This window comes from Kribbella sp. VKM Ac-2569 (genome assembly GCF_004216905.1).
Classification (GTDB): domain Bacteria; phylum Actinomycetota; class Actinomycetes; order Propionibacteriales; family Kribbellaceae; genus Kribbella.
In genome coordinates, this window is the sequence record NZ_SGXJ01000001.1 from 1,486,203 (window position 1) to 1,711,076 (window position 224,874).

Below are 224,874 nucleotides of genomic sequence, written 5' to 3' on the forward strand. Positions count from 1 at the left end.
GCTCGGTGAAGCCTTCGTTGCCAGCCGCAAACAACACCTCGGCGAACAGCCCGGCGACATGACCCGTGACCAACTCGCCCAGCAAGCCGGAAACGCCGGCATCTCCGGCACCTCAGGCCTCAGCAAGGACCAACTCCAGAAAAAGGTCCAAAAAGAAGCCGAAAGCTGACCGTCGGCGCTGCGGGGGCAATGAGCTCTAGCTGAGTTCTGAGCGGGCCAGGCGGAGGAAAGCTTTGAGGCCGGCTATTACCTCCTGGTTGTCGGTGAGGCGGGTCAGGGAGTGTTCGAACTGGCGGGCGTGAGCGTCCACCTTGGCGTGCAAGGCTCTGTCTCGGGCGGCGGCGTTGGCGTCGGCGGTGGCTAGCCCTTGCTCCAGGTGAGTGAGGCGGCGGCCTTGATCGTGTGATTCGTCATGCAGGGTCTCGAGGTCGGCCTTCATGGTGTCCAGGCGGCGGAGCGTTTCGATCAGGTCGTCGCGGGGGTGCTTGATGTCCTGCAGCATGGTGGTCATCCGGTCGCGCAGGTAGCTGAAGTAGGCGCCTGCCGGCCGGAAGAACGTGCTGATCAAATAGAGGCCGGCCAGGTAGTAGCCGATCGCGCCGTCGGACAGATAGGTGATCAAGGCAACGAGTGCCGCGGACACCAGATGGGACCCGACCGCGAACCAGCGCATGCGAGAGGCGATGCGTCGTGCCTCTGGTTCCCGCTCAGCCGGTACGTCGATGCCGCGGTCACGGCTCGTCCGGATCTCATGAATCAGTGCGTGCGCCTGAAAGTAGAGGTTCCACGGCACAGTCAGCAGCAGAATCAACCAGAGCAGACACAGCACACCAAGGAACAACGACAGGATCTCCTGGAGCGGCACATCGGCGATCGCAACCAGCACGATGGCGACAATCGTGACGACCACAGCCCCGCAGAACACCCAGATCTTCGACATACCCAGCAGACTGCCCGACCCCACCACCCCCGAAATCGGTACAACTACTCAGCCAGGCCGGACGCAACTGGACCGAGACAGCTACCGACGGACCGCCTTGTACTCCACAGCCGGCTCACCCGTCCGGGGATTGCGCTTGTCGGCGCTCGGACGGGTTTCGTACCACCCTCGTTCGAGTCCCTCCACAAGACAGGCGCGCACCAGGTTCCCCGACAAGCCGACCAGGCGGCATGCGGCCCCGACGTTGGCGTAGTCGCCGTACCCCAGGAGTCTGCTGTGCACTTCCTCGATCCGCGCTTCCGAAGGTTGATACATCTCGCGCACCTCCACCTTCCGCCTGTCACCCCAGACGACGACGTCCAGCCTCGGTCCAGCCTATCCGCAACGTCGCTGGTCGAACTGGGCATGCCGGAAGAAAGCCGTGGGCTGCGGGGTTGGGGCTCGTATGAGCACACTTGTCGACCGCGTTGTCGCGGCGTTGCGGGCCAACCATGACGACCTTGCTGCACTGGTGCCGACCTTGTCCGATCAACAGCTGAGGGGCCGCAGTGGGGCGGCGGAGTGGACCGTCGCTCAGGCGCTCTCGCACCTCGGAAGCGGTGCTGAGATCTCCCGCAAGCCGATCGCGATCGCGGCAGGCGAGCACGTCGAGGCTGAGGACAACCAGTCGATCTGGGCCCGCTGGAACGCCGCGTCCCCGGCCGACCAGGCGGCCGGGTTCATCAAACACAACGCCGCGTACCTCGACACGGTCGACGGGCTCAGCGCCGAGCAGCGCGATCTCCAGATCGACATGGGCATCCTGCCCCAGCCGGTGCCGCTGGTGGTGGCGCTCGGCCTGCGGCTCAACGAGGTCGCCAGCCATTCCTGGGACGTACGCGTCGGAGTCGACCCGTCGGCAACCTTGGATCCGGACTCGGCCGAGCTGCTGATCGATCTCTTCGCCGGGCCGCTAGGTTTCCTTCTGGGTTTCTCGAGCAAGGCCGACCAGCTCGAGCAGGAAGTCCGCCTGGCGATCCCAGGCGGCAGCATCGAGATCACCGACGCGGTCACCGTGGCCGACGCGGTCGACGACCCGACAGCCACCTTCGAGGGTCCGGCAGAGGCCGTAGTGCGGCTACTGACCGGACGGCTCGGCGCCGAGCACGCCGCGGGTGTGACCGTGACCGGCAACGTCACGCTGGACGAGCTCCGGCAGGTCTTCCCCGGCTACTAGCCACCAGCCGGTGACGGCACCTGCCGGCGGGATCGTCAGACGGCGGGTGGGACGGCCACGATCTTGCCGTGGATCTGTCCCGTCTCGGCCTGCTGGTGGATCGTGGGCAGCTCGCTCAGCGGCACGCGCCGGGCGATCTCGACGTGGAGGTCGCCGCTGTCGATGAGGGCGACGAGGTTCGAGAGCACGTCCGCGTCGGGGTGGACGAAGATCGTGGCCGCGCGCACGTTTCGCTCCTCGTCGCCGGGCGTCGTCACGGTCGGGGTCGTGGAGACGACAACACCGCCGTCACGAACCCGTGTTACCAGGGCGGTGAACCCGTCCGGGGTGATCGGGGCCAGGTTGAGCAGTACGTCGACAGGCTCGGTGACCGCATCGAGCACAGAGGTGGCCGTGTGGTCGATGATCTCGTCCGCACCGGCCGCCTTGACGATCTCGCTGCTGCGCGGGCTCGCCGTGGCGATGACGTGCGCACCGGCGCGCTTCGCCAGCTGTACGGCGTACCCGCCCACCGGGCCGCCGGCACCGTTGATCAGCACCCGCTGACCTGCCTTGAGTTCGCCGGCCTCGAAGAGTGCTTGTGAGGCGGTGAGTCCGACCGACGGCAACCCGGCAGCATCGGCAAGCGGGATGCGCACCGGAGCCTTCACCAGTGCGTCCGCCGGAGCGACGACGTACTGCGCTGCCGAACCGTCAGCGTTCATGGGGATGAACCCGACGACGTTCTCGCCCACGGTGAGGCCATCCACCCCGTCGCCGAGCGCGTCGATCGTGCCGGAGACGTCGTAGCCCGGAACGTGCGGCAGCGTCACCGGGATCGGCAGAAAACCGCCGCGGATGCCGCCGTCGGCCGGGTTGTACGCCGACCCCGCGACCAGGATGCGCACCTCACCCGCGCCGGGGACCGGCTGGTCGGCGTCCTCGTAGCGCAGAACCTCGGGGCCGCCCGTTGCGTGGAACCGTACTGCCTTCATGATCTGTTTCCCTTCGGTGATGTGCTTCGGATTCGAAGCAACTGAGAACCACCGTAGCGCTGCTTCGAAGTCGAAGCAAGTGCTTCGAGTTAGAAGCACTGATAAACTCGGCCCATGACCTCACCGCGGCCTTCTCTGGACGCCACGCAGCTGGGCGCGTACTTCGCCCTCATCGAGGCGAGCAGCCTGCTGAAGCACGCCGTCGAGCAGCAACTGCGAGAGGCCGGGGACCTCAGCTACGTGCAGTTCCAGCTCCTGGCCACCCTCGGCGACTCCCCGACGGGCAGTCAGCGGATGACCGATCTGGCCGACGGTGTCGTCTACAGCCGCAGCGGACTGACCTACCAGGCCCAGACGCTGGAGAAGCGGGACCTCGTGACCCGGACGCAGTCCTCCGATGACGAGCGCAGCACCACCGTCACCATCACCGACGAGGGACGTGCCGTGCTCGCGACGGTCTTCCCTGGTCACATCGCGGTCCTCGACGACCTGCTGTTCGCCCCGCTGTCCCGCTCCGACATCGAGACACTCGCCGACATCCTCGCCCGCGCACGAGACCATATGCGTCGGACGCCGCCGCGGTCGGCGGCACCACGGCGACGCAGGAAAACAACCCAAGCTCCCTAGGTCGTTCCTGTGCGGTGTCCTAGATTGCGAAGAGACGGCGGGCGAGGGTGGCGAGGGCTGGGGATTCGTAGTCACGGTGGTTGTGCAACGCGGCGCCGGTGTCTGTGCCGGGGCCTTTGAGGGCGTTCGTCAGCTCGGCTCGGAGGAGGTGAGCTTCCGGCGACGGGTCGGACTCGAGTGCGGCCAACGCGCGTCGGGCGGCGGGGCGGTAGTTGGGGATGAAGAAGATTCCGGGGTCGCCGGGGAGTACGACGTTGTCGGGATGGGCGTCCCAGAACTCGACGTGAGTGAAGGCTGCCGCACCGAAATCCAGGTTGCGCAGTGGCGCCGGGGCCGGGCGGTCGGGTCGGGGGCGGCAGTCGAAGACGACGTCGCGGAGCGCGCCGGCGAAGGTGCAGTCGCGGAGATCGCACTGCTCGAACTGGACACCGTCAAGACGCGCCTTCGAGAAGTCGCAGCCGTCGAAGAGCGCGCCGATCATCACTGCGCCGCGAAGGTCGGCGCCGGCGAACGAGACCCGCTGCCACTCGTTCCGGCGCTTCCGGTGCCAGCTTCCCAGTACGGCGTCCCGCAGGTCGGCCCCGGCGAACGAGGAGTCCACCACCTTCGTGTCCCAGATCCGCAGATCCCGCAGCGACGCGTCCCCGAAATCGCAGCCCTCGATCCGGCTGCCCGTCCAGCGCAGCCCAACGGCCTGGGACCCGCGATGGCCCTCGCCGCGCAACCTTGCCTTCTTGAGATGGTCCACGGACCGAAAATAGTCGCTGTGGTGGGTCTCAGGTGAGCAGCAGGGTCTTGCCGCCGGTTGTGCGGGATTCGATCGCGGCGTGGGCGGCGGCAGCTTCGGTCAGCGGGAAGGTCTGACCGATGGTGGGTTGGATTCTGCCGGCCGCAAGGTCCCTGAGTGCCCGGCGCGGCAGTTCACGCCAAGCCACCGGATCGGGCTGGAAGATTCCGACCACGGCGACGTCACGGTTCCCCGACGTACCGGCGAACTCCCCGCTTGCCGCACCGTAGGCAAGGAAGCGGCCGCCGGAGCGGGTGATCGCGTACGCCGCCCTGCCGATGTCCCCACCGGCGCCGTCGAAAACCACGTCCACCGCGTCCAGCCCGTCGGTCCAGCCGGGAGCCGAGTAGTCCACGACTTGGTCCGCGCCCAGGCCGCGGGCGTACTGAAGCTTGGCGTCACCGCGCGCGGCCGCGACCACTGTCGCGCCTGTTGCCGAAAGCAACGGAATCAACCAGCTGCCGAGGCTGCCCGCGGCGGCCGTGACCAGGACTCGCTCCCCGGCCGCGACCTTGCCCAGGTCGAGTTGCGCCAACGCCGTGGCCCCGTCGTGCAAGGCGGCCAGCGCGACCGTCATCTCCAGTTCGTCCGGTACGGCGAACACCTCGGCCATCGGTACGGCGACCTGCTCGGCGTACCCACCGCCGTTGTAGGTTCCAACTCCCCCGGTACCCGCGATCACCCGCCGCCCGACGAGCCCCGCATCCGCGCCGTCTCCGACCGCCCGAACCACCCCGGCAACGCCCGCTCCCGGGATGAACGGCGGTCGCACCGAGAAATACTCCTGCCCCCATCCGGCCCGGAGCTGAGTGTCCAAGAACAACACCTCGGCCGCCACCACGTCGACCACAGCCTCTCCCGCCGCAGCCTCCACCTGCGGAACCTCAACTGCCTCCAGCACCTCTGGTCCCCCGAACCGCACCACCTGCACCGCGCGCACTTCGCACCACCTCAACTCGACAACGTCCTCCGACGCTAAAACCTGAACATTGGTCTAGGTCAAACGCGGCGTGCCGGGCGGGGGGTGCGGAGGCCGAGGGTGCGCCGGCAGCCTGGTTATGAAGGGCGGCCCGTGCGCGGGTCGACCAGGCCGCGCTGTACGGCGGCTACCAGGCGGCGCGGGACGAGGTGACGATCGCCGTCGACGATCACCGGCACCAAGGGTTGGGGCGCCGCCTTCCAGTTCGAGCGGCGGTGGCGGGTGTTGCTGCGGGACATGCGGCGTTTCGGGACGGCCATGAGTTCCTCCAGGTCAGGTGGCGTGAGCCGGCTCGGTCGAGCGATGAGAGGTACGGCGTACGGACAGGAGTCGGCAGGTCAGGTAGATGGCGAAGGAGATGCTTGTGATGTAAGGGCTGATCGGGACCGAACTGCCGGCGGCGAGCAGGATTCCTCCGACCGACGCGACCACGGCGAAGGCGGTGCTGAGCAGTGGAACCCAGACCGGTGACGAGGAGACTCGTAGCGCCGCGGCCGCGGGTGTGACCAGGAGCGAGAGCACGAGTAGCGCGCCGACGATCTGCACCGAGACCGCGACCGCGAGGCCGAGCAGGATCATGAAGGCGATCGACATGAGGCCGACCGGGACACCGCGGGCAGCGGCGACGTCCGCGTCCGTACTCGCGAACAGCAACGGTCGCCAGATCACGACCAGCCCGACGGCCACGACGGCGGAGATGACGATCAGCGACTTGATCTGCGGATCGTCGATCGCCACGATCTGCCCGGTGAGCAGGCCGAACTTGTTCGCCGCCCGCCCGTGGTAGAGGCCGAGACACAAGATCCCGAGTCCGAGGCCGAACGGCATCAGGACGGCGGTCACCGAGTTGCGGTCCCGGGCGCGAGCACCGAGTATGCCGATCAGCAGCGCTGCTGTCAGCGATCCGAGCAGGGCTCCGGTGACGACACTGGCTCCGAAGAGCAGGCTGGCCGCCGCACCGGCGAAGGACAGTTCGCTGACGCCGTGCACGGCGAACGCCATGTCGCGCATCATCACGAACACGCCGATCAGGCCGCCGACGATGCCGAGCACGACGCAGGCGATGATCGAGTTCTTCAACAGGGGCAGGAGTTGTCCGTAATCGGAGAAGTTGAAGATCTCCGACCAGACCGTGCCGAGACTGTCCAGGCCGATCACCGGAGCACCGCCGCTTCCGGGTGGTGGTACGGGTCGTGGTCCGGCACACCCGCGACCAGGATCCGTCCGTTGTGCCGGATGACTTCGACCGGGGCGTCGAACAGTTCACTCAGTACGTCGGTGGTCATCACCTCGTCCGGCGTACCGATCCGGAACCGGTGGTTCGCGATGTAGAGCACCCGATCGACCTTGTCGAGGATCGGGTTGATGTCGTGGGTGACGAACAGGACGCCGAGGTCGAGCCGGCGGCGGGCGTTGTCGACCAGATCACTGACCAGCCGTTGGTGCGGCAGGTCGAGCGACAGCAGCGGTTCGTCGCACAACAGCAGCCGCGGATCGGCCGCGAGCGCCTGCGCGATCCGCAACCGTTGTTGCTCGCCGCCCGACAGGGACGACAACGGAGTGGACGCGTAGGCCTCAGCTCCGACCGACGAGAGCAACTGGTTGACCCGCTGACGCCGTGCCCGGGACGGAATCGGAACACCCCACCGGTGCCCGTCCACCCCGAGCGCCACGAGGTCCCGGCCGCGGAGCGGTACGCCGTCCTCGGCCAGCCGCTGTTGTGGCACGTATCCGATCCGCCGATCGCCCCGACGTACCGGCGAACCAAGGAACGTCGCGGACCCGGACCACAACCGGACCTGGCCGAGAACGACCTTCAGCAGGCTCGACTTGCCCGATCCGTTGGCGCCCAGTACGGCGATCAGCTCGCCGCTGCTGACCTCGAGATCGAGACCTTCCCAGAGCGCGCGACCCCCGAAGCCGAGCGCGGCCCGCTCCAGGCGCAGTACGACGCTCACTGCCCGAGCGCGGCGCCGACCGCCGTGAGGTTTGCCGACATCCAGCCGACGTAATCCTTGCCGCTCGGGAGGGTCTCGGTGACCGGTACCACCGGGATGTTGTTCTGCTTGGCGGCGTTCAGCACCTTCTCGGTCTCCGGACCGGTCGTCTGCGCGTTGTACGCGAGCAGCTTGACCTCGTGCTTGCTGTACAGCTGCAAGGTCTCGTCCAGCACCTTCGCCGGTACGTCGCTGTCCTCCTCGATGGCCTCGCTGAACTCGTCAGGAGTCTTGTTCTGCAGGCCGATCGCGTCGAGCAGGTAGACCGGCACCGGCTCGGTGATGGCGACCGGCTGACCGTCGTACTTCGCCTTGAGCGTCGCCTCCTGCTGCGTCAGCGCCTCGATCTTCTGTTTGAGAGCGTCGGCGTTCTGCTGGAACGTCGACGCGTCGCCGGGCGCGGCCTTGGCGTAGGCCTGCTGGATCTGGTCGATGACCTTTGCGACCGTCGGGAAGTCGTACCAAACGTGCTCGTTGAGCTCCTCGCCGCCGGCCGCCTTCTTGCCGGAGATGGTCACCGCATTCAGCACGGTCGCCGAGGTGTTCTTCGCACTCTTCAGCATCCGGTCCATGAAGTCGTCGTAGCCGCCGCCGTTCTCGAGCACCACCGCGGCATCGGCCAGCGCCAACTGGTTGCGGGTGTTCGCTTCGTACTCGTGCGGATCGGCATCCGGACTGGTGATGATCGACGTGACCTCGACCTTGTCGCCACCGATGGTGCCGGCCAGATTGCCCCAGACATCGGTCGACGCGACCACCTTGATCTTCGCGCCACCGGACGCACCGGGCGACGACGTGGACCCGGCGGCAGCGTCACCACCCGACGAGCAGCCGCTCAGCCCCAGAGCGACGACGGTGACGACAGCGGGCACAGCGAACAGTCTGCGACTCATGGCAGAACCAACCTTTGAGCGGAGTGAAATGACAACCGTTATCATTATCGCATCCGCCCCGGATCCGCCAGCCGCGGCCCCCTAGGAACCCGGGACCGGCCGGCGGCATGGCGGCTCGCCGTTGGAGGCCGCGGGCAGGCAGTCCGCGCAGATGCCGGACAGCTCCAAGGTGTGTTCGACGTCCGTGAATCCGGAGTCCGTGGCGATCCGCTCGGCCCAACGCTCGACCACCTCGGCGTCGACCGGCCGGCTCAGACCGCAACAGCGACAGATCAGGTAGTGCCGATGCCCGGCGGCTGGGCGCTGCCGGTAGTACCGCCCACCCGGATCGTCCCGTACGACGTCCACCAGCTCGGCACACTCGAGATCGTGCAGCGCTCGATACACCGTGGTCAGGCCGATCGTCGCGCCCGACGACGTCAGCAACGCATGCAACTCCCGCGCCGACACGAAGTCCACGCAGCCCCCGAGCGCACCGAGGATCGCAGCCCGCTGACGCGTCCGCCGTACCCCGACATCGTCGGCACTCAACCGCCGCAGACCCTTCGACCCCACCTCGCGCAGCGCTCCTCCTCGAACGGACGGTTTGCGCTCAACACTAAATGAACATGGTTTCCATGTCCATCATGCCCACGGAATCGCGCCGAGCCGTTCGAAGGTCGCCATGGCGCTGCTCAGGTGGATACGCGCCTGCGTACGTTGCCTCGACCGTCGCAGAGTTTCTCCGAGTAGAAGCTGGATCGAAGTAACCCTCGGCGCAGTCTGGGTGGTGGCCGCCATTGGTGTGGCGGTCTACTCGGGCCGCAACACGTCGCGGATCATCTCGAGGTAGCCGTAGCCGTTGTGGGTGTCGGGGAGCAGGGCCGAGCCCTCGGTCCATTCGTTCCATGCGTTGACGGTGATGATGGGATGCGGTTGGCCGTGGCGTTCGAGGAACGACTTGGCCATCGACAGCCCGTCCCTGAACTCCTCAGGAGTCGGATCGAACGTCGTCGTCCACGGATAGCGGCCGCGCTCGAACGGCCGGCTCTGGTCGGTGCGCGGGGATGCATCCCACCCGACGGTCACATTCGGGTAGAACGGTACGTCGAGCTCCGCGACGTACCGCTCGTATTCGGCGAAGGCGGCATCGCGCAACTGTCCGATCTCGGCGCGCGGGAAGTCGAACCCGCCGAGGTCGGCGTGATGCACCCAGACGTACGACGTCGCGGACCGGAAGCCGAGTCTCCGCACCAGGTCGGACGGCGAGTCGAGCGTGATCGCCGCGGGCAGTACGCCGACGCCCCAGATCACCGCGTCCAGATGGAGCCCCACGAAGCCCGCCTGCCTGGTCTGCTCGTCGAACCACTGCAACGCGTCGGCGGTCTCCTCGACACCGCCGAGGCCGGCGATGAGACTGCCGAGCTCGTAGATCGACAGCCACGGCCGCCCGTCGACAGTGAGATAGTTCGGGCGCGCGAAGTACTTGTCGATGACGTGCCTGACCAGCTTCTCGAACGCGGCGCGATCGATCGCACCGTTCTTGAGCCGTTGGGGTGAGTCGTTCAACGGGTCGTCGTGCGGGAAGATGTCGACGAGTTCGTGGTTCGCCCACATCAACGCGAACTTGACGTCGCTGCTGTTCCGCGCGGCGAGCAGGCCGTCGTCGAGGGCGGCCTCGAGATACGGGCCGTCGTCGTACCAGTAGTAGTCGACCAGGAAGCCGTCGACGCCGTACTGCTTGGCGAGACGGATCTGCTGTTCCGCTGCGGCCGGAGTGGCCTCGTCGAAGCGGCCGTCGATCGGAATGCGCGGTTGCCGGTGTCCGTCGAATCGTGGCCGCGCCGCTTCGAGAAGCTTCCACTCGTCCCAGTCCGCGCCGAACCACTGGGCGTTCCGCGGATCGCGGTGCCAATCAGGGAAGTAGTACGCGAGTACCTGCGGTCGATCCATGAATCAATCATTTCATTCGCCGGCGGGTACGGGTTGGCGGGTGCCCGGCGCAACTTTCCGGTCCTGCGAGGTATCGAGTAAGTAGAAGCGTTACTGCGTAGTGTGACCCGAGGGGCTGGCAATGTCCGGTCGACTGAGCAAAGCGGCGGTTGCCGCGTTTGTCGCAATAGGAATCACCCCTGGGGCCGCGCAAGCGGTGGGTGCGGAAAGGTCTGCGACAGTGCAGGCGTCAGCGGGCTGTCGCGTCCATGTCGAATCCGTGACCGCCGGGGGTGATCACGCCGGCAAGACGGTCACCGTCGGCGCAGCGCAGTCCGAGCAGGTGTACACCGACATCTATCCGGACGGTGCGGTCCGCGTCAGCGGGTCGACGGAATCCAATCCGGACGTCACCGGATACGGCGGGTGGATCGGTGGGTACGCCGTGCTGGGCTCGACCATGTACGCCACCTCCTACTACCTCACCCTGGACGGAGACGTCGACCGGACCAGGCCGACCACCTACCGGGTCGGGGGCGGCTGGGGTGACACGACCTACTTCGAGACCACCCGATTCTGGGACTACCCCAAACCGCCGAACCTGATCACGCAGTACCAACTGCGTGCCGACGGGACCCTGAGCCGTTGGGAGATGCAGTACAACAACGGCAACAGCCCGGTGCAGTGGGCGAACAAGCAATCCGCGACCGGGTTCGCCGCGGTGAAGACGATGGCCATGATCAGCCAGACGCTGACCTACGACACCTTCCTGGCCAACACTCGCGGCGGCGCGCTCTACACGATCCGGGTTCCCCGCACCTCACCGATGAAGCCGATCGTGAAGAAGGTCCGGACCTCGACCTGGCAGGCGTTCGACGCGCTGGTGGCCGAGAAGTGCGGTCGGTACGGAACGATGCTGGTCGGCATCGACGAGGACTCCCAGTCCGCCTACGCGTATGCCGTCGGCCACGCGAACGGCACGACCACCGTGATCCAGGGGCTCGGCAAGGTGCCGGCCACGTTCGCCGATCCGGTGTACTTCCGAGGCCAAGCCCGTCAGGGCGACGCCCAGATGCTGTTCGGAGAATGAGGATCATCATGTCCGTTCGACTGAGTACTGCTTTCACTGCCGCCGCCACCGCGATCCTCCTGACGGGGACCGGTACTGGCGTCGCAACCGCGAAATCGATGGCCGGTACGGCCGGTACGGCCGCGTCCGCAGCCTGCCGCTCTGCCCCGGGATCCGTGACGGCCGGCGGTGACCACACGCGCACGATCGTGACGGCCACGTCGCCGCCGACGGTGCAGCAGACCCCCGTTTACACCGACATCTACCCTGACGGCCAGGTCCGCTTGAGCGGGTCCGTCGAGAACGATCCGGACATCACCGGGACCGGCGGGCGGTTCTCCAGTTACGTGGTGATGGGCTCGACGCTGTACGGCAGCGGCTATCTGCTCAAGGTGGACGGCTCGGTCGACCGGCCGACGGTCGGCCTCAGCCGGGTGGGCGGCGGCTGGGGTGACGCGACCTTCTTCGACTCGACCACGTACTGGAAGTATCCGGATCCCCCGATGTTCACGACGCAGTACTCGCTCCGGAGCAACGGCACCATCACTCGATGGGGCGGCCCCTCCGCGTCGGTCTGGGGGAACAAGCAGACCGCGACCGGGTTCTCCGCGGTCAAGACGATGGCGCTGATCAGCCAGACGCTGACCTACGACACCTTCCTCGCCAACACTCGCGGCGGCGCGCTCTACACGATCCGGATCCCCCGCACCTCACCGATGAAGCCGATCGTGAAGAAGGTCCGTGCCTCGACCTGGCAGGGCTTCGAGGCCCTGGTGATCGAGAAGTGCGGCATCTACGGAACGCTGCTGCTCGGCATCGACAAGGACACCGGGTCCGGCTACCTGTACGCCGTTGGCCACGCCAACGGAACTGCTACCGTCATCAAGGGACTCGGTAAGGTCCCGGCGAACTTCGCCGACCCCGTCTACTTCCGCCACGTCCTCCGCCCGGGCGACAATCAGATGCTGTTCGGGGAGTGATGGTCAGCATGTCGAGACGACTCGGTACTGCGGGGCGTGTGGCTGCTGCTGCCGCGCTGGTGACGGGGGTGCTGGCCGTGGCCCCGGGCGAGGCACTGGCTGCTGACACCACAGCCACCGCGGCGTGCAAGATGGAGATCGGGTCGCTGACGGCCGGTGGCGATCACACGGACAGGGTGATCACTGCCGGCTCGCCGGCAACGGTGCAGGAGAAGACGAGCTATCCCGACCTCTATCCTGAGGGCCTCCCCAGGTTGAGCACTCTGTTCTTCAACGACCCTGTCGTCCAGGGTTTCGGCGGCGCGTACGCCGGCCACGTGGTGATCGGCTCGGGCCTGTACAGCAGCACCTACTTCCTCACGGAAGCCGGCGAGGTCGACCGATCGCAGTCGCACAACTTCCGGATCGGTGGCGGCTGGGGTGACGCCACCTTCCTCGAGACGAGCTACCCGAACGATCCGGATCCCTGGGCCTTGGTCAACCACTACTCGCTGCGCAGCAACGGCACGCTCACCCGGTGGGACGACAAGGGCGGGTTCGGCTGGGTCAACGCACAGTCCGCTGGTGGGTTCTCGGCGGTCAAGACGATGACGCTGATCAGCCAGACCGCGACGTACGACACCTTCCTGGCCACGACCCGGGGCGGCGCCCTCTACACGATCCGGCTCCCCCTGACGTCACCGATGAAGCCGGTCGTGAAGAGGGTCCGCAGCTCGACCTGGCAGGGTTTCGAGACGCTGATCGCCGAGAAGTGCGGCCAGTACGGCACTCTGCTGCTCGGCATCGACAAGGACACCGGGTCCGGCTACCTGTACGCCGTTGGTCACGCCAACGGAACCGCCACCGTCATCAAGGGACTCGGCAAGGTCCCGGCGACCTTCACCGACCCGATCTACTTCCGCCGCGTCCTGCAGCCCGGCGACCAGCCGCTGCTGTTCGGGGAGTAGGGCTGGACTCGCCGGCTGCCCTCGGCACGCATGATGTCGCGTGCTGAGGGCACTGACGGAGAGGTAGGCAATCCGATCGGCTGAGGTGGCGACATGGGACCCGACGCGGCACTGGACAGATGAGTGGGCGCCGGTCCGTCAGTGATCGTCACGCGCAGCTGACCCTCGCGGTCGGCGCGCTGCTGGTGTCCGTGTCCTCGGTCCTCATCGACCTGGCCGGAGCAACGCCGGGCACCGCCAGTGTCTATCGATGCCTGCTGGCGCTGCCGCCGCTCATCGTCCTCGCCTGGTACGAGAGACGTCGCTGGGGATCGCTCCGCGGCCGTGACGTCTCCCTCGCCGCGCTGGCCGGCGCCTTCTTCGCGGGTGACATGCTCCTGTGGACGCAAGCGATCTTCGAGGTCGGCGCAGGCCTGTCGACGGTCCTGGTGAACGTACAAGTCATCCTGGTCCCCCTGCTGGCCTGGGTCGCGGATCGCGAGGGCGTTACCGCTCGCTATCTGAGCTGGGTACCCGTCCTGCTGGCCGGAGTCGTTCTCACCTCAGGTGTCGCGGGAGGCGGTGCGTCCGGGACCAGACCGCTCGCAGGCACAGTTCATGCCACGTTGGCGGCCGTTTGCTACTCGGTCTTCCTGTTCCTCCTTCGGCGAGGCGGTCGACAAGGCTCGCCGATACAGAACTACTGCGTTGTGATCGCCGCGGCGTGTGTGGTCTCCCTGGCCGCCGGATCGCTGTGGCACGGCGTCGACCTCGCCCCGGGGTGGAGGGTCATCGGCTGGCTCACCGGTGTCGCGCTCGCCGGCACCGTCCTCGGCTGGCTCCTCGTCGCCACAGCATCACCACATCTGCCCAGCCACGTCGGCGCCGTACTCCTGATGCTCACTCCGGTCGGCGCCCTCGCTCTTGGTGCGCTGATCCTCGGCGAGCGGCCGACTCCGCTCCAGTTGCTCGGCTGCATCCTGATCCTCGCCGGCTCCTACTTCGCGACCCAGCGCGTCCGGCTCAGATCGTGAGTTACGGCTCCTTGTCGGCGTGGTAGCGGACGAGGTCGGGGAGGAAGTTCTCCAGGTTGCCGATCTCCTCGATGTGGTGGCGGATCCACGGGCCGAGTTTGCTCTCCGGGAAGGCCTTCGTCCGGGCGACCTTGTTGAACCAGAGCCGGCCGGGGACGGTGCCGTCGCCGAGGACCAGGCGGGTCACGTAGCGGGTGTCGCCGCCGATCGCGTCGTACTCGTTCTCGAGGCGGACGAGGCTCGATCCGAGCACGCGTTTGGCGATCGTGGCCGAGCGGTCGTCGATCTCCTCGACACCGACGTGGATGTCGATGAGCGTGTCGAGATTCCGCCCGAGAGCCTCGGTGATGTGCAGCCGGGCTCCCGCGCTGACGCCGCCGTCGACACCTGGCGACTCGATCTCGTAGGAGATGTGATCGAGTGGATGCCAGACGAGGTAGCGCGGCTGCCGGGTGCCGGCGTACATCATGGTGCCGGGCACGTGCCGGTACCACCAGGCCAGCATCTCCGGCGTGACGCCGGCGAGCGGGGCGTGCTCGATGGTCACCCGCACCTGGCCGTCTGCGGTCGTCTTCGAGACGCGGGCCGACTCCTGCGGCCGGAGTGGCCACAGGACAGGGCGCGGCGCGGGAAGCTCAGGCATACCGGACCTTGTGCCCGATGCGCCCCACTTCATTCAGGTGCGGGGCAGCTTCCGGGTGTCGATGAGTTGCTGGGCGACGTCGCGCAGTTTGGTGTTGGTGTCCTGGGAGTAGCGCTTGAGGATCGCGAACGCGCGGTCGTCGTCGAGGCCGTAACGCTCCATCAGGATCCCCATCGCCTGGCCGACCAGCTTCCGCGCGTCGACCGCCCGGGCCATCGTCTGCTCGTGCCGGGCAGTGGCGACCGCGACCGATGCGTGCCGCGCGAGGATGTGGGCGATCGCCTCGTCGTCCGGACCGAAAGCGTCCGGATCCGGGGAGTACAACCCGAGCACGCCGAACGACCGCGAACTGGCGGCGCCGACGGCCAAGGGCACGTCCAGCACACTGCGGACGCCGAGACGAGCCACCGCCGCAGCCCACGTCGGCCACCGGGCATCCACCGTGGTGTCGCGGACCAGCACCACCGACTGATGCTGCAACGACTCGATCAGCGGGCCGGCCCCGTTGTCGATCTGCAGGTTGTAGATCTCGGCGACGACCGGGTCCGTCACGGCCGGGATCTCCGGCCGCCGGCCTCGGGTGTAGAGCGCCACTCCGGAATAGCTGCAGCTCAAAGCCTGCAGAGCAAACTGGACGACCGCATCAATGGTTTCCTCGACGCCGCCGGCGCTGTGCAACTCGACTGCCAGTCGCGCGAAGACGTCGGCCGTCTCGTCAACCGTCTCGGCCAATCGCAGCCGGGGCTCGGGCACCAGCTCGTGAGCGCCATATTGGAGGGCGTCGTCCTCGATCTCGCTCATGCTGCGTCAACGCCGCTGACGGCCATGGGTCCTCCTGGTCAGCCCGAACTAGCGCATCCGGCTGCTGACTGCCCAACAGTCGCCAAGACAGAGCTTGCCATCATCCCGAACTCCGCACCAGTCCCGATTTTTCCCGTGACTACAACGAGACGAGTACGACGGTGGCTGTCGCGCAGGCCAGGCCCAGGATCTGGGTCCGCGTCAGACGTTCGCGAAGGATCGTGATTCCCAGGAGCACGGGTACGGCCGGGTAGAGCGAGGTCAGCACGACAGCCACGGACAGAGCCTGCTCCCGGCTCGCAAGGAAGAACGCTGCGATTGCCGACGTGCCCAGAAGGCCTGACACGACAGTGAGTGTGGCGGTACGCCTGTTCATCCGGAGGTGCATCGGCCGGGCCGCCAGCGGCGCAACCATGAGCATGGCAACGAGCCGATTCAGCGCCAGTGGCCACAGGCCGGCGCCGACATCGGCGCGCGCGAGAGCGACGTACTGCAACGCGAAACCTGCCCCGGACAGAAGTGCCCATCCGGCACCGGCGGAGTGCTCGCCGCGGGTTCGGTGGCTGCCGGCCATCAGCCAGATCGCGGGTGCGGCGATCGCGAACCCGCACCACGCGCGCCACCCGATGTGATCGTGCAGCAAGAACACGCCGATGAGCACCGGAACGGCGACGCCGGCGACGTCGCTCAGCGGTACGACGAGGCTCAGCCGGCCGAGCCTCATCGCCTGGAAGAGACACACGGCACCCAGCCCGGTACCGATCCCTGACAGCGCTCCCCACCCGAGATCCACACCGGTGACGTGGGGATGGGAGACGACCAGAGCGAGGGTCGTGACCAGCACACATCCGACGAGCTGACCCACGAACACCACGACCGCACTGCGCACTCGGCGGGCAGCCAGGCCGGCCGCGAAGTCCGACAATCCGAAGCACAGTGCCGACACCAGCGCCAGCGCGATACCCACCGGTTCGATCCTCCACTTCGGCTTGCGGCCTCGAATGGTGATCGGGTGCCCTGCGGGGCGGTTTCCTACTCACCAGAAACCGCGATTGCGAAAGGCGGTCAGGGGGCACTGGTTGCGTATGGCTCGTACAACAGAAGCGCGAGCGACGCGCACCGATCGGGCGCCGCAGTTGAGGTATGTACGGACGTTCGTTTGTGATGCGGACCGCTTGTGGAAACTCATTACCAGGGCGGAGCACCTCAGTAGCTGGCTCGGGCCGACCGTACTGAGCGACACGCAGTACGGCGGGTTCATGGTCGTGACACGGGCGCGGGCCGAACAGACCGGGATCGTCACGGTCTGCGAACCCCCGCACTACTTCCGGGCAGCTTTCGACGATCCGCCGCATCCCGCCAGCACGGTCTTGGTGGACGTGGTCCCAGGGCAGGACGAAACGCACCTGATCCTGACCCACGGCGGCATCCGCCACAGCCTGCTGGCCCAGTTCGACAAGCTGTGGACGGGCGCCCTCGACCGCCTGCGGCAGGTCGTGGAGGGAGAGACCCCCGCCACCGCTCCCCGCTACCTCCCGAAGTCAGCAGGCGGAGCAGGTTAGCTCGTCCCGTCCGGCCGCGGAAGCTGCTCGTCGGGGTCCTCGTTCGGCGTCGGCTCGGGGTCCGGGTACGGCGTGGTGTCCGGATCGTCGTCCGGGTCAGTCCGGCCCGGGAAGGACCGGTCCGGATCCGTCGGATCGGGCAGCGGCGGCACAGGCGGTACAGGCGTCGTACTCATGATGACCTCCGAACAGAGGAACGTGAATCCACCTCCAGGTTCCCGTCCCCCGCCCCATCCATTCCCAGGTGTAGCGGTTGGCTACCTGGGTGAAGATGGTGCGAGGATCGCGCTACGACCTCGAGGAGTTGTCTGAATGACTGGCTTGCGTGTGCTCTTTCTCGGCGGGACGGGAACCATCAGTTCGGCTTGCTCGTGGCGAGCAGTCGAGGCGGGGCTCGACCTCACGGTCGTCAACCGAGGCAAGACCTCGACCCGCCCGCTGCCTCCGGAGACGCGAGTGCTCACCGCCGACGTCGACGACGCATCGGCGTTCGCCGCAGTTGCCGGCGAGGACTTCGATGTCGTGGTCGACTGGTTGGCGTTCACACCTGATCAGGTGCGCGCTCGCACCGACGCGCTGCGAGGACGAGTCGGCCAGTACGTCTTCATCAGCTCCGCATCGGCGTACCAGACACCACCGGCCCGACTGCCGATCACCGAGTCGACGCCCTTGCGCAACCCGTTCTGGCAGTATTCACGCAACAAGATCGCCTGCGAAGACCTCCTCACCGGGCTGTACCGCGACGAGGGTTATCCGGTCACGATCGTGCGGCCCTCGCACACCTACGACCGCACCCTGGTCCCGTTCGACGGCGGCTGGACGATCGTCGAACGCATGCGCCGCGGTCAGCCCGTCGTGGTCCACGGCGACGGCACCTCCCTGTGGACCCTGACACACCACCGCGACTTCGCTCGCGGCCTGGTTCCCTTGCTTGGCCACCCCCGCACCCTCGGCGAGGCCTTCCAGATCACTTCCGACGACGTCCTCACCTGGGACCAGATCGCGAACACACTCGCCGCTGCGGCCGGCACCTCCGCCCAGATCGTGCACGTCCCGTCGGACGCCATCGCCGCGCTACATCCGGCGTGGGGTGCTGGTCTCCTCGGCGACAAGACCCACTCAGCCGTCTTCGACAACACCAAACTCCGTCGCGTCGTCCCGGACTATGTCGCCACCATCCCGTTCGAATCCGGCGCCCGCGAAATCATCAGCTGGTACGACGAAGACCCGGCCCGCCGTCGCATCGACCCCAGCATCGACGAAGCCATGACCACCCTGACAGCCCGCTACACAATCTGAGCGCGGGCCGCGACAGCCGTGGCCGAGGTTTAAGCATTTGAATACGTATCACGGTCGACACGCTCCGCATCCGTACTGGTGAACGCGCATCGCGCGGAGGGGGAACGTCACCATGTACTTGCCGCCGGTCCTGCGCCCCCTGGCCGCCCAGGGCGTCATCAGCCCGGCGGTCCAACGCATCGCAGAGGCACCGTTTTCCGTGGTGCGTGGGGTGCCGGGGTCGTACGCCGCCGAGCGATTGGCCGGCGTGATCGACAGCTGGCAGCGATGGAACGACTGCGTGTGGCTGCGCGCCCAGGACATCCGCCCGACAGAACTGGCACAGTCGCTCGCAGCGGCTTGCGGGCATCGCTGGTTGCCCACCGAGCCGCAACCCGGGACCAGGCCGCTGCCTGCACTACGACTGGGCGAGATGATCTACGGCGCACCAGAAGGCGCGGTCATCGTGCTCGAGCTCGGACGCCGGGTGACCCCTGGTCTCACGAGGCTGGTGAAGGCGATTCGGCTGGCCATCACCGAACGTGGGGTCCGGATGGTGGTGGTTTCCGAGAGCCGGTTGCATCCGCCGGTCGCCCGCGGCCCGGACTGCGTCGTATCTGCGTCCGACCTCGCCGACAACACTGCTCTGGACGGTTATTCGTCAGCCCCCGACCGGGCGCGGTTGCTGAGATTCACCGGTCGGCACGCCGCCGTACTCGATGACGTTCTGGCCGCCGCGCGTCTGTGGTCGCCGGACGCCGTGGACGAGGCCCTCAACTCGTCGTACGGCGTACCGTCCCTGCTCGGCTGTCTCACCACCGCGCTGCTCGACCGTCTGACGCCCGAGCAGCGCAGCGCACTGCAAGTTGCGGTGGCGGTCGGCTATTGGCATCCGCAGATGGGGACGGGACCGGTCACCTCCGAGCAGCTTCGGCCGTGGTTGGTGCCGATGGAGCAGCAATGGGGATGGCTGCGGCCGATCTGGGCATCGTCCCTGCGCAGGGAGCTGACCCGACCGAGACCTACCAGGCAACACTGGTTCGGCGGTGGCCGGGCGGCGCTACGCGAGGTCCCTCGCCTGCCCACCGTGCAGGCGGCGCCGCGGCAAGGCAGATTGCAAGCGCAACTGCTCGGCTCCCTCGAGGTACAGGTCAATGGCGCGCCGGTCGCGTCGTGGAACGGGCAGCGGGGTACGAGCGTGCTCCGGTACCTGCTCTACCGAAAGCAGCACGCCTGCGCACGGGACGAGTTACTCGAAGAGTTCTGGCACGACGCCCCAGCCGCGGCCGCGCGGAACCGGCTGCAGGTCGCGGTCAGCGGCCTGCGCCGAGCGTTCCTCGGCGTCACCGCGCTGAACGTCGTGGAGTACGCCGACGGCGGTTATCGGATCAACCCGAAGCTTCTCGTCGAGGTCGACGTGGAAACCTTCGAGCGAGGTCTGTCGGCGGCCGCGGCGTCCGAGCGGGCTGACATTCAGGAGGACGCCAGAACGGCGTACCGGCACGCGATCGCCATCTACCGCGGTGACTTCGCCGCCGATGCGCCGTTCGAGCAATGGACCCTGCTGCCGCGCGAGAGCCTGCGCATCAAGCTCGTGGACGCCCTCGACCGACTCAGCCGCATCGAGCTCACCGACCACCGGACCGACGACTGCATCGCGACCGCGCACCGCATGCTCGACATCGATCCGTGCCGTGAGGACGCCCATCGCCTCCTGATGCGCTGCTACGCCGAACAGGGACGCACCTATCAGGCGCTGCGGCAGTACGAGTTCTGTGCCCGGATCCTGCAGGCAAGGATCGACGCCAGCCCCGCACCCGACACCATCAGGCTGTACGACGCGATCCGGAACAGCTCGGCCTGACGACAGGGCGCCGCAAGCAGTTGATGCTTGCGGCGCCTCGTCGTACTAGGCGAGCACCAGCGCCGGAGGTCGACTGGCCGGCGCAGCCAGGTTCACCCTGAGGAGCAACTGCAGGCTGTGGATCCCCGTGGCCAGGTCGACCGCCGGGAACTTCAGCGCGACCTCGTGCGCCGCGGAGCCGATCCCGTCCCCGTGCCCCACCTCGGTCCAGCCCTCCCCGTTCCCGTACCGGCGAGCGGACAGCGTGGCCTGGTACCTGAAGTCACCACCGGCAGCGCCGGTGTTGGTGACTACCAGGTCGATGTCGCGGCTCGATCCGCCGAGTACCTTGCCGGCGTCGAGCACTACATCGTGATCCAGCGACAGCGGCTCCCCGAGCGCCGCCTCCCGTCGGCGGCGCGACGTCGGGACACGCCGCGGCACCTCCTTGTTCGCCTCACTGTTCGCCTCATTGTTCGGCTCTTTGTGGGCCTGAACGCTGCCCTTCTCCTCGATGAATCCGACCAGTTGAGCCGGGGTCCAGCCGGCCCAGGTCTGTTCGGCCATCGTGCGGACATGAGTCACCTCGCAGCGCTGCGGATCGCCCTCACCCGTCAGCGCCATCCGTACGACGAACGCTTCGACTCGCTCGCCGCCCGGCAGGCCGGGGCCATCGGCATGGTCGTCCTCCTCGGCCCCCCGTGCTGCCACTACATGCGCCACGTCCCGTAGCGTCTCGCCTTCGCCGTGGACCGACGCGAGCGCTGCGGCCGCCGCGGCCAGTGTCTCCCAGGTGTAGATACCCGACTCGTGCAGGCGGGCCTCGGTAGCCGGGCCGATGCCCTTCAGTTCACGGAAACTCGCGAGCGGGACACTCATCTGTCTTCGCCTCCCGAAGGGACCGGTCCGCCGGTCACTTCGGGTCTTCGACCTGAATGATCGGTCCCTCGGCGAACCCGATCATGTCGTAGCCGTGGCCCAGGTAGGTCAGGTCGCTGTTGAGGAAAACCGAGGCCACGAGCTTGTAGATCCCGCTGGTCTCGTCGCCCGGGTTGCCCTCGGGCAACTTGAAGGGCGGAACGGTGAGCTCTGCGGCATAGCTGAGGACCGCCCCGCTGGCTGGAACATCGTTCCTCGCGGCCAGAAGGATCTCCGGGCCTCCGCCGATGGACTCGGCGAAGAGCTGGACGTTCCAGTTGCCGCCGAGAGCCTGAAGCCACACAGGCGCGAACCAGCCCTTGAGCGTCCACTCGACCTTGACCTTGAACGGCGCCTTGGTGTCCAGGACGTGGTTGGGGCGCTCGAGCGGCCAGAAGTTGAGGGCGGGGTCCACGATCTCGAGGGTGGTGATGTTGCCCTCGATCACGGAGGGATCGCCAGGGTTCTGGCCTGGAATGTTGGGATCGAACTGCAGCATGACTAACTCCCCCTACTACGGGCGGCCCAGGGTGGGATCCGCCTCGTACCGAGGGTGCGGGGCAGCGCTGAGTGGGCACCCACGGTGCCGCTGAGCGTCGGCACTCAGGCTTCGCTAAGGGGAAACGCGCAGGTCAGCTGGCGATGTCGGCCCAGACCTCCACCCCGCGCCCACCGGAGTGCAAGGCGAAGAAGTCACCTCGATCGAGCACGACCAGTCCGCCCGAACGCTTGAGCACCAAGCGACGGCCACAACCCTCGTGCGGACACACGAACAGGACTTCCGCTCCGTTGTCAGCTTCGATAACCATCCGGTGCTGGGCGTTCATGGCCAGACCTCCTCGGCTCTGAAGTCACCGCGAGCCACTGACTGCTCACAGAACAGTTGTACCCAGTGCCACCCGGGAGCATGCCGAAGCTGCGATGCTGCTCTGGCGGACGGAATGCGAGAACAGGGAGGACCGTCATGGCACGGCAGATCATCACGACCGCGAACGCTCCGGCTTCGCCGCTCTACAGCCAGGGAGTCAAGGCCGGACCCCACGTGCTCGTCTCGGGCACCGCCGGTGTCGACCCGAGCACCGGCAGCCTCGTCGAAAGCACCATCCAAGCGCAGACAAGACAGGCACTGACGAACTGCGAGGCCATCCTCCACGCCGCCGGCGCGACCCTGGACGACGTTATCGAGGTCGGCGTACTCCTCACAAACCCCGCCGACTTCACCGGCCTGAACGAGGAATACGCGCGGTGGTTCCCATCCGAGCCGCCGACGCGCTACGTCGCCAAACTCGGCGCCGACCTCCCCGGGCTACTTGTCTCGATCCGGATGACGGCCTTCATCGGATAGCGCCGTCCCGCGGTGGGGCAGTTGTTCTGTGAAGGTTTGGGTGATGCGGGTGGGGTGGGTGATTGCGGTCCCGACGACGACGGCGTACGCGCCGGCGTCGAGGCAAGCCAGGGCGTCGTCGGGGTTGCGGATGCGTCCTTCGGCGATGACCGGGACGGACAGCTGCGCGACGACTTGGGTGAGCAGGTCGAGGTCGGGGCCGTCGGTAACCGGGCGCTCGCCGGTGTAGCCGGCCAGCGTGGTTCCGACGCAATCGGCACCTGCTGCGACGCTGTAGAGGGCATCGTCAAGGCTGCCGCAGTCGGCCATCACCAGAGCGCCCGCTGCGTGGACGGCGGCGACGGTCGCGGCCAGGGGCTGTCCGTCGGGGCGGTCGCGGCGCGTGCCGTCCACCGCGACGATGTCCGCGCCGGCGGTGACACAGTCCAGGGCATCCGCGACGATAGGCGTGATGAAGACGCCGTCGGCTCCGCGTTTGACCAATCCGATCAGGCAGACGTCGACAAGCGGGCGAATGGCCGCTAGGTCCTCGACACCTTGGGCCCGGACACCTCTCGCACCACCTGCGACGACGGCTTGCGCGACGGCAGCCATGACGCCCGGGGACCGCATCGGCTCACCAGGGTAGGCCTGGCAGGACACCACGAGCCGGCCCTCGATCGCGGCAAGTCGCGAGTCGATCATGCACTCATCCTCCTCACCAATAGTGTGCTGCTGACGCACCATCCCATCGAAAGGACGCCATGAACGCGATGCAGAAGTTCTCCCTCGAGGGCAAGGTTGCTCTGGTCACCGGTGGTAGCCGGGGGCTTGGACGCGCGATGGCCGAAGCGCTCGGCGACGCCGGTGCGGCGGTGGCGGTGACGGCGCGCACCCTCGCATCGGCCGAGGCCGCCGCGAACGAACTGAGCGAGCTCGGCATTCGCGCGTACGGCGTACAGCTCGAGGTGTCCGATGTCGAGGACGTCGAACGTGCGGTCGAGCAGGTCAGTACCGAGTTCGGCGAGATCGACGTGTTGCTCAACAACGCCGGCATCGGCGTCGCCGGCCGGGCCTTCGAGACGCCCGACGAAGCCTGGCACGACGTGTTCTCCGTCAACGTCGACGGCGTCTGGTACTGCAGTCGTGCGGTCGGACGCCGGATGGCGCAGCGGGGCGGAGGCACCATCGTCAACGTCGGTTCGATGTCGGCCGAGATCGTCAACCAGCCCCGCTGGCAGGCGTCGTACCTGTCGTCGAAGGCCGCCGTCCATCAATTGACCAAGGCTCTGGCGGCCGAGTGGGCGCCGCACGGGATCCGCGTGAACGCGATGGCGCCGGGGTACTTCCTGACAGAGATGTCGCCGGTCGACCAGCCGGAGTTCAAGCAGTGGTGTGTCGATCCCGCCGCCATGAAGCGCTACGGTTTGCCGCCGGAGTTGGGGCCGGTGGCAATCTTCCTGGCGAGCGAGGCGTCCAGTTTCATGACCGGCTCTGTCGTCAAGGTCGACGGCGGCTTCACACTGTTCTGATGGTCACCATAGGCATTGTCGGCGCAGGCTTGCGCGGGAGGCTGTTCGCCGAGGCTCTCAAGGAGCAGCCGGATGTCACTGTCGTCGGCTTCGCGGAACCCTCGGCCAAGGTGGCCGAGGACGCCAGGGCCGCCACGGGTCTACCTGTCACCGGGTCGCATCCGGAGTTGCTCGAGGCCTTCGATCCGGACGCCGTGATCGTAGCGACCCCAGACTTCGCCCACCGCCAGATCGCCGTCGACGTGGCCGAATCCGGTAAGCACCTGCTGATCGAGAAGCCGGTCGCCACCACCCTCGACGACGCCCACGCCATCGCTGCGGCGGTTCACCACGCGGGCGTTCGATGCCTCGTCGGCTTCGAGAACCGGTGGAACCCTCACGTCGTACAAGCGAAGACAGCGATGGCGAGCCTTGGCAGGCCGATCACGGCATCGGCCACCCTGAGCAACTCCTTCTTCGTGCCGACCACCATGCTGTCGTGGGCGGCTCAGTCGTCGCCGGCCTGGTTCCTCATGCCGCATACCCTCGACCTTGTCCTCTGGCTCACCGGCCGGAAGCCCGTGTCGGTCAGCGCGGTGGGATCTCGTGGTGTCCTCGCTCGGCGCGGCATCGACACGTGGGACGTGGTGCACGCCCTGGTCGCCTTCGACGACGGATCGACGGCGACGCTCTCATCGGCGTGGACGCTCCCGGACGCCGGTGACGGCATCGTCGACTTCCGGTTCCAGGTGATCGGCACCGAGGGGTCGGTGACCGCGGATCTGTCGCATCAGGGCCTCACTGTGGTGAGCGACAAGTACCGGTCGGCGTGGCCGGTCTCCGGCCGGATCGGGCGATCGCAGGTCGGCCCTGCCGTGTGGATGGTGCAGAACTTCGCGGCGGGACTCGTCGACGGCGGCGACCTCGGACCAGACATCGACCACGGCGTACTCGTCACACAGATCATCTGCGCGATCGAAGACTCCATCAGCACCGGCCAGACCGTCCAGCTGACCACCCCGACCGACTAGGACGCCGTGGATAGACTTGATTTATATGATCTTTTGGGTGGGTGGGCCGGCTGGGGCGGGCAAGACGACGGTGAGTCGGTTGCTGGCGCGGAAGTACGGGTTTGTTTGGTACAGCGTGGATGCTCATGCTCTGGATCATGAGGAGCGCGCGGCCGCGGCGGGGCTTCATGTGTTGGGGAGCGGGCCAGGGGATTTTGATCGGCGGCCGATGATCATCGAGGACATCCGGTCGTTGCCTGTGGCGACATCGGTGGTTGTCGAGGGTGCCTTTGTCACGCCGGCAATGGCTGGGGTTGCCGAGAACGCCGTGTGGCTGATGCCTTCCAAGGACGAACAGCTTGCACGGCTGGAAGGCAGGAATCCAGGCGGCGAGCATGGCGGTCTGGTCTGGGGTTGGGAGCTGGTGCGAAGTCAGCTCGAGGGGACCGACGCACGCGTCATCGTGGTCGATGGCCAGACAGTCGAGCAGTCACTCAAGGCAGTCGAGCAGAGTTTCGGCGCTCTGCTGCACCCCTGACACGCTGTACCGCTGCGGTCAGCGGTGAGACGACTGATGATGGTCTCTGCGTGCCAACTCAACGGGAGGAATGTGCTGCATGGAATCCAGTGGTTGGTCGTTCGACGATGATCGGCAGCAGCGCATAACTCCGGCGCGTCGCCCGGAGCGGGTGCTTGCGTACGCTCAGGCCGCACAGACGTTGAAGCAGCTCGGCGTACCTCGACCACGGGCTTCATCGTCAGCGGGTACGACTTCCGGCCCTTCGACAGGTTGCCATTGGCATCGACCGCGTACGACGCCTTCGCCGACCCCGAACGGCCGCCCCGCCGGTCGGTCGACGGTGTGCAAGCTCGACAGGTAGTGCACCAGCGAGACACCGTACGCACGACCACAATCACGCTCAGGTGCACTACCCAGCCACCCGACACCTCCTGTCCAACGGGAGGAGATACCCCGACTGGCTTAGCTCGGGATGAGGCCGCGGGTGGTGAGGGCTTGCCAGAGTGCCGGTGGGATCGGGGCGTCGAGGTGGGTCAGGTTTTGGCGGAGTTGGTCGGGAGTTGCGGCGCCTGCGACGACTGAGATGACGCGCGGATCGAGCAGCGGGTACTGGAGCGCAGCGGCGGGAAGGTCGACGCCGTGGTCGGCGCAAACCTTGTCGATCTCGAGCGCACGAGCGAAGACGTCGTCGGGAACAGCTTCGTAGTCGTACTTCGCGTCGCGGCTCGGCGTGAAAGCAAGCAGCCCGCTGTTGAACACAGCCGCCGCCACAATCCGTACCCCGTGCACATCACACGCATCCACCAGCTCCGGTACGGCGCTCTGGTCCAGCAACGTGTAGCGATTGGCCACCATCAGTACGTCGGCCAGCCCAGTGCGGACCGTGGTCAGCTGAGCATCAATGCCAAGCGAACCGGTGCCGATCGCCGCAACGATCCCCTCGTCCCGCAACTCGGCGAGTGCCGCCAACGCCGAGTCCGTCGCGCCAGGGATCCCGGACAACTCCGGGTCGTGCACATAGAGGATGTCGACCCGATCCAAGCCCAGCCGGTCCAGTGACTCCTCGACCGACGCCCGTACTCCGGCACCCGAGTAATCGAGCACCCGCTGCAGACGCGCAGGTACGACGAATCCGCCGGCGGCCATCGCCGATCCGTCCCACGACGGATCCTCCCGCAGCAGGCGCCCGACCTTGGTCGACAGAACGTACTCGTCGCGCGGCTTCGTAGCGAGGAAACGGCCCACGCGCTGCTCGGACAACCCCAGCCCGTAGTGCGGTGCGGTGTCGAAGTGCCGGACGCCGGCGTTCCAGGCCGCGTCGAGGATCGCGTCGGCCTCGGCCTCGGAGTACTGCCGGAAAAGGTTGCCGAGCGGTGCGCACCCGAGACCGAACCGCGGTACGTCAATCACGTCTGCTCCCCAGCGTTCTGAACTGTGGACGCACGCTAGACATCATATGTTTCACCTGTCAATGTGAACCGAAGCCGCGAATCAGCCAGTCAAAGCGGCTAAAGATACGATCTGGAGGTAGTGCGATGAAGTTCGCCCGCTTGGGTCCTCTCGGTGCGGAAGCGCCGGTCGTCGTCACCGGGGACGGCGTCCGCAGCCTCGCCGGGCTCACCGCGGACCTCGACGCGCGGTTCTGGGAGTCCGACGGGCCGACCCGGGTCGCGGCCGCACTGGCCGCCGATGAACTGCCGCTGGTCGAGAACGCCGACGACCTGCGGATCGGTCCGCCGATCGCCCGGCCGGGCGCCATTGTCTGCATCGGCATGAACTACGCCGCGCACGCCGCCGAGTCCGGCGCCGAGCCGCCGTCGTCGCCGGTCATCTTCTTCAAGGCACCGAACACGCTGGCCGGCCCGAACGACCCCGTGACGATCCCCAAGGACAGCACGAAAACGGATTGGGAGGTCGAGCTCGGAGTGGTGATCGGCAAGCGTGCGTCGTACCTCGACTCCCCCGCGGACAGCCTGGAGCATGTCGCCGGTTTCGTGGTGGCCAACGATCTGTCCGAGCGCGCCTTCCAGATCGAGCAGTCCGGCGGCCAGTGGAGCAAGGGCAAGATCGCCGCCGGCTTCAGTCCGGTCGGTCCTTGGCTGATCACTCCCGACGAGATCGAGCACCAGAAGCTCAGCCTGCGCAGCTTCGTCAACGGCGAGCCCCGCCAGGATTCCAGCACCGCCGACCAGATCTTCGACGTCGCCACGGTCATCCATCACCTGAGCCAGTACATGGTGCTCGACCCGGGCGACCTGATCATGACGGGAACGCCGGAGGGCGTGGCGCTGTCCGGCCGGTTCTCGTATCTGCGGCCCGGCGACGTTGTCGAGGTGGAGATCGACGGTCTGGGCCGGCAGCGCCAGGAGTACGTCGCGTTCGAGGGCGCCTGATGAGCGCCGGGGAGTTCGACGGCCTGGTCGCGATCGTCACCGGAGGCGGATCGGGCATCGGTGCGGCCGTCGCCCGCGAACTCACCGCGCGGGGTGCGCGCGTCGCGGCGTTCGACCTCGAACCTGCTGGCGTCCCGGAGGGCGTGCTCGGGATCAAGGCCGACGTGACGGATGACGCCAGTGTGCGTACGGCGGTTCAGCAGGTCGTCGAGGCGTTCGGCCGAATTGACGTGGTGGTCAACAACGCGGGCATCGGCGCACAGGGCACGATCGAGGACAACCCGGACGACCAGTGGCACCGGGTCTTCGACGTCAACGTGATGGGCGCGGTCCGGGTCAGCCGGGCCGCACTCGCGTACCTCCGTGAGTCACCGGCTGCCGCGATCGTCAACGTCGCCTCGGTCGCCGCGACCACCGGCATTCCCCAGCGAGCGCTCTACTCCACCACGAAAGGCGCGGTGCAGTCGCTGACGCTGGCGATGGCCGCCGACCATCTCCGCGAAGGTATCCGGGTCAACTGCGTGAACCCCGGTACGGCGGCAACTCCCTGGGTGCAGCGCCTGCTCGACGCGGCGCCCGATCCCGTCGCCGAGCGCGCTGCCCTTGACGCGCGTCAACCGCACGGACGGTTGGTCTCCGCCGAGGAGGTCGCACTCGCAGTCGTCTACCTGGCTGGGCCTTCCTCCGGCTCGACGGCGGGTACGGCGCTCGCGGTCGACGGCGGCATGGCTACGCTGCGCCTACGTCCAAAGGACTGAGAAGGGAGCCGGATGGCGCTGACCGACGTCGCGATCGAGAAGATCAAGACGATGATTCTCGACGGCCGCCTCAAGCCGGGCGACAAGCTGCCTCGCGAGGCAGATCTCGCCGACCAGCTCGGCATCTCGCGGAGCCCGCTGCGCGAGGCGGTCAGCGTGCTGTCGATGCTGCGGATCCTCGACGTACGGCGGGGCGACGGTACCTATGTCACGAGCCTGACGCCCGACCTGCTCCTGGAGACGATGAGCTTCATCATCGACTTCCATCAGGACTCCGGCATCCTCGACCTGTTCGAGGTACGCCGGGCGCTCGAACCGATGGCCGCAGAGAAGGCCGCGCTCCTGATGAGCGCCGACGACGTGGCCGAACTACTCGCGCTGACCGGGGCTGTCGACGTCGACAGCCCGGTCGGCGACGTTGTGGCGAACGACCTGGAGTTCCACCACCGGATCGCGACGGCCGCGGGCAATCCGGTGTTGTGCTCGTTGATCGACAGCGTCGCCGGACGTACCCACCAAGCCCGAACCTGGCGAGCTGTCACTCAGGAAGACGCCTTCGAGCAGACGAAGCGCGAGCACCGCGCGATCGCCCTCGCGATCGGTGACCGGCAGCCCAGCGTCGCCGCCGCGCTGTCGCTGTCACACGTGGCAGGCATCGAGAACTGGATCCGCCGCAACCTGGGGCCGGACGCTACGACCGCGTGAACCGCGGCGCCCGCTTGTGGACCCGGCCTAACGGCCGACGGCCTTGGCGAGCTGGGCCTTGGTCATGGTCGAGCGGCCCTTGATGTTCTTCTGCTTGGCCTCGTTGTAGAGCTGTTCCTTCGTGCGACCCTTCGAACCGCTGTGCGAGCGCAGTCCGCCGCGGCGTCCGGACGAGATGTCGTGGGTGGAGGAACGGCTCGACTCCTTCGCCTCGCCGGCGCGGGCACGCTCCTTGTTCACGGTGCGCGCCGCGATCTCCTCGGCGATGTCCTCGCTCCGGCCCCGGTCCTTCAGGCCTTCCTTGATGTGCTCGTACTGCCGTTCGCGCTTCCGATTCGATCCTGCAGGCATGTCGGTCACTCCTTCCATCGCCCCTCCCGGTACCCCGACCCTCACCCCACAACCAAGCGGTGGACAGTTCGGTGCCAGGGGTTGGCTCGGAGAGTCGGGTTCAGGAGCGCGGCCGCCACGCAGTATTTGCTGACCTGGATCGGGCGGATTCGGAGGTCCCGCAGTACGGCGTCTGCGGCTCCGGTCTGGCCGTTGGTCTTGCTTTCGACGAGGACGGAGTCGGGCAGGACGTCGATCGAGCTGGTCGCGTCGGAGAAGCGCAGGTCGATGTCGCAGGTCAGGCGCTCGTGTGCCGTCGGGTCAGTGAGCGTGCTCCTGCGGTACGTCGTGAGAAGCGCGGGCCGCAGTCCGTCGACGGGCCCCACGCCGTACGCCGTCCTGAGCTGCTCGGCGAGGAAATCGTGAGCGGGACCCGTCAACCGCCCGCGATCCGAGGCGGCGTACGGCAGGCGTGACTTGATCGTCTCGGAGCGATTGCCCTTCAGCTTCACCTCGAAGCTGCACTCGCCGCTGTCCAGATAGGTCCGCGTACGCACCTTGTACCGGTAGCGCCGGCGCTGGAGATGCTGCCGGTACAGTCCGTGCGACGGCGTGTCGAAGTACACGGACTCGTACTGAAAGCTCCGCTGCCCGTCGATCTCCAGTACGGCGAACCGGTCGCGCAACCGGTTCACCAGTTCGACGAACACCCCGACCGGCACCAGGTACTTGCGATCCACCCGAACCTGCAGCGCCGCCTCGGCCAGCACCTCCTCCAGCGAGATCGGCCGCAACTCGGCGAGCGCGCCCGTCAACGCGGCCCGGGTCCTCACGACGCGTACCGCTGGAACGGACGTACGGCGGCCGGCGCGTCCGCCCGCGTGCGATAGCGGACGTCGACGACGGTCGTGTCGGTGACCAGATCCAGATCGAGTACGACGAAGTACCGGACGTCGGCGCGCAGCAACCGCTCGAGCGCCGGACCGACGTCACGGACATCCGGATACGCCTGATCGAGAACGACCTTCTGACGCCGCGACCGCAGCGTGAGTCGCGGGTGGTCGACGACGTACATCAGGGCGACGAGCAGGAAGCTCAACGCGGGCGCGAGCCAGAACGGACCGGGATGCAGGCCGTTGACGAGGCCGAGGGCCAGCGAGATGAAGTAGTACGCGACCTCTTCCTGGGTGATCGAGTCCGAGCGGAGCCGGATGATCGAGAGGATCCCGAACAGGCCGAGCCCGAGCCCCACCCCGGCGCCACTACCGGCCAGCATCGCGGTGACCGCGAGGACGCCGACGTTCAGCGCGACGTACGCGAGCAGCAGGTCGCGCCGGTGGTAGCGGCGAAAGTAGGTGCCGTAGGCAAGCAGAGCGATGGTGAGCAGGTCGGCGGGTATCGCGAGTCCCAGACCGGACATGGTTTCCTCCAGGTGGCTGATGTTGCTTCCATCTTTCCGCCCTGCCGTGAGAACCCGCTGAGGCGATCGTGAGAGACCTCTCACGGAAGCAGGCGGTACCCCATCCCGCGCACGGTCTGGATCCGGTCGGCGCCGAGCTTGCGGCGCAGGTACCGGATGTAGACGTCGACCACGTTCGAGCCCGGGTCGAAGTCGAAGCCCCAGACCTGCGAGAGCAGCTGTTCGCGCGACAGCACCTGGTCGGGATGCCGACAGAACACCTCGGCGAGCAGGAACTCCCTCGCTGTGAGGTCGATCGACGCGCCGTCGACGAACACGCGCCGGGTCCGCAGGTCCAGGCTGAGCTCTCCGACCTGCAGGATGTTCGCGTCCGGCGTGCCTTCGCTGCGCAGCCGGAGCCGGACCCGCGCCAGCAGCTCCTCGAACGCGAACGGCTTGGCGAGGTAGTCGTCCGCACCGCCCTCCAGCCCGGCAACCTTGTCCCGGACGCTGTCGCGCGCCGTCAGGATCACCACCGGCATCGCGACCCTTGCCTCACGCAACCGTCGCAGCACGGTGAACCCGTCCACCCGAGGCAGCCCGATGTCCAGGACCATCAGGTCGTAGTTGCCGGTAGCACCTTCCTGGTACGCCGTCTCGCCGTCGCCGACTACCGTCGTCACGAACCCGTTGCTGCGCAGGCCGCGCTCGACGAACGAGGCGATCCGCTCCTCGTCCTCGGCGATCAGAATCCGGTTCACTCCGCCTCCACTCCGGCCGGCAACGTCAGCTCGAACCGCGCACCCGGCCCGGCGGCCAACCGTACGTCGCCGCCATGCGCCCGGGCGATCGATCGTACGATCGCCAAACCCAACCCGGCTCCTTCCGTACGGCGTTGCGCCGTACCGCGAGCGAACCGCTCGAAGATCCGCTCCCGATCCTCCGGCGGAACCCCCGGCCCGGAGTCGGCCACCCACAGCAGCACGCTGCCGTCGGCGTCGAGGTACGACCCGACCTCGATCCGGTCATCCGTCTTCGTATGCCGGACCGCATTGGACACCAACTGCATCAGGGCCTGTGTGAGCCGCTGCCCGTCGGCGAGGATCGTCGCGTCCGCGGTCGCCGCGACCCGCCAGGCTCGCTCGGCCAGCGGTCGCGCCTTGGCGACCACTTCGACGACGAGTTCGGTCAGATTGACCTCGCCGAGTTCGAGGAACCCGGGCCGGTCGCTCTTCGCGAGGACCAGCAGGTCGTCGACCATCCGGTTCATTCGGGCCAGTTCGTCCAGCACGAGCGCCTTCGTCTCAGCGCGGTCCCGCGGGTCGTCGCCCATCAGTTCCAGATGCCCGCGAATCACCGTGATCGGGGTCCGCAGCTCGTGCCCGGCGTTGTCGACGAACTCGCGCTGCGCGACGAACGCGTCCTCGAGCCGGTCCAGCATCGTGTTGAACGTCCGTGCCAGGTGCGCCACATCGTCGTTGCCCACGACATCGATCCGGCGCCGGAGGTCGGTCTCGCTGATCCGTTCGGCCGTCGTCCGCAGCTGCCGGATCGGAGCGAGCACCCGGCCGGTGACCAGCCAACTGGCGCCGGCGGCCAGCACGAGCGTGATCGCGGCGATGATCACCAGCGCGCGGGCCGCTTCCATCGACGGCTTCGCGATCAGGTCCCGGAACTCGAGTACGACGAGCTGCGCGCGGACCGGCTGCGCCCCGATCCGCACCGGAAGTACGCCGTACCGGACGCGGCCCGCGGTGCTGTCGATCCAGCCGTACGCCGGTTCCGTGGCGCCGGCGAGGCGCCGTACGAAAGCAGCGTCGGTATCGAGGCGTGCGGGCGGGCTGCCCTGGCTGCGGTGGTACGGGTTGCCGTTGACGATGGTGAACAGGGCCTCGGAATCGTCCGGCAGATTGCTCTGCAGCCATCGGTCCAGCAGATCCTCCGGGCGTTGGAAGGACGCGGCGGCGGGCGAGGCAGCGAAGGCGCGGAACTTGTTCGCCTCATGGGTGAGTTCGTCGTCCGCGGAGTCGTCGGCGCGGGCTGCGAGGACCTGCCAGGTGAGGAAGACCAAGGCGCCCAGCGCAAGCGTGAGGACGCCGAACATCCAGCCGATGATCCGCACCCGGGCGCTGACCACCGGGCGGCGATCAGCCATCGTCGTCCGGGTCGTCCACACCGTCATCATCGTCGTCCACCCCGGCCGTCCGGGCCGGCGCGGGCGAAACCGGCGAGGCTCCCGTGGTCGGCGGCGAGATCGAGGGAGCCGGGGTCGGCGTAACGGTAGAGGCCGGTACGACGACTGTGTCGCCGAGTTCCGGCGCGGACCGGCCGGCCAGGTACCGGGGCAGCACGAACCCGGCCACCACCAGCACGCCGGCGACGACCCCGTAGATCACGCGTGGAGATCGCATCCTCAAAGCCTGCGATCCCTCCCGAAGAACCGCATGAGCCGAACATTACAGACTTCTCATGTTCAAAGGCCTCGTGCTGTTCGCGCGGCTGGCAGGTTGTTGCGCAAGTAGCGGGTTGTTGCACGCCAGGCGTGAAACAACCCGCCACCGCGCAGTTCGATGTGGCTAGCTCGTCTTGCCGAAGGCTTCTAGTTCGAAGAGGGAGTAGCCGTACGTCGTGCCGCGTGCGGTCCCGTAGACGCGCAGGTACCGGCCCTGGCCGTTCAGGTTCGACCACTCGTCGGTGCCGCCGTTACCTGCCGACTCGGTGGCGAGGTTCGTCCAGGTGGAGCCGTCGTCGGAGATCTCGACCCGGTAGGCCTTCGCGTACGCCGCCTCCCAGGTCAGCCTGACCTTCGAGACGGTTGCTCCCGCTCCGAGATCGACTCGGATCCACTGCGGATCGGACCCTTCGGCGCTCGCCCAGCGGGTGGACGTGTTGCCGTCGACGGCGCGGTCGGCGGTCAGTGTCGAGTCCTCGGTCGAGGACGAGGTCGTCGGCCGGTGCTGCGAGATCAGCACACCGGCGGGGTCCGGGCCCGGATCGGTGCCGGGGTCGGGATCGGTGTCGATGCGGAACGGCTCGCCGTACACCGCCCAGCTCAGCGGCGTGTTCAGGTCCAGGTTCCCGTTGTCGAGGAAGACCCGTTGCGCGGTGTCGACCCGGCTGGTGTCCTCGTGCGCCGCCTCCTTCTTCATCTCCACAACGCGCGCATCGAGGAACGCGTTCAGGTACTCCGTCTCGTCGCCGCCGTCGGCCGGGGTGTCGGCGTGGCTCTTCGCGTCGGCGCGGATGCTGTCCAGGCCACCCTCGCCGTGCATGACGATGGCGTCGTAGTAGGCGAACTGGCCCAGCGTCCGCAGGCCGTCCTGCTTGGCCAGCGTGACGGCCGGGTTGAAGTAGACACGGTCGCGCTCGTGTTCCTGCGCGGCCTGGAACTCCGTCGTCGCGGCCGCCTGCTTCCAGGCGTCGGTGAAGCCGGGGTCCAGTCCCTCGTGCGAGTCGCTGCCGTCGACCTCCCGGAGCGCCGGAAGGTACTCGGCGAGCGGGTTGTCCGGCACCTGATCGGTGTAGTACTCGACCAGTTCGAGCATGTCGTGCGTCCCCGAGCAGAAACCGATGATGCCGGCCGTGTAGCCGCGGCCGTCGCCGATGTCCTCGATGTAGCCGAACTGGTCCCGCCAGTTCAGCGACGAGTTCTCCGCGGAGGAAACGATCTGCTGGGCGATTTCCTTCTTCACCGGATCGTCCAGGTCCGCCGCCTCGGCCGCGTGACCGACACCGAGGAAAACGGTGGCCGGTACGGCGGCCAGCGCCAGGGCTGTCACGATCCGTCCGGCGATCCGCCAGGGCGGTCCGGACGACATCTTCAGAAAGGGCGTACGCATGCTCTTCTCCTTCTTCCGGGTGGGGCGGTGCCCAGGCAGGGAGGGTGCACTCGACTGTTAGGAAACTTTCCTAATCGTCAAGAGGCATTAATAGCGTGCCTCGCCCCGCCTCCGCAAGAGGAGAGGTCAGATTGCCGGGTAGGCCTCGAGTTCGTAGAGGGAGTAGCCGTACTGCGTGGCGCGGTGCACACCCTGCACGCGGACGTAGCGCCCGGTGGCGTCGACCCAGAGCGTGTCGGTCCCTCCGTCGCCGTCGGTCACCTCGGTCGCGGTCGTCCAGGTGCTCCCGTCATCCGAGACCTGCACCTGGTACGCCGAGCCGTACGCCGCCTCCCAACGCACCACGAGCTTGCCGAGGCGCGTCGACGTACCGAGGTCGACCTGCAGCCACGAAGCGTCGTCGTAGCCGGACGCCCATCGCGTGGCGGTATCTCCGTCGACCGCGAGATCAGCCGTGAACGACGTACCGGGTTCGATGCTTGAGGCAACGGCAGGACGATCGAGCGCCACGTTGGCGGCATCTGTGCGGGGGCGTACGGCGACCTGCAGTACGGCGTCGAAGGTGGTCGCGCCGGAGGTGAAGGTCACCGGAATGTCCACGTCGGCCAGGGCGGCGTCAGCGGGAGGAGTGAGCTTCACGGTGACGGACTGGGTGAATCCACGTTTGACGGTGACCGGCGTACTGGCCGGATCGACGGTCCACCCTGCCGGCGGGGCGACGCTCAAGGTGCCGGTCACGTCGGCGCCGCGTTCGGCGGAGATGTCGACCACGAAGCTCGACGCCGTACCGCGGACCACGTCGGCGCGGTCCGCGTCGACGTGCAGCGCGGCGAGCGGCGTGTCACTCCACAGCGGCACAATCTCGGCGACGGCCGGGGTCCCGCTCTTCCACACCAGCCGCACGGCCTCGGCGCGAAGATCGTTCGCAGGCACCTCGGCGTACGCCGACGAGACGGAGCCGACGCGCTGCCAGGCTCCACCGACCTGGACCTCCACGTCCGCAGAGCCCACGTTCGCCGACTGCTGGAGAATCGTGAGACCCGCCAGTTCCCTCGGCGCCGACAGGCCGACGGTCAACGCATCGCCGGCACCAGGCGCCGCGACCGGCACATAGGCGGTCTCCAGGTTCCCGTCCACCGCACGCTGGTACGACGATCCCGGCGCGGGCGCCGGCGTACCACTGGCCGTCAGCGTCGTCTTCCGGCCGCCGATCGTCTCCACCGAGAACTCTCGTACCACCACCCAGAAATCGGTCGCGGACAACGACCGGTACCGCACATAACGCGCGGTCGTGCCGGCCGGCGCCGTGGTCCGCACTTCGGCCGTGGTGGCGCGGGTCAGCTCGGTCCATCGTGTGCCGTCGAGCGAGTACTCCAACGCGCCGGACTGGATGTAGTCGTTCGGGCTGGAGGCCTTGCCCATCAGCAGTTCGATCGCGCCGATGGTCGCCGGTTCGCCCAGATCGACCCGGATCTCGGAGCCCTGATCGGGAGCGCCGTTGCTCCAGAAGAACGTGTTCGGGTCTCCATCGACCATTCGCGCCGGCACATTGTCCTGATAGGTCCCCAGGTTCGTCGTCGCGGTGCGACCCGGCTGTACGCCGAGCCAGCGGTCGTACACCCGACCGGTCTCGGCGATCAGTTCGTCGACGACCCGTTCACCGATCCGCGGATAGGTACTGCTGTGCGGCAGCCGGCCGTCCCGGATCGCCTTGGCCTCGGTGACGAGACCGCTCATCTGCTGCCGCGCGGTCCAGGCCGCCGCTCCGTCGCCGGCGTCCAGCGCCGCGAGCAGATCGAGGGCGCGCCCCATCGCCTGTCCCCACAACTCTGTTGCCTTGAGCCACGATTCCGCCTCGTCGGCGAACGCGGGATCGACAACGCCCGACCGGATCGTCGCCGGTGCAGCGGTGATGGCGCTCACCCGTGGCCGCAGTACGGCGATCGCCTGGGCGCGCTGCCCGGATCGCCACAGCTGCCAGAACTGCTCGACCGCGGCACCGAACACGGGCGCACTCTCCGGATGCAGCGTGCCGTCGTACGTGTTCAGATCCGCGAACACCTGCAAGGCCGCGGCCGTCGCCGGGTTGCCGCCCGCCCGCTCGGCCAGCGCGCGGCGCCAGGACGCCTGCTCGTCGTACTTCGCCGGGTTCCAGCCGAGCTCGGCGAACGAGTACAGGGCAATCTTGCTGACTGCCGCCTGATTCATCGGATTCGAGATGACGCCGGCGACGTGATCGGCGATGGCGGGCTCCCGGCCGCTGTACGGCGCGAGCAGCAGCCGGCCGGCGGCGTAGTCGTTGACCGGGTAGTTGTCCCAGATCAGGATGTCGTGGCCGAACACAGCCTTCGCCTGGGCCGCCTGCGCCGCCGTGATCGTCCGCGGCACCACTCCGATCCCGGTCCAGTGCACGACCACGTCGGTGTCGAGCTGCTCCCGCAAAGCCTTCTTGTACGGCGTTTCGCTGACGTTGTAGTACTCCGTCGGCACCATCTGCAGCGGCGCGACGTCCGGCTTGGTCTCGACCCATTCGCGTTGCACCCGGTTGAGCAGATCGCTCTGCGCCCGGCCGGCGGCGCCTCCGCCCGTGCCGTACTTCGTCTTGTCCGCGGCGCAGTGCCACGAGTTGTAGTCGATGTCGTCGAGCGGCACGTTGAACGATCGGGCGCCAACGTCGTACAGCGCCTGGAACTTCGCGATCAGGGCCTGGAAGTCGGCGTCCGAGGTGTAGCAGATCGACAGGCCCGGCGAGAGCGCGAAGGTGAAGTCGACCTTGTTCTGGCGCGCGCGGGTGACGAGCTCAGCGAGTTGGGCGAGCTTGTCGGCCGGGTACGGGTCGCGCCACTGCTCCCGGTGGTACGGGTCGTCCTTCGGCGCGTACTCGTACGTGTTCATGCGATGGTCGCCGAGGTAGCTGAGCTCGTCCAGGCGGTCCGCGTGTGACCAGGGCGTGCCGTAGAAGCCCTCGATCGCGCCGCGGTAGCGCATCGTCGGCCAGTCCCGGATCGCGACGCCGGGCACCCAGTCTCGGCCGGGGCGGGCCTGGATGAGCTGCGCGAGGGACTGCGCCGCGTAGTACGTGCCATCGGAGTCGACGCCGTCGAGCACAACGTGGCCGCGATCGTGGCTGTCACGTCCGGCGGCGAGGACGTACCCCTCGACGGGCAAGCCGGTGCTGTCCGGAACGTGCAGGGCCCGGAGCGCCGACGCGTCACGGCCCAGCCAAATGGTCGTCGGCGTACCGGGGTCGCTGCCGTTCGTGGTCCGGATGCTCGTGACGCCGGCGCGGTTCAGTGCCTGGCGTACGACGCGCTCGGCATCCGCATCGGAGCGCGCGGTGCGGACCAGTCCGACAACCGGGGCGAGCGGGAAGCCGTCGGCACGTTGAACGAGTTGCTGCGGCTCGGGCGAGACCGCGGCAACAGCTGGATCGGTCGCACCGGCGTACTGCGGCAGAAGTGCGAGTGGGGCAACCAGGGCGAACACGCAGACAGCAGACCGGAGCAGGCGCATCGAGTCTCCTCGGGCATGGGCGGGTGAAGCCAGTTAGCCAGTGCGCATAACTGCACGTCAAGGGATCAACCAGACAGATTCAGACAACCTATGATGGACAAGGTGGATCTAGGAGTCTCGCCGCCACAGGCCGCCCACCTCCGAGTCCACGACTACAACCTCGCCCCGTGGGCCCTCTACTTCACAACGTGCGCAGCCGCCCTCATCACAACCATCGCCTACCACTGAACTCGGTTTAGGCTGGCCCGATCATGGGGTCCTCGGTGGTGGACGGTAGCGATCATTCGCGGTTGCGGCAGCTCAACGAGCGTGCGGTGCTGGCGTCGGTGCGGGCGGCCGGCGAGTTGCGGGTCGCGCAGATCGTCGAGCAGAGCGGGCTCGGGCGGACGGCCGTCGAAGAGGTGCTGTCGAGCCTCGTGACGCGGCGCTGGCTGATCGAGGAGAGTCCTGCGATCCGCGGGCGCGGTCGGCCGGCGCGCAGCTACCGGTTTCCCGCGGAGGCGGGGTACGTCGCCGGGCTGGACATCGGCGCGTTCTCGGTCCGTGGAGTGCTCACCGATCTCGACGGGCGGATGCTCGCGAACGCGCGGCGCTCCGTGACACCCGAGACACCACGCAAGCAGCGACTGGCGACAGCTGACCGGGTGATTGCCGATTGCGCGCGGGAGGCCGGCGTACCGGTGGCGCGGGTGTGGGCCGTCGGGGCGGGTACGACCGGGCTGGTTGACGCTGCGGGCACCGTCGTACGGGCCAATGCGATCCCGGACTGGGGCGGCACCGATCTGGCCGGATACTTCAAGGCGCAGCTCGTTGTCGTCGACAACGACAGTCAGCTCGCGGCTCTGGCCGAGCAACGTCGCGGGGGCGCGGATCACTCGGCAGACATGGTGTTTCTGCACGCGGGACGGCGTACGGGATTGGCGTTGGTGCTCGACGGGCAGCTGCGGCGGGGAGCGTTCGGTGCGGCGGCCGACATGTCCGCGCTGCGGGGTGTCGCGTGGGAGGCCGCGCTCGAGTACCTGCACGACGTCGTACCGGCGGAGATTCCCACGGTGGACAAGGCCGAACGCGCCTTCGCCGCCGCGCGAGACGGAGACCGCGCGGCGCGGGCCGCCGTACGGAAGTACGCGCGCGCCATGGCAGTGGCCGCCGCGACGGCGATCGCGATCGTCGACCCGCGGCTGCTCGTCCTCGGCGGGGCGTTCTCCCAGGCTGCCGACGTACTGCTCGAACCGCTGGCGGCCGAGCTCGACCGCCTCTGCCCGCGCGTCCCGGAGTTGCACGCATCGTCCCTCGGCGCCCTGTGCGTCGCCCTCGGCGCGGCCAGCCTCGCACAGGACGCGATCGACACCCGCCTGCTGAGCCCCAGCCGCGGTCCGCTCCCTCAGCTGTCGGCCCGGAGTCTCTGACTTCAGGTTGGCCGATTGTTCACTGGGCCGTTGACGCATGTCCTGTCCGGCAGCTAATAATGTCGGAAAGAGGCAATAATGCGCACTAACGCGCACCCCTCCGCCAGGAAGCAGGTTGCCGTGAACAGTCGGATCCGCCGCCGGACGTTCCTCACCACCACCGGCGCGATCGCCACCGCGACCGCGGTCGGCGACGTCGCGTACGCCACATCGCACGCGCTCGACAATGCCGCATATGGGGCCTCGGAGTACGTCGACGTACAGCTGCTGAACATCACCGACTTCCACGGATACCTGCAGCCGACGACACCCAGTCAGGGCAGCGTGATCACCGGCGCGGGCGGCGTCCAGGTGACCGTCGGCGGCGCCGGGTACCTGGCCACGCACCTGAAGCGGCTGCGCGAGGGTCAGCGGAACTCGATCTTCTTCTCGTCCGGCGACAACTTCAACGGCTGGCCGTTCGAGGTCGACGCGCACGCCAACGAGCCGACCATCGAGGCGCTCAACGCGCTGGGCCTGCAGTTCAGCACCGTCGGCAACCACGAGCTCGACCACTCGGTGGACTTCCTTGTCGACCACATGGAGAAGGGCAAGCCCTACCCGGTCAGCGGACGGGACGACAACTTCGTCGACTCGACCGGGCAGCGCTTCCAGGGCGCGAACTTCCGCTTCTACACGGCGAACATCGTGCACGCGGACACCGGCCGGACGATCGTGCCGCCGTACAACATCGAATGGGTCGACGCCGGCGGCGGCCGGAAGCTGCCGATCGCGTTCATCCACCTGACCTTGGTGGGTTCCGAGGTGGGATCCACGTCGTACCAGCCCGGGCTGCGGTCGCTGTCCGACCTGGAGCAGGCGAACAAGCTGGCCGCGCAGCTCAAGAAGCGCGGCGTCAACGCGATCGTCATCAACATCCACGACGGCGGCGTCGCCGGGAACGACTACAACGCGGGGACGAACCCGTCGGGGCCGGTGTTCCAGCTGGCCGCGAACGCCTCGCCGGACATCGCCGCGATCGTGACCGGGCACTGGCACTGCCGGTTCAACATGATGGTTCCGGATCCGAACGGCGTACCGCGGCCGGTTGTCGAGGCCGGTAACCACGGGTCGCTGATCAACGAGATCAACCTCAAGCTGGACCCGCGCACCGGCGAGGTCATCCGTGAGCTCACCCGGTCGACCAACCACGCCAACAGCCGCGACGTGCCGCTCGACGAAGAGCTTCAGTACATCGCCGACTACTGGACCGCGCAGGGCAAGAAGCGTTACGCCACGCCGCTCGCCCGGGTCACCGCCGACTTCACCCGTACGCCGAACGCGTCCGGCGAGAGCACGATGGGCAACCTGGCCGCGGACTTCGCCTACTGGGACGCGAACCAGCACCGCGACGGGCGCGCCGACCTGGCCCTGATCTCGGTCAAGCCGGTCTCCGGGTCGAACGCCGTGACCGGTGATCTGTTGTTTGCCAAGGGCACCAACCCGTCGGACGTGGACGGCACGGTGCTGTTCGGCGAGGCGTGGGGCGCGTTCGGGTACGGCAACCCGATCCTGACGGTCACGCTGCCAGGTACCCAGCTGCACGCCGCCTTCGAGGCGCAGTGGGTGCCGCAGGCAGGAGGGACCGAGAAGTTCGCCCCGTTCGCGGTGTCGCAGAACGTCAGCTACACCTACGACACGACGAAGCCGATCGGTCAGCGCGTCGATCCCGCGACCGTGCAGATCAACGGGAAGCCGCTCGACCTGACCCGGGACTACCGCGTAGCCGCGCTCGCCTACACCTTGATCGGCGGCGACGGTACGACGGTGTTCGCCGGGTTCACCGATCCGGTCCGCAACGACCGCGACCACGAGGGGTTCATCGCGTACCTGCGCGCGCACCCGGTGCTCACGCCCGCACCGCTCGGCCGCGCGCGTCCGGTGAGTTAGGCTGCCGTTCGAGATGATCTGAATCCCGGATGATACGAGAGCGGAAGTATGCCGAAGGCTCCGTCGCGCACTGCCGTGATCAGGACCGCGCTGCGGGACCTGCGGGTCCAGCTCGCCCTGCTGAATCATCAGGTCGGCTCGCAGCTGTCCCTCAAGGACGCCGAGCTGGACTGCCTGGACGTGCTCGCCAGGGACGGGGCGCTCACACCGAGCGCCCTGGCCCGGCGGGCCGGCATCCACCCGGCCACGATGACCGGGATCCTCGATCGGCTCGAGCGCGGCGGCTGGATCGTCCGTGACCGCGACCAGGCCGACCGCCGCCGGGTGACCGTCAGCGTCGTCAAGGAGCGGACGGCGGCGGTCTACCAGGCGTACCGCGGGATGAACGGCGCGGTCGACAAGATCTGCGCCGGCTACACCGAGGACGAGCTCGACCTGATCGCCGGCTTCCTGAACCGCTGCGCCGAGGCCGGCCACACCTCCACCGAAAAGCTCGCCGCGAACTGAGCCCCGTCAGGCGTGGAACGCGGCAGCGTGGTCCGCGACCCAGTCCGCGAGGGTTCGCGCCGGGCGGCCGAGGACGCGTTCCACCTCGTCGGTGACCTCCGCGGGTTGCCCGGCGCCGCGCTCGTACCGGGCCATGAGCGCGGTCACGAACTCCTCGCGCAAACCGTGCGCGACCATGCCCTTGGCAGCCAACTCCGGCGGAACCTCCCGGAACGTCAGCGGCCGGCCAAGCACCTCACCGATCACCGCGACCTGCTGTTCGTGGGTCAGCGACTGCGGGCCGGTCACCCGGAGCCTGCGCCCGTCGAACTCCTCGTTGAGCAGCGCTTCGGCAATCACCGCGGCCAGGTCGGCCTCGTGGATCGGCGCTTCCGCGAAGTCGCCGTACGGCGCCCGCACGACGTCACCGCCGCGGAGCTGCGCGCCGAACATGCCGATCACGTTGGCTGCGAACGAACTCGGGCGTACCGCGACCCACGGCAGTCCACCGGCGACAACCGCCTCCTCGACCTCCTTGTTGCGGTCGCCGTTCAACCGCGACGGCTGGTGCGCCAGGTCGTCGTCGACGTTGATCGCCGACAGCACGACCACCCGCCGTACCCCCAGCTCACTCGCCAGCGCGAGCACCTTGCCTGCACTGTCACCCACTGCGCGCGGATGCACGAACAGCGCGTCCGCGCCCTCCAGCGCAGGCGCGAGCGTCTCCGGCTGAGCAAGGTCCACGGCGACTTCCGACGACCGCGCGACTGCACGAACCTCGACCCCACGGTCCCCCAGCAACTGCACCAGCGGCCGCCCCACCAGACCGGTAGCCCCGGTCACCACGATCCTCATCTTGCGCTCCCTGTCTGGATCATTTGAATCTCATATTATCTGATCCTCAAATTACCAACCACAGGAGGGGTGCCACTGGGAGCGCTCTCGGTTTCAGGAGCTGAGGCGCTGTTCAGTTTCGAACAGCTGGAGCACAGATGGTTGACGACCGGGTGACTGATCCGACACGATCGGTGCGCAGTAACTGGAAGCGCTCCCGGAGTGTCCGCCCCCAACTCGAGACAGGAGCAGCACATGCGATGGATCCTCAGAGGCCTGGTCGCGGCCGGCCTGACGCTCGGCGTCGCCCTCCCCGCACACCAGGGCGCCGGCGCCGCCACCACCGGCAACCCGGTCCAACTGACCAGCGGCTTCTACGTCGACCCGAACTCGAACCCGGCCGTCTGGGTGCAGAACAATCCCAACGACAGCCGCCGGACCGCGATCCAGAACTCGATCGCGACGAAGCCGATGGCGCGCTGGTTCGGCAACTGGAGCAACCCGATCGGCGCCGCGGTCGGCAACTTCGTCGGAGCCGCCGACGCCGCGGACAAGCTGCCCGTGCTGGTCGCGTACAACATCCCCGGCCGCGACGCCTGCGGCGGCCACTCCGGCGGCGGCGCCGGCACCCCCGCCGCGTACCGGGCCTGGATCCACGACTTCGCCGTTGCCATCGGCAACCGCCCGGCGGTGGTCGTGATCGAGCCCGACTCGCTCGGTGACTTCAACTGCATGAACGCGGACCAGATCGCCGAGCGCAACGGGATGCTGACCTACGCCGTACAGCAGTTCAAGGATCTGGCGCCGAACGCGTGGGCGTACCTCGACGGCGGCAACGCCGGCTGGGTCGCCGCCGACGTGATGGCGCAGCGGCTGAACGGCGCCGGTCTGGCGAACGCCCATGGCTTCGCGCTCAACGTCTCGAACTACTACACCACCGCGCAGACCGTGAGCTACGGCAATGCGGTCAACAGCCACTTGTCCGCGCCGAAGCCGTTCGTCGTCGACACCAGCCGGAACGGCAACGGTACGGGTAACGACTGGTGCAACCCGCCCGGCCGCAAGCTCGGCGTCACGGCGCAGACCGGCGGCGGGGCGGAGATGCTGCTGTGGATCAAGGTGCCCGGCGACTCCGACGGCGACTGCGGGATCGGCGCCGGCATCCCGGCCGGCACGTTCAGCCCAGACCTCGCCCTACACCTGATCAACGGCGACTGAGTCTGATTCCAGGGTCAGGCCTCCAGCGCCGGGGGCAGGCGCCTGGCCAGCACGGCGGCGACTTCGTGCCGGTACACCGGCCGAGCCACGTCACAGGTGTGCGTGAGCGCACCGGTGCGAAGCATCCGCTGGACCTCGTCGACGTCCGCTCCGAGCGCGGTCGCGGCGGACGACACGGTCAACCACCCCTCGCGCAGGCGTGCGAGGACGTCCACGTCGTCGCGTCGCAGCGGCAGTTCCTTGCCGTGCGCCGTCAGCAGTCCGGCCGTGATCAGCCGCCGTACGCCGGTCTGACCGAGGCCCAGTACGGCACCGGCTTCCGCGACCGACATCCACTGGTCGAGGCCCGACCGTACGACGTCGGACAGCAGCAGACGGCGGTGCGAACGAGATCGCGCCGGCAGATGCCCCGCCCGGATCAGCCCGGCCACGCGCTGTGGCGGCACTTCCAGCAGGAGCGCGGCCTGCGCGGTGGTGACCAGTGGATCCTCGACCATCAACGGCTCTCCGAGCAGATCGGTCAACCGGCTCCGAAACTCCCTGACCACTTCCCCATCACCCATTGCAGTCCTCCCCAGGTCCGCGCCGTCATGTGCGAGCAAACGACACAGGTCCAGGGCCACAGGCTCTGTTGCATTGTGGCACGCTCTGCGATGAATTGATGCAGTTCGGTACCAGTGAATCCCGGCGCTGCGGACGGAGACTCGAAGGATGACGAAGCCTGTGCAGCGCCCGTGGGCGACGAATCCCGGCGCCGGGTCCTGGATCGCGCCAGGGGTGCGGGAGTCCGCAGTCGAGTTCCATCGGAGCATGCCCGGGTACGCCGCGACGCCGCTGATCGAGGTGCCCGCGCTCGCGGATCTGCTCGGGGCCGGGAGCGTGTGGGTGAAGGACGAGTCGAACCGGTTCGGGCTGCCGGCGTTCAAGGTGCTCGGCGCGTCGTGGGCGGTCAATCGTTCGCTTGGGCCGGCGCGGACGTTCGCCGAACTGGCTTCGCTGGTCGAGGGCCGCCGACTCACGCTGGTGACCGCGACAGACGGTAACCACGGCCGGGCGCTGGCATACCTCGCGCGGGCGCTCGGGCTCCGGTCGCGCGTCTACGTCCCGGCCGGTCTGCCGGAGGACCCGGTGCAGGCGATCCGTGACGAGGGGGCGTCCGTGGTCGACACCGGGCTCCCGTACGACGACGCAGTACAGGCCGCCGCGGCAAGTGTGCGCGATGGTGACGTGCTGATCCAGGACACCGCCTGGCCCGGGTACGAAGAGGTGCCGCGGTGGATCGTCGCCGGGTATTCGACCCTGTTCGCGGAGATCGACGTACAGCATCCCGCCGCGATCGGACTCGTCGTGGTCCCGACCGGTGTGGGGTCGCTACTGCAGTCCGCGATCGAGCACTACAAGGCGCCGGACCGCCGTACGTCGGTCCTCGCCGTCGAACCGGTCACCGCAGCCTGCGTTACGAACTCACTCGCGGCCGGTCGGCCTGTCACGGTCGACACCTCGGCCCCCACGATCATGGCCGGCCTCAACTGCGGCACCGTCTCATCCACCGCCTGGCCCACGATCCACCGCGGCCTGGACGCCGCCATCGCCGTCACGGATGACGAGACCCGCGCCGCCCAGGCCCTGCTCCACACTCACAACATCCCCGCCGGTCCTTGCGGCGCCGCCGCCTTGGCTGCCCTGCAAGTCGACAGCTCCCTCGAACCACCACCTTCCGTCGTACTCATCAACACCGAATCGAACGCAAGCTAGCTCGTCGGCGGTTAGCCGACGGACGGGCCGAGGCCCAGGGATTGTGGTGTGCTGGAGTCCGGGGACGGCTGGTGCAGTCCCTCGTCCAGGGCGCCGTACTCGGTCATCAGGGCCGCGCTGCCGCCCCAGGGGGTTTGTTCCTCGGCGATCAGCGTGTTGGTGGTGAGCAGCAGGCCGGCGACCGAGGCGCCGTTCTGCAGCGCCGACCGGGCGACCCGGAGCGGGTCGATGATGCCCATCTCGAGCATGTTGCCGTAGCGGCCTTCGAGCGCGTCGAACCCGTCGTCGACACCCATCTGACCGGTTCGCTCGAGCACCTCCGCACCGTTGTAGCCGGCGTTCGTCGCGATCAGGTACGCCGGCTCACGCAACGCCCGCCGGACGATCTCGACACCGGTCGCGTAGTCGCCCTTCACCTCCAACGCGTCGAGCGCCGGTGCGGCATGGAGCAGCGCCATCCCACCGCCCGCGACGATGCCCTCGGCCATCGCGGCGCGGGTGGCCGACAACGCGTCCTCGACCCGGTGCTGGAGCTCCTTCAGCTCTGCCGGGGTCGGTGCGCCGACCCTGATCACCGCGACCTTGCCGGACAGCGAACCGATTCGTTCGGTGAGCACGTCCTCGTCGACGCCGAAGGTCGCGCGCTCCAGCTCGGCACGCAACTGCGCGATCCGGAACGCGACCTCCTGCTCGCGCCCGGGAGACGCGACGATCGCCGTACGGTCCGCATTCACCCGGACCTGATCCGCGCGGCCCAGCTGGGCGACGGTCATCGTCTCGAGGCTGAAGCCCGAGTGCCGGCTGTAGACCGCGCCGCCGGTGATCGCCGCGATGTCCTCCAGCTTGTGCAATCGCCGGTCACCGAACCCCGGCGCCTTCACGGCCACGCACTGGAACAGGCCGTTGACGTGGTTGTGCACCAGCATGCTGAGCGCCGTACCTTCGAGGCTCTCGGCGATGATCACCAACGGCCGCGGCTCGCGCATGATCTTGTCCAGCAGCGGCATGATCTCCTGCACCTTGGTGATCTTCTCGCTGCACAACAGGATGTACGGGTCGTCGAGATTGGCCTGCAGGCTGCCCGGGTCCGTCACCATGTACGGCGACAGGTAGCCGTTGTCGAACTCGAATCCCTCGACGAAGTCGACCCCCATGCCGTGGACGGCGGACTCCTCGACCGTGACGATCCCGCCGTCGCCGATCGTGAACAGCGCCTTCGCGATCGCGGCGCCGACCAGGTCGTCGTCATTGGCCGAGATCGCCGCGACCCGGGCGAAGTCCAGCTCGGTGGCGACCGGATGGGCGACCTCACGCAACCGCTCCACCAGCTTGCCGACGGCCAGGTCGATCCCCCGCTTCACCAGAACGGGATTCCCACCGGTGCCGATCGCGGCCATGCCCTCGCGGATGATCGCCTGCGCGATCACGGTCGCGGTGGTGGTGCCGTCGCCGACGATGTCGTTGGTCTTGATCGCGGCTTCCTTCACCAGTTGCGCGCCCATGTTCTCGAACTGGTTCTTGAGGAAGATCTCGCGGGCGATCGTCACGCCGTCGTTGGTGACCACCGGCGACCCGGTGATCTTCTCCAGGATCACGTTGCGGCCCTTCGGCCCGAGCGTCGATTTCACGGCGTCCGCGAGCTGGTCGACGCCCGACAGCAGCAGGTCGCGCGCCTCTTCTCCGAATCTGAGTTCCTTGGACATGAAGACCCCTCCGGTCATGAACTACGCAAATGGAAAGGGAAAGAAAAGAAGGAGTGGGAGTGGCGGAATGGTCGTTACGGAACGAGGATCGCGCGGCCGCGGACGCGGCCGGCATCAAGATCGGCGACCGCATCGGCGGCCGCTTCGAGGGGGTACGTCCGGGTGTGCAGAGTGACCTTTCCGGCCTGGGCGAGCGCCATCAGTTCGGCCAGCTCGTTGAAGGTGCCGACGATATTGCCGACGATGTTGCGTTCGGTGGAGATGATGTCCAGGGTCGGGATCTGCACCTGGCCGCCGTACCCGATCACGAAGTACGATCCGCCGCGGCCGGTCATCGCGAAGCCGTCCTGCTCCGCCCCTTGCTCGGCGACGAAGTCCAGCACGACGTGCGCGCCGGCGCCTTCGGTGAGCTCCAGCACCGTGTCCACCTGTTTGCCGTCAGCAACGACCGTCTGATCGGCGCCGAGCTGCTCGGCCAGCTTCAACGCGTCCGGGTTGCGATCGACGACGATGATCCGGGCCGCCGTCAGCGCCGCGAGGCACTGCACGCCGATATGCCCGAGACCGCCCGCGCCGATCACCACAGCCGTCGTGCCCGGCGGAAGCAGCGGAAGCGCCTTGCGGACCGCGTGGTATGCCGTGATGCCGGCATCCGCCAGCGCCGCGACGTCCTGCGGCCGGGTGCTCGGGTCCAGCTTCACGCAGGCGCGGGCGGACGTCAGCAGGTACTCCGCCATCCCGCCGTCGCTGTCGAGCCCCGGGAATGTGCTGTTCTCGCAGTGCATGTCGTCCCCAGCACGACAGGCGCGACAGAGCCCGCAGGTCGGGGTCGGGTGCAGGATGACGGTGTCGCCGACCTGCACGTTGGTGACAGCCGAGCCGATCTGGTGAACCCAGCCGGCGTTCTCGTGGCCGATCGTGTAGGGCAACGACGGGTGCATCGCCGCGTCCCACTGGCCCTCGATGATGTGCAGGTCGGTACGGCACACTCCGGCGCCGCCGATCTTGACGACGACATCCAGTGGGCCTTCGACGACCGGTTCCGGTACGTCGTCGACCACTGGTTGCTGGTGGTACCCGTGCAGTCGAACGGCCTTCATCCCTGTTCCTCCTCGCCCGCACCGGACTCGGCGTACCGGTGCTTCAGCATTCCCCTGCAGATCCCGGTGTTGGCCTCGATGCCGGTCCGGGTCAACCGGGCCAGCCCGAGGTGCCGTGCCGCCGCGGCACCGGCGATCGCCGCCCCCGTGCCGACGTCGACGAGCAGCGGCGCGTCCGGACCCGCCGGCAGCCCGAGCTCGGTCCGGCGCCGGAGCAGCCGGTCGAGCTCGGGTGACGGCGGTACGTCGGCGATCGTCAGCCGGGCGACGCCGGCCGGATCGATGCCTGACGCAACCAGTGGCCGGCAGACCTGATCGGTCCCGGCCAGCACCGCCTTGGCGACGAAGGTACGGCGCAACTCGTCCAGCTCGGCCGTCGCCTCACCGTCGAACGACGCGACGAACCCGGCCCGCAACGCCACGCCGGCGTTGATCTGCGCGGCCGCGAAATGATCCTCCAGAGCGACGTCGACCGAGCGTACGGCGGGCAGCGCGGCGACTACGTCGTACGCGTCGGCGACCATCAGGAAGGCGAAGTTCGGCGCACAGAAGTAGGTCGGTAGCCGCAGCCGGACGACCACGTCACCGGCGGCCGACACGACGCAGGTGGACACGAAACCCAGCGTCGTGATCGGCTCGTCCAGCTCCGGGTCCCGGACCGCACCCAGTGCGTCCAGAACCCGGTCCCGCTCAGTAGCAACCGCCGTCATTACGACGAAACCAGCTTGGAGTCGTCCTGTGCGGCCGGGGCCTCCTCCTTCAGTTGCAGCTCGTCCGGCACCTTGAGGTCGTACAACGTGGCGGCGTTCAGCCCGAGGATCTTCTTCTTTCCGTCGATCCCGAGCCGCGGGTAGTCCGCGAACTCCGGGTCGTCGGGAAACTCCCAGTCCACGAAGCCCTCGATCTGCCACTTCGGTTCCCAGATGCCGTAGTCGCTGCCGAACGTCATCTTGTCCTCGCCGACCCAGAACAGCAGCTCGCCCATCACCTTCGCGAAGAACCGCGGCCGGGCGTGCATCAGGCCGCCGATGACGACCGACAGACCGGCGTACACGTTGGGCTCCTGGGTCGCCATGAAGCAGAAGTCCTCGATCCGCGGCAGCCCGACGTGCTCGACGATGAAGTTGAGCTCCGGGAAGTCGGTCGCGGCGTGGTCCACGTCGGCGACGTCGAACGCGTCCTTGTCCAGCGGCCAGATCGTGGGGCCCTTGTGGACGTGGATGTTCTTGATCCCGAGCTCCTGCGCCTTCGCCAGGTAGGTGTACGCCGCGGGATCGGTGAGCTTGTAGCCGCGCGAGCCGGCGTTCCACTCCGCGGTGTACAGCTTCACACCCCGGGAGCCGTACCGGTCGACGTTGCGCTTCAGCTCCTCCAGCCCGGCGTCCCCGTCCCGCGGGTCGAACCGGGTGTTGTGGACGAACATGCCCGGGTGCTTCTCACCCAGCGCAGCGTTCTTCTCGGTGGTGTTGAACCCTTCCGTGTACCACTCCTTCAGGTACGTCGGCTGGAAGATCGCCACGTCCACGTAGCCGTCCTCGAAGACGTCCTTCATCAGATCGTCCTCGGTGTAGCTCATGAACTTCTCGATCGGCCAGTGGGTCTCCTTCGGCGCGAGGCTCTGGTAGGCGTGGAAACACTCGATCCAGCCCTTGGCGTACTGCTCCGCGCCCGGCACCCAGTTGTCGGGGCCTGCGTTCCAGAAGTGCATGTGGCTGTCGACCACGAAGTACTTCTCACCGTTCTTCTCGTACACGAAAAGACCCCCTTGTCAGCTGGATGCGGTCAGGTCGAAGCCGATGTACTCGGCGGCGTCCTCGGGGTTGGCGAACATGATGGTGCGGTCGTCCAGGTGCACCATCCGCCCGTAGTGGGTGGACATGTTCTCCTCGAACTCCGCCTGGTCGAAGAACCCCGGCTCCTCGCCGAGCGCCTCGGAGATGTCGTCGTACACGAAGTCCATCCGGCCGATCGCGTCGACCCGGATCATCGACGGCAGGTGCGTCACGGTGACGTTGTCCAGCCCGGTCATCACCTCGGCCACGATCGCGCCGACCTGGTTGTTCATCAGGGTGACACCGCACTTGTTGGACGCGGTGCTGTCCGACTTGAACGGGCTCTCGACGACTGCCCTGAGCGTGGTCACTGTGCCAACTCCTTCGGTGCCTCGAGGCCCAGCGAGCCGAGGATGCCGCTGAACCGGTTCTTGACGCGGTCGAGACCGTCCTCGAACCGTGGTGGTTTGGCGTCCGGCTGCGACCACAGCGGCTGCAGCGTCCGGGCCGCGGACAGGGCCTTCGCCGTCCAGGAGCCCAGCCAGTCCGCCAGGATCGCCTTGTTGTGGTCCGCGAACTCCTTGTCGTTGGTGAGCAGCTCGAACATCGCCGTGGTGTAGCGCAGGTCGCGTTCGGCGAAGTCGTACTCCGCCGCGCCGACCACCGTCGGGGTGACGAAGTCTCCGTTGCGCGGAGACGCCTGCTGGACCAGCTGGCTGCGGAACAGCTCGCCGACGAGCGGTTCGAAGACGACGTTCGCGGCGAAGATCGCCTCGCACCAGTCGTCGATCGCCGTCAATTGCTCGGCGACGTCACGGACGCCTTGCCAGGCCGGGTCGTTGTTCCAGGTCTGCAGGTGCGCACTGCCGTCGAATCCCTCGATCTCCTCGGACAGCGTGAGGTTGTAGAGCGCGAGGTCCTGCGCGGCGCGGATCCGGTGCATGCTGTTCACCGAGATCGCGTTGTTGTGCATGTTCGTCGGCGCCCGCCGGTTCGCGTTCGCGTACAGGTACAGACCGAGACCGTGGTCGACGTGCATCCAGGCGCCGATGTGCTGCTCGACGAAGCGGACCCAGTTCGGGTTCCACTGCTCGAAGGCCTTCGACTGCTTGGCCGCCTCGACGTTCTGGGTGACCTGGCGGACGACGTTCGAGTTGTAGCGGTAGAGGGTGAGCTCCCACTCCTCGTTCGGGTCCCGGAATTCGTGCCAGCCGGTGGCCGGCCAGTCCTTGACGATCATCCCGCCGGTGCCCGGCCCGCGCTGCGGTGACGGTTTGTCGGAGCCCCAGGCCTTCAGCGCGGTCCAGTCCAGCGGATAGCCGCCGCGCCCGTCGGCGAACCCGTACAGCCAGCCCTGGGTGAGGTAGTGCCGTGGATCCGGCTGGACGTCGACCGTGACGTCCTCGTAGTGGCTCTGCTTGCGCTTTTGCGGCTTGTAGTAGTTGTAGTGGCGGAGTGTCGAGTCCGGGAACTCGCGGGCGCCGGCCTCGGCGTCGGTGAAGACCGGCTTGGGAACACTGCGTTCGAACTTAGGTGAGTCCTGTGTGGTGGTCATAGGTTTCCTGCCTCCAGCACCTTCGAGTCACCGGCGTCGCCGGTCGTGGTGAACTTGTCGTAGTAGATGTGCTTCGTCGCGACACCGAGACGTTCGAGCAGCGGGAGGGCCGCCTCGACCATCGGCGGCGGACCGCACACGTAGGCATCTGCGCCGGTGAGATCCGGCTCGAGCCGACGGACCACATCGGTGATCAGTCCGCTCTCGCCGTCCCACTCGTCTTCCGACAGGGCTGGTACGAACCGGAACTGCGGTAACCGTTCCTCCAGCTCATGGAGCTCGTCTTCGAAACACAGGTCGGCCCGGGTACGGGCGCCGTAGTAGAAGACCGCCGGCCGGTCGATGCTGCGGTCGGCCATCGACCGCAGCAACGACAGGATCGGCGCCAGTCCGGCGCCACCACCGACGAAGACCAGCCGGGCGCCCGGGTTGTCCCGGAGGGTGAACACCCCGAAGGGCCCGCTCAGCTCCAGTTGGTGGCCGACCTGCAGTTCGGTGTCGAGAAACTCCGAGAACAGGCCGCCTGGGTAGACCTTGATGACGAACTCCAACTGCCCGCTCTCCCTGCTCGAGGTGTTGGCCATCGAGAACGAGCGGCTGGCATCCCAGCCCGGCACCTGGAGGTCGACGTACTGCCCGGGAAAGAACTTCAGTTCGCCGGGGCCGGAGAGCTTCAGCACCAGGTGCCGCAGGTCGTGGGTCACCGGAGTGATGGCCACGACCTCGGCGGTGCGCTCCTGGATCGGCAGCCCGGAGCGGATCATCTCCTCGTCATAGTTGAGCAGCTCGATCGTGAGGTCCTCGAACGCGTGCGCCCGGCAGAGCAGGGTGTAGCCCTCGTCCAGCTCGTACTCCGGCAGCGCGAAGGTGGAGTAGCGGTCCAGGTCGATGTCCTCACCGTCGAGGACGAACGACTTGCAGGAAGCGCACTGTCCCTCCTTGCAGCCGTGCATGAGCATCACGCCCTGCTCGGCCGCGGCACGCAGGATCGTCTGTTCCTCGTCGACCTCGATCTCGATGCCGACGGGCTCGAACCTCACGACGTGCTTCATTACGCTTCAGCTGGGGCGGGACGGCCGGCGGGACCACCCTTCACATAGCGGGCGGCGAACGCGGTGCGCTCGTCATCGGTCATCTGGTTGAGCAGCACGTTCGGGCTCGCGAGCGGCGGGCACTTGCGCAGGTGGTCGAGCGTCCACATCTTGTCCGGGTTCAGGTCCAGGTGCGGCTGCGCGACCATCGTCTTGCCGTCGTCGCGGACGAAGCCCATGTCCGACACCACGTCGGCCCAGTTCCAGCCGTGGTACAGCGTCTCCCACTCGCGGTGACCGATCAGCTTGCCCATGTTCGGCGTCTGCCGGCCCTGGTACGTCGGCCGGAACGCGGTCTCGTCGGTCCACTTGCACATCTCGTGGCAGTACGTCCGCCACTGACCGTCGACCTTCGCCATCACCATGTCCTCACGGACCAGGCACGGCACCATGCACGTCCAGCAGCGGTGCGGGTACTCGTAGTCGACGTCCTCGAACACGATCGGCTTGTGCCCGTTCGGCCGCGACAGCCGGTTGTAGTTCTCCCACCAGGCGCCGTACTTGTCGTACCAGCCCGGGTACTTGTACTCGAACCACTCGAAGTCCTTGTCCGTCATCGGGTCGATCCGCCAGTAGTTGGCCAGCCAGCCGGTGGCGAAGAACTGCGCGACCTCGTGCACGTAGCCCTTGTTCCAGATCTGGTTCCAGGACTCCTCGATCAGGTCGTGCGGGATCTCGAGGCCGTACTTCTCCAGCGGTACCAGGTAGCTGCGGTAGTAGTCGTCGTAGATCCAGCGACGCCACATCTCGGCGTACGACTCACGGTCCTTACGGCGGTCCTTGGTGCCGTACTCGATGAAGGTGCCGATCGCGGCGTCGACGACGCGGTGGTTGTTCCACCAGGCGTAGCGCAGGTCGCGGGCCAGCAGTTGGTGGTTGTCCTCGTCGGCGAGCGCCATCAGCAAGGTGGCGTAGCCGTTGCTGATGTGCCGGGACTCGTCCGACTGCACGGAGTGGAAGACCGTCGGCAGCAGGTAGTCGCCGTTGGCCGCGGCCTCGGCCGGCATCGCGACGAACAGCGTGTTGGTGAAAGCGGTCTCCGCCACGATGGTCAGGTAGATGCTGGCCGCCGTGATCGCGTCACCGGTGATGAACCCCTCGGCGAACTGCCGGCCGATCGTGCCGCAGTAGTCGCTCTGGAAGTTCCGCAGGCTCGAGTTGAAGCCCGCCGGGTCGATGTAGTTGTTCATGTAGAGGCGTTTGAGGTTCTGCTGGATCGTCGAGTGCCTGACCTCGTCGATCATCTGGATGGCCTGCCCGTTGTGCAGCTCGGGGTTCGGGACGGTCCGGAACAGCAGCGGCATCGCCCGCGCGGCGGAGATCTCCGGCAGCGGGATGATGCTCAGGAACAGCTTCTGCCACTCCAGCCAGCGCTCCTGCACCTGGCGGAACATGTTGCCGCGGATCGCGCCGTCGGAGGCGCCGTACACCCGGTGGTCCTTCTCTTCCTGCATCGGGAAGTACGACCGCAGGACCTGCTTCAGCGGGTCCTTCTTCTGCGCCTTGCGGAACGTGTAGTCGGTGCCGTACTGGGAGACCGGCTCGTGGTACGCCGGTTCCCAGGACAACTCCTGGATCTTCTGGTGGGCCTTCGCCACACTCTGGCGACTCATGGCACTCCTCCCGCTCATGTGACCGGCTGTCCTCTGCAGTACACGCGGGAGGGCGGGTGCTGAAGGTCTCAAATTGAGAAGGGCGTCAGGGCGCTCCGAGCATTCGTTCCCGAAGCTCCGCCAGCGTCTCCTGGGTCTGTTGCGCGATGCGTTGGTCACCCTGCGGATCCGGGCGGATACCGAGGCAGCGCAACAGTTCGGCGGCCGGCTCGCCGGGGTGCCCGGTCGCGCCGAGGACCGGATGCAGGCCGGCGTCCGCGAGGTGCTCGAAGACCAGGTGGACCACGGTCCACGGGTTGTACGACTCCTCGTTCTCCATGGTCTCCAGGTTCTCCACGCAGACCCTGCGCGCAGGGCCGGTTGTCTCAATCTGAGACAGCAGTTGCGGCTGCGTGCATTAGGCTCGAAGAGGACCGGGTGGGGCCGTGGATCTGCGCTGCTTCCACCTGGCGTCAGGAGGCCCCGGTGGACGAGCTCGCACCCTCGATCATGGACAACCGGCGGGCCGCGACGGCCCGGCTGAACTTTCTCACTTTGGATCCGGTCGCGCCGCAGGACGTCCGGCCGCCGATCCTCGCCTCGTGGGTGCGGTCGCGGCACTGGAACCTGCCCGCCGACCGGATCACCTTGCCGTACGTCGCGGACCCGGACCAGGACCTCCCGCTCACCCGCAGCGCGGGGCCGGTACTGCGCAAACTCCACGAGAACCTCGACGGTCAGCCGATCAGCGTCATCCTCACCGACCGCTCCGGCCTGGTGCTGCAACGCCTGACCGCGGACACCGAACTGGCGCGGCACCTCGACAAGGTCTACCTGGCCCCGGGCTTCAGCTATGCCGAGGAGTTCGCCGGTACCAACGGGATCGGGACCGCGCTGGACGTCGGCGGACCGATGCATGTCTTCGGCCACGAGCACTACGCCGAGGATCTGGAGGACCTCGCGTGCGCCGGCGTACCGATCAAGCACCCGTTGAACGGGAAGACGATCGGCGCCATCGACCTCACCTGCTGGCGCAAGGACGCCGGGTCGCTGCTGATGGCGCTCGCCAAGAGCACGGCCGAGAGCATCCGCGCGGCGCTGCTCCGCGACAGCTCGATGCGGGAGCTGTCCTTGCTGGAGGCGTACATGCAGACGTCCCGCCGGCTGGGTGACATGGTCATCGCGATCGACGACGACCTGCTGCTGATGAACGCCAAGGCGCGGCAGTCGCTCGACGCCGGCGACCAGCGTGCGGTCCTCGGGCACGCGACGGAGATCCTCAGTCACGGGGGCACCGAGACGATCCTGGCCGAGTTGCCGACCGGGGCCTGGGTCCGGATCACCGGCCGCCCGATCGGTGGGCGCACCGGGGCCGGAATCCTCCAGATCAGCCCGCATTCCGCCGGTGTGGACCTGCGCTCGCAGGCGTCCGGTCATCGGCCGCCGCCGCGTCCGGTGCTGCCCGGACTGGTCGGCCGGAGCGCGCCATGGCTCGGCAGCAGCCGCGAGGTCGACAACGCCTGCCGGGCAGGCCAGTGGGTCGTGCTCAGCGGCGAACGTGGCGTCGGCAAGGTCGCGCTGGCCCGTGCCGCGCACCATCAGAACAACCCGGCCGGCCCCTTCCACGTCGTCGACGCTGCCCGGGCGGGTGACGGTTTCGCCGCCGAGCTCGACGCGGAACTGGCCGACGACTCTGTGCAGGCCCTGGTGATCCGGCACGCTGAGTGCCTCGACGCGGACGGCCTCGACAGCCTCATCGAGGCGCTGTACGGCGTGCTCGAGCGCCGGCCGTCCGCGCCGCCCTGGATCGCGCTCACACTCACCTGCGAGAACGGCGACACCCCGGACCTCGGCGAGTTACTGACGCTGTTCCCGCTGTCCGTGGAGGTGCCGCCCTTGCGGCACCACATCGAGGACGTGCGCGACTTGGTTCCACACTTCCTCAACCAGCTGAGCCACGGTGACCTCACGTGCGCACCGGACACCATGCAGCAACTGCTGCGCTCGTCGTGGCCCGGCAACACGGCCGAGTTGTGCCAGGTCCTCAAGCAGGTCGTCGTACGGCGTCGCCGGGCCGGTGTCATCACGCCGGCGGACCTGCCCGCCCGTACCCGGGCCGTCAGCCGTCGCAGCCTCAGCCAGCTGGAGGCACTCGAGCGCGACGCCATCGTCCACAGCCTGATCGCCAACGGCGGGCACAAGGGCCGCGCCGCCAAGTCGCTCGGCATGTCTCGCGCGACCATCTACCGGAAGATCCACGACTATGGAATTCAGTCTCCGTAAATGTGATCGGAGTTGCACCTGAAATCGTCACTTCTGGCACAAGTGATCATTTTGCCCTTGCCGTGAGGCCTCTGCTCGCGGTGAGATAGCTGTGTGACGGAAACGCGACCCGCCGACGCGGCGGAGGGCCGGAGCTTCTCGTACCGCCCGTTCATCTGGCTTGCGGTCGCGACGTTCTCGATGGGCATCGACGGCTACGTGCTGGCCGGCCTGCTGCCGCAGATCGCCGGCGACCTGAAGGTCACCCCGGCGGCCGCGGGTCAGCTGATGTCCGTGTTCGCGTTGACCGCCGCGCTGGCCGGTCCCGTGCTCGGCACGCTGACGTCACGGTGGGAACGCCGTACGACGATCGTCCTGTCACTGGGTGTGTTCGTGCTCGGCAACGTGGTTGTCGCGATCGCGACCAACTACCCGGTCGCGATGAGCGGCCGCGTGATCGCGGCGCTCGGCGGCAGTCTGCTGAACGCCGCCGTCACCGGGTATGTCATCGCGCTGACCCCGTCCGAGCACCACGGCAAGGCCTTGTCGTTCGTGCTCGGCGGCTGGATGACCGCGACCGCGCTCGGCGTACCGGTCGGTCTGCTGCTCGGGCAGTCTTCGTGGCGGTTCCCGATGATCCTGGTCGCGGTCGTCGGCACCATCGCACTGATCGGCATCCTGCTCCGGCTTCCGCAGTTGCATCTGCCCGGCGGCACCCTCGTCGAACGCCTCCGCCCACTCGGCCAGCCACGGCTGGTCGCGGGCCTGCTCGTCACCACGGGCATCCTGTGCAGCAGCTACGCCTGCTTCACGTACGCGACGCTGATCCTTGGACCGCACTTCCACGCCCAGTGGGCGATGATCCTGATCATGTTCGGGTACGGCGTCTCGAGCATGGCCGGCAATGCGGTGACGGGACGCCTGGTCGACAAGTTCACCGCGCTCAAGGTGCTGACCGTTGTGCTGGTCGGGCTGCTGCTGAACGCAATCCTCGGCATGATCGCGCTGATGTTCGCCCCGGCCGTGGTGGCGGCCGTCTGGGGGCTGGTCTGGTTCTTCTCGGCCGGCGTCGGCAACGGCGGCGGGGCTGTTCCGCAGCAGGCGCGACTGGCGTCGATGGCGCCGGACTCGGCGGCGATCGTGATGGCGCTGAACGGCAGCTCGATCTCGCTCGGCTCCGCCCTCGGCAGTGGTCTGGGCGGTATCGCACTGACCGCGGGCTCCTCGGCGAACGGGCTGCTCGGCGTTTCGGCCGTCGTCCTCACGATCACTGTCGGACTGCACCTCTTGGTCGCCCGGGCATCTCGCGCTCGATCCGTATAATTCGGTCATGGCCGAAAAGCTGCGGGTGGTGCTGGCGGCGACGCCGGCGTACCGGGAGATGGTGTTCGCGCCGGAGAGTACGGCGCGGCTGAAGGCGCTCGGGGATCTCGTCGTACTGGATGATCCGGGCGATGCTCAGGCGTTGACGGCGGCGTTGCCCGGGACCGACGTACTGATCACGTCGTGGGGTGCGACACCGCTGACCGCGGCGGTGCTGGATCACGCGGACCGGTTGCGGTTGATCGCGCACAGTGCGTCGTCGGTGAAGCATTTCGTCACCGACGAGGTGTTTCGGCGCGGGCTGCGGATCACGCAGGCGGGGCAGGCGATGGCGGAGCCGGTGGCCGAGGTGTCGCTCGCCTTCACGTTGAGCCTGCTGCATCGCATTCAGCGGTTCGATCACGCGATGCGCGGTGGGGCTTGGCGGGACGACGTACCTCCGCAGCACGGGCTGACGGCGTCGCGGATCGGTGTCGTGGGTGCGTCGCGGACCGGCGTCGAATACATCCGGATGCTCGTCGCGCTTCGGGCCGCCGAGGTCGTCGTCTACGACCCGTACCTCACGGACGAGCGCGCGGCGGAGCTCGGCGTACGTCGTACCTCGCTCGACGACCTGCTCCGCACCAGCCGGGTCGTCGCCTTGCATGCGCCGACGCTCCCCGAGACCCACCACCTAATCGGCGCCCGCGAACTCGCACTGATGCCCGACGATGCGTCCCTCGTCAACACGGCCCGCTCATGGCTCGTCGACACCGCCGCGTTGCTCGACGAGCTCCGCAGCGGCCGGATCGACGCCGCCCTGGACGTCTTCGACGAGGAGCCGCTCCCGCCCGACGACCCGTTCCGCGCCCTCCCCAACGTCCTCCTGACACCACACCAGGCCGCCGCCACGGTCGAGTGCTACTTCGGCATGGGCGAGATCACCGTCAGCGAAATCGAACGCCACGCGACGGGCCGCCCCCTTCAACACGAACTGACTGAGGCAGCCTTACGCCAGATGGCCTAGTCCGTCGGTAGCGGTGTGCATAAGGACAGGAGGTACCAGGGCCGCCCCTAGTGCACCTGAGCGTGGCGGGATCCGCGCGTACGGCGTCTCGCCGGTGCACTACCTGTCCTTCTGCACAGTACGCACGTGCACAGATCTCGAACCATCCGGAGCCTTGCCGGCGCCGAACTCCTGGCATGCACAAGACACTCGGGGCATTGGGTGGTGTGGTCGCAGCCGGTACGGCGCTCGCGGCCGGGTATCTCGTCGCGGATCTGACCGGCGGACCGTGGCCGGTCGACGCGGTCGGCGTACAGGTCATCGACTGGTCCCCCGGTCCGGTGAAGGACTGGGCCGTCCGGACCCTCGGTACCGCCGATCGTCCGCTGCTCCGCGTCGGCATCTGCGTGACGTTGGCAATCGTTGCCGCCGTCGCGGGATGGATCGGCGCGCGCGGGCATCGGCGGACGGCGGTCGCGATCGCGGGTGGGCTCGGCCTCGTGGGGTTGGTGTTCGCGATCGTGAGCCGGTCGGCCGCGGGAAGCACGGTCGATCGGTTGCTGCCGGCAACGGTCACCTTGGTGGTCGCCTTACTGGCGATGGCTCTGGTCACGCGGAGTCGGACTCAAGAGCGGGGAGATGCCGAGCAGCCGGAGGGGTTTGATCGGCGGAGGTTCTTGCTCACGGTTTCGGCGGTGGCTGTCGCGGGGGTTGGGGCTGGTGGTGCTGCTCGGTTTGCCGGTGGGTCCGGGCAGGAGTTGCGGGCGCGGGTTGGGGTGCCTCGGCCGACCGATGCCGCGGGGCCGTTGCAGGCGAGTCTCGACGTACCCGGGATCAGCCCGTTCACGACGCCGAACGCCAAGTTCTACCGCGTGGACACGCTGCTTCAGGTACCGCGGATCGACCCGCGGGACTGGGAGTTGCGGATCCACGGACTTGTCGACAAAGAGCTCCGGCTCTCCTTCGATCAGTTACTCGAACGGCGCCTGATCGAGCGCGACATCACCCTGACCTGCGTGTCCAACGAGGTCGGTGGTCCGTACGCCGGCAACGCCCGCTGGATCGGCGTACCGATCGCGGATCTGCTGCGCGAGGTCGGCGTACAGCAAGGGGCCGACGCGGTGAAGTCGACCAGTGTCGACGGGCTCACCATCGGCACCCCGCTCGCCGCGCTCACCGACGGACGGGACGCGATCCTCGCGCTCGCGATGAACGGTGAACCGTTGCCGTTCGAGCACGGCTTCCCGGTGCGGATGGTCGTACCCGGCCTGTACGGGTACGTATCCGCGACCAAGTGGATCGTCGACTTCGAGGTCACCAGGTTCCGGGACTTCAGCGCGTACTGGACCGACCGCGGCTGGTCCGTCGAGGCGCCGATCAAGACGTCCTCGCGGATCGACGTTCCGAAGGGCTTCGCGACCGTCAAGGCCGGACCCGCGGTCGCGGCCGGGGTCGCCTGGGCGCAGCGCCGCGGCATCAGCAAGGTCGAGGTCCAGGTCGACAACGGCCCGTGGCAACCGGCCTGGCTGGCACCCGTCGACGACCCAGACACCTGGCGGCAGTGGACCTTCCGCTGGAACGCCACGCCCGGCACCCACAAACTCACCGTCCGCGCGACCGACGCGACCGGCGAGCTGCAGACCGATCGGCAGGCACCGCCGCGGCCGAACGGTTCGAGCGGCCTGCACAACACGGTCGTGATGGTCGAGTGACCCATCCGGCCCGCGACCCGCTCCGAAGTACTTCCATCAGCAGCCTCCCCCAGGAAAGGGATCACGTCATGTCCAAGCACCTCACCCGCGCCGGAATCGCTCTCAGCGCGCTGGCCCTCGCAATGACCGCATCCGCTTGTGGGGGTGGCGACGACAACGGCAGCGCCTCCAGCGGTACGACGACCAGCACGAGCGCACCGGCCACCAGCACCACGCCGTCGACGAGCGACGCGGCCGGCGGACTGGTCGGACCGGGCTGCGCCGACTACGCGAAGGCCAACCCGTCGGGCGCCGGCTCGATCGACGGTATGGCGGCCGCACCGCTGGCCACCGCCGCGTCGGGCAACCCGCTGCTGAAGACCCTGGTCGCGGCGGTCTCCGGCAAGCTGAACCCGAAGGTCGACCTGGTCTCCACGCTGAACGGCGGCGAGTTCACCGTCTTCGCGCCGGTCGACACCGCGTTCGCGAAGATCCCCGCGGCGACCGTGAACACGCTCAAGACGAACGACGCGCTGCTCACCAAGATCCTCACGTACCACGTCGTACCCGGCCAGCTCGACCCGATGGCGGTCGTCGGCAAGCACCCGACCGTCGAGAAACAGGACGTCACGGTGAGCGGCTCGGCCGACAGCCTGAAGGTCAACGGTGCCAACGTGATCTGCGGCGGCGTGAAGACCGCGAACGCTACGGTGTACCTCATCGACTCCGTTCTGATGCCCCCGGCAAGCTGACCGTGAACGAACCCACCGCGCTGCCTTGGCCCGCCGGATCGCACTCGCGATCCGGTGCGGTCGCGGACGGCGACCTCCTGATGCTGACCGCGACCGGTGACACGGCCGCGTTCAGCGCGCTCTACGACCGGGTCGCGCCGTGGGTGTTCGGTCTGGTACGCCGGATCCTCCGCAACCCCGCCCAGTCCGAAGAGGTGACTCAGGAGGTCATGCTCGACGTCTGGCGCACCGCGACCCGGTACGACGCCGACCGCGGCTCCGCGCACTCCTGGATCCTCACGATCGCGCACCGCCGCGCGGTCGACCGGGTCCGCTCCGAACAGGCCGCCGCCGATCGCACCGAGCAGGTCGGCGCGCGGTCCGCCGACGTCGCATTCGACCAGGTGGCCGACACCGTCACCACCCGGCTCGAAGCAGAGCAGGTACGGCGATGCCTCGGCTCGCTGACCGAGCTGCAACGCGAATCCATCGAGCTCGCGTACTACAACGGCTACACGTACCCCGAGGTCGCCCAGCAACTCGGGGCCAAGCTTCCGACCATCAAAGCGAGAATGCGCGACGGCCTGATCCGCCTCCGCGACTGCCTCGGAACGTCGAAGGGGCAGCGGCCATGACGGAACCCGACGTACACACTCTCACCGGCCCGTACGTGCTGGACGCGCTGCCGGACGACGAACGGGACCGCTTCGAGGCCCACCTCGCCGAATGCACTTTCTGCACCACCGAGGTCGCCGAACTGCGCGCCGCCGCGGTAAAGCTGGCTACTCAGGTCTCCACCCCGCCGCCTCCCGCGCTCAAGGCGAACGTCATGTCCGCGATCGAGAACGTCCGCCAACTCCCCCCGGTCGTCCACGGTCAGCCCCCCGTACGTCGGCGTTTCAACCGTCGATCGGTACTGGCGCTGGCCGCCGCGGCAGCTGTGGTTGCTGTCAGTGGCGGTATCGCGATCGACCAGTACCGGGACCGGACCGCCGCGGAGCAGGCCAACCAGCAGGTCGCCGCCGTTCTCTCACAGCCCGACGCGCGGACCGTTCACGGGGCGGTCCAGGGCGGCGGGCAGGCCACGGTCGTCGTGTCCGCGAAGGCCGACAAGTCGGTCGTCGTACTGCGGGATCTGCCCGAGCTACCCACGAACCGGACCTGGCAGCTGTGGATGATCGACCGCGGACAGACCGCCCACTCGGTCGGCCTCGCCGCCGGCGACCTCACCCGGGTCATCGACGGTTCGACCGCCGGGATGACGACGTTCGGCCTCACCCTCGAGCCCAGCGGTGGATCCCCCAAGCCGACGCTCCCGGCGGCGGCCTTGATTCCGCTGACCTAGTGTGATGTGCAAGTTCGACAGGTAGAGCACCGGCGAGACGCTGTACGCAAACACGCGTTCACGCTCAGGTGCACTACCCGGCCACCCGACACCTCCTGTCGAACTGCAGATCACCAGGTCCGGGCGGAGCGCTGAAACTTGTGCTCATCGGAGCGATGAGTTCGTGGTGTCTCGCTGGTCTGTACAAGTGTGCGGACAACTAGTGAACAACGATGGGTTTTGGGCTTGGCCTCGCTCGGGTCGGTCATGGTGGCGCTGGACACCCTGGTGGTGGCCGCGGCGCTGACGACGATCCGCAGCGACCTCGGCGCAACCGCCGAGCAGCTGGAATGGACGGTCAACGCCTATGGACTGAGTTTTGCGATGCTTCTGATGACGGCCGCCGCGATCGGCGACCGTCTGGGCCGCCGCCGTACCTATGCCGCCGGTTTGGCGCTTTTCACCGCCGCCTCCGTCGCGTGCGCGCTGGCCACGACGCTGCCGTTCCTGATCGCGGCCCGGGCCGTGCAGGGCATCGGTGCGGCGATGGTGATGCCGTTGGCGATGAGCCTGCTCGGGGCGGCGTTCCCGCCGGAGCGGCGCGGCCAGGCGATCGGCGTGTTCAGCGGCGTGACCGGGATCGCCGTACTCGGTGGGCCGCTGATCGGTGGCGCGGTCACCGAGGGATTGTCGTGGCAGTGGATTTTCTGGATCAACGTGCCGATCGGCGCGGTCGCGATCGCGTTGGTGCTGACGAAGATCCCGGAGAGCACCGGCCCGGCGCGACGGCTGGACCTGGTCGGCGCGGTGCTGATCAGCCTCGCCGTACTGGGGCTGGTCTGGGGCACGGTGCGCGGTGAGTCGGCCGGGTGGACGAGTACCGAAGTAGTGGGTGCTTTCGCGATCGGGATCGTGATGCTGGCGGCGTTCGCGTGGTGGGAGCGGCGGACGGACCACGCGATGGTGCCGCTGGAGTTCTTCCGGAACCGGACGTTCACCGCGGCGAACTCGGCCGGGTTCTTCCTCAGCGCGGCGTTGTTCAGCGCGGTCTTCTTCCTGTCGCAGTACATGCAGGCCGTGCTCGGATCGGCGCCGTTCAAGGCCGGTCTGCAACTGCTGCCGTGGACGGCGACGTTGTTCATCGTCGGCCCGATCGCCGGCCGGCTGGTCGACCGCATCGGCGAGCGCCCGCTGGTCGTGATCGGTATGGCGCTGCAGACCGCCGGCATGTTCTGGGTCAGCCGCGGCGCGGACCACTACTGGGAACTGATCGTGCCGCTGGTCGTCACCGGTTGCGGGATCTCGCTCGCGATGCCCGCGGCGCAGAGCGCGGCGATGGCGGCGCTGCCCCGGGACGCCGTCGGGATCGCGTCCGGGATCTACAGCATGAACCGGCAGATCGGCGGCGCGGCCGGGGTCGCGGTCCTCGGCTCGGTCTTCACGGCGGCCGGCGGCTACACCGGCCACGGCTTCGGCCGGGCGCTCGCGGGATGCGGCGTACTGTCGTTGCTCGGGGCCGTCTCGGGCCTGGCGATCGCGGCGCGCCGCCGTAGCGGTGATCGTAGGGGCGATGTCGTGGTGGCGAAGGAGGCGGAACGAGTCCGATGAATCTCGAGGAGGAGTTCGCGCAGCATCGGGGCGAGTTGGTCGCGCACTGCTACCGGATGCTCGGCTCGTTGCACGACGCCGAGGACGCGGTCCAGGAGACGTACCTGCGCGCCTGGCGTGGTCACGCGGACTTCGAGCACCGTTCGTCGGTCCGGACCTGGCTGTACCGGATCGCCACGAACGTGTGCGTGAACCTCCTGCAGCACAGCAGCCGCCGAGTCATCCCGTCGGCGCTGGGTGCCCCGGGCAACGATCCCGACGAACTGCACGCCCAGGCGCTGGAGGTGCCGTGGCTGGAGCCGTTCCCGGATCAGCTGCTCGGGGCCGACCCGGCCACGGTGGTCGGTGATCGCGCGAGCCTGCGACTGGCGATGGTCGCCGCGATGCAGCACCTTCCGCCGCGGCAACGCGCCGTACTGATCCTGCGCGAGGTGCTCACGTGGCCCGCCGCGGACGTCGCCTCGTTGCTCGACACAACAACCGCAGCGGTGAACAGTTCACTGCAGCGCGCACGTGCCGAGCTCGCCCGGTTGCGGCCGCGGGAGGACGAGTTGAGCGAGCCGCACGAACCGTTGCGGCGGGCGTTGCTCGACCAGTTCCAAGCCGCGATGGAGAGCAAGGATCTCGTCGTACTGGAAGGGCTGTTCAGCGCGGATGCGCGGTGGGAGATGCCGCCGATCCCGACGTGGTTCAGCGGGCGTTCCGACGTACTGCGGTTGCTCGACGCGAAGCTGCGCCCGGGTCCGGGACAACGGGTCCTGGTCGAGACGTCGGCGAACGGCCAAGCGGCCTTCGCGCTCTACATCCGCGGCACGGACGACCTGTTCCACGCGCACTCGATCAAGGTGCTGACGTGCACCAAGGACGCGATCTCGGCCGTGCTCGCGTTCCACCAACCTGCTTTGTTCCCAGCCTTCGGGCTGCCCCTGATCCATGGGAGATCTTGATGTCATTGGCAACCACTCTGCGGGGACTGCATGTCCCCGGCACGCCCCTCGTCGTACCGAATGCGTGGGACGCCGCCTCGGCCCGGATGGTCGAGGCGGCCGGCTTCGCAGCGGTCGCGACCAGCAGCAACGCGACGGCCGCGGTTCTCGGGTACGACGACGGCGAGCACGCGCCCGTTGACGACGTACTGGCCGGTGCGGCGCGGATCGCGCAGTCGGTGTCCGTCCCGGTCACGGTCGACTTCGAACGCGGGTACCGGCTGGCTCCGAGTGAACTCGTGGAACGCTTCCTCGCGACCGGGGCCGTGGGACTCAACCTGGAGGACTCCGACCCGGCGACCGGGTCGATGATCGACGTTGGTGAGCAGGCGGACTTCCTGGCCGCGGTCCGTGCCGCGGCCGGTGACGCGCTGGTGATCAACGCGCGGATCGACGCGTTCATCCGCAAGGCCGGTACGGCCGACCAACAACTGGCAACCGCCCTCGACCGCGGGAACCGCTACCTGGCCGCCGGCGCCGACTGCGTGTACCCGATCGGCGTCGGCGACCTGGACCTGATCTGCACGCTCACCACGCAGCTCGACGGCCCGGTGAACGCCGGCTACGGGCAGGGCGCGAACTCGGTCGCGGACTACGCGGCACGCGGCGTGGCTCGGGTCACCTTCGGCCCGATGTTCCAGCGGCACCTGTACGCGAAGTTCGCCGACGCGCTCCTGCCCGCGATCGCCGCGGACCACAATCCGTTCACTGCATGAGATCGGGGACTTCCTCGGCGTGGATTCGGCCGCGGTCCTGCGCTTCGGCAGACCGTAGAGCGGCGGGGGCTGCGGTCGGATCCGCGGGGCGGCGATGGTGCCAGTCGGTGACGGCCTGGTAGGCGGCGGCGACGGAGAGAAGGCGGTCCTCGCCGAACGGCTTGCCGCCCAGGATCGTGCCGATCGGTACGCCGTTCGCGGTGAACCCGATCGGCAGGGCCAACTCGGGAAGTCCGAGCGCGTCGAACGGTGTCGGGGACGTCTGCACCACCATGTCGCACTGCTCAAAGAGGTCCTCGAGGACCCGCTCCAGCAGGACCACCTTGGCGCGCTGGCCGATCAGGAACTCGTTGGCTCCCAGCAATGCGCCCTGCAACCAGCCGGTCACGGACACACCGAAGCCGCGGAGGTTCGACTGCAGCATCGGAAGGAACGGCTCACTCCGCTCGGGGAGCCGGACACTGTTGAAGGCTGCGTTGGTGAGCAAATCCCACTCGTCCGGCATGGTCACGTCGACGACTGACAGTCCCTCGATCCCCGCGAGGACATCGAGTGCCGTCGTACGGGCGGCGGCGGACTCCGACGTACCGCTGGTGAACCCGGGGATCACGCCGATCCGGGTCCGCCAGCGAGCCCGTCCCGGTCGCACCGGTGTCGCGGCCGTCATGAGATCGGGCACCGGCGGAAGCCCTTGTGTTCTTGGGTCTTCCGGGTCCTCGCCCGCCATCGCGGTCAGCATGATCGCGGCGTCCATCGCGTCACGCGCGAGCGGGCCGGGGTGGTCGCGGGTGTAGCTCAGCGGCACGATGCCGTGCAGCGACACTCGACCCATGGTGGGCTTCAGTCCGGTCAGGTTCTGGGCGTTCGACGGTGCGGTGATCGACCCGCCGGTCTGCGTCCCGACCGCCGACGTCGCGAGTCGGGCTGCGACCGCGGTCGCCGATCCGGATGACGAGCCGCCTGGGTCCGTGGTGGGATCGTTCGGCGTCCAGGCGTTCACGGTGGTGATCCGGCCGTCCGGCGTCGTCGCCCGAGTGGTTGCCAGCGGCCCCATCTGGGTCTTGCCGAGGACGATCCCGCCGGCCGCGGTCAGCCGTCGTACGGCGGTCGCGTCGAAGGGCGGCACGAAGTCGGCGAACAGGTACGAGTTCGCGGTCGTGGTCACACCCCGCGTGTAGTAGTTGTCCTTGATCGCCAGCGGGATGCCGTGCAGCGCACCACCGCGGGTCCGGCCGAGCGCACGGGCACGTTTGAGCGCCTCGTCGGCGAGCACCAGGTTGAACGCCTGGTACGCCGAGTCGAACTCGGTGATCCGTGCCAGATGAGCCTCCACCAACTGTTCGGGCTTCAGCTTGCCCTTGCGGATCAGCGTGGCGGCTTCGGCGATGGTGAGCTCGCTGACGTCCACCGATCTCGCCGGTACGTCGACCAAACCCGCCGTACCCGTCGACGCTGTGGACGCGGGGGCTGCGTGCGCGACGGCCGGTAGCGCTACCGAGCCGACCGCGGTGGCGGCGGCCAGTGCGCTTGCGCGGTGGAGGAACGATCGCCGATCGACCTGGCTGTCCTGCGGCTCGCTCATCATGCCTCCCGGGCGACGTCGATGGACGGGTACAGCTTCGGCGGAGCGGCCTGCTGAGCGAGCCGGGCGTCCGCGGCGAACGTGTACGAGCTCAACGGCAACACCGTCGTACGCATGAAGCCGCGCAGGCTGGCGAGCACCGAGTCGCGGCCCGGGCTCCCGGTGTCCGGATCCGGCGCGCTCCCGGCCGGCAACTGTTCGAGATCGATTCCGATGGAAGCCAGACGCGCCCTGATCATCACGTCCAGTTCGGCGTCGGTGGGCTGACTGAGACTCACGAGTCCCCTCCCGGTCGTGGCGGCAACCTGTCAGCCTGTTATGTCATCTTCAACTACTCCGCAGGTTTCGTGGGGATCACCACCAGATTGCGGCGCCCGGTGGTGTGGGATCGGATCGATCGGGTACTGACGGTTCGGTAGTAGAAGGCAACCATCGAGAGAACGGGGAAACCACGATGGGCATGTTCGACAACATGAAGGACAAGGCCGGCGATCTGGTCGACGAGCACGGCGACAAGGTCGACGAGGGCCTGGACAAGGCCGGCGAGTTCGCGGACGAGAAGACCGGCGGCAAGTACGGCGACAAGATCGACCAGGGCACGGACATGGCCAAGGACCAGCTGGACGGTCTCGACGGCCAGAACGACGACATCCCGGACAACCAGTCCTGAGCCAGTCCTGAGTCGAGCCCACCTGAGGCGGCCGCGGACCTCACCGCGGCCGCCCAGGGGTCGGCCTGCTCAGCGCCCGGGAACGCTTTACCAGTTGGTCGATGCTGCGCGCAACAAGTTCCCTGTGGGCCCGCTGAGGGCCGGCTGAGAGTTCAGATGAATGCTGCCGGCGACCACGCGGTCGCTGGTGGTCAGAAACGCTCACAGGGCTACGTCTCACGCGCTGCAGGACGTACTCTCTGGTTCAAGGGGTGGGTTTGGGTCTGCAGGGGGGAACTGCATGATGCTGGATTTTTGCCTGCGCTCGGGGACGGTCAGCCGATGACGCCACTGCGGCGGATTCTGGTCTGGATCTCTGGTGCGTCGGCGGGACTGGGGGCTGCGCTGGCGGCGACGATCCCGTTCGAGAGCGTGGAACTGATCGATATCTCGCGTCGCGGCGGTACGCCGGGCACGCAACACGTCGCGGTGGATCTCGCCGACCCGGAGTCGTGGCCGGTAGTCGAAAAGGACTTCCGGCAACGAATCGAGGCCGGCGATCCGCAACTGGTGGTGTTCATCCACAACGCCGGGACGCTGACACCGCTCGGCTCAGCGGATCACGTCGACACCGAGCAGTACACGCGCAACGTGCTGCTGAACTCGGCGGCCGCACAGGTGCTCGGGCAGTCGTTCCTCAGCGCGGTGTCCGGACGGGACTGCGAGCAGCACCTGATCATGGTGTCGTCCGGCGCAGCGAGCCGACCGCACGAAGGCGAATCCAGCTACTGCGCGGGCAAGGCAGCGATCGACCAGTGGGTGCGCACCGTCGGGCTGGAACAGCAGCGCCGAAGTCCCGGCTGCCGGGTCATCTCCGTGTCACCTGGCTCGGTCGACACCGACATGCAAGCCGAGTTACGAGCGGCCAGCCCCGACGAGGTGCCGGTGTCGGCCCGCTTCCGCGAAATGCAGGCCCTCGGCCACCTCGCGAAGCCCGAGACCGTGGCGCGGACGATCTGGTCACTGCTCGACCGCGATCTCCCCAGCGGAACCGTGCTGCACGTCCGCGACGTGACCTGAAGTGCGGGCACTCATCCGCTGATTGTCCAGGTGCGTGAGACCCCGGCGGCGAGAGACACCTCCTCGCGCTGCTCCCGGTGCCGGAGTACGACGGTGGTGTCCCGGTCGGCCGTGAGTACGGCGTTGGCCGCATCCGGGGACCAGGTGAGGTCAACACGGACACCGCCGCGGGCGCGGAGACCTGTGATCGAGCCCTCCGGCCACGCGTCCGGGAGCGCGGGGAAGATCTCGAGTTCTCCGGTGTGGCTCTGCAGCAGCATCTCGGCGATCCCGGCGGTCGCACCGAAGTTGCCGTCGATCTGGAACGGCGGGTGCGCGCAGAACAGGTTCGGGTACAGACCGGAGCCATCGCCGACGTAATCGGTGCCGGAGTCTGCGGCCGGGGTGAGCAGTTCGCGGACCAGGCGGTGGGCGGCGGCACCGTCGCGGAGCCTTGCCCACAACGAGATTCGCCAGGCCAGTGACCAGCCGGTGCTCTTGTCGCCACGCAACTCCAGGGTGCGGGTGGCGGCCGCTGCGAGTTCCGGCGTACCGTCCGGGGTGATCTGGTCGCCGGGGTGCAGGCCGATCAGGTGGGACGTGTGGCGGTGCTGCGGCTCGGCCTCGGGCAGGTCGGCCAGCCACTCCTGTAGTTGCCCTTGGCTACCGATCTTGGGGTCGGGGATCCGCTTGCGGGCTTCCGTCAGGTCGTCGATCAGCGGGTCCGTGAGGCCGAGCTCGGCGGCGGTCTGCGCGCAGCGGTCGAACAAGTCGGCGATCAGCGACAGGTCCATCGTCGACGAGGTTGTGACCGAGGCCAGCTTGCCGTCTTCGGCGACGTACTCGTTCTCCGGTGAGGTGGAGGGGGCGGTGCCGAGGGTGCCGTCCGGGAGTTCGACCAGCCAGTCCCGTGCGAATTCGGCGGCGCCTCGGAGGGTCGGCCAGACGTCGTTCAGGTACTCGCGGTCGCCGGTGAACGCGTAGTGGTCCCAGAGGTGACGGCACAGCCAGACGCCGGCCATCGGCCAGTTCGACCACTTCGGATTGCCGTCGACAGGCGCGGTCCAGCACCAGGCGTCGGCGTTGTGATGAGCGGTCCAGCCTTTGGCGCCGTACAGGTGTTCGGCGGTACGGCGGCCTGCTACGGCGAGGTGTTCGACGTAGTCGAGGAGGGGTTGGTGGCACTCGGAGAGGGACGTGGTCTCGGCGGGCCAGTAGTTCATCTCGGTGTTGATGTTGACCGTGTAGTTGCTGCTCCACGGCGGCTGCAGGTGCTCGTTCCAGATCCCTTGCAGGTTGGTCGGCAAGCCACCGGGGCGGGAGCTGGAGATCATCAGGTAGCGCCCGAAGTTGTAGATCAGCGCAGCCAGCCCGGGATCATCCCCCGCCTCCACAAGCCGCCGATCGGTCGTCAGCTCCTTTGCCGAAGGAAGCACGAGCACAGAACGACGGAACAGCCCTTGGTAATCGCGGACATGCTCATCCCGCAGCACCGTGGCTGCCTGAGCAAGGGCGGTGCTGACTGCGGTGTCGGCTGTCTGTTGGCACTCGTCTGCGGTGCGCGTGGGGGCGGTGTGTGGGTCTTCGTAGCCGGTGGCTGTGGAGAGGACCACCAGGAGTTCCGTGGTGTTGCTGACGGTCAGTTGGTCGTCCGTGGGCGTGAGCGTGCCGTCGGTGTGCGCACGCAGTACGACGGCTGCGTTCATCCCGCGGTCGTCCCCGTCGGAGTACTGGATCGGCTCGGCGACGTTCCCGTGGAGCGGGGCGACCGACGACGGACAGGTGGCTAGCAGCGCTAGGCCGTTGTCGCCGAGGGTCTGCGTGGTCGCGCGGAGCTTCGAGGTGAGGCTGAGCGTCACCGTCAGCGGCTGCGAGGCGCCCAGACGTAGGACCAATGCCTGCGCCGGCGCACTGACGAAGACCTCCTGCCAGACCTCGACACCGCCCACCTCGTACTCGGCGCGGGCGAGCGCGGTGTCCAGGTCGAGCCGGCGACGGTAGTTCGTGACCGCACCGGCGGACTCGAAGTCCAGCAGCAGGTCGCCGAGCGGGAGATAGGCCTGTGAGTGACCGCTGTGAAACCCGTGGGCAAGCTCCTCGGCCGCGCGCACATCACCCGCCGCCAGCGCCGCCCGCACCTGCTCAACCGCACCCGCCCCAACCTCGCCGGTTGGAGTCTCGAGGCGGCGGGTTGTTGCGGGGCTGCCGGACCAGCAGGTTTCGTCGTTCAGGGCGATCCGGTCCTGCGTGGTGCCGCCGAACCACATCGCGCCGATCCGGCCGTTGCCCAGCGGGAGCGCCGCCAGCCAGTCCGCCGCGGGAGCGTCGTACGTCAACTCGGTGGCGGCCGCAGTCATCCGATCTCTCATGGCGCGATCCTCCCCCGCCCACACACCGTCCCGCGACCGGGGGTCCGACTACTGGTCACCCCAACGGCCTGGCGGTCCGGGTCAGGCGCGGGTCGGGTCAGGCGGCCTCGGCGAACTGGGTTGCGTAGAGGTCGGCGTACAGGCCGCCCTCTGTGAGCAGTTCGTCGTGGGTGCCGCGTTGCTGGATGCGGCCTTCGTCGAGGACAAGGATGACGTCGGCGTTGCGGATCGTGGAGAGGCGGTGCGCGATGACGAGCGACGTACGGCCGACGAGTGCATTCGCGAGCGCGGTCTGGACGGCGGCCTCGGACTCGGAGTCGAGGTGCGCGGTCGCCTCGTCGAGGATCACGATCGACGGGGACTTGAGCAGCAGCCGTGCGATCGCGAGGCGCTGACGTTCACCACCCGACAACCGGTATCCGCGATCCCCGACGACGGTGTCGAGACCGTCCGGCAGGCTGTCGACGAGCGTCGCGATCTGCGCCGCCTCGAGCGCCTGGTGCAGCTCGTCGTCGGTCGCGTCCGGGCGGGCCAACTGCAGGTTGGCGCGGATCGTGTCGTGGTACATGTGCGAGTCCTGCGTGACCACGCCGATCGCCGCACGGAGCGAGGCCTGGGTGACTTCGCGTACGTCGTGACCGCCGACCAGGACCGCGCCGCCAGTGGCGTCGTACATCCGGGAGACGAGCGAGGAGAGCGTGGACTTGCCGGCACCGGACGGGCCGACGACGGCGACCATCTGCCCGGGCTCGACGGTGAAGGTGACGTCCTTGAGGACCTCTTCCCCGGTCTCGGCCGACAACGTCGCGACCGACTCGAGCGAGGCAAGTGACACCTCCTTGGCGGACGGGTAGTGGAATGACACGTGGTCGAACTCGATCGACGGCTCCGCGGCCGGCGGGAGCGTCTTCGCATCCTTGCGGTCGGCAACCATCGGCGGGAGGTCGAGCACCTCGAGCACCCGCTCGAAGCTGACCAGCGTGGTCATGATGTCGACCTGCATGTTCGAGAGCGCGGTCAAGGGACCATACAGACGGTTCAGGTACGCCGTCAGCGCGACGACCGTACCGATCCCGAGCGCCCCTTCGACGGCGAAGACCCCGCCGACGCCGTACACGAGAGCGACCGCAAGCGCGGCTACCAGGGTGAGCGAGACGCGGAAGACACCGGCGTACATCGAGGTGGTGACGCCGATGTCGCGAACCCGGGCGGCCTTGCCGGCGAAGTCCCGCGAGGCGTCCTCGGTGCGGCCGAAGACCTTGGCGAGCACCGCGCCGGCGACGTTGAAGCGCTCGGTCATGGTCTGCGCCATGGTGGCGTTCAGCTTGTACGTCTCCGCTGTTGCCGTGCGCAACTTTCCGGCGAGCAGCCGGGCCGGGATGACGAACAGCGGGAGGACGACGAGCGCGAGCAGCGTGATCTGCCACGACATCACGAACATCGCGGCGAGCACGAGCGTGACGCTGAGCAGGTTGCTGACCACGTTCGAGAGCGTGGAGGTGAATGCCTGCTGGGCGCCGAGCACGTCGCCGTTGAGGCGCTGGATGAGCGCGCCGGTCTGCGTCCGGCTGAAGAACGCGACGGGGAGCTGCTGCACGTGGTCGAACACGGCGGTGCGGAGGTCGTAGACGAGACCTTCGCCGATCCGCGACGAGAACCAGCGTTCGACGAGGGTGATCGCACTGTTCACGATCGCCAGCAGTGCTACGACGAGGGCGAGCCAGACGACCACCTGGGCGTGACCCGGCACGATGCCGCGGTCGATGATCGCCTTGAACAGCAGCGGGGTGACCGCGCCGGTGCCGGCGTCGAGCGCGACGAGGACGAGAAAGGCGGCCAGATAGCCGCGGTACGGACGGGCGAACCCGAGGATCCGGCGGAGCGTGCCCGCCGACAACTTGTGGTGCCGGACGGAGGAGTCCTTCAACAGCGAGCGCATCGCACGGCCGCCGCCCCCTCCCCCACCCGGAAATCCGGAAATCTGCGACATGCAGTTCCTTCCAGTCAGGGATCAAAACATACTGAGGTTACCTCACTATGAGCTAACCTCACAAGATGGTGTTTTGTTCCCCGCGGGCACGAGAGCTCCCATTAGGCTCTGCACATGCATGCCCCTGATGACGCGGCCGAGCAGATCGCGGCGCTGCTGGACGGGATCGTTCGGCGGCAGCGGCGGGCTTCGCGGGAGGGGTTCGGGGAGAGCGTCACGCACGGGCAGTTCCGGGTACTGCGGACGCTCGATCGCGCGGAACATGCGCTGCGGCTGAGCGAACTGGCGGCACAGCTGGGGATCGTGCCGCGGTCGGCGACCTCGGTCGTCGACGACCTGGAGGCGGCCGGCCTGGTGGCACGGCAGCCGGACCCGCACGACCGGCGGGCCACCCTGGTGGATCTCACGCCTGACGGGCGAAAGATCCTGACCACCCTCCGCGAGAAGCGCCGCGACGTGATGGTCAGCCAACTGTCCCGCCTGACCGCAGCCGAACAACAAACCCTCGCCGAACTCCTCGAGCGCCTCGCCGAGGAATAACTCACACGCCGTACCCCGCACTCGGGCCCCCGCCTCTCGTGGGTTGGCGTCCGTGATGCAGGGTTTGCGCACGGGATCTCGGACGCAAACCCTGCATCTGATGGGTCAACCCACCAGCGGTGGGGGAACCGGGTGAGGTGGGTCAGGCCTTCTTCAGGTGGGCGATGATGCCGTCCAGGTCTTCGATCATGCGGTTGGGGCGGACCATGTGGCCGCCTGGGTCTTCGTAGGCGGTGCAGGGAATGTTGGCCTTGTCCAGGGCGGCGCGGAACTCGCGTTGGCCGGCCAGGACCTGGGTCTCGTTGGCGTAGTCGAACGGGTCGGGGCTCGGGCTGGTGCCGGCGACCAGGAAGATGCGCTTGCCGCGGTACCGCTCGAGGTTCTCCATCGGATTGTCGGCCGTGACGCGTGCCTCGTCCCAGGCCGGGGCGCCGTAGATCGTGCCGCCGGCCAGGTCGACGGCCGCGGAGGACACGTTCGCCCAGTGCACGACCAGGCCCGCGTCGCGGCGGACGCTCGCCGGGCCGGAGTGCGAGCTGACGGAGGCGAAGTGGCCGTAGTACTTCGCCGTGTACTTGAGCGCGCCGAACCCGCCCATCGAGAAGCCGGCGACGGCACGGCCGGCGGACTCGGCGTACGTGCGGAAGTTGGCGTCGATCCACGGCACCAGCTGGTTGAGGTGGAAGCTCTCCCAGTTGCGCGGACCGGTGTTGGAGCTGACCGGGTTGGAGTACCAGCCGGCCTTGCCGCCGTCCGGCATCACCACGATCATCGGCTTGCCCGCGGTCCAGTCGCGGATGCCGAGGGGGTCGAACGCTCTGAAGTCCTGGTTGCCGCCGTGGAGCAGGTACAGCACAGGGTAGGTGCGCCCGCTGGTGTGATAGTCACTCGGCAGCAGGACGTTGACGGCCGGGGCCCAGCCGATCGCGTCGGTCTGGAAGCGGTAGTACCACATCCGCGGATCGTCTTCGTTCCGCTCGGTGATGTGCAGGCCGAATCCGTCGTCGGCCGCACTCGCGGCGAGGGAGGTGGCCAGAATGGTGCCGGCGCCGAGGCCGGCGGCGACGGTCAGCCCGCCGGCGGCCTTCAGCATCGTGCGCCGGGTGGGGCGAGGTGCGCTCACCATGATCTCCTGAGGAGTAAGGGACAGAACATTCACCGTCGGTGACGGTGATGATCTAAGTTAGTAGCATAACTTTGGGGTCAGACCCCGCCAGAGGAGAGTTGTGACAGCGAATCCGCCCCGCCGGAAGACCGGCGGTCGCCAGGCACAGATCACCATCGCGGACATCGAGCGGGAGGGCCTGCGACTCGGCCTGACCAACCTGACCGTGAACGGGGTCGCGACCGCGCTCGGCGTCAGCCCGACCGCGCTGTACCGGCACGTCGACGGCAAGCTCGGGCTCGAGGCGCTGGTCGGTGAGGCGGTACTGCGGGAGCTGCACATCGTCGACGACCCGGACGACGACGTCGAGGCGCACCTGTTGTCGTTCGCACGGCAGTTGCACACATTCGTGCTCGAGCGCCCCGGGCTCGCCGCGTACCTGCAGGGGCTGTTCCCGCGCGGCGAGGCCGGCATACGGCTGCAGCGGGAGGCGGTCGAGGCGCTCGGCCGGCGCGGTTACAGCCCGGCCGGCGCGGTGCTGATGTCCGGCACCGTCGCATCGCTGGCGATCAACCTGACCGCGGCCGAGGAACGGCATCGCCCGTACTTCGAAGGGCCGCACCAGCGCGAACTGGAGAAGGTCTACGCGCTCCTCGCCGCGGACGAGGTCTTGAGCGCGGCGCACCAGGAACTTCCGATGATCACGTCCGAGCCGTACTTCCGGATGGTGATGACCGGCTGCATCCGCGGCCTGGTCGCCGCGGCGCCGCCGAACCGCCCGGTGATGGACGTCCTCACCGACCTCGGGTTGGAGTAGACGGGGTCAGTTGCCAGCGGCAAGCGCTCGGGCGCCGGCGAGCTCGAACAGGAACGTGTTGACCGGTGTCGGGACGCCCGATTCGTCGCCGAGCCGTACGACGGCGCCGGTCCAGGCGTCGAGCTCCGACGGGCGGCCGGCGATCAGATCGCGCTGCAGCGACGTGGTCCCGTCGGCCGGGAGCTGATCGACCCAAGCGAGCGTCCGCGGTACGACGTCCTCGGCAAGCCGAATGCCTCGCGCCAACGCGATGTCGCGGATCTCCGTGGTGGCCTCGGTGAGCAGCCGGCGGGTGGCGGGGTGGGTGCGGAGTACGCCGTACCCGGCGCCGGTCGCCGTACCGAGACCGCCGCCCGGGACGACCGAGAGGAACTTCGTCCACAACGCCGCCCAGATGTCCTCCGGAACGGTCGCCTGGAGGCCCGCCGCGACGAACGCGTCGCGCAGCAGGCCGGTTCGCGGCGTGGCCGTGTTGTCCCATTCGCCGAAGTTGAGTTTCCCGTTGCCGAGATGCCGGATGACGCCGGGACTCTCGACGTATGCGATCACCTCGGCGGCGCCGGGGAGTACGGCGTCACGCCCGTAGATCTCGGCGATCTGATCGGGGGCCTCGACTCCGTTCTGCACCGTGACGATCGCGGTGTCCGGTCCCACGAGCGGGCGGATCGTGTCGATCGCCTCGGGTAGCTGCCACGTCTTCACGCAAGTCAGCACGTAGTCCACCGGGCCTACCTCGGCCGGCGCGTTGGTCGCCTGCACCGGCAGTTGCAGGTCACCTGCCGGGCTGCGCACCACGAGCCCGTCGGCCTTCAGCGCCTCCAGGTGCTTGCCTCGCGCCACGAACGCCACGTCCTGTCCAGCGGCGGCCAGCCGCGCGCCGAAGTACCCGCCCACACCGCCCGCGCCGACGATCCCGATCCTCACAAGCCGCTCCTTCGGTTACCGGTTCAACTGGTAACGGCGATGATAGACTATTCGGCATGGACACGCGCTTCACCTGGGTCGGCGGGCGGCCGTCGGTCGACTTCACCGCGACCCTCGGCAAGCGTGAGCAGACGCCGTTCGAGCGGATTCCGGAGCCTGCCGATCTCGGTCGCTGGTTCCGCGAAGCCGGCCTTACGCTGGACGAGCCGGCAGTCCCGGGGCGTGCGTACCGCCAGGCCGTCGAGTTGCGGGAGGCGTTGTACCGGCTGTTCACCGGGACGACGTACGCCGCCGATCTCGAGGTCGTCAATCGGTGGAGCAGCCGTCCGTTGGCCGGTCCTCGACTGACCGCGGAGCTTCGTGCGGAGAGTGCGGCGGTCGATGTGCCCGGTCTGCTCAGTGGTTTGGCTCGGGACGCGGTCGAGTTGCTCAGCGGTCCGCTTGGCGATCGGATCCGGACGTGTGCCTCGGATGAGTGCTCGCTGCTGTTCGTTGACGCGAGTCGTGCGGGGCGGCGGCGGTGGTGCTCGATGAACACGTGCGGGGCGCGCGCGAAGATGGCGACGTACCGAGCGGTGGATTGAGGGTTTCGCGCAATCGAGCGAGGTGGGGGCGGTCGGGCTGGTTGATTGTCGGCATGCGTACACCGACTACAACACCGGCTCAGGCGGCCGGGATGATCCGGCGGGACCAGGACCTGTTGCTGCGCCGGATCGAGGGATTGAGCGAGGACGAACTGCGGGCGCCGTACGACGTGACCGCCGGGCCGCTCGGGGACTTCTGCGACTCGTTGCACGACCTGGTCGCGCACGTGCTGATGTGGGACGAGATCACCCTCGCCGTACTGCGGGACGCCCGGGCGGGACGCCTGCATTGGAGTCTCGATCCGCGCTGGGAGACCGCCGAGATCGGGCGCGCACTCAACCTCGGCGGCGTCGAGGCGGGCCGGCGGATCCCGTCCGAACTCGTGCTGCACCGGTTCCACACCGTCGGCGACGCACTCGTCGACGAGATCTCGCGGTACGACGAGGAGACCTGGACGGACCCGTCGACGGGTGCCGGGTTCGACGGCGGGATCGGGGCGCTGGCGGAGTACGTCTCGACGACGCCCGACGGGATCCTGTTCGCGCATGCGGCGCGGCACCTGCAGCCGGTGAGCGCATGACGCCCGAGCTTGTCGACAGCCCGGAGTACGGACCGGAGACGGACGCGCTGCTGAAGTTGCTCGCCGATCAGCCCGGCTACCCCGAGCTCGATCCGTACCAGGCGCTACTGCTGGATCGGGAGGATCTGCCGGATCCGGCGCTGGCGGGTGAGCGTGACCCGCGGCCGGGGATCGAGGACCTCGTGATCGACCTGCCGGGACGGTCTCTCGACGCACGGATCTACCGCATGTCGCCGGAGCCTCGACCGATTCTGCTCTGGCTGCACGGTGGTTCTTTCATCGGCGGGCATCTGCGGGACATCGAGTATGCGACGTCCGGGATCGCTGCCGGCGGCAACGTTACTGTGGTTTCCCTCAACTATCGGCTCGCACCGGAGAATCCTTATCCTGCAGGGCTTCTCGACGTTCACGACACTCTTCAATGGATTCGCGCGAACCTCGGTGGAGACGGGCGGATCGCGGTAGGCGGGCAGAGTGCGGGCGCGGCATTGGCTGCCGGGGCGTGTCTGCTCGCTCGGGACGAAGGTGGTCCGCTCGCCGATCGTCAGGTCCTGTGTTACCCGACGTTGGACCTACATCCCGACGTCGAGTGGCACGAGTGGTACTTCCCCGCGGACGACGTACCGGCGACCGCCGTGCCGCTGCGGGCCGACTCGCTCGTGGGGCTTCCGCCGACACTGATGCTGGCGGCCGGGCGGGACTCGTTGCGCGACGACGCGCTGGCGTATGCGGGTCGCCTGGAGCAGGACGGCGTACCGACGCGGCTGGTCGAGTACGCGGACACGATGCACCCGTTCCTGAACTTTCCGGGAGCACTGTCCGCCGGCCGCCACGCGGTCGAGCTGATCGCCGCGGACCTTCGTACTGCGTTTTCTTAGTGGTCGGCGCGGTGGGTGAAGAAGCGGGCCGGGTTGCCGGCGGCGCGCGGGTTCGACGCCAGCCAGACGGCGAACGAGTCTGGGTGGCGGCGTTCGAGTTCGTCGAGGTAGGCGCGGCGTACGTCGACCATCGCCTGTCTCCGGTCGGGGCTCATCGCGCGCTGGAGTTGGGTGAAGCTTCGTCTCCAGGCTAGGCACAGCTCCTCGTCGCTCAGCTCGCCGACGCTCCGCACCACGGCGACCAAGTACTTCGGCATCGGCCAGTCCGCGGCCGGGTCACCGTCGGCCTGGACGGCGTTCAGCTGACGATTCGATGCCTTGGGCAACCTGATCGGCCGGCGGGGCAGTGTCCGCCGCGCCGGCCGGTCGGCCCGACCTGAGCGCAACCAGCCGATGACCGGCGGAGACACGCAGACCATCAGCAGGAGCAGTGTCACGGTGCGGGCTCCGATCGCGGCGGCGTACCCACAGACCGCGAGTACGCACAGTCCGCCGAGCACCGCTCCGCGGGGAACCATATTGTGCAGGTCCGAGGTCGGCAGATCGCGGCCGAGCCCGACGCTGAGGCAGATTGCTCCGGCGGTGAAGGCGGCGACCATGAAGACCGCCAGGTTTGTCGCCGGTGACACGAACACCAGCGAAGTGACCACACCGAGAACGGCCAGCAGTCCCACGGCTGCCCGCCAGATCCGCAGATACCGCAGCTCGACGTCCACCATGCTCACCCAGTGCCCATCACCCGGTCCTCCAACCGGAGTCGACAAGCTCCCCCTAGACCAGTGTTACTCGTTTCAGGGCAGTAATGAAGACCGCCGTGGCCGGCGGGTCGGGCGGTTCGCCGTACGTGGCGAGCAAAATGCGGCGAACGACCGGCAATTCGGTCGCTCGCACCCCGTCGGCGAGGTGCGCCCGCAACGCCAGACCGGGCGTGGTGGTGACACCGAGACCGGCGCGGACGAGGGCCTGCTTGACGATCACATCGTCGCTGGTGAACGCGATCCGGGGCGTGAAGCCGGCGCCTGCGCAGTGCTGCAACAGCTCGTGGCGGCAGTTCACGCAGCCTGCGATCCAGTCCGACTCCCGATGGTCGGCAAGGGTTTCTCCGGTCCGGCGGCTGAGCAGATGGATCGGGTCGTCGCGCAGGTACGTGTACCGGATGCCGTCGTCCGGCTGCTCGTCGTCGTACCGGAAGACGATCGCGAGATCGATCTCACCTGCCCGCAGCTGCTGGACGGCGACCCGCGGGTGGACGTCGGTCAGTTCGAACTGGAGGTTCGGGTGCTCGCGGCGGAGCTCGGCCGCCGCGGGTGGGACGAGTTCACTGAGCGCCGAGCTGAAGGCGCCGACCCGGACCAGGCCGGAGCGCAGGCCGACGAGGGCGGCGAGCTCGGCGTCGGCGGCGTCGACGCGGCCGACGATCTCCGCGGCGCGGCGCGCGAGGACCTCGCCCTCCGGGGTGAGGCGGATGCCGCGGCCGGCCTTCTGGACGAGCTTCGCGCCGGTCGCGGCCTCGAGCCGGGCGAGATGGTGGCTGACGGTGGGCTGCGTGTAGTGCAGCGCCGCGGCCGCCGCGGTGACCGAACCGTGCGCGGCGACCGCAGCCAGCACCCGCAGCCGGACGAGATCGAGCATGTATCGATGTTATCTATGCTTCGGTCGCGACGTTGGCATTGGACGCATGGGTCAGGCCGGAGCAGGCTGGATGCCATGAACGGCACAGTGATCTGGCACATGACGATGTCCCTCGACGGCTTCATCGGGGACCGCGACGACAGGGTCGACTGGATGTCCGCTGCCGATGGCGGCCCGTCCGGGCTCGGCGCGGAGGTGATCGCGACGTGCGGCGCGTTCCTGTGCGGCGGCAGACGCGTCGAGTTGGTCGGCGAGAGCCGTCCGTACGGCGGGGCTTGGCAGGGCCCGATCCTCATCTACACCCGCAAGGACCCGGCCACGAACCCGATCCCGGAGTTCACGTACGTCTCCGGCGACATCCGCGACGTCGTGGCCCATGGCCTGGAGGCAGCCGCGGGAAAGAACCTGGTCGTCACGGGCGGCACGGTCCCCCGCCTGGCGGTCGAAGCCGGTCTCGTGGACGAAGTCGTCCTCCACATCATCCCCTCCTTCTCGGCGAGGGTGTCCGCTTCTACGACAGCCCCGGCGTACACCCCACCAAACTGAAACTCCTGACTGCCGAGAACCTGAACTATCGGTTCGAGGTCATGAAGTAGAGGGTGCAACCGGTTGCATGGAGCCTTATGGTGTGGGCATGGCATCACGTGCCGGCCGGGCGCCGGGGGTCACCATCGGGGACGTCGCGGCCGCCGCCCAGGTTTCGCGGTCGACGGTGTCGCGCGCCTTCACCCGGCCGCAACTGCTCAGCCAGGAGACCGTCGAGCACGTCCGCGCGGTCGCAGTCCGGCTCGGGTACGTCGGCAACCAGGCGGCGCGGGCACTCTCGACGGGACGGTTCGGGAACATCGCGGTCGTCGTACCGGATATCGCGAACCCGTTCTTCCCGCCGCTGGTGCGGAGCCTGCAGTTGGCCGCGGAGACCGCCGACCTTGCGGTGTTCCTCGGTGATTCCGACGAGTCCGCGGAGCGGGAGGCCAAGCTGATCGCCCGGCTGGCGCCGCAGGTCGAGGGGTTCGTGCTTGCCTCGCCGAGGCTGTCCGAGGAGTTGATCCGCGAGTTGGCGGCGACGCGTCCCGTCGTACTGGTCAACCGCGATCTGGACGGGATCTCGCGGGTGCTGATCGACTCGTCGGGCGGGATGACCGAGGCCGTGCTGCTGTTGAAGAAGCTCGGCCACAAGCGGCTCGCGTACCTGGCCGGGCCGCGCGACTCATGGTCGGACCAGCAGCGGCGGGAGGTGCTGACGCAGACGTCTGCCAAGGCGGGGCTGACGGTGGAGATCGTCGAGGTCGGGCGGCCGACCTACGCAGCCGGGCGGGACTCGGTGTCGGCGGTTGTGCGATCGGGCGCGACCGCGGCCATCGCTTTCGACGACGTGGTGTCGCAGGGCGTGCTGGCCGGGCTCGAGGTGCGCGGCATTTCGGTGCCGACGGACTTCAGCCTGGTCGGCTGCGACGACACCCTCGCCGCCCTCACTACACCGGCCCTGACCAGCGTTTCCGCGGGTGCCGCAACAGCGGGTACGGCGGCTGCGAAACTGCTCGTCAACCTGCTGGAGGCCACCGAGCCGAGCGCCGAGTGCGTCACGATCGCGACCCACCTGGTGACGCGCGCGACGACCGCGGCGGCACCGAAGTCGACGCCCTGATGCGTTGACGTGCAACCGGTTGCATGCTGGAATCACGATCATGACGCGTATCGCCATCGTCGGCGCCGCCCATCCGCATGTGGCCTATGCGACCGCGGAGGTCGATCAGGTCGCCGAGTACGAGCTGGTCGCGGTGGCGGATCCGTCCCGCGAGACCGCCGAGCGGTGGGCCGCGCCGTACGACGCCAAGGTGTTCACCGATCACCAGCAGATGCTGCGCGAGGTCGAACCGGATGTCGTCATGGTCGCCGGGATCTACGGCGACCGCGGTCAGGTTGTGGTCGACGCTCTGAACGCGGGCTGCCACGTGATCGCTGACAAGCCACTGTGCACGACGCTGGAGGACCTTGACGCGATCGCCGAGGCCGCCGACCGCACTGGCCGCCACGTGACCCTCCTGCTGGAGAAGCGGTACTACCCCGTCACCATCGCCGCGCTGGGCATCGCGGAACAACTCGGCACGATCCACGGCGTGACGTCGTCCGGCCCGCACAAACTGAACCGTCCGACCCGGCCCGCGTGGTTCTTCGAGCGCCAGCGGTACGGCGGACTCCTCAACGACCTCGCCGTCCACGACATCGACGCCGCACTGCTCTTCACCGGCCTGACCGGCGGGACCGTGAGTGGCTCGATCGTGGACAGCTCGTACGGCGTCGCGACGCTGAGCGGACACGGTGCGGTCATCACCGCGGGCGTGGACTGGATGAACCCGGCCGGCTCGCCCGTGCACGGTGACTACCGGATGAAACTCGTCGGCACCGGAGGCACCGCCGAGCTGCTCTGGGCACGCAACCGCCTCGTTCTCACCACAACCGACCTCGCGCCGCACGACGTACCGCTGCCTGCTGGTCATCGGCCGGCCGAGCTCGTCCTGCAGGCGCTTGCTGCAGGCAACGAACCGGACATCACCACCGAGCGCGGCCTGCTCGCGACGCGGCTCGCACTCCTCGCGCAACGGTCCGCCGAGAACGGCGGCGTACCCATCTCCTGGACGACCGACTGAAGAGAGGTCCTATGCGTTTCGCCCTCATCGGTGCCGGCGCGATCGGCGCCGTGCACGCTCGCCTCATCGAAGCCCTCGGCGACGAGGCCGTTCTGGTCGCCGTCGTGGATCAGAACCTCGAACGCGCCGGCAAGCTCGTCTCGGAGTACGGCGGTCATGCTTATGCGACGGCCTCCGAGGCGTACGCCGCCGAGGAGGTGGACGCCGTCGGGATCTGCTTGCCCAGCGCGCTGCACGCCGATGTCGCCGTCGAGGCGCTGCGGGCCGGCAAGCATGTGATCGTCGAGAAGCCGGTCGACATCACGCTCGCCGCCGCCGACCGGCTGATCGAGGCGCAGCGGGAGACCGGGCTGACCGTCTCGGTGATCAGCCAGCGCCGCTTCCAGCCGCCGGTCGCGCAGATCCGGGCCGCGATCGACAGCGGCGCCCTCGGGCGCGTGACGTCCGGGATCGCCGAGTCGGCGTTCTTCCGGCCGCAGTCCTACTACGACGGCGACGACTGGCGCGGCACCCTCGCGATCGACGGCGGCGGCGCCCTGATGAACCAGGGCATCCACGCGCTCGACCTGCTGGTCTGGATGCTCGGTCGGCCGGTCCAGGTGAGCGCGCAGACCGGTCGGCTCGCCCACTCGGGGATCGAGGTCGAGGATCTGGCCGGTGCATCGATCGTCTTCGAGAGCGGAGCGATCGGACTGATGCTCGCCAGTACAGCCGCGTACCCGGGCCGTCCGGTGCGGCTGACGATCCACGGCGATCGAGGGACGGCGGTCCTCGACGACGATCAGCTTGCGTACTTCGCCTCGGCGGACTCCTCGGAACCCGAGGTGCCTGTGCTGGCAGGGCCGGATGGGTGGGGTCCCGTGGAGCTCGCGCATCTTGCGCAGTACCGCGACTTCATCGGCGCTATCCGCGAAGGCCGCCCGCCGGCGGTGACGCTGGAGGCAGGGCGTCGGTCGTTGGCGACTGTGCTCGCTGTCTACGAGTCCGCCCGTTCAGGACATCCGGTCTCGTTGAAAGAGGACTGACCCATGCTGCGCGTCGCCCTGGTTGGTACCGAGAACAGCCACGCGGACGAGATCGTCCGGCACCTGAACGTCGATCCCGTCGCTGATACTGCCCGCATCGTCGCGCTGGTCGGCGCGGATGACGAACGCAACCGGAAACTCGCCACGACCGGTGGCATCACTGAGCTCGTACCGACCTCGGCCGAGTTGCTCGGCAGCGTGGACGCGCTGATCGCCACCAATCGGGACGGCGCGTTGCATCGCAAGCACGCCGTACCGTTTCTGGAGGCAGGTGTCCCGGTGTGGGTGGACAAGCCGTTGGCCGCGAGTACGGCGGATGCGCGGGCGATCCTGGACGCGTCGCGGCGCGGTGGTGCGCCGGTGACGTCGTACTCCGCTGTGCGCTGGGTCGCGGACGCGGATGCACTCGCTGCGGCGTCGGTCGGTGAGCTGCAGGCGGTCACGGTGACCGGGCCGGCTGATCCGGACAGTGAGTACAGCGGGATCTTCTTCTACGGGATCCATGCGGCTGATCTGGCGCAGCGGTTGGCTCCTGGCGAGCCCGGTCCGGTGACGGTGGAGCGTGTTGGGTCCACTGTCGTCGTGCGGTACCTGTGCGGCGGGGTGCTGGTGACGTTGCAGTTGGTGAAGCCGACGGACGACGGGCGGGTGCCGTTCCATGCCGAGCTCGTCGGGCGGACGGGGCTGGTTAGTCGCGACGTACGGCTCGACTCTGAGTACGTCGTACCTGGGCTGAAGGTCTTCCTCGGGATGCTCGAGACCGGTGAACGGCCTCTCGATGACGCCACCATGCTGGCTCCGATCACGGTGCTGGAACAGGTGTGAGGCGCCTCGTTGCTCGCGTTCTAGCTCGTCGACGGCTCGGTGACGACTGCCACTGCTGAGGTGAGTGCGCCGACGGAAGGAGCCGGGTACGGCGCTGGCTCGATCTACTGCAGGAGTTCATGCAGTTGCGGGACGCGTCCGGGCAGGAGTTGCTCGTCGAGCCGGCGATCCCGTTCTGGTTCGACAGCTCGAACTGCTGTACCGCGATCACGTGGCGCGGGCCCGAGGTAGCCCTCACATACGTCCGGGCTGCGCCGTTCCATGGGTATGAACAGGTACGAACGACGCGTGGCCGGAGCCGACTGGGACGCCGTGGCCGCTTCGGTTGATGACCTCGGTTGTGCGCTGCTGCCGCAGCTGCTGACGCCGGCCGAGGCTGCGCGGATAGCTGGGATGTATGACGACGTACAGCGGTTCCGGGCGACGATCGACATGGCGCGGTATCGATTCGGCGAGGGGCAGTACCGGTACTTCGATCGGCCGTTCCCGGAGGCTGTGGAGGCGTTGCGGCAGGCGTTGTATCCGCGGCTGCTGCCGATTGCGCGGGAGTGGTACTCGAGGCTCGGGCGAGAGGCCGAGTGGCCGGACACGCTCGACGAATGGCTCGACGTGTGTCATCGGGCGGGGCAGGAGCGGCCGACGCCGATCCTGCTGCGGTACGGCGCGGGCGACTGGAACGCGTTGCACCGTGATCTCTATGGCGACAAGGTGTTCCCGCTTCAGGTAGTGATCAATCTGAACGATCCTGGCGTCGATCACACCGGCGGTGAGTTCCTGCTGGTCGAGCAGCGGCCGCGGGCGCAGTCGCGGGGTACGTCGACGCTGATCCCGCAGGGGCACGGGTTGGTGTTCACGACCCGTGATCGTCCGGTGAAGTCGGCGCGCGGCTGGTCGGCGGCGCCGGTGCGGCACGGCGTCTCCGCGATCCGCTCAGGGCAGCGCCATACGCTCGGGCTGGTCTTCCACGACGCGAAGTGAGGTTTCGCGGAGGGGGATTTGGTTTTGCGGTGTATTCGAACATATGATCGATTGCATGAGTGAGTGTCCGGTCGATCGGCCAGCCGACGAGACCAGCGGCCCGTTGGGGGCGCCGGTCGGACGTGCGCTGTCTGTCGTGCCTGGTGCGCCGGGAGCAGCGATGGCGGACGAGGCAGCTCGGGATGATCACTGGGATGCCGAGTTCTTGGCGTTGGTCGACCGGGTGCGCGCTGATGCGCGGCTCGCGGCTCGGCACGGACTGCTCGGCCGGTATGACGAAGAGAACGACCCGGACCGTGGTGTCGGGTTGTTCGAGGCGGTGGCGTTCCAGGAAACGTCGGAGTTGAGCGATTCGGGCTGGCTGAATCGGCACGAGGCGATCGTCCGGTTGGAGGCACGGCTGGCCGCCATGAAGGCAGAGGCGACCGCCGGGTACGAGGCCTCGTTGCACGGGGTGTCCGCCGATCTCGGGCGCCGCCACCCCGAGCCCGGGGATCGGGAAGCGGAACCGGGCGAGCGTCGATGGGTGGCGGGTGATCTCCGGTCGACTGCTGATGAGCTCGCGTTGGTGTGGCAGATGCACAAGGGCGCTGCGATGGTCCGGATCCACACCTCGTGCGAGTTGGTGCACAACTTTCCGGCCACGTTGCGGGCGCTGGAGGAGGGCCAGCTGACGGAGCGGGCCGCATTCACGATCGTGCGGGAGTTGTCGGTTCTGGACGATCCGGACGCTCGGCGTGCGGCCGAGACTGCACTGCTGGAGTGGGCCGGGAAACATCCCTTGCAGAAGCTGAAGCAGGAGGCGCAGCGGGAGGCCGCGCGGCGGTCACCGGAGGCGCGTAGCAAGGCGCATGCGCGGGCGATGGATGAGCGGTCGGTGCGGATCTTCCCGAACAGTGACGGCACGGCTGAGCTGGTCCACACCCACGATGCGTTGGACGCGGGCGCGGTGATGAACAGCCTGACCCGTGCGGCGGCGCGCCGGCGTCGTCAGGGCGACTCCCGTTCCATGGACCAACTGCGCGCCGACATCGCCCTGGCTCGGCTTCTACCGCGGACTGACACTCGCGGACCGGCGGAATCAGTCGACAACGCGGACGCTGGACTGCACGACGACTCGACCGTTGGCGCAGACGCCACCGTAGCCATCCATGCGACCGGCGCCGAGATCCGCGCGCTGATCGACGGCGAGAACAGCACTGGCGGGACGGCCGAACACTACGGGCCGATTCCTCAGGAATCCCTGCGCAAGCACCTCACTCGCGCCCTGACTCAGAGTCTCCTCGGGAATGCCGGCCGGTCCCGGATCGGCCTTCGGCTCAGCGACGAGCCACCGACCGGAAAACCCGACAGGTACACACCGGATGCTGCGACCGACCGCTTCGTCCGCCTGCGTGATCGAACCTGCCAGTTCCCCGGGTGCAACCAGCCTGCCGAGTTCGCCGATGTCGACCACCGCGTCGCCTTCGCAGAAGGCGGCCGCACCACCACGGACAATCTCCACTGCCTCTGCCGGCACCATCACCGCCTCAAGCACGAAGGCGGATGGGTCGTCACATCCAATCCCGATGGCACGTCGACATGGGCCAGCCCTACGGGTCGGCGCTACCGCACGCCTCCGCCTGATCGCGGCGGTTCTGATCCACCCGAATCTGGGCCGCCACGGTGATCGTGGTGGGTTACTCGGCTGCGGCCAGGTCGGAGCAGATGTCCCATGCTGCCTGCCGGAGCTGGGCGGCGGTGTCCGCTGTCAGGCCCTTCACGGGTACGGCGGTTCCGACCGGGTCCTCGTTCAGCAAGGCGATGAGGAACACGCACGCCGCGAGGTAACTGCCCGCGAGCGCCGGGTGGCTGTTGTCCGCGTCGTGCAGCGCTGGTTCGTCGTGCTGGCTGAGGAAGCGTTCCCAGACCATCCCGACGGGTACGAGCGTCGCACCGAGTTCCACCGCGGCGCCGCCGTACGCCTTGGTCAGCGCCTGCTGGGTCTCCGGTGCGTTCCGCCGGGCCCAAGTCAGGTAGAACGCGGTCCGCGCACCGGCTGCGGTGATCGCCTCGTCGAAGTCGCGGGCGCTCTCCCGGAAGCGGTCCGGACTCTTGATCGGCAGCGTGCTCTGCTCCTGCAGTACGACGGTGTCGAAACCGCCGCTCGCGATCTCGGCGGCCGCCTTGCCCGCGTTGAGGTGCTGCCGCAGCGATGCGCCGCCTGCCGAAATCAGCTTGTGCTCGATCTCGATGCCGCGCGCCCCGCCCAGACCCTTGATCAGCCCAGGCAGGTTGTTCCGCGAGGTGAAGCTGTTACCAACGAAGAGAATCCGCACGACACGGACGCTACTACTCCCCCGCGACCGAATCCCGTTTGACCGCTGGCCGCGCCCGGCTGTTGGCTGACGGGATGAGTGAGCTTCGGATCGTGCCGGTGACGGACGACCAGACTTTGCTGGACTGGCAGCGGGTGCACAACGAGATCATTCCGACGGCGCCGCTGTCGGTCGACGAGATCCGCGAGCGGGTGACGCGGAACGTGCTTGAGGTGGCGTACGACGGTGACGTGCTCGTCGGATGCTCCACGGTCCGGCCGCCGTCCGGGGAGACCTCGGCCGCGGTGGTGATCGCTCGCGTGCTCCCGGCGTACCGGCGTCGTGGATTCGGTACGGCGATCTACGAGCACTGCTTGCGGCGCGGGCGGGAGCTGAGCGACGGCATCGAGACGCACATCCTCAGCAGCAACGAGGACGGCGTACGGTTCGCGGAGGCGCACGGGTTCGTCGAAGTGGAGACCTACCTGCTGCCGGGCGACACGATTCCGTTCATCGAACTACGGCTGGGTGAGTGACCATGCGCTTCTCGATCAACATTCCGAACTTCGGGGACTTCGCCGACGCTCACACGGTGGTGCGGGTGGCGAAGGCTGCCGAGGACGCCGGCTGGGACGGCCTGTTCCTCTGGGACCACGTGGTGCACAGCAAAGAGCGGCGGCGCGGGCAGCCGTTCGGCGACCCGTGGATGCTGATGACGGCGGCCGCGCTGGCGACATCCCGCATCAAGCTGGGTCCGCTGGTCACGCCGATCGCCCGGAGACGGCCCGAGCAACTCGCGCGACAGGTCGCCACCCTCGACGGGCTGAGCGGCGGCCGGGTGATCTTCGGCGCCGGGCTCGGCGGACCGATCGACGACGAGTTCGGCAGCTTCGGCGACGAGACCGACCCGAAGGTGCTGGCCTCGCGGCTGGACGAGGGCCTCGACCTGCTCACGGCGTACTGGTCCGGCGAACGGGTCGACCACGCCGGTGAGCACTACCGTGCCGACGACGTCGAGTTGCTGCCGGCAACGGTCCAGCAACCGCGGCCGCCGGTCTGGATCGCCGGCTACTGGCCACGCAAGGCCCCGATGCGCCGCGCCGCGCGCTGGGACGGCGCCGTACCGCTCTTCAAGACCGCCAACCACGGCGAAGCCCCACCGGTCGACGAGCTCCGCGACCTGGTCGCGTTCATCAACGGCGAGCGCAAAGGCGGAGGCACGCCGTACGACGTGATTGTCGGCGGCATCAGCCCGGCCGACCCCGCCCGCTCCCGCGCCCTCGTCGAACCACTCGCCGAAGCGGGTGCCACCTGGTGGGACGAACGCCAACTCATCATCGGCACCGACTTCTACCGCCTGGACCCGATCCTGCGCCGCATCGAACAAGGCCCACCGAGCCTCGGCTGACCCCGCGAGTACGCCCGACCTAAGCTTGCACGCATGAGCGATGACCATCCGTCCTGTTGTGCGCCGGCGCGTGGTGAGGCGGCGGCGCCTCCGCCGGTGCCGACCACGCGCGGGGAGCATGGGGTCGAGCAGGTTGTGCTGAGTGGTGGCTCGTTCGCGATGGGCAACAGCAACGGGGACGAGAACACCGCCGACGGCGAGACGCCGGTGCATCAGGTCGAGTTGGCGCCGTTCAGCATCGACGCGACCAGCGTGACGAACGCCGACTTCGCCCGCTTCGCCGACTCGACCGGTTACCGGACCGAGGCCGAGACCTTCGGGTACTCCGCGGTGTTCCATCTCGCCCTGGCCGCGGAACCTGACGCGGTGATGGGACCCGCGTCCGGGACCCCGTGGTGGGTCGGCGTCCGTGGTGCCGACTGGCGGCACCCGGGCGGCTCACGGTCTGATCTCGACGGGCTCGACGACCATCCCGTCGTCCACGTCAGCTGGAACGACGCGGTCGCGTACAGCAAGTGGGCTGGACGAAGGCTGCCGACCGAGGCCGAGTGGGAGTACGCCGCCCGCGGAGGTCTCGAGGGCGCGCGATACCCGTGGGGCGACGAATTGATCGACGACGAGCTGACCGGCGAGTGGCGGTGCAACATCTGGCAGGGCGAGTTCCCGCGGACGAACACCGAGGAGGACGGCTACCTGACCACCGCCCCCGTCCACACCTTCCAGCCGAACGGCTACGGACTGTGGCAGATGGTCGGCAACGTCTGGGAGTGGTGCGCGGACTGGTTCGGCCCGCGCTACTACAAGTTCTCCCCCGCCGAGAACCCGCCCGGACCGTCCCTCGGCGCAGCCCGGGTGATCCGCGGCGGCTCGTACCTCTGCCACGACTCGTACTGCAACCGCTACCGCAACGCCGCCCGCTCGTCGAACACGCCGGAGTCCTCGATGGGCAACGCCGGCTTCCGTACGGTCGGTCTCACGCGTCCTGAGTGACGGCAGGCTGCCGCAACCTCGGCGTACTGGCGGCAACCGCGGCGACGGCCGCAACACACAGCAACGCCCCGGAGGCAAGCGAGGCGACCGGTGAGGTGAGTTGCGCGACCACGCCACCGCGGAGGTTGCCGAGATCGGGACCGGCCTGACCGACGATCTGCTCGGCGGCGCTGACCCTGCCGAGCAACTCCGCAGGCGTGTGCAACTGAACGATCGTGCTGCGGGAGACAACCGCGACTGTGTCCGCGGCACCGGCGAACGCGAGGCACACCAACGCCATCCAAGCGGCCGGCGAGAACGCGAACAGCAGCAGGGCAATCCCCCACCCGGCCGAACCGCACAACATCACCAGCCCGTGCCGAGGCAACCGGGTGAACGACCCGGAGAACAACGACGCGGCGACCCCACCGACGGCGATCGCGGTCAGGAACAACCCGAGCGTCCGCGGATTGTTGCCGAACCGCTCCGCATTGATCACCGGGAACAGGCTGATCGGCATCGACAACACAGTCGCGGCCAGGTCGGTGATCAACGCGCCCCGGATCACCGGCGTCGCCACGACGAACGTCAACCCGTCCCAGACCCCGCGCAGTCCCGGTTTCGCAACCCCCTCGATCTTCATCCGCGGCAGCCCCAGTACGCCGTACAGCGCGGCGAGGAAACTCACCGCGTCGACGAGGTAGCAGACGCCGACGCCCCAGGTGCCGACGATCACGCCACCGAGCGCCGGCCCGAGCAGCATCGCCCCCTGGAACCCGATTCGGTTCAGCGCGATCCCGGCCGCCAACTGGTCACGCGAGAGCAGTTGCGGCAGCACGGTCCGCGCCACCGGCCCGGCGGTCGCGCCGAACGCCGACTGTACGGCGACCAGCGCCAGGAGCACCCCGACCGGGACCCGGCCGATCACCAACTGGCTGGCCATGACCGTTGCGGTCAGCAACTGCCCGATCGTGGTGATCAGGTAGATCTTGCGCCGTTCGAGCCGGTCGACGAGCGTGCCCGCGAACAACCCGAGCACGATCAATGGCAACGCCTGCGCCAGTCCGACCGCGCCGGTCCACGCCGGGCTCGCGGTCTGGTCCCAGACCTGGAACATCACCGCGACGAAGGTCAGCTGACCGCCGAACCCCGACAGCACCTGCCCGATCCACAACCGCCGGTACGTCAGGACTTTGAGCGGCCCGACGTCGATGAACGCGCGCTTCACTGCAGCTTCTCCGCGATCCGGTCGTGGAAGCTCTTCCGGGCCAATGCTTCCTCGACGTCGCGGACGACCTGAGTCATCGGGTACGGCAGCTCGGCCTCGAGCTCGGCGATCGCTGCCTCCGTCGCCCGCCACTCGGCGGCGAGCAGCTCGACGAGCTTCTTGGACTTGGCCGTGAGCGTGACCTGCTTGCTCCGCGCATCCGCACCCGGCACGGTCCGGACCAGGCCGGCGGTGCGCATCGCAGCGACCTTCTGGCTGAGCGCCGAATGCGTCCGCCCGATCGCGTCGGCGAGCTCGGTGATCGTCATCGGCCCTTTGAGGTGCAGCTGGAGCAGCTCCCGCACGTACGTCGGCTTCAGCCCCTTGATGTCCCGATCGGTGTAGATCTGCCCGATCTCGGCATCGAGCCGTGCCAGCAACTCGTGCAACGGCCGCCACAAACTCTGCTCAGTGGGATCCTCCATGCGCCGATCATAACAGCACTTATATAAGTGCTGTTACATCTGGCCGGCGCCAGATCACCGCGCGCTCCGGTCGAGCCAGTCGCCGGTGGCCAGGCCGAAGATCTCCCAAGCGTTCGGGTTGCGGTGGATCAGGTTGCGGACGAGCTTCCGGACCTCGCCGCCGTACAGCCACCAGTGCGGGTTCGCGGGACGCGGTGACACCGTGTCGGCGATGGCCGCGCAGCCGCCGACCGCGACGAGGGAACGGATGTGCCGCAGTACGGCGGAGAGGTCGGCGACATGATGCAGCGTTGCCGAGCTGGTGACGAAGTCGTACTGACCTGACATCTCGAGGATGCCGGACTCGAGGTAGGTGATGTTCGAGCGCGGACGCTTGTGGCGGGCGAGGCGGATCATCGGGCCGGAGAGGTCGATCGCGTCGACCTGGTCGAAGTAGTCCGCGAGAACGAGCGCGTGCCGGCCGGCGCCGCAGCCGAGGTCGATGGCTCGGCGGCGGCGGTCGGGCAGGACGGTCGGGAGCCAGTCGGCGACGTGGTCGGCGGTCAGTTCGCCGAGCCGGTCATACCGCTCGGCCAGGTGATCGAAGGACTGGTCGCGCTCCATGGTGGTTGGATGCGGCGCGGCGCGAAATGGTTGAGATCCACGCCGCGGCGAGACCGGCGGCCAGGAGGCTGATCACGGCGACGGTCGCGAAGCCGTAGCGGGTGTCGGAGTGGCCGGTGACGACCGAGGCGATCAGCATGACGACGATGGTCGCGGCGAGACCGTACCCGTTGGCCAGACCGAACGCGTGTCCGACCCGCGACTCGTCCACCGACGTCATCAGCAACGACCGCGTCGCGATCCGCGCCTGCCCGAACAAGAAGGCGCCCAGCAGCACCAGCACCATCAGCACGGTTACGCCGAACAGCGGCTGCAGCGCGAACAACGCCGTACAGACGAAGAATCCGCCGACTGCGAGCTTCAGGTCACCGACGCGGGACGCGGATCGGTGGTAGACAGCCGCGGCGAGCAGGAAGCCGGCTCCGCCCAGCGCGTCGACCACACCGAGAACAGCCGGACCGCGATGCCACTCTCCGATCAGCAGCACCGGAAGCAAGGCGTTGAAGACCGTCACAACCACGAGCCCTTGGCCGAACAGCAAGGCCAGCGGAGCGAGCGGGAGAACTCTTGCGGCGGTGGGGTGTGCAGCCCGGGTCTTTGCCCCGAGCAACTCTGTTGGCCGGCGTCCCGTTCCGACCGCGAACACCAGTACGGCGGAGAAGGCGAACGTCAGCGCGTTGAAGGTGAAGAGCGGCTTCGAACCGAAGTACTGGAGTGCAATTCCGCCGACGCCGGCGGACAGGAGCATTCCGCACTGGAGGGCGATCTCGTAGTGCGCGTTGAAGCGGCGGAGCTGCGCGGTAGGGACTCGTTCGCGGATCAGTGCCGCACTGGCCGGCGTGAACTGGGCGGCAATGACGGCCAGGGCGAAGTTGGTCCCGTAGACGAGCGGCTGCTGGGACACCCCGAGCGCCAGTCCGACCGGGAGGGCGAGCGCGGCCGCCGCGCTGACGAGGTCGCAGATGATCCACAGACGGCGCCGGTCGAAGCGGTCCGCGAGGCGACCGAAGTACGGCGAGAGGACGGCCTGCGGTACGGCGACAGCGATGAAGAGCCAGCCGACGTCGAGCATCGAGCCCTGCGCGCGGACCAGCAGCAGCGCGGCGCCGAGGAGCTGGATGTTGTTGCCGAGGGACGTAATGAAGGCTGCGGGCAGCAGCAGCCGAGGTCGTGAAGTCACTTGGTCAACCGTGACACCAAACCCTGACAATCGATGGCAGCGTTTCTGTTCCTCTTCGACGGCGAACACTCCTTCCGTCTGACCGCTCAGCCGGACGGCCCCACCTCGTCCAAGAGGAGAAGTTCAGCGGTGCCACCGTCCCCTTAACCCGCTCGATGCTCAACAAGACCATCAAGCCCCAGTTCGAAGCCATGAACCAAGCCCTCGCCGCCCGGGCCCTAGGCAAATGACGGTGAGGTGGCTTGAGGGATGAGGAGCTTGGCAGGTGTGGTGAGGCCTACGGACCAGAGGTCGAGGGTGTTGTCGGAGTTCCTGAGCGGGTAGAGGAGGGTGTTGTTGCCCTGCCAGACGGGCTGATCGTCGACGGGGCGGGAGTCGGGCGGATGGGTGATGCGGCGGGTGGCGAGATCCAGGACCGCGAGGCGCCAGACACCGTTGGAGACCTTTTGTTTGTAGGCGATTCGGCGGCCGTCGGGTGAGAGGGACGGGCATTCGACGTTCTCGGCGATCGCGGTCCCGCGGTATGCGCGGTAATCGGCCTCGATCAGGTACGTCTTCCCCTTGCTCGCCATCGTCACGTAGAAACGGTTGCCGTCGTCAGCGAACGTGATACCCCAGTAGTTCACATCCGAGGCGAAGTACCGCTTCCCGTCGACAAACACCGCGAGCTCCTCGATCGTCTTCACCAGCCGCCCGGTGTCCACCTCGTACAACCCGGTGCGGGTCGAGAAGCCGGTGGCGGCGTACGAATCGCCCGTGACGAACAGCGTCCAATTCACGAACCGCCCGTCCGGCGACACCCGCGCCCGGCTCGGCGTACCGGGGAGCGCCTCGCGATGTCGTTCGCGGAGGTTCGCATCCAGGACGATCATGTCAGTCATCGCGGGGAGCGAGCCGGCCTTCAACCGCAGGCAGATCGCCGTACCGTGCGCCGCGGCGAACCGGTCGCAGCGCAACTCCCCCACACGCCGGGCCGCACCTGGATCAGCAATCGGTACGGCGGCCAACTTGCCGGAGTCCGGTCCGTCCGCGAGGTTGCGGAAGAACAGCGTCTTGCCGTCGAACCGCATCGGCTGCCCCGTGACAACCGGTACGGCGTTCTCGGCCGGGCGACCCTCGCGCGCATACGCGACGTAGGTGATCGCGCCGCCGACGAGCGCGAGAACACCGATTGCGGCGAGCACACGGCGTCTCATCGGCGTACCTCCAAGGGCTTGAAGACGGCGGCGGCGATCGTGATCACGAGCAGGGCGAGTGTGAAGACGAGGAGCGCCGGGCGGAGGTCCGACAGGGTCCACAACAGACCGACGGTGACGGCTGCGGCCATGCGGGCGAGCGCCTGCCCGGTTTGCAGTACGGCGAGACCGCTGGCGCGGAAGTTCTCGGGCAGGAGCGGACCCACAGCGGCAGGGAGGACGCCATCGGTGGCGGCGTAGAAGAGACCGTGAAGGGCGAGGACCAGCCACCAGGCGCCGACCGGACCGCAGACGAGCAGGAGCGCCACAACCAAAGCGAGGTGTCCCCCGATGAAGACCCTCCAGCGGCCGACCCGGTCGCCGAGCCGGCCGAGAGGGATGGCGAGCAGCAGGAAAGTGCCTGCGGTCCCCAACGGAAGCAATGGGAACAGGCTGGTGCTGATGTCCCAACGACGCTGTACGGCGAGGTAGACGAAAGAGTCGGTGATCGTGAACAGGCCGAGGGCCGCCGCCCAAAGACAGCACCGGCGGAAGTTCGGATCACGCAGCAGACTCAACATCGGAAGACCGCGCGCGGAAGGGGCAGGTGGGGATTGGTCGCGGACGAAGGCTGTCAGCAGGATGACGCCGCAGGTGGCCAGCGCGAAGCTGGTGACGAAGACCGAGTTGTAGTCGTTGAGGCTCGCCCACAGGACGAGCGCTGCCACCAGCGGACCAAGGAACGCCCCGATGGTGTCGAGGGCTCGGTGGACGCCGAAGGAGCGGCCCATCGTGGACGGGTCGCTGCTCAGCGAGATGAGGGCGTCGCGAGGTGCGGTCCGGATACCCTTGCCGGCGCGGTCGATCGCGAGAACCGCGCCGATCGCCGGCACCGTGGAACCGGCGGCCAGGAATCCCAGCTTCGAGATCGCCGAGAGCGCGTAGCCGACGCCGGCGACGGTCTTCAACCGTCGCCAGCGGTCGGCCACATGTCCGCCGACCAACCGCAGTACGGCGGTTGCTCCGGCGTACAGGCCGTCGAGCAGGCCGAACTGCAGGGGGTTCAGCCCGAGCCCGAAGACCAGGTACAGCGGCAGGATCGCGGTCACCATCTCGGCCGAGACATCGGTCACCAGACTGACGATGCCTAAGGCAACGACATTCCCGGGAACCCGTCGCAGCGGCGTCCGGAGCGGGCCGACGGATGCGAGGTACATCAGTGGCAGCTGTACGTCGGGCTGCTGTCCAGGACCGTGCCGTCGAGCCCGATCAGCTGCGTGGCGAACGTGGTGTCGGTCATCGACAGCTTCAGTACGCCGAAGTCCGAGATGATCTTCGCCGTCGCCGGATGCGCGGCGTGCACCGGGTACAGGGGCGCTCCGCCCATCCCGCCGATGATCTGCACCGGGCCGTTCGCGTCCTTGTCACCGTCGGCGTTCTGCGGCAGGAACCGCTCGTAGTGGTGGTCGTGCCCGTTCAGTACCAGGTCGGTCTTCGCCGACACCAGCGTCTGCCAGAGCGGGTCGGCATCCGGGTTGTCGCCGTGGTCACCCGAACTGAACCGCGGGTGGTGGTAGTACGCCGCGATACAGCCCTTGGTGTTGTTCGCGAGGTCCTGCTTCAGCCAGGTGAGCTGCGCCGGCTCGCGGAGCCCTTCTTCCTGCACGAAGTCGTTCGAGTCGAGCGCGACGAAGTGCCAGTTGCCCTGGTTCCAGGTGTAGTAGTTCTTGCCCTGCGGCGTCGCGATCGAGCCGAAGTAGTCGTGATACCCCTTGAACGGAGTGTCGTCATACGTCTCGTGGTTGCCCGGGATCGGGTGGGTGATGCTCTTGAACTTCCCCCACGTCTTCGCGTAGTAGTTCTGGAAGTCCGACAGGTGCGCGTCGTCGTACTGGTTGTCGCCCATCGTGATCACCGCGGCGGGATTCATCGCCTCGACCAACTGGGCGGTCTTCGGATGGATGCAGTCCGAGTCGGACGCCGTACAACGGTCCGCGATGTCGCCGGCCGCCGCGAGCACAAACCCACCGGTTCCGCCGGCCGACGTCGTCACTGTGATCGGCTCACTCGCGGCCGACACGTTCCCGGCCAAGTCGCGGGCGCGCACCGAGTACTTGTACGCCGTATTCGCGGTCAGCCCGGTGTCGTTGTACTGCGTGCTCGCCGTCGTCGCGACCGCAGTGCCGTCACGCAGTACGTCGTACCCGCTGACGTCGATGTTGTCGGTCGAGGGGGTCCAACTGAGTGCGACGGAGGTGGCCGTGGCGCCGGTGCTCTTCAGACCAGCCGGGACCGTCGGCGCCTGGGTGTCGCCGGACGAGTCGGTCGTGCCGTAGACCTCGAGCTCCCACAGCGAATAGCCGTACGACGTGCCGCGCTGCGTGCCGACGACCCGGACGTACCGCCCGTGGCCCTGCAGGCCGGTGAGATCGTCGGTCGCACCGTTGCCGTCCGCAACCGTCTTGACCGTACTGAAGGTGGTGCCGTCGTCGGAGACCTCGATCCGGTACGCCTTCGCGTACGCGGCCTCCCAGTTCAGTGTGACCCGGCCGACGGCGGCCGCCTGGCCGAGGTCGACGCGGATCCATTGCGGATCGACACCTTCGGCGCTGGCCCAGCGGGTCGACGTACTGCCGTCGACCGCCTTGCCTGCGGTCAGGGTGTCGTCCTCGCTGCTCGAGGCAATCACCGGCTTGCCCTGCGAGAGCAGGGTGTCGGCAAACATCTCGGCGTTGGCGGCGGAACCGCCGAGCGCGGCGAGCAGACCGACGGGTAGCACCAGCGCGAGCAGGCGCAGTTTCATGAGATACCTCCGGGGGCGCGGAGCCAGAATTGTTAGGAAGGTTACCTAACGGTTAATGGTAGGTAAAGGCCTCAGTTTCGTTACATGCACTGTGCGCATCAACTCTGCCCAGAAGATTCATTGGACGGATCACTGGCGGGCTGGTTGGCTCGAGGACATGGATATGCGCACGTTGGGACGAGCAGGTATCGAGGTCAGCCCGGTCGGATTCGGGTGCTGGGCGATCGGGGGCCCGTTCAGCAACCCGGCCGGCGAACCGCTTGGCTGGGGCGTGGTCGACGACGAGGAATCGGTGCGGGCGATCCGCCGGGCGGTCGAGCTCGGCGTGACCTTCTTCGACACCGCGGACGTGTACGGCGCCGGTCACAGCGAACGCGTACTGGGCCAGGCGCTCGCCGGGATCCGCGACCAGGTGGTGATCGCCAGCAAGTGGGGCAACACCTTCGACGAGTCGACCCGGATCATGCACCACCAGGACACGACCCCCGAGTACGTTCACAAGGCCGTACGGGCGTCCCTCGAGCGGCTCGGGACCGACTACCTGGATCTCTATCAGCTGCACTTCGACACCACCGACGAGATCGCGCTACCGCTGCGCGAGGCCTGCGAGGAACTGGTCCGCGAAGGGCTGATCCGCAGCTACGCATGGAGTACCGACACGGTGCACAGCGCCGAACTCTTCGCGCAGGGCGAGCACTGCGCCGCGGTTCAGCACGAGGCGAGCGTCCTGCACGACGCACCTGAGTTCTTCGCGCTGTGCGAGCGCGAGGACCTGGCGAGCATCAACCGGACCCCGCTCGGCATGGGCATCCTCGGCCGCCGGGACGCGAACAAGCCGGCGACCGGCGCGGACATCCGCACGCTGCCGCCGGCCTGGCTACGGTACTTCGCTGAGGGCGGCGTACCGGCACCCGAGTGGTGGGAGAAGGTGTCCGCGATCCGCGACGTACTGCAGAGCGACGGGCGGACACTCGCGCAGGGCGCCCTGGGCTGGTTGTGGGCGCGGAGCCCGCGGACGGTGCCGATCCCCGGTTTCCGGACAGTCGCGCAGGCCGAGGAGAACGCCCGCGCGATGGAGCTCGGCCCGCTGACGGACGACCAGCTGAAACAGATCGCGACGCTACTGGCCGCGTGAATCGCCTCCGGCCGAATGGGTACTCCGGGGAGTAAGCGAACCTCGAGAGGATGACGGCCGATGCGAGTGAAACACGGCAGGCCCATGATCACCGGCGCGGCCCTGACCATCGCCGGAGTCGGCGCCGGGATGCTCACCGAGTACCTGCTGGACCCGGACCAGGGGCGAGCACGGCGCGCGCGGATGCGTGACAAGTCGACCCGCTCGAGACACCGGATGGCCGATGGTCTGAGCGGGATGTCCCAGGACGCCGCCAATCACGGCCGGGGACTGGCGATGGGAATGCGGTACCGCGTCACCGGCCGGTCGGCGGACGACGCCGTACTGCACGATCGCGTGCGGGCCGAGTTGGGGCGGCACGTCAGCCATCCGCACGCGATCCAGGTGCGGGTGGACGGCGGCATCGTGACACTGACCGGTGACGTGCTGGCCGCCGAGGAGAAGGCGGCCCGGCGGGGCGTCAAGCGGATCCCGGGCGTGAAGGGCGTCCACGAGCAGTGGACCGTGCACCAGGAGCCGGGCGACGTACCGACCTTGCAGGGCACCGGACACTCGAAGAGCTAGCGGGTATCGCCTACTGCCACTGCTGGTTCTCACGGTCCAGGTCGGAGATCGGCCCGAGGAGCGTCCATCCCGGCTCCAGCGCCCGCTTGCTCCGGAACCCGCGGTCCTTCGCGAACGCCTTCACGTCCGTGCCGTCGGGTGCGTGCATGATCGTGTAGCGCGGCGGGTCTTCCCCGTAGAAGCAGAAGAACGTGCGCTCTTGGTCTTTCGCCTGGCGCACGATCCTGTCGGTGCTCGGCAGAGCCAAGTACGTCGCCTCATCGTCAGGGGTCGGCCGCCGACAGACCTCGGCCCGGCCGGCGTCGCGCACGCAGATCCACGCTCGGGTCCACACAATCCGTTCGGCCTGCGGGTGGGCGGCCGCCAACTCCCGCATTCGGCCCTCGGCCTCGCTGAAGGCCGCCTGCGAGTGATCGAACTCCGTCTCCAGCTTGCCGAACCGGCGGTGGTCGAACCCGCTGCCGAAATAGAGCTCGAGTGATCCGATGACGGCGACCCGAAAGGCCAGGAAGAGCGTCGCCAGGACAATCAGCGTGATGAGCAGGATCCGGACCGGCGAGCGCCGCCGGGTGGTCGTCACTGGTCGAGCTCCTCGTGCTGGTGGGCGTCCGAATCGTCCACCGTACGGGACCTTGCGGGGCGTCAGGCACTTGCCTTGAGGCTTGTTTATCGATATACCTACTGCTGTGCGGCGACGGCGAATGTCAGGCGAGCGGTTTCGTCGTGCCGCGGAGAACCAGCTGCGCAGGTACGACGAGTTCCTTCGGGTCGCCGCCCGGGCTGCCGAGCTGCGCGGTCATCAACGCAGTGATCTCGTCGGCCATCTCCTCGTGCCCCGGGTTGACCGTGGACAGCGACGGCACCAGGTACGCCGCCTCGTCGATGTCGTCGAAGCCGACCACCTGGATGTCGTCCGGCACCCGGAGCCCGGCGTCGGCGAGCGCGCGCAACGCGCCCATCGCGAGTACGTCGGTCAGCGCGAACACGGCGTCGAAGGCGATCCCGCGATCGCGCAGCGCCTGGATCCCGTCGCACCCGTCCTGCAGGCCGAACGAGCAGCGCACGTTCAGCTCCGGGTCGACCGGTACGCCGGCCTCGGTGTGCGCGAGCGCGTAGCCCTCCGCCCGGAGCGCGGGCATGGTCGCGGAGCCGGCCGGATCGCCGCCGATCATCGCGACCCGGCGCGCGCCGGTAGCGAGCAGGTGCGCGGTGGCCTGGCGGGCGCCGTCGACGTTGTCCATCATCACGTGGTCGAAACGCGACGGCTGCGCCCGCTCCCCGATCATCACCACCGGCGCATCGGTGCGGAGCTGGCTCAACTCGGCCGGGTCGATGTCGACCACGCTGAGGATCAACCCGTCGTACATCCGCAGCCGCGAGAACGCGACCGCGTCCATTTCGCCCTCCCGGCTGGCGCCGGTGCGTTCGGTGACGATCCGCAGGCCGTGCGTCTCGAACCGGTCGGCGAGGCGAGCGGCGAGCTGCGCGAAGTACGGGCGCTCGAGTTCAGGTACGGCGAGACCGACCACGCCGGTGCGGCCCGCGCGCAGGTGCCGGGCGGCCAGGTTCACCTGGTACCCGAGCTCGCCGATCGCCGCCAGCACCCGGTCACGGGTCTCCGGACCGACCCGCGGCCGGCCGTTGATCACGTTCGACACCGTCATCGTCGACACCCCGGCGAACCGGGCGACGTCGGCCATCGTCACGACACTCGATGGCTTCCCCATGCGGACCACTGTAAAGACCCAGGAGGGCTCAATGCCTGAAGCACGCGTCGCAATCGATCTCGACGTACCGGGACCGACGATCAGCCGGCACCTGTACGGCCACTTCGCCGAGCACCTCGGGCGGTGCATCTACGGCGGGTTCTACGTCGGCGAGGACTCACCGATCCCGAACGAAGGCGGGATCCGGCTGGACGTGGTCGAGGCGTTGCGGGCGCTCGACATCCCGAACCTGCGCTGGCCGGGCGGCTGTTTCGCGGACGAGTACCACTGGAAGGACGGCATCGGGCCGAAGGCGGACCGGCCGTCGATGGTGAACACGCACTGGGGCAACGTCGAGGAGAACAACCACTTCGGCACCCACGAGTTCATGGCGTTGTGCGAGCTGCTGGGCGCCGCGCCGTACGTGAACGGGAACGTGGGCAGCGGGACCGTGCGGGAGATGAGCGAGTGGGTCGAGTACCTGACCCGCGACGGCGACAGCCCGATGGTGCGGCAGCGCAAGGCCAACGGGCGTGACGAGCCGTGGAAGATCCCTTTCTGGGGCATCGGCAACGAGGCCTGGGGCTGCGGCGGGAACCTGCGGGCCGAGGCGTACGCCGACCTGGCGCGGCAGTACGCCACGTTCCTCAAGGACCACGGCGACAACAAGCTGTACCGGATCGCGGCAGGCGCCTCGGACGACGACCTGAACTGGACCGAGGCGTTGCTGAAGTCGATCAGCTGCCTGGGCTGCGGGCGCGATCCGAAGAACATCTACCAGGCGATCTCGTTCCACTACTACACGGTCGCGGGGACCTGGGAGAACAAGGGCAGCGCGACCGAGTTCAGTGTGGACGACTACTACCGGACGTTGTCGAAGGCGCAGGACATCGAGCGCGTCATCCGTGCGCACTCGGCGCTGATGGACGCGTACGACCCGGAGCGCAAGATCGGTCTCGTGCTGGACGAGTGGGGCACGTGGTGGGATGTCGAGCCGGGGACGAATCCCGGGTTCCTGTACCAGCAGAACGCGATGCGGGACGCGCTCGTCGCGAGCCTGCACTTCGACGTGTTCCACCGGCACGCCGAGCGGCTCGTGATGGCGAACATCGCGCAGACCGTCAACGTGCTGCAGGCGATGCTGCTCACCGACGACGAAGGCGGGCTTGTCCGTACGCCGACGTACCACGTCTTCGAGATGAACAAGGGGCATCACGACGCACGGTCCTTGCCTGTCCACGTGATCGAGGGGGCGACCTACGATCTCGACGGCAAGGCGATGGACCTCGTGTCGGCGTCCGCCTCGGTGAAGGACGGGCGGGCGCTGGTGTCCCTCAGCAACCTCGATCCGTCCGCGGCGCTCGACGTCGTACTGGATCTTCGCGGCGGTTCGCCCAGCGAGGTTTCGGGACGGTTGCTGACGGCATCGAAACCGCAGGCGTACAACACGGTCGCGGATCCGGACGCGGTGGCTCCGGTTCTGTTGAAGCTGGAACCGGAGCCGCGCGGGTTGCGGGTGACGCTTCCGCCGCACTCGTTTGCGACGGTCAGTTTGGCTTTGTGACCGCGATCTGGAACTCGTGCACCCAGTTCGCCGGGTTGTCCGGGTCGAACTGCACGGTGACCTCACGCGCGTACCCCTGGCTGCGGTAGCCGTTGTCCTCGATCCACCGGGCCAGCGTCTGCATACTGCGGTCGGCCTCCATCATGTCGCCCTGGTGGACGATGGTGGCGGCGTTGAGCTCGGGGAGTTCGGTGATGTCGACGTCCGCCGTCGTACCTGTTTCGACAGGTACGGCGGCGTGGACGCGGATCGTGTCGTTCTCGGCGTCCTCGTAGTACGCGACCGGCGAACCGCACGGGTTCACACCGGCCGCGCCGAGACGTTCGAAGAGCTGCCCGAACAGGGGCTGCAGTACCGGGCCGATATCCACACCGTCGTAGCTCGGTGAGATCGCGGACAGTTCGGCGACCCGGGTCGGGGCGATGTGTTTCAGGACGACGTCGTCGGTGGGCATGTGGCCTTCCCTCTCGATGAGTCGGAGCCTCGCCTCGACGCTCGTCAGCCGGGCCGCGCTGCGGGCCAACTCGTCCTCGAGCTGGGCCTGCCGCAGTCGCAGCATTCCGCGCAGTTCCTCGGCGGACAGCTTGGCGTCGACGATCTCGCCGACCTGCTGCAGGCTGAACCCGAGGTCCTTGAGCGCGACGATCCGGTTCAGGCGGCTGAACTGGTCGGCCGAGTAGAACCGGTAGCCGGTCGCCGCGTCGACCACGGCCGGACGAAGCAGCCCGAGCGCGTCGTAGTGCCGCAGCATCCGCGCCGACACCTGCCCGAACGCCGCGAAGTCTCCGATGGTGAACATCCACCCACCTTCCGGCTTGACACAGTGTCAAGGTCAAGCCGGACCAACACTACTTTGAGCCCCTACCAACCATTTGGGGCCGCGCAGAATGGTTGGTGGGTGCCCAAGGTTGGGCGTTAGGGGGAGACGCGGGTACGGCGGTCGCGGACTGCGGCGACGGTGATGGCGGTGACCACGAGGGCGACCCCGCCGGCGCCGAAGCCGGTGACCAGGGTGCCGCGGCTGCTCAACCGGGCGTCGCACTGCATCGGCGTGATGCCCTTGTCGGGCTGGAAGACCGAGCCGCAACCGTCCCCACCGGCATGGACCGGCCGGACGGCGAGCACCACCCCGACGATCAGCAGGACTGCACCCACCGCGCCGAGGACCTTGCTCAGCACCGGCCGTCCTCTCGGGTCTGAGGGCATGCGTCAGCCAGGACCGACCACGGTTGGCGGGTCAGACCCCACATACGCACCTCAGCTTCCTGGCAGCCTCGTAAGATTTGATCAAATCTAACGCAGCTAGCGGTCAGCCTTGAAGTTGGGAACGGGCCAGTGCTGGAATCTTCACTCACTTCTAACGCTCCCCCGGCCGCACCGGTTCAACCGTTCCAACGCTCCCCGGGCCGCATCGGTTCAGCCGGTTCTAGCGTTGCTCGGGCGGCAACGGTCAGCTGCCGACGACCGCGACCAGGGACCCGCTCGCGCGGCCGTGCGCGACGTCGGCGAGCGCGCGGTCGACCGCGTCGAACGGGACGATCGTCGTGTGCGCGGCGACCGGCAGCCGGGCGACCAGGCGGAACAACTCCTCGCCGTCGCGACGGGTATTCGACGTGACGCTGCGGAGATCGCGCTCGTGGAAGAGATGCCGCTCGTAGTTCAGCACCGGTACATCGGACAGGTAGATGCCGGCGACCGCCACAGTTCCACCGGGCTTGAGCGATTCGAGCGCGGCCGGGACCACGTCGCCGGCCGGCGCGAACACGATCGCCGAGTCCAGCGGTACCGGTGGCCGCTCCCCGACGAACGCAGCACCCAACTCACGCGCGAGTGCCTGGTTCCGCTCGCCACGGGTCACCACGAACAGCTCGGCGCCCTGAGCCATCGCGAGCTGCGCGGTGAGATGGGCGCTCGACCCGAAGCCGTAGATGCCGAGCCGGCCACCGGGCGGCAGGTTCGCGCGGAGCAAGGAGCGGTAGCCGATGATCCCGGCACATAGCCACGGCGCGAGCTCCGCCGCGGGCCGATCCGCCGGCAACGTGTAGGCGTAATCCTCCGGCACCACGGCGTACTCCGCGAATCCGCCGTCGGCGTCCCAGCCCGTGTACGTCGACCGCGGGCAGAGGTTCTCGGATCCTTGCCGACAGAACTCGCAGACGCCGCAGGTGCCGCGCAGCCAGGCGATCCCGACGCGGTCCCCGACTGCGAACCGCCCGGCCGCCGTACCCCGATCGACCACCTGCCCGACGGCCTGGTGCCCCGGGACGACGCCCGGGCGCTTCGGTGCCAGGTCGCCCTCGGTCAGATGCAGGTCGGTCCGGCAGATCCCACACGCCTCGACCTTGACCAGTACTTCGCCGGCGCCAGGTTCCGGCACGGCACGTCGTACGCGCTGCAGCGGACCGTTGTCGACGGGTCCCGGACGATCCACTGCCCACGCCTGCATCTGCTCCATGGCTCCATCATGCGACTCGTTGGAGAGCGCGTTCACGACGCTCGGCGACCTTGGAGCCGGACTCTCGGCGCGCCATTCGCCGCAGTACGACGGGCGCGAGCAGCAGTCCGGCAATGGCCCAGAGCCCGAGGACTGCTGCCGTCTCCAGGTGGCGCCACGACTCCCCGACCTCGACCACAACCGCTTCGTCGGGGAGGAGCGCGGACCGCATGCCGAGGCCCATCCAGTACACCGGCGTGAGCTGGCCGATCCCTTCGAGCCAGCCGGGCAGCGCGGTGATCGGGTAGAAGATGCCGGAGACCGCGATCAGCGCGAGCATCGGCAACTGGATCAGGCCTTGGGACCGCGCGGTGGTGAAGACCGAGCCGAGGATCGCGCCGATCGGCAACGTCGCGACCAGGCCGAGCAGCAGCACCCAGATGAGGGTGGACCAGTGCGCCGATCCGAGCGCGAGCCCTTCGACGAGGAACAGGCCCGGGATCAGGAGGATCGCGAGATCTACCAGCAGTCCGCCCGCGACCGACACGACCTTGCCGATGAGGTAGCTGACCATGCCGTTCGGTACGGCCTTGGCGCGCAGCAACGTGCCGTCCTCGCGATCGGCGGTGAGCTGCTGGCTCATGCTAACCATCCCCATCGCAGCATTCATCCCGAGGATGCTCGGCAGGGCGAGCGCGCCGAGCAGGAAGCCGGTGGAGCCGAAGTCGCGATGCCGGAGGAAGAAGAGCGCAGCCAGCATCAGCACCGGCCACAGGAAGTGGCTGAACAGCTCGGGACCGTTGGTGAAGGACTGCCGCAACTCGATCAGCCCACGCTGCCAACCCGTTCTCATGCTTGCTCCCGGACCAGGGCTAGGTAGGTGTCTTCGAGTGAGACCCGGCGTACTTCGAGTTCGCTGACCGCGTCGCCGTACGTCGCGAAGAGCTCGCGGACGAACGCGGTGGAGTCGGCGGTCGACTTCCGGAACGCTTGCCCGTCGACGGACCAGCGGACCTCGTCCTCTCCCGCGATCAGCTCGGTGAGCTGCGCCGTACTGCCGGCCGCGATGATGCGGCCCGCGGCGAGGACGAGGATGCGATGCGCGAGTTTGCTCGCCTCGTCGAGGTCGTGGGTGGTGAGCAGGATCGTCGTACCCTGCTCGGCCGCGAGCCCGCGCACCAGCTCGTGGAACTCCGACCGCGCCTCGGGATCGAACCCGGTCGTGGGCTCGTCCAGGAACAGTACGTCGGGGCGGCCAACGATCCCGATCGCGACGTCGAGCCTTCGCCGCTGTCCGCCGGAGAGGGTCTTGATCTTCTGCCCGGCGTACGGGGTGAGGCCGACGGCGTCGAGCAGCTCGCCGGTCGGCCAGGCGCGTTGGTACGGCGTGTAGTACGAGCCGAGGTGGTGGAGTAGCTCGCCGACTCGCCAGTTGCCGTGGTCGCGCCACGACTGCAGCACGATGCCGATCCGCGACCGCCACCGCTCGTCGCCCGCGGCTGGGTCGACGCCGAGCACCTCGACCCGGCCCGCCGACCGGAGCCGGAAGCCTTCGAGGATCTCGATCGTCGTACTCTTCCCGGCGCCGTTGGGACCTAGCAGTGCTAGCACTTCACCGGGGCGCGCTTCGAACGTCACGTCATGCAGGACCTCGCGGTCGCCGTACCGCATCCGCAGGCCGTCCACTGTCAGAACCATGCCGTGGAAACTACGTTGCGTTCATTGAATCGGCAATCGTCAGCCTGGATCGCGCGCTCGTGAAACCCTGTAAAACATGGCATTCTGTGCAATGGGATTGCGAGAGAACGCAATCCGTTGCAATGAGCTGACGGTGAATGCGCGGAGGTTGGGATGCTTGGAGGTTGCCGATGCCGGGAGGCAGGCTGAGTCACCAGGACCGGCTCGACATCGCGGCCGGTTTGGCGGACGGGCTCGGGTACGCCGAGATCGCGCGGCAACTGGAGCGGCCGACATCGACGATCAGCCGCGAGGTCACACGCAACGGCGGCGCAGGTGGGTACCAGGCCGACCACGCCCACTACGCCACCGCCTCCCGCGCCCGCCGCCGACGGCCCACACCCAAGGACGCGCGGGTAGATGCGCCGGGGGTGGGGCCGAGGCGGGCATACGTCGAGCGGTTCGCGACGATGATGGCCGACGGCGGGTTGCCGCGGATGGCGTCGCGGGTGCTGGCACTGCTCTATACGTCCGACTCCCGCACGCTGACGGCAGCCGATCTCGTCCGCGCGCTGCGGGTCAGCCCGGCGTCGATCTCGAAGGCGATCGGCTATCTCGAACGGGTCGGGATGGTGTACCGCGAGCCCGATCCGGTACGTCGCCTGCAGCACTACGTGATCGCCGAGGACGTATGGCTGAAGGCGTGGGAGGTGAGCGCCCGCACCAACCACAACTGGGCCGAAACCGCAGCCGACGGCGTCGAGCTGGTCGGACGCGACACCCCGGCAGGCGAGCGGCTCACCCAGATGGCGGAGTTCTTCGAGCGGCTCAGTGAAGACATGTCCGGCGGCGCAGGCTTCCAGGACTGCCTAGCAGTGCTAGCAGTTCTGTGGGAATCAGATCGCGCTGCGGAGCTTGCCAGCCGACTCGGTTGGTCGATTGAACGCGTCACCGACGCCGTCGACTACGCGATCAAGGCGTCAGCGCAAGAGAGTGCGGAGGAGGCGACGCGTCAGGCCGCCGTCCGCGAGGCCTAGCTCGACGAGGTCGTCGAACACGTGCTGATCCGCAGCGGCCGCGCGAATGCCGCCGTCGAGGATCCGGCTCGATCGGCTCAACTGAGCAACGAGTGCGGTATCACGAAGATGCCTGGCGAGCAGGCGCGTCGTGCGACGACGGTACGGCGTACCGGCGTCCGAGGTGCCCGCTCGAAGCGCGTCGGCGATCGCACGGCCCGCGAGCAGACCGGTCGCGACCGCGTAGTAGATGCCTTCGCCGGTCATCGGGTTGATCAGACCGGCCGCGTCCCCAGCGAGCAGGACCGGCCCGCTGCGCGGCCGCCACGACCAGCCGGCCAGCGGCAGGTGATGACCCCACCACGACTCCCCGCCTTCGGTTGCTCCCGGGAGCAGCGCCTCAAGGTGGTTCAGCAGCTCGGTCCGCGTCGGGCGGGTGCCGGCCAGCAGTTCGCCGTACCCGACGTTCGACCACCCGTCGCCACGGTCGAAGGACCAGGCGTACGACGGTTGTCGACCCGGCCCGTACGCGATCACCTGACTCGCCGCGCGTGCAGCCGGAGTCGGCGCGTATCCACGGATCGCCAACGCGACCGGACCAGGCTTCAGGCCGAGTTCCTGCCGTACGACGGAATGCGCACCGTCAGCGCCAACCAGGAAGCGCGCGTCCAGGTCCTCGTCCACCGTGACGGAACGGTTCTGGATCTCGAGGTCGCGGACCCGTCGGCGGATGAACTGCGCGCCGGCCGCTCGCGCGGCCTCGACCAGGCGTTGGTCGAACACGGTCCGCGGGACTACCCAGGTCGGTCGGGACATCTGCCGGTCCACGCCGACGTCACCGCGGTTGAGCACGAACCGCCGTACCGGGGTCCAGTCGTCGAGGATCCCGGTGACACCGACGCCGGCCAGCAGGTCAAGTACGTGCGGGGCGATCCCGTCACCACACGCCTTGTCCCGCGGGAACTCGTGCCGATCGAGCAGCAACACCGACAGGCTCGGATCCGCCGCCAACGCACCGATCGCAGCCGACGCTCCCGCCGGCCCAGCTCCGACAACAATCACATCCCACACACGCGCCTCCCCAGCCACAGTCTTGCAGCTCCAGGTAGCCTCCGCGCGACCGGCGGGGGGCTTGGCGCGAGGTTAGGTGCCGGGGCGTCGGCCAGGTTTGTTGGGGCGGCGGGCAGTGGTACGGCGGCGTGGGGTGTGGGGGGTGACCGGGCCCGAGGGGGTGACCGGGCGGGCCTCGTCGAGGTCGACGACCTTCGGGGGTGGTGGGACGAAGACCGGGATGGTCTCCTCCTCATCGACGGCCACGGGTGGAGCCGGTGGTGGTGGCGCGGGCTTGGCGCGGGCGGCCGACTCCTTGCTCACTCGCGGCTGGACCTTCGCGACCGCGGGAGCGGCGAGCGGGTTGCGAGGGGGCCGGCGGCGGTGTGGGAGGCGGGTGCTCAGCTCGATGCCGAGCGCATCGATCAGTTTGCGGCAGGCAACGATCGCGACGGCGACCGCGAGCACCGTGCAGGCGGCGAACAGCACCGACTGGCCGCCGGACGACCAGTTCGACGGATCGGTGCGGGCCATCGCGGCGATCATCGCGACGACGATCGCGTTGGTGATGCCGAAGGCAACGGCCACACCGACTGTCCGGAGCAGTACGCCCCGCGCGAGCCCGACGTCGTCGGCCGCCGCGACCAGACCGGCGATCAATCCGGCGAGAACGGGCACTGTATAGACAAGCGCGAGCGTGAGTCCCGGGCTCGCCACGAGATAGAAGATGTCGAACACCACCGCGGTGCCGGTCAGCGCGGCGGCGAAGCACACCACCATCGGCGGATACGCGCGCAGCACCGCGACCGCGTCCGCGGGCACGGTCTTGAACATCCGCAAGGCCAACAGCAACGACTCATCCCCTCGTCCTCCCCCCATTGTGCAGTCCCGCCACCACCCTCGGTGAGATGCCCCGGCCAGCGAGTCGCGGATCGCTAAGGTCGGTCTCGTGGACGAAGACGTGCGGGCAGCGGTCGAGGCGGAGTTGCGGTTGTTGCTTCCGGAGGTGCGGGGATCGGCCGAGGTCGACGTACTGCTCGATCCGGAGTTCGTCGAGGTCGGCGCTTCCGGGCGGTTATGGGACCGGGCGGCGATCGTTGCCGCGTTGGCGTCCGGGGAGATCACCGACGCGGATCCGATCGAGGCGACCGAGGTCGCCGGCGTTCGGCTGGCCGACGACCTCGTCCATGTCACCTATGTGTCCCGGCGTACAAGCGGTCCGCCGGTCCGCCGCAGTTCTATCTGGCGACGGACCGACGGCACCTGGCGCCTGTACTACCACCAGGGCACTCCGGCAGCTGACGACTAGGCAGCCGTCTGGACCGGGGCCAGCTTTTCGCGGAGGTCGGTGAGGATCCGGCGAAGGACCCGCGAGACCTGCATCTGGCTGACTCCGATGTCGTCGCCGATCTCGGACTGGGTCCAGCCTTCGACGAAGCGCAGTTGCAGGATGCGCCGGTCCCGGTCGCCGAGGCCGGCGAGCACCGGCTCCAGCATCTCGACCGTCTCCAGCTGATCGATGCTCGCGTCGTCGTCATCGGCAACGACATCCGCGAGCGTGAGCTCCGCGTCGGCCTCGGCGGGCCGATCCAGCGAAAGCACGTTGAAGCAGCCGCGCGCAGCGAGTGCCTGCTCGACCTCTGCCACTTCGACCTGGAGATGGTCGGCCAGTTCGGCGGGCGTCGGTTCGCGGTTCAGCTGCTGCTCCAGCTCCGGCAGCTTGGTCGCGATCGTGCCCTGCATCTCCTGGAGCCGGCGCGGGATCCGAACCGTCCAGGCGCAGTCGCGGAAGTACCGCTTCACCTCACCGCGGATGGTCGGAATCGCGAACCCGATGAACGGGGTGTCCGCCTCCAGCCGATAGTGGTGGGCTGCCTTCACCAGCCCTAGATAAGCGACCTGCTCCAGGTCGTCGGCCTCGGCTCCCCGCCCGCGGAAACGGCGCGCGATGCCCTTGGCCATTTCCAGGTTGAGCTCGACGACCTGTTCGAGAAGTTCCTGCCGCTCGTCTTCGGCGGTGCTCGCTGCCCGGCGTTCCATCAGTTCCCGGGTGGCTGCTTCACGTGCGGCCCGATCGGTCGGGGCGCCGCTGCGGGTGGATTCCCGCTCGATGGTGCTCGTAACCATTGGTATGACCTCGCGACTGTCTCGTCACGGCGTGGCACTTCGCTGAACCACGGTCATGCCTACAAGGAAGTCGTACCCCACCTTCCCCGAACTCATGCATTGGGCCGGACCCCGAAACGGTCACCGATCGCGACGAAATCGGTGAGCCAACGCTCGTTTGACCACGCAGAGATCACAGGACGTAAGGGAGCGGACACACGAGCCAAAAGTGTGTACGATGCAGATGCAAGGCCAAATGCACGTGCATATGCCAAGGACGTACGGAAGGTGCAGCTGATGACTGCGATCTACAACGGCATGCCCGGCGACTCGAACAGCGAGCTGATCTGGCGCAAGAGCCAGCGCAGCGGCCCGAACGGGAACTGCGTCGAGGTAGCGAAGCTGCCGGACGGCGGTGTGGCGGTGCGCAACTCGCGCTTCGCCGAAGGACCGGCGCTGGTGTTCACAAAGGCAGAGATCGAGGCGTTCCTCGGCGGCGTTCAGGACGGCGAGTTCGGCTACCTGATCTGAGCAAGAACCAGCAACAAGGGCAACTCAGAAGCAAAGGGCCCCTTCGCCAGGCGAGTGACGAAGGGGCCCTTTTCTGTGCCCTGAGAACATCGGTACGACGACCCGGCGGACGACCTCGAACAATCGCCGGCCGACGCGGTACGGCGCGGCCGTTCGGCACACGCAAAACGCCAGGACCGACCCTCCGGAGAGAGTCGGTCCTGGCGTTGCCCGAGGGGCGGGTACGGACTACTGGACGGTGAGCGGCCAGAGCTGCTCGCTCGGCAGCTCGGAAGCCTTCCCGGTCGCCGCGTTGTCAACGGTGATTCGCAATCCGGTGAACTTCGGCGTCATCACTCGCTGGTACCGCGACGCGCGGTCCGGCTCGGCGACGTACTCGGCGATCAGGTGGTCGCCCAGCCAGATCCGCACCATCTTCCGTCCTCCTGTTGCTCTGTCGGTGGTCATGGAGCCAAGCTCACGATCGGGTCGCCGTCGAGTTGGCGGACGCCGCGCAACCAGCCCTCGAAGGCCCAGCGCTGTTGCTCGGGGCAACGCGCGACCAGGTCCTGGATCTCCCGCTCCGTCAGCTCCTCGGGCGCGCGGCCGCCTGCCATCGCGGCGGTCTGCTCCACAACCTCACTGTCGTCGTCGTTCATCGACTCGGGTTCCCCAACCAGTCATGCCAACGGGGGGCCGTCGGCGCTCTGTAGGACCGGCCTGCCGGATCACGCGATGTCACTTTTCGCGAGATCCAGCTCACCTTCTGTGCATGAATCAATCATGGCGTCGGCACGCGACGAATGCAAGCGCCCGATGCACGTGCATCCGCACGTTTTCCATTTCGAGACCAGATCGGGCCACTTTCCGCCTGATTGAGCCTGGATCGATCGCCGGCGAACGGTGTTCGACCCCCACTAGGCGGACTAGTATGTGCTGACAAAGCCGCTCAACCCCTGATCGGCTAGTCTTACGCTCCGTGATCGCCGATGCGGATTCGACGCTCTTTTGTAAGAACTCCGGCAGATCAGCGCTCGGGCATGCGATGATGTGCACCTGCGGATGAGGTTGCCGATGAAGACCGCTGGGGCCGCTGGGAGGTGGGTGTGACCGAGTCGGGCGCGCAGAGCGGGCCGACCGCGCTGCGCATCATTCTCGGCGGGCACCTTCGCCGGATGCGGGTGGCAGCAGGGATCAGCAGATCCGACGCGGGGTGGGAGATCCGGTCGTCGGAGTCCAAGGTCAGCCGGATGGAACTCGGCCGCGTCGGCCTCAAGGAGCGCGACGTCCGTGACCTTCTTACTCTGTACGGCGTCGACGACGAGGAAGAGCGCGAACGCCTCCTCGCTCTGACCCGCGAGGCGAACAACCCGGGCTGGTGGCACCGGTACGGCGACGTACTCCCGAGCTGGTTCCACTCCTATCTGGACCTCGAAGCCGCGGCGCAGCTGATCCGTGTGTACGAACTGCAGTTCGTCCCCGGTCTGCTGCAGACCCCGGACTACATCCGCGCGGTGATCCAGCTGGGCCGCGGGCTGATTCCGGCCGAGGAGGTCGAGCGCCGGGTCGCGCTGCGGACGAGCCGGCAGAGCGTCCTGACCCGACCGGAGCCGGTCCGGATCTGGGCCGTCGTCGACGAAGCGGTGCTCCGCCGGCCGATCGGTGGCGTGAAGGCCATGATCCAGCAGCTCGACCACCTGCTCGAGGCGTCGCAGTATCCGAACGTCACGCTGCAGGTGATGCCGTTCAACGTCGGCGGCCACGCAGCCACCGGCGGCGCCTACAGTATTTTGCGTTTCCCGGAGCAGGACCTCCCGGACATGGTCTACATCGAGCACCTCAGCAGCGCTCTGTACCTGGACAAACTCGAGGACCTCGACCAGTACACGGCGACGATGGAAGCCCTCTGCGTCGCAGCCCCACCCCCGAACAAGACCCGCGACATCCTCGCCACCATCAAAAAGGACTTCGAGAGCTGACCCCAGCCGGTCGCGTCCGACCGCCAAGCGGTCAGCCAGTTGTTCCGCATCTCGTAGACCTGCTCGCCCAGAGGTGTTGTGGAGAGCGGGACGGGCACGGGCGACAGGGTCCAGCATGCCCGCCCCGCTGATCATGGGGTGCGGCTGACGAAGACGAGCGGATGGCCGGTTAGTTCGCGCAGGGTGCGGGTGAGGCGCGCCCGCGGACGTAGCAGAACAGCGTGCGTTGCACGGCCGGCTTGAGTTCTGCGATAGCCATGCAACGACCGTACGGAGCACGCGTGATCACGCACCATACGAATCTGAGCGATCCGGTGGTGCCTGTCGGAGTCCGTTTCGGCTCGGCGAGGTACCGACGTACGGCTAGAACGCGAGGTTGTGGATAACGGCGCGGTTGGTCATTGCGCGATCAGCGCCGCGACGAAGGCGCTGGTGTCACGTGGGCTGAGTGCGGTGGCACGCAGGTGGTCGAAAACGAGGCTGTGCCGCTCGACCTCTGCCTCCGATTCCAGGAAGATGTCGCCGGCAACGCTCTCCACGTAGACGATGTCGGGTGCCACCGCACCGAACCTCAGTTGGACGAACGCGCCGAGCATTCCGGGATGAACCCCACGGTCGAACGGAATCACTTGCAGCGTGATGTTCGGGCGCTCGCTCATTTCCAGGAGCCGGCCGAGCTGGGCGCGCATGACGGCACGGCCTCCCACTTCCCTGCGCAGTGCCGCCTCATCGATCACCGCCCAAAGCTCCAGCGGATCACGTCCGTCCCGCGTGCGGCTCAGAATGCGCTGCCGCTCCATCCGCGTCTGCACGCTCAACTCGAACCTGTCGGCGTCCCTCGGCAAACCGTCCGCCAGCGCCGCGCGGGCGTACTCCTCCGTCTGCAGGAGTCCTGGAACAAACAGCGATTCGTAGTTGTGCGCGACCTTGGCCTCCGACTCGAAGCTGATGTACGCCGCATAGCTCTGCGACATCACGTCCTTGAGCTGGCGGAGCCACCAGGGTTGCTTTCCGCCCCGGGCCAGTTCGATGAGTTCTGTGCGCCGTACGTCGGGTACGCCGTACAGGTCGAAGAGGGTTTCGAGGGTGCCGGTCTGCGGCTTGGCCTGGCCCTTTTCGATGCGCCAGAGAGTGCCCTGGTTGACGCCGGTGCGTTCCTGGACCAGCTCGCGTGTCAGGCCGGCCTCCGCGCGCAGGGTTCGCAGCTCGGCCGCGAGTCGCCGAAGCCGAACGGTCGGCGGACCGGCTGGTCTCGGCACCTATCCACAACCTCTCGTTTTCGAGTCCGCGAAGGTACACATCAGGACCAAGACGATGGATTCACTGCCATGAATCCCAGATCCACAGCAATACGTGTACCTAGATTCGTATGGTACAAGAGCCATTACGCTCCGTACGGTCGTGTCATGGCAAGGTTTCAAACACGAACAGAACGAGGCGGTTTGCGATGATCCTCGGCGCAATGCGCCGACGTTCGTGTCTCTACGGGTGACGAACGATCGGGCGTCTCAGGACGCGGGCTCGCGAAAAGGGAGCGGCGCCGTTTACCAGGAGCCGCCGCCTCCGCCGCCGGAGCCGCCGCCGACGCCGCTGCTGGAGCTTCCGCTGTAGCTGCTGCTGGAGGACGACCCCGCGGAGCTGCCGGAGGATGACCTGGCGCTGTCGACGGCCATCGGCAGGTGCAGGCCCAACTTCCAGCGGTCGTGGAGGTAGCCGGGCTGGGCCTGACGGGCCGAGCCGCCCTGCTTCGTTGCGCGCTCGGCTTCGATCGTCCAGGAGGTGGTCTCGCCGAGTCCGGCGGCCCAGGCGGTGAGCAGGTCCTCGTCGCGGCCGTCCCACCCCTCGAGGCCGGCGAGATAGAGACGGTACGCCTCGGCCTGGCACCACAGCTCCGAGCCGCGCGCCGTACGGGCCCTCAGCTCCCAGGACCGCAGCACCGCCGCGAGGCCGCCACCGGCCAGTGCTGCGCCGACGGCGGTCGGCGTGCGCCACGCCGTCCCCGACTCCAGCGCGCCGTCGGCCGTGAAGATCAAGACGATCACACCGGCGACAGCCGCCAGCACACCGGCGATCAGGGCCACGCGGCGTGCTCGCTCCGCACCTGGCACCCACAGCTCCATGTCATCGGACAGCCGCCAATCGTTCAGCCCGCTCTCCAACTCGTGCCAGGCCTCGGCGAAATTCTTGTTGTACTTGCGCAGCGAGACGTCCGGATTCCTGGCGAACAGGGTGCCGACGACCCGCTCGGTCAGTTCGTCGGCGTTGCCGGGCTCCTCCATGGCTCTCCGCAGTACCGGTCGAGTCGCCCCGGTAACGCGCAGGTGGCCGTCCATTGCGGCGCCGAGCAGCCACGCGACCAGATGGTTCTTGCGAACCTGTCCGGTCAGGAGGATGCCAGCTTGGGCTGCGCCGAGCTCCGCCGGCGGGACCGAGGAGGGCTGAACAGTCCCGGCCAGCTTGCCCAGGTCCATCCGGCGGCCGCCCCGAACATGCTGACGTCCCGCGAGCCGGAGGAGTTCTGCGATCACCAGGGCGGCCACGAGTGCGATACCCGTGATCCACAACCAGCCCTGTGCGAGGTGCCCCTCGGACTCGGCGGTCGCCGGTCCGGTCGGCGGCTCGGGCAGCGTCGCACCGCCACCGCTGGCCGTGAACTCGCCGTACACGGTCAAGCCCTGTCCCTTGTCCAGGCCGCCGTGGCCGGCATCCAACTGTCCCGGCCGGGGCTGTCGCATCGTCGCGCAAGGGTCTTCCGAACCGTACGAACCTGCATTGCACTGCACCGACCGCAGCCCGTACGGCGTGGCGACGTGCACCTCCACCCGCCTGATCGGTACCTCCCACTCGGTACCCACGGCGTCCCACGCCAGCCGCTCGGGATTTCCGAGCGTCCGCAGGGTGTACTCGATCCGGTACCGGTGCGTCCCCGTCACCGTCGACGCCGCGTCGCCGATCATCATCTTGGTCACGACGGACCCGTTGAGCCGGAACGGGACCTCCGCACCGTCCATCGTGATCGAGACGTCCCGCAGATCGCCACGCTTGTCGAGTGGCACGGTCCGGAAGATCCCGTGCTTGTCGTTGCCGGCGAAGTCGTAGTCGATGACCTCGGTGATCCGCGCGCTTCCGTCCGTGCGCACCTCGGCCCCGACCCACATCCGCGCGACCTGCTCACCTGTTTGCGCGAGGAGCCCGACCAGCAGCCCGACCAGGCCGATCAGCAGGACACCCGTGACCAGCCAGAGGGCGTCCTTCTTCCTGCGCCTTGCGACCGAACCCGCCATCGTCGTACGTCCTCTCCTGACCCCCCGGTGCCGGCACGGACGTCCACCATGCTTCCAGTCCCAGGGGTGCATCACCGCAGCGCATCGGTACGGGCGCGGTACGGGCAGAGCGGCCGCAGCGGCGGTCCCTAGACTCGCCGGTTGATCTCGAACGAAGTCTCTCTACTGGCGTTCAGGTGTTGTCAGTGAGCCACTGGATCAGGGGTTGGGTGGCTCGCCAGTCTTTGCGGATTTGGGTGGTTAGGGCTGGCGTGTGGATGACGGGTTCGAAGCCGTAGTTCTTGCTGACGGTGAGGGATTTGTGGCGGAGTAGGTCGATGCGAGGGTGGTCCGGGTCGTAGCCTCGGGGGCTGGTTTTGAGTTTGTCGCCGCCTACGGTCCAGCCGGCCTTCACCAGCTTGGCGAGTAGCTTCTCCAGTTCCTTGCCGCGGCGGTCGTCGTCGATGGCGGTGCGGACGCGAGCGAGTCGCTCGGACGACGCCTCGTAGAAACCTGCCGCGACTCGTACACCGGGTGCGGACACCTGCACGTACCACCCGGTGGCGGGGGCGACGTCGATGAAGGCGCCCTGGTGGATCTTGTACGGCGTCTTGTCCTTGGCGAACCGCACGTCGCGGTACGGGCGGAAGAGTTTCGCCGTACCGAACTCCTCCTCGAGCTCCGCGAGCAGCGCGGCCATCGGCGCCCGGACCGACTCCTCGTAGACGTGCTTGTGCTCCGTCCAGAAGGTCTTGGTGTTGTCCATTTCGAGATCGTCGTAGAAGTCCAGCGCCGCAGCCGGAAAACCGGTAAAACTCATGCGGTAACGATAGTTCGCCCGGCAGATCGGACAGACACCCCATGCGCGCGATCCAGGTCACCCAGTTCGGCGGGCCCGAGGTACTCGTACCGACCGAGCTCGAACCACCGGTCGCAGGCCCCGGCCAGCTGCTCGTCGAGGTCGGCGCGGCCGGCGTGAACTTCGCCGACACCCATCGCACCGACGGCTCGTACCGCGGCGGCGTCACGCTTCCGTTCGTCCCGGGCGTCGAGATCGTCGGCCGTACCGAGACCGGCCGCCGCATCCTCTCCCCCATCCTCGAGACCGGCGGAGGGTACGCCGAGTACGCCGTGGCGCCGGCGAACCGCGCGGTCGACGTACCGGACGAGGTCAGCGACGGGCAGGCGCTCGCACTCCTCATCCAAGGGCTGACGGCCTGGCATGTATTAAGGAACAGTGCCCGGCTCCGCGCGGGCGAGTCCGTGCTGGTGAACGCGGCGGCCGGAGGCGTCGGATCGATCGCGGTGCAGCTCGCCAAGCACTTCGGCGCCGGCCTGGTCATCGCGACGGCGTCGACCTCGGCGAAGCGGGAGCTGGCGCTGGAGCTCGGCGCGGATGTTGCTGTGGACAACAACCCTGACGGGTACGCGGACCGGATCCGGGAGGTGACCGACGGCGTGGACGTCGTACTGGACTCGACGGGCGGCGCGACGATGCTGGCCGGGCTGGAAACACTCAGCGGCTTCGGCCGCCTGGTCAACTACGGCAACGCCGGTCGCGAGGGACGACCCAGCATCGATCCGAGTGCGCTTGCCCAACGCAACCTTTCGGTGGCCGGCTTCTGGCTGGTCCCCGCGATGGACGAGCCAGGCGGATACGTCGAGCCGCTGACCGAGCTGCTCGCCCTCACTGCCGCCGGCAAACTCCGCCCACTCGTCGGCGCCGAGTACCCGCTGGAGGACGCCCGCCGCTCACACGAGGATCTGCTCGCCCGCCGGACCACCGGCAAGCTCATCCTCAAGCCGTGAAAGCCGTGAAGCCGGTAAAGAAGGCACGGATGTCCGCGGCCAGCACCTCGGGCTGTTCGAGCGCGGCGAAGTGACCGCCGTGCGGATGGCTGGTCCAGCGGACCATGTTGTCGGTGTGAGCGACCTTGTGCCGTAGCGGGATGAAGTTCTCGTGCGCCAGGTCGAGGAGCGCCGTCGGCGTCCGCGACGGCTCGGCCGGCTGGCCCCAGTACGACGCGTGCGCGCGCTCGTAGTAGATCGCACCGGACGATCCGCCGGTCCTCGTCAGCCAATACAGCATCACGTTGGTGAGCAGCACATCACGGTCGATCACCGACGCCGGATCCGACCAGGTCGCGAACTTCTCCGCGATCCACGCCAGCTGCCCGACCGGCGAGTCGGTCAGCGCGTAGGCCAATGTCTGCGGGCGGGTCGACTGCAGGTCGGCGTACCCCTGCTGCTCCGTCGCGAAGTCCTGCTGCCGGTGCCACGACGCCCAGGTCCGCTCGCGCTCGGCCGCGTCGAGGGGCGCGAGTTCCTCGAAGGTCGGCTCGGAGGTCGCGCCCGCGCCGGGGATGAGGTTGAGGTGTACGCCGATCACGCGCTCGGGATCGATCCGCCCGGCCTCGCGGGAGATCGCCGAACCCCAGTCGCCGCCTTGCACGCCGTACCGCTGGTACCCGAGCCGCGTGACCAGCTCGGTCCACGCGCGCGCAACGCGCTTGAACTCCCACCCGGGCTCGGTGGTCGGGCCGGACAGCGTGAAGCCCGGGATGGTCGGGAGGATCAGGTGGAAGTCGCTCAGCAACTCGGCGACGAAGGTGAACTCGACGATCGAGCCCGGCCAGCCGTGCGTGAGGACGAGCGGGATCGCGTCCGGCGACGACGAGCGGATGTGGGCGAAGTGGACGACCGCCCCGTCGATGACGGTGGTGTACTGCGGCCACGCGTTCAGCCGTGCCTCGGCGGCCCGCCAGTCGTACCCGTCCCGCCAATAGCCGACCAGTTCGCGCAGGTAGTCCAGCGGTACGCCGCGGGACCAGCCGGCACCCGGTACCTCCGAGGGCCAACGCACCAGGTCCAGCCGTCGGCGCAGGTCGTCCAGCTCGCCCTCCGGCACATCCAGCCGGAACGGTTCGATCGTCATCGCGGCAACTCTGACACAGAAGGTGCCGGTCAGGCGGTGATTTTCTCCTGGGTGCGGTCGCGGATGACCTTGACCGCGACAGCGGCGATCAGGCAGATCACGCCGGCGCTCATCACGACGATGGTCAGCGTGCTGGCGCCGTTCAGCGCGTTGTCGCAGGACATCGGCGTGATCCCGGCGGCCGGCTGGAACGCGGAACCGCAGTCGGTCCCACTCGCCGAGACCGACCGGAAACCGAGCAGCGCGCCGCCGACCAGCAGCACCAGCCCGGCCGCGCCGAGAATCTTGTTCAGCGAGATCACGGTCAAGCCGGATCCGCTGGATACGGGCATGCCGATCGCACGCCCCGTGAGCCCCGTAGCACTTCGATCACTCCTGACTTCGTCGGACCACCCAGTCATCGACGGTACGGTCCGGCCCGCGATGATCCCCACCCGAGCAGCCGGTCAGGATCGATTCTTCACAGAGACCTTACTCAGAACATGACCGGCTGTGACGGTGATCTCAGATCAAATGGCGGTGCAGATCAAAAGGAAGGCACTCTCACCCGAGACGTTCCTCCAGGTACACGGTGATCTCCTGCCCCGGCTGCTTGCCGATCAGGGTCCGCAGCTCGCCCTTGACGGGCAGTTTGTGGGTCCCGTCGCCGAGCGCCATGAACGAGCTCTCGAACGGGTGGCCGTCCATCGTGCCACGCACCTTGACCAGTCCGCGCGTCCCGAAGTACGCCGCCGAATCCGGCATCTGCACGTAGGTCCAGCCGCCCTTGGCGTCGCTCTTCAGCAGCGGCGCGGTGAAGGTCTTGTCCAGCTTTCCGGTCTTCTTGCTCACGGTGAGCTCCTCTCTACACCCCTAGGTAGAGACTGCGGACGGCGTTTCGACATCTCCCGCCAACCTATTCTGGGAAATGTGCAGATGACGATCCGCCGGGCCGGGCGGGACGACGTACCGGCGGTGCTGGCGCTCCTCGACGGGGCGACCGAGTGGTTGGTGGCGCGCGGGCGGACCGACCAGTGGGGTACGGCGGCCCACTCGACGAGCCCGCGGCGGGTCGAACAGATCACCGGCTTCGCCGACGACGGCGGACTGTGGGTGGGCGAGACGGACGACCGAGTGGTCGGGGCACTCGCTGTTGGCGCCGCCCTCGACTACGTGCCGCCGGCAACCGAACCGGAGCTGTACGTGCGGCTGCTCGTGACCGACCGCCTGTCCACCGGGCAGAACCTTGGCGGGCTGCTGCTCGACCATGCCCGCAGGCTGGCCCGCGCGGACGGCGCGCGGATGCTGCGGGTGGACTGCTTCGCGGGCGGCGACGGGGCGCTGGTCCGGTACTACGAGAGGCAGGGCTTCACGCGCGACGCCGAGTTCGCCGTACCGCGGGTCAATGATGTGGACTGGCTGGGTCAGGTGCTGGTCCAGCACCTGTGATCGCGCGGTGAACCACGCCGTGTGAGTCGCTGCAGTGCTCCGACTGCTGACTTGCGGTGGCGTGATCGACCTGGAGCGTCGAGTGCGTCAGATGGTGGCGCTCGGCAAGCACTTCCTCGATCCGGACCCGGATCTGGTGACAGTCGAGGCCCTCGGCGACCAGGATGTGCGCGGACGCGGCCGGCTCGCCCGAGGTGATCTCCCAGACGTGCAGGTCGTGCACCTCGACCACACCCTCGACTGCGCACAGCTCGGCGCCCAGCGACTGCGGGTCGATCGCGATCGGCGCGGCCTCGAGGAAGATCCGCCCCGAGTCACGGACCAGGGAGACGCCGGCCTTCAGCATCAGTACGGCGACCACGAACGCGGCGATCGCGTCCGCACGGGCGAACCCGGTGAGCAGCACGACGAGACCGGCGATCGCCGTCGCGATGAACGCGAACAGGTCGTTCAGGATGTGCTGGTACGCGCCCTCGACGTTGAGGCTGGAGCGGTTCGCCTTGCTGATCAGCCAGGTCGCGAACAGGTTCACCACGATGCCGACGACGCCCGTGATCAGCACCAGCGCGCCCTTGACCTCGGGCGGATGGATCATCCGGCTGACGGCCTCGTACACGAAGTAGACCGCGAGCAGCAGCAGCGTGATGCCGTTGGCCTGCGCGGAAAGGATCTCGACGCGCTTGAACCCGTACGTGAACCCACCGGCCGGCGGCTTCGCGGCGAGCCGGATCGCTAGCAGTGCCAGCGCGATGGCGATGGCGTCGGTGAGCATGTGCGCCGCGTCGGTGATCAGGGCCAGCGAACCGGCCGCGAACCCGACGATCACCTCGGCGATCATGAAGCCGACGATCAGCGCGAGCGCACCACTCAGCAGCTTCCGGTCCGCCGCCGCGCTGACGCCGTGCCCGTGTGCGTGGCCGGCGCTCATGCTTCCGACCGTTCCGGGTGAATGGCGTCGGTGTGCTCGGTGTGCGCGACCGCGAGGTCCAGCAGCATCCGCACGTGCGCGTCGTCGAGCCGGTAGAACGCGTTCCGCCCGTCCCGCCGTACGCCGACCACTCGGTGAGCACGCAGCAACCTGAGCGCATGGGATGTCGCGGACTCGCTCAAACCGGTGATCGCGGCGAGATCGCAGACGCACAGCTCCCCGTCGAGCAGCGCGACGAGCAGCTTCAGCCGCCGCGGGTCGCCGAGCAGACCGAACACGTCGGCCGTGTCGGCGATGTCCTCCTCGCCCGGCATCCTGGCATTGACGCTCGCCACCCGCTCCGGGTCGACCAGCCGCACGTTGCATGCGTCGAGCTGCACATCTGCAGAACTCTTCATATATCGAGACTAGGGCAGCAGCCCGGCGTGCCGCAAGCTACAACGTGTCCGCGAGCCACTTCAGATGACGCATCCGCTGCAGTTGGGCGCCGCCCTCGTGACCGTTGTACGGCCACACGTCGATCTCCGCCGGACCGCGATAGTGGTTGTACGCCGCGAAGACCGTCGACGGCGGGCAAACTGTGTCCATCAACGCGACCGAGTACCGGGCCGGAGCCGTCGCCCTCGCCGCGAAGTTCACGCCGTCGAAGTAGTCGAGGACGCCGAACACGTCCTCCGGCGGAATCCTGCGGCGGGCGAGGTAGTCGGCGATCTCGCCGTACCCGGTCTTCTCGATCATCTCGGTCGCCCGCCGGAAGTGCGTCAGGAACGGTACGTCGATCAACGCGGCGGCGAGGTCCGTCCGCAACCCGGCGACTGCCTGCGCGATGCCTCCGCCCTGGCTGCCGCCGGCGACCACGATCCGGGCCGGGTCGGCGATCGGGTGACTCCGCGCCGCGTCGACCGCCCGGACCGCGTCGGTGAACACCCGCCGGTAGTAATAGGTGTCCCGATCGACCAGTCCACGCGTGAGGAAGCCGGGCACCTGCGGATTCGCTCCCGGATCGGGATCGGCCGTCTCGGTCCCCTGCCCGCGCGTGTCCATGACGAGTACGGCGTACCCGGCGGCGGGGTACACGAGCCAGTCGATCGGCCAGTTCCGCCCACCTTGATAGCCCAGGAAATGTACGACCGTCGGCAGCGGCCCGGCCGGGTCACGCGGCGCCAGGAACCACCCCGCGATCCGGTGCCCGCCGAATCCGGTGAACCGCACGTCCCACACGTCGACCGTCTTCAGCCCCGAGTCGTACGGGACAAAATCAGGTTCGAGTGGATCCGTAGAGGCCTTTGCCAGCGTCTCCTGCCAGAAGCGGTCGAAGTCGGCCGGCTCATGCCGCTCCGGACGGTACTCGCGGAGGTCGGGCAACGGCTTGTCGAACAAGGGCATGGTGAGTCCTCTCCTTACCCGGCGGCGCGGGTGAGATCAGCGGGAAGCGGCCGGACGTCCAACGGGACCCGATGCTCGGCCGCGAACCCGAGCAACTCCTCGACCTTCGACAGATCCATCGGTACGGCGCGCCCCGGCAACGCCCGCCGCACCGGAACCGACGGGTGGTACCGCGCCAGCAGGTCCTCGGTCGCGTACGGCGCCAGCGTCTCCGGGGCCGCGACCAGCACGGCGTGGAACCCCGACGCCGGGGCGACGAGCGCCAGCCGCAGTGCCCGCGCGGCGTCGCGGAGATCGAGGTACGCCCACATCTCGGTGGACCCGACCAGCGGGTCGGCCGTGGTCGCCGCCAGCCGATCACGCCGTCGTTTCTCGTTGGCGACGAACGGCAGCCGCAACGCGACCACTGTCAGGTCGTAGCGTCGCGTCATCATCTTGGCGGTCGCTTCGTCGACCTGCTTGGACAACCCGTACGGATCCTCGACCTGCGGCGGCAGGCCCTCGTCGATCGGTACATAGGCGGGATGCAGTGGCTGGGCCGCCCAGGGCAACCCGGTGATCGAGTAACTGCTGCTCATCGCGACCCGGCGGATGTTCCGCTGCCCTGCCGCCTCGAGGACGACGAAGGTCGCGCGGGTGTTGTTGCCGAACACCTCGAGCGGTGTACCCAGGACAGGCGCCGGCACCGCGGCCAAGTGGATCACGGCATCCACATCGACCAGCGCCTCGTCGACCGCGGCCGGATCGCCGGCGTCCCCGACCACCACCCGATCCGCCGGCAACCCGTCCGGCTCGATACGCTCCAGCGCGGTCACTGCGATGCCCTGGGCAACCAGGTCGTCCACCACGGCACGTCCGATCATGCCGCCTGCCCCCGTGACGAGAACCCGGTTCACTCGCACTCCCCTCATCCCTTGATCCCCCCGGCCAGTCCGGCGCCGCGGATGAAGTAGCGCTGGAAGAGCAGGAAGATGACGATCGGCAGCACCACCGAGATCAGCAGTCCGGCCATGAACAGGTTCACCTGCACGTTGTCGCGGATCGACGGCAACATCACCGACAGCGGCTGTTTGGTCCGGTCCGGCAGCACGAGCTTCGGCCAGAGGAACTCGCGCCAGGCCGCGATGATCGACAGCAGCGACACGACGCCGATGATCGGGCCGGACAACGGCAGCACCAGGGACGTGAACATCCGGAAGTTGCCGACACCGTCGATCTTCGCGGCCTCGAACAGCTCGGCCGGCAGGTTCGCGAAGAACCGTCCGGTGATGATCACGTTGAAGGCACTCGCCCCGGCGGGCAGCCAGATCGCCCAGTAGGTGTTGATCAGCGACCCGCCGATGATCGGTACGTCGATCACCGTCAGATAGAGCGGCACCAGCGAGATCACGCCCGGAATGAAGAGCGTCGCCAGCAACGCGCCGTTGACGAACTTCGCGTACCCAGGGCGCAGGATCGCCAGCGCATAACCACCGGTCGTTGCCACCAGCACCGACACGGCCCAGTTGCCGAGCGCGATCCAGACGGTGTTGATCAGTGCCGGCCCGACCCGGAGCCGGGTCCAGGCGGTCTCGATGTTCTGCCACTGCGGTTGCCCGGACCACAGGCCGAGCGGGTTCGACGCGATGTCGCCCGGTTGGGAGATCGCCGCCTTGGCCAGCCAGAGGATCGGCCCCAGCCCGGCCAGTGCGAGCAGGACCAGGATCACGACCTGACCGCTGCCGAGGGTCCACCGCACGAGCGGGCGGCTACGGTCGGCCGGAGAGATGATGCCACGATCGCTCATGTCGTCCCCCAACGCCGGGTCAGCCGGAAGTACAGCAACGAGAGCAGCCCGAGGAAGAGCGCCAGCAGGACCGACAACGCGGTCGCGCCGCCATAGTCGCCGTTGATGAAGGCGTAGTTGTAGAGCAGCATCAGGATCGTCGTGGTCGCGTTCGCCGGACCGCCGCCGGTGAACAGGAACGGCTCGGTGAACACCTGGAACGTCCCGATGATCTGGAGCAGCAACGTGATCATCAGGATCGTCCGCAGCTGCGGCAACGTCACGTGCACCACCCGTCGCCAGATCGAGGCCCCGTCGATCTCGGCCGCCTCGTACAGATCCGTGCGTACGCCAGACAACGCGGCCAGGTAGATGATCATCGTCGAGCCCGCGTTGGCCCAGGTCGCCTCCAGGACGATGCTGGGCATCGCCGAGTGCGCGTCCTGCAGCCACTGGAACGGACCGAGGCCGATGCCTCGGGCAAGCGTGTTGAACAGGCCGTCGTCACTCGCGTCGTAGAACACCCTCCACAGCAGGATCGCCACCACCGGCGGCAGTACCACCGGGAGATAGGCGAGCACCGAGAACAAGGCCCGGCCGCGGCGCAGCTCGCGGACGAAGACGGCCAGTGCGAGCGGCGCCGGGTAGCCGAACACCAACGCCAGCAGGGCGAACCAGGCCGTGTTGCGGACCGCCGTCAGCAACAGCGGGTCGGCGAGTACCTTGCGGAAGTTGCCGAACCCGACCCACTGCGCCGGCTCGACCAGGTTCGTCTGCTGGAACGCGAGGACCAGACCGCGCGCGATCGGCCACCACGAGAACAACCCGAACACCAGCAACGTCGGGATCAGGAACACCAGGGTGCTGATCCCGCCGTTGCGGATCCATCGGGCGGTACGGGTCACGGGTTCGCCAGCAGGCCGTCGACGGCCTTCGACGAGTCAGTGAGCAGCTTGCCGATATCGGTGTCCTTCTTGGTCAGCACGGTCTGCACGACGGTGTCGAGGTTCGCGTAGACCTTCTGGCCGGCGACCGGCGGCTCGATCATCAGCTTCAGGGACGAAGCCTTGCTCGTGTACGGCGTGAAGTTCGCCTGCACCGTGTTCACGTACGGCTTGATCCACGCGTTGTACTGCTGCTGCGACGCCTCGTCGAACAGCCACAGCATCGGCAGGCCGACGGAGTGCACCTTGTCCGCGTTCGCTGCCTTGGCGTCGGTGACGGCGTGGTCCTGGTCGGTGAACTTCTCCAGCCAGAAGAACTCCGCCCACTTCACCGCCGCCTCGACCTGCTCCTTCGAGGCCTTCGGGTTGAACATCTGTACGGCGCCACCGGTCAGCGTCCCGCCGTCCGGCGAGTTGAGCGGCAGCGGCGCGACACCGATGTCCTCGCCCTTGGCGCCCATCGTGGTGACCTCGTCGCGGTAGTCGCCCGGCGTACCGATGTACATCCCGATCTTGCCGCCGGCGAACTCCTGCTGCAGCTGCTTCTGGTTGAACAGGAAGTTGCTGCCCATCGCGTTGTCGGTCCACCGCATCTCGTGCAGGGCGGTCAGCGCGTTCTTCATCGGCGCGTCGTTGAACGCGGCCGAGGCCTTGCCACCGTCGACGTTCTCGATCTTCCCGCCGTACGTGTAGGTCATCGTGGTCAGGATCCAGCCACCGGTGTTGTTGGTGGTCATCATCGAGTAGCCGGCCTTACCGGTCTTGTCCGCGATCGCTTTCGCGTCCGTCCGCACTTCTTCCCACGTCGTCGGCGGCTTGTCCGGGTCGAGCCCGGCCTGCTTGAACAGCGCGCGGTTGTAGTTGAGGCTCATCGTGTATGCCTGCACCGGCAGCCCGAAGATCTTCCCGCTGGAGTCCTGGACGGTCTTCAGCACCTCGGGGTTGATCTTGCTGCCGATCGGCGACGCCTTCACCACGTCGGTGATGTCGGCGAGCTGCTTGCGCTCGATCAGGCCCTGTACGTCGGTGTACGGGATGGCGACCACCGTGGGCAGCGTTCCGGCAGCCAGGTCGGCCTGGAACGTCTGCACGTCGTACCCGTACTCCGAGCCCTCGATCTTGATCTTCGGATTCGCCTTCTCGAACTCGGCGACCCGGTCGGTCCAGGTCTTCAGCGCGGCCGCCTGGTCGGGCGTCGGCTTCTGCCCGACCTTGATCGTCACCGTGCCGTCGGCCTTCGTGCCTTCGGCACCAGATTCTGACGAGCAGGCGGTGGCGCCAAGCATCACCAATGCGGCGACTACCCCTGTTGTCCGTCGTGTGGTCAGCACGTGCATCTCCTAACTGATGAACGTTCCGGGCAGGAACAAGGTCGTGGTCTTTCCGGTGACGATGCCGCTCGCCCACTGCAGCGCGCCCGCACGCCCGGCACCGTCGTTCTCGTTCAGGGCAAGGGATATCGCGACCGGTCCGGTCGGTTGGCTCTGGAACCCGAGCGCCGCCCACGGGATCTGCACCTGGTACGACGTGATGCCATCGGCGCGCGTGATCGCGGCCGTCGCGCCTGGCGTCGTACCGGTCGGGCTGCCGTCCGAGGTGCCGAAGGTGTAGACGGCCGGACCGGTCGGCAGCAGCGCGGCGCCGATCTCGGTCGCGGTCGCGTTCTCGCCGGGCAGTCCGTTGCTGACCGCGAACTGCAGGCTGTCGCCCCGCCACAGGTTCGGCGCGGTCTCGGTCTGCGCGAACACGTCATCGGTGACCGCCGCATTGAGGATCAGTCCGGTGGCGTCGTACTGGAAGTTGGCAGTGCCCGACAGGTCGGCGGCGCCACCCCAGGGGCGGGTGAACGCGATCCAGCTGGCGTCCGTCGCCAGGTTGATCGAGCTGGCCGGGGTCGTTGCCGAGGGCACGATCGGGTTGAAGGCGGTGGTGCCTTTGGCGGAGATCTTGTTGCCGTCGGAGGTGGTGAGATCGACCGTGTAGGCGTAGGCCTTCCACGGTGCCAGGCCGGTGACCGGGATGGCGATCGTTGCCTTCTGCCCCGGTTCGATCGACTGACCGGCGCCGGCGGTTCCGTGTTGGCCGGCGATGGTCCAGGTCAGGTCCTGGATCGTCGCGGCCGTGGCCGCTCTTGTGTTGGTGAGCTCGACGCCGAGAGCGGTCTGCAGGTCGGACGTGAGCTGTGGAAGGACGCGGATCTTGGTCGCCGGTTCGACACTGGTCCAGGCGACCAGGCGGGCGGTGGGCTTGCCGTCGCGCGCGACCGTCGCGACCACGTGCCGCAAACCGAGGGTGTCACTCGGCGGGATCGGGATCGTGACCGTGGTGTCGTTGCCCGGCGTCACCAGGACGCGCTCGGTCCGGCCCGCGACCGTCACCTCACGCGGACCGAGGTTGGCCACGGCACCTTTCAGGGTGACCGTGACCGCCGTGGGCTCCTGCGAGTTGGACGGGTCCGCGGCCGCGATCGTCAGCTGCGGCGCGGTCTGCTGGGTGACCGAGGTGGCGGGTCCCTTGACGAAGACCGGGTCCTGGTCGACGGTCAGATTCACAGCGCCGGCGGTCGGGGTCAGGGTGGTCTTGTGGCCGTACATGTCGGTCACTTCGAGCGGGGTTGTCGTGTTGAGTTTCACCGATGACGTGCCGGCGGCGGTCGACCACAGGACGCGGGTGGTCGACGTACCGGAACCGAAGCGGTACGAGTACAGCGGTGACGGCAGGGTGTCGCGGCCGCTGTAGGCGAGACCGGTCAGCGCACGGATCGTGGTTGCCTTCGCGACCAGGCCCGGCTTCGGCGCCATCCCGGCGATCGGTCCGGCAGGTGCCTGCAGGAGACCGAAGGTGCTTTCCTTGTCGTCCAGGTTCGTGCCGTCGTTCAGAGCGTCGTACCAGTAGAACTGGCTGACGTTGCTGGCGACCATGATCGTGTCGGTGCGGATGGACTTGCGGGCCTGGTCGATCATCGATCCGCCGAAGCTTGGCGCGGTCGGGTAGCCCTCCTCGCTGACCCAGATCGGCTTGCCGGAGCCGCCGTTCGCGTTGGCCGCGGTGCGCAGGCTCTGGAGCTGCGTGTCCAGGTCACCCTCGGGGCCGGCGAACGTGTAGATGTGCGCGTTGATCGAATCCAGGTAGGCCAGGCCGCCGTTGGACAGCACCTGGTCGCGGAAGGACGTGTCGCCCTTGTTCGGCCCGATGTCGGCGATGACGTTCGCGCTCGGGTTGTCCGCGTGGGTCTGCTCGTACGCCGCCTTCATCAGCTGCACGAAGCACGCGCCGGTCACGCCACAGGCACTGTCGTTGAAGCCGGGCTGGTAGTACTCGTTGTAGGTCTCGATGTCGTTCGTGGTGCCGGCGAAGTGCTTGAGCCAGAAGCTCTGGTACCGGCCGAACCCGGCGAGTCCTTCGGGGGTGCTCGGGGTCTTGCCGCCGTCGTACAGCGCGTTGCGGTAACCGGTCACGAGCAGCGGGCGGATGCCGTTCGCCTTCGCGTCCGCGATCATCGCGTCGTACTGCGGCTCGACCGTGTAGTTGCCCGGTGTCCCGGATTCGACGTGTCCCCACTCGAGGCTGTCCCGGATGTGCGAGAAGCCGGCCAGGGCGAGCGTCCGGATCAAGGCGCCGCTGAGGTTGTAGTAGTGGTTCATGTGGGTGTTCACGCCCCACTTGCCCGTGGGGGACTGGATTCCCGCGGGTAGCGGTGAGATGACGGCGAGCGTCGTACCGACGACTGTCGCTCCGGCGGTGAGGCGGAGGTTGTAGAAGCCGGGGCCGAGGGCTGCCGTGCTGATCGAGCCGTTCGTGGTGTTGCCTGAGGCAACGGGCAGGTACTGGTCGTCGGTGATGCTCCAGGCGACTGAGGGCGCCGTCGAGGTAAGGGTGACGCTGCCCGAGCCCTGGGTGAAGACGAGGCTCTGGTTCGTGACCATGATGCCGGTCGTGTCCGCGAACGAGATGCTCACCGACGAAATGCAGACCGAGCTGATGACTCCACCAGGAGCATTGGCCATCAGCCGGACATCGGCGCCGTTGGCGCGATTCTGGAAGTTGACGTTGGACATCCGGAACTGGGTGGACGCCCAAGCGCCGGTGCCGGGGAAGACGAACCACGGCAGCGGGGTGAAGGCCGAGCTGACGCTGTCGTACTGCGCGGTGAGCTGCTGGCCCGGGGTGTCGAAGTAGTTGACCGTGAGCACCGCGTCGGTCGCGCCGGCCGGGATCCGGGTCGCGTCGATGTTCAGGTAGATGTACTGGTCCTTCAGCTCCTGGCTGGTCTGCCAGCAGGGAACCCCGAGGCGGCTCGACGCCGCGTGCTCCGGGACCTTGTCCGGGTCTCCCGGCCAGGCGGCCATCCCGTCCGCGGCGACCGGGTTGGTGAAGACGATGCCGGGGTTGGTCGCCGCCTCTGCAGGCGCCCCCGACTGCACGGCGACCAGCGCGCCGGCGGCCAAAGCTCCACCGGCCAGCACCGCGAGCACCTTCCGAACCGGACCGAGCATGGGCGGTTCCTCTCGTCGAGTTCACATACATGAACGCTGTCTGTGATGCTGAACGACGAAAAGGTAGGGCGAGGCACAGGAACGTGTCAACGGTTCAACTGTTCGGCCCGGCGCGGCAGCCCGGTTCGGGCTGGTTCAGGCGCCTGGGAGGCGGCGGAGAGTGCCGCCGATCTCGTCGGCGTGCTCGAGCAGCGCCTGGACCACGTCACGCTGATGCGCGTCGGTGAAACGGGTCAGCGGAATCGAGCAGCTGAGCCCGTACGTCGCCGGCCGCCCGTACGGGATCGCGACCGCGATGCTGCCCAGGCCGAGCGAATCCTGCTCCCGTTCCGCGGCCCAGCCACGGACCCGGATGTCCTGGAGTTCGAGCGCGAGCGACTTGTGATCGGAGATCGTGTGCTGCGTCTCCGTCGCGAGCTCGGCCGGGATCCGCTCCCCGACCTCCTCGGGCGAGAGTTGCGCGAGCAGCACCTGCCCGAGAGCAGTCGAGTGCGCCGGCATCCGGCGACCGACCCGCGATCCACTGCGCAAGATGTGCATCGACTCGCGACTCGCCAGGTAGACCACATCGGCACCGTCGAGCCGCGCCAGATGAACGGTCTCGTTGAGATGCGCGCGCAACGCGGCAAGGTGCGGAGTCGCGACCTGATTGACCACGTCCCGGTCCAGGAACGCCGTCCCCACGAGAAGGGCGCGGACGCCGATCCCGTACGCCGTACCGCGGTCGTCGGACTCGACCCACCCGGCACCGACCAGCGTCCGCAACAACATGTGGATGCTGGACTTCGGATAACCCAATTGGCTCGCCAGTTCGGTCAGGGTCAGCCGTCGCGGGGCCTGCGCCAGCGCCTCCAGCAGCTCCACCGTCCGAGCCGCCGACTTCACCCCACCAGGTACCTCGGCTCGCTTCGCGGCTCCGTCGCTCATCTCCCCCGCCTCCTCCCGAAACGCCTCAGTTCGGTATATCAGATCACGTTCGCATACCTGAACAGCGAGCGAGAGACAGCCACACTGTAGACCGTGAAGAACTATCCGAACGTCACAGCCGACGAACGGCGATCCCTCGAGCAGTTCCTCGACTTCCACCGCGCCGGCGTACTGCAGACACTCGACGACGTCAGCGACACCGAGGCCACGACCCGGCTGTTCCCGGCGACAGAGCTGACCGTGGGCGGGATCGTCAAGCATCTGGCCGCTATGGAGGATCTGTGGTTCAGCCACAAGTTGCTCGACGTGCCGTCGGCCGAACCGTGGCGGTCGGCGCCGTTCGACCAGGACCCCGACTGGGAGTTCCACTCGGCGGCCGGCAACACGGTCGCGGAGCTCCGCGAGCTGTACGAGAACGCCTGCGACGCCAGCCGGAAGATCGCGGCGCAGGTCGAGTCGCTCGACGAACTCGCCGTACGGGCGTCGTTCGGGGAGAAGCTCGTGAGTCTGCGGTGGATCTACCTGCACATGCTCGAGGAGACCGCGCAACATCGCGGACACCTCGACCTGCTGATGGACGCAGTGCGTCAGGCGAGGCCGAGTCGGTAGGCATACGCGACTGCCTGGGCGCGGTCGCGGAGGTTGGCCTTGGCGAAGAGGTGGTTGATGTGGGTCTTCACCGTGGCCTCGCTGACAACCAGGTGGCGGGCGATCTCGGTGTTGGAGAGGCCCTCGGCGATCAGCCGCAATACCTCGACCTCGCGCGGCGTGAGCCCCGAAACCCTGGCTTCAGTCCGTTTGGCCGTGCCCTCGATCAGCCGGCGCTGTACGTCAGCGTCGACGATCGACTGACCGGCGGCGGCCGCCTGGAGAGCCCGGCCGATCGACTCCGCGTCCGCATCCTTCGTGAGGAATCCGCGCGCACCGGCCCGCAGCGCGGACAGCACCGAGTCGTCGTCGCTGTACGTCGTGAGTACGACGACCTCGGTCCGCGGATGGTCGGCCCGCACGCGCCGGGTCGCCTCCACACCGTCCATGGTCGGCATCCGCAGATCGACAAGCAGTACGTCCGGGTCGTGCTCCGCCACCAGCTCGACCGCTTCGAGGCCGTCCGACGCGGCCGCGATCACGTCGATCCCGGGCAGCAGCTTGAGCAACGTCACCAGCCCGTCGCGCACCACGGTCTGGTCGTCCGCGACCACCACTCGCACACTCACGCAGGCACCTTCAGTTCGACCCGCCAGCCCGTCGAAGTCGGACCGGCCTCCAGCGATCCGCCGACCAGGTCGGCACGTTCACGCATCCCGAGCAGACCATAACCGCCCGGTGCCGCCCGCTCCGGACGCTGCCCCGGCCTGTCCTCGACAGTCAGCCGGACCACGTCGCCGTACGACAGTCGCACCTGCACCGGCGCCCCCGGCGCGTACTTGCGCGTGTTCGCGAGCGCCTCCTGCAACGTCCGGTACAGCGTGCTCAACACCTCAGCCGGCAACTCCCGCTCCTCGCCGTCGACCTCGAACTCCGCCGTCGCGCCACTCTCCAGCCGGTACGCCGTCACGAGATCGCCGAGCGCCCGTACGTCGGGAACCGCGTCGTCCCGCAGCGCCGCGACCGCCCGCCGCGCCTCGGCCAGCCCATCCGCGGCCAGGCCCTGCGCTCGCGTCACCTGCTCGATCGCCTCCGCCGACGCCCCGTCCCGGACAAGCATCAGCCGCGTACCTTGCAGACTCAACGACAACCCGGCCAGCGAATGCGCGAGTACGTCGTGCACGTCGCGCGCGATCCGCGCCCGCTCGGCCAGCGCCGCCGCCCGCTCATGCTCCTCGATCGCGGCCTGCTTCCGGGCCAGCGACACCTCGAGATCTTCCAACTGCTGCTCGCGAGTACGCCGGTTGACCGCGGCGAGCGTCAGCGCAACCAGCCCGAACGCGGCCCCGAACGCACCGGGCAGCGAACGCGTGCTGAGGTACAGCGGGATGCTCGCTCCAAGGATGCTGATGGCAACGATGATCCATTCGAGCGGCTGCGCGCGGTAGTAGCGGACCGCCGCGCGGCTGACCCAGAACGGGACGATGATCATCGCGCTGCCCGGCAACGCGTACCAGAGCACGGATCCGGCGATCGCGAACACGAGCAGGCCGTAGCCGGCCGGGCCGGGTGGTTCGCCGTACTTCAGTCCGAACAGCGTGATGTTGCTGATGACAACGATCACGCCGATCGCGACGATCAGCGGGTACGGCAGTCGCTGGTCGTCGTGGTGCTGGGCCGCGACGACGAGAGAGATGATCGTGATCACCCCCGGGACGGCACGCAGCAGCAGGCCCGGCACGGAGTTGTCCCGCACCAGGCCCGCCGGCGTCCACGTCATAGCCGCATCATGGCTTCATCATGCCCGCTGCACTGCGAACGGGATGTTCATGGCCAGCGAGCGACGGTAGATCATCGCGTTCTGGGCACCGATCGTGATGCCGATCGTCAGCGCGAGCGCCGCCTTGCTGACTCCGCCGTGCGGCCAGAGGGCGGCCGACGCGAACGACGCACCGACCCGGAGGCCGATGGTCAGCAGCCACAGCAGGAGCGTCGCCACGGTCCCCTTCTGGAACAGGCCCTCGTCGGTCTGTGTGAGCCGGATGCTCGCGCCGCGGGCGAGCCCGCAGCCGAGCAGGACGACGCAGTCGAGCGCGAGGAACGCGAGCTCACCGGTCGAGGCGCCGTGGACGGCCGACGACAGCGAGAGCACGCCGACGCCCAGCAGGATGAGCGGCATCACGAACAAGGACTTCTGGGTGACCAGCGAACCGGTCACCTGCCGGCCGACCACCCGCACCAGCACCAGCAGGCCAATCAAGATTCCGAGCAGGGCCGACATGTCGGAGGTTCCTTTCCAAGGAGGTTTGTCGTTGCTGACAAGCCTCCTCGGAAGCGGCGCCCGGAACGTCAGCCCCGAGGTGAGACCCGGGTGGAACCGGGTCTCAACCCCAGGGTTGAGTCACGCTAGCGACACCAGGTCGAGGTAGTCGTCCGACCATAGGTCCTCGGTCGCGTCCGGCAGGATCAGCACGCGGTCCGGACTGAGTGCCTCGATCGCGCCCTCGTCGTGGGTGACCATCACGATCGCGCCCGGGTAGCTGCCGACCGCACCAAGCACCTCGTCCCGGGAGGCCGGGTCGAGGTTGTTGGTCGGCTCGTCGAGCAGCAGCACGTTCGCGCTGGAGTGGACCAGGCCGGCGAGCGCCAGCCGGGTCTTCTCGCCACCGGACAGGACCCCGGCCGGCTTGTCCACGTCGTCACCGCTGAACAGGAACGAGCCGAGCACGTTCCGGACCTCACCGTCGGTCAGCCCGGGAGCGACCGACGCCAGGTTCTGCCGGACGGTACCGGCCAGGTCGAGCGTGTCGTGCTCCTGCGCGAAGTACCCGAGCCGCAGTCCATGACCGGGTACGACGCGTCCGGCGTCCGGCTGTTCGCGGCCCGCGAGGAGCCGGAGCAGCGTGGTCTTGCCCGCGCCGTTCAGTCCGAGGATGACGACCCGGCTCCCCCGGTCCACGGCCAGATCGACACCGTTGAGGACCTGCAAGGCGCCGTACGACTTCTTCAGGCCGACCGCGGACAGCGGCGTCCGGCCGGACGGCGCCGGGGCCGGCAGCCGGATCTTGGCGACCCGTGCAGCTCGGCGTACCGGCTCCAGCCCGGCGAGCAGCCTGTCCGCGCGACGGGCCATGTTCTTGGCCGCCATCGCCGTACTCGCACCGGCCTGCATCTTCGCCGATTGGGCGTGCAGGACCGCGGCCTTGCGTTCGGCGACCGCACGCTCGCGCTTGCGGCGCCGCTCGTCCACCTCCAACTGCTCGAGGTACTTCGTCCAGCCGGTGTTGTGGATGTCGATCGTCAGCCGCTGCGGGTCCAGGTGGAAGACCCGGTTGACCGTTGCCTTGAGCAACTCGCGGTCGTGGCTGATGACGATCAGGCCGCCGGGGTACGCCAGCAGGAACTGCCGCAGCCACAGCACCGAGTCGGCGTCGAGGTGGTTGGTCGGCTCGTCGAGCAGCAGTACGTCGTGCTGCGCGAACAGGATCCGGGCCAGCTCGACGCGCCGGCGCTGACCGCCCGACAGGTCACCGATCGGCTGCTCAAGCGCACGGTTCGGCAGACCGACGCCGGCCGCGAGCCGCGCCGCTTCCGCCTCGGCCGCGTAGCCGCCGCCGGCCTGGAACTCGGCTTCGGCGCGCGCGTACGCCGCCATCGCCTTCTCCTGTGCCTCGCCGGTGGCCGAACTCATCGCGGCCTCGGCCTCGCGGAGCTGACGTACGGCGACGTCCAGGCCGCGCGCGGACAGGATGCGCGCGGTGACGGTGATCGCGGGATCGGCCGCCCGCGGGTCCTGCGGCAGGTAGCCGATCGACCCGGTCACGGTGACCTGCCCCGTCGCGGGACGGACCTCGCCGGCCAGCGTCTTCAGCAGCGTCGTCTTGCCGGCACCGTTACGGCCGATGAGCCCAACCCGGTCCCCCGCGCCGACACCGAACGAAACGTCGGCCAGCAGCAACTGCGCGCCGACCCGAATATCTACACCGCGAACGGCGATCATGATGGTTACTCTCCGTGGTAGCTAGTGGACACACCTCACCTGCAGAAGCGGGTGCGCCAGCTAGACACAGAGGCAAGTAGCCATGCGCCCACGGTAACCGGGGCGGGCAAGATCCGTCAGCTGATTTTCGCGGGCAGCTCGACGACGAAGCGCGCGCCCCCGCCCGGACGGTCGGTGACCTGGATGGTGCCGTGGTGCCACTGGACGTGGCGCGCGACGATCGCGAGACCCAGACCTACGCCACGGCCACGGCCCGACGTCTCGCCGCGACCGAAGCGTTCGAAGACCCTGGACCGGTCCTCGGCGGCGATGCCCGGCCCGGCGTCGTCGACGGTGATGACGACACCGAGACCGCCCGCCGCGACCCCCACACCCTTGCAGCCGCCCGCGTGATCCTCGGCGTTCTCGACCAGGTTCGCGATCACCCGCTCGAGTCGGCGCTTGTCCGCGTTCATCGTCAGCGCCTCGGCCTCCGGCTCGACGACCGTCACCTCCCGCCCGGCGGTCGCGTCGGCGGCGGCCCGGACCAGGTCGGCGATCCGCACGATCTCCCGGCTGCCCCGGTCGCCGCCGTCGTCGCGGGAGATCTCCAGCAGGTCGATCACCAGCCGCCGGAACCGGTCCAGGTCGTCACCGAGCAGTTCGACCGGCTCCCGTACGGCGGCGGGCAGTTCGGCGCGGTGGTTCTGGATCAGCTGCATCGAGTTCAGCATCGTCATCAACGGCGTACGCAGCTCATGACTCACGTCGCCGGCGAACCGGGCGTCCGCCGCCACCCTTCGCTCCAGGTCCGCCGCGGTCTGGTTGAACGACCGCGCCAGCCCGCCGAGGTCCTTGTCGTTCTCCGCCGGCAACCGCGCGTCGAGCTTCCCGCGCGCGACCGCGTCCGCGACCCGGGTCAGCTCCGCGAGCGGGCGCAGCGCGAGCGTGCTCGCCAGCCGCCCGACCGCGAGCCCGACCAGCGCGGTCGCGATCGCCGCCGCGATCAGGGTGATCTTCATCCGCTGCAGCGTGTCGTCCAGGCTGCTCAGCGGATGCCACTCGAAGAACGCGTCCCCCTGACGCCCGATCGGTACGCCGACTGCGAGCACCGGCTGCCCGCCCACCTCGATCCGCCGCTGCACCACGCTGCCGCCGATCGCGGTCTGGATCAGGTCGGGAGGCAGATCCGACGGCTTCCCGGTCATCGCGTACCAATGGTCCTGGAGGTACAGCATCGTCGCCGCCGCATCGGTGGACGGCAGGCTGTTCATCACCTCCGTCACGGACACCCCGGGCTGCAGCGTCGGGGTCTCGCACTCGACCCGCTCGTGGCTGGGCCGGCACGGTTCCGGCGGACCGAACAGCCCGTACCGCAACGCCGCCCCGTTGTCCGCCGTGATCGTCTCCGCCGCCGCCTCACGCTGCTGCACCAGGTAGTCCGAGACCACGGTCCAGGTCACGATCGACAGCACGGTCGACAACCCGAGCGCCAGCAGGCCGTAGGCCAGCATCACGCGGCCCCGGAGGGTGACCCGTCCCAGCAAGGTCAGCTCACCAGTCGGTAGCCCAGGCCGCGGGCAGTGACGAGATGCTTCGGGCTGGCCGGGTCGCGCTCGATCTTCAGCCGCAGCCTCCGGATGTGTACGTCGACGATCCGGCTGTCACCGAAGTACCCGTAGCCCCAGACCTTCGACAGCAACTGCTCGCGGCTCAGCACCTTGCCCTCGGCATTGGCCAGCTCGGCGAGCAGCTTGAACTCGGTCCGGGTCAGCGGCAGTACGTCGCCGTCCCGCGTCACCTCGGCCCCCGGTACGTCGATCCGCAGGTCACCGACCTCCATCAGATCGGCCTGCCGCGCGCTGGCCGGCTCGACCCGGCGCAGCAACGCCCGGATCCGGGCCGACAACTCTTTGGCGACGAGCGGTTTCGTCACGTAGTCGTCCGCTCCGGCCTCCAGGCCCGCGACCACGTCGTGGCTGTCGGTCCGCGCGGTCACCATGATCACCGGTACGTCGCTCGCGCGGCGGATCTCCCGGCAGACCGCGAAACCGTCCCGGTCCGGCAGCATCAGGTCCAGCAGCACCACGTCCGGCGGTTCCCGGCGCAGCGCTGCGAGAGCGTCGTACCCGTTGGCCGCTTCCGCGACCTGGTAGCCCTCGTCCTCCAGGGCAAGCCGCAGTACCCGCCGGATGCGCGGCTCGTCGTCGACCAGCAGCAAGCTGTGTGCCACGGGACCAGTGTCGCTCACCGGCGGACCGGACAGGGGTTACGGCTGTCATGAATCCGTCATCTTCGCGCGAGGGCCGATTGACATCTGTTTGACGGTTCCGTGACCCACGTCCCAGGCCCGCCCGGGAGTCCTAACTTCGGCGCTATCGAGTCCCGGAGGAGGACCAATGGCCAGGAAACGGCTGGCGGCAGTATCCCTTGCCGCCGTCGCGAGCATCGCGCTCGCGGCTTGCAGTAGTGGCGGCACAACACCGTCCGGATCCGGAGGCAGTGCCGGCACACCGGTCAGCGGCGGCACCCTGAACATGCTCGGGGCGGGTGACGTCGACTACATGGATCCCAACCTCAGCTACTACTCCGTCGGCTACCTGAACCTGCGGATGTGGAGCCGGCAGCTGTTCACCTATCCGGCCGAACCCGGTGGCAAGAACACCACGCCGGTCGCCGATCTCGCCACCGAGATCCCGACCGCGGCGAACGGCGGCATCAGCCCCGACGGCAAGACGTACACGATCAAGATCCGGCCCGGAGCGAAGTGGAGCACCTCCCCGGCCCGCCAGGTGACCGCGGCGGACATGGTCCGCGGCGTGAAGCGGACCGCGAACCCGGTGCAGCCGTTCGGCGGCATCCCGGACTTCGCGAACCTGATCGTCGGCTACAAGGCGTTCGCGGACGGTTTCGCCAAGGCGCCGAAGACGGTGGCCGGGATCCAGGAGTACATCGACAAGACCCCGCTGCCCGGCGTGGTGGCCAAGGACGACACGACGGTCGTCTTCCACCTCACCCAGCAGGCGTCGTACTTCGTCGACATGCTGACGCTGCCGGCCTTCTCCGCCGCCCCGGTCGAGTCGCTCAAGTACCTGCCGGCCAGCACCGAGCTGGGCAACAAGTTCCCGTCCGACGGCCCGTACAAGGTCGACTCCTGGGTGCCGACCAAGTCGATCACGTACTCCCGCAACCCCGCCTGGGACCCGGCGTCCGACCCGGTCCGGAAGGCGTACGTGGACAAGATCGTGGTCAACGAGACCGTCACCCAGGACTCGATCCAGCAGCAGCTGCAGACCGGTACGCCGTCGGCCGACATGGAGTTCGACGTCGCGCCGCCGCCGTCCCAGCTGCCCGCCCTGCAGGCCAAGAAGGACCCGAAGCTGACTATCGGCGACACCGCGAGCTCGAACCCGTACGTCATCTACAACACCGTCTCGCCGAACAACAACAAGGCGCTGCAGAACCCGAAGGTGCGGCAGGCGATCAACTTCGCGATCAACCGCGACCACATCCTGCAGGTGCTCGGCGGCAAGACACTGAACCCGCCGCTGACGCACGTGCTGCCGGACGTGATCACCGGCTCCAAGCAGATCGATCCGTACCCGTACAACCCGGACAAGGCAAAGCAACTGCTGGCCGAGGCAGGGTTCCCGCACCTGACGCTGAAGTTCCTCTACCGGAACGCGACCGAGGGCAGCAGCAAGTCCTTCCAGACGATCCAGCAGGACCTGTCGAAGGTCGGCATCACGGTCGTCGGCGTACCGTCACCGAACGCGGACTTCTACGTGAAGTACCTGCAGGTGCCGAGCGTCGCGAAGCGCGGTGTCTGGGACGTCTCGCTGGCCGGCTGGGGTGCTGACTGGTATGGCAACGCGGCGCTGTCGTTCTTCAACCCGCTGTTCTCGGGTGAGCCGTCATACCCGCCGGTCGGCAGCAACTTCGGGCTCTACAACGACCCGGAGACCAACACGCTGATCGAGCAGGCGATCGCCGCACCGACCGTCGACGCGGCCTCCGAACTATGGGCCAAGGCCGACGCCCGGGTGATGGACCAGGCCGCGTTCTTCCCGCTCACCAGCAACAAGCAGGCGAACTACCACGCCGAGCAGGTGAACAACGCGGTCTACGTGCCGTCCATGCAGAACTACGACCCGACCAACGTATGGCTGTCCAAAGACAAGCAGGGCGGCTGAAACCTCATGGCCCTGCTCGAAGTAAGGGATCTTCGGGTCTCCTTTGACACCCCGGACGGTACCGTCCGTGCCGTCCGGGGGCTGTCGTTCGACGTGGAGGCCGGGCAGACGCTCGCCGTGGTGGGCGAGTCCGGGTCCGGCAAGAGCGTCGCCACCCAGACCATCACCGGCCTCACCCGCGGCGCGAAGGTCTCCGGTACGGCGTACTTCGACGGCACCGACCTGATCACCGCGGACCAGGCGACGCTCCGGCGGCTGCGCGGCGCCCAGATCGGCATGATCTTCCAGGATCCGCTGTCCAGCCTGCACCCGCAGTACCGGATCGGCTGGCAGATCGTGGAGATGATCCGGGCGCACGACCTGACCATCGGCAAGCAGGCGGCCCGGAAACGAGCCGCCGAACTGCTCACGCTGGTCGGCATCCCGCGGGCTTCGGAGCGGATCGACGACTATCCGCACCAGTTCTCCGGCGGGATGCGGCAACGGGTGATGATCGCGATGGCGATGGCTCTCGACCCGGCGCTGCTGATCGCGGACGAGCCGACGACCGCGCTCGACGTGACGGTCCAGGCCCAGGTGCTGAACGTGATGCGCCGGCTGCAGGAACAGTTCGGTACGGCGATCATCCTGATCACCCACGATCTCGGCGTGGTGGCCGAGATGGCCGACGAGGTCGTGGTCATGTACGCAGGCGCGGTGATGGAACGCGCTCCGCGCCGGGACATCTTCTACCGCAACCACCACCCGTACACGCAGGGTCTGCTCGCCTCCCTGCCGGCCCGCAGCGGTGACCGGCTGACGCCGATCCAAGGGACCCCGCCGAGCCTGATCAGCCTGCCGAAGGGCTGCCCGTTCGCGGCCCGGTGCTCGCACGTGTTCGACAAGTGCTCGGAGCCACCACCGCTGACCGACGTGGGCGGCGACCCGCGTCATCAGTCCGCGTGCTGGCTCCCCCACGACGTGAACGAGGCGGTGGCTTCATGAACGACGTACTTCTGAAAGTGGACGACGTACGGAAAGAGTTCCCGACCCATTCCAAGGAGGTTGTGCAGGCTGTCGCCGGGGTCTCGCTGGAGGTGCACAAGGGCGAGACGCTCGGACTGGTCGGCGAAACCGGCTGCGGGAAGTCCTCGTTGGCCCGTTGCATGGCACATCTGTACGACGTGACGTCGGGATCGGTGTGGTTCGAGGGCCACGAGATCAGCAAGCTCTCGCGCAAGGCGATGCGGCCGCTGCGCCGGGACGTGCAGGTGATCTTCCAGGACCCGTACGGCTCGCTGAACCCGCGCCGCCGGGTCGGGTCGATCATCGGCGACCCGTTCGCCATCCACAACATTGCTTCCGGCAACGAACGGAAGAAGAAGGTCCAGGAGCTGATGGAGCTGGTCGGGCTGAATCCCGAGCACTACAACAGGTTCCCGGCCGAGTTCTCCGGTGGCCAACGGCAACGGATCGGCGTCGCCCGGGCGCTCGCACTGCGGCCGAAGCTGGTGATCTGCGACGAACCGGTGTCGGCGCTCGACGTGTCGATCCAGGCGCAGATCATCAACCTGCTGTCGGATCTGCAGCGGGAGTTCGACCTCACCTACGTGTTCATCTCGCACGACCTGTCCGTGGTCCGGCACGTGAGCGACCGGATCGCGGTGATGTACCTGGGCAAGATCGTCGAACTGGCGCCGACCAGCGAACTGTTCGGGCAGACCCGGCACCCGTACACGAGGGCCCTGCTGTCGGCGTTGCCGGTGGCGGACCCTGACACCGCCGACAGCCGCCAGCAGATCATTCTCGGCGGCGACATCCCGGCCGCGACGAACCCGCCGACCGGGTGCCGGTTCCACACCCGCTGCCCGAAGGCCCGCCTCGACTGCACCGCCGAGGAGCCAGCACTCGAACCAGTCTTGGACGACAAACCCGACCATCGCGCCGCATGCCTCTACCCCCTGACGGTGGGCGAAGACCTCTCCACCGCCGTACCGGATCTGAAGGCATCATGACCGCCGCAATCGAGATGGTTGATGTTCTCGAGGAGCCGAAGGCGATCGAGGGGCGGAGTCCGTTCTCGCTCGCGCTGCGGCGGTTGCGCAAGGACAAGGTGGCAATGATCTCGCTCGCCGTGATCGTGCTGATCGTGCTGATGGCGATCCTCGCGCCGGTGTTCGCGGCCGTGACGGGGCATCCGCCGAACGAGCAGTACCGCGACCTCGGACTGACACCGGACGGCCTGCCGCGCGGACCGAACGGCACGTTCTGGCTGGGGACCGACGACCTCGGCCGTGACGTCCTGGTGCGGATCGCGTACGGCGCACGCATCTCACTGCTCGTCGGCGTGATCGCGACCGCCATCACGGTCGTCATCGGTGTCGTACTGGGGCTGGCGGCGGGGTTCCTCGGGGGGATCACCGACACGATCCTGGCGCGGCTGATCGACGTGGTGCTGTCCGTGCCGTTCCTGCTGGTCGCGATCGCGCTGGTTTCCGTGACCGGACCGAGCCTGACCGTCACGGTGCTGGTCATCGGTTGCTTCAGCTGGGCGTCCGTGGCCCGGATCGTCCGCGGTCAGGTGCTCTCGCTGCGGGAGCGGGAGTTCGTCGAGGCGGCCCGTTCGCTCGGGGCCGGCGACCGACGGATCATGTTCGTCGACGTACTGCCGAACGTGATCGCGCCGGTGATCGTCTACACCACACTGCTCATCCCCGTGGTGATCGTGACCCAGGCGACGTTGTCGTTCCTCGGGCTCGGGCTGCCCCCGCCAACTCCTGACTGGGGCGGGATGATCAGCGAGTCGCAGAACTACTACACGACCGCGTGGTGGTTCATCCTGTTCCCCGGTCTGGCGCTGCTGGTCACCACGCTCGCCTTCAACCTCTTCGGTGACGGGGTCCGGGACGCCTTCGACCCCCGCGCAGATCGGACCTGATCATGGCCATGTTCCTGATCCGCCGGATCGGTCACGGGATCCTGGTCCTGTGGCTGATCAGCGTCGCGGTGTTCGCCCTGTTCTTCGTTGCTCCGAGCAACGTCGCGCAGACGCTCGCCGGCCGGCAGGGTACGCCGGAGACGATCGCGCTGATCAAGCACCGACTCGGTCTCGACCTGCCGGTCTGGCAGCAGTACCTGCACTTCCTCGGTAACGCGGTGAAGGGCGATCTCGGGTACGACTACTACCACCAGGTGCCGGTGACGCACATCATCGGGCAGGCGCTGCCGATCACGGTGTCGCTGGCACTCGGGGCGGCCGTGCTGTGGCTGGCGCTGGGTGTGTTCAACGGTGTCATCTCGGCGACGCACCCGCGATCGCTGGCGGACCGCGGGCTGACGCTGTTCGCCTTGTTCTTCTACTCGTTCCCGTCGTTCCTGCTCGGCCTGCTGCTGTTGTACTTCCTGTACTTCCGGCTCACGCTGTCCGGCTTCGGCTGGTTCCCGGCGGGCGGCTACTCGCCGCTCGCCGGCGGGATCGGGCCCTGGTTCCAGCACCTCCTGCTGCCCTGGATCGCGCTCGCCTTGTTGCTGGCGGCAACGTATACCCGGCTGACCCGTGGTTCGATGCTGGACGTTCTCGGTGAGGACTACATCCGGACCGCGCGGTCGAAGGGGATCCGGGAGAGCCGGGTGGTCGTCGTCCACGGCCTGCGCAGCGCGCTGACGCCGGTCGTCACACAGTTCGGCATCGACCTCGGGCAGCTGATCGGCGGCGTGGTCGTCACCGAGACCGTGTTCAGCCTGCCGGGACTCGGGCAGACCGCTGTCACCGCGATCAACCAGCAGGACCTGCCGGTGATCATCGGCATCGTCCTGTTCGCCTCGGCGGCGGTCGTGGTGGCGAACATCCTGGTCGACATCGGGTACGCCGTACTCGATCCACGCGTCCGACTGCACTAGCCGTACCGAAGGACGGGTGTATGTGGCCCGTCCTTCGGTACGTTGTTCCTCGTGATTGCTGTCTATGGCGCGGGTGGGATCGGGTGTTATGTGGGTGGCCGGCTGGCCGCGACCGGTACGCCGGTGACGTTCATCGGCCGGCCGAGGATGGCCGCCGAGCTGGCGACGCACGGCCTGCACCTGACGGACTACCTGGGGGCGGACCTCCGGGTCGCTGACGTGCCGTTCGAGACGACGCCGGCGGGCGCGGCCGAGGCGGACCTGGTGCTCGTGACGGTGAAGTCCGCGGCGACCGAGGGCGCTGCGGAGGAGTTGGCCGACGTGCTGTCGCCGGGGACCGTGGTGGTGAGTTTCCAGAACGGCGTGCGGAACGGCGAGATGCTGCGGTCGCGGCTGACCGAGCAGGTCGTGGTGACCGGGATGGTCCCGTTCAACGTGCTGAACCGGGGCGCCGGGGTGTTCCATCAGGGCACCGAAGGCGCGCTCGACGTACAGCGGGATGCCGCGTTGGCGCCGTACCTGAAGGCCTTCGAACAGGCCGGGCTGCCGCTCGCGCAGCATGACGACATCCTTCCGGTGCAGTGGGCGAAGCTCCTGCTGAACTTGAACAACCCGATCAACGCGTTGTCGAACCTGCCGTTGCGCGACGAACTCTCGCAGCGCGCGTACCGCCGCTGCCTGGCCGCAGCGCAGGCCGAGACCCTCGGGCTCCTCGACGCGGCCGGGATCCGGCCGGCCCAGCTACTGGCCGTTCCGATGCACCGCTTCCCCGCTGTCCTTCGGTTGCCGGACTTCCTGTTCCGGCGGCTCGCGAGCAAGGTGCTCGCCGTCGACCCACTCGCGCGTACGTCGATGTGGGAGGACCTCGAAGCCGGCCGGACGACCGAGATCGACTACCTGAACGGCGAGGTCGTGCGGCTGGCCGAGTCCCTCGGCCGGACCGCGCCGGTCAACGCACGGTTGGTGGAGCTGATCCGTGCGGCCGAGACCGACCGCCGGTCCTGGTCCGGGCCTGACCTCCTCCGCCAGCTGTCTTAAAATACGAGATGATATCTCTCGTATCATGAACGCATGGATGTCGCGGTGGTTGGTGGGAGTGTGGCGGGGCTGCAGGCAGCGCTGACGTTGGGACGGGCCCGGCGCCGGGTGGTGTTGTTCGACGACGGGCAGGCGCGGAACCGGGCGGCGTCGCACGTGCACAACTTCCTCGGCGCGGAGGATCTTGCGCCGGGCGAGCTGCTGGCGGTGGGGCGGCGACAGGTCGCGGCGTACGGCGTCGAGGTGCGGGAGACGCGGGTCGACGACGTGGACGTGGATGGTGACGAGTTCGTCGTCGGTGGGGAACGGGTGCGGGCCGTCGTACTGGCGACTGGGTTGTGGGACGAGTTGCCCGACGTATCAGGGGTGGCTGACAGGTGGGGTCGGTCGGTGGTGGCTTGTCCGCACTGCCATGGGTGGGAGGTGCGGGATCAGCCGCTGGTACAGCTCGGGATGCGCGGGGCGCCGGAGCGGTCGGTGGCGCGGGCGTTGCTGCTGAGCCGGTGGAGCGACGACGTGACGTTGTGCACGGACGGGGACGAACTGACCGCGGTACAGGTGGATCAGTTGGCTCGAGCCGGGGTGGCTGTGCGGACCGAGCCCGTCAAAGAGGTGCGGTCAGGTTCCGTGCTGCTAGATGGGGTGGAGTTGGCGGCGCGGCGGGTGTTTGTGGTGGTGCGGCAGCATCAGCAGAGTGATCTGGCCGAGCGGCTCGGGTGCCAGGTCGCGGACGGTGCGGTGGTCACGGACGAGGGCGGGCGAACCACGATGCCTGGGGTCTATGCGGTCGGTACGACGACCAGTCCGGCGCTGCTCGCGATCGGCGCAGCAGGTCATGCGAGCACGGCGGCGGTCGCCGTACACGGGGATCTTCTAGAGCTGGATCTGGGCGGCGGGCGGTAGCCGCGTCGGGTCGGCGATCGGCCAATCCACTGGTGGTTCCAGGAGCTCGTCCAGTTGCAGGAGGCACCAGGGCGAGAGGTCCGGGAGTTCCCGTACTTCGTGCCACTCGGCCCACCGGTAGTCCGCGACCTCGGCCGGGTTCGGCGTCGGGTCACCGGTCCACCACGCTCGGTACACCGGGCAGATCTCGTTCTCCACCATGCCGGTCGGCATCTCGGCGCGATACCGGAACTCCGGCAGCACCAGCTCGACTGTGTCCGTGACGATCCCGAGCTCATCCGCGAGCCGGCGCCGTACTGCCTGCTCCAGCGGCTCATCCGGGAGTGGGTGCCCGCAGCAACTATTGGTCCAGACGCCGGGCCAGGTGGGCTTGTCCAACGCCCGCCGGGTCAGCAGCACCCGCCCGGCCGCGTCGACCACGTAGCAGGAGAACGCGAGATGCAGCGGTGTCGCCGTGTGGTGGACCGCCGCCTTCGCCTCGGTCCCGACCGCACGCCCACCCTCGTCCACCAGCACAACCCGCTCGTCGATCACGCCCTGAGCCTAATCGGATTCCGGGAGGTGCCTGGCAGCTGTTAGCCTCAGGGTGTGACCAAGCACTGCGTGACCTATCGACCGGCTCTGGGAGGAGTCGGCATTCGGTAGTCCCCGCAGTCGCTGCACCCAGAGCCTCCGAGGCAGGAACCGTCCGGTTCCTGCCTCTTTCCGTTTGCCGGAGGCACTGGTTCACGGGTGCCTCGTCCTGAGAGGAACCCTCATGAACGCTGTCATCGACCGGTTACGCCGTACCACCGACCTCATCATCGGCGAGGACGACCTGCGCGAGCGCCTGGAGTCCGGGCGGCCGCTGCGGATCAAGTACGGCGTCGACTGCACCGCGCCCGACCTGCACCTCGGGCACGCGGTCAACCTGTGGATGATGCGCCAGCTGCAGGACCTCGGGCACCGGGTCGTGTTCCTGCTCGGCGACCTCACCACCCGCGTCGGCGACCCGACCGGACGCTCCGAGACCCGGCCGGTCCTCACCCCGGCGCAGATCGACGCGAACGCCGCCTCGTTCCTCGAGCAGGTGTCGCTGGTCCTGCGGACCGATCCGGACGTCTTCGAGGTACGCCGGAATTCCGAGTGGTACGACGCGATGCCGGTGGCGGAGCTGTTGGGTCTGTTCGCCCAGGTCACGCAGGCGCAGCTGATGAGCCGGGACATGTTCCGCGAGCGGGTCGCGGCCGGGCGGGAAATCGCCGTACATGAACTTGTGTACCCGGTGCTGCAGGGATACGACAGCTTCGCGATGCAGAGCGACCTGACGATCGTGGGATCGGACCAGCTGTTCAACGAGCAGCTCGGGCGGCACTTCCAGCAACGGTTGGGCGCGCCGCCGCAGGTGGTGATCACGACAACGATCACGCCCGGGATCGACGGCCGGGCCAAGCAGTCGAAGTCGCTCAACAACTACATCGGGTTGACGGACAGTCCGCGGGACAAGTTCGGAAAGCTGATGAGCATTCCGGACTCGCTCGTCGAGCCGTACGCGCGGGTCTACACCGAGCTCCCCCTCGACACGGTCGCCGCCCTCGCGGATGCGACCGGCCCGGCGGCGCGTGACGCCAAGCTCCGGCTGGCGGCTGCGGTCGTGACTCGGTACCACGGCGCCGGCATCGCCAAATCCGAGCTGGACGCCTTTCGTCACACGTTTTCCGAGCGTTCCGGACCGGACGAGATGCCCGAGGTCGTCGTCACCGGTGAGGTCGCGACTGCCTTCGACCTGCTGCGCGCTGTCCGTCCGAACGACAGCAATTCCGCGCTGCGTCGGCTGCTCCAGCAGGGCGCGGTGACGATCAACGGCGTACGGATGGACGACCCGGCCGCTGCCGTCGAGCTCGACGCCGGCGTGGTGCTCAAGTCGGGCGCTCGCACTTGGCACCGGATCACGCGACAGTAAGCGGGTGGAATTCAAGACGGTAGAGGCCTTGGTCAGCGTTGGTGACCGGTACGTCGGGCGCACGCCGGCGTTCGACGTCGAACCGGCGTGGTGGGCGGAAGTCGAGGCGATCACCCGCCATCTCGACGAACTGCTCGAGGTTCGGACAGTGGTACTGCGACTCGTCCACGCCGACGAGGCCGTGATCGGCCGCGGCGGACGGGTCGTGTACCACGTCCAGGCGCTCGAAGAGCCACGGTACGGCGTACTCGACCAGACTCCGCTGCCCGACTGGGACTCGATCATCGCGCCTGACGCGTTGCGATCGACCTGGGCGGAGATCGACGGGCCGAGCCGGCTGATCGAGTGGGCGCAGAACATTGTCGGACCGCACGACGCCGTACAGGTGAAGACGTGGAACCTGTCGTGCCTGATCCGCTTCCCCGGCGCGTGGGCCAAGGCCACCAGCCGGTTCGGGAGCATCGACGCGGACATCATCCAGCACGTCCACCGGTACGACGCGACGCTGGCGCCCGCCGTACTGGGTCAGTCGACGGACGACCGGTGGTCGCTCCTGGCTCATGCCCCGGGCATCGACTGCTGGGAGCCGGACCAGGCAACGGTCGACAACGTGGTGAGCCGTTGGGTCGCAGTTCAGGCCGCGCTGGCGTCCGAGGCCGACACGCTCGCGGCCCCTCGCCTGCTACCGGAGGACCTGGTCGCGGAAGTCACCCGGCTGCTGCCTCGCGTCCCACTCTCCTCTGACGAATTGGCGAGCCTGGATCAGCTGGTCGCGAAGCTCCCAGACATCGTCGGCGAACTCGACGCGGCCGGCCTGCCGATCACGGTCGTGCACGGCGACTTCCATCCGGGCAACTGGCGGTCGGACGGGACCAACCGGGTCATCGTCGACTGGGCCGACGCGTTCATCGGCCACCCGGCGCTGGACGTCCAACGCCTGCACGAATTCCTACCCGCCGAGAAACATCCGCACGTCACGGACGTCTGGTGCGCCGCGTGGAAGAAACATGCACTGGGCAGCGACCCGGTGCGCGCGATCCGGCCGATGAAGGTCCTCGGGTTCCTCACCTACGCCCTCACCTACCAACGCTTCCTGGACAACATCGAACCCGCCGAACGCGTGTACCACCAGGACGACCCCGGCATGTGCCTCCGCGCGGCCGTCGACGCTTTTCGGGACTGGTGACGCTGTTCGCGCGGTGTGGAATGTGACAGGGTTGCGCGGGTGACGATTCTGATTACGGGTGCGTCCGGTAACGCGGGCGGCGCCGTGGTGCAATCGCTGGCGGAACAAGGGATCGCGGGGCGGGCGCTGATCCGCTCGGCGCGCGAACTGCCGGGTGGTATCGAGCCGGTGCACGGCGACCTGAACCGGCCGGAGACGTTCGTGGACGCGTTGACCGGGGTGACCGGGATCTTCCTGTTGAGCGGCTACGACCGCCTCGACGAATTGCTGACGAACGCGGTGCAAGCCGGGGTGCGGAAAGTCGTCGTACTCTCCAGCAGTTCACTCGAGGGCGAGCTGACGAACGCTGTTGCCGCGTATCACCACGCCACCGAGGAAGCGGTCCGGGCGTCGGGACTGGAGTGGACGTTCCTGCGGCCGAACTCGTTCATGTCGAACACACTGCGCTGGCGCGACCAACTGGCGGCCGGCGACGAGGTGCGGGTGCAGTTCCCCGACGTACCGGTGTCGACGATCCATCCACGGGACATCGGCGACGTCGCGGTCCGCGCGCTACAGGGTTCCCACGACGGCGAGGTCCTGCGCCTCACCGGCCCGGTCGCCCTCACCCCGGTCGAACAGGTCGCCATCCTCGCCGAGACCCTGAACCGCCCGCTCACGGCGTACCCGATGAGCCGCGCCGAAACCCACGAGGCCCTCCACGCCTCCATGCCGGAGCCCTACGCCCAAGCCATCGAATCCTTCTTTGCCGACGGCACCATCGACGAAACCACCGTCACCACCACGGTCCCCGACACAACCGGCCACCCCGCCCGAGCCCTCCAAACCTGGACCCACGAAAACGCCGCACTTTTCGCCTAGCTGAGTGCCTTCAAGTACTCCGGGGTTGTGCAGACTGCGCCGAGGCGGGGGAAGGTGTAGGAGATCGCGAAGTTGTGGGCGTGGTCGTCGAGGCCGGTCATGGCGTCGGTGAGGAAGAAGGTTTCGTAGCCGAGGTCCGAGGCGGCGCGGCCGGTGGATTCGACGCCGAAGTTCGTGGCGATGCCGGCGAGTACGACGTTCGCGATGCCGCGGGATTGCAGTTCGCTGTCAAGGGGCGTGCGTCCGAACGCGCCCATCGTCTGCTTGATGATCACCAGGTCACCGGGCTGCGGCGCGGCCTCGGGTGCGAACCCGCTGCCTTCCGGCTGCACCTTCACCCCGGGCCGATCGACCCGGACGTTCACCACCAGACCGCCGGCGGACCGCGTCGCCGCAGCCAGTGCCACGGATCGCTCGAGCACGACCGATCCGCTCAGCGGCGCCGTCTCCAGCGCGATGATCCGCGGCATCAGGTCGATCAGAACGAGCGCAGTACGACGAGACTCCAAAGGGTTCACGGGGTGAGCCTAAGATCCAGCAGATCCACTCCGACGAGGTAGCCGGTTGCTGCCTCGTTCTTGCCGGTAACTGTCACCACGAACTGGTGACCGCCCGCCGCCAACTGGACGGTGCCGAGCGCAACTGCCTGTGTACCGACCCCGGACGCCTGATAACCGTCAAAGGTGACAGCAGCGTTTCCGTCGATCTGTACGTCGACGATCCCGTAGTCGGCCGCCTTCGTCAGCACCGTCGACAACTGGTACGAACCGGTCGTCGGGACGTTGAACCCGAACACGGTCTCGTCACCGGCCTTGGTCCCGTGGATCCACGCCTGCGCGCCACCCGACCAACTGACCCCGCAACAGTTCCCCTGCGGATCCACCGCGACCGTCGACGACACCGGCGGCAGCATCGACTCCCCCTCAACCCGCAACGTGCTGCCACTCGTGCCCTGCACACCGCTCGACTTCGGACCCGTGTTGCCGGCGAGGTCGACCGCCGCGATCCGGTACGTCCACATCTCGTGCAGCCCGAGGCCCCGGTGCAGGAAGCCCGGCAGCGGCGACGTACCAAGCAACCTCTCAGCTCCACCTTCGGGAGCGCCGTACACGTTGTAGTGCGCGCCCCCACTGTCGTCGCTGACGTCGTTCCACGTCACGTTGATCGCGTTGTCGGAGCGACCGATGGCAGTCACGCCGCCGACCGCGCCGGGCGCCCGGTTGTCGCTGTACGGCGCGGTCAGCGACTGGACGACGTACGACGATGCGGTCCACGCCGGCCCGGTCGGGCGGAGCTCGATGTCGAGACGACTCTTGCCGGCCGTGATTGCTGCAGGCAACTGGTAGTTGTCGTCGAGCCAGCGTTGATGCGTGTTGCCGAGCGGCTGCAGCCACGTGCCTACATTCTTGCCGTTGACAACCACCCGCGCCGACTGCCCGGCAGCGTTCTGGTCGCTCGTCCGGCGGAGCGAGACGCCGCGGTTCGCCGGGTCGGTCTTCACGCTGAAGCGGATCGGCTGCGTGCTGGCGCGGACCTGGTCGGTGAGGGTGATGTCGTCGTGATCACCTTCGTACACCGAGCTGAGATCCGCCTGGGTGCCGTTGTCGACGTACCCGTGCTGCTGACGACTCCCGGCCGCGCCGGTGTCGATGCGGTCGGTCTCCCGCGCACCGAACTTGGACGCGGTGTAAAGGAAGGCTGTCGAGCCGTAGATCGCCGGGTGGTCGTCCTGCTGGCCGTGCTCGATGCCGAAGTCGAGCTGGTTCTCGAAGGCGACCGAGTCGGTGATGTGCAGTCGCCACGCGCCATCGCATTCGTTGGTACAGAATCCGGCCCGGACCTCGTGCGCGGAGTTGCCGTGGAACGGGGTCGAGTAGGTGCCGGCGTTGAAGTACCAGCCGGACTCGTAGTAGTCCTCGGTCCCGGTGCCGTGGATGGCCGGCGTCCGCTCGCCGTCGACGTACACCCGCTCGTCGCCCTCCAGGTAGCCGCGAGTGTTGCCGTCGGCAAGCAGTCCCTCCATGGTCTGCGAGACGCCGACGAACTTGCCGCGGCCGGCCACGCCGGCGAACGTCCAGTCGCTGCCCTGCGTGGTCTCGCCGCGCGTCGAGATCGCGGTGAAGTAGCCGATCTTCCCGGCCGCCAGGTCGGCCGCCTTGCGAGCGTCGCGAACCGACGTCACCTCGGCCTGACCCTTCAGCGGGTACGTCGTCTTGTTGACCAGCGTGACCGTGGCGCGCGCGGCGTACGGCATCGGCCACCAGGAGGAGTACCAGCCGTCGGGGTCCATGGCGAAGAAGAGCGAGTGGACCGGGTTCTCGCCGAGACCCGAGCCGAAGAACTCGCCGAGCGGAGCGTCGACGCGCTTCTGACCGTCGATCGTCACCTGCACCCGCACACCCGTCAGGAGCGTGTCGGACGGCTTGACGCGGGCGGCGTCCTCGTCCGTGGCGGCGTACGACATGGCGTGCTCGCCGCTCCAGTTCTGCTTGGTGATCGCGTACCCGTGGGCCTGCTCGTCGGCGACGTGGTTGGGCCCGACGTCGAGTGTGTCGGTGCGCTTGACCTGACCGCCGACCGTCGAGTCCGCCCAGTACGCGAACTCGTTGAAGTCCAGGTCGGACGAGACGAACTCGTTGGTGATCGTGATCTGCGACTTGCCCGCAGTCAGCGCCGCCGGGAGGTCGACGGCCTGGTCGTGCCACTGAGCGCCCTGCGCCTTGAGCGGCGCCCACTCGCCAGCGGGCGCGCCGTCGACGAGGATCTTCGCGCGTTGGTTGCCGATCCGCAGATCCATCCGGCGGGTCAGCTTCACGCCTGTGTTGGCCGGGTCGATCTTCAGCGTGAACGTACTGCCGCCGAGGAACGCGCGACCGTCGTCGGCGAAGCTCTTCAGATCGAGCCCGACGAGGTCGGGCAGCTTCAGCCGCAGCGCACTCAGCTCACCGGAGCCACGGGCATCGGCCAGCGGCACCTGCTTGCCTGGGGCAAGGTTCAACGGAGTGCTCGTGGTCCGCGCGTCGGGCCGCGCGGGCTTGGGGTCCTTCGTGCCGGCTGCGTGGAGCAGGGCGAGCACGTCCTCAGCCTTGTCATTCGGGTCGAAGGTCTGTACGCCGTTCGCGTCCGGGAACTCGCGGTAGTCGACGTGGTAGAAGTACGGGTTCGTCTGCGTGGTGATCCGCATCGACGAGCGGTACGGCATCGGGACGCGGATGTAGACGCCGCCGCTGGTCTGTACGCCGTTTGCGACCAACGGGTACCTGAACGGCGCGCCGAGCTTGCCGTCGACGATGTCCTGCAGCGAGCCGTGCAGGACCTGCTTGCCGTCGAGTTCGACCGTGATCGTGCCGGTCCTGGTGACGTTGCCCTCGTCGCGCGTGAACCAGATCGAGGCGACCTCACCGGGACCGCTGTCCTCGGCGATCACGCAGCCCGCGTCCGTCGTACGCAGGCAGGAGTAGGTGCCTTCGAAGCCGTCGTTGTTCGTGCCGTCGCGGCCGAAGCTGGAGAACTGCTTGGTGCGGACGGCGGTCTGCAGCTCGGGCAGGCGGTCGAGGTTGCGGTACACCTCCCAGCCGACCGGTCCGTTGCTCCCGGAGGTGCCGGCCGAAGCTGACACCGAACCAGCCACCGATCCGGTCAGCATCAGCACCGAAGACATCAACACAACGACAGCACGACGGAGCATGGGCGGTTTCCTCCGTGATGGGAAATCGATTTCTGAGATGTCTACCATCGTTGTCCCCGCTTTGAGAAGAGCTCGCCGGTGTCCAGTTGCCGAGCCCCCTGCGGAGCGCGCTTGCCAGGCAAGCGAGACTTGGTCCGCACACAACTCGAGACTGCGGGAGATTTCGATGAGTTCTGCCCAAGCCCAGATCGGCGTCACCGGCCTCGCGGTGATGGGCCGCAACCTGGCCCGGAACCTCGCGCGCAACGGGTTCCGCGTCGCCCTCCACAACCGCTCCCAGGCGCGCACCGACGCGCTGGTCGCGGAGTTCGGCTCCGAGGGCGAGTTCATTCCCTCCACGGACCTGGCCGGCTTCGTCGAGTCGCTGGAGCAGCCGCGCAAGGTGATCATCATGGTCAAGGCCGGCGCGCCGACCGACGCGGTCATCGACGAACTGGTGCCGCTGCTCGCCGAGGGCGACATCGTCGTCGACGCCGGTAACGCGCACTTCGCCGACACCCGGCGCCGCGAGGCCGCGCTGCGCGACAAGGGACTGCACTTCGTCGGCAGCGGCGTGTCCGGCGGCGAGGAAGGCGCGCTGAACGGCCCGAGCATCATGCCGGGCGGCTCACCGGAGTCCTACGCGGCACTGGAGCCGATGCTGACCAAGATCTCCGCGCACGTGAACGGCGAGCCGTGCTGCGTGCACGTCGGCCCGGACGGCGCCGGCCACTTCGTGAAGATGCTCCACAACGGCATCGAGTACGCCGACATGCAACTGATCGCGGAGGCGTACGACCTGCTCCGCCACGTCCTCGGCCTGTCGCCGGCAGAGCTCGCGGACGTGTTCCGGGACTGGAACACCGGCGACCTCGAGTCGTTCCTGATCGAGATCACCGCCGAGGTCCTCAGCCAGACCGATCCCACCACGGGCGGCTCGTTCGTGGACGTCGTCCTGGACCAGGCGGAGCAGAAGGGCACCGGCCGGTGGACCGTGCAGTCCGCGCTCGACCTGGGCATCCCGGTCAGCGGCATGGCCGAGGCCGTGTTCGCGCGGTCGCTGTCGGGTGACGTCGTACGGCGGGAGGCCGCTGCCGGCGTACTGCCCGGGCCTGGGGACGTGAAGGCGGAGGTCGATCGGGACGCGTTCATCGAGGACGTGCGGTATGCGCTGTACTCGTCGAAGATCGTGGCGTACGCCCAGGGGTTCGACGCGATCCGGGCGGCCAGCGAGGAGTACGACTGGAACGTCGACCTCGGCGCGATGGCCAAGATCTGGCGCGGCGGCTGCATCATCCGGGCGCGGTTCCTCGACCGTGTCACGGAGGCGTACAACCGGAACCCGTCGCTGCCCTCGCTGCTGGTGGACGACTACTTCAAGGAAGCAGTCGCCAGCGGGCAGGAGGCCTGGCGACGGGTGGTCGCGACCGCGGCGACCGTCGGCGTACCGGCTCCTGGGTTCTCGGCGGCCCTGTCGTACTACGACGGCCTGCGGGCCGAGCGGCTGCCTGCCGCCCTGATCCAGGGCCTGCGCGACCTGTTCGGGGCGCACACCTACAAGCGCGTCGACCGTGAGGGCAACTTCCACCTCGAGTGGTCCGGCGACCGCTCCGAGGCGACCGCGTAGACAGCAACCGCAGCAACACACAGGAAGCCCGCCGCTCCGACGCCGGCCACGTTGAACCCGTGTACGGCGTCGGAGCGGGCGGCTACTGTTCCGGCGACTGTGCTGAGCAGCGCCGTACCCAGTGATGCTCCGACCTGCTGGGACGTCATCACCATGGCGCCGGCCACCGCACTGTCGGCACCGGCGCCGAGGGTGGCAGTGCTATTGGCCGTGACCAGGACCCAGCCGGTGCCCAGACCGACCAGCAAGAACACCGGCATGACCTGCAGCCAGTAGCTGGAGTCCGGGCGCAGGAGACCGAGCAGAGCGAGACCTGCCGCGATGGTGAGCAGTCCGGGGCAGATGAGCGCACGAACGCTCGCCTTGGCCAGCAGGCGGCTCACCGCACGTACGCCGACCATCAGACCGACTGTCAGCGGCAGGAAACTCAGGCCGGCGCGGATCGGCGAGTAGTGGCGGACGGTCTGCAGGTAGAAGGTCAGGAAGAACAGCGCCGCGAACATGCCGATCGCGAGACTGAAGACGGCCAGGTACGACGCACCTCGCTTGCGGTCTCGCACTACGCGCAGCGGGAGCAGTGGGGACGCCACTCGCGCCTGCACTGCCAGAAACGCCGCTAGTAGTGCCACACCCGCAGCCAATGACGCGTACGTCGCGGGCGCGCTCCACCCATCCGACTCCGCTCGGCCGAATCCGAACACCACTGCCATCAACCCAGTGGTGGCCAGCAGTGCACCTAGTACGTCGACTCGCACGTCTGCAGCGCGTTGCACCGGAGGTACGGCGTACAGGACACCTCCCGCCGCCAGTGCAGCGATGGGGAGGTTGACGAACATGGACCAGCGCCAGTCCAGGTACTGCGTCAGCACACCGCCCGCCAGGATGCCCAGGCCGGACGCACTGCCCATGACGGCGCCGTAGATCCCGAACGCCTTTCCGCGCTCCGCCGGCGCCGGGAACGAGGCCGCGAGCGTTGCCAGCACGGCCGGAGTCAGCAACGCGCCGAAGACGCCCTGCAGTGCACGTCCGGTCAGCAACATCGCCCCGCCTGTTGCTGCCCCACCGAGCGCAGAGGCCAGCGCGAATCCGGTCAGCCCGATCAGGAGCGCACGCCGACGCCCGATCAGGTCACTCGTCCGTCCACCGAGCAGCAGAAGTCCGCCGTACCCGAGCGCGAAGAGAGTGATCACCCACTGCCGCGACGGATCCGACAACCCCAGGTCCTGCTGCATCGACGGCAGCGCGATGTTGACGATCGTCAGATCGATTCCCACCATCAACTGCGCCGTAGCCACCGCCCCCAACGCCCACCACCGCCGCTGCTGGCTGTGGTCGAGGGCGACTTGTATCTCGAGTTCGCTCATGGTCATCCTTAAGTGAACAGCTGTAGTGCTACGACTGTAGGGCAACGTGTGTTGCAATACAATCGGCTGTATGGATGCTGGGACGACGCGGAGCCGGAACCGGCGCGGGCAGGGTGAGCTGCTGCGGCGCGAGATCATCGACGCCGCGTTGCGGATGCTGAACGAGCTCGGCGACGACGAGGCGCTCTCGCTGCGCGCGGTCGCCCGCGAGGTCGGGATCGCGGCGACCTCGGTGTACATCCACTTCACCGATCGCGACGAACTCGTGTTCGCGGCGCTCGAGCAGTGCACCGCCGACCTGCTGCGCGACCTCGAACAGGCCGAAGCGAGTGGCGGCGACGACCCGGTACGCCGGCTACGCGCGCGACTCCTGTTCCTCGGCAGCTGGACACGCGAGTACGCCGGTCTCTACAAGGTGCTGCACGAGAGCACGCTGAACCGGCGGATGCATCTGATCTTCAAGGAAGAGTTGGCGATCCGGGCGACCGCTGCCGTTCAGGCCTGCATGGACGCGGGACTCGCACCGACGGACGATGCGGCGGCCGTGGCGCTCGACCTGCGCTCGGCGGTGCACGGCGCGGTCTCGATCCGCATCAACGAGCCGGAGGCCGATCTTCCGCCTCTGGAGGACCAGATCGATCGTTTCCTGCGCAGGCTGGTTGGCGTGCCAATCGAACATGTGTTCTAATGGTCGTCCCGCGTCAGTTCCGAAGGAGATCGCCGCAACGATGACTGTAGACACTCTGGCAGTTGAGACGCCGTCCGACCTCGCCGACACTCCCGACCCGGCCAACCTGTCGACGGCCGCCCCCGAATCCACTTCCACCCCGGCGCCGACCAGCTCTGAGCCGACCGAGGCTGTGAAGCCGAAGAAGGCGCCGGCCAAGAAGGCCGCGAGCAAGAAGACGAAGACCATCGAGCTGACGCTGACCGTCACCGGGACGGCGGACGGTGAGTGGCGCGCCGAGCTGAAGCAGGGCACGACGTACCTGGCCCGCGACCTGGCCGTCGCCGCGGCCGCGGTGTCGCGTGCGGCCAAGGAGCTGCACGAGGACCTGTCGACCCCGATCGACGAGGTCATCGAGGAGGCCCGCTCCCAGCAGGCCGCCAAGGTCGCCGCCCTCGAGGCCGAACTGGAAGCCGCCCGCAAGGCCCTCGCCGACCTCGACTGAGCGCCCGGCTGATACCGCCTGATCCCGACGACAGGCTCCCCGTGGTCGGTCACCTTCCCTGATCAACCACGGGCAGGAAATGCAGAACCCGTCCGCAACCGTGTGAGGTGGTTGCGGACGGGTTCTGACGTTTGCTGACGCTGTATCCGTTGCCCACCGCAACAACTGGGACGGCGTGGCTCGCGCGCGGGCGAGAACCGGGGCTGCGCCCGCGTGGTGGGTGCATTGAACAGGTTACTTCCTGTCCGGCCACACGAGTTCCTGTACACCGGGCCCAGCGGAGGGCGGGGCTGGAGCAGGGATGTGACTGAAACGGCACGCCGTAGTGGTGGGCGGGGGTGGTGGGTTGGCCTTACCGTGGGTGACCTGGGCCGGGTCGGTGGGCCTTGATCTGGTCGAGGGGTTTGGCCGCTCCGGGGTGACAAGGGGTCAGATGAGCACTTTCCAGGACTTGGGTTCGCTGCTGATGGTGCGCGGCGCCGACGAGATCGACCACGCGGGCGGAAGCCTGTACGTCCACCTGCATCGCGTGGCCAAACGCCTTAGCTCCCTCGGTGCGTCCGACACCCTGGTGCTGGCCGGCCTCGCCCACGCGGCGTACGGGACCGACGGCTTCCCAACCCACCTGTTCGACTGGCAGACCGAGCGCTCGGTCCTGGAGTCGGTGATCGGCGCCGAGGCCGAGCTGATCGTCTACCGGTACGGCGCCTGCGACCGGGAGACCACCTGGCGCGACCTCGCTGAGCACCGCACGGTGACGGACCGCTTCACCGGTACGTCGGAGGAGCTCGGCACCGAGGACCTCCGCGACTTCGTCGACCTGACGATCGTCAACGAGCTCGACGTCCTAGACCACGATGCCAAACGGGCGCCGAAGCTGCGCGCGTTCCTCCAGGAACAGATCCCGCGCTGGCAGTCCCTCGCCTCCCCCGCGGTCCTCACCGAGTCGCAGCGCATCCTCCAGCTGTAAACAGGGGCCTGTAAAACTAGGGCTGTGAAACGGTTCCTGTGGCGGGGGTTCTTGGGACTTCTCGGGCTCTGGCTGGTCGTCACCGCGGCATCTCTCGGCTACAACCTCGTCACCAACGGAACCGCAGCACCACCACCCGGCCTCAAGTACGTGCAGGCCGGCGACATCAACACCCGCTACGACACGTGGGGTACGTCGGGAGCACCCGTCGTACTCGTGCACGGGTCAGCAGAGTCCGTCGACACGTGGTCACGGCTGGTACCGCTGCTCGCCGCCAACCATCGCGTGTACGCGTACGACATCACCGGCTACGGGTACTCCGAGCGCAAGGCGCCGTACACGATCGAGCATCTCGCGGCGCAGCTGCTCGGATTCCTGGACGCGATGCACCTCGGCGGGCCGGGTGAGCCGCGGCCGATCCTGGTCGGGCACTCGCTCGGCGCCGGGATCGCGGCCGAGGCGACGCTCGAGGCGCCGGACCGGATCGGCGGGATCATGTTCCTCGACGGTGACGGGCTGCCGTTGCCGGGCGGGCAGGCCGGGCCGCCGCGGTGGCTGATCGTCCCGCCGTACCGGACGTCGCTGTTCCGGCTGGTGCTCGACCAGGGCTGGCTTCTGAAGAAGATCTATAACAACGTCTGTGCCCCCAACTGCCCCGAGATGGTCGTCGACGACTGGACCCGCCCGTTCCGCCAGCCCGGTGCCGAGAAGGCAATCTGGCAGATGACCGCGCACGGCATCCCCGCGGTCGCCCCCGAACGGCTGGCGAAGCTGAGCGCTCTGAAGCTCCCCAAGGCGGTCGTTTTCGGCGTCGACGACACGAACGGCGGCAATCCGACCGAGACCGCGACCCGTATCGGCGCCCCCGCGCCGACGCTGATCCCGAACGCCAACCACCTCACGCCGATCTCCAACCCGGCCGAGGTGGCGGCTGCGATCAACGCACTTCGCTGATCGCAGATACAGCATTGATTTCTGGAAATCCGGCGATCGCCGACGGATGATCGGGGTATGGCCCGTTACGAAGTGGTTGCGCGCGCGAAGCCCGATCGTCGACTGTCCAACGCCGACTACATCGACCTCGCCCTGAACTCGTGGTCCTTGGACAAGGGCCTGCGGTTCCAGCGAATCGAGGACCTGCCGGACGGGTCGATCGCCGTCGTCCTGCAGCAGAAGATGTCGCCGCGCAAGCACGACACGGCCTGCGACATGGCGAACCGGAGCCTGGCCCAGCTCGGCATCCCGGCCAGTCAGGTCCAGCAGATCGACCTGCACCGGATGACCCGCAAGGGCGGCCGCGCGCTGGTCCGCTCGTGGGTCGGCCCGAACAACCCGCCCGGCCCGGGCACCGCCGGCGACCGCGAGCCGCGGCGCCCGAAGCCGACGCCGCCGCACCTGCAGACCTACCTCAAGGAGTGAAGACCTCGAACCGCGTGCCGTACTTCGTGCCCAGCAAGCCACCGGCCGGGCGCGAGGTGCCTTCGAGGAACTCCTCCGGGTCGAAATGCGGCCAGTTCAGCCCGTCGATGTAGGCCTTGTGCGCCTTCAGCGACTGCACTCCGACGTCGAACGTGTCGGTCGTGTCCGCCCCGTGCCGCGCGTCGGGTGAGCCCGCCGCCCAGACCTGCCGTACGCCGTCCCACTTGTCGCCGGCGTCCGTGAAGATCCACCGGTTCGCGGCGTCCCGGACCGCGTCGAGCGTGGCGCGGCCGGTGTTGATGTGGTCGGCCTGGTTCAGCAGTACGTCGCCGTCCCAGGTGTCGCGGAAGTTGTTCGTGATGACGATCTCCGGCTGGTGCCGGCGGATCGCGGCGGTGATCACGCGGCGGAGCGCGACGCCGTACTCGATGGTGCCGTCGGGCTGGCCGAGGAACTCGACCGCGGAGACCCCGACGATCCGGGACGACTCGATCTGCTCGGCCTCGCGAAGCGGAGCGCACTCGGCCGGGTCGACGCCGTCGATCCCCGCCTCGCCGGAGGTCAGCAGGCAGTACACGATCTGCTTGCCCTGCGCGGTCCAGCGCGCGATCGCGGCCGCCGTACCGAATTCCAGGTCGTCGGGGTGCGCGACCACCGCCAGCGCCTTCTGCCAGTCCTCGACCACGGGCTCTAGCCGTTCCACTGTGCTCATCCCCGCAGGCTAGCCCCCGAAGACCTGCTGGGTGTAGGCGTTCTCGAACGTGCGCTGCGGATCCAGCCGGTCGCGGACCGCGAGGAAGTCGTCGAAGCGCGGGTAGCGGCTGCGCAGGTCGTCCGCCGTGAGCGTGTGCAGCTTGCCCCAGTGCGGCCGTCCTCCGTAGTCGGCGACGATGTTCTCGAAGGCCCGGAAGTACGGGTCGTGCGACAGCCGATGGTACTGGTGGATCGCGACGTACGCCGTCTCGCGCCCGGACGCCGTCGACAGCCAGATGTCGTCCGGCGCGGCCACCCGGACCTCGATCGGGAACGAGATCCGCGACCCGGACGCGTCGATCCACTCCCGCAGCCGGCGGATCACGTCGACGACGTGCTCACGCGGTACGGCGTACTCCGACTCGCGGAATATCACGTTGCGCTCGGAACAGAACACCTTGTACGACGCGTCGACGTACTCCCGGGCCGACAGCGCACGCGAGGCGAGCTGGTTGGTCCGCGGCACCAGCCCAGGCTGCCGGACGGCGAGCCGGTTGGTCAGCTCGAAGACCTTGTTGGACAGCAGTTCGTCGTCGATCCAGCCGCGGACCCGGCCGACCGGCGAGGCGCCGACGCCCGGGCCGACCCGGTTGTTCCGCTTGGTCAGCGCGATCTCGGTGTGCGGGAACCAGTAGAACTCGAAATGGTCGTTGCCGTCGGCAAGTTCGCCGAACCCGTCCAGGACCTCACCGAGCGGCAGCGGCATCTCTTGCGCGCGCAGCAGGAACGCCGGCACGCACTGCAGGGTCAGTGCGCTGATCACACCGAGCGCGCCGACCGAGACCCGGGCCGCGGCGAACACGTCCGGGTTCTCCTCCGCCGAGCAGTGCAGCACCGAACCGTCCGCGGTGACCAGGTCCAGCGCGACGACCTGCGTGGCCAGACCGCCGAGCCGCGCACCGGTCCCGTGCGTGCCGGTGGAGATCGCGCCGGAGACCGTCTGCTTGTCGATGTCGCCGAGGTTCGCCATCGCCAGGTCGAACGCGGCCAGGCCCGCGTTCAGCTTCCGTAGTCCGGTGCCGGCACCGACCGTGACGCGGCCGGAATCCTTGTCGGCGTTGACGATCGAGGACAGTCCGTCCAGCCTGATCATCACCTGCTGCGGGACCGAGCAGCCGGTGAAGGAGTGCCCGGAACCCACCGCCTTGAGCTTCTTGCCCTGCTCGGCGGCGGACTTGACCGCGGCCGCGAGTTCGTCGGCCGAACCTGGTCGCAGGGTCTCGATCCCGGTCGCCGACTCGGTGCCGGCCCAGTTCCGCCAGGTGCTCATCCGAAGTTCTTCCCTTCGCCGCGGTAGGTGACCAGTTCGCTCACCTCGTCGCCCTCGATCGCCTGCAGGACGTCGAACCGCTCCAGCATCTCGCCTGCCTTCGCGTACCGCATCCACACTCTGTCGCCGATTTTCAGCCGATCGGCCGATTGTCCCTGGACCGGAGTCTGCACCTCACCGGCGCCTTCGGTGCCCAGCAGTTTCAGCCCGGACGGCGCGGCGGGCAGCGGCAGCCGCGACTTCTTCGCCGGCCCCGAGGCCACGTACCCACCGCCGAAGAGCGTGGCGATCCGCGGTGCGGGCCGCCGTACGACGTCCAGCGCGTAGGCCATCGCATGCTCAGGCTGGAAGACGTCGTACTTGTCGAAAAGGGTCGGGCCGTAGAGACCGGAGCCGGCGGTGACCTCCGTGACGACCGGGTCGGCGCTGCTGATCTCCAGGCTGCCCGTCCCGCCGCTGTTGACGATCCGGAGCGGCGCGACTTGCTTGACCGCGTCGACGACCGCGCCGCGCCGGTCGGCGAGCTCGGCGGCCGAACGGCGCTTCACCCAGCGAACGGCCGGCGACGTGTCGGGGAGGCCGGCGATCTGCGCCTCGTAGAACATCACGCCGGTCAGCTCGAACGTGTCGTCGGCGGCGACGGTGCGGGCCAGCGCCGCCACATCGGACGGGGTCCGCAGCGGCGACCGACGTACGCCGAGATGCTGGCCGAAGATCCGCAGCGAGGCGTCGACGTCGAGGCAGATCTGGATCCGGGCGGTGCCGGTCACGGCTGCCTTGACGTACCCGAGGTGCTCCGGCGAGTCGATCATCAGCGTGATCCGGGACGCCGCCTCAGGGTCCTCCGACAGCTCGCGGAGCGCGGTCCGGTGGGTCGTCGGGTAGCCGAGCAGGATGTCGTCGACACCGTTGCGGGCCAGCCAGAGCGCCTCGGGGAGCGCGTAGCTCATCACGCCGTGGAACCCGGGCCGCTCGAGCGCGGCCGTGATCAGCGCGCGGCAGCGGACCGACTTGGACGCGATCCGGATCGGCGTACCCGCGGCGCGCCGGACCAGGTCGTCGGCGTTCCGCCGGAACGCGGCGAGGTCGATCACCGCGTACGGCGCGTCCAGCCGCGCGGTCAGGCGGGCATACCGGTCGAAGTCACCCATAACCGGAGTGTAGGACACGAAATACTGAAAGGTAATACAACTTCTCCTCCAACTTCAGACCTGGGACCAGGGTGTCTCACGGGCGCGACCAAGGACCGGCACAGCTGAATCTGGATCCACACCCACTCGGAAAGGATTCTCATGAACGTCAGCCGCCGCACCCTCCTCCGGACCACCGGCGCCGCCGCGCTGGCCGCTCCGTTGCTGACAGGAGGCGCGGCCGCCTCTCCGAACCTCCCGTTCGGGCCGGTCAGGCAGATCGACGCCGGCGTCCTCAATGTCGGGTACGTCGAGCTCGGCCCGGCGCACGGCACCCCGGTGCTCCTGCTGCACGGCTTCCCGTACGACATCCACAGCTACGAGCAGGTCGCTCCGCTGCTCGCCCGCCGCGGCTACCGCGTCATCGTGCCCTACTTCCGCGGCCACGGCACTACGACGTTCCGCTCGGCCGCCACACCGCGCAACGTCGACCAAGCCGCGTTCGCGCTCGACATCCTCGCCCTGATGGACACGCTCGGGATCCAGCGGGCCGTGCTGGCCGGCTACGACTGGGGCTCGCGCACCGCGGACATCATCGCCGCGCTCTGGCCGGAGCGGGTCAAGGCACTGGTCTCGGTCACCGGGTACCTGATCACCAACCTGGAGTTCAACAAGAAGCCGCTGCCACCCGCGGCCGAGAACGCCTGGTGGTACCAGTACTACTTCGCCACCGAGCGCGGCGCGGAAGGCCTGCACCAGTACAAGCGAGAGATCGGCGAGTTCATCTGGAAGTTCAACTCACCGACCTGGAACTACAGCGCCGCGACGTACGCCCGGACCGCGGCCGCCTTCGACAACCCGGACTACGAGGCCATCGTGATCGGCAACTACCGGTGGCGGCAGAGCCTGATCCCGGCCGAGCCCGAGTACGCCGAACTGGAGACCGTACTGCAGAAGGCGCCGAAGATCGCCGTACCGACGATCACCATCGACGGCCGCTACGACCCGTTCACACCGGCCGGCAACGGGTCGTCGTACCGGGACCACTTCACCGGCCGCTACCAGCACCGCACCTTCGACGTCGGCCACAACGTGCCGCAAGAGGCACCGCGGGAGTTCGCCCAGGCAGTGATCGACGCTAGTCGATGACAGCCTCCAGAGCCGGTACGACGGTGCGCGCCCAGTCGGCCTGCTGATTTGCGTGTGTGGACGTGGTGGCGAGTAGGGCGACTGTGGAGCCGTGGACCACGGACAGGTCGACGTACGACTCCGCACCGGCGTACGCACGCACTGCGGCAGCAGCTGTGTCGTTGGCCCAGAGCTGTTTCACAGTCAGGTCACCGCCAGTGCCGCAGGCGTCCATGCGTGCCTTGTAGCCCTGGTAGTAGGTCTCCGCTTGGTTGGAGTTGCTGAAGCGGAGCAGGAGCGCTGTAGCAGGTAGGGCGTCGGCTGTGCGGTAGCTGCCGGTCAGGGCGTACGCGGAAACTGGCAGCGAGCCCTTGACTGGCTGGCCGGCACAGCCGGAGGGCAGTGCTTCGTACGACGCCTGGTGTGGGTCGCGGCGGCGGGTCCAGGTGTTGTTGCCGATGAAACCCACCTCGGCACCACCTGGGTCGACGTAGGTCTTCCAGCCACTGCCGAGCTTCTCTGGTGCAGGGAGGTTGGCAGCGGTGAGCGGACCGGCGCTGGCCGGGGGTGGTGCGGTCGCCTCCTCCGGTAGCTCCGGTGGGATGGCGGCGTCTGTCGGTTTGGTGGAGCTCAGTGTGTTGGTGGGCACCGGGACCGTCCCGCCGATCACTGTGGGGATCGGAGTCGGTGTGGGCGTCGGTGTGGGCTCTTGGGTGGCCGAGGTCGAGCTGCAAGCGACTAGAACGACTGACAACGCGCTGGCGACTACTAGGGCTTTCACTTCGGCTGGAAGTGCTGATAGTCGGGCTTGGACCAGTAGGCGCCCCAGAAGTACCCCTGGCCGATCAGAGCCTTTGTGGCAACGCTGCTCGAGAACAGCATGCCCGGACGCACCACGGACCGGTTGCGGTACGCCAGCCCGTTCGACGGGTACCAGACGCCGTTCGCGGCCAGGTAGGGGTTCTCCACGGTGTTGATGTCGATCGCCCACCCGTACGAGTGCGGCGACAACGAGTACGGATCACCTGTGACGCGGCGGCAGTTGAACGCGGACGTGTTGTCGGCCGCCATCGACTTGATGTCGCTGCCGCCGAACACGTCCACCCGGCGCATCTGCCGGATCGGGAACTTCGACGCGAACGTCGAGGTCCACACGGTGATCATCTTCGCCACCGCGGCATCCCGCAGGATCAGCTCGCCACGGTGCACGCGGCCGTCGAAACCCCAGTAGTTCAGCTGCAGCAGCCGTAGCGACGACGGCACCACGGGGCATCCGGAGCGGTACGTGTACGGCACCATCGCGGCGGAGACGGCGTACACCTTCGGGTTCAGGGCCGCCTTGATGACGATCATCGCCAGGCCGGAGTACTCCATCGCGGACTGGGCGACGTACCGCGTCACGACGCGGACGGTCCGCGTCTTCGGCAGGTCGTCGGGAACCCGCAGGCGGAAGTTGCCTCCTGCATCCATCGTGCCGATGTTCAGCAGTCGCCACACGCCGCTGCCGAGGTATTCCTGCAGTGCGAGCTCCTTGCCCGGCTCGGCCGGCACCATCCGCCCGGTGACCGAGACGCCGGTCAGCGTCGCGTACCAGGACGCCGGGGTGTTGATCAGGATCTTCCGATCCTGGATCGGCACCGTCCGGTAGTCCGAGATCGCGAGCGCCGTCTCCGCCTTGACCCCGATCATCGTGCGGAACGCCCAGGTACCCGTGTACGCCGACACGAAGCTGAACTTGTAGACGCCGCCGGTCGTGGTCCTTGTCGAGGCGCGCAGCACCCACGCACCGGGGACGCGCTGCCACAGCGTGATGTACGAGCCCGCGATCGGCTGACTGATCCTGCCGGTGAAGACGGTCGGCTTGTCCTCCCAGGACGCGGCCGGCTGGTCCAGCGTGATGGACCAGGCCGCCGCAGGGACCACCGCTGGTGTCGATGTAGGCGTCGGCGTGGGAGTAGGCGTAGGTATCTCAGTAGGTGTTTCAGTTGGCGTTTCAGTAGGCGTCTCTGTGGGAGTCACCGACGGTGTGACACTCGGCGAAGGACTCTCGTCCGCATTGGCCACACCAATCGACCCAAGACTCAGCAGAACCGCTACCGCCACCCCGACGACGCGTTTCATCCGCCTCCCCCTCCCCTGGACAGCACCTACCCCCTATAAGAGGCAGTCACACAGGGAAGACGTCACACGAAGGCGGGAAGTTCTTTCACTCCTGCAGTCTCTTCACAGCGGCGTCGATGCGCTCGTCGGTCCCGGTAAGCGCGACGCGGACGTGCCGGTCACCCGCGGTCCCGTAGAACGCACCGGGTGCGACGAGGATCCCCCGGTCCGCCAGCGCGCCGACGGATCCGTACGCGTCGTACGACGGGTGCGACGCCCACAGGTACAGCCCGCCGTTGGACAGGGTGATCTCCCAGCCCGCATCGGTCAGGGCGTCCCGCAGTACCGAACGGCGACGCAGGTAGCGAGCACGCTGCTCCTCGACGTGAGCGTCGTCCGAGAACGCGGCAGCCATCGCGGCCTGGATCGGCGACGGCACCATCAGCCCGGCGTGCTTGCGTACGGCGAGCAGCTCGGTCACAACGGTCGGATCGCCGGCGACGAAGCCGCCGCGGTACCCGGCCAGGTTGGAGCGCTTGGACAGCGAGTGCACCGCCAGCAGGTTGTCGAAGCTGCCACCGGACACGGCCGGATGCAGCACCGACACCGGCTTCTCGTCCCAGCCGAACTCGGTGTAGCACTCGTCGCTGACCAGCAGTACGTCGTTCGCCCGCGCCCACTCGACCGCGCGCCGCAGGTCAGCCGGCGGGGTGATCTCACCGGACGGGTTGCGCGGAGAGTTCAAGTACGCGACCCGGACCGGCCCGTCGTACGTCGTCGGGTCGGCCACCGGGACGCTGGTAGCCCGGGCGAGCGCCGCGCCGGCCTCGTACGTCGGGTACGCCAGGTCCGGGATGAGGACCGTGTCACCGGCCCCGATGCCCAGCAGCGTCGGCAGCATCATGATCAGCTCCTTGGTGCCGATCACGGGCAGTACGCCGCTCTGCGGGTCGACGCCGGCCACGTCCAGCCGCCGTGCCATCCAGTCCACGGCCGCCTGCCGCGCCGCCGACGTACCGATCGTGGTCGGGTACGCCGGGGCGTCCGCCGCGTCGGCCAACGCCTGCTTCACCAGCGCCGGCACCGGGTCGACGGGGCTGCCCACCGACAGGTCCACGATCCCGTCAGGATGCGCAGCCGCCTTCTGCTTGTACGGAGCGAGCTTGTCCCACGGGAAGTCTGGCAACCGGCTGGAGGTCTCAAAGATCACCTGCTCATTCTCCCCTACCCGCTCGGCAGCTGAGATTGCCTGTCCACATCACTACGATCAGTGCTGACAGGGGGTGACCGTATGACGTATGACGTGGCAGTGGTGGGGGCCGGTGCGATGGGGTCGGCTGCCGCTCGGGCGCTGGCTGCGGTCGGGCGAGAGGTCGTCGTACTGGAGCAGTTCACGCTCGGGCACGAGCGGGGCGGGTCGCACGGCGCGACGCGGTTGTTCCGGCCGGCTGCGGACGACGCCGAGATCGCTGAGCTGACAGAGCGCGCGCGGCCGCTGTGGCGGGAGCTCGAGGCGGAGTCGGGCGAGACGCTGCTCGAGGAGACCGGTGGGATCGACCACGGGATGGGTGACGCGTCGATCGAGGCCTTCCGGTCGTTGCACGGGGCAACCGGGTCGGTGCTGCCAGCGGCGGAGGCTGCGGAGCGGTGGCCGGGGTTCCGGTTCGAGACGCCGGTGCTGTACCAGCCGGGGTCAGGTCGGCTGTACGCCGATCGGACCGTTCGCGCGCTACAGGTCGTGGCTGATCGTTTGGGCGCCGAGTTCCGCGTGCAGTCACCTGTACGGGCGCTGCGGCCGCATGAGGGTTTTGTCGAGCTCGGTGTACCAGGGGGCGCGGTGCGGGCGCGGCACGTCGTATTGGCCACTGGTCCGTGGACTCCGCGGCTGGTGCACGGACTGGTGTCGTTGCCACCGTTCACGGTGACCCAGGAGCAGCCACGGTTCTTCACACCCCTGTCAGACGAGCTGGAGTGGCCGTCCTTCGTGCACCACGGCCCTACTAGCTACGGCCTCTACGAGCCCGGCTCCGGGGTCAAGGTCGGACTGCACGCGACCGGGCCTGAGGTGGACCCCGACGAGCGCGATTTCCTGCCGGAGCCGGAGCGGGACTCGGCCCTGCTGCAGTACGTCGAGCAGTGGTACCCGGGTCTGGACCCCTACAGATCCACAGCGATCAGCTGTCTGTACGACAACACGCCGACGGCCGACTTCGTCATCGACCGGGCCGGACCGGTCACGGTCGCCGCCGGGTTCTCCGGCCAGGGATTCAAGTTCGTGCCGCTGGTGGGCGCGCTCGTCCGCGACCTGGTCACCGGCGCCGCCAAAACGCCGGCCCGTTTCAGATTTCAGAGCTTTCAGAGGTAGAGACCGGTCTGGCCGTCCTCGAGGCGGCCGGCGGCCACCGCGTGCAGGTCGCGCTCGCGCAGCAGGATGTAGTCGTCGCCGCGCACCTCCACCTCGGCCCGGTCCTCCGGGTCGAACAGCACCCGGTCGTCGACCTCGACCGTCCGTACGTTCGCGCCGATCGCGACCACCTTCGCCCAGGAGAGGCGGCGGCCCATCTGCGCGGTGGCGGGGATCAGGATGCCCGCCGACGACTTCCGCTCGCCCTCCTGCTCGAGGGAGACCAGGACGCGGTCGTGCAGCATCCGGATCGGGAGCTTGTCGTCGGACAGCCGCTTGCGTGAAGTCACCGGCGACCCACCAGGCGGCGGATCACCAGGAGGACGCCGACCACGCCGACGACGGCACCGGCGACCGCGACGATCTTCTGGGTCCGCAGCTGGCCCTGCTCGTCGAAGACCTGGGACTTGGCCTGCTCGACCTGCCGCAGGGCGACGTTCTTCGGGTTCGCCCGGTCGACCAGCTCGTCCACGGTCGAGGCCAGACGCGCCCGGGTGGCGGCGATGTCCGCCTCGATCTGCTCGGCGGTCCGAGCCTTCGTGTCCGACACGTGTCGGCGCTCCTTCCATCGGCGGGGCTGCCCCGGTCTGCTCCTCGTCACCCACCATCCTCGCAGGTCATCGCAGCAAGTCCACGACCACCTTGATGTCTTCCGGTTCCCGCACCAATGCGTCCGGCCACTCGGACAGCGGCACGGTCCGGGTGATCAGCTGCTCCAGCCAGGCCCGGTCCGCGGCCAGCAACACGTCCACGGCGTCTGCGTAGTGCCGCCTCCCTGCGTTCACCGTCCCGACCAGGGCCGCGTTGCGGACCACCAACTGCCGGACCAGCGCGTCGAGCTGCACGTCGACAGTCGCCGGCCCGGGGTGGATCCCGGCCAGACACATGACACCAGCAGGCGGCAGCAGCGACGCACAGTCGAACACCAGCTGCCCAGCACCCGTTGCCTCGATCACCACATCCGGTACGACGTCCAGCTGCCCGAGGTCGGTGATGTAGATCCCGCCAAGCGCCCGTACCAGCTCTGGCTTCGGCCCGTCCTCAACTCTGTCCAGCACGTGTACGTCGTACCCGCGCTGCCGGGCGATCAGTGCGGCCAGCAACCCGATCGGACCGGCACCCGTCACCAGTACGTGCTGCGGAGCGAACCACGACCGGGCTCCGACCTGGTCCACCTGCTCCCACGCCTTGGTGAGGATGCTGGCCGGCTCCACGAGCACACCCAGCTCTCCTAGAGCAGCAGGCACGGGTACGGCGAAGTACGGGTCGACCCGCCAGCGCTCAGCGCCGTACCCATCCATCTCCTTGATGCCGCGCTCGGTGTACTGCCCGTTGCGGCAGAAGTCCCACTCACCCCGTGCACACGCCGGACAGGGCACCGGGTCGGGTCGGCGTACCACTCCGGCGACCAGGTCCCCGGTGGTGAAGCCGGAGCCGGCAGGTGCCTCCAGCACGCGTCCCAGCGACTCGTGTCCGATGACTAGATGATCGGCACCGGGACGGCCGCTGCCGAACGCTCCGGAGACCAGCTCCAGGTCGGTCCCGCAGATGCCTGTCAGCAAGCCCTCCACCAAGATCGACCCGTCGACGACGGGAGGTTCTGGGACGTCGCCTACTGTCGCCGAGTCGGACTTGCCCGGCGTGACTGTCATGGCCCGCATCGGGTCAGGCTAACCGGGTCATGTCGACGGTCACCTCGATGGCCGTCGCCGCATCACCCGAGTAGATGCCCTTCAGCGGTGACACGTCCGCGTAGTCGCGGCCGATCGCCACCCACACGTGCCGGTGCCCGATCGAGATGTCGTTGGTCGGGTCGAAGCCCCACCACTCGCCGGTCCACGCCTCCACCCACGCATGGCTCTCGCCGACGACGCTCTCGCCCACTGCCGCGTCCGGCTTGGTGTGCAGGTAGCCCGACACGTAGCGGCTCGGGACACCGACCGCGCGCAGCATCGCCAGGGTCAGGTGCGCGTAGTCCTGGCACACGCCCTCACCGGCCTGCCACGCGTCGACAGCAGACGAGTGCACACCAGTGGTGCCACGCTGGTACTTCAGCGTGTCGTGAACCCACTTGGAGATCGCGAGCACGGTCTCCTCCGGCGAACGGCCCCGCCGCAACGAGCGGGCGACCGCGGACAGCTCCCGGTGCTTCGGCACGTACGTCGTCCACTCGAGGTACTCGGCGTACGCATCCAGGACGTCTGCTGACTTCAGCTGTACCCAGCTGACCTCAGCGGACGGTGGGGTCTGGTCGCTCGTCTCGACGACGGACGCCGCGATCACCTTCAGCTCGGTGTGTGGGGTGTGCAGGTCGAAGGAGTTGACCTCGGTACCCCAGTAGTCCGTGTACTTGTACGCGCGGGCCGGAGGGATCGTCTCCAGCCGAGCCACCATGAGGTTCTGCCGGTCGTCATGCCGCGGCGTCAGCCTGGCTTCGTTGTAGGACTGGGTCACGGCCGTCGCGTAGCGGTAGCCCGTCGTGTGCACGACGCGGAGGCGCCAGTTCACAGGTTCACCTCCGTGTTGTTCCACTCGATCCACGGCACCGCATGGAAGTACTGCCGGGACACCGCCTCACCGACGTCGCGGACCGTCGTCTGCAGCGCCTGCAGCCTGCCGGTCAGGTTGTCCAGCAGCTCCGCCGGCTGCAGGAACTCCAGATCGCTGCGCGCCTTCCCCAGCAACCGTGACGCCTCCGCACCCGCACCGATCCGCGCCGACGGCCCGTGGTCGAGGTCCTCCAGACACGACTCCGCCTGTTGCAGCGCGTGGAACACCGACCGCGGGAACAGCCGGTCCAGCAACAAGAACTGCACTACCCGGGACGCATCGAGCGCACCGCGGTACGTCCGCAGGTACGTGTCGTGCGCACCCGCAGAACGCAGTACTGTCACCCAGCCGGGCGACGTGGGCCGGTCGCCCACTCGGGACATCAGCAGCCGGACAAGCATGTCCACTCGCTCCACCGACCGCCCGAGCACCAGGAACCGCCAACCGTCGTCGCGGCTCATCGTGGAGTCGGCCAGCCCGGCGAACATCGCGGCCCGGTTCTCCACGAACGTGAAGAACTCGTGCGGGCCCACCCGGCGCGCAGCGCGCTGCCGCTCGGGTACGGCGTTCCACATCGCGTTGATGCACTGCCACAGCTCACTCGACACCACCTCACGCGCGACCCGGGTGTTCTCCCGCGCGCTGGCGATCGAGGACACGATCGACCCGGTCTCCGGCGACATCGCGACCAGCTCGGTCAGGCCCCACACGTCCAGCTCGCTGCCGTCCGGCGGAGTGATGCCGAGGACCGAGAGCAGCCGGCGGCTGGCAGTGTCGGCGTCGACGGTGGCGTCCTCGAGCAGTTGGTGGACCGAGACGTCGAGGATCCGGGCGGTGTCGTCCGCGCGTTCGACGTACCGGCCGATCCAGTACAGCGACTCGGCGTTGCGTGCGAGCATCGTCAGCACCTCCTCATCACTGTTGCTGCTGCTGTTGGGCGGCGTTCAGCTCAGGACCTTGCTCCGGCGTGCTCTCCGGTTTCAGCGTGGGGGTCCCGAGACCGGGTCCACGAAGCTCTGCGTCCTCACCGGACGCTCTGGGCGCCAGCACCCAGGTGTCCTTGGACCCGCCACCCTGTGACGAGTTGACGATCAGACTGCCCTCGGGAATCGCCACTCTGGTGAGTCCACCTGGCAGAACGAACACGTCCTCGCCGTCGTTGACCGCGAACGGCCGCAGGTCCACATGTCGTGGCTGCAGCCGTTCACCCACCTTCGTCGGCACAGTGGACAGCTGTACGACGGGTTGCGCGATCCAGCCACGTGGATTGGCCCTGATGCGCCTCCGCTGTGCCTGGAGCTCCTTGGGCGACGCATCCGGCCCGAACACGATGCCGTACCCGCCAGAACCCTCCACTGGCTTGGTGACCAGCTCGTCCAGCCGGTCCAGTACCTCCGCATGCTCTGCGGGCAGCCAGCACCGGTACGTGTCGACGTTCGGCAGCAGAGGCGTCTCACCGAGGTAGTACTTGAGGATCTCCGGCAGGTACGTGTAGATCAGCTTGTCGTCACCGACGCCGTTGCCGATGGCATTGGCGATCACTACATTGCCTGCGCGCGCTGCGTTGACCAGACCGGCCACACCGAGCACGGAGTCCGGAACGAACTGCACCGGGTCCAGGAACTCGTCGTCGATCCGCCGGTAGACCACGTCGACCCGCTGCTCGCCTTCTGTCGTCCGCAGGTAGATGACGTTGTTGCGGGCCAACAGGTCCCGCCCCTCGACCAGCTCCACCCCCATCTGGCGGGCCAGCAGCGAGTGCTCGAAGTACGCCGAGTTGTAGACGCCTGGTGTCAGTACGACGACGTTCGGGTCGGTCACGCCCGGTGCCGCGGCCCGCAGCGAGCGGAGCAGGTGTACGGCGTAGTCGCCGACCGAACGGACCCGGTGCTTGGCGAACAGGTCCGGGAACACCCGCGCCATCGTGCGGCGGTTCTCCATCACGTACGAGACCCCGGACGGGCTGCGCAGGTTGTCCTCGAGCACCCGGAAGTCGCCCTGCTCGTCCCGCACCACGTCGATCCCGGCCACGTGGATGCGGACACCGTTCGGCGGCGCGATACCGGCTGCCTGCCGGTGGAAGTGTTCACAGGAGGTGATCAGCCGCCGCGGCAGTACGCCGTCCGCAACGATCTGCTGCTCGCCGTAGATGTCGGCCAGGAACGCCTCCAGTGCACGCACCCGCTGTACGACCCCACGCTCCAGCCGCGACCACTCCGACGCTGTGATCACCCGCGGCACCAGGTCCAGCGGGAACGGCCGCTCCTCCCCCGACAGGCTGAACGTGATCCCCTGATCGACGAGCGCCCGGTCGAGCGCCTCGGACCGGGTGGTCAGATCCGCCGGCTGCAACGGCTGCAGCGAGTCGTGCAGCCGTTTGTACGCCGTACGCACGCCATCGACCGGATCGAACATCTCGTCGTACGCCCCTGCATGCGGACGACGCGGGTCGAGGTAGCCGTCGAACAACTGGCGGGAGGATGCGCGGCTCATTTGCAGATCTTCACCCACGCAGCCTCCGCTCGCACCCCGAAAGGGCCTAGTTCTTCCGCACGTAACATTGCGCTCAGTAGACCTACCCGTGGAGGACCTGATGTCCGATCGTCTGTCCGTTGGCGACACCGCCCCCGACTTCACCCTGCCCGATGCCGACGGCAACGAGGTGGCACTGGCGGACCTGCGCGGAAAGAACGTGATCGTCTACTTCTACCCGGCCGCGATGACTCCGGGCTGCACCAAGCAGGCCTGCGACTTCCGAGACTCGCTCGACTCGCTGCAGGCCGCCGGGTACGCCGTACTCGGGATCTCCCCCGACAAGCCGGCCAAGCTGGCGAAGTTCCGGGAGCGAGACGGCGTGACGTTCCCGCTGCTCAGCGACCCGGACAAGGAAGTGCTGCAGGCGTACGGCGCGTTCGGCGAGAAGACCATGTACGGGAAGAAGGTGACCGGCGTGATCCGGTCCACGTTCGTCGTCGACCCGGAGGGGAAGGTCGCGGTCGCGCAGTACAACGTGAAGGCGACCGGCCACGTCGCCAAGCTGCGCCGCGACCTGGGCCTGTGACCTGGATTGTGAAAAGGCACCTCCTTGTGGGCGTTTCCGGAGGGAAACCTTCGACCGTTTCATGACGTTGGTCCATGGAACGGTCGTTTGAAGCAAACTACCGCTGTGATTTGGGTCACACAAACATCTCAGCGGATCGCAGCGGAGTCGGCACTCTCGGTGAGTTTTTAAGCGTTCTTGTGAAAGAGCCGTACTCCGGGGACGGTTCCGGTTCAGCGACGGGTGGGTCACGACCTTCGGCGGCCTTCGCCGTGACGTGCGGAAACCGGGTAATCTGCGCGCGCAGTCTGCCTCTGAAGGGAGGGACCTACCGCGATGGGAAAACATTCCTCTGCGGTGACGCGAAGTAACAACAACCGTCGCTCGGTGTACATCACCGCGGTCGGGCTACTGGTGCTGTCGTTGGGCGCCGTCTTTGTGGTCCGCTCCTTCGGGTCCGAGGCAGGCGCCGACGGGTTCCTCGGCGGCGGCAAAGCCTGCGCCGACCCGGCGCAGATCCAGCTGGCCACGACGCCCGAGATGCAGTCCCCGCTCGAAGCCGCGGCCAAGTCGCTGGCGGCCAAAGGCGGCAAGGACGGCACGCCGTGCCTGCAGGTCACTGTCAGCGCGGCGCCGTCGGCACAGATCGCGCGGGACGTCGCTCACGGCAGCGACAGCCGGCCGGACCTGTGGGTTCCGGACTCGTCGCTGTGGGTCGCCCAGGCCGACGACGGCCAGAGCGTGCCGAGCATCGCGGTCCCCTCGATCGCCACGTCGCCGATGGTCATCGTCAGCCGCCGCGAGAACTTCGCCGACACCTCGTCCTGGCTCCGCATCATGGCCGCCAACGAGCCGGCCCTGCTCGACCCGCTGAACACCTCTCCCGGCGCGCTCACGTTGCTGGCGGTGCAGAGCGAACGGCAGAAGACGTCAGCCTCCGACGGTCAGGTGTCGCAGTTGGTCGTCCCGCTGGCCCAGCGGCTCGGGTCGATGGCCAAGCCGTTCACGGACGTCAACGCGCTGTTCGGCCGTGCGGACCAGGACGGCAGCAAGACCGTCGTACCGGCGTCCGAGCAGAGCTTCCTGAAGTACCAGGAGGCGCACCCCGAGGCGCAGCTCCGGGCGATCCAGCCGGACACCGGGACACTGTACCTGGACTACCCGATCGTGGTCACGGCGAAGTCCGACACCGACTCGGCGAACGACGCTGCCCAGGCGCTGGCCACCGAACTGCTGACCGACGGCGCCACGCAGGCGCGTGACCAGGCCGGCTTCCGGGACACCACACTGAACCCGCTCGCCGGCGGCCGCGGCGTCGGCGACGTCAACCAGCTGCCCAAGCCGACCAGCCAGGCGATCGATACCACGCTGCAGAACTGGACCCGGCTGTCGCTGTCCACGCACTCGCTGGCGGTCATCGACATCTCCGGTTCGATGGCGGAGAAGGTCGGCACCAAGACCCGGATGCAGCTCACGATCGAGGCGGCCGCGGGTGGCCTCAGCCTGTTCCCGGACAGCGCGGAACTCGGCCTGTGGACGTTCTCGACGACCATCGGCAGCGACAAGGCCGACTACAAACCGCTGGTGCCGATCGCGCCGCTGTCGAAACGGCAGCGCGGCAAGATCGTCGACCAGCTGAAGATCCAGCACCCGATCCCGAACGGCGGCACCGGCCTGTACGACACCGCGATCGCCGCGGTCCGGCAGGTCCGGCAGGAGTACAAGTCGAACGCGGTCAACACGGTCCTGCTGTTCACCGACGGCAAGAACGACGACCCCGGCAGCCCGACGCTGGCGCAGGCCGTCCAGGCGCTCAAGGCCCAGCAGGACCCGTCCCGCCCGGTCCGCATCATCGCCCTGGGCATGGGTCCCGAAGCGAACGCCGACGAACTCAGCGCCCTGGCCGGAGCCACCGGCGGCGCGGCGTACGTCGCCCGCAACCCCGGCGACCTGAAGAACGTCTTCATCGACGCGCTCCAGAGCCGCTGACCCGAGTCGCCTCCCCTAGGATGTCTGTCCAAGGGGCGGCGACTCCCCCAGCCTGAGTGGTGGAACGGCAGACACGCCGGCTTTAGGTGCCGGTGCCCCCGGGCGTGCGGGTTCAACTCCCGCCTCAGGCACTACACATTCATCCCCGGCGGTCCTCGTACGCCGCTGCCGGCGGTACGTCGTACGACACCGGCAACTGCTGCCCGGTGTTCCGGGCGATCGCGACCAACGCCGACAACGTGTGCTCGAACCACCCGAACAACACCCACACGAACAGACTCCACACAACACACCCGACGGCGTACGCGATCCCGGCCACGACCGAGTAGCCGGTGGTCGGGTCCACCAACGTGAGCAGGATGCTGACCCCTGCCGCGACCATCGCCAGCCCGATCAGCACCCACTTGACCACCCCGATCGCGACCGCGACGCGGGCGCCGGCTGCCATGGAATTCGACATGATTCCCCCTTCGTCCGAACGTCGGCGTACGGTCAGCCGATCCTGGCCCAGGAGCCGCAGCGACGGGTCTCGAAGGCCTTATCGGTCTTCTTGATCGTGACGACCTGGTTGCCACCGTTGCCATTGGCATTGATCCCGTCGAGATCGCCCTCGGTGTTCTTCAGACGGGCCCAGTAGCAGTCGCCCTCGTTGCCGTTGCGGTAGGTGCCGGGCTTGATGTCGGTACCTACCAGGAACACCCCGTCCTCGGTGATCGCAGCCTTCGGTGCGGGCGGCGGCGCCGTCACCGTCTTCGCCGGTCCAGGCACCGTCTGCGTAACAGTCGGTCCGGCAACTGTCGCACCGGCCGGGCCGGGCACAGTCTTGGTCACGGTCGGCTGCGGTACGCCGGCGCCCGCTGTGGGCGAGCCGCTGCCGTTGCTCCCGCTGGTGCCGATGATCAACCCGAGCAGGAAGGTTCCTGCGGCAACAACCCAGGGAACCCACCGCCGCCGCTTCTTCGGCGGCGGCTGCAGCTGCGGTTCCGGCATCGGGTTGTACGGCGGATTGCCGGAGAACCCCTCGCCCGGCTGCAGCGGCTGGTTCGGGCTGTTCGTGTACTGCGGATATTGCTGAGACATGATGATTCCTCCCCCGGTCCCCGAGCCCCCCTCGGGATCCACAGCGACAGTAACGGTGAGTAGCGGTCCTGGCTATAGGTAACCGTGGATCGTTCAAAACCTGCACTCAACTGGAATGCGCCGGTCAGAGGTGGACGGTGCCTGTGGTGCCGTTGAGGGTGGTTGGGGTGTTGGTGGGGATTTGGGTTGTGGCTTGGGGGACGGCTAGGACTGCGGGGATGCCTTGTTCTCGGGCGACTATGGCGGCGTGGGACAGGAGGCCGCCTTGTTCGGTGATTACGCCGGCGGCTATGGACAGGAGTGGGGTCCAGGCGGGGTCGGTGTAGGGGCAGATGAGGATGTCGCCCGGGCGGACGGTCGGGAAGTCGGCCGGGCCGCGGACGACTCTGGCGGGGCCGGTTGCTGTGCCGTGGCTGCCTGGGATGCCGATCAGTAGGTGCTGGTCGCCGGCGAGGGGTGCGGGGGCGGGGGGTTGGGTTGTGATGGGGCGGGACTGTAGGAGCCAGGGGGTGTTGGTGGTTAGGGACCATTCGATGTCTTGGGGGCTGCCCAGGAGCGCGGTGACTGATTGGGCTAGCGCTGCTAGGTGTACGGCGGTGGCGTCGGAGAGGGTCGGCATACGGCGTTGAGCTGCGGGGACCTGGCGGACGGCCAGGGCTGCGCCTCGGCGGTGTAAGGACGTGAGCTTGTCGGCGATTGTGCGGGTGACTGTGCCGTCTGCGGTGACCTGGTAGCGGTCGGGGGTTACGCGGCCCTCGACGACGCTTGGGCCCAGGCCCCAGGAGGCCTCGATCAGCGTGGGGCCGTTCGAGTCGGTGAACATCACGCCGGAGACGTCCGAATCCAGGTGACGCTCGATGATCACGGCCATCGCCGGAGCGTCGGAGCCGTTGCGGTACGCCGTTGCGCGCTCCGACCACACGGATGCCCAGCAGGCGCGTACGGCGTCGACGACCGCAGTGATCCCTTGTACGCCGAGGAAGCTGTCGTGCTGCCCCGCTGCCGATGCGAGCGCGGTGTCCTCGTTCGCGGCCGACGACCGTACGGCGACCGGAGGATCACCGACGCTCGCGAGCCAACGCGAGAGACCGTCAACGAGCTCATCACCAGCCTGCTGGGCACCGAACGGGATGACGATGCCTTCGGGTACTGGTAGGTCGTTGCGGAGGAGGGTGGCGAGGGTGGCTGCTTTGGCGCCGCACAGTTCGGTGGTTGCGTCCGTGAGCGGCACCAGCATGCAAGGCTCCTATCAACGAAACGTTGACAACGGAATGTTGACAACATTCTGTTGATGATCCACTGTAGGCGGATGCGACGCAAGCAGGACGCGGCGGCGACCGCGGACCAGGAACAGGCCGAGCGCCAGCGCGAGGCCCGGGAACAACTACTCGAGCTGGGCGCGAAGGACCTGCCGGCCCGACCGTGGCGCCCGGCGCCGATCCCCTTGTCTGCGGTGGATTTCACACAGTTCGCGGCTTGGCGGGCCGCTGAGCTGAGCGACGACGATCTGCTAGCAGCGCTAGCGTTGTTGCCGGCTGCTCGAGCGGAGGTCGACGAGGTCGAGGCCGGTCTGCTGTTCATGGCCAGGAGTGCAGGGCTGACCTGGGCGGAGATGGCCGACGCGATGGGGTTCAGCTCGCCGCAGGCCTGTCAGCAACGGTTCAACCGGCTGGCCGCACGGCAGGACTCATGATGCACATGGTGCTACACGCGGTCCGGCTACTCGGGTTCGCGGACACGAAGGCGATCGCTCAGCGTTTCGAACTGCAGGGTGTCGAGGACGCCTTGAAGGACGCCGAGGCGCGCGGGTGGGCGACGTACAGCAGCTTCGCCGGCACGTCGGGCTGGTCGCTCACCGAAGCAGGTCGCACGGAGAACGAGCGACTACTCAAGGCCGAGCTGACCGACCCCGACGCCGTACGCAAGGTCTACGCCGAGTTCTTGCCGCTGAACGGCATGCTCCAACAGGCCTGCACCGACTGGCAACTGCGCCCGACGCCCACCGACCCGCTCGCCGCGAACGACCACACTGACTCCGAATGGGACGCCGGCGTACTACACGAGCTCAAGGTGATCGACGGGGCGCTCGGGAGCATCACCGCGCGGTTGACGGAGGTGTTGCCGCGGTTCGGCGGGTACGACCTGCGGTTCTCACAAGCGCTGGCACGCGCCACCGCAGGCGAGACCGCCTGGGTCGACCGCAGCGACGTCGACTCCTGCCACCGCGTCTGGTTCGAACTCCACGAGGACCTACTCGCCACCCTCAACCTGCACCGCGGCGACTAGTTGCCTAGAGCATCCAAGTACGCTGCGCCGCGGGGCGTCAGTCGGTAGCCGACTTCGAGGCTGTAGGTGAGGCCTAGGTTCTTGAGTTTGCGTACGTCGAGTTTGAACGGTGCCGTCTCGCGCCCGAGAGAGGCCGCGAGGTCCGCGGCCCGGGTCGCGGGCGTGGTCTGGATCAGCCGGAGAGTCTCAACAGTCCAAGGTCCGTGGTGGCTGAGCTCGTCGAACCGATCGAGGCGCTCCCGCAGGTCGGAAACATCAGCTTCCGAAAGGGAAGACTGGGCGGCCAGCTCCTCGCGCGGGTCCGGACCCTCGACCACGTGGAAGCGGATCAGGAACGTCGGCAACGTGTCATCGCCCCGCAGCCGTCGCCGTACGTCCTTCGCGTTCTGGCGGTCGGCGAGCGCTACGTCCGGGTCGTTGTCGGCGATCAGCTCCGGATTCACCTGGCGGATGCTGTCGATCTCGATCCGGCCCGCGTTCGTCCGGTAGATCCGCCCCTCGACCACCCGCGGCTCGGCCCACCGCCGGTACGCCACGGTGATCTGACCGCTCTCAACGCCGTCCTTGTCGGTTCCAGCGAACAACATCTCTAGCTCCCCAACGCCTTCGCCACGATCGGGGCCAGTTCGCGCAACGCCTTGCCGCGGTGGCTGATCGCGTCCTTCTCTTCGATCGACAGTTCCGCCGTCGTGCGGTCGTACCCCTCGGCCTGGAACAGCACGTCGTACCCGAACCCGCCGGTCCCACGCAACGAGCGGATCACCGACCCGCGCATCTCGCCGAGCACCAACTCGTCAGGTCCGTCCGGTCGGACGAACGCGACCGCCGCCACGAACGACGCGCCGCGACGCTCGTCCGGCACATCCTCCAACTGCCCGAGCAGCAGCAGGTTGTTCGCGTGGTTGTCCTTCGCCGGCCCCGACCACCGCGCCGACAGCACGCCAGGCATCCCGTTCAGTGCGTCCACGCAGATCCCGCTGTCGTCGGCGATCGACGGCAGCCCGGTCGCGGCGAGCGCGGCACGTGCCTTGAGCAGCGCGTTCCCCTCGAACGTCGGCTCCGTCTCGGCCGGTTCGTCGTACGGCGGTACGTCGCCGAGCCCGAGCACCTCGATCCCGGGCACGATCGGCGTCAGGATCCGCCGCAGCTCCTCGAGCTTCTTCTTGTTGTTCGAGGCAAGTAGGACACGAGTCACGCCAGCGCCTCCTGCTGGATCTTGGCGAGGTCGGCGCAGCCGGAAATACCCAGCTCCAGCAGGCTGTCCAGCTCGGCGCGGTCGAACGGCGCGCCCTCCGCCGTACCCTGCACCTCGATGAACTTGCCGTCGCCGGTGATCACCAGGTTCATGTCCGTCTCGGCGCGGACGTCCTCCTCGTAGCAGAGGTCCAGCATCGGCACCGAGTCGATGATGCCGACCGACACTGCGGACACCGTCCCGGTCAGCGGCTCGCTCTTCAGCAGCTTCCGCTCCCGCAGGAACGACACCGCGTCAGCAAGTGCGACATACGCACCGGTGATCGCAGCGGTCCGGGTGCCGCCGTCGGCCTGCAGTACGTCGCAGTCGAGCAGGATCGTGTTCTCGCCGAGCGCCTTGTAGTCGATCACGGCCCGCAGCGAGCGGCCGATCAGCCGGGAGATCTCGTGGGTGCGACCACCGATCTTGCCCTTCACCGACTCGCGGTCCGAACGGGTGTTGGTGGCCCGCGGAAGCATCGCGTATTCCGCGCTCACCCAGCCGAGGCCGGAGCCCTTGCGCCAGCGCGGCACGCCCTCGGTCACACTCGCCGCGCACAGCACCCGGGTGCGCCCGAACTCGACCAGCACCGAACCCTCGGCGTGGTCGAGCCAGTTCCGGGTCACCGTCACGGGTCGGAGCTGGTCAGCATTACGTCCGTCAATCCGAGCCATACCCAAGACCCTAGTCGCAGTTGCTCACGTCCGAAGAACCGGCGGGAGCTCCTCTCGCTTCTTCGGACGCAAGCGCATCCCCTCCGCAGACGGGAGCGACTGCGTCAGCGCCATCCGGGCCGCCCACGGCAGCAGGTCGTTCGCGCGGCGCCCGACCCACGGCACGCCTTCGCGCACCAGCCACGCCGCGTCCGCCCACTTGCTCGGCGGCCGGTACGCACAGTCCAACTCCGGCCGTACGTCGATGCGCAGCCCGCGGACCGCCAACTCGTCTGCGAACGCCCGCGCAAGCTTGCGGTGCCCGCGCTCCCCCGGATGCAGCCGGTCGACGCTCCAGAAGTCCCGCCGATACACCTCGGGGTAGTCGGCCATGTCGAGCCGGATCCCACCGAACCGCGCATGCAGGTCGTCGAACGCGACGTTGACCTGCTCGATCCGGTGCCACAGCGGCCGCCGCAGCCACCGCGGCAGGCCGAACACCTGGCCGTGGTCGTGGAACCGGACGGTCAGCAGCAACGCGCCGCGGGCGGTCAGCTGCTCCGCGCACAGATTCAGGTGCTCGCGGATCCTGCCGGCGTCGAAGGTCGATCGCAGGGTGTCGTTGACGCCCACGATCAGGGAAGCAAGGTCGATAGGACCTTCACCAGTAGAGGGAAGTTGCTCGGTCGCGACGACCGGCACGGTGGCGCCGCTGGTCGCGAAGTTGGAGAACGTCACACGGTGGGTGCTGGCCAGGGAGTCGGCGAGCAGCGAGGCCCAGCCCCGCCACCCCTCGCCCGGGCGCGCACCGGCACCGGACAGGTCGGTCGTACTGCCGTTCATCGGGTCCCCGACCCCTACTGTGGTCGAGTCCCCCAGTGCCACGTAGTGGAGGCTCACATTCCGCCATGGTGACGGCACGGAGCGAGACGTTGATGTGCGGCGGATGACCAGTGTGGCAATTCCAGCTGGAGGACCGGTGATTGCTTGCCAGAATTGCTCGGAGTTAGGCTGTTGCAAACAACTATGTGCAGGAGTTGCCTGGTATGACTGATCTTCGGTTTGGCGTGGTGGGGCTCGGAGCGCGCAGCCGCATCGCGCAGTACGCACACCGTCCCGGCGAGGGCTCGGAAGTTGTCGCGGTCTGTGACCCGGTCGCGGGCCAGCGGGATCTCGCGCTGGAGCTGTACCCGGACGCCACGGCGTACGCCGACCACTCCGAACTGCTGGACCAGAAGCTCGACGGCGTGTTCCTGACCACGCCCGACGACCTGCACGAGGGTCCGGCGATCGACTTCCTCCAGGCCGGGGTCTCGGTGTTCGTGGAGAAGCCGCTCGCGATCACCACCGAGGGCAGCGACCGGGTCCTGCAGGCGGCGTACGACTCCGGCGCCCGGCTGTACGTCGGCCACAACATGCGCCACATGCCCGTCGTGCTGACGATGCGCAAGCTGATCCAGGACGGCGCGATCGGCGACGTGAAGGCGATCTGGTGCCGGCACTTCGTCGGCCACGGCGGCGACTTCTACTTCAAGGACTGGCACGCGGACCGCACCCGCACCACCGGTCTGCTGCTGCAGAAGGGCGCCCACGACATCGACGTGATGCACTGGCTGGCCGGCGGCTACACGACCCGGGTGAACGCGATGGGCGCGCTCACGCTGTACGGCGGGATCACCGACCGGCTCGACCGGACGGGCCAGCGGTTCAAGGACTTCGTGTCCAGCGACAACTGGCCGCCGCTGGAGCAGAAGGGCCTGGCGCCGGTGATGGACGTCGAGGACCTCTCGATGGCGAACCTGTTGCTGGACAACGGGGTGTTCCTCACCTACGAGCAGTGCCACTACACGCCAGACTACTGGCGCAACTACACCGTGATCGGCACCCACGGACGGCTCGAGAACTTCGGTGACACCGCGGGCGGTGTGGTGAAGGTGTGGAACAGCCGTCGCTCCGGGTACCGCGAGGACGCCGACCAGGTCGTCGAGATCGCCGGCGAGACCGAGCACCACGGCGGCGCCGACCCGCACCTGGTCGCAGAGTTCGTGAACTTCGTCCGTGACGGCGGCGCGACGCTCACCTCCCCGATCGCGGCCCGCGCCGCGGTCGCCGCCGGGTACGCCGCCACCCAGTCCCTGCGCGCGAACGGCGTACCGCAAGACGTCCCGGCGCTCGACCCGGCCCTGGTCGAGTATTTCGACAACGGGCAGACGCGCTGACGGTGCTACGCTTTTCGACGTGACCAGGTACGCCGCGATGCGAATGCTGAGCCCTCGATGCGGGAGGACTTCAGCGGCGTAGGCACGTGTGCTTGCAGCGAGAGGCCCCCGATGTCGGGGGCCTCTTCTCTTTTCCGAGACCTGCTGCAATCACCCTGGAGTGCCACATGATCACCTACATCACCGACTGTTTCGACGGTAACGCCCGCGCCAGACTCAGCACCCGGATCGGTGCCCTGTTCGGCCAGTCGCCGACCGTCGTCGCCGCCGACGGACCCGATCCGGAGTCCTTCGCCGCCCTCACCCTGCTCGACTGCCTGCAATCTCTGGAGTTGCTGGGCGAGGAGGGCCATCCGACCATCACGTTGCTGAACATCGCGCCGCGCGACGGCGTCTGGCCGAACGGCGTACCGTTCTGCTTCTTCTGGCACGGCAAGCACCTGGTCGCGAGCACGTTCAACGCCCGCGTGCTTTCCCTGGTACGGCGTGAGCTCGGCATCGACCACGTCTACGTGACCGATATCCGCGAGGCGGTGACGGCGGCCGGCTTCGGCGCGGACGACGTCGAGAAGATCGCCGGCACGCAGTTCCGCAGCCTGTGGTACCTGCCGCTGCTCGCGAAATGGGTCGCCGACGGCCGCGCGGTCCCGGCGACCGAGACCGCCGTACCCGAACTGCTCGACGAGGAACCGACCGTGAGCGTCGTCGACAACTTCGGCAACTGCAAGCTCGACCAGCGCCTCGACCTCGTCGCCGGCACGACGCTACCTGTTGCCCGACGCAACGATGACGGTAGTACGACGATCGTCGACGTCACCTGCTACCCGCACCTGACCGCCGTACCGCGGAACGCCCCGGGCATCATTCCGGGCAGCTCCGGCACCGGCTTCACCGAACTCGTCATCCGTGGTGGCTCGGCGGCCGAAGCGTTCGGTCTGCAGCCCGGCGACGCGCTACTGGAGCGTGCTGCCGAGAAAGTGGCGTGACAGTCAGGCCATCGGAAGTCCTGCCGCGAGCTGGTCGAAGGCCTGGTCCATGGTGGCGAGGTACTGCGGGAGTGGGGCGTCGATGGCGGACTCGTACGTCGCCATGACGACGCCGACGACTGCGCCGGCCCAGGCGCGGACTGCGAAATCGTCGCCGCGGCGGCCGGTGCGTTCGGCGGCGAGGGTCGCGAGCAATTCGATGCCCTCGTACAACTGGTCGAGCATCCGGACCCGGAGCTCGGGGGCGTTCATCACCAGGCGTTGACGTTCGGATTCCAGCTCCCACTCCTCCGGGGTCAGCACGTCCAGGCCCTGCCGGATCGCCGCCCGCAACGCATCGGTCGGGTGCAGTTCCGGCGGCTGGCTGCGGAACAGCTCGATCATCACCGGGTCGAGCCGGTCGAGGACGATGGTGTCCTCCTTGGTCGGGAAGTACCGGAAGAACGTCGCCGGCGATATCTCGGCCGCGGCGGCGATCTCCTGGACCGTGGTCTCGGCGTACCCCTGGTCCCGGAAGAGCCGCAGCGCATGCTCCTGGATCGCCGCCCTGGTCTTCGCCTTCTTCCGCTCCCGCAGCCCACTCATGCCCTGATTGTCGCAAGTTCCGGCGTGGATGCCTTGGTACGACGGGGCAGGAAGGTCAGCGCGAGCACGATGGACACCACCGCGAGGCCGCTGCACGCCCACAGCGTCACGTCCATGCCGTCGACGAACGCCGCACGGGCCGAGCGGGTCAGCTCGGGCGAACCGATCGCGACCGCCGCCGACGCACTGTCGCGCGCAACCGCCGCGGCCGCGGACGGAAGGCCTGTGACGTCCAGGTGGTTGCGGTACGCCGCATTGAGCACCGTGCCGAGGATCGCGACGCCGAGCGTGCCGCCGACCTGGCGCGACGCCTGGATCAGCGCGGATCCAGAGCCACTCCGGTCGAGGGGCAGGGCGGCGAGCGCCAACCCATTCATCGGCGGCAGCGTGAAGCCGATGCTGACGCCCACCAGGCTGACCCAGATCGCGGTGAACCCGTAGCCGTCACCGACCTTCGTGAACGCCCCGAGCGCAAGCCCGACCAGCATCAACGAGAACCCGATGACCACCGAGATTCGCGCCCCGGCCGCCTCGACCAAACGCTCGGCGACCTTCGCGCCGATCAGCATCCCGCCGATGATCGGGAGCAACCGCAGCCCCGCCTCGAACGCATCCGCACCCTGCACCGCCTGGAACAGTTGCGGCAACACGAACAGCAATCCCACCAGCGCGAACGAAGCTAGCGTCGCTAGCACTGTGCCCCAGGTGAACCCGGCCGACCGGAACAAGGACAACTCGACCAGCGGATCCGCGGTACGCCGGGCCCACGCCCAGAACGCGGCCAGGAAGACCATTCCGGCCGCGATCCCACCGAGCGCCCACGCCGAGCCCCAGCCGTGCTCACCCGCGGCGATGAACCCGTACGTCAGGCAGACCAGTCCTGCTGCCGTCAGCAGGATGCCCGGTACGTCGATCCGCCGCGACCGGTGACCGCTCGTCGACGGGATCAACAACGCCACTGCAACTAGTCCGATTGCAACTAGTGGCAGGTTGATCAGGAAGATCGAACCCCAGCGGTAGTGGTCCAGCAGCCAGCCGCCGAGCACCGGGCCGAGCGGGATACCAAGCGAGTTCGCCATCAGCCAGATCGTCATCGCGCGCTGCCGTTCCTCCGGGGCGAACAACAGGTTGAGCAGCGACATCGACAGCGGGATCAGGAACGCCGACCCGATTCCGAGCGCCGCGCGACCCGCGATCAACTGACCGGGAGAGTCCGCGAACGCGCACGCCGTCGACGCCAGCCCGAACACCACCAGCGCCCCGAGCATCAGCCGCTTCGGCCCGTACCGATCCCCCAGCAGTCCCGCCGGGAGCAGCAGCGACGCGAGCACCAGCGTGTACGCGTTCGCGAACCACTGCAGCTGACTCGTCGACGCCTGCAGATCGGTCGCCAACGTCGGCAACGCGACGTTCAGCACGGTCAGATCCAGCCCGATCACGATCAGGCTGAGGGACATCGCCGCCAGGGCCCACCACCGCCGCGGATCCAGCATGACGAACACCTTTCTGAGATCAACTCTAATTTGAGAGTAGATCTCAGAATCGCGATCTGTCTACTGCACGACGCCGCGCAGCACTTCCCGGACGAACTCCGGCTGCTCCAGCCAGGGCGAGTGTCCGGCGCCCGGGATCAGGTGGAACGTGTGATTCGGGACGTGGTCGGCGAGATCGCGGACCGCCCAGGCCGGGCGTGGGTCCCCGGCGCCGTGGACGAACGTGACCGGGGCCCGGATCGCGGCAGCCTGTGCCTTCAGCTCGTCAGGTGTCAAGCGTCCGGTCGCCCCCAGCGCGCGGTTGGCGGCGAAGTTGATCGGGAGGTCGACGGCCGCACTCGCGTACGCCCACTCCATCGCGCGCTCCCGATCGGCATGGTCGGTGAACCAGGACAGCGCGCGGAACTCGGTCTCCTCGGCCGGCGTGCGCTGCCGTCCGGACAGCTCGTCCAGGCGGGCGTCCTGCTCCGGTGTGATCCGGCGCGCGCGTTCCTCGTGGTACGCCGGACGCCAGTCGCCGATGCCGACACCGTCGAGGTACACGACGCCGGCCACGTGATCGCCGTACGACGCGGCGTACGTCATCGCCAGCGTCGCGCCGAAGGAGTGGCCGATGACGACGATGCGCTCATGACCGAAGTACGCGCGGAGCTCGTCGATATCGCGCGCCGACCGGGCCAGCGTCTGTACGTCGGACGGGTCCGAGCGACCGCAGCCGCGCTGGTCGAAGCGGTGTACGACGACGAGGTCGTCGAGCATCTCCGCGAGGACCGCATAGTCGTCCCACAGGCCCGGGCCGCCGTGCAGGATCACGACCGCGGGCCGCCCGGTCGCCGTACCGGTGGTTGCGGTCCACAACCGAATGCCGTCAGATGTCGAAAACGGCATGCGGCGTAGCCAGCTCGACCGGACCGGAGAAGGTACGGCGGGCGTTCTCGGCCTGCGTCACGCGGTCGTACCACGGCGGCACGTGCGTGATGACGAGCCGCTTCACACCGGCCTTCTTCGCATGCTCACCCGCGTCGGCGGGCGTCAGGTGCAGGTCGACCGGATTGTTCGGTTCGTTGTCCGGCAACGCGGCTTCGGACAGCAGTACGTCGGCGCCGCGGGCGAGCTCGACCAATGCGTCGTTCGGCCCGGTGTCGCCGGTGTAGACGAGCGACTTGCCGCCGTGCTCGACCCGGATCGCGTACGCCGGCACCGGGTGCACCATCCGCGCGGTGCGGATCGTGAACGGCCCGATCTGCTGAACGTCCTGCCAGGCATGGAATTCCAGCTCCTCCTCCATCCCCGGATCGAGCGGCAGGTCGTACGCCAGCGCCATGCGTTCCGCCGTACCGGGCGGCCCGAACACGGGGATCCGCGGGATCGGCGCGCCCGGCGCGTAGCGCGCCGCGACGTACAACCCGCACAGATCCATGCAGTGGTCAGGATGCAGGTGGGACAGGCCGATCGCCCCGATGTCCGGCACAGCGACGTGCCGTTGGAGCGAACCGAGCGCGCCGCTGCCGAGGTCCAGGATCAGGTTGAACCCGTCGGCTGTGACCAGATAGCTCGAGGCGGCCGAGTCCGGCCCGGGCACAGACCCGGAGCAACCGATCACGGTGAGCTTCATACCTGGAACCCTACCGGCGAGTCGACCCCGGCGCAGGACGACCGGACGCGTCGATTCGGTTACCACACAGGCATCCGGGCGCCTTCCGGTGCCTTGGACAACGTCCGGGTGCGACCTGAATCACACTCGTCAGCGGACCCAGGCGAACTGGTCGACTACTCCCAGGGCCGGGCCGAGGAAGCGGGAGCCGATCGCGGCGAACTCCGCGGGGTTGCCCGTGGTGACGAAGCGGTGCGCGGGCGTCGGGAGGTGGTCGGGGCGGAGCAGGCCGGTCTTGGTGAGTACGCCGTACACGTCTTTCGCGCACTCCTCGGCGCTGCTGACCAGCGTGACGTTGTCGCCCATCACGTACGAGATGACACCGGTGAGCAACGGATAGTGGGTGCACCCGAGGATCAACGTGTCGACACCGGCCTCGACCAGCGGGTCCAGGTACTCGTGGGCGGCCTCGAGCAACTCCGGTCCGGACGTCACGCCGGACTCCACGAAGTCCACGAACTTCGGACACGCGTGCGTGAACAGTTCCACCTGCGGCGCGGCCGCGAACCCGTCCTCGTACGCGAGCGACTGCGCGGTCGCCTTCGTGCAGATCACGCCGACGCGCTGGTTCCGCGTCGCCGCCACGGCACGCCGCGCGGCCGGCAGGATCACCTCGACGACCGGTACGTCGTACCGCTCGCGAGCGTCCCGCAGCATCGCAGCACTCGCGGAGTTGCACGCGATCACCAGCATCTTCACGCCGGCCTCGACGAGATGGTCCAGGCATTCGAGCGCGTACTCGCGGACCTCGGCGATCGGCTTCGGCCCGTACGGCTGCCGCGCGGTATCGCCGAGATAGAGGATCGGTTCGTGCGGCAACTGATCGAGTACCGCGCGGGCGACGGTGAGTCCCCCGAAGCCTGAGTCGAAGATCCCCACCGGTGCGTCTGCCACGGGAAAAGCTTATACAGGTCCGGCGCCGGGCAGATCAGAAGTGCAGCCTTACCTAACCGCGGGGAACGACACGCCGAGGTTGTCCACATCTTTACGTTATGGAATTGCCTTTTCGCGTGATGCACGCCACTCTGGAGCGATGTTTGCTCGACCGCCCCTCGTGATGCCATGGATCTGACGCATCACCTCGCGGTGGTAATCGGTACCACCGCCGCACCAACTCCGCAGCCCGACCATGTAGCCGCCGCAGGACAAGCGGCCAGTCAGGCCACGGAGTCGAACAACGGCACAGCCGCGGAAATCGCGTCGTCCATCGGACCGACGGGACTCCTGCTGCTGGCGCTGATGGCGATGTTCGCAATGTACGTCGTCTCGCTGTCGCTGCACCCGAATGCCAAGTGCAACAGGTGCAAAGGTGCCGGCCGGCACCGCGGCAGCATCTTCAGTTACGCCCAACGCCCCTGCAACAGCTGCAAGGGCCGCGGCGTCCATCCCCGACTCGGCCGCAAGGTCCTGTTCAAACAACCGTAGGCAACATGACGTAACCACCCCTGCAGGTGCCTAAGGCAACAAAAGGCGCCACCAGCCCGGACCGGCCCTCCGCCCGCCGTTCCGGTTCCCCTCACTCCTGCCCCCGAAAGGTTCAGCGTCCGGTTCGGCCGTCGAGCTGTTCGCGCAGGATGTCGGCGTGCCCCGCATGCCGGGCGGTCTCCTCGATCAGATGCACGAGCGTCCACCGCCGCGACGGCGCAACACGCCTGCCCGGCCGCGGCCCCGGTACGGCGAGGTCGTCCCAAGCCGCAACCGCCGCGTTCGCTTCGGCCCCCACCTCCCGGTACGCCGCGAGCACCTCCGCCGCCGTCTCGTCAGCTCCCGCGTGGAACGTCGCCTTCCAGTCCGGCACCTCATGCCCGAGCAAGTGGTACCGCTCCACCGCGGTCAGATGCTTCACGAGTCCGAGCAGATTGGTCCCGGACGGTACGCCGGGTGCTCGCACCTCGTCCTCCGCCACACCCTCCGCCTTGGCCGCGATCGACGTACGGAGATAGTCGAGGAAGCCAAGGAGTACGTCGCGCTCGCCCGGCCCGGTCGCCGGCGGTCCGGTATCACGTCTCTTCATCCGGCCAAGTCTGCCGTCCGGCACGTGCTTCGAGCACAAAAAGTTGCCGGGCCAGCAAGGGCTAGGCCCAGAGCTGCCCTTCGAGGCGGTCTTCGGCCTCGTCGATGGTGCCTTCGTAGGCGCCGGTGGACAGGTACTTCCAGCCGCCGTCCGCGACCACGAACGCGATATCGGCATGCTCCCCGTCGCGCACGCACTTGGCCGCCTGGCCGAGCGCCGCGTGCAGGATCGCGCCGGTCGAGATGCCGGCGAAGATGCCTTCGTTGTCGAGCAGTTCGCGGACCCGGCGGACGGCGTCCCGCGGACCGACGGAGAAGCGGGCGTCGATCAGCGTCTCGTCGTACAGCTCGGGGACGAAGCCCTCGTCGAGGTTGCGCAGGCCGTAGACGAGTTCGCCGTACCGCGGCTCGGCGGCGACGATGCGCACCTCCGGCTTGTGTTCGCGGAAGAACCGGCCGGCGCCCATCAGCGTGCCGGTGGTGCCGAGGCCGGCGACGAAGTGCGTCACCGACGGAAGGTCCTCGAGGATCTCCCGCGCGGTGCCGTCGTAGTGCGCGAGCGCGTTCGACGGGTTGCCGTACTGGTACAGCATCACCCAGTCCGGGTGTTCCTCCGCGACCTGCTTCGCGACCCGGACCGCCTCGTTGGAGCCGCCCGCGGCCGGGGAGGAGATGATCTCGACACCCCACATCCGCAGGATCTGGCGGCGCTCCTCGGAGGTGTTCTCCGGCATCACGCAGACCATCCGGTACCCGCGGAGCTTGGCAGCCATCGCGAGCGAGATGCCGGTGTTGCCGGAGGTCGGCTCGAGGATCGTGTTGCCCGGGCGCAGCCGGCCGTCCTTCTCGGCGTCCAGCAGCATCCGCAGCGCGGCCCGGTCCTTGATCGACCCGGTCGGGTTGTGGTCCTCGAGCTTCGCCCAGAGCCGTACGTCGGCCGTCGGCGACAACCGCGGCAGCCCGACCAGCGGGGTGCCGCCGACCGAGTCGAGCAGACTGTCGAAGCGCATGTCCTTGGACCCGGTCCGTCAGCCGCCGGCGACCGCGGGGAGCACGACGACGACGTCGCCGTCCTTGACCTCGGTCTTCAGGCCGCCGGTGAACCGGACGTCCTCGTCGTTCACGTACACGTTCACGAACCGGCGCAGTTCCTCCGGCTCGCCCTCCACGATGCGCTCCTTGAGGCCCGGGTGGGTGCCGTTCACGTTGTCGATGAACTCGGCCAGGTTCACGCCGTCACCGCTGACCGCCTTCGCGCCACCGGTGTAGGTGCGCAAGATCGTCGGCACGCGCAGCTCGATCGCCATCTCAGTGCTCTCCTTCAGTCTCTTCATAAGAACCAACCACGCGTACTTCTTCTTCCGTGACCTCACCGTCGACGATCCGGTACGAACGGAACTCGACCGGCCCGTCGTACGCCGGGGAGTCGGCGCCGTCCCGAGTCGACACCAGCACGTAGTGCGCGCCCGGCTCCTGGGCCAGGTTGATGTCGGTCCGTGACGGGTACGCCTCGGTGGCGGTGTGCGAGTGGTAGATCACCACCGGCTCCTCGTCCCGCTCGTCGAGCTCCTTGTAGAGCCGCAGCAGGTCACCCGAGTCGAACTCGTAGAACGTCGGCGACATGGCGGCGTTCAGCATCGGGACGAACCGGGTCGCCCGGTCCGAACCTTCCGCGCCCGCGACCACGCCGCACGCCTCGTCGGGATGATCCCGCCGCGCATGCGCCACAATCGCATCAACCGTCGCCTTCTCGATCACCAACACGCCTCCACGGTAGTTGGCCGAACCGCCGCATCCTGCCGACCGCACTCTGCGTCCAGATAGTGGATGGTTTCGGAGAGTAATTGGCCGGTGATACTGGGCAACCATGAGGGGATTACAGAAGTACTGGGGCTGGGGACTGCTGGCGATCATGCTGACCGCGATCTGGTCGTGGAGCCTCGGGCCGGCCGTGCTGATCGCGGGATGGGCGCTGGTGACGGCCTATTTCCTGTTCCAGGTACCCGTGTGGTGTGGCGCCGAGGGCCGGCAGGGGCCGTGCAGGAACAACTCGTCGGGGATCCTGCTCGGGTGCAAGCAGGTGCGTCAGCACAAGTACCAGAAGCTCAAGCTCGCGGTCGTACCGCGCAGATGGCGTGAGCTGAACCGCGGACTGTGGGTCAACCCGGCCAAGTGTCTGGCCAGCGCGGGAGCGGTCGTCGGCATCGTCACCGGAATCGTGTCGACGACCGTGAGCGTCGTTCGAGGCTGATCTACCAGCGGTCGTGGATCTGGGGGCGGATCAGGTCGTCGTACGTCTGCTGGACGGCGGCCAACTGGTCGGCGGTCAGCGGGGTGAGGGTGGCGGCGGAAATGTTGCCGGCGACCTGGGCCGGGTTGCGGGCGCCGGGGATGACAACCGAGACGCCGGGCTGGTCGAGGATCCAGCGGAGGGCGAACTGGGCCATCGCGGTGCCCGCGGGGAGCCAGGGCATCAGGCGGCGGACGGCTTCCAGCCCGGTGGTGAAGTCGACGCCGGAGAAGGTCTCGCCGACGTCGAAGGCCTCGCCGTGCCGGTTGTACGTGCGGTGATCGTCGTCGGCGAACGTGGTGTGTTCGTCGTACTTGCCCGAGAGCAGACCGCTGGCGAGCGGGACGCGGGCGATGATGCCGACACCGGCCGCCTGCGCCGCGGGCAGCACCTCGTCGAGCGGCTTCAGGCGCAGCGCGTTCAGGATGATCTGCACCGACGCGACGTTCGGCCGCGCGATCGCGGTCAGCGCCTCGGCACAGGTCTCGACGCTGACGCCGTACGACGCGATGCGGCCCTCGTCGACGAGGGTGTCGAGGGCGTCGAAGACCTCGTCGTCGGAGTAGACCGGCGTCGGCGGGCAGTGCAGCTGCACCAGATCGATCGTGTCCACGCCGAGGTTCTGCCGGGACCGATCGTTCCAGGCGCGGAAGTTCTCCAGCGTGTAGTTCTCCGACACCTGCTCGACGCGGCGGCCCATCTTGGTCGCCACGGTCAGGCCCTCGGACGACTTGAGTACCTGTCCGACGAGCCGCTCACTGCGCCCGTCGCCGTACACATCCGCAGTGTCGATGAACGTCACGCCGCCGTCGATCGCGGCATGCAGCACCGCGAGCGCGTCACTCTCGTCCACCGAGCCCCAGTCGGCCCCGAGCTGCCAAGCCCCGAGCCCGACCACACCAACATCCCGCCCGGTCCGCCCGAGCCGCCGCGTCTCCATGCGGCCAACCCTAATGGCGCATGTTGTGGAGGAGGGCGGACTGGAGGTAGCCGAGCCAGTCGTAGAGGTCGTAGGTGAGGCGGCGTGGGTCGTCGTCCGGGAGTTTCTCCCAGGTCGAGTAGTCGTCCTCGTCCTTGATGTCGAGGCGGGTGCCGATGGCGAGGCGGAGGTCGTTCAGCGCACGCAGCCAGGACAGCTGCTCGTCCGGCTCCAGCGCGATCTCGTCGGCGCCGGACTCCTCGAGCGCCGACAGGACTCGCTTGGCGTCGGTGACCTTGCCCTCGCGCAGCCCGCGCTCGGTGAACCGGCGGAACTCGGACGACGCCATGTCGTCCTGCTTGTACGCGTCCGGCAGCAGCCGCTGCAGTACGACGTCCTCGGGCGGCGACGTCGGTCCGTCGGAGTCCAGCAGCGCCGCGAGCGGGTCGCTGGACTCGGTGGCGCGCGGCGGCAGACCGTCGTACAGCAGCTCGACCAGGTTGCGGAGCAGGTTCGCCAGGATGTCCGCCTCGTGCTCGGCGAAGCTGACGACGACGGTCTTGCGGCGCCTGCGGAACCGCGTCACGACTTCTCGCAGGTGGCCCACAGGCCGTAGGTGTGCATCGCTTCCACGTCGCGTTCCATCGCTTCCCGATTGCCGTTCGAGACCGCCGACTTGCCTTCTTTGTGCACCTGCATCATCAGCTTCTCCGCCTTCTGCTTGGAGTAGCCGAAGTAGGTCTGGAACACGAAGGTGACGTAGTCCATCAGGTTGACCGGATCGTTCCAGACGATGGTCACCCAGGGCGGGCTCAACTCGATCGCCTCGTCGACCTCGGCGCTCTCGAGTTCGCTTGGTGCGGTGGTCACCTGTCCATTCTCTCCATCATCGGTTCCGGTCTCGCAATAGGCTGCTCCTGTGACGCACTCGACCGCGCTCTTGACAGACCATTACGAGCTCACCATGCTGCAGGCCGCGCTGGCCGACGGCACGGCGCAGCGCCGCTCGGTGTTCGAGCTGTTCGCCCGCCGGCTGCCGGACGGCCGCCGGTACGGCGTGGTCGCGGGCGTCAACCGCCTGCTGGACGCGCTCGAGCGGTTCCGGTTCGACGAGCAGACGATCGCCTTCCTGGCCGATCGCGGCGTCGTCGACCAGGCTACCCGGGACTGGCTCGCGGAGTACCGGTTCTCCGGCGACATCTCCGGCTATGCCGACGGCGAGATCTTCTTCCCCGGCTCGCCGGTGCTCGTGGTGGAGTCGTCGTTCGCCGAGGCGGTGCTCCTGGAAACCGTTTTCTTGTCGATCCTGAACCACGACTCCGCGGTCGCCTCGGCGGCGTCACGGATGACCTGGTGGGCCGGTGGGCGGCCCTGTATCGAGATGGGCTCGCGCCGGACCCACGAGGAGGCAGCGGTCGGCGCGGCGCTGGCGGCATACATCTCGGGGTTCAGCGCCACCTCGAACCTGGAGGCGGCCCGCCGGTTCGGCATCCCGAGCACAGGGACGGCGGCGCACGCGTTCACGCTGCTGCACGACCGCGAGCAGGACGCGTTCCGGTCGCAGGTCGACGCGCTGGGCAAGGGTACGACGCTGCTCGTCGACACCTACGACGTCGCGGAGGCGGTGCGGACCGCGATCGAGCTGACCGGCCCCGAGCTGGGCGCGGTCCGGCTGGACTCGGGTGACCTGCCGTCGCTGGCCGGGCAGGTCCGCGAGCAGCTGGACTCGCTGGGAGCGACCAAGACCCGGATCATCGTGACGAGCGACCTGGACGAGTTCCAGATCGCCGCACTCGCGCCGGCGCCTGTCGACGGGTACGGCGTCGGTACGTCGCTGGTCACCGGGTCCGGGTACCCGACCTGCGGGTTCGTGTACAAACTGGTCGCCCGTGAGGACGCGAGCGGCGAACTGGTGCCGGTGGCGAAGAAGAGCCCGGACAAGATCTCGATCGGCGGCCGGAAGTGGGCGCTGCGGCGACGTACGGCGGCCGGGGTCGCTGAGGTCGAACTGATCGGTGTCGGTGAGCAGCCGGTGGACGACGGTGACGACCGTGTGCTCCTGAAGCCGCTCGTCGAGTCGGGCAAGATCGTCGGCCGGACCACGCCGGAGGAGTCCCAGGCGCACCATCAGAAGGTCCGCGACGAGCTCCCCCGCTCCGCCAGCCAACTCAGCCGCGGCGAACCCGCCATCCCCACCGACTACATCGGCGACTACACCAACAGGAACCCTTTCCTTCCCCGGAGCCACACGTGACCAGCACCCGCGAGACAGGCGGCCATGGTGAGTGGTCGCCGGATGCGCCGGCCGATGAGGCTGATGTCCTGATCGCCTTGCGGTTCGCGGAGCGCGCGACCCGGAAGGCGATCGCGGAGGAGCTGGCGGGGACCGTGCTGCACACCGGGCAGGAGCTGGTGCTGGCCAAACTCCTGCACCACGGTTCGTTGCCGGTGGCCCGGCTCGCGAAGGTCCTGGACGTCGAGGTGCCGACGGCAACCAAGACCACGCAGCGGATGGAAGCCGCCGGGCTGGTACGCCGGGTGAAGAACACGACCGACGCCCGCCAGGTCGGCATCGAGCTGACCGACCGCGGCGTCGAGCTCGCCCACACAGTCCAGGAGATCTACGACCGCGCCGGCCGCCGCGCCCTCGCCCAGCTGTCGCCCGAGGACCGCCGGATCATGCGGAACCTGCTCTGGACGATCTCCATGACCCTCGAGCCGCTGTCATACGAGTAGCTCATCCGCCTCGGCCGTAGCCTCCGCCGCCGGTTCCTCCGGCGACGGCTCGGTCGTGCCGCTCTTCCACCAGCGGTACAGCCCGATCAGCAGATCGATCACCACGAACGCGGCCAGGCTGATCCCGAGCAGCGGCAGGAACAACCCGACCCCTACCGCAAGGGCGAGCAGCGTGACCACCGCAAGCACCGGGATCTCCCGCCACGCGCCACGACGAGCCGGACGACCGAACCGCACTGCGTGACCTCGCGTCGGCCGGCGCAGCCACCACATCCGGTAGCCCCAGATCACCGACGCGACGACGGTCCCGGCGACGATCAGCAGCAGGATCTGGTTGACCAGGCCGAACAGCATCCCCATGTGCGCGTCGATCCCCCACCGCGACAGCTTCGCCCCGATCGGGTAGTCCTCGAACCGGACGACGTCGACCACCTTCCCCGACATCGGATCGACAGCGACCGAGTCGGCCTGCGTCGGCCAGGCCTTCCCGATCTCGCTGACCACGAACGACGTACCGGACTGCTTCGGCGCCACCATCTCCACCGGCCCGTCCAGCTGGGCCGAGCGGGCGGACTGCAACGCCTGGGTCCATTCGTCGACCGCCGGGTCGACCTCGCCGCCGGGGAACGTGTGTCCCTCGTGACCCGCGTGGTCGGCGTCGGTGAGCGTCGTACTGACCGTGGGTGTCTTCCAGTCCAGCGAGGCTTTCAGCTCCGTCACGTTCGCACCGGCGAACCGCGACCAGGTGAGGCCGGTCGCCGACAGGAACAGCATCCCGAGGATCACCCACGTCCCGAGAACTCCATGCCACGACAACGTATGGCGTCGCGCGCTGCCGGATCGCTCCACCCGCCAGCGAGATCCGCTCCGGCGTCCGGTGAACCACAGCACCAGTCCTGCAAGGGCGATCAGCCACAACCACGATGCGGCCAGCTCGCTGTAGTTCCGCCCGGCGTCCCCGAGGTGCAGATTCGCGTGCAGACGCGACAGCCAGGTGCGGAACGGCAACGCACCACTGGAGCCATAGGCAACCAGCTCGCCGGTGACCTGTGCGTTGCCCGGATTCACGAACACAGCAAGGCGTTCCGACTCACCGAGCCCGGGTTCGTCGAACAGCACCTGGGTGGTGTCTCCCGGGCCGGCCGCCGGGCGTACGGCGAGCAGCGTGCCTTCCGGTTGACGCTCCCGGGCCGCCGCCACCTGGTCGCCGATCGGCACCGTCGTGCCGGCGCTCTCGACGGAGATCGTGTCCCGGTAGAGCACGCTCTCGATCTGCGGGGCCAGGGCGTAGAGAAACCCGGTCAGTGCCGTCAGGAGGAGGAACGGGCCGACCAGGATCCCCGCATAGAAGTGCAAACGGACCAGCAACGGCCGAACGCCACCACGTCGCACAGACTGTTCAGAAGTAGACACGGCACACCTCTCGGGACGGAGCGTCAGCGATCCGAAACACCCCGTCACTGTGGCGTGCGCCTGTTGCCCCCGAAGACCAACCCGGTTGCCGTCAGATTTCTCTTTGCTCTCCCTTACCCCTGCGCGCTGAGAGGCAGGAACGTGTCCAGGTACTCGTTGCGGAACTTGCCGGCCGGGTCGTACTTCGCTGCGAGCGCGATGAAGTCCTTCACCTTCGGGTAGCGCTCGGCCAGGGTGGAAGCGTCGGCGGCGAAGACCTTGCCCCAGTGGGGGCGGGCGTCCAGCGGTGCCAGCCCGTCCTCCAAGGCGGCGACGACCGGGCGGACGACGGACTCGTCCTGGACCCAGGTGAAGTGCAGCGCGACGGTGTCGCGGCCTTGGCTCGGGCTCAGCCACAGGTCGTCGGCGGCGATCGTCCGGACCTCCGACACCTGGATCACCGGTGCGAACCGGTTGCCCAAGGCCCGCAGTACGTCGAACGCCTCGGCGGCCCGCTCGCGCGCTACGAAGTACTCCGACTGCAGTTCGTCCCCGTTGCTCGGCGTGAACTCGAGCCGGAAGTGCGGCAGCCGCTCGTTCCACGGCCCCGCGACCCCGCCCTGCTGGGTCGCGTAGTCGGCCGGCATCACCTTGATCGGGTGCCGCGGACCGTCGGCGAGCGTCGCGCCCAGCCACTTCGGATCGGGCGCGGTCAGCTCCCGCCGCTTGCGCCACACCATCACGTCCGGGTCGACCCAGTCGGTGAACGCGCTCACGCTGTACGCGCTCCCCATCACCGCGTCGAGGTCCGTCCCGAGCCGGTCCACCGGCAGCCCGTCGTACACCACCTGGCTGATCTGGTACGCCGGTTGTACGTCGAGCGTCAGGCTCACCGTCACCCCGAGCGCACCGAGCGAGATGACCGACCCGGCGAAGTCCTCGTCGTCCCGGGTCAACGTGACGAGCTCGCCGGAAGCGTCCACGAACGTGATCGCGTTGACCGCGTCCGCCAGCGGCCCGTTGGTGTCACCGGACCCGTGCGTACCCGTCGAGCACGCACCCGCGACCGAGATGTGCGGCAGCGAGCCGAGGTTGTGCAACGCGAGTCCCTGGGCCTGCAGCGCCGCCGTGATCTCGCCGTACCGCAGCCCGGCCGAGACCGTGACACCACGGTCTCCGACCTCGATCACCGTCGGCAGGTCGGCGACGCTGACCAACGTGCCGGTGCTGTCGGCGATCCGGTTGAACGAGTGCCCGGTCCCCAGCACGCGGACCTTCTCCGCCCCGGCCACGAGCTCCTGCAACTCCCCGACGGCCCGCGGCCGCTGCAGTTCGCTCGCGAAGCTGATGTTGCCCGCCCAGTTGGTCAGCTGCGTCATGGGCCGACTCTCGCACATCACCTCCGGCGCGGCACCGGGCCGTCTTATCCCTTGGCGGGCAACGAAAAATTTCGCGCTCGCGGAGCCGGATGGTCTGCGTTAACGTGGCGAACGACCAGCGAAATCTCCTACTGAGAGGAAGCTATGTCACGGACAACACCACGCCGCCGGGGCGTCATCGCTCCCGGGCCGGCCGGCGTCCTCGCCACTGGCACCGCGGTCACTCTCGCGGTCGCGGGTGCCGTACCCGCTCAGGGCGCAACCACCTCACCCACCAGCGCCGGCGCCACCGCCTCGACGGTGTCCGCGACGCGGAAGATCAAGTGTGACGACACGGTCGGCGGCAAGCGCTTCTACGATCCGCCGTCGGCATCGAAGAAGTACAACACGAAGTTCCGGAAGAGTGCCGCGCTACCCAAGCTGGGCTCCTACATCCCGCAGGGCGTCGGCACCTGGTGGAACTGGTCCGGGTCGAAGAACCTGCTGCTGGTAGCGATGTACCACCCCGGCAAGCGGTCGCTCATCGTCGGCATCGACCCGGCCACCAACAAGGTCGTCGGCGACGTCTCGATCGCGGAGACGCACGCCGGCGGGATCACCACCGCCTACGGCTGGGCCTTCGTCCAGGGCAGTACGCACGGGATCCGCAAGTACAAGCTGTCGAAGCTCGCCGCCGCGATGAAGAAGCCCGGCACGCCGTACGTGAAGGCGACCGGCTCCGAACGCAAGGTCTACTGGGCCTCGTTCCTGACCAGCTACGGGGACTCGCTGTTCGCGGGCCGGTTCAACTCCAAGGGCCGCGGCAAGATGTACCGGTACAAGATCAAGAGCAACGGCACGCTCACCACGATGAAGGGTGCGTGGGAGATCCCGACCAAGACCCAGGGCCTGCTGGTGACGAAGCGGCACTTCATCTACAGCACCTCGTCCGGCAACGAGAATCTGAGCAACCTGTATGTCGTGCGCCGTGGCCAACGTGATCTCGACAAGGCGAAGCTGACGTGCTTCCGGGCGCCGAGCATGTCGGAGGGGATCACCGACTTCGGCGGCTACGCCTACCTGGCCTTCGAGTCCGGTTCGTACAAGTATCGCGACAAGCCGGACACGAAGAACGTGATCAGCAATTTGCACAGGGCAAAGATCTCGTCGCTGACCGGCATGGTGTGAGCGGCTGACCAGCCTGTCGTGAGCGCATCGGGCGGCATCAGATGGTTTGATGTCGCCCGATGCTCTTCTCTTTCGGTATTGCCGGGTTCTGGTTTCTCGTCTTCGGTGTCAGCTTCCTGCGGGACCGGCGGCTGTTCAAGAACGGGATCTTCCTGGTCCTCACGCTGATGTTCGCGGGCCTCGGGCTGATCTTCGCGGTCGAGTCGGTCAGCCAGACCGCCGCCAAGGTGCTGGTGGTCGCGGTCCTGGTCGCGGTCCCGCTGACGATCGCGGTGCTCGCGGTGTTCCTGGTGATCAACGGCGTCACGATGCTGCGCCGGGAGCGCCGCCGGCTGTCCAACCTGCTGCCGCTGCTGGTCGGCCTCGGGATCATCGGCTTCGTGATCTTCAGCGTGCTCGTGCAGAAGATCGGCTGGGAACCGCTGGCCGCCGTGCGGTCGGTGCTGCTCGGCATCCTGACCTACATCTCGTTCCTGTTCCTCTGCTTCCTGGTGTACGCGTTCTTCTACAGCCGGGTCCGCTCGTCGCGGAAGGTGGACTTCGTCGTTGTCCTCGGGTCGGGCCTGATGGGCTCGCGGGTCACGCCGCTGCTGGCCAGTCGCCTCGACCGCGCCCAGCAGGTGTACGAGCGCGCGCTCCGCAAGGGTCGCTCGCCGCAGCTCGTAACGTCCGGCGGACAGGGCCCGGGTGAGGACCTGCCCGAGTCGCACGCAATGGCGGCGTACCTGGTCGAACATGGCGTCCCCGACGACCAGATCCTCCGCGAGGACAGGTCGACGACTACCTGGGAGAATCTGACGTTCAGCCGGGACCTGATGGTCGAGCTGCGACCGCAGTACCGCTGCCTGATCGTCACGAACAACTTCCACGCGTTCCGCGCCGCGCTCACCGCCCGCAAGGCAAGGGTCAACGGCCAGGTGGTCGGCTCCCCGACGGCGGCGTACTACTGGCCAACGGCAACGATCCGCGAATTCGTCGCGATCCTCGCCGGCCACCCGTACATCAACGGCGCCATCTGCCTCCTGATCGCCGTCATCGCGATCCTGCCGCACTTCTAAAGACGGCCGACCAGACTGCGGCGGAGGCGCGTCAAACACAACGGCGAGAGGAACAGTCCCGCAGTTGCGACAAGCAAGGCAGCCCGTACGCCGAACGCGCCGGCAGCCGCTCCGCCGAGCAATGCGCCGAGTGGGGTCAGACCCAAACCGAGGAAGTTGATCGTCGCGACCACCCGCCCCTGAACCGGTAGTGGCGTGACGAGTTGGCGAATCGCGACGATTGCCACGTCGACGGATTGGCTCAAGGCGCCGTACAGGATGTTGATCGCGATCAGCGCAGCGACCGTGATCGGACCGGGGCCGTGGAGGGTGGAGGTGACCAGCATGACGAGATCCGAGACGAGCGCCGCGTACACCACCACGCGCCCGTACCCGAAGCGCCTCGGCAGCCACGCGGACAGCAGCGAGCCGACCAGTACTCCCGGTCCGAACGACGCCATCACCAGCCCGACGAGCGCACCTGGCAGGTCGAGCGTGCGCGTCAGGAAAAGCAGGTAGACGGTCGTCAGCGCGGTGAACGAGAACTGGTACGCGCACGTCGCCGCAGCGATCGCCCGCAACGATGCATCCCGTACGACGACGCGCAGCCCTTCACCGATCTGTCGCAGTACGCCGTTCTGCGCCACCGGCGTACCCACCCGGTTCCGGATGCGGCTGACGGAGAGGCTGGAGCACGCGAAGAGCACCGCGCCGGCGACCACCGCGATCGGGGCGCCCAGCAGCGACACGAGCCCACCGCCGAAGGCAGGACCGCAGATCTGTGCGGCCGACCGGGCGGTCTCGAGCATACTGTTGCCCTGGGCAAGTTGATTCCGTTCGACGAGCTGCGGCAACGAGGCCATGTACGCGACGTCGAAGCAGACGGTGAACAGGCCGACGGTGAAGCCCACGACGTACAGGAACGGCAGGCCGAGGCCCAGCCCGAGCGGTACGGTGGCGAGGACGACGGCGCGACCGAGATCAGCGGCCACCAGCACGGTCCTTGAGCGCAGGCGGTCGACCAGAACGCCGACGGCCAGCGAGAACAGCAGGATGGGTAGTCCTTGCACGGCGCGGAGTACGCCGAGTTGCGCAGCACTGGCGCCGAGCGAGGTGACCGCGACCAGCGGCAAGGTCACCTGACCGGCGAAGCTTGCGAGTTGCGAGGCGCTCTGGCCGAGCCAGAGCCACCGGAAGTCACGATGCGTCCACAGCGACACAGAGTTGTCCCAGGAGTCGACCCGGGACCACAGCCCCGGGCAAGGAGGAGCTGCGCCACTCACGCACGCCGGAACCGGCGCGAACACTCTGCAAGCGGCACGCGATGACGGATGCGTTCAGCGCGTGCCCGGTTGACCGGGCATCCCCAACTCCTCGTGGACTCTCGACTCGCTGGTCAGCCTAGTTCGTCGCCGACCGGCCGAACCACTCAATTTGCCGGTCAGCGCCGGCGCGGTTGCACCAGGCCGGACTCGTACGCGGCGATCACCAGCTGGGCCCGGTCGCGGGCGTGCAGCTTGGCGAGCAGGTGTCCGATGTGGGTCTTCACGGTGCCGCGGCCGACGTGCAGGTGGTCGCAGATCGGGCGGGACGTCCTTCAGCAGAAACCCACTCGCCCCGGCCCGCAGGCCGGCGTACACGGCGTCGTCGAGGTCGAACATCGTCAGGATCAGCACCTTGGTCCCGGCCGTCTCCGGCGCGGAGCAGATCCGCCGGGTCGCCTCGATCCCGCGACATGGATCGGGACTGGAGACAGGAAACGGAGACTCGAGACAGGCTATTGCGGTCTTGTGTTGGAGTGTGGCTGAGGGTGGCCAGGTCTGGGAACTGGGGACTGCTACCCACCTGAAGTGACCAGCTAGCGTCCCCGGTCGCCCCGGTCGCTGCGGATTCTGTGCAGGGTCGACAGGACGTATACGTCCACTGTCCGGCGATCCGGACTGCCGCCCGGTGCGGGGTGGCAGGTAGTAGACGTATACGTCCTGTCGACCCTGCAGTTTCCAGCAGAACTGCGGTCAGCCGGTTGCCGGGGAACAGACAGCTTCCGGGTACTGCGGACAGGGAATAGCAGGTTCTAGCCCACCAGAACCTGTTGCACGGGCCGCAGTTCACCCGCACATCAGACAGGGAGAACCGCTTTTTCGTGTCTCCAGCCACCACAGGGTGTCTGCGGTCCCGTGAACTGGCTGCGGGTAACTGAGGTGCCGGCCCCGGTGGGATCTGCAGCTCGACAGGATGTGTCAGATAGCCGGGTAGTGCACCTGAGCGTGAATATGTCCGCGCGTACACAGTCTCACCGGTGCACTACCTGTCCAGCTGCAGATCACCCGTTCGCGAGAAGCCTGCCGCCGCCAGCCTGAACACCCAGCCGGCACTCGCTGCTGAGGTCAGCGGACGCGGACGGAGACGGACGGACTCTTCTGGACGTTGCGGCCGTCGCTGACCTCGACGTGGTACCACAGCTTCTGGCCGCTGGTCAGGCCGGAGTCGGTGACCGAGGTGACGGTCGGCTTCGTCCAGGAGTTCGACGTACGGGACCAGCTGCCGATCCGCGTGCGGCCGCGGTACACCAGGTAGGTGAGCGTGAGGTTGTCGCGGTCGAGCACGGTCGGGAAGGCGATCGTCACCTTGTTCACACGCGCGCTGGCGACCTTGGGCGCGGCCGGTCGCGCCGGCGCCGCGCCGCCCGGTGTGTTCGTGAACCGGGTCAGCCCTTCCTGCGGTACGCCGTTCACCTTGGTGAAGTCGCCACCCGCCCAGAGGTCGTTGCCGCCGGACGCGAACGCGAGCGGACCGACGAGGGTCGTGCCACCGGCGGTCGCGTTCGGGAACCACGGACCGAGCTTCCCGGTGATCGCGCTGTATACGAGGAAGTGGTGCATCCCGGTCTTGTCCGGGAACGCTCCGTCCGCGCTGCAGTCGTGGGCGTGCGACCCCTTGTACAGCCAGTTCCCGATCGCCTTGATCGCCTCGGTCGCACCCCGGCACTTGCTCTGCCAGAGCAGCTTGCCGGTCGTGGCGTCCGCGGCCAGCACCCCGTCGTAGCAACCCATGCTGAGCGTACCGGCGTTCGACGCGAAGACCTTGTTTCCTTGGACTTCGAGGTCCTTGACCCGGCTGTCGCACTCCTCGGACTTCGGCGGGATCGCAGCCGCAGCGGGCATCGGGAGCGCGGCACCGGTGGCGGCGTTCACCATCGCGAGCGCGTGCACGTCGCGGCCGCCGATCCGGGTGAACCCGCCGCCGACGAACGCCCGCTCGCCGTCGGCCGACAGCTCGATCGCATGGACGTCGTCGTTCGCGTTCGGACTCCACGCCAGCAGCGCACCGCTCTTCAGGCTGACCGCGGCCGCCCGGCCGCGCGTCACCTTGTCCACCGACCCGAACGAGCCGCCGAGGTAGACGGTGCTGCTGGAGATCTTCAGCGCCGCGACCCGGTAGTTCACCACCGGGTCCCAGCCAGCCACCAGCTTGCCGCTCGCGACATCGAACATTGCCACCCGCGACCGCGGCACCCCGTCGACGACGGTGAAGTCGCCGCCGATCACGACCCGCCGGCCGTCCGGGGACGTCGCGACGCTCCACACCGGCCCGTTGACCTGCGGTGCGAACCGCGTCGGTACGCCGGTGGTCCGGTCGAACACCGCGAAGTACTTCCGCGCCACGTCCCCGACCCCGCGGGCCTTCCCCGGCGGCCGGACCCGGGTGAAGAGACCGCCCGCGAACACCAGGTTCCCCGCGACGGCGAGCGTGTTCACACTCGCATTCGTCTGCCACGTCGTCTGCTGCACCGACGACAGCGCGGACCCGAACCCGCGCGGCGCGCTGCCGGCGGTCCCACTCAAAGCATCAGTAGCTGCCTGAACAGCGGGACCCGACGGAACCAGCGCCGCGGCCCCCACGGCGGCGGCGGTGACAACAGCCAGAACGGCCTTCTTCATGAGCAAACCCCCAAGGGCCCGCTCCGGCGGAAGATGCCGACCCATGACTCGATGACAATGCGCGGTCAAACGATAACTGTCGGCACACGCACCTCGCGGCCCGGGGTCAGCTGCGGTAGCGGCGGCCGGGCCGGCAGCCGGCCAGGGTGTGGGTGCCGGTGCCGCTGACGTGCGGGACCAGGCCGTAGTAGACGCGTGGTGCGCCGTCGAGGGTCAGCGTCGCGTTGCCGTTGGTGACGGGCAACGTCCGCGTCTGTCCGATCGCATCCAGCTCCCGTACGGCGGAACTCGCGGAGACCGTCAGCGGTGTCTTGGTCGGCCACGGGTCGACCCAGACCTCCGGCGCCGGGAAGTGCCAGTCGGTGCGCTGGCCGGCGGTGTTGAGGATGTACCCGTCGGCCCGGTTCCACAGCACGACCGCCGGCCCGTCCGGGGTGTCGAACCACAAGCCGGACGTCAGCGGATCCGCAAAGGTCAACTGCCCGCGGAAGACGGCCTGGTCGAGCACCCGGGCCGCTGTCGCATACGCCAGCAGCGACGGCTTCGGACTCAGATCGCGGTTCATCAGGCCGAAGTGGTATTCGACGTTGTCCGGGTCGGCGATCTGCGGCATCCCGAGCACACTGTCGTGGAACTGGTACCAGCAGACGCACCGAATACCCTCGGCCTTGGCCAGCGCCAAACTCAACAACACGTTCTCCGCAGCATGGCGATAGGTGTCATGCCACCAGCTGTTCGGCTTGGTCGGCGCGTACGCCTCCGTCAGCCAGATCTCCTTCTCGCCATGCTCGGCCATCAACGCCTTGAGCTGCTTCAGCCCGCCGTAGAAGTTCCAGTAGGTGCCCACGGCACCTGTGCCCCAGTCGTCACCCGGTGGGATGTAGTCGGGGGTGAAGTTGCCGCGGCCCGGATGGTAGGCGAAGGCATCGATCAGGTCCCAGCCGCCCGCGGCGATGAAGTTCTCCACCCACGGCTTGTCCATCCCGGCCAGCCCGTTGTTCATCAGCTTCACGGTGTCCCCGGTGACGGCCCGGCGATCGAACACAGGTCGCATCACCTTGTCCAGATAGGCCTGTGCGGCATCCCCGGTGTTGAACGGCCGGTTCAGTTCGTTGCCCACCTCGAAGTACCCCGCACCGGCACCGGCTGCCACCGCCAGCTTGTCCGCGGCCCAGGCGGCCGCCTCGGTGTCGGTCACGGTCAACGACGGCTGCAGCTCGATGTTGTGCCGCATCCCGCGCGCGTCGAACGCAGACGGCGGCAACCCGGGCCCACCGTCGTACGCGATCCGGACCACGCTGATGCCGGCTCGCTGCCACAGATCGAGTACGGCGTCGGCGCTCGGCCGCTGGAGCCACGGGTAGTTGGCGATCCCGAACATGCTCTCCGCACCGGCCTGATAGTCGTACGCCGGAAGCACGGCAAAGTTGGTCCGCGCGAACGCCTCGTCGTCGCCGGATCTGACTACTACCTCCGCCAATGCGATCCCACCGGCCGGCGCAGTCAGGTTGAAGGTGTGTTGCCAGGTGTCGGCTGCGGAGACGCTTCCGGTCACGGTCGTCGAGGCCAGGAGCACGCCGTCGAAGCTGCGCATCCACAGCTCGAGCTCGACCGACTTGGCCGCGCCTCCATTGGCCACCAGCGCCGTGAGTGCCATCGGCGCACCGGCCGACTCGTACAGATTGAAGTCGCTGTTGGTGGTGAGCTCGATCCCGAGCTCCCGGCCGCGGCCGATGGTGGCAGTCGCCGACGGGCGGGTCTCGGAGAAGAAGAAGTCAGCCCGGCTGGTCCAGCCGCCGGCCGGATCCACCGCACCCGGTGAGTGCACCCAGGTCGCATTCGTCCACGACTGCCGGGAGCGATCCAGCAGGAACAGACCGTGCAAGCTGGAGCTCCAAGTCGACGTGTGCGCGACCCCGACGGTGTCCTCGTACGGAATGCCGCCGCCCGCGTCGCGGATCCACTCGGTGATCGCGATGTAGTCGTCCGGCGCCGTCGGCGCCTGGATCGCGCGACTGAACAGGAACCCGTCCGGGAGCAGCGTGGACGCCCCGGTGATCCGCCATTCCAGCCTGGCGTGCGACGTACTGACGCTGAACCAGCCAGTGACCATCGTCGAGCCGGCGGCGGCGTCGAAGGTGTAGTCCATCCGGATCGCCGGAGTACCGTCCGCGAGCGCGCTCAGCGTCGGGGTGCCGCCGGTGGAGGTCAGGACTCCGGCGAGGCTGTCCTTGACCTGGAACTTCGACCCGACCGACCGCGTGACGCCACCAGCGTCACGGATCGCGAGCCGCCCACCGGGGCTGGCCAGCAGGCTGATGCCGCCGGCCGTCAGGGTCACGTCACCGGCCGCGGCGAACGCGCTGATCGGGGTCGCTTCGGCGACCAGTACGACACCGGCCGCGAGCGCCGCGCCGAGCAGGCTGCGGCGGCTGAGGGTGGAGGTCATCGACTACTCCTTCTGATAATGCGCATCTTCAGATTCGCTGGACGGAACATTCCCAGCCCCGGACTCCGACGTCAAGAGGTCATTGCGCTATCGGCTTTAGCTGGGCTATGGTCGCCGCAGCTTGTTGAAGATAGGCATTATCACCACGGAGGAACGATGGCACCGAAACCTCGCCGGGTCACCCAGCGCGAGATCGCCGAACTCGCCGGCGTCAGCCAGACGACCGTGTCGGTGGTGCTGAACGACCGCGACGGCGGAGGGGTGCGGATCCCCGAGGCGACCCGGGCGCGGGTCAAGAAGGCCATCGAGCAACTGACGTACGTCGCGGACCCCGCAGCCCGCCGCCTGGCCGGCCTGGACAACCAGATCATCGGCGTCTTCACCTACGAGGCCGCGCTGTCACCCGAGAGCATGGACTTCTACGGACCGTTGCTGAACGGGATCGAGCGCGCCGCCGAGCGGATCGGCTGGGACCTGCTGTTCTTCACGTCGTCACCGGTCGAGGACGGCACCCGGAGCCTGTTCCACCGCAAGACCCGGCTGCGGCTGACCGACGGCTGCGTGCTGCTCGGTCAGCAGATGGTCGCGTCCGAGCTGGAGCGACTGGTCGCGGAACAGTTCCCGTTCGTCGCCATCGGCCGCCGGGACGAGACCGCCGCCGCGGTGCCGTACGTCGCCATCGACTACGTCACGCCGACCACGGCATTGATCGACCAGGCCGCGGCCGCCGGGCACCAGCAGGCGCTCTACGTGCATCGCGGCCGGGACACGCCCGCGGCCCGCGACCGTCGCGGTGCCGTCGAGGCCGCCTCCGCAGACGGCCGGCTCGCGTTCCTGCTGGTCGGTGAGGAGCGGATCGCCGACCTGCCCCGACTGGCGCAGGCCACCGGCGCGACCGTGATCATCGCCGAGGATGCGTTCCTGATCGAGGATGTCGTGCACGCGCTGACGGCCGCGGGAGTCGCCGTACCGGACGAGATGTCGGTCGCGGCGCTCGGCGAGGTGCGCGGTCACCGGATCGAGGGGCGGCCGCTCGCGGGCTTCCACGTCCCGAGGGAACAACTCGCGGCCGAGGCGCTCGACCTGCTCCAGTTGCTGATCTCGACCGAACCGCAGGAGTGGGCCGACCTCGAGACCAGGCGGCACCTCGACTCCGAGGTCGAGCCGGGCGCCACCATCGTCGTACGGACAGAATCGTGATTTCCACCGAGGTCGCGATCATCGGCGGAGGCCTCGGCTCCGTCGCCGCCGCGCTGGCGTTGCTGCAGCGTGGCCGGCGCGTGGTGATGACCGAGGAGTACGCGTGGCTCGGTGGACAGCTCACCTCGCAGGCGGTGCCGCCCGACGAACACATCTGGGTCGAGCAGTTCGGTGTCACCGCCCGATACCGCGCACTCCGCGAAGGCATCCGCCGCTACTACCGCGACCACTACCCGCTGACCGACGCCGCCCGCACGGACCGCGAGCTGAATCCGGGACGTGGCCGCGTCAGCCGCTTGTGCCATGAGCCTCGCGTGGCCGACGCGGTCATCACCGCACTGCTCGCGCCGTACCGATCGACCGGCCGACTGACCGTTCTGCAACCCTGCGTGCCGATCGCGGCCGAGGTGACCGACGGCGTCGTCCGCACCGTCACGGTCGCGGACCCGACGACCGGGGCCGAGACTGTGATCTCCGCCGAGTTCGTCCTGGACGGGACCGAGACCGGCGACCTGCTGCCGCTGACCGGCACGGAGTACGTCGTCGGCGCCGAAGCGCGATCCGACACCGGTGAGCCGAGTGCCGCCGAGGTCGCGGATCCCTCCAACGTGCAGTCGATCGCTTGGTGCTTCGTCTTCGACCACGCCGCCGGCGACCACACGATCGCTCGCCCTGACGACTACGACTTCTGGCGTTCGTTCGAGCTGCCGTTCTGGGGAGCGCCGATGCTGTCCTTCGTCGCCCCGAACCCGCGGACGCTGGCGCCGGAAGAGCGGACCATGAACGTCAACCCGGGTGCCGACGTCACCGGGGATCCGCGGTTCGACGCGGGCGACAACGACCTGTGGCAGTTCCGCCGGATCGCGGCCCGGCAGAACTTCGCCGAGGGCTTCTACGACAGCGACATCGTGCTCGCCAACTGGCCGCAGCTCGACTACGTCAGCGGCTCGATCATCGACACCGACGACCGCGCCGTACACCTGCTGGCCGCGAAGGCGCAGTCGCGTGCCTACGTGTACTGGCTGCAGACCGAGGCGCCACGTCCCGACGGCGGTCGCGGCTGGCCCGGTCTGCGGCTCCGCGGCGACCTGGTCGGCACCACCGACGGCTTCGCGCAGGCGCCGTACATCCGGGAATCGCGCCGGATCAAGGCGCTCACCACCGTCCGCGAGCAGGACATCTCGATCAAGGCCCGCGGGTACGACGGTCCGGCCCGGTTCGACGCCTCGGTCGGAGTCGGGATGTACCGGATCGACCTGCACCCCTCCACCGGCGGCGACAACTACATCGACGTCGAGTGCGCACCGTTCGAGATCCCGCTCGGCGCGCTGGTTCCGGTGGCCACCCAGAACCTGGTGCCCGCCGCCAAGAACATCGGTACCACCCACATCACCAACGGCGCCTACCGGCTGCATCCGGTCGAGTGGAACATCGGCGAATCGGCCGGCGAACTCGTGGCGTTCTGCCTCGAGAGCGGCCTGAGCCCGCAGCAGATCGCGACCGACGACACCCTCGTCGACCGCCTCCAGGGCCGGTTGAGCGAGGCCGGGGTCGAGCTCCACTGGCCCGAGATCGCCGGCTACTAGCTAGTCATCCCCAGCGAAGGACTACATCATGATCACTGCAAGGAAGCTGCTCGGCGCGCTCGCGCTGACCACTGCAGCGACGCTGACTGCCGCCTGCGGCGCATCGAGCACCGGGGCGGAGGGGTCGAAGGCCACCGACGTCAAGCTGCGGATGACGGTCTGGACCTCGAACGAGGACCAGCTCAAGCTGTTCAACGCGATCGGCGACGCCTACCGGGCCGATCACCCCGAGGTCTCCTCGATCACCTTCGAGAGCCTGCCGTTCGCCGACTACAACACCACCCTGACGACGCAGATCGCCGGCGGCAACGCGCCCGACCTGGCCTGGATGGGCGACCTGTCCAAGGACCTGATCGCCTCCGACGCCCTCGTCGGCCTGACCGACAAGCTGAAGGCGACCAGCGGCTGGCAGTACGACGACCTGGTGGACAGCGCGACCAAGGAGTTCAGCCGCGACGGCAAGCTCTACGCCTACCCGTTCTCGAACTCGCCGTTCGCCCTCTACGTGAACACCGACCTACTGGCGAAGGCCGGTCAGAAGATCGATCCGAAGACGCTGACCTGGGACCAGGTCGCCGCCGCGGGTGCCGCCGTACATGCCAAGACCGGCAAGGCGGGCTTCGTGATCCGGGACTTCGACTACAAGTCCTGGAACACGCTGGCCACGGTCTGGACCGGCTTCGGCGGCTCGGCGTGGAGCCTGGACGGAAAGACCTGCACGTTCGACAGCCCGGAGATGCAGCGCGCGTTCACGTTCCTGCACGACGCCGCGTTCAAGACCAGCGCGATGCCTGGCCCCGGCACGAAGGCCGACTTCTTCGCCGGTGACGCCGCCTTCACCGTCGCCCAGGTCTCCCGCGCGTCGTTGCTCACCGGGTCGTTCAAGTTCGGCCTGTATCCGCTGCCGGCGGGGCCGTCCGGCAAGTACGCCGTACTCGGCCAGGCCGGTGTCGGCGTCCTTGCCGCCAGCAAGCATCCTGACCAGGCAACGGACTTCCTTGCTTACCTGACGAATCCGGCCAACGCGGCGAAGCTGGCGCAGTTCTTCCCGCCGCCCCGCAAGTCGCTGCTCACCGGCGCGAAGCTTGCCGAGAACAACAAGAAGCTGTCCGCGGCCCAACTGCAGGAGGTCGTGGTCGACCAGCTGCCGAACGCCGTCACGCTGCCCAACCACGCCAGCCCGGCCGAGATCGCCCAGAAGGGTAAGACCGCGCTGGACGCGCTGTGGAAGGCCGACGCCGACATCCCTGCCGTCCTGAAGTCGGTCTGCACAGCGATCGATCCCATCCTGGCCAAGTGATGCGCTACTGGACCACACGCCGGCGAGATGTGCTGACCGGGTACCTGTTCATCGCGCCACAGCTCGCCGGCGTCCTGCTGTTCGTGCTGATCCCGGTCGGCCTGGCGATCTGGTACAGCCTGAACAAGTGGAACGTCTTCACCGGCAAGCAGGTCTTCGTCGGCGCGGACCATTACGCCGCGCTGGCCTCCGACCCGCAGTTGCCATCGGTGCTGCTGGCAACGGTCGTCTTCTCCGGCGGCGTCGTGGTCCTGAACATCACGCTCGGCCTGCTGATCGCCGTACTGCTGAACCGTCAGTTCCGCGGCGCGACGTTCTTCCGCACCTTGTTCTTCTCGCCGGTTGTGGTGTCCGTGGTCGCCTGGACCCTGGTCTGGGGCTTCCTGCTGCAGGACAACGGCGGCATCAACGGACTGCTGCACGCGATCGGCGTGGACGGGCCGAACTGGCTGCAGCACGGCGACACCGCGATGCTGTCGGTGATCGTCAGCCAGGTCGTCCGCAGTGTCGGCGTGAACATGGTGCTGTTCCTGGCGGCGTTGCAGGGCGTGCCGTCGGAACTGTACGAGGCGGCCCGGATCGACGGCGCGCGCAGCCGGTCGATCTTCGCCCGGATCACGCTGCCGCTGATCTCGCCGACGGTGCTGCTGACCGCGATCATCACCGTCGTCGGCGCGCTGCAGTCGTTCGCGCAGATCGCCGTACTCACCGGCGGTGGTCCGGAACTGAGCACCACGGTGCTCGTGTACTACGTGTTCCAGCAGGCCTTCGAGTTCAACAACATCGGCTACGGCTCGACGCTCGCGCTGATGTTGTTGAGCTTCGTGATGGTGCTGACGCTGCTGCAATGGCAGCTGCGCCGGAAGTGGGTGTTCCATGAGCAATAGAACATCGTGGCTTCGACGGACGCTTCTGGTGGCAGCGCTCGCCGTACTCGCGATCCCGTTCGCGGTGCCGACGATTTGGATGGTCGCCGCGTCGATCAAGCCGCTGCCCGAGATCTTCAAGGCACCACCGTCGCTGTGGACCGAGCATCCGACCCTGGCGGCGTACGGCGAAGCGTTCACGTTCCAGCCGTTCGCACGGCAGTACGTGAACAGCGTCTACATCGCCGTACTGGTCACGCTGATCACGCTGCTGGTCTCGAGCATGGCCGGCTACGCCTTCGCCCGGATCCGGTTCCCTGGCGCCAACGCCCTGTTCCTGGTGGTGCTGACCGGACTGCTGGTGCCGAGCGAGGTGACGATCGTCCCGCTGTTCCAGGTGTTCAAGCGGGCCGGGCTGATCAACACGCACTGGCCGCTGATCCTGGTCACCGCGTTCGGCGCACCGTGCGTACTGGCGAGCTTCATCATGCGGCAGTTCTTCATCGCGCTGCCCGCCGAACTGGAGGAAGCCGGCCGGCTCGACGGCCTCGGCCGTCCCGGGATCTGGTGGCGGATCTGCCTGCCGCTCGCCCGGCCGGCGCTGTCCGCGGTCGCGATCCTGACCTTCCTCGCCTCCTGGAACCTCTACCTCGAACCCACCGTCTACCTCACCTCGCCGGAGCTGTTCACGCTGCCGCAAGCCCTCACCCGATTCACCGACGCGTACGGAGCCGACATGTGGAACACCCAGCTCGCCGCCGCCACCATGACCGTCCTCCCGGTCCTGATCGTGTTCGTCATCGCGCAACGCCAGTTCGTCGAGGGCCTGGCGCACTCGGGCCTCAAATGACCGAGCCGATCGTCTTCGAACACGGCCGGGTACAGATCCGGGTCGATCGCGGCGTCTTCGAGCTGTTCGAGCGCAGCAAGGTCCTCAGGTCGTACCGGACCCCGCTGGAGTGGGTCAAGGTCCAGGTTCAGGTGCGCAAGCGCGGGGTCATCCTGCTGCACTTCTCCTACGTCGAGGACCTGGACGAACCGATCTACAGCCGCCTGATGAGCAGCGTGTACTCACGCTCGACGGTCGAGATCACGATGGCCGACGAGCCTGTCTACCGCGCCTTCTTCACCGAACTCGCCCAGCTCTCCGGCCGCGCGATCGACTGACGGCCGGTGCCGAGGTATTTCCTCCAGCGGCGAGAACTGCTGTCCTGAACCCTGGGGACCTTCTTGGGGGGAAGCACAGATGAGTCTTTGGGATGACACGCCTGCGTCCTTGAAGAACGGTGGCGGGCTCGATGCGCTCAAGCCGGTGCTGGACAGCGTGGACACACCGACCGAGGAGGAACGCGTCGAGGACGACGGGTTCAGCTGGCGGGTGTGGAAGACGACCGTGGGTGGCGATCTGCCGCTCAGTCTCGATCCGGCGACGGGGTCGTTCGACCGAAGTTCGGGAGCGGTGAACAGCACCGGCACGCTGCTCACGTTTCCCGATCCGCGGGTCGGGGTCGAGTTCGCGCTCCGGCTGGACGCGCCGGGTGGTGATCCGGACGGGACCGTCCGGCTCGTTGCCGACACTCCGCAGGCGATCGCGCGGTTGCCGTTCCTGCGCGGTGCGAGGCTCGACGCGCAGGGACAACTGCGCGCCGATCCGGCCAACCCGGATGTCCGGTTCCACCTGCCTGCGTTGCGGGTGCGGCTGTTGCGGCCGGTCGGGCAGGGTCTCGAAGTCAAGCTGCTGAGCAGTACGGTCAGTGGTCATCCTCCGCAGGATCAGATCTTCGACTTCATCCGGATGGAGCCGGCCCATGCGTTGATCGGTCCCGGGGAGGTGGTCGGGTTCGCCTTCCGCAGCGCCACCCTGGATCTGACCGGTGAAGCCGGCCCGTCCGGAGTGCCGGCGAATGCGCGGACGCAGCCGACCGATTGGCAGGGGCTGTATCTGCCCGAGGTCAGGCTCTTCGTCGCGCCGACCGGGCTCGAAGGGCTGGCGGTCAGTGCCGGAGTACGGGATCTGTGGATCGGGATCGGTCAGCACGCGGGGGTGACCGGGCTGTTCGAGGCCGAGGTGGTGAACCGCGGCCAGTCGCCGACGGCCCGGCTCGCGTTCCAGGGTCCGGCCGGTGAGTGGTACCCGGTGCCGGACACCGACCCGATACCGAATCCGGTCGACCTGCCCGACAGCGCAACGCTGTACATCACGGCCGGCGGCGGACTCGCGCCGTACACGTATCGCGTCACCGTCAACGGCGGCGATCCCACCACCCTCGACCGCCGGACGATCCTGCTCCCGGCCGCCGGAACCATGGCGCTGGAGATCAAGGTCACCGATGCCGGCCTGCACGAGCTGATCAGGAACATCTCCGTCCGCAAGGCGACCGCAACGCCGGTTACTCCGCCTCCCCCGCCAGGTGGCGAAGTCGTACCGCGAACTGTCACCAGCACCGGCCATCGCGTGGTCGTCACCAGTCAGACCGACAGCAACGCAACGGTCCGACTCGATCCGGACGACGGCGGCGACATCGCCTGGTCGTGGCCCGGCGGCTCCGCCAACGGTGACACCGCCGAGATCCCGGTGGCAGCCGGCGCGACCGTGACCGTGACGGCAACCAGGACAGTCACCCCCGCGGCAGTGGCCGAGTTCAGCGCCTACACGTTGTTCAACCACCCGTCGACGACCGAGTTCCCCACCGGCACCAGCACCAACTGGACCACCGTCGCGGACAACATCCGCACCTCCCCCGCAACGTCACGCCAGGAATGGGGTGCCGCGCAGCCCTTCCTCGGCACGGACTCGCGGGCCCGGCTGGAACAGATCCCGAAGTCCACGCCGCTGGTCGTCGAGGGCTTCGCGTCGTTCGAGGGCCACACCGACCCGGACGCCGTCACCCGGAACCTCGAACTCAGTAGGCGGCGTCGGGATGCGTTGATCCAACTGCTGACCACGGAACTGCAGTTCACCGCCGTGACTCCCGGCACCGCACACGGTCAGGGGACCGCGGCAGGTAGCACGACGCCACCGCCCGGCTCGCCGCAGTGGTGGCGGGCGACAGCAAAACCGACACTGGCGGCACCAACCACCGAAACCGTCACCGCGGACCTGACTCGCCCAGCGGCCGCGACCATCACGGAAGTCGACCCCGAGCCACCGCGCCAACTGGTCCCCGACTGCTTCCGCAAGATCGGCGTCCGGGTCGAACTGATCCGCGGCACCTTCGTGCGCGCCGAGATTTACGGCGAGTTCGACGTCCGGACCGCGGCCGAAGCGCGCCTGGACGAGCACACGGACGAGGAACTCCCGGCCAGGACCAATCCGAGCGACGGCATCTGCACCTTCCTGGTCCGGCTCAAGGTCGCCGAGGACCGCTCGTCCTGGGAGACCAGTGCCGAGTTCCGCGCCGTCGAAGGCGATCTCGACGGCCTCGCCAAGGTCGAGCGAGCGTCCGCGGGCTCGAACACCGCGCTCAACATCCTCGGTGCGGTCTCCGCCCTCTCCCCGCTCCTGGCCGCTGTCACGCCGCCGAGTCCGACAGCAGGCGAACTGGTTCCGCTCGTCGTCCTCGGCAGCGCCGCGGTCGGGCTGGGTGCCGGCGGCCAGATCCAGACCCAGTACGTCGTCCTGCGCGGCGGGCAGCTCGTGGTCAGCGACGGACTCGTGAACCCGGCCACCGGCAGCGGCCCGACCACCACCCAGATCAGCGTGCTGCTCGATCTCGAGACCGCGTTCTCGTTCGACCTCGGCTTCATCAAGGTCGATCCGCAGAAGCCGATCGTGACCCGCTACCAAGCGGTCGGCATCAGAAGCACGTGGGACACGGAGGACAACGGCGACGGGACGGTCGAGTATGTGCCGCTGCCCGTGTTCGACCCGAGCCGCGGCTACACGCTCGACGTACCGGCCGGATCCTTGATGGCCGCGCCGCCGTTGGATTCGTTGCTCCGGGTGCTCGGCGTTCGCGCGAGCCGGCTCAATCCGACCTACCTGGAAGTGGAAGTCGGCCTCGGAGTCGATCTCGGCATCGTCACCGTCGACACGGTTCGGGTCCGGCTCCGGCTCGACGCCTTCGAGGCGCCGCAACTCACCAAGCTCGGCGCCACTCTGGACATCCCCGGCGCGATTCACGGCACCGGCTACCTGGAGATCACCGATCTCGGGTTCAAGGGCGCCTTCGATCTGACCTTCCCGTCGATCGGCCTGCGCGCGAGTGCCACGCTCGCACTGGAGAGCCGGGCCGGCACGACCGGAGTACTGGTCGGTGCCGAGGTCGAGTTCCCGGTGCCGCTGCCGTTGGGCAACTCGGGGTTGGGGATCTTCGGCTTCCTGGGCGGGGTCGGGGTCAACTACCGCAGGCTCGAGCAGACCGGAGTACAGGCGCCTGCGTTGAAGTGGCTGGAGAATCAGCTCACGCCTGCCCGCGGGTTCAGCGTGATGCATCCGGCGGGGTGGGAGCTCAACCCCGGCAGCTTCGCGATCGCCGCGGGCATGATGCTCGGCACCGCCGAAGGTGGCTTCTTGATCCACCTCAAGGGGATCGTGCTGGTCGAGGTGCCCGGGCCGCGGCTGTTGCTGGTGATGAAGGCCGACGTACTGAAGATGCCGCCGGTCCTGAAGGCGCAGAGCAGTGCCACCTTCCTGGCCGTGCTCGACCTCGACTTCGGCCGCGGCACGATCACGATCGGCATCGTCGCGGAGTACAGCATTCTCAAGCTGCTGAAGATCCGCGTCCCGGTGACCGCGTTCTTCCATCTGTCGCAGGCGCAGAACTGGTTCATCGATCTCGGCAGCTACACCGATCCGGTGACGGTCTCGATCCTCGACGTCTTCCGCGGCACCGGCTATCTGATGATCCACGGCGACGGCACCACGCTCGCCAATCCGAAGCTGCCGATCACCACCAACGGTCTGGCGATCGCGGTCGGCTTCCACCTGCAGTGCGTGCTGATGGGCAGCAAGTCCGTCGGCCTGTACTTCGAGGTCGCGGCCGGGTTCGACGCGCTGATCTCGTTCGAGCCTTTCGGTCTGGGCGGGATGATCTACGCCCGGGGCGAGCTGCGGCTGTGGATCGTCGGCATCTCGGCGCGGGCCGAACTGACCGTGCTGGTCGGCCGCCGCGGCAACACCGACACGACCAGCATCACCGGCCGGGTCTGCGGCAAGGTCGACTTCTTCTTCTTCAGCGTCGAGGGCTGCATCAAGCTCGAGATCGGCGGCGGCCCACCGGACCCGGCCGATCCTCCGGAGCTGATCGGCGGGGTGAAACTGGTCAGCCGCTCCCCCGCCCTCGTCGAGGGCAGTGCGACCGATCGGGCCGTCGACGGCGCGCTGGGTGACGCAGCAGCTCAGTCCGGCGACCCGATACCGACCGTTCCGCTGGATGCGGTTCCGGTCGTCCTGTTCAAGACCCCGCCGAGTGTTCTGCCCGGCAACGTCGTACTTGGTGGTGAAGCCCGCGGCACGTCCGGCGCCGGAGCCGACCCGTGGGTGCGCCGAGGCGACAACTGGTGGCGTTTCCAGCTCACCAGCGTCGAGTTGATCGGCGACCTTCAGCCGGATCCGCCCGCAGGCAAGACACCCGCGACCTGGTGGGCCCGCAACGCGCCCGGCCAGTCCCAACTCGGCCCGGCGCTCGCGTTGTTGAGCTGGTTGCCGACGCCCGCACCACGAGCCGTCCCGTACGGCGAAAGCCTCACCACCACGGTCAACGAACAATGGGGACACATCTGCAGCGACCCCGCCCGCCCGGCGCCGGTCGTGTGGACCTTCGACAGCAAGCCGACCGGACCGAGCCCGGCCGGCTGGCGCCTGACCGGCATTCCCTGGCCGGACCAACCGGGCGACTTCCGCAGTACGCCGGTCGACGCCAAGCTCGACGTCACCGAGACCTGGCGGACCCACAATCCTCTCGCCGATCTCTTGCAGGGCACGGATCCTGCGGTCGTCGTCGGCGACTCGGTGCCGTGTCCGACCGGCCACATCGATCACGTCGACTCGATCCAGGTCTGGCAGAGCGGCAACCCGCTGACCTTCAGCAACGCGGCGCTGCCGATGAACGGCGAGGCTCTGCAGGAGGTCGTGGACCTGCTCGCCACCGGTACCTCGCTGGCCGACCTCGGTGCGGCGTGGGCCGAAACGGCTTGGGACAAAGGGCTTTCCGACCAGCCACTGGGATGCCAGGGCCGGATCCTGCGTTCACCGTCGGGCGACGAACCCGACCCGGCGCCGTACGGGACCGAGGAGGAACGCGAGCTGGTCAAGAAGATCTGGGAGGAGACCGGGTTCAAGCCGTCGGACTTCGGCAACACCGTGCGGCTCTCGGTGGACGGCGGTCTCGAAGCGCTCGAACTCCTCCTGCTGGTGTCCGAGCGGATGCTCAACGAGGGCCTGATCATCACCTGCCGCAAGAGCGACGGCTCGGTCGTCGCGCAGCAGCCGGTCACCCCGGATAGCATGGTGACCTCGACCAACCCGCTGCCAGGCGAGTGGACCGACCCCGCCGGCCCCTGGGCCGACCCGATCGAACGCGCCGGGCGGATCGCGGCCCGGGTCGTCGCCGAAGAACGCGACCTGCTGCTCTGCCGCGTTGTCGTCGATGTACCGGGCAGCGTTGCCGTGGTGGAGCTCGGCGCCGATCGCCACGAGAGGTTCCTCGCCGGTACGCCGTACTGGCTGATCGCCGCGGCCGGGATCACCACCGCCGAGCGGTGGCGTTTCGACTACGACACCCAGGTCATCACCACCGACCGCGATCTGCTCGAATCCACCCTGACCCAGGACCCGACCGACGTCGCCTTGCTCGTGCCGTCGCAGTCGTACACGGTCAGGGTGAAGTACCGCGCCCAGTCCGTGGCCGGTGCGAACAAGCCGTCGCCCACCGAGCCGGAGAACTGGGGCGGTGAGGAGACCCGGGACTTCCGGTTCGCGGCCGACGGGCCGGACGAGGTACCTCGTGATCTCGGGCCGTGGTTGCTGGCCACCGCGCCCGCGATGAACGAGACCGGCATCTTCTGCGCCGAGCCGATCCGGATCGCGCTCGCCACCCAGAACGTGACCGCCCTCTTCGACGCGTACGGTGAGGAACTGCGCGTCCACGTGCAGGCCTCGTCCGGCTTCCATCCCGAACCACCAGGTGGCGGCCTCTCACTCACCCTGCCCTATCAACTGACCGGCCAGGGTGGGGTGATGGGTGCCCTGACACCAGACCTAGGCCAGGTCATGAACCCCTGGCAGCAGGCGGTGACAGAACTGCTCGACGAGCTGCCGTGCACCGACAGCAGTGGCAGCAGCACCCACGGCACGATCCTGACGCTGCCCTACGACCTGCAGCCGCTCACCGACTACCTGGTCGACATCGAAGCCGTACCGAAGGGGGCACCTGACAACGCCCACGGCAGGCGCATCTACCGGGTCGGCTTCACCACCTCTCGCTTCGGCACGGTCGGCGACCTGGCGAAGCTCATCCGGCTCGGAACCCGCGCGCACCGACATGTGCCGACTCCGGCCGCGCTGTCCGCACTACCTCTGACCCCGGCCGGCGACGTACTGGACACGGTCTACCAGTCCGCCGGGCTCGCCGTCCCGCAAGTACCTCGCTATCCCGCGGCCGAAGTGCTCTGGTCCGGTGAGGCCGTACCGCAGCCGGTCGCGGTCGTCGTGGAATGCAGCGAGGCGATGTGGCGCTCGCGGCCGATGCCTACCGTCGTCGAGGGGCCACCCGACCCATCAGCCGGGCCGGGTCACAAGTGGTGGGCCGCGGTCGAGGGTGACTGGCTCTCGCTCGAGCCGAGCACCGCAGCGGTCGCGGCCGGCGATCTACCAAGAGCCGGCATCACCAAACTCGTGAAAGGACCAGGCGGCACCCGAGCCGTCGTCCTGCTCGCCCCAGGCTCCCGCGGCTCCGAGCTGCGCCTGGATCTTGTACTCGCCGGTGACGCACTCGCCGGTACTCCGGAACAGCGGGCCGAGGCCTTGCGCATCGCCCTGCACCGGGCGCCTTGGGAGGTGGAGGACTGATGGCTCGTCGAATCGCCTGGCCCTACTGGTTCCGCGCCGAAGCAGCCAAGATCCCGTGGCCCGTCATTGCCGAGCAGCACCTGCAGCAGGTTCGTCAGCACCACGTCGTGATCGACGACCGGCTGCTGGAGCACCTGAAGACGATCCGGGAGAAGCGGCCCACCGAGATCCAGGTGCGCTGGATCTGCGCCAAGGAACTCGGCGTTCCGTCCGAGCCGTTCGTCGTCTGGCAGCGGTCGCGACGGGACCAGCCCGAACGCGCCGACTTCACCCAACTCCCGGTCAAGGGCGGCCTGGGACTGAACTGGAGCAGAGTTGCCTCGTACGTCGAAGTCGAGTGCGACCCGATCGACCCGGCTCGCCCTGTCGGGCTACTGGTCACCCGCGGTGCTCTGGGGCTCGAGGCCACCGTCGGAGCCGCCGCCGTCACCAGTGCCGGCGGTGCTCGCGTGCGGCTCGTCGTCCGATGCCCGGGTGGCACGAGAGCGCTGCTGGTCAACGGACACAGCCCGGACCTCCGGATCGAGCTACTCCAGCAGGTGCTCGACGACGACGAGTGGACGCCGCTCGAACGCGTGGGCCTGCCAGTGGACTCCCCCTGGCCCGGTACGTCGTACGACGTCGGACCGCAGGGTTTCTTCGACAATCCGGTGGACCCGGTCGAGGCAGCCCTGCAGCGACTCAAGCGCGGCGGTCCCCCGGTCGGCTGGTACCCGGTCACCGCCACCAGCCGTACTGCGCCGCTCTGGGCGCCACCGGACTACGGCATGCTGCTCAAGGAGATCCGCAACGAGACCCTGCCCCGGATCGAGCGGATCTACCGCCCGGCCCTTCCGCCGTACGAGCAGCAGAACGTGCTCGACACCGGACCGGTCGACGGTCCGAGTGGGTCTTCCTTGACCGCGACTGCCGAGCTTCCGGTGCTCTCACTGCTGACCCTGCCCGCGAGTGCGGACCCGTTCCTGGCCCTGGGACTCGGCTTCGGGACCAGCTACCTGGAGGAACGTCAGCACGACCAGCCGGGCGTGGGTGGTGACGACCTGATGGTCACCGCCGAGTACTCGGACACGCCCAACGGGATGGGTTCCACCACGATGGCGGCGTACCTGCCGACCTTCCCGCAGCACGTGAACACCGCGACGCCGATCAACGTCGCGGCCGTCCGCGATGGGTTGGTGGCACCCGAAGTACCGGATCGACCGTGGCGCGAGACGGTGCGCATCTCATGGTTCCGGCCGCCGAGCACGGCCGCGCTCGGGCAAGGAACGGGCGGATCGCTGGCTCGCTTCGAGTCGCCTGCCGACACGACCGCCGAGTGCTTGCTGCCGCTGCGGCCCGCGGGCGACTTCCGGCCGCTGCTTCCGGTGCCTGACGGTCCGGAGGATCAGCCGGAGTTCCGCCGGACGAGCATCGTCGACGCCGCCGCCGAGATACCGCTCGGGAGCGGCGGGCGCAGTCCGGGCTATCCGGTCGCGGTTCAGGACGTCTTCGGCGTTTGGTCGAAGTGGGAGGACGCGCTGTATGCCGGCGGCGAACCTGCTCCGCCGCGGCCGCGCATCATCGCGATGGCGCTCAACTCCACCTTCACCGGTTCGACCTCGTGCCCCGCGACGCTCGAGGTCGAGCTCGCGGTGGGCTGGGAAGACCGTACGCCGGTCGCCGTCGACCTGCGCGTCGTGATGTTCCCGATGGCGTCGTCGACCAGTCCTCCACCGTCGGGTGTCACGCCGTTCGATCCCGCACCCGCTGGTTGCTTTCGGCGGGATGTGGCGCTGAGCTTTGCGGGTCACGAGTTGCAGGGCGGCGCCGGAGTACAGGTCGAGCATCTGGACTCGGCCGGTGAGAACGTCGTACCGGCTGGGCCTGCACAGGGCGAAGAAGGCCGTCGGTACAAGGTGCGGATCTCTGTGCCCGTCCTGGACTTCGGAGTGACCGCGCGCTGGGGTGCGGCCTTGTGGACGCGGTCCCACCTGCTGATCGGCGTCACGTCCGGCCTGACGCCGGCTGCGGCAAGTCCTGCGCTGACAAGCGCGGCGACGCCCGTGCCGGTCGCGCCGATTCCGCCGCCGCTGCCGCCCGGTGTCCCGATGGGAAGCGCACCCGACGCGCAAGGCTGCTCGCACGCGCGCGTGCAGTGGTCCGTGCCCGCCGGCGCGCAACTCCAAGCAGACAAGGGAATCATCGTCTGGGAGATCGCCGAGACAGCCCTTCGTCAATCCGTCGGGCTACCGGCCCGAGCGGCCGAAGGCACGCTGCCCGGCGTACGGCTGCAACAGCTCTGGGACTCGTACGACGCCCTCCCGGCCGACCGCCGCCGGTCGATCTTCCGGCGTCTGATGGTGCTGCCCGGGTCGGCTCGCGAAGCGG

General features: G+C 68.1%; 225 protein-coding genes, 1 tRNA gene and 1 pseudogene (2 of these 227 running past the window's edge). 98 read left to right on the forward strand and 129 right to left on the reverse strand.

Features of this window, described 5'->3' with window-relative positions:
* Positions 1 to 169, forward strand: the final stretch of a protein-coding gene (locus EV649_RS06855; protein WP_130381573.1) for a hemerythrin domain-containing protein. 389 nt of this gene lie to the left of the window's left edge; 169 of the gene's 558 nt are visible here — the last part of the coding sequence; the start codon falls outside the window, past its left edge; the stop codon is at positions 167 to 169.
* Positions 170 to 196: 27 nt separating this feature from the next.
* Here EV649_RS06855 and EV649_RS06860 read toward each other — a convergent pair whose 3' ends face one another.
* Positions 197 to 940 carry a hypothetical protein gene (locus EV649_RS06860; RefSeq protein ID WP_130381575.1) on the reverse strand — a complete coding sequence of 248 codons (744 nt, stop codon included), beginning with the start codon at positions 938 to 940 and terminating at the stop codon, positions 197 to 199.
* Positions 941 to 1,021: 81 nt separating this feature from the next.
* On the reverse strand, positions 1,022 to 1,255 hold the full coding sequence (locus tag EV649_RS06865; protein ID WP_130381577.1) for a hypothetical protein: 234 nt from the start codon (positions 1,253 to 1,255) through the stop codon (positions 1,022 to 1,024).
* A 130-nt stretch (positions 1,256 to 1,385) separates the two neighbouring features.
* Here EV649_RS06865 and EV649_RS06870 point away from each other — a divergent pair, with 130 nt between their 5' ends.
* Positions 1,386 to 2,156, forward strand: a complete 771-nt coding sequence (locus EV649_RS06870; RefSeq protein WP_130381579.1) for a maleylpyruvate isomerase family mycothiol-dependent enzyme — start codon at positions 1,386 to 1,388, stop codon at positions 2,154 to 2,156.
* A gap of 35 nt (positions 2,157 to 2,191) precedes the next feature.
* On the opposite strand, the gene EV649_RS06875 is transcribed toward EV649_RS06870, so the two are convergent.
* Positions 2,192 to 3,130: an NADP-dependent oxidoreductase gene (locus tag EV649_RS06875; protein ID WP_130381581.1), complete on the reverse strand. Its 939-nt coding sequence runs from the start codon at positions 3,128 to 3,130 to the stop codon at positions 2,192 to 2,194.
* A gap of 114 nt (positions 3,131 to 3,244) precedes the next feature.
* Here EV649_RS06875 and EV649_RS06880 point away from each other — a divergent pair, with 114 nt between their 5' ends.
* A complete protein-coding gene (locus EV649_RS06880; protein ID WP_130381582.1) occupies positions 3,245 to 3,757 on the forward strand; it encodes a MarR family transcriptional regulator in 513 nt (170 codons plus the stop codon).
* 19 nt (positions 3,758 to 3,776) lie between these two features.
* Here EV649_RS06880 and EV649_RS06885 read toward each other — a convergent pair whose 3' ends face one another.
* From EV649_RS06885 to EV649_RS06920, 8 genes are all read right to left on the reverse strand, one after another.
* Complete coding sequence (locus tag EV649_RS06885) at positions 3,777 to 4,505, reverse strand: pentapeptide repeat-containing protein (RefSeq protein ID WP_130381584.1); 729 nt, start codon at positions 4,503 to 4,505, stop codon at positions 3,777 to 3,779.
* A 28-nt stretch (positions 4,506 to 4,533) separates the two neighbouring features.
* Positions 4,534 to 5,484 carry a zinc-binding dehydrogenase gene (locus tag EV649_RS06890; RefSeq protein ID WP_130381586.1) on the reverse strand — a complete coding sequence of 317 codons (951 nt, stop codon included), beginning with the start codon at positions 5,482 to 5,484 and terminating at the stop codon, positions 4,534 to 4,536.
* 116 nt (positions 5,485 to 5,600) lie between these two features.
* A complete protein-coding gene (rpmF, locus tag EV649_RS06895; protein WP_130381588.1) occupies positions 5,601 to 5,783 on the reverse strand; it encodes a 50S ribosomal protein L32 in 183 nt (60 codons plus the stop codon).
* 13 nt (positions 5,784 to 5,796) lie between these two features.
* Positions 5,797 to 6,672, reverse strand: coding sequence for a metal ABC transporter permease (locus EV649_RS06900; protein ID WP_198682454.1), 876 nt, complete (start codon positions 6,670 to 6,672; stop codon positions 5,797 to 5,799).
* A 5-nt stretch (positions 6,673 to 6,677) separates the two neighbouring features.
* Positions 6,678 to 7,481, reverse strand: coding sequence for an ABC transporter ATP-binding protein (locus tag EV649_RS06905; protein ID WP_130381592.1), 804 nt, complete (start codon positions 7,479 to 7,481; stop codon positions 6,678 to 6,680).
* Positions 7,478 to 8,413 (reverse strand): zinc ABC transporter substrate-binding protein, encoded by a 936-nt coding sequence (locus EV649_RS06910; protein ID WP_130381594.1) that lies wholly within the window; start codon positions 8,411 to 8,413, stop codon positions 7,478 to 7,480. Before EV649_RS06910 ends, EV649_RS06905 begins: the two co-directional genes overlap by 4 nt.
* 81 nt (positions 8,414 to 8,494) lie before the next feature.
* Positions 8,495 to 8,968: a transcriptional repressor gene (locus EV649_RS06915; RefSeq protein WP_241997799.1), complete on the reverse strand. Its 474-nt coding sequence runs from the start codon at positions 8,966 to 8,968 to the stop codon at positions 8,495 to 8,497.
* 237 nt (positions 8,969 to 9,205) lie between these two features.
* Positions 9,206 to 10,345 (reverse strand): glycoside hydrolase family 99-like domain-containing protein, encoded by a 1,140-nt coding sequence (locus EV649_RS06920; protein ID WP_130381596.1) that lies wholly within the window; start codon positions 10,343 to 10,345, stop codon positions 9,206 to 9,208.
* A 259-nt stretch (positions 10,346 to 10,604) separates the two neighbouring features.
* Between EV649_RS06920 and EV649_RS06925 the strand changes: the two genes are divergently transcribed.
* From EV649_RS06925 to EV649_RS06940, 4 genes are all read left to right on the forward strand, one after another.
* Complete coding sequence (locus tag EV649_RS06925; protein ID WP_241997801.1) at positions 10,605 to 11,414, forward strand: hypothetical protein; 810 nt, start codon at positions 10,605 to 10,607, stop codon at positions 11,412 to 11,414.
* A gap of 8 nt (positions 11,415 to 11,422) precedes the next feature.
* On the forward strand, positions 11,423 to 12,373 hold the full coding sequence (locus EV649_RS06930) for a hypothetical protein (protein WP_241997803.1): 951 nt from the start codon (positions 11,423 to 11,425) through the stop codon (positions 12,371 to 12,373).
* An 8-nt stretch (positions 12,374 to 12,381) separates the two neighbouring features.
* Complete coding sequence (locus EV649_RS06935; RefSeq protein WP_241997805.1) at positions 12,382 to 13,320, forward strand: hypothetical protein; 939 nt, start codon at positions 12,382 to 12,384, stop codon at positions 13,318 to 13,320.
* A gap of 119 nt (positions 13,321 to 13,439) precedes the next feature.
* Positions 13,440 to 14,333 carry a DMT family transporter gene (locus EV649_RS06940; RefSeq protein WP_130381600.1) on the forward strand — a complete coding sequence of 298 codons (894 nt, stop codon included), beginning with the start codon at positions 13,440 to 13,442 and terminating at the stop codon, positions 14,331 to 14,333.
* Position 14,334: 1 nt separating this feature from the next.
* Here EV649_RS06940 and EV649_RS06945 read toward each other — a convergent pair whose 3' ends face one another.
* From EV649_RS06945 to EV649_RS06955, 3 genes are all read right to left on the reverse strand, one after another.
* The gene (locus tag EV649_RS06945; RefSeq protein ID WP_130381602.1) at positions 14,335 to 14,976 is read right to left on the reverse strand and encodes a hypothetical protein; all 642 of its coding nucleotides are present in this window, start codon (positions 14,974 to 14,976) and stop codon (positions 14,335 to 14,337) included.
* A 33-nt stretch (positions 14,977 to 15,009) separates the two neighbouring features.
* Positions 15,010 to 15,777, reverse strand: coding sequence for a GAF and ANTAR domain-containing protein (locus EV649_RS06950; protein WP_130381604.1), 768 nt, complete (start codon positions 15,775 to 15,777; stop codon positions 15,010 to 15,012).
* A gap of 139 nt (positions 15,778 to 15,916) precedes the next feature.
* A complete protein-coding gene (locus tag EV649_RS06955) occupies positions 15,917 to 16,744 on the reverse strand; it encodes a GRP family sugar transporter (RefSeq protein WP_130381605.1) in 828 nt (275 codons plus the stop codon).
* A 208-nt stretch (positions 16,745 to 16,952) separates the two neighbouring features.
* On the opposite strand from EV649_RS06955, the gene EV649_RS06960 reads away from it, so the two are divergent.
* Positions 16,953 to 17,339 (forward strand): SRPBCC domain-containing protein, encoded by a 387-nt coding sequence (locus tag EV649_RS06960; RefSeq protein WP_157996198.1) that lies wholly within the window; start codon positions 16,953 to 16,955, stop codon positions 17,337 to 17,339.
* On the opposite strand, the gene EV649_RS06965 is transcribed toward EV649_RS06960, so the two are convergent.
* Positions 17,336 to 17,515 (reverse strand): hypothetical protein, encoded by a 180-nt coding sequence (locus EV649_RS06965; RefSeq protein WP_198682343.1) that lies wholly within the window; start codon positions 17,513 to 17,515, stop codon positions 17,336 to 17,338. The genes EV649_RS06960 and EV649_RS06965 overlap by 4 nt on opposite strands.
* Positions 17,516 to 17,651: 136 nt before the next feature.
* On the opposite strand from EV649_RS06965, the gene EV649_RS06970 reads away from it, so the two are divergent.
* Positions 17,652 to 18,638: an NAD-dependent epimerase/dehydratase family protein gene (locus EV649_RS06970; protein WP_130381610.1), complete on the forward strand. Its 987-nt coding sequence runs from the start codon at positions 17,652 to 17,654 to the stop codon at positions 18,636 to 18,638.
* A 112-nt stretch (positions 18,639 to 18,750) separates the two neighbouring features.
* On the forward strand, positions 18,751 to 20,481 hold the full coding sequence (locus tag EV649_RS06975; protein WP_130381612.1) for a BTAD domain-containing putative transcriptional regulator: 1,731 nt from the start codon (positions 18,751 to 18,753) through the stop codon (positions 20,479 to 20,481).
* 45 nt (positions 20,482 to 20,526) lie between these two features.
* On the opposite strand, the gene EV649_RS06980 is transcribed toward EV649_RS06975, so the two are convergent.
* The 3 genes from EV649_RS06980 to EV649_RS06990 form a co-directional block, all read right to left on the reverse strand.
* Positions 20,527 to 21,339, reverse strand: coding sequence for a hypothetical protein (locus EV649_RS06980; protein WP_130381614.1), 813 nt, complete (start codon positions 21,337 to 21,339; stop codon positions 20,527 to 20,529).
* A gap of 34 nt (positions 21,340 to 21,373) precedes the next feature.
* Positions 21,374 to 21,877: a hypothetical protein gene (locus EV649_RS06985; RefSeq protein WP_130381616.1), complete on the reverse strand. Its 504-nt coding sequence runs from the start codon at positions 21,875 to 21,877 to the stop codon at positions 21,374 to 21,376.
* A 133-nt stretch (positions 21,878 to 22,010) separates the two neighbouring features.
* Entirely contained in the window at positions 22,011 to 22,205 is a 195-nt protein-coding gene (locus EV649_RS06990) for a hypothetical protein (RefSeq protein ID WP_130381618.1), read from the reverse strand.
* A 137-nt stretch (positions 22,206 to 22,342) separates the two neighbouring features.
* On the opposite strand from EV649_RS06990, the gene EV649_RS06995 reads away from it, so the two are divergent.
* Complete coding sequence (locus tag EV649_RS06995; RefSeq protein ID WP_130381620.1) at positions 22,343 to 22,723, forward strand: Rid family hydrolase; 381 nt, start codon at positions 22,343 to 22,345, stop codon at positions 22,721 to 22,723.
* Here the strand turns inward: EV649_RS06995 and EV649_RS07000 are convergent.
* Positions 22,685 to 23,407 (reverse strand): N-acetylmannosamine-6-phosphate 2-epimerase, encoded by a 723-nt coding sequence (locus EV649_RS07000; protein ID WP_130381622.1) that lies wholly within the window; start codon positions 23,405 to 23,407, stop codon positions 22,685 to 22,687. The genes EV649_RS06995 and EV649_RS07000 overlap by 39 nt on opposite strands.
* Positions 23,408 to 23,466: 59 nt before the next feature.
* Between EV649_RS07000 and EV649_RS07005 the strand changes: the two genes are divergently transcribed.
* The 3 genes from EV649_RS07005 to EV649_RS07015 are packed head-to-tail and all read left to right on the forward strand — an operon-like array spanning position 23,467 to position 25,761.
* Entirely contained in the window at positions 23,467 to 24,234 is a 768-nt protein-coding gene (locus tag EV649_RS07005; protein ID WP_130381623.1) for an SDR family oxidoreductase, read from the forward strand.
* Positions 24,234 to 25,244, forward strand: a complete 1,011-nt coding sequence (locus EV649_RS07010) for a Gfo/Idh/MocA family oxidoreductase (protein WP_130381625.1) — start codon at positions 24,234 to 24,236, stop codon at positions 25,242 to 25,244. Before EV649_RS07005 ends, EV649_RS07010 begins: the two co-directional genes overlap by 1 nt.
* A 25-nt stretch (positions 25,245 to 25,269) precedes the next feature.
* On the forward strand, positions 25,270 to 25,761 hold the full coding sequence (locus EV649_RS07015; RefSeq protein WP_130381627.1) for a hypothetical protein: 492 nt from the start codon (positions 25,270 to 25,272) through the stop codon (positions 25,759 to 25,761).
* A 444-nt stretch (positions 25,762 to 26,205) separates the two neighbouring features.
* On the opposite strand, the gene EV649_RS07020 is transcribed toward EV649_RS07015, so the two are convergent.
* Entirely contained in the window at positions 26,206 to 27,153 is a 948-nt protein-coding gene (locus EV649_RS07020) for an aldo/keto reductase (RefSeq protein ID WP_130381629.1), read from the reverse strand.
* Positions 27,154 to 27,278: 125 nt separating this feature from the next.
* On the opposite strand from EV649_RS07020, the gene EV649_RS07025 reads away from it, so the two are divergent.
* The 3 genes from EV649_RS07025 to EV649_RS07035 are packed head-to-tail and all read left to right on the forward strand — an operon-like array spanning position 27,279 to position 29,599.
* Complete coding sequence (locus tag EV649_RS07025) at positions 27,279 to 28,136, forward strand: fumarylacetoacetate hydrolase family protein (protein WP_130381631.1); 858 nt, start codon at positions 27,279 to 27,281, stop codon at positions 28,134 to 28,136.
* On the forward strand, positions 28,136 to 28,894 hold the full coding sequence (locus EV649_RS07030; protein WP_130381633.1) for an SDR family oxidoreductase: 759 nt from the start codon (positions 28,136 to 28,138) through the stop codon (positions 28,892 to 28,894). The genes EV649_RS07025 and EV649_RS07030 overlap by 1 nt, the downstream gene beginning before the upstream one ends.
* A 12-nt stretch (positions 28,895 to 28,906) precedes the next feature.
* Complete coding sequence (locus tag EV649_RS07035) at positions 28,907 to 29,599, forward strand: FadR/GntR family transcriptional regulator (RefSeq protein WP_130381635.1); 693 nt, start codon at positions 28,907 to 28,909, stop codon at positions 29,597 to 29,599.
* 27 nt (positions 29,600 to 29,626) lie between these two features.
* On the opposite strand, the gene EV649_RS07040 is transcribed toward EV649_RS07035, so the two are convergent.
* From EV649_RS07040 to EV649_RS07075, 8 genes are all read right to left on the reverse strand, one after another.
* Positions 29,627 to 29,950, reverse strand: coding sequence for a plasmid stabilization protein (locus EV649_RS07040; RefSeq protein ID WP_130381637.1), 324 nt, complete (start codon positions 29,948 to 29,950; stop codon positions 29,627 to 29,629).
* A 41-nt stretch (positions 29,951 to 29,991) separates the two neighbouring features.
* Positions 29,992 to 30,762 (reverse strand): polyphosphate polymerase domain-containing protein, encoded by a 771-nt coding sequence (locus tag EV649_RS07045; protein ID WP_130381639.1) that lies wholly within the window; start codon positions 30,760 to 30,762, stop codon positions 29,992 to 29,994.
* Positions 30,759 to 31,349 carry a DUF4956 domain-containing protein gene (locus EV649_RS07050; protein WP_130381641.1) on the reverse strand — a complete coding sequence of 197 codons (591 nt, stop codon included), beginning with the start codon at positions 31,347 to 31,349 and terminating at the stop codon, positions 30,759 to 30,761. Before EV649_RS07050 ends, EV649_RS07045 begins: the two co-directional genes overlap by 4 nt.
* 80 nt (positions 31,350 to 31,429) lie before the next feature.
* Positions 31,430 to 32,089: a response regulator transcription factor gene (locus EV649_RS07055; protein WP_130381643.1), complete on the reverse strand. Its 660-nt coding sequence runs from the start codon at positions 32,087 to 32,089 to the stop codon at positions 31,430 to 31,432.
* Entirely contained in the window at positions 32,086 to 33,513 is a 1,428-nt protein-coding gene (locus tag EV649_RS07060; RefSeq protein WP_241997807.1) for an ATP-binding protein, read from the reverse strand. Before EV649_RS07060 ends, EV649_RS07055 begins: the two co-directional genes overlap by 4 nt.
* The gene (locus tag EV649_RS07065; protein WP_198682344.1) at positions 33,476 to 33,739 is read right to left on the reverse strand and encodes a hypothetical protein; all 264 of its coding nucleotides are present in this window, start codon (positions 33,737 to 33,739) and stop codon (positions 33,476 to 33,478) included. The genes EV649_RS07060 and EV649_RS07065 overlap by 38 nt, the downstream gene beginning before the upstream one ends.
* 165 nt (positions 33,740 to 33,904) lie before the next feature.
* The gene (locus EV649_RS41965) at positions 33,905 to 35,167 is read right to left on the reverse strand and encodes a chitosanase (RefSeq protein WP_130381645.1); all 1,263 of its coding nucleotides are present in this window, start codon (positions 35,165 to 35,167) and stop codon (positions 33,905 to 33,907) included.
* Positions 35,168 to 35,293: 126 nt separating this feature from the next.
* Positions 35,294 to 38,680 carry a beta-N-acetylglucosaminidase domain-containing protein gene (locus EV649_RS07075; protein WP_130381647.1) on the reverse strand — a complete coding sequence of 1,129 codons (3,387 nt, stop codon included), beginning with the start codon at positions 38,678 to 38,680 and terminating at the stop codon, positions 35,294 to 35,296.
* A gap of 251 nt (positions 38,681 to 38,931) precedes the next feature.
* Here EV649_RS07075 and EV649_RS07080 point away from each other — a divergent pair, with 251 nt between their 5' ends.
* The 3 genes from EV649_RS07080 to EV649_RS07090 all read left to right on the forward strand — a co-directional run bounded on the left by EV649_RS07080 (position 38,932) and on the right by EV649_RS07090 (position 42,525).
* Positions 38,932 to 40,089: an ROK family protein gene (locus EV649_RS07080; RefSeq protein WP_130381649.1), complete on the forward strand. Its 1,158-nt coding sequence runs from the start codon at positions 38,932 to 38,934 to the stop codon at positions 40,087 to 40,089.
* Positions 40,090 to 40,209: 120 nt separating this feature from the next.
* Positions 40,210 to 42,018, forward strand: a complete 1,809-nt coding sequence (locus EV649_RS07085; RefSeq protein WP_241997809.1) for a bifunctional metallophosphatase/5'-nucleotidase — start codon at positions 40,210 to 40,212, stop codon at positions 42,016 to 42,018.
* 48 nt (positions 42,019 to 42,066) lie between these two features.
* A complete protein-coding gene (locus tag EV649_RS07090; protein WP_130381653.1) occupies positions 42,067 to 42,525 on the forward strand; it encodes a MarR family transcriptional regulator in 459 nt (152 codons plus the stop codon).
* A gap of 6 nt (positions 42,526 to 42,531) precedes the next feature.
* On the opposite strand, the gene EV649_RS07095 is transcribed toward EV649_RS07090, so the two are convergent.
* Positions 42,532 to 43,359: an NAD(P)H-binding protein gene (locus tag EV649_RS07095; RefSeq protein ID WP_130381655.1), complete on the reverse strand. Its 828-nt coding sequence runs from the start codon at positions 43,357 to 43,359 to the stop codon at positions 42,532 to 42,534.
* Between the two features lie 234 nt (positions 43,360 to 43,593).
* Between EV649_RS07095 and EV649_RS07100 the strand changes: the two genes are divergently transcribed.
* On the forward strand, positions 43,594 to 44,556 hold the full coding sequence (locus EV649_RS07100) for a glycoside hydrolase family 6 protein (RefSeq protein WP_130381656.1): 963 nt from the start codon (positions 43,594 to 43,596) through the stop codon (positions 44,554 to 44,556).
* A 14-nt stretch (positions 44,557 to 44,570) separates the two neighbouring features.
* Here EV649_RS07100 and EV649_RS07105 read toward each other — a convergent pair whose 3' ends face one another.
* On the reverse strand, positions 44,571 to 45,119 hold the full coding sequence (locus tag EV649_RS07105) for a helix-turn-helix domain-containing protein (protein WP_130381658.1): 549 nt from the start codon (positions 45,117 to 45,119) through the stop codon (positions 44,571 to 44,573).
* Between the two features lie 148 nt (positions 45,120 to 45,267).
* Here EV649_RS07105 and EV649_RS07110 point away from each other — a divergent pair, with 148 nt between their 5' ends.
* Positions 45,268 to 46,311 carry a pyridoxal-phosphate dependent enzyme gene (locus tag EV649_RS07110; RefSeq protein ID WP_130381660.1) on the forward strand — a complete coding sequence of 348 codons (1,044 nt, stop codon included), beginning with the start codon at positions 45,268 to 45,270 and terminating at the stop codon, positions 46,309 to 46,311.
* 11 nt (positions 46,312 to 46,322) lie between these two features.
* On the opposite strand, the gene groL is transcribed toward EV649_RS07110, so the two are convergent.
* The 9 genes from groL to EV649_RS07155 form a co-directional block, all read right to left on the reverse strand.
* Entirely contained in the window at positions 46,323 to 48,014 is a 1,692-nt protein-coding gene (gene groL / locus EV649_RS07115; protein ID WP_130381662.1) for a chaperonin GroEL, read from the reverse strand.
* Between the two features lie 74 nt (positions 48,015 to 48,088).
* A complete protein-coding gene (locus EV649_RS07120; protein ID WP_130381664.1) occupies positions 48,089 to 49,114 on the reverse strand; it encodes an NAD(P)-dependent alcohol dehydrogenase in 1,026 nt (341 codons plus the stop codon).
* On the reverse strand, positions 49,111 to 49,824 hold the full coding sequence (locus EV649_RS07125; RefSeq protein WP_130381666.1) for an iron-sulfur cluster assembly protein: 714 nt from the start codon (positions 49,822 to 49,824) through the stop codon (positions 49,111 to 49,113). Before EV649_RS07125 ends, EV649_RS07120 begins: the two co-directional genes overlap by 4 nt.
* The gene (locus EV649_RS07130) at positions 49,824 to 50,867 is read right to left on the reverse strand and encodes an amidohydrolase family protein (protein WP_130381668.1); all 1,044 of its coding nucleotides are present in this window, start codon (positions 50,865 to 50,867) and stop codon (positions 49,824 to 49,826) included. The genes EV649_RS07125 and EV649_RS07130 overlap by 1 nt, the downstream gene beginning before the upstream one ends.
* A gap of 15 nt (positions 50,868 to 50,882) precedes the next feature.
* Positions 50,883 to 51,257: a propane 2-monooxygenase effector subunit MimD gene (gene mimD, locus EV649_RS07135; RefSeq protein WP_130381670.1), complete on the reverse strand. Its 375-nt coding sequence runs from the start codon at positions 51,255 to 51,257 to the stop codon at positions 50,883 to 50,885.
* Positions 51,254 to 52,441, reverse strand: a complete 1,188-nt coding sequence (locus tag EV649_RS07140) for a toluene hydroxylase (RefSeq protein WP_130381672.1) — start codon at positions 52,439 to 52,441, stop codon at positions 51,254 to 51,256. The genes mimD and EV649_RS07140 overlap by 4 nt, the downstream gene beginning before the upstream one ends.
* Complete coding sequence (locus tag EV649_RS07145) at positions 52,438 to 53,481, reverse strand: 2Fe-2S iron-sulfur cluster binding domain-containing protein (RefSeq protein WP_198682345.1); 1,044 nt, start codon at positions 53,479 to 53,481, stop codon at positions 52,438 to 52,440. The genes EV649_RS07140 and EV649_RS07145 overlap by 4 nt, the downstream gene beginning before the upstream one ends.
* Before the next feature lie 11 nt (positions 53,482 to 53,492).
* Positions 53,493 to 55,145, reverse strand: a complete 1,653-nt coding sequence (locus tag EV649_RS07150) for a methane monooxygenase (RefSeq protein WP_130381676.1) — start codon at positions 55,143 to 55,145, stop codon at positions 53,493 to 53,495.
* Positions 55,146 to 55,230: 85 nt separating this feature from the next.
* Positions 55,231 to 55,464: a hypothetical protein gene (locus EV649_RS07155; protein WP_130381678.1), complete on the reverse strand. Its 234-nt coding sequence runs from the start codon at positions 55,462 to 55,464 to the stop codon at positions 55,231 to 55,233.
* 146 nt (positions 55,465 to 55,610) lie between these two features.
* On the opposite strand from EV649_RS07155, the gene EV649_RS07160 reads away from it, so the two are divergent.
* The 10 genes from EV649_RS07160 (at position 55,611) to EV649_RS07205 (ending at position 66,750) form a co-directional block, all read left to right on the forward strand.
* Positions 55,611 to 57,407 carry a GAF domain-containing protein gene (locus EV649_RS07160; RefSeq protein WP_198682346.1) on the forward strand — a complete coding sequence of 599 codons (1,797 nt, stop codon included), beginning with the start codon at positions 55,611 to 55,613 and terminating at the stop codon, positions 57,405 to 57,407.
* Between the two features lie 93 nt (positions 57,408 to 57,500).
* Positions 57,501 to 58,709: an MFS transporter gene (locus EV649_RS07165; protein ID WP_130381680.1), complete on the forward strand. Its 1,209-nt coding sequence runs from the start codon at positions 57,501 to 57,503 to the stop codon at positions 58,707 to 58,709.
* A 7-nt stretch (positions 58,710 to 58,716) separates the two neighbouring features.
* The gene (locus EV649_RS07170; protein ID WP_130381682.1) at positions 58,717 to 59,715 is read left to right on the forward strand and encodes a hydroxyacid dehydrogenase; all 999 of its coding nucleotides are present in this window, start codon (positions 58,717 to 58,719) and stop codon (positions 59,713 to 59,715) included.
* Positions 59,716 to 59,891: 176 nt separating this feature from the next.
* Positions 59,892 to 61,406: a molybdopterin-dependent oxidoreductase gene (locus EV649_RS07175; RefSeq protein WP_130381684.1), complete on the forward strand. Its 1,515-nt coding sequence runs from the start codon at positions 59,892 to 59,894 to the stop codon at positions 61,404 to 61,406.
* Positions 61,407 to 61,474: 68 nt separating this feature from the next.
* Positions 61,475 to 62,137, forward strand: coding sequence for a fasciclin domain-containing protein (locus EV649_RS07180; protein WP_130381686.1), 663 nt, complete (start codon positions 61,475 to 61,477; stop codon positions 62,135 to 62,137).
* Positions 62,138 to 62,139: 2 nt separating this feature from the next.
* Positions 62,140 to 62,751, forward strand: coding sequence for an ECF RNA polymerase sigma factor SigK (sigK, locus tag EV649_RS07185; protein WP_241997811.1), 612 nt, complete (start codon positions 62,140 to 62,142; stop codon positions 62,749 to 62,751).
* Complete coding sequence (locus EV649_RS07190; protein WP_130381688.1) at positions 62,748 to 63,461, forward strand: anti-sigma factor; 714 nt, start codon at positions 62,748 to 62,750, stop codon at positions 63,459 to 63,461. The genes sigK and EV649_RS07190 overlap by 4 nt, the downstream gene beginning before the upstream one ends.
* Before the next feature lie 225 nt (positions 63,462 to 63,686).
* Positions 63,687 to 65,048: a DHA2 family efflux MFS transporter permease subunit gene (locus EV649_RS07195; RefSeq protein WP_241997812.1), complete on the forward strand. Its 1,362-nt coding sequence runs from the start codon at positions 63,687 to 63,689 to the stop codon at positions 65,046 to 65,048.
* Entirely contained in the window at positions 65,045 to 65,995 is a 951-nt protein-coding gene (locus EV649_RS07200; protein WP_130381690.1) for a sigma-70 family RNA polymerase sigma factor, read from the forward strand. Before EV649_RS07195 ends, EV649_RS07200 begins: the two co-directional genes overlap by 4 nt.
* Positions 65,995 to 66,750, forward strand: a complete 756-nt coding sequence (locus EV649_RS07205; protein WP_130381692.1) for an isocitrate lyase/phosphoenolpyruvate mutase family protein — start codon at positions 65,995 to 65,997, stop codon at positions 66,748 to 66,750. The genes EV649_RS07200 and EV649_RS07205 overlap by 1 nt, the downstream gene beginning before the upstream one ends.
* Here EV649_RS07205 and EV649_RS07210 read toward each other — a convergent pair.
* Positions 66,740 to 68,332: an amidase gene (locus tag EV649_RS07210; protein ID WP_241997814.1), complete on the reverse strand. Its 1,593-nt coding sequence runs from the start codon at positions 68,330 to 68,332 to the stop codon at positions 66,740 to 66,742. The genes EV649_RS07205 and EV649_RS07210 overlap by 11 nt on opposite strands.
* On the reverse strand, positions 68,332 to 68,610 hold the full coding sequence (locus tag EV649_RS07215) for a hypothetical protein (protein ID WP_130381696.1): 279 nt from the start codon (positions 68,608 to 68,610) through the stop codon (positions 68,332 to 68,334). The genes EV649_RS07210 and EV649_RS07215 overlap by 1 nt, the downstream gene beginning before the upstream one ends.
* 176 nt (positions 68,611 to 68,786) lie before the next feature.
* On the opposite strand from EV649_RS07215, the gene EV649_RS07220 reads away from it, so the two are divergent.
* On the forward strand, positions 68,787 to 69,002 hold the full coding sequence (locus EV649_RS07220) for an antitoxin (protein WP_130381698.1): 216 nt from the start codon (positions 68,787 to 68,789) through the stop codon (positions 69,000 to 69,002).
* A 321-nt stretch (positions 69,003 to 69,323) separates the two neighbouring features.
* The gene (locus tag EV649_RS07225) at positions 69,324 to 70,061 is read left to right on the forward strand and encodes an SDR family NAD(P)-dependent oxidoreductase (RefSeq protein ID WP_157996199.1); all 738 of its coding nucleotides are present in this window, start codon (positions 69,324 to 69,326) and stop codon (positions 70,059 to 70,061) included.
* Between the two features lie 11 nt (positions 70,062 to 70,072).
* Here EV649_RS07225 and EV649_RS07230 read toward each other — a convergent pair whose 3' ends face one another.
* Together EV649_RS07230 and EV649_RS07235 are read right to left on the reverse strand one after the other, a co-directional pair.
* Complete coding sequence (locus tag EV649_RS07230; RefSeq protein ID WP_130381702.1) at positions 70,073 to 72,409, reverse strand: glycoside hydrolase family 95 protein; 2,337 nt, start codon at positions 72,407 to 72,409, stop codon at positions 70,073 to 70,075.
* A gap of 97 nt (positions 72,410 to 72,506) precedes the next feature.
* Positions 72,507 to 74,348, reverse strand: coding sequence for an ABC transporter ATP-binding protein (locus EV649_RS07235; RefSeq protein ID WP_241997816.1), 1,842 nt, complete (start codon positions 74,346 to 74,348; stop codon positions 72,507 to 72,509).
* 165 nt (positions 74,349 to 74,513) lie between these two features.
* Between EV649_RS07235 and EV649_RS07240 the strand changes: the two genes are divergently transcribed.
* Positions 74,514 to 74,939 carry a MarR family transcriptional regulator gene (locus EV649_RS07240; protein WP_130381706.1) on the forward strand — a complete coding sequence of 142 codons (426 nt, stop codon included), beginning with the start codon at positions 74,514 to 74,516 and terminating at the stop codon, positions 74,937 to 74,939.
* Positions 74,940 to 75,081: 142 nt separating this feature from the next.
* Here the strand turns inward: EV649_RS07240 and EV649_RS07245 are convergent, their stop codons facing one another.
* Positions 75,082 to 76,062: an alpha/beta hydrolase-fold protein gene (locus EV649_RS07245; protein WP_277875632.1), complete on the reverse strand. Its 981-nt coding sequence runs from the start codon at positions 76,060 to 76,062 to the stop codon at positions 75,082 to 75,084.
* A 103-nt stretch (positions 76,063 to 76,165) separates the two neighbouring features.
* On the opposite strand from EV649_RS07245, the gene EV649_RS07250 reads away from it, so the two are divergent.
* The gene (locus tag EV649_RS07250) at positions 76,166 to 76,861 is read left to right on the forward strand and encodes a TetR/AcrR family transcriptional regulator (protein WP_130381708.1); all 696 of its coding nucleotides are present in this window, start codon (positions 76,166 to 76,168) and stop codon (positions 76,859 to 76,861) included.
* 6 nt (positions 76,862 to 76,867) lie between these two features.
* Here EV649_RS07250 and EV649_RS07255 read toward each other — a convergent pair whose 3' ends face one another.
* Positions 76,868 to 77,785, reverse strand: coding sequence for a 2-dehydropantoate 2-reductase (locus EV649_RS07255; protein ID WP_130381710.1), 918 nt, complete (start codon positions 77,783 to 77,785; stop codon positions 76,868 to 76,870).
* Positions 77,786 to 77,841: 56 nt separating this feature from the next.
* On the opposite strand from EV649_RS07255, the gene EV649_RS07260 reads away from it, so the two are divergent.
* The 3 genes from EV649_RS07260 to EV649_RS07270 are packed head-to-tail and all read left to right on the forward strand — an operon-like array spanning position 77,842 to position 79,828.
* Positions 77,842 to 78,369 (forward strand): ABATE domain-containing protein, encoded by a 528-nt coding sequence (locus tag EV649_RS07260; RefSeq protein ID WP_130381712.1) that lies wholly within the window; start codon positions 77,842 to 77,844, stop codon positions 78,367 to 78,369.
* 53 nt (positions 78,370 to 78,422) lie between these two features.
* Positions 78,423 to 78,950 carry a hypothetical protein gene (locus EV649_RS07265; RefSeq protein WP_130381714.1) on the forward strand — a complete coding sequence of 176 codons (528 nt, stop codon included), beginning with the start codon at positions 78,423 to 78,425 and terminating at the stop codon, positions 78,948 to 78,950.
* Positions 78,947 to 79,828: an alpha/beta hydrolase gene (locus tag EV649_RS07270; protein WP_130381716.1), complete on the forward strand. Its 882-nt coding sequence runs from the start codon at positions 78,947 to 78,949 to the stop codon at positions 79,826 to 79,828. The genes EV649_RS07265 and EV649_RS07270 overlap by 4 nt, the downstream gene beginning before the upstream one ends.
* On the opposite strand, the gene EV649_RS07275 is transcribed toward EV649_RS07270, so the two are convergent.
* Together EV649_RS07275 and EV649_RS07280 are read right to left on the reverse strand one after the other, a co-directional pair.
* Positions 79,825 to 80,553: a hypothetical protein gene (locus EV649_RS07275; protein ID WP_130381718.1), complete on the reverse strand. Its 729-nt coding sequence runs from the start codon at positions 80,551 to 80,553 to the stop codon at positions 79,825 to 79,827. The genes EV649_RS07270 and EV649_RS07275 overlap by 4 nt on opposite strands.
* A 46-nt stretch (positions 80,554 to 80,599) precedes the next feature.
* Positions 80,600 to 81,460 carry a LysR family transcriptional regulator gene (locus EV649_RS07280; protein ID WP_130381720.1) on the reverse strand — a complete coding sequence of 287 codons (861 nt, stop codon included), beginning with the start codon at positions 81,458 to 81,460 and terminating at the stop codon, positions 80,600 to 80,602.
* Between the two features lie 75 nt (positions 81,461 to 81,535).
* On the opposite strand from EV649_RS07280, the gene EV649_RS07285 reads away from it, so the two are divergent.
* The 7 genes from EV649_RS07285 to EV649_RS07315 all read left to right on the forward strand — a co-directional run bounded on the left by EV649_RS07285 (position 81,536) and on the right by EV649_RS07315 (position 88,608).
* Positions 81,536 to 82,006, forward strand: coding sequence for a hypothetical protein (locus tag EV649_RS07285; RefSeq protein WP_130381722.1), 471 nt, complete (start codon positions 81,536 to 81,538; stop codon positions 82,004 to 82,006).
* 88 nt (positions 82,007 to 82,094) lie between these two features.
* Positions 82,095 to 83,108, forward strand: a complete 1,014-nt coding sequence (locus EV649_RS07290) for a LacI family DNA-binding transcriptional regulator (RefSeq protein ID WP_130381724.1) — start codon at positions 82,095 to 82,097, stop codon at positions 83,106 to 83,108.
* A gap of 40 nt (positions 83,109 to 83,148) precedes the next feature.
* Positions 83,149 to 84,111, forward strand: coding sequence for a Gfo/Idh/MocA family oxidoreductase (locus EV649_RS07295; protein WP_130381726.1), 963 nt, complete (start codon positions 83,149 to 83,151; stop codon positions 84,109 to 84,111).
* Between the two features lie 11 nt (positions 84,112 to 84,122).
* Complete coding sequence (locus tag EV649_RS07300) at positions 84,123 to 85,136, forward strand: Gfo/Idh/MocA family oxidoreductase (RefSeq protein ID WP_130381728.1); 1,014 nt, start codon at positions 84,123 to 84,125, stop codon at positions 85,134 to 85,136.
* A gap of 3 nt (positions 85,137 to 85,139) precedes the next feature.
* Positions 85,140 to 85,961: a Gfo/Idh/MocA family oxidoreductase gene (locus EV649_RS07305; protein WP_130381730.1), complete on the forward strand. Its 822-nt coding sequence runs from the start codon at positions 85,140 to 85,142 to the stop codon at positions 85,959 to 85,961.
* A gap of 288 nt (positions 85,962 to 86,249) precedes the next feature.
* Complete coding sequence (locus tag EV649_RS07310) at positions 86,250 to 86,939, forward strand: 2OG-Fe(II) oxygenase (RefSeq protein ID WP_241997818.1); 690 nt, start codon at positions 86,250 to 86,252, stop codon at positions 86,937 to 86,939.
* Between the two features lie 55 nt (positions 86,940 to 86,994).
* Positions 86,995 to 88,608: an HNH endonuclease signature motif containing protein gene (locus EV649_RS07315; protein ID WP_157996200.1), complete on the forward strand. Its 1,614-nt coding sequence runs from the start codon at positions 86,995 to 86,997 to the stop codon at positions 88,606 to 88,608.
* Between the two features lie 10 nt (positions 88,609 to 88,618).
* On the opposite strand, the gene EV649_RS07320 is transcribed toward EV649_RS07315, so the two are convergent.
* Positions 88,619 to 89,257 (reverse strand): SGNH/GDSL hydrolase family protein, encoded by a 639-nt coding sequence (locus tag EV649_RS07320; protein WP_130381737.1) that lies wholly within the window; start codon positions 89,255 to 89,257, stop codon positions 88,619 to 88,621.
* Positions 89,258 to 89,331: 74 nt separating this feature from the next.
* On the opposite strand from EV649_RS07320, the gene EV649_RS07325 reads away from it, so the two are divergent.
* Genes EV649_RS07325 through EV649_RS07335 form a run of 3 tightly spaced genes read left to right on the forward strand, consistent with a single transcriptional unit; the run spans position 89,332 to position 91,634 of the window.
* The gene (locus EV649_RS07325; protein ID WP_130381739.1) at positions 89,332 to 89,772 is read left to right on the forward strand and encodes a GNAT family N-acetyltransferase; all 441 of its coding nucleotides are present in this window, start codon (positions 89,332 to 89,334) and stop codon (positions 89,770 to 89,772) included.
* A gap of 2 nt (positions 89,773 to 89,774) precedes the next feature.
* On the forward strand, positions 89,775 to 90,644 hold the full coding sequence (locus EV649_RS07330) for an LLM class flavin-dependent oxidoreductase (RefSeq protein ID WP_130381741.1): 870 nt from the start codon (positions 89,775 to 89,777) through the stop codon (positions 90,642 to 90,644).
* A gap of 33 nt (positions 90,645 to 90,677) precedes the next feature.
* Positions 90,678 to 91,634 (forward strand): formylglycine-generating enzyme family protein, encoded by a 957-nt coding sequence (locus EV649_RS07335; protein ID WP_130381743.1) that lies wholly within the window; start codon positions 90,678 to 90,680, stop codon positions 91,632 to 91,634.
* Here EV649_RS07335 and EV649_RS07340 read toward each other — a convergent pair.
* From EV649_RS07340 to EV649_RS07370, 7 genes are all read right to left on the reverse strand, one after another.
* Positions 91,618 to 92,841 (reverse strand): MFS transporter, encoded by a 1,224-nt coding sequence (locus EV649_RS07340; protein ID WP_130381745.1) that lies wholly within the window; start codon positions 92,839 to 92,841, stop codon positions 91,618 to 91,620. The genes EV649_RS07335 and EV649_RS07340 overlap by 17 nt on opposite strands.
* A complete protein-coding gene (locus EV649_RS07345; protein ID WP_130381747.1) occupies positions 92,838 to 93,305 on the reverse strand; it encodes a MarR family transcriptional regulator in 468 nt (155 codons plus the stop codon). Before EV649_RS07345 ends, EV649_RS07340 begins: the two co-directional genes overlap by 4 nt.
* A gap of 54 nt (positions 93,306 to 93,359) precedes the next feature.
* Positions 93,360 to 93,908, reverse strand: coding sequence for a class I SAM-dependent methyltransferase (locus EV649_RS07350; RefSeq protein ID WP_130381749.1), 549 nt, complete (start codon positions 93,906 to 93,908; stop codon positions 93,360 to 93,362).
* Entirely contained in the window at positions 93,865 to 95,088 is a 1,224-nt protein-coding gene (locus EV649_RS07355; RefSeq protein ID WP_130381751.1) for an MFS transporter, read from the reverse strand. The genes EV649_RS07350 and EV649_RS07355 overlap by 44 nt, the downstream gene beginning before the upstream one ends.
* A 218-nt stretch (positions 95,089 to 95,306) precedes the next feature.
* A complete protein-coding gene (locus tag EV649_RS07360) occupies positions 95,307 to 96,284 on the reverse strand; it encodes a PD40 domain-containing protein (RefSeq protein ID WP_130381753.1) in 978 nt (325 codons plus the stop codon).
* Complete coding sequence (locus EV649_RS07365; RefSeq protein WP_130381755.1) at positions 96,281 to 97,480, reverse strand: MFS transporter; 1,200 nt, start codon at positions 97,478 to 97,480, stop codon at positions 96,281 to 96,283. The genes EV649_RS07360 and EV649_RS07365 overlap by 4 nt, the downstream gene beginning before the upstream one ends.
* Positions 97,480 to 99,066 carry a discoidin domain-containing protein gene (locus EV649_RS07370; RefSeq protein WP_130381757.1) on the reverse strand — a complete coding sequence of 529 codons (1,587 nt, stop codon included), beginning with the start codon at positions 99,064 to 99,066 and terminating at the stop codon, positions 97,480 to 97,482. Before EV649_RS07370 ends, EV649_RS07365 begins: the two co-directional genes overlap by 1 nt.
* Before the next feature lie 163 nt (positions 99,067 to 99,229).
* Here EV649_RS07370 and EV649_RS07375 point away from each other — a divergent pair, with 163 nt between their 5' ends.
* Both EV649_RS07375 and EV649_RS07380 read left to right on the forward strand, forming a co-directional pair.
* On the forward strand, positions 99,230 to 100,201 hold the full coding sequence (locus EV649_RS07375) for an aldo/keto reductase (protein WP_241997820.1): 972 nt from the start codon (positions 99,230 to 99,232) through the stop codon (positions 100,199 to 100,201).
* 60 nt (positions 100,202 to 100,261) lie between these two features.
* Positions 100,262 to 100,765 (forward strand): BON domain-containing protein, encoded by a 504-nt coding sequence (locus EV649_RS07380; protein WP_130381761.1) that lies wholly within the window; start codon positions 100,262 to 100,264, stop codon positions 100,763 to 100,765.
* Between the two features lie 10 nt (positions 100,766 to 100,775).
* Here the strand turns inward: EV649_RS07380 and EV649_RS07385 are convergent, their stop codons facing one another.
* On the reverse strand, positions 100,776 to 101,345 hold the full coding sequence (locus EV649_RS07385; RefSeq protein ID WP_130381763.1) for a hypothetical protein: 570 nt from the start codon (positions 101,343 to 101,345) through the stop codon (positions 100,776 to 100,778).
* A gap of 124 nt (positions 101,346 to 101,469) precedes the next feature.
* A complete protein-coding gene (locus EV649_RS07390; RefSeq protein WP_198682347.1) occupies positions 101,470 to 102,492 on the reverse strand; it encodes a LacI family DNA-binding transcriptional regulator in 1,023 nt (340 codons plus the stop codon).
* Between the two features lie 31 nt (positions 102,493 to 102,523).
* Here EV649_RS07390 and EV649_RS07395 point away from each other — a divergent pair, with 31 nt between their 5' ends.
* Positions 102,524 to 104,035, forward strand: coding sequence for an alpha-L-arabinofuranosidase C-terminal domain-containing protein (locus EV649_RS07395; protein WP_130381767.1), 1,512 nt, complete (start codon positions 102,524 to 102,526; stop codon positions 104,033 to 104,035).
* Here the strand turns inward: EV649_RS07395 and EV649_RS07400 are convergent.
* The 5 genes from EV649_RS07400 to EV649_RS07420 all read right to left on the reverse strand — a co-directional run bounded on the left by EV649_RS07400 (position 104,019) and on the right by EV649_RS07420 (position 108,167).
* Positions 104,019 to 104,834, reverse strand: a complete 816-nt coding sequence (locus EV649_RS07400) for a MerR family transcriptional regulator (RefSeq protein ID WP_130381769.1) — start codon at positions 104,832 to 104,834, stop codon at positions 104,019 to 104,021. The two genes, EV649_RS07395 and EV649_RS07400, sit on opposite strands and share 17 nt — an antisense overlap.
* A 116-nt stretch (positions 104,835 to 104,950) precedes the next feature.
* On the reverse strand, positions 104,951 to 105,214 hold the full coding sequence (locus EV649_RS07405; protein ID WP_130381771.1) for a hypothetical protein: 264 nt from the start codon (positions 105,212 to 105,214) through the stop codon (positions 104,951 to 104,953).
* Between the two features lie 271 nt (positions 105,215 to 105,485).
* Positions 105,486 to 106,490, reverse strand: a complete 1,005-nt coding sequence (locus tag EV649_RS07410; RefSeq protein WP_241997822.1) for a zinc-dependent alcohol dehydrogenase family protein — start codon at positions 106,488 to 106,490, stop codon at positions 105,486 to 105,488.
* A gap of 7 nt (positions 106,491 to 106,497) precedes the next feature.
* Positions 106,498 to 107,322, reverse strand: a complete 825-nt coding sequence (locus EV649_RS07415; protein WP_130381773.1) for an ABC transporter permease — start codon at positions 107,320 to 107,322, stop codon at positions 106,498 to 106,500.
* A complete protein-coding gene (locus EV649_RS07420; protein WP_130381775.1) occupies positions 107,319 to 108,167 on the reverse strand; it encodes an ABC transporter ATP-binding protein in 849 nt (282 codons plus the stop codon). Before EV649_RS07420 ends, EV649_RS07415 begins: the two co-directional genes overlap by 4 nt.
* A 170-nt stretch (positions 108,168 to 108,337) precedes the next feature.
* On the opposite strand from EV649_RS07420, the gene EV649_RS07425 reads away from it, so the two are divergent.
* Complete coding sequence (locus tag EV649_RS07425) at positions 108,338 to 109,183, forward strand: MarR family transcriptional regulator (protein WP_130381777.1); 846 nt, start codon at positions 108,338 to 108,340, stop codon at positions 109,181 to 109,183.
* Here EV649_RS07425 and EV649_RS07430 read toward each other — a convergent pair.
* Positions 109,127 to 110,233, reverse strand: a complete 1,107-nt coding sequence (locus EV649_RS07430) for an NAD(P)/FAD-dependent oxidoreductase (RefSeq protein ID WP_130381779.1) — start codon at positions 110,231 to 110,233, stop codon at positions 109,127 to 109,129. The genes EV649_RS07425 and EV649_RS07430 overlap by 57 nt on opposite strands.
* A 72-nt stretch (positions 110,234 to 110,305) precedes the next feature.
* Positions 110,306 to 111,064: a hypothetical protein gene (locus tag EV649_RS07435; protein WP_241997824.1), complete on the reverse strand. Its 759-nt coding sequence runs from the start codon at positions 111,062 to 111,064 to the stop codon at positions 110,306 to 110,308.
* 97 nt (positions 111,065 to 111,161) lie between these two features.
* Here EV649_RS07435 and EV649_RS07440 point away from each other — a divergent pair, with 97 nt between their 5' ends.
* Positions 111,162 to 111,521, forward strand: coding sequence for a DUF4440 domain-containing protein (locus EV649_RS07440; RefSeq protein WP_198682348.1), 360 nt, complete (start codon positions 111,162 to 111,164; stop codon positions 111,519 to 111,521).
* Here EV649_RS07440 and EV649_RS07445 read toward each other — a convergent pair.
* Positions 111,518 to 112,339 carry a SigB/SigF/SigG family RNA polymerase sigma factor gene (locus EV649_RS07445; RefSeq protein WP_130381781.1) on the reverse strand — a complete coding sequence of 274 codons (822 nt, stop codon included), beginning with the start codon at positions 112,337 to 112,339 and terminating at the stop codon, positions 111,518 to 111,520. The genes EV649_RS07440 and EV649_RS07445 overlap by 4 nt on opposite strands.
* A gap of 276 nt (positions 112,340 to 112,615) precedes the next feature.
* On the opposite strand from EV649_RS07445, the gene EV649_RS07450 reads away from it, so the two are divergent.
* Positions 112,616 to 112,849: a DUF397 domain-containing protein gene (locus EV649_RS07450; RefSeq protein ID WP_130381783.1), complete on the forward strand. Its 234-nt coding sequence runs from the start codon at positions 112,616 to 112,618 to the stop codon at positions 112,847 to 112,849.
* 228 nt (positions 112,850 to 113,077) lie between these two features.
* Here the strand turns inward: EV649_RS07450 and EV649_RS07455 are convergent, their stop codons facing one another.
* Entirely contained in the window at positions 113,078 to 113,296 is a 219-nt protein-coding gene (locus EV649_RS07455; protein ID WP_238151293.1) for a hypothetical protein, read from the reverse strand.
* Positions 113,293 to 113,487 carry a hypothetical protein gene (locus EV649_RS07460; RefSeq protein WP_130381785.1) on the reverse strand — a complete coding sequence of 65 codons (195 nt, stop codon included), beginning with the start codon at positions 113,485 to 113,487 and terminating at the stop codon, positions 113,293 to 113,295. Before EV649_RS07460 ends, EV649_RS07455 begins: the two co-directional genes overlap by 4 nt.
* A gap of 447 nt (positions 113,488 to 113,934) precedes the next feature.
* Between EV649_RS07460 and EV649_RS07465 the strand changes: the two genes are divergently transcribed.
* Positions 113,935 to 114,807 (forward strand): helix-turn-helix transcriptional regulator, encoded by an 873-nt coding sequence (locus tag EV649_RS07465; RefSeq protein ID WP_130381787.1) that lies wholly within the window; start codon positions 113,935 to 113,937, stop codon positions 114,805 to 114,807.
* Between the two features lie 398 nt (positions 114,808 to 115,205).
* On the opposite strand, the gene EV649_RS07470 is transcribed toward EV649_RS07465, so the two are convergent.
* The 3 genes from EV649_RS07470 to EV649_RS07480 form a co-directional block, all read right to left on the reverse strand.
* Positions 115,206 to 116,066, reverse strand: a complete 861-nt coding sequence (locus EV649_RS07470) for a helix-turn-helix transcriptional regulator (RefSeq protein WP_130381789.1) — start codon at positions 116,064 to 116,066, stop codon at positions 115,206 to 115,208.
* Positions 116,067 to 116,351: 285 nt separating this feature from the next.
* A complete protein-coding gene (locus tag EV649_RS07475) occupies positions 116,352 to 118,091 on the reverse strand; it encodes a DUF2207 domain-containing protein (protein WP_157996201.1) in 1,740 nt (579 codons plus the stop codon).
* A gap of 172 nt (positions 118,092 to 118,263) precedes the next feature.
* Positions 118,264 to 118,890: a DUF2461 domain-containing protein gene (locus tag EV649_RS07480; RefSeq protein ID WP_130381793.1), complete on the reverse strand. Its 627-nt coding sequence runs from the start codon at positions 118,888 to 118,890 to the stop codon at positions 118,264 to 118,266.
* A gap of 41 nt (positions 118,891 to 118,931) precedes the next feature.
* On the opposite strand from EV649_RS07480, the gene EV649_RS07485 reads away from it, so the two are divergent.
* Positions 118,932 to 119,879, forward strand: coding sequence for a zinc-binding dehydrogenase (locus EV649_RS07485; RefSeq protein ID WP_130381795.1), 948 nt, complete (start codon positions 118,932 to 118,934; stop codon positions 119,877 to 119,879).
* Here EV649_RS07485 and EV649_RS07490 read toward each other — a convergent pair.
* The 3 genes from EV649_RS07490 to EV649_RS07500 form a co-directional block, all read right to left on the reverse strand.
* Complete coding sequence (locus tag EV649_RS07490; RefSeq protein WP_130381797.1) at positions 119,869 to 121,005, reverse strand: epoxide hydrolase family protein; 1,137 nt, start codon at positions 121,003 to 121,005, stop codon at positions 119,869 to 119,871. The genes EV649_RS07485 and EV649_RS07490 overlap by 11 nt on opposite strands.
* A 29-nt stretch (positions 121,006 to 121,034) precedes the next feature.
* Positions 121,035 to 121,307 carry a hypothetical protein gene (locus tag EV649_RS07495; RefSeq protein WP_241998101.1) on the reverse strand — a complete coding sequence of 91 codons (273 nt, stop codon included), beginning with the start codon at positions 121,305 to 121,307 and terminating at the stop codon, positions 121,035 to 121,037.
* Between the two features lie 241 nt (positions 121,308 to 121,548).
* Positions 121,549 to 121,836, reverse strand: a complete 288-nt coding sequence (locus EV649_RS07500) for a DUF1905 domain-containing protein (RefSeq protein ID WP_130381801.1) — start codon at positions 121,834 to 121,836, stop codon at positions 121,549 to 121,551.
* A gap of 84 nt (positions 121,837 to 121,920) precedes the next feature.
* Here EV649_RS07500 and EV649_RS07505 point away from each other — a divergent pair, with 84 nt between their 5' ends.
* Positions 121,921 to 122,433, forward strand: coding sequence for a GNAT family N-acetyltransferase (locus tag EV649_RS07505; RefSeq protein ID WP_130383592.1), 513 nt, complete (start codon positions 121,921 to 121,923; stop codon positions 122,431 to 122,433).
* Here the strand turns inward: EV649_RS07505 and EV649_RS07510 are convergent.
* From EV649_RS07510 to EV649_RS07550, 9 genes are all read right to left on the reverse strand, one after another.
* Complete coding sequence (locus EV649_RS07510) at positions 122,387 to 123,361, reverse strand: cation diffusion facilitator family transporter (protein WP_130381803.1); 975 nt, start codon at positions 123,359 to 123,361, stop codon at positions 122,387 to 122,389. The two genes, EV649_RS07505 and EV649_RS07510, sit on opposite strands and share 47 nt — an antisense overlap.
* Positions 123,358 to 123,759 carry a metalloregulator ArsR/SmtB family transcription factor gene (locus tag EV649_RS07515; protein WP_130381805.1) on the reverse strand — a complete coding sequence of 134 codons (402 nt, stop codon included), beginning with the start codon at positions 123,757 to 123,759 and terminating at the stop codon, positions 123,358 to 123,360. Before EV649_RS07515 ends, EV649_RS07510 begins: the two co-directional genes overlap by 4 nt.
* Before the next feature lie 37 nt (positions 123,760 to 123,796).
* Positions 123,797 to 124,747: an acetylxylan esterase gene (locus EV649_RS07520; protein ID WP_130381807.1), complete on the reverse strand. Its 951-nt coding sequence runs from the start codon at positions 124,745 to 124,747 to the stop codon at positions 123,797 to 123,799.
* 14 nt (positions 124,748 to 124,761) lie between these two features.
* Positions 124,762 to 125,658 (reverse strand): NAD(P)-dependent oxidoreductase, encoded by an 897-nt coding sequence (locus EV649_RS41970; protein ID WP_130381809.1) that lies wholly within the window; start codon positions 125,656 to 125,658, stop codon positions 124,762 to 124,764.
* A complete protein-coding gene (locus EV649_RS07530) occupies positions 125,655 to 126,533 on the reverse strand; it encodes a carbohydrate ABC transporter permease (protein WP_130381811.1) in 879 nt (292 codons plus the stop codon). Before EV649_RS07530 ends, EV649_RS41970 begins: the two co-directional genes overlap by 4 nt.
* The gene (locus EV649_RS07535) at positions 126,530 to 127,417 is read right to left on the reverse strand and encodes a sugar ABC transporter permease (protein WP_198682350.1); all 888 of its coding nucleotides are present in this window, start codon (positions 127,415 to 127,417) and stop codon (positions 126,530 to 126,532) included. The genes EV649_RS07530 and EV649_RS07535 overlap by 4 nt, the downstream gene beginning before the upstream one ends.
* On the reverse strand, positions 127,414 to 128,787 hold the full coding sequence (locus EV649_RS07540; protein ID WP_157996202.1) for an extracellular solute-binding protein: 1,374 nt from the start codon (positions 128,785 to 128,787) through the stop codon (positions 127,414 to 127,416). Before EV649_RS07540 ends, EV649_RS07535 begins: the two co-directional genes overlap by 4 nt.
* Positions 128,788 to 128,796: 9 nt before the next feature.
* A complete protein-coding gene (locus EV649_RS07545) occupies positions 128,797 to 131,952 on the reverse strand; it encodes a sugar-binding protein (RefSeq protein ID WP_130381815.1) in 3,156 nt (1,051 codons plus the stop codon).
* 135 nt (positions 131,953 to 132,087) lie between these two features.
* Positions 132,088 to 132,879, reverse strand: a complete 792-nt coding sequence (locus EV649_RS07550) for an IclR family transcriptional regulator (RefSeq protein WP_130381817.1) — start codon at positions 132,877 to 132,879, stop codon at positions 132,088 to 132,090.
* A gap of 93 nt (positions 132,880 to 132,972) precedes the next feature.
* On the opposite strand from EV649_RS07550, the gene EV649_RS07555 reads away from it, so the two are divergent.
* Entirely contained in the window at positions 132,973 to 133,488 is a 516-nt protein-coding gene (locus EV649_RS07555; protein WP_130381819.1) for a DinB family protein, read from the forward strand.
* Here the strand turns inward: EV649_RS07555 and EV649_RS07560 are convergent.
* The 6 genes from EV649_RS07560 to EV649_RS07585 form a co-directional block, all read right to left on the reverse strand.
* Entirely contained in the window at positions 133,467 to 134,096 is a 630-nt protein-coding gene (locus EV649_RS07560; protein WP_130381821.1) for a response regulator transcription factor, read from the reverse strand. The two genes, EV649_RS07555 and EV649_RS07560, sit on opposite strands and share 22 nt — an antisense overlap.
* The gene (locus EV649_RS07565; protein ID WP_198682351.1) at positions 134,093 to 135,247 is read right to left on the reverse strand and encodes a histidine kinase; all 1,155 of its coding nucleotides are present in this window, start codon (positions 135,245 to 135,247) and stop codon (positions 134,093 to 134,095) included. The genes EV649_RS07560 and EV649_RS07565 overlap by 4 nt, the downstream gene beginning before the upstream one ends.
* Before the next feature lie 18 nt (positions 135,248 to 135,265).
* Complete coding sequence (locus tag EV649_RS07570; RefSeq protein WP_130381823.1) at positions 135,266 to 135,748, reverse strand: hypothetical protein; 483 nt, start codon at positions 135,746 to 135,748, stop codon at positions 135,266 to 135,268.
* 120 nt (positions 135,749 to 135,868) lie between these two features.
* Positions 135,869 to 137,467: an ABC-F family ATP-binding cassette domain-containing protein gene (locus EV649_RS07575; protein WP_130381825.1), complete on the reverse strand. Its 1,599-nt coding sequence runs from the start codon at positions 137,465 to 137,467 to the stop codon at positions 135,869 to 135,871.
* Between the two features lie 116 nt (positions 137,468 to 137,583).
* Entirely contained in the window at positions 137,584 to 138,993 is a 1,410-nt protein-coding gene (locus tag EV649_RS07580; RefSeq protein WP_206751579.1) for a HAMP domain-containing sensor histidine kinase, read from the reverse strand.
* 2 nt (positions 138,994 to 138,995) lie between these two features.
* Positions 138,996 to 139,679 carry a response regulator transcription factor gene (locus tag EV649_RS07585; RefSeq protein WP_130381829.1) on the reverse strand — a complete coding sequence of 228 codons (684 nt, stop codon included), beginning with the start codon at positions 139,677 to 139,679 and terminating at the stop codon, positions 138,996 to 138,998.
* 166 nt (positions 139,680 to 139,845) lie between these two features.
* On the opposite strand from EV649_RS07585, the gene EV649_RS07590 reads away from it, so the two are divergent.
* Genes EV649_RS07590 through EV649_RS07620 form a run of 7 tightly spaced genes read left to right on the forward strand, consistent with a single transcriptional unit; the run spans position 139,846 to position 147,459 of the window.
* The gene (locus EV649_RS07590; protein ID WP_130381831.1) at positions 139,846 to 141,639 is read left to right on the forward strand and encodes an ABC transporter substrate-binding protein; all 1,794 of its coding nucleotides are present in this window, start codon (positions 139,846 to 139,848) and stop codon (positions 141,637 to 141,639) included.
* A gap of 6 nt (positions 141,640 to 141,645) precedes the next feature.
* On the forward strand, positions 141,646 to 142,623 hold the full coding sequence (locus EV649_RS07595; RefSeq protein ID WP_130381833.1) for an ABC transporter ATP-binding protein: 978 nt from the start codon (positions 141,646 to 141,648) through the stop codon (positions 142,621 to 142,623).
* A complete protein-coding gene (locus tag EV649_RS07600; protein ID WP_130381835.1) occupies positions 142,620 to 143,633 on the forward strand; it encodes an oligopeptide/dipeptide ABC transporter ATP-binding protein in 1,014 nt (337 codons plus the stop codon). The genes EV649_RS07595 and EV649_RS07600 overlap by 4 nt, the downstream gene beginning before the upstream one ends.
* Positions 143,630 to 144,556: an ABC transporter permease gene (locus tag EV649_RS07605; RefSeq protein WP_130381837.1), complete on the forward strand. Its 927-nt coding sequence runs from the start codon at positions 143,630 to 143,632 to the stop codon at positions 144,554 to 144,556. The genes EV649_RS07600 and EV649_RS07605 overlap by 4 nt, the downstream gene beginning before the upstream one ends.
* A gap of 2 nt (positions 144,557 to 144,558) precedes the next feature.
* The gene (locus EV649_RS07610; RefSeq protein WP_130381839.1) at positions 144,559 to 145,518 is read left to right on the forward strand and encodes an ABC transporter permease; all 960 of its coding nucleotides are present in this window, start codon (positions 144,559 to 144,561) and stop codon (positions 145,516 to 145,518) included.
* A 51-nt stretch (positions 145,519 to 145,569) separates the two neighbouring features.
* Entirely contained in the window at positions 145,570 to 146,556 is a 987-nt protein-coding gene (locus tag EV649_RS07615; RefSeq protein ID WP_241997826.1) for a 2-dehydropantoate 2-reductase, read from the forward strand.
* Positions 146,557 to 146,589: 33 nt separating this feature from the next.
* Complete coding sequence (locus EV649_RS07620; RefSeq protein WP_130381843.1) at positions 146,590 to 147,459, forward strand: NAD(P)/FAD-dependent oxidoreductase; 870 nt, start codon at positions 146,590 to 146,592, stop codon at positions 147,457 to 147,459.
* Here the strand turns inward: EV649_RS07620 and idi are convergent.
* A complete protein-coding gene (gene idi, locus EV649_RS07625) occupies positions 147,430 to 147,993 on the reverse strand; it encodes an isopentenyl-diphosphate Delta-isomerase (RefSeq protein ID WP_130381845.1) in 564 nt (187 codons plus the stop codon). The genes EV649_RS07620 and idi overlap by 30 nt on opposite strands.
* A 223-nt stretch (positions 147,994 to 148,216) precedes the next feature.
* Here idi and tyrS point away from each other — a divergent pair, with 223 nt between their 5' ends.
* From tyrS to EV649_RS41975, 3 genes are read left to right on the forward strand one after another with little or no spacing between them, the layout of a single operon-like run.
* A complete protein-coding gene (gene tyrS, locus EV649_RS07630) occupies positions 148,217 to 149,401 on the forward strand; it encodes a tyrosine--tRNA ligase (protein WP_130381847.1) in 1,185 nt (394 codons plus the stop codon).
* A gap of 4 nt (positions 149,402 to 149,405) precedes the next feature.
* Positions 149,406 to 150,587, forward strand: a complete 1,182-nt coding sequence (locus EV649_RS07635) for an aminoglycoside phosphotransferase family protein (RefSeq protein WP_157996203.1) — start codon at positions 149,406 to 149,408, stop codon at positions 150,585 to 150,587.
* 39 nt (positions 150,588 to 150,626) lie between these two features.
* The gene (locus tag EV649_RS41975; RefSeq protein WP_130381851.1) at positions 150,627 to 151,448 is read left to right on the forward strand and encodes an NAD(P)H-binding protein; all 822 of its coding nucleotides are present in this window, start codon (positions 150,627 to 150,629) and stop codon (positions 151,446 to 151,448) included.
* On the opposite strand, the gene EV649_RS07645 is transcribed toward EV649_RS41975, so the two are convergent.
* Both EV649_RS07645 and EV649_RS07650 read right to left on the reverse strand, forming a co-directional pair.
* The gene (locus EV649_RS07645) at positions 151,445 to 151,966 is read right to left on the reverse strand and encodes an isochorismatase family protein (RefSeq protein ID WP_241997828.1); all 522 of its coding nucleotides are present in this window, start codon (positions 151,964 to 151,966) and stop codon (positions 151,445 to 151,447) included. The two genes, EV649_RS41975 and EV649_RS07645, sit on opposite strands and share 4 nt — an antisense overlap.
* Entirely contained in the window at positions 151,963 to 155,109 is a 3,147-nt protein-coding gene (locus EV649_RS07650; RefSeq protein ID WP_130381853.1) for a DUF2961 domain-containing protein, read from the reverse strand. Before EV649_RS07650 ends, EV649_RS07645 begins: the two co-directional genes overlap by 4 nt.
* Before the next feature lie 193 nt (positions 155,110 to 155,302).
* On the opposite strand from EV649_RS07650, the gene gndA reads away from it, so the two are divergent.
* Positions 155,303 to 156,742 carry an NADP-dependent phosphogluconate dehydrogenase gene (gene gndA, locus EV649_RS07655; protein WP_130381855.1) on the forward strand — a complete coding sequence of 480 codons (1,440 nt, stop codon included), beginning with the start codon at positions 155,303 to 155,305 and terminating at the stop codon, positions 156,740 to 156,742.
* Here gndA and EV649_RS07660 read toward each other — a convergent pair.
* Positions 156,670 to 158,106 carry an MFS transporter gene (locus tag EV649_RS07660; protein ID WP_130381857.1) on the reverse strand — a complete coding sequence of 479 codons (1,437 nt, stop codon included), beginning with the start codon at positions 158,104 to 158,106 and terminating at the stop codon, positions 156,670 to 156,672. The two genes, gndA and EV649_RS07660, sit on opposite strands and share 73 nt — an antisense overlap.
* Positions 158,107 to 158,176: 70 nt before the next feature.
* Here EV649_RS07660 and EV649_RS07665 point away from each other — a divergent pair, with 70 nt between their 5' ends.
* The 5 genes from EV649_RS07665 (at position 158,177) to EV649_RS07685 (ending at position 161,667) form a co-directional block, all read left to right on the forward strand.
* A complete protein-coding gene (locus EV649_RS07665; RefSeq protein ID WP_130381859.1) occupies positions 158,177 to 158,794 on the forward strand; it encodes a TetR/AcrR family transcriptional regulator in 618 nt (205 codons plus the stop codon).
* 40 nt (positions 158,795 to 158,834) lie between these two features.
* Complete coding sequence (locus EV649_RS07670; protein WP_130381861.1) at positions 158,835 to 159,278, forward strand: DUF6319 family protein; 444 nt, start codon at positions 158,835 to 158,837, stop codon at positions 159,276 to 159,278.
* 433 nt (positions 159,279 to 159,711) lie between these two features.
* Positions 159,712 to 160,248 (forward strand): DUF6817 domain-containing protein, encoded by a 537-nt coding sequence (locus EV649_RS07675; protein WP_130381863.1) that lies wholly within the window; start codon positions 159,712 to 159,714, stop codon positions 160,246 to 160,248.
* Positions 160,249 to 160,272: 24 nt separating this feature from the next.
* Entirely contained in the window at positions 160,273 to 161,202 is a 930-nt protein-coding gene (locus EV649_RS07680) for an alpha/beta hydrolase (RefSeq protein WP_130381865.1), read from the forward strand.
* A 57-nt stretch (positions 161,203 to 161,259) separates the two neighbouring features.
* Positions 161,260 to 161,667 (forward strand): hypothetical protein, encoded by a 408-nt coding sequence (locus EV649_RS07685; protein ID WP_130381866.1) that lies wholly within the window; start codon positions 161,260 to 161,262, stop codon positions 161,665 to 161,667.
* On the opposite strand, the gene EV649_RS07690 is transcribed toward EV649_RS07685, so the two are convergent.
* From EV649_RS07690 to EV649_RS07700, 3 genes are read right to left on the reverse strand one after another with little or no spacing between them, the layout of a single operon-like run.
* Positions 161,657 to 162,379 carry a PIG-L deacetylase family protein gene (locus EV649_RS07690; protein ID WP_130381868.1) on the reverse strand — a complete coding sequence of 241 codons (723 nt, stop codon included), beginning with the start codon at positions 162,377 to 162,379 and terminating at the stop codon, positions 161,657 to 161,659. The two genes, EV649_RS07685 and EV649_RS07690, sit on opposite strands and share 11 nt — an antisense overlap.
* Positions 162,380 to 162,388: 9 nt before the next feature.
* The gene (locus EV649_RS07695; protein WP_130381870.1) at positions 162,389 to 163,690 is read right to left on the reverse strand and encodes a D-arabinono-1,4-lactone oxidase; all 1,302 of its coding nucleotides are present in this window, start codon (positions 163,688 to 163,690) and stop codon (positions 162,389 to 162,391) included.
* Positions 163,687 to 164,841 carry an amino acid deaminase/aldolase gene (locus EV649_RS07700; protein ID WP_130381872.1) on the reverse strand — a complete coding sequence of 385 codons (1,155 nt, stop codon included), beginning with the start codon at positions 164,839 to 164,841 and terminating at the stop codon, positions 163,687 to 163,689. Before EV649_RS07700 ends, EV649_RS07695 begins: the two co-directional genes overlap by 4 nt.
* A 141-nt stretch (positions 164,842 to 164,982) precedes the next feature.
* On the opposite strand from EV649_RS07700, the gene EV649_RS07705 reads away from it, so the two are divergent.
* Positions 164,983 to 165,969, forward strand: coding sequence for an alpha/beta hydrolase (locus EV649_RS07705; RefSeq protein ID WP_130381874.1), 987 nt, complete (start codon positions 164,983 to 164,985; stop codon positions 165,967 to 165,969).
* On the opposite strand, the gene EV649_RS07710 is transcribed toward EV649_RS07705, so the two are convergent.
* The 3 genes from EV649_RS07710 to dapC form a co-directional block, all read right to left on the reverse strand.
* Positions 165,959 to 166,597 carry a hypothetical protein gene (locus EV649_RS07710; protein ID WP_130381876.1) on the reverse strand — a complete coding sequence of 213 codons (639 nt, stop codon included), beginning with the start codon at positions 166,595 to 166,597 and terminating at the stop codon, positions 165,959 to 165,961. The genes EV649_RS07705 and EV649_RS07710 overlap by 11 nt on opposite strands.
* Before the next feature lie 128 nt (positions 166,598 to 166,725).
* Positions 166,726 to 167,871, reverse strand: a complete 1,146-nt coding sequence (locus EV649_RS07715; protein ID WP_198682352.1) for a M15 family metallopeptidase — start codon at positions 167,869 to 167,871, stop codon at positions 166,726 to 166,728.
* Between the two features lie 283 nt (positions 167,872 to 168,154).
* Complete coding sequence (gene dapC / locus EV649_RS07720) at positions 168,155 to 169,255, reverse strand: succinyldiaminopimelate transaminase (RefSeq protein ID WP_198682458.1); 1,101 nt, start codon at positions 169,253 to 169,255, stop codon at positions 168,155 to 168,157.
* Positions 169,256 to 169,339: 84 nt separating this feature from the next.
* Between dapC and EV649_RS07725 the strand changes: the two genes are divergently transcribed.
* Positions 169,340 to 170,413, forward strand: coding sequence for an FAD-dependent oxidoreductase (locus tag EV649_RS07725; RefSeq protein WP_130381882.1), 1,074 nt, complete (start codon positions 169,340 to 169,342; stop codon positions 170,411 to 170,413).
* On the opposite strand, the gene EV649_RS07730 is transcribed toward EV649_RS07725, so the two are convergent.
* From EV649_RS07730 to EV649_RS07755, 6 genes are all read right to left on the reverse strand, one after another.
* Positions 170,404 to 170,697 carry a co-chaperone GroES gene (locus EV649_RS07730; RefSeq protein WP_198682459.1) on the reverse strand — a complete coding sequence of 98 codons (294 nt, stop codon included), beginning with the start codon at positions 170,695 to 170,697 and terminating at the stop codon, positions 170,404 to 170,406. The genes EV649_RS07725 and EV649_RS07730 overlap by 10 nt on opposite strands.
* A gap of 41 nt (positions 170,698 to 170,738) precedes the next feature.
* Positions 170,739 to 171,002, reverse strand: a complete 264-nt coding sequence (locus tag EV649_RS07735) for a DUF3618 domain-containing protein (RefSeq protein WP_130381886.1) — start codon at positions 171,000 to 171,002, stop codon at positions 170,739 to 170,741.
* 67 nt (positions 171,003 to 171,069) lie between these two features.
* The gene (locus EV649_RS07740) at positions 171,070 to 172,113 is read right to left on the reverse strand and encodes a glucose 1-dehydrogenase (protein WP_130381888.1); all 1,044 of its coding nucleotides are present in this window, start codon (positions 172,111 to 172,113) and stop codon (positions 171,070 to 171,072) included.
* Between the two features lie 4 nt (positions 172,114 to 172,117).
* Positions 172,118 to 172,960, reverse strand: coding sequence for a transglutaminase family protein (locus tag EV649_RS07745; protein ID WP_130381890.1), 843 nt, complete (start codon positions 172,958 to 172,960; stop codon positions 172,118 to 172,120).
* Positions 172,957 to 173,901: an alpha-E domain-containing protein gene (locus EV649_RS07750; RefSeq protein ID WP_130381892.1), complete on the reverse strand. Its 945-nt coding sequence runs from the start codon at positions 173,899 to 173,901 to the stop codon at positions 172,957 to 172,959. The genes EV649_RS07745 and EV649_RS07750 overlap by 4 nt, the downstream gene beginning before the upstream one ends.
* A 16-nt stretch (positions 173,902 to 173,917) precedes the next feature.
* Complete coding sequence (locus EV649_RS07755; RefSeq protein ID WP_130381894.1) at positions 173,918 to 175,495, reverse strand: circularly permuted type 2 ATP-grasp protein; 1,578 nt, start codon at positions 175,493 to 175,495, stop codon at positions 173,918 to 173,920.
* Between the two features lie 100 nt (positions 175,496 to 175,595).
* Between EV649_RS07755 and bcp the strand changes: the two genes are divergently transcribed.
* The 3 genes from bcp to EV649_RS07770 all read left to right on the forward strand — a co-directional run bounded on the left by bcp (position 175,596) and on the right by EV649_RS07770 (position 178,162).
* Positions 175,596 to 176,063: a thioredoxin-dependent thiol peroxidase gene (bcp, locus tag EV649_RS07760; RefSeq protein WP_130381896.1), complete on the forward strand. Its 468-nt coding sequence runs from the start codon at positions 175,596 to 175,598 to the stop codon at positions 176,061 to 176,063.
* Positions 176,064 to 176,399: 336 nt separating this feature from the next.
* Entirely contained in the window at positions 176,400 to 178,031 is a 1,632-nt protein-coding gene (locus EV649_RS07765) for a substrate-binding and VWA domain-containing protein (protein WP_241997829.1), read from the forward strand.
* 50 nt (positions 178,032 to 178,081) lie between these two features.
* A tRNA-Leu gene (locus EV649_RS07770) sits at positions 178,082 to 178,162 on the forward strand.
* Positions 178,163 to 178,170: 8 nt separating this feature from the next.
* Here EV649_RS07770 and EV649_RS07775 read toward each other — a convergent pair.
* The 3 genes from EV649_RS07775 to EV649_RS07785 form a co-directional block, all read right to left on the reverse strand.
* A complete protein-coding gene (locus EV649_RS07775) occupies positions 178,171 to 178,491 on the reverse strand; it encodes a hypothetical protein (RefSeq protein WP_130381900.1) in 321 nt (106 codons plus the stop codon).
* Positions 178,492 to 178,523: 32 nt separating this feature from the next.
* Complete coding sequence (locus tag EV649_RS07780; protein WP_130381902.1) at positions 178,524 to 179,111, reverse strand: hypothetical protein; 588 nt, start codon at positions 179,109 to 179,111, stop codon at positions 178,524 to 178,526.
* A gap of 124 nt (positions 179,112 to 179,235) precedes the next feature.
* The gene (locus EV649_RS07785; RefSeq protein ID WP_130381904.1) at positions 179,236 to 180,348 is read right to left on the reverse strand and encodes a PEP/pyruvate-binding domain-containing protein; all 1,113 of its coding nucleotides are present in this window, start codon (positions 180,346 to 180,348) and stop codon (positions 179,236 to 179,238) included.
* A 72-nt stretch (positions 180,349 to 180,420) separates the two neighbouring features.
* On the opposite strand from EV649_RS07785, the gene EV649_RS07790 reads away from it, so the two are divergent.
* Positions 180,421 to 180,804, forward strand: coding sequence for a DNA-binding protein (locus tag EV649_RS07790; protein WP_130381906.1), 384 nt, complete (start codon positions 180,421 to 180,423; stop codon positions 180,802 to 180,804).
* 5 nt (positions 180,805 to 180,809) lie between these two features.
* Positions 180,810 to 181,397: a transcriptional regulator gene (locus tag EV649_RS07795; protein WP_241997831.1), complete on the forward strand. Its 588-nt coding sequence runs from the start codon at positions 180,810 to 180,812 to the stop codon at positions 181,395 to 181,397.
* Here the strand turns inward: EV649_RS07795 and EV649_RS07800 are convergent.
* Genes EV649_RS07800 through EV649_RS07815 form a run of 4 tightly spaced genes read right to left on the reverse strand, consistent with a single transcriptional unit; the run spans position 181,394 to position 184,184 of the window.
* A complete protein-coding gene (locus EV649_RS07800; protein WP_130381910.1) occupies positions 181,394 to 181,984 on the reverse strand; it encodes a hypothetical protein in 591 nt (196 codons plus the stop codon). The genes EV649_RS07795 and EV649_RS07800 overlap by 4 nt on opposite strands.
* A gap of 2 nt (positions 181,985 to 181,986) precedes the next feature.
* Entirely contained in the window at positions 181,987 to 182,592 is a 606-nt protein-coding gene (rdgB, locus tag EV649_RS07805) for an RdgB/HAM1 family non-canonical purine NTP pyrophosphatase (protein ID WP_130381912.1), read from the reverse strand.
* Positions 182,589 to 183,305 carry a ribonuclease PH gene (gene rph, locus EV649_RS07810; protein ID WP_130381914.1) on the reverse strand — a complete coding sequence of 239 codons (717 nt, stop codon included), beginning with the start codon at positions 183,303 to 183,305 and terminating at the stop codon, positions 182,589 to 182,591. Before rph ends, rdgB begins: the two co-directional genes overlap by 4 nt.
* Positions 183,306 to 183,329: 24 nt before the next feature.
* Entirely contained in the window at positions 183,330 to 184,184 is an 855-nt protein-coding gene (locus EV649_RS07815) for an SGNH/GDSL hydrolase family protein (protein WP_130381916.1), read from the reverse strand.
* A 146-nt stretch (positions 184,185 to 184,330) separates the two neighbouring features.
* Between EV649_RS07815 and EV649_RS07820 the strand changes: the two genes are divergently transcribed.
* Complete coding sequence (locus EV649_RS07820) at positions 184,331 to 185,503, forward strand: Gfo/Idh/MocA family oxidoreductase (protein ID WP_130381918.1); 1,173 nt, start codon at positions 184,331 to 184,333, stop codon at positions 185,501 to 185,503.
* A 167-nt stretch (positions 185,504 to 185,670) separates the two neighbouring features.
* On the forward strand, positions 185,671 to 186,489 hold the full coding sequence (locus EV649_RS07825) for an SAM hydroxide adenosyltransferase (RefSeq protein WP_130381920.1): 819 nt from the start codon (positions 185,671 to 185,673) through the stop codon (positions 186,487 to 186,489).
* 3 nt (positions 186,490 to 186,492) lie between these two features.
* On the opposite strand, the gene EV649_RS07830 is transcribed toward EV649_RS07825, so the two are convergent.
* From EV649_RS07830 to murI, 5 genes are all read right to left on the reverse strand, one after another.
* Positions 186,493 to 187,074: a TetR family transcriptional regulator gene (locus EV649_RS07830; RefSeq protein WP_130381922.1), complete on the reverse strand. Its 582-nt coding sequence runs from the start codon at positions 187,072 to 187,074 to the stop codon at positions 186,493 to 186,495.
* Positions 187,071 to 188,567, reverse strand: a complete 1,497-nt coding sequence (locus EV649_RS07835) for a DHA2 family efflux MFS transporter permease subunit (RefSeq protein WP_198682354.1) — start codon at positions 188,565 to 188,567, stop codon at positions 187,071 to 187,073. Before EV649_RS07835 ends, EV649_RS07830 begins: the two co-directional genes overlap by 4 nt.
* 60 nt (positions 188,568 to 188,627) lie before the next feature.
* Positions 188,628 to 189,455: an alpha/beta fold hydrolase gene (locus EV649_RS07840; RefSeq protein ID WP_130381924.1), complete on the reverse strand. Its 828-nt coding sequence runs from the start codon at positions 189,453 to 189,455 to the stop codon at positions 188,628 to 188,630.
* Positions 189,436 to 190,182, reverse strand: a complete 747-nt coding sequence (locus tag EV649_RS07845; RefSeq protein WP_130381926.1) for an MBL fold metallo-hydrolase — start codon at positions 190,180 to 190,182, stop codon at positions 189,436 to 189,438. The genes EV649_RS07840 and EV649_RS07845 overlap by 20 nt, the downstream gene beginning before the upstream one ends.
* 129 nt (positions 190,183 to 190,311) lie before the next feature.
* On the reverse strand, positions 190,312 to 191,115 hold the full coding sequence (murI, locus tag EV649_RS07850) for a glutamate racemase (RefSeq protein WP_130381928.1): 804 nt from the start codon (positions 191,113 to 191,115) through the stop codon (positions 190,312 to 190,314).
* 192 nt (positions 191,116 to 191,307) lie between these two features.
* Between murI and EV649_RS07855 the strand changes: the two genes are divergently transcribed.
* A complete protein-coding gene (locus EV649_RS07855) occupies positions 191,308 to 191,646 on the forward strand; it encodes a hypothetical protein (RefSeq protein WP_241997834.1) in 339 nt (112 codons plus the stop codon).
* 112 nt (positions 191,647 to 191,758) lie between these two features.
* Here EV649_RS07855 and EV649_RS07860 read toward each other — a convergent pair whose 3' ends face one another.
* The 4 genes from EV649_RS07860 to EV649_RS07875 all read right to left on the reverse strand — a co-directional run bounded on the left by EV649_RS07860 (position 191,759) and on the right by EV649_RS07875 (position 193,998).
* Positions 191,759 to 192,235, reverse strand: a complete 477-nt coding sequence (locus EV649_RS07860; protein ID WP_130381932.1) for a DinB family protein — start codon at positions 192,233 to 192,235, stop codon at positions 191,759 to 191,761.
* Between the two features lie 61 nt (positions 192,236 to 192,296).
* Positions 192,297 to 193,244 carry a cysteine synthase family protein gene (locus tag EV649_RS07865; RefSeq protein ID WP_130381934.1) on the reverse strand — a complete coding sequence of 316 codons (948 nt, stop codon included), beginning with the start codon at positions 193,242 to 193,244 and terminating at the stop codon, positions 192,297 to 192,299.
* Between the two features lie 18 nt (positions 193,245 to 193,262).
* Positions 193,263 to 193,541 carry a MoaD/ThiS family protein gene (locus tag EV649_RS07870; RefSeq protein ID WP_130381936.1) on the reverse strand — a complete coding sequence of 93 codons (279 nt, stop codon included), beginning with the start codon at positions 193,539 to 193,541 and terminating at the stop codon, positions 193,263 to 193,265.
* A 1-nt stretch (position 193,542) separates the two neighbouring features.
* On the reverse strand, positions 193,543 to 193,998 hold the full coding sequence (locus tag EV649_RS07875; protein ID WP_130381938.1) for a M67 family metallopeptidase: 456 nt from the start codon (positions 193,996 to 193,998) through the stop codon (positions 193,543 to 193,545).
* Positions 193,999 to 194,101: 103 nt separating this feature from the next.
* Here EV649_RS07875 and EV649_RS07880 point away from each other — a divergent pair, with 103 nt between their 5' ends.
* Positions 194,102 to 194,485, forward strand: a complete 384-nt coding sequence (locus tag EV649_RS07880) for a hypothetical protein (RefSeq protein ID WP_130381940.1) — start codon at positions 194,102 to 194,104, stop codon at positions 194,483 to 194,485.
* Between the two features lies 1 nt (position 194,486).
* Here the strand turns inward: EV649_RS07880 and EV649_RS07885 are convergent, their stop codons facing one another.
* Genes EV649_RS07885 through clpS form a run of 3 tightly spaced genes read right to left on the reverse strand, consistent with a single transcriptional unit; the run spans position 194,487 to position 196,313 of the window.
* Positions 194,487 to 195,464, reverse strand: a complete 978-nt coding sequence (locus EV649_RS07885) for an aldo/keto reductase (RefSeq protein WP_130381942.1) — start codon at positions 195,462 to 195,464, stop codon at positions 194,487 to 194,489.
* A gap of 10 nt (positions 195,465 to 195,474) precedes the next feature.
* The gene (locus EV649_RS07890) at positions 195,475 to 196,029 is read right to left on the reverse strand and encodes a DUF2017 domain-containing protein (RefSeq protein WP_130381944.1); all 555 of its coding nucleotides are present in this window, start codon (positions 196,027 to 196,029) and stop codon (positions 195,475 to 195,477) included.
* Positions 196,026 to 196,313 carry an ATP-dependent Clp protease adapter ClpS gene (gene clpS, locus EV649_RS07895; protein ID WP_130381946.1) on the reverse strand — a complete coding sequence of 96 codons (288 nt, stop codon included), beginning with the start codon at positions 196,311 to 196,313 and terminating at the stop codon, positions 196,026 to 196,028. The genes EV649_RS07890 and clpS overlap by 4 nt, the downstream gene beginning before the upstream one ends.
* A gap of 49 nt (positions 196,314 to 196,362) precedes the next feature.
* On the opposite strand from clpS, the gene EV649_RS07900 reads away from it, so the two are divergent.
* Complete coding sequence (locus EV649_RS07900) at positions 196,363 to 197,697, forward strand: nicotinate phosphoribosyltransferase (RefSeq protein ID WP_130381948.1); 1,335 nt, start codon at positions 196,363 to 196,365, stop codon at positions 197,695 to 197,697.
* Positions 197,694 to 198,179, forward strand: a complete 486-nt coding sequence (locus EV649_RS07905) for a MarR family transcriptional regulator (protein ID WP_130381950.1) — start codon at positions 197,694 to 197,696, stop codon at positions 198,177 to 198,179. The genes EV649_RS07900 and EV649_RS07905 overlap by 4 nt, the downstream gene beginning before the upstream one ends.
* Here the strand turns inward: EV649_RS07905 and EV649_RS07910 are convergent.
* Both EV649_RS07910 and EV649_RS07915 read right to left on the reverse strand, forming a co-directional pair.
* Entirely contained in the window at positions 198,168 to 199,592 is a 1,425-nt protein-coding gene (locus EV649_RS07910) for a PepSY-associated TM helix domain-containing protein (RefSeq protein WP_130381952.1), read from the reverse strand. The genes EV649_RS07905 and EV649_RS07910 overlap by 12 nt on opposite strands.
* Positions 199,593 to 199,705: 113 nt before the next feature.
* Positions 199,706 to 200,950, reverse strand: a complete 1,245-nt coding sequence (locus tag EV649_RS07915) for a D-arabinono-1,4-lactone oxidase (RefSeq protein WP_130381954.1) — start codon at positions 200,948 to 200,950, stop codon at positions 199,706 to 199,708.
* A gap of 144 nt (positions 200,951 to 201,094) precedes the next feature.
* Here EV649_RS07915 and EV649_RS07920 point away from each other — a divergent pair, with 144 nt between their 5' ends.
* Positions 201,095 to 202,117, forward strand: a complete 1,023-nt coding sequence (locus tag EV649_RS07920) for a hypothetical protein (RefSeq protein ID WP_130381956.1) — start codon at positions 201,095 to 201,097, stop codon at positions 202,115 to 202,117.
* Positions 202,118 to 202,176: 59 nt separating this feature from the next.
* Entirely contained in the window at positions 202,177 to 203,175 is a 999-nt protein-coding gene (locus EV649_RS07925) for a YdcF family protein (RefSeq protein WP_130381958.1), read from the forward strand.
* On the opposite strand, the gene EV649_RS07930 is transcribed toward EV649_RS07925, so the two are convergent.
* The 4 genes and pseudogenes from EV649_RS07930 to EV649_RS07945 form a co-directional block, all read right to left on the reverse strand.
* Positions 203,172 to 204,374 carry an MFS transporter gene (locus tag EV649_RS07930; protein ID WP_241997835.1) on the reverse strand — a complete coding sequence of 401 codons (1,203 nt, stop codon included), beginning with the start codon at positions 204,372 to 204,374 and terminating at the stop codon, positions 203,172 to 203,174. The two genes, EV649_RS07925 and EV649_RS07930, sit on opposite strands and share 4 nt — an antisense overlap.
* A 221-nt stretch (positions 204,375 to 204,595) precedes the next feature.
* Positions 204,596 to 204,884: pseudogene (locus tag EV649_RS07935) on the reverse strand (LuxR C-terminal-related transcriptional regulator); the annotation flags it as partial.
* A 657-nt stretch (positions 204,885 to 205,541) separates the two neighbouring features.
* On the reverse strand, positions 205,542 to 207,095 hold the full coding sequence (locus EV649_RS07940) for a fibronectin type III domain-containing protein (RefSeq protein ID WP_130381960.1): 1,554 nt from the start codon (positions 207,093 to 207,095) through the stop codon (positions 205,542 to 205,544).
* 106 nt (positions 207,096 to 207,201) lie between these two features.
* Positions 207,202 to 209,544, reverse strand: a complete 2,343-nt coding sequence (locus tag EV649_RS07945) for a hypothetical protein (protein WP_130381962.1) — start codon at positions 209,542 to 209,544, stop codon at positions 207,202 to 207,204.
* A gap of 156 nt (positions 209,545 to 209,700) precedes the next feature.
* Here EV649_RS07945 and EV649_RS07950 point away from each other — a divergent pair, with 156 nt between their 5' ends.
* The 8 genes from EV649_RS07950 to EV649_RS07985 all read left to right on the forward strand — a co-directional run.
* Positions 209,701 to 210,744, forward strand: a complete 1,044-nt coding sequence (locus EV649_RS07950; protein ID WP_130381964.1) for a LacI family DNA-binding transcriptional regulator — start codon at positions 209,701 to 209,703, stop codon at positions 210,742 to 210,744.
* On the forward strand, positions 210,741 to 212,330 hold the full coding sequence (locus tag EV649_RS07955; protein ID WP_241997837.1) for an FAD-dependent oxidoreductase: 1,590 nt from the start codon (positions 210,741 to 210,743) through the stop codon (positions 212,328 to 212,330). Before EV649_RS07950 ends, EV649_RS07955 begins: the two co-directional genes overlap by 4 nt.
* A gap of 28 nt (positions 212,331 to 212,358) precedes the next feature.
* Positions 212,359 to 213,630 (forward strand): sugar ABC transporter substrate-binding protein, encoded by a 1,272-nt coding sequence (locus EV649_RS07960; protein WP_130381966.1) that lies wholly within the window; start codon positions 212,359 to 212,361, stop codon positions 213,628 to 213,630.
* On the forward strand, positions 213,630 to 214,517 hold the full coding sequence (locus EV649_RS07965; protein ID WP_130383599.1) for a sugar ABC transporter permease: 888 nt from the start codon (positions 213,630 to 213,632) through the stop codon (positions 214,515 to 214,517). Before EV649_RS07960 ends, EV649_RS07965 begins: the two co-directional genes overlap by 1 nt.
* Positions 214,507 to 215,346 (forward strand): carbohydrate ABC transporter permease, encoded by an 840-nt coding sequence (locus EV649_RS07970; RefSeq protein WP_130381968.1) that lies wholly within the window; start codon positions 214,507 to 214,509, stop codon positions 215,344 to 215,346. Before EV649_RS07965 ends, EV649_RS07970 begins: the two co-directional genes overlap by 11 nt.
* Entirely contained in the window at positions 215,343 to 215,663 is a 321-nt protein-coding gene (locus tag EV649_RS07975; RefSeq protein ID WP_130381970.1) for a hypothetical protein, read from the forward strand. Before EV649_RS07970 ends, EV649_RS07975 begins: the two co-directional genes overlap by 4 nt.
* Before the next feature lie 79 nt (positions 215,664 to 215,742).
* A complete protein-coding gene (locus EV649_RS07980) occupies positions 215,743 to 222,507 on the forward strand; it encodes a DUF6603 domain-containing protein (protein ID WP_130381972.1) in 6,765 nt (2,254 codons plus the stop codon).
* Positions 222,507 to 224,874: the 5' portion of a hypothetical protein gene (locus tag EV649_RS07985; RefSeq protein WP_130381974.1), read on the forward strand. Its footprint extends 1,277 nt past the window's final position; the window shows 2,368 of its 3,645 coding nt (coding positions 1-2,368); its start codon is at positions 222,507 to 222,509; its stop codon lies off the right edge, out of view. The genes EV649_RS07980 and EV649_RS07985 overlap by 1 nt, the downstream gene beginning before the upstream one ends.

Excerpts from the sequence above, each read along its gene's own strand:
- EV649_RS06860 (WP_130381575.1), bottom strand. The coding sequence starts at position 940 with ATGTCGAAGATCTGGGTGTTCTGCGGGGCTGTGGTCGTCACGATTGTC.
- EV649_RS06865 (WP_130381577.1), bottom strand. The coding sequence starts at position 1,255 with ATGTATCAACCTTCGGAAGCGCGGATCGAGGAAGTGCACAGCAGACTC.
- EV649_RS06870 (WP_130381579.1), top strand. The coding sequence starts at position 1,386 with ATGAGCACACTTGTCGACCGCGTTGTCGCGGCGTTGCGGGCCAACCAT.
- EV649_RS06875 (WP_130381581.1), bottom strand. The coding sequence starts at position 3,130 with ATGAAGGCAGTACGGTTCCACGCAACGGGCGGCCCCGAGGTTCTGCGC.
- EV649_RS06880 (WP_130381582.1), top strand. The coding sequence starts at position 3,245 with ATGACCTCACCGCGGCCTTCTCTGGACGCCACGCAGCTGGGCGCGTAC.
- rpmF (WP_130381588.1), bottom strand. The coding sequence starts at position 5,783 with ATGGCCGTCCCGAAACGCCGCATGTCCCGCAGCAACACCCGCCACCGC.
- EV649_RS06910 (WP_130381594.1), bottom strand. The coding sequence starts at position 8,413 with ATGAGTCGCAGACTGTTCGCTGTGCCCGCTGTCGTCACCGTCGTCGCT.
- EV649_RS06920 (WP_130381596.1), bottom strand. The coding sequence starts at position 10,345 with ATGGATCGACCGCAGGTACTCGCGTACTACTTCCCTGATTGGCACCGC.
- EV649_RS06930 (WP_241997803.1), top strand. The coding sequence starts at position 11,423 with ATGTCCGTTCGACTGAGTACTGCTTTCACTGCCGCCGCCACCGCGATC.
- EV649_RS06935 (WP_241997805.1), top strand. The coding sequence starts at position 12,382 with ATGTCGAGACGACTCGGTACTGCGGGGCGTGTGGCTGCTGCTGCCGCG.
- EV649_RS06940 (WP_130381600.1), top strand. The coding sequence starts at position 13,440 with ATGAGTGGGCGCCGGTCCGTCAGTGATCGTCACGCGCAGCTGACCCTC.
- EV649_RS06945 (WP_130381602.1), bottom strand. The coding sequence starts at position 14,976 with ATGCCTGAGCTTCCCGCGCCGCGCCCTGTCCTGTGGCCACTCCGGCCG.
- EV649_RS06950 (WP_130381604.1), bottom strand. The coding sequence starts at position 15,777 with ATGAGCGAGATCGAGGACGACGCCCTCCAATATGGCGCTCACGAGCTG.
- EV649_RS06965 (WP_198682343.1), bottom strand. The coding sequence starts at position 17,515 with ATGAGTACGACGCCTGTACCGCCTGTGCCGCCGCTGCCCGATCCGACG.
- EV649_RS06970 (WP_130381610.1), top strand. The coding sequence starts at position 17,652 with ATGACTGGCTTGCGTGTGCTCTTTCTCGGCGGGACGGGAACCATCAGT.
- EV649_RS06975 (WP_130381612.1), top strand. The coding sequence starts at position 18,751 with ATGTACTTGCCGCCGGTCCTGCGCCCCCTGGCCGCCCAGGGCGTCATC.
- EV649_RS06980 (WP_130381614.1), bottom strand. The coding sequence starts at position 21,339 with ATGAGTGTCCCGCTCGCGAGTTTCCGTGAACTGAAGGGCATCGGCCCG.
- EV649_RS06985 (WP_130381616.1), bottom strand. The coding sequence starts at position 21,877 with ATGCTGCAGTTCGATCCCAACATTCCAGGCCAGAACCCTGGCGATCCC.
- EV649_RS06990 (WP_130381618.1), bottom strand. The coding sequence starts at position 22,205 with ATGAACGCCCAGCACCGGATGGTTATCGAAGCTGACAACGGAGCGGAA.
- EV649_RS06995 (WP_130381620.1), top strand. The coding sequence starts at position 22,343 with ATGGCACGGCAGATCATCACGACCGCGAACGCTCCGGCTTCGCCGCTC.
- EV649_RS07000 (WP_130381622.1), bottom strand. The coding sequence starts at position 23,407 with ATGATCGACTCGCGACTTGCCGCGATCGAGGGCCGGCTCGTGGTGTCC.
- EV649_RS07005 (WP_130381623.1), top strand. The coding sequence starts at position 23,467 with ATGAACGCGATGCAGAAGTTCTCCCTCGAGGGCAAGGTTGCTCTGGTC.
- EV649_RS07010 (WP_130381625.1), top strand. The coding sequence starts at position 24,234 with ATGGTCACCATAGGCATTGTCGGCGCAGGCTTGCGCGGGAGGCTGTTC.
- EV649_RS07015 (WP_130381627.1), top strand. The coding sequence starts at position 25,270 with ATGATCTTTTGGGTGGGTGGGCCGGCTGGGGCGGGCAAGACGACGGTG.
- EV649_RS07025 (WP_130381631.1), top strand. The coding sequence starts at position 27,279 with ATGAAGTTCGCCCGCTTGGGTCCTCTCGGTGCGGAAGCGCCGGTCGTC.
- EV649_RS07030 (WP_130381633.1), top strand. The coding sequence starts at position 28,136 with ATGAGCGCCGGGGAGTTCGACGGCCTGGTCGCGATCGTCACCGGAGGC.
- EV649_RS07035 (WP_130381635.1), top strand. The coding sequence starts at position 28,907 with ATGGCGCTGACCGACGTCGCGATCGAGAAGATCAAGACGATGATTCTC.
- EV649_RS07040 (WP_130381637.1), bottom strand. The coding sequence starts at position 29,950 with ATGCCTGCAGGATCGAATCGGAAGCGCGAACGGCAGTACGAGCACATC.
- EV649_RS07050 (WP_130381641.1), bottom strand. The coding sequence starts at position 31,349 with ATGTCCGGTCTGGGACTCGCGATACCCGCCGACCTGCTCACCATCGCT.
- EV649_RS07060 (WP_241997807.1), bottom strand. The coding sequence starts at position 33,513 with ATGATGACGGTGTGGACGACCCGGACGACGATGGCTGATCGCCGCCCG.
- EV649_RS07065 (WP_198682344.1), bottom strand. The coding sequence starts at position 33,739 with ATGCGATCTCCACGCGTGATCTACGGGGTCGTCGCCGGCGTGCTGGTG.
- EV649_RS41965 (WP_130381645.1), bottom strand. The coding sequence starts at position 35,167 with ATGCGTACGCCCTTTCTGAAGATGTCGTCCGGACCGCCCTGGCGGATC.
- EV649_RS07075 (WP_130381647.1), bottom strand. The coding sequence starts at position 38,680 with ATGCGCCTGCTCCGGTCTGCTGTCTGCGTGTTCGCCCTGGTTGCCCCA.
- EV649_RS07080 (WP_130381649.1), top strand. The coding sequence starts at position 38,932 with ATGGGGTCCTCGGTGGTGGACGGTAGCGATCATTCGCGGTTGCGGCAG.
- EV649_RS07090 (WP_130381653.1), top strand. The coding sequence starts at position 42,067 with ATGCCGAAGGCTCCGTCGCGCACTGCCGTGATCAGGACCGCGCTGCGG.
- EV649_RS07095 (WP_130381655.1), bottom strand. The coding sequence starts at position 43,359 with ATGAGGATCGTGGTGACCGGGGCTACCGGTCTGGTGGGGCGGCCGCTG.
- EV649_RS07100 (WP_130381656.1), top strand. The coding sequence starts at position 43,594 with ATGCGATGGATCCTCAGAGGCCTGGTCGCGGCCGGCCTGACGCTCGGC.
- EV649_RS07105 (WP_130381658.1), bottom strand. The coding sequence starts at position 45,119 with ATGGGTGATGGGGAAGTGGTCAGGGAGTTTCGGAGCCGGTTGACCGAT.
- EV649_RS07110 (WP_130381660.1), top strand. The coding sequence starts at position 45,268 with ATGACGAAGCCTGTGCAGCGCCCGTGGGCGACGAATCCCGGCGCCGGG.
- groL (WP_130381662.1), bottom strand. The coding sequence starts at position 48,014 with ATGTCCAAGGAACTCAGATTCGGAGAAGAGGCGCGCGACCTGCTGCTG.
- EV649_RS07120 (WP_130381664.1), bottom strand. The coding sequence starts at position 49,114 with ATGAAGGCCGTTCGACTGCACGGGTACCACCAGCAACCAGTGGTCGAC.
- EV649_RS07125 (WP_130381666.1), bottom strand. The coding sequence starts at position 49,824 with ATGACGGCGGTTGCTACTGAGCGGGACCGGGTTCTGGACGCACTGGGT.
- EV649_RS07140 (WP_130381672.1), bottom strand. The coding sequence starts at position 52,441 with ATGACCACCACACAGGACTCACCTAAGTTCGAACGCAGTGTTCCCAAG.
- EV649_RS07150 (WP_130381676.1), bottom strand. The coding sequence starts at position 55,145 with ATGAGTCGCCAGAGTGTGGCGAAGGCCCACCAGAAGATCCAGGAGTTG.
- EV649_RS07155 (WP_130381678.1), bottom strand. The coding sequence starts at position 55,464 with ATGGAGAACGAGGAGTCGTACAACCCGTGGACCGTGGTCCACCTGGTC.
- EV649_RS07170 (WP_130381682.1), top strand. The coding sequence starts at position 58,717 with ATGGCCGAAAAGCTGCGGGTGGTGCTGGCGGCGACGCCGGCGTACCGG.
- EV649_RS07175 (WP_130381684.1), top strand. The coding sequence starts at position 59,892 with ATGCACAAGACACTCGGGGCATTGGGTGGTGTGGTCGCAGCCGGTACG.
- EV649_RS07180 (WP_130381686.1), top strand. The coding sequence starts at position 61,475 with ATGTCCAAGCACCTCACCCGCGCCGGAATCGCTCTCAGCGCGCTGGCC.
- EV649_RS07190 (WP_130381688.1), top strand. The coding sequence starts at position 62,748 with ATGACGGAACCCGACGTACACACTCTCACCGGCCCGTACGTGCTGGAC.
- EV649_RS07200 (WP_130381690.1), top strand. The coding sequence starts at position 65,045 with ATGAATCTCGAGGAGGAGTTCGCGCAGCATCGGGGCGAGTTGGTCGCG.
- EV649_RS07205 (WP_130381692.1), top strand. The coding sequence starts at position 65,995 with ATGTCATTGGCAACCACTCTGCGGGGACTGCATGTCCCCGGCACGCCC.
- EV649_RS07210 (WP_241997814.1), bottom strand. The coding sequence starts at position 68,332 with ATGAGCGAGCCGCAGGACAGCCAGGTCGATCGGCGATCGTTCCTCCAC.
- EV649_RS07220 (WP_130381698.1), top strand. The coding sequence starts at position 68,787 with ATGGGCATGTTCGACAACATGAAGGACAAGGCCGGCGATCTGGTCGAC.
- EV649_RS07225 (WP_157996199.1), top strand. The coding sequence starts at position 69,324 with ATGACGCCACTGCGGCGGATTCTGGTCTGGATCTCTGGTGCGTCGGCG.
- EV649_RS07230 (WP_130381702.1), bottom strand. The coding sequence starts at position 72,409 with ATGAGAGATCGGATGACTGCGGCCGCCACCGAGTTGACGTACGACGCT.
- EV649_RS07235 (WP_241997816.1), bottom strand. The coding sequence starts at position 74,348 with ATGCGCTCGCTGTTGAAGGACTCCTCCGTCCGGCACCACAAGTTGTCG.
- EV649_RS07240 (WP_130381706.1), top strand. The coding sequence starts at position 74,514 with ATGCATGCCCCTGATGACGCGGCCGAGCAGATCGCGGCGCTGCTGGAC.
- EV649_RS07260 (WP_130381712.1), top strand. The coding sequence starts at position 77,842 with ATGGACACGCGCTTCACCTGGGTCGGCGGGCGGCCGTCGGTCGACTTC.
- EV649_RS07265 (WP_130381714.1), top strand. The coding sequence starts at position 78,423 with ATGCGTACACCGACTACAACACCGGCTCAGGCGGCCGGGATGATCCGG.
- EV649_RS07270 (WP_130381716.1), top strand. The coding sequence starts at position 78,947 with ATGACGCCCGAGCTTGTCGACAGCCCGGAGTACGGACCGGAGACGGAC.
- EV649_RS07280 (WP_130381720.1), bottom strand. The coding sequence starts at position 81,460 with ATGCTCGATCTCGTCCGGCTGCGGGTGCTGGCTGCGGTCGCCGCGCAC.
- EV649_RS07285 (WP_130381722.1), top strand. The coding sequence starts at position 81,536 with ATGAACGGCACAGTGATCTGGCACATGACGATGTCCCTCGACGGCTTC.
- EV649_RS07290 (WP_130381724.1), top strand. The coding sequence starts at position 82,095 with ATGGCATCACGTGCCGGCCGGGCGCCGGGGGTCACCATCGGGGACGTC.
- EV649_RS07295 (WP_130381726.1), top strand. The coding sequence starts at position 83,149 with ATGACGCGTATCGCCATCGTCGGCGCCGCCCATCCGCATGTGGCCTAT.
- EV649_RS07300 (WP_130381728.1), top strand. The coding sequence starts at position 84,123 with ATGCGTTTCGCCCTCATCGGTGCCGGCGCGATCGGCGCCGTGCACGCT.
- EV649_RS07305 (WP_130381730.1), top strand. The coding sequence starts at position 85,140 with ATGCTGCGCGTCGCCCTGGTTGGTACCGAGAACAGCCACGCGGACGAG.
- EV649_RS07315 (WP_157996200.1), top strand. The coding sequence starts at position 86,995 with ATGAGTGAGTGTCCGGTCGATCGGCCAGCCGACGAGACCAGCGGCCCG.
- EV649_RS07325 (WP_130381739.1), top strand. The coding sequence starts at position 89,332 with ATGAGTGAGCTTCGGATCGTGCCGGTGACGGACGACCAGACTTTGCTG.
- EV649_RS07330 (WP_130381741.1), top strand. The coding sequence starts at position 89,775 with ATGCGCTTCTCGATCAACATTCCGAACTTCGGGGACTTCGCCGACGCT.
- EV649_RS07335 (WP_130381743.1), top strand. The coding sequence starts at position 90,678 with ATGAGCGATGACCATCCGTCCTGTTGTGCGCCGGCGCGTGGTGAGGCG.
- EV649_RS07345 (WP_130381747.1), bottom strand. The coding sequence starts at position 93,305 with ATGGAGGATCCCACTGAGCAGAGTTTGTGGCGGCCGTTGCACGAGTTG.
- EV649_RS07350 (WP_130381749.1), bottom strand. The coding sequence starts at position 93,908 with ATGGAGCGCGACCAGTCCTTCGATCACCTGGCCGAGCGGTATGACCGG.
- EV649_RS07360 (WP_130381753.1), bottom strand. The coding sequence starts at position 96,284 with ATGAGACGCCGTGTGCTCGCCGCAATCGGTGTTCTCGCGCTCGTCGGC.
- EV649_RS07365 (WP_130381755.1), bottom strand. The coding sequence starts at position 97,480 with ATGTACCTCGCATCCGTCGGCCCGCTCCGGACGCCGCTGCGACGGGTT.
- EV649_RS07370 (WP_130381757.1), bottom strand. The coding sequence starts at position 99,066 with ATGAAACTGCGCCTGCTCGCGCTGGTGCTACCCGTCGGTCTGCTCGCC.
- EV649_RS07375 (WP_241997820.1), top strand. The coding sequence starts at position 99,230 with ATGCGCACGTTGGGACGAGCAGGTATCGAGGTCAGCCCGGTCGGATTC.
- EV649_RS07380 (WP_130381761.1), top strand. The coding sequence starts at position 100,262 with ATGCGAGTGAAACACGGCAGGCCCATGATCACCGGCGCGGCCCTGACC.
- EV649_RS07390 (WP_198682347.1), bottom strand. The coding sequence starts at position 102,492 with ATGGGGAAGCCATCGAGTGTCGTGACGATGGCCGACGTCGCCCGGTTC.
- EV649_RS07395 (WP_130381767.1), top strand. The coding sequence starts at position 102,524 with ATGCCTGAAGCACGCGTCGCAATCGATCTCGACGTACCGGGACCGACG.
- EV649_RS07400 (WP_130381769.1), bottom strand. The coding sequence starts at position 104,834 with ATGTTCACCATCGGAGACTTCGCGGCGTTCGGGCAGGTGTCGGCGCGG.
- EV649_RS07410 (WP_241997822.1), bottom strand. The coding sequence starts at position 106,490 with ATGGAGCAGATGCAGGCGTGGGCAGTGGATCGTCCGGGACCCGTCGAC.
- EV649_RS07415 (WP_130381773.1), bottom strand. The coding sequence starts at position 107,322 with ATGAGAACGGGTTGGCAGCGTGGGCTGATCGAGTTGCGGCAGTCCTTC.
- EV649_RS07420 (WP_130381775.1), bottom strand. The coding sequence starts at position 108,167 with ATGGTTCTGACAGTGGACGGCCTGCGGATGCGGTACGGCGACCGCGAG.
- EV649_RS07425 (WP_130381777.1), top strand. The coding sequence starts at position 108,338 with ATGCCGGGAGGCAGGCTGAGTCACCAGGACCGGCTCGACATCGCGGCC.
- EV649_RS07445 (WP_130381781.1), bottom strand. The coding sequence starts at position 112,339 with ATGGTTACGAGCACCATCGAGCGGGAATCCACCCGCAGCGGCGCCCCG.
- EV649_RS07450 (WP_130381783.1), top strand. The coding sequence starts at position 112,616 with ATGACTGCGATCTACAACGGCATGCCCGGCGACTCGAACAGCGAGCTG.
- EV649_RS07455 (WP_238151293.1), bottom strand. The coding sequence starts at position 113,296 with ATGACCACCGACAGAGCAACAGGAGGACGGAAGATGGTGCGGATCTGG.
- EV649_RS07460 (WP_130381785.1), bottom strand. The coding sequence starts at position 113,487 with ATGAACGACGACGACAGTGAGGTTGTGGAGCAGACCGCCGCGATGGCA.
- EV649_RS07475 (WP_157996201.1), bottom strand. The coding sequence starts at position 118,091 with ATGGCGGGTTCGGTCGCAAGGCGCAGGAAGAAGGACGCCCTCTGGCTG.
- EV649_RS07480 (WP_130381793.1), bottom strand. The coding sequence starts at position 118,890 with ATGAGTTTTACCGGTTTTCCGGCTGCGGCGCTGGACTTCTACGACGAT.
- EV649_RS07485 (WP_130381795.1), top strand. The coding sequence starts at position 118,932 with ATGCGCGCGATCCAGGTCACCCAGTTCGGCGGGCCCGAGGTACTCGTA.
- EV649_RS07490 (WP_130381797.1), bottom strand. The coding sequence starts at position 121,005 with ATGACGATCGAACCGTTCCGGCTGGATGTGCCGGAGGGCGAGCTGGAC.
- EV649_RS07505 (WP_130383592.1), top strand. The coding sequence starts at position 121,921 with ATGACGATCCGCCGGGCCGGGCGGGACGACGTACCGGCGGTGCTGGCG.
- EV649_RS07510 (WP_130381803.1), bottom strand. The coding sequence starts at position 123,361 with ATGAGCGCCGGCCACGCACACGGGCACGGCGTCAGCGCGGCGGCGGAC.
- EV649_RS07515 (WP_130381805.1), bottom strand. The coding sequence starts at position 123,759 with ATGAAGAGTTCTGCAGATGTGCAGCTCGACGCATGCAACGTGCGGCTG.
- EV649_RS07520 (WP_130381807.1), bottom strand. The coding sequence starts at position 124,747 with ATGCCCTTGTTCGACAAGCCGTTGCCCGACCTCCGCGAGTACCGTCCG.
- EV649_RS41970 (WP_130381809.1), bottom strand. The coding sequence starts at position 125,658 with ATGAGGGGAGTGCGAGTGAACCGGGTTCTCGTCACGGGGGCAGGCGGC.
- EV649_RS07530 (WP_130381811.1), bottom strand. The coding sequence starts at position 126,533 with ATGAGCGATCGTGGCATCATCTCTCCGGCCGACCGTAGCCGCCCGCTC.
- EV649_RS07545 (WP_130381815.1), bottom strand. The coding sequence starts at position 131,952 with ATGCTCGGTCCGGTTCGGAAGGTGCTCGCGGTGCTGGCCGGTGGAGCT.
- EV649_RS07550 (WP_130381817.1), bottom strand. The coding sequence starts at position 132,879 with ATGAGCGACGGAGCCGCGAAGCGAGCCGAGGTACCTGGTGGGGTGAAG.
- EV649_RS07565 (WP_198682351.1), bottom strand. The coding sequence starts at position 135,247 with ATGACGTGGACGCCGGCGGGCCTGGTGCGGGACAACTCCGTGCCGGGC.
- EV649_RS07570 (WP_130381823.1), bottom strand. The coding sequence starts at position 135,748 with ATGTCGGCCCTGCTCGGAATCTTGATTGGCCTGCTGGTGCTGGTGCGG.
- EV649_RS07575 (WP_130381825.1), bottom strand. The coding sequence starts at position 137,467 with ATGATCGCCGTTCGCGGTGTAGATATTCGGGTCGGCGCGCAGTTGCTG.
- EV649_RS07590 (WP_130381831.1), top strand. The coding sequence starts at position 139,846 with ATGGCCAGGAAACGGCTGGCGGCAGTATCCCTTGCCGCCGTCGCGAGC.
- EV649_RS07595 (WP_130381833.1), top strand. The coding sequence starts at position 141,646 with ATGGCCCTGCTCGAAGTAAGGGATCTTCGGGTCTCCTTTGACACCCCG.
- EV649_RS07600 (WP_130381835.1), top strand. The coding sequence starts at position 142,620 with ATGAACGACGTACTTCTGAAAGTGGACGACGTACGGAAAGAGTTCCCG.
- EV649_RS07605 (WP_130381837.1), top strand. The coding sequence starts at position 143,630 with ATGACCGCCGCAATCGAGATGGTTGATGTTCTCGAGGAGCCGAAGGCG.
- EV649_RS07610 (WP_130381839.1), top strand. The coding sequence starts at position 144,559 with ATGGCCATGTTCCTGATCCGCCGGATCGGTCACGGGATCCTGGTCCTG.
- EV649_RS07620 (WP_130381843.1), top strand. The coding sequence starts at position 146,590 with ATGGATGTCGCGGTGGTTGGTGGGAGTGTGGCGGGGCTGCAGGCAGCG.
- tyrS (WP_130381847.1), top strand. The coding sequence starts at position 148,217 with ATGAACGCTGTCATCGACCGGTTACGCCGTACCACCGACCTCATCATC.
- EV649_RS07650 (WP_130381853.1), bottom strand. The coding sequence starts at position 155,109 with ATGTCTTCGGTGCTGATGCTGACCGGATCGGTGGCTGGTTCGGTGTCA.
- gndA (WP_130381855.1), top strand. The coding sequence starts at position 155,303 with ATGAGTTCTGCCCAAGCCCAGATCGGCGTCACCGGCCTCGCGGTGATG.
- EV649_RS07660 (WP_130381857.1), bottom strand. The coding sequence starts at position 158,106 with ATGAGCGAACTCGAGATACAAGTCGCCCTCGACCACAGCCAGCAGCGG.
- EV649_RS07665 (WP_130381859.1), top strand. The coding sequence starts at position 158,177 with ATGGATGCTGGGACGACGCGGAGCCGGAACCGGCGCGGGCAGGGTGAG.
- EV649_RS07670 (WP_130381861.1), top strand. The coding sequence starts at position 158,835 with ATGACTGTAGACACTCTGGCAGTTGAGACGCCGTCCGACCTCGCCGAC.
- EV649_RS07675 (WP_130381863.1), top strand. The coding sequence starts at position 159,712 with ATGAGCACTTTCCAGGACTTGGGTTCGCTGCTGATGGTGCGCGGCGCC.
- EV649_RS07685 (WP_130381866.1), top strand. The coding sequence starts at position 161,260 with ATGGCCCGTTACGAAGTGGTTGCGCGCGCGAAGCCCGATCGTCGACTG.
- EV649_RS07690 (WP_130381868.1), bottom strand. The coding sequence starts at position 162,379 with ATGAGCACAGTGGAACGGCTAGAGCCCGTGGTCGAGGACTGGCAGAAG.
- EV649_RS07695 (WP_130381870.1), bottom strand. The coding sequence starts at position 163,690 with ATGAGCACCTGGCGGAACTGGGCCGGCACCGAGTCGGCGACCGGGATC.
- EV649_RS07700 (WP_130381872.1), bottom strand. The coding sequence starts at position 164,841 with ATGGGTGACTTCGACCGGTATGCCCGCCTGACCGCGCGGCTGGACGCG.
- EV649_RS07705 (WP_130381874.1), top strand. The coding sequence starts at position 164,983 with ATGAACGTCAGCCGCCGCACCCTCCTCCGGACCACCGGCGCCGCCGCG.
- EV649_RS07725 (WP_130381882.1), top strand. The coding sequence starts at position 169,340 with ATGACGTATGACGTGGCAGTGGTGGGGGCCGGTGCGATGGGGTCGGCT.
- EV649_RS07730 (WP_198682459.1), bottom strand. The coding sequence starts at position 170,697 with ATGCTGCACGACCGCGTCCTGGTCTCCCTCGAGCAGGAGGGCGAGCGG.
- EV649_RS07740 (WP_130381888.1), bottom strand. The coding sequence starts at position 172,113 with ATGCGGGCCATGACAGTCACGCCGGGCAAGTCCGACTCGGCGACAGTA.
- EV649_RS07750 (WP_130381892.1), bottom strand. The coding sequence starts at position 173,901 with ATGCTCGCACGCAACGCCGAGTCGCTGTACTGGATCGGCCGGTACGTC.
- EV649_RS07755 (WP_130381894.1), bottom strand. The coding sequence starts at position 175,495 with ATGAGCCGCGCATCCTCCCGCCAGTTGTTCGACGGCTACCTCGACCCG.
- bcp (WP_130381896.1), top strand. The coding sequence starts at position 175,596 with ATGTCCGATCGTCTGTCCGTTGGCGACACCGCCCCCGACTTCACCCTG.
- EV649_RS07775 (WP_130381900.1), bottom strand. The coding sequence starts at position 178,491 with ATGTCGAATTCCATGGCAGCCGGCGCCCGCGTCGCGGTCGCGATCGGG.
- EV649_RS07780 (WP_130381902.1), bottom strand. The coding sequence starts at position 179,111 with ATGTCTCAGCAATATCCGCAGTACACGAACAGCCCGAACCAGCCGCTG.
- EV649_RS07785 (WP_130381904.1), bottom strand. The coding sequence starts at position 180,348 with ATGCTGGTGCCGCTCACGGACGCAACCACCGAACTGTGCGGCGCCAAA.
- EV649_RS07790 (WP_130381906.1), top strand. The coding sequence starts at position 180,421 with ATGCGACGCAAGCAGGACGCGGCGGCGACCGCGGACCAGGAACAGGCC.
- EV649_RS07795 (WP_241997831.1), top strand. The coding sequence starts at position 180,810 with ATGGTGCTACACGCGGTCCGGCTACTCGGGTTCGCGGACACGAAGGCG.
- EV649_RS07800 (WP_130381910.1), bottom strand. The coding sequence starts at position 181,984 with ATGTTGTTCGCTGGAACCGACAAGGACGGCGTTGAGAGCGGTCAGATC.
- rph (WP_130381914.1), bottom strand. The coding sequence starts at position 183,305 with ATGGCTCGGATTGACGGACGTAATGCTGACCAGCTCCGACCCGTGACG.
- EV649_RS07820 (WP_130381918.1), top strand. The coding sequence starts at position 184,331 with ATGACTGATCTTCGGTTTGGCGTGGTGGGGCTCGGAGCGCGCAGCCGC.
- EV649_RS07825 (WP_130381920.1), top strand. The coding sequence starts at position 185,671 with ATGATCACCTACATCACCGACTGTTTCGACGGTAACGCCCGCGCCAGA.
- EV649_RS07830 (WP_130381922.1), bottom strand. The coding sequence starts at position 187,074 with ATGAGTGGGCTGCGGGAGCGGAAGAAGGCGAAGACCAGGGCGGCGATC.
- EV649_RS07835 (WP_198682354.1), bottom strand. The coding sequence starts at position 188,567 with ATGCTGGATCCGCGGCGGTGGTGGGCCCTGGCGGCGATGTCCCTCAGC.
- EV649_RS07840 (WP_130381924.1), bottom strand. The coding sequence starts at position 189,455 with ATGCCGTTTTCGACATCTGACGGCATTCGGTTGTGGACCGCAACCACC.
- EV649_RS07845 (WP_130381926.1), bottom strand. The coding sequence starts at position 190,182 with ATGAAGCTCACCGTGATCGGTTGCTCCGGGTCTGTGCCCGGGCCGGAC.
- EV649_RS07860 (WP_130381932.1), bottom strand. The coding sequence starts at position 192,235 with ATGAAGAGACGTGATACCGGACCGCCGGCGACCGGGCCGGGCGAGCGC.
- EV649_RS07865 (WP_130381934.1), bottom strand. The coding sequence starts at position 193,244 with ATGCGCTTCGACAGTCTGCTCGACTCGGTCGGCGGCACCCCGCTGGTC.
- EV649_RS07870 (WP_130381936.1), bottom strand. The coding sequence starts at position 193,541 with ATGGCGATCGAGCTGCGCGTGCCGACGATCTTGCGCACCTACACCGGT.
- EV649_RS07880 (WP_130381940.1), top strand. The coding sequence starts at position 194,102 with ATGAGGGGATTACAGAAGTACTGGGGCTGGGGACTGCTGGCGATCATG.
- EV649_RS07885 (WP_130381942.1), bottom strand. The coding sequence starts at position 195,464 with ATGGAGACGCGGCGGCTCGGGCGGACCGGGCGGGATGTTGGTGTGGTC.
- EV649_RS07915 (WP_130381954.1), bottom strand. The coding sequence starts at position 200,950 with ATGACGCAGCTGACCAACTGGGCGGGCAACATCAGCTTCGCGAGCGAA.
- EV649_RS07920 (WP_130381956.1), top strand. The coding sequence starts at position 201,095 with ATGTCACGGACAACACCACGCCGCCGGGGCGTCATCGCTCCCGGGCCG.
- EV649_RS07925 (WP_130381958.1), top strand. The coding sequence starts at position 202,177 with ATGCTCTTCTCTTTCGGTATTGCCGGGTTCTGGTTTCTCGTCTTCGGT.
- EV649_RS07940 (WP_130381960.1), bottom strand. The coding sequence starts at position 207,095 with ATGAAGAAGGCCGTTCTGGCTGTTGTCACCGCCGCCGCCGTGGGGGCC.
- EV649_RS07945 (WP_130381962.1), bottom strand. The coding sequence starts at position 209,544 with ATGACCTCCACCCTCAGCCGCCGCAGCCTGCTCGGCGCGGCGCTCGCG.
- EV649_RS07950 (WP_130381964.1), top strand. The coding sequence starts at position 209,701 with ATGGCACCGAAACCTCGCCGGGTCACCCAGCGCGAGATCGCCGAACTC.
- EV649_RS07960 (WP_130381966.1), top strand. The coding sequence starts at position 212,359 with ATGATCACTGCAAGGAAGCTGCTCGGCGCGCTCGCGCTGACCACTGCA.
- EV649_RS07965 (WP_130383599.1), top strand. The coding sequence starts at position 213,630 with ATGCGCTACTGGACCACACGCCGGCGAGATGTGCTGACCGGGTACCTG.
- EV649_RS07970 (WP_130381968.1), top strand. The coding sequence starts at position 214,507 with ATGAGCAATAGAACATCGTGGCTTCGACGGACGCTTCTGGTGGCAGCG.
- EV649_RS07975 (WP_130381970.1), top strand. The coding sequence starts at position 215,343 with ATGACCGAGCCGATCGTCTTCGAACACGGCCGGGTACAGATCCGGGTC.
- EV649_RS07980 (WP_130381972.1), top strand. The coding sequence starts at position 215,743 with ATGAGTCTTTGGGATGACACGCCTGCGTCCTTGAAGAACGGTGGCGGG.